The 230,686-nt window shown below is 48.4% G+C and carries 201 protein-coding genes, 18 tRNA genes and 2 pseudogenes (2 of these 221 only partly in view); 147 read left to right on the forward strand and 74 right to left on the reverse strand.

The genetic code is table 11. From position 1 onward, the window contains the following. The 3 genes from pdxH to ACJJI8_RS13280 all read left to right on the forward strand — a co-directional run. Positions 1-310, forward strand: partial view of a pyridoxamine 5'-phosphate oxidase gene (pdxH, locus tag ACJJI8_RS13270; RefSeq protein ID WP_444932657.1) — the 3' end only. 329 nt of this gene lie to the left of the window's left edge; 310 of the gene's 639 nt are visible here — the last part of the coding sequence; the start codon falls outside the window, past its left edge; its stop codon occupies positions 308-310. Positions 311-546: 236 nt separating this feature from the next. Beyond that, on the forward strand, positions 547-2,238 hold the full coding sequence (locus ACJJI8_RS13275) for an Hsp70 family protein (RefSeq protein WP_444932658.1): 1,692 nt from the start codon (positions 547-549) through the stop codon (positions 2,236-2,238). Next, the gene (locus ACJJI8_RS13280; RefSeq protein WP_444932659.1) at positions 2,238-3,569 is read left to right on the forward strand and encodes an RDD family protein; all 1,332 of its coding nucleotides are present in this window, start codon (positions 2,238-2,240) and stop codon (positions 3,567-3,569) included. Before ACJJI8_RS13275 ends, ACJJI8_RS13280 begins: the two co-directional genes overlap by 1 nt. A gap of 587 nt (positions 3,570-4,156) precedes the next feature. On the opposite strand, the gene ACJJI8_RS13285 is transcribed toward ACJJI8_RS13280, so the two are convergent. After that, positions 4,157-4,489: a hypothetical protein gene (locus ACJJI8_RS13285; RefSeq protein WP_444932660.1), complete on the reverse strand. Its 333-nt coding sequence runs from the start codon at positions 4,487-4,489 to the stop codon at positions 4,157-4,159. Positions 4,490-4,884: 395 nt separating this feature from the next. Further along, on the reverse strand, positions 4,885-5,835 hold the full coding sequence (locus ACJJI8_RS13290) for an IS5 family transposase (RefSeq protein WP_444932661.1): 951 nt from the start codon (positions 5,833-5,835) through the stop codon (positions 4,885-4,887). Positions 5,836-6,383: 548 nt separating this feature from the next. Between ACJJI8_RS13290 and ACJJI8_RS13295 the strand changes: the two genes are divergently transcribed. Next, entirely contained in the window at positions 6,384-7,439 is a 1,056-nt protein-coding gene (locus ACJJI8_RS13295) for a hypothetical protein (RefSeq protein WP_444932662.1), read from the forward strand. 128 nt (positions 7,440-7,567) lie between these two features. Here ACJJI8_RS13295 and ACJJI8_RS13300 read toward each other — a convergent pair whose 3' ends face one another. Both ACJJI8_RS13300 and ACJJI8_RS13305 read right to left on the reverse strand, forming a co-directional pair. Next, positions 7,568-7,831, reverse strand: coding sequence for a hypothetical protein (locus ACJJI8_RS13300; protein ID WP_444932663.1), 264 nt, complete (start codon positions 7,829-7,831; stop codon positions 7,568-7,570). Positions 7,832-7,851: 20 nt separating this feature from the next. Continuing rightward, on the reverse strand, positions 7,852-8,202 hold the full coding sequence (locus ACJJI8_RS13305; protein ID WP_444932664.1) for a hypothetical protein: 351 nt from the start codon (positions 8,200-8,202) through the stop codon (positions 7,852-7,854). Positions 8,203-9,174: 972 nt separating this feature from the next. Here ACJJI8_RS13305 and ACJJI8_RS13310 point away from each other — a divergent pair. Genes ACJJI8_RS13310 through ACJJI8_RS13320 form a run of 3 tightly spaced genes read left to right on the forward strand, consistent with a single transcriptional unit; the run spans position 9,175 to position 16,739 of the window. Then, a complete protein-coding gene (locus ACJJI8_RS13310; RefSeq protein WP_444932665.1) occupies positions 9,175-11,703 on the forward strand; it encodes a hypothetical protein in 2,529 nt (842 codons plus the stop codon). A 16-nt stretch (positions 11,704-11,719) separates the two neighbouring features. After that, positions 11,720-15,805: a DUF637 domain-containing protein gene (locus ACJJI8_RS13315; protein ID WP_444932666.1), complete on the forward strand. Its 4,086-nt coding sequence runs from the start codon at positions 11,720-11,722 to the stop codon at positions 15,803-15,805. Between the two features lie 16 nt (positions 15,806-15,821). Further along, positions 15,822-16,739, forward strand: coding sequence for a hypothetical protein (locus ACJJI8_RS13320; protein ID WP_444932667.1), 918 nt, complete (start codon positions 15,822-15,824; stop codon positions 16,737-16,739). A 2,058-nt stretch (positions 16,740-18,797) separates the two neighbouring features. On the opposite strand, the gene ACJJI8_RS13325 is transcribed toward ACJJI8_RS13320, so the two are convergent. The 5 genes from ACJJI8_RS13325 to ACJJI8_RS13345 all read right to left on the reverse strand — a co-directional run bounded on the left by ACJJI8_RS13325 (position 18,798) and on the right by ACJJI8_RS13345 (position 26,254). After that, complete coding sequence (locus ACJJI8_RS13325) at positions 18,798-19,697, reverse strand: alpha/beta hydrolase (RefSeq protein WP_444932668.1); 900 nt, start codon at positions 19,695-19,697, stop codon at positions 18,798-18,800. A gap of 246 nt (positions 19,698-19,943) precedes the next feature. After that, a complete protein-coding gene (locus ACJJI8_RS13330) occupies positions 19,944-20,876 on the reverse strand; it encodes an ROK family protein (RefSeq protein ID WP_444916003.1) in 933 nt (310 codons plus the stop codon). A 198-nt stretch (positions 20,877-21,074) separates the two neighbouring features. Beyond that, a complete protein-coding gene (locus ACJJI8_RS13335) occupies positions 21,075-23,579 on the reverse strand; it encodes a TonB-dependent receptor (RefSeq protein WP_444932669.1) in 2,505 nt (834 codons plus the stop codon). Between the two features lie 353 nt (positions 23,580-23,932). Further along, the gene (locus ACJJI8_RS13340) at positions 23,933-24,919 is read right to left on the reverse strand and encodes a glycoside hydrolase family protein (protein WP_444932670.1); all 987 of its coding nucleotides are present in this window, start codon (positions 24,917-24,919) and stop codon (positions 23,933-23,935) included. Between the two features lie 114 nt (positions 24,920-25,033). Then, positions 25,034-26,254 (reverse strand): ROK family transcriptional regulator, encoded by a 1,221-nt coding sequence (locus ACJJI8_RS13345; protein ID WP_444932671.1) that lies wholly within the window; start codon positions 26,252-26,254, stop codon positions 25,034-25,036. A 246-nt stretch (positions 26,255-26,500) separates the two neighbouring features. Here ACJJI8_RS13345 and ACJJI8_RS13350 point away from each other — a divergent pair, with 246 nt between their 5' ends. Both ACJJI8_RS13350 and ACJJI8_RS13355 read left to right on the forward strand, forming a co-directional pair. Beyond that, complete coding sequence (locus tag ACJJI8_RS13350; protein WP_444932672.1) at positions 26,501-28,102, forward strand: sodium:solute symporter; 1,602 nt, start codon at positions 26,501-26,503, stop codon at positions 28,100-28,102. A 158-nt stretch (positions 28,103-28,260) separates the two neighbouring features. Further along, positions 28,261-29,475 (forward strand): hypothetical protein, encoded by a 1,215-nt coding sequence (locus ACJJI8_RS13355; protein ID WP_444912556.1) that lies wholly within the window; start codon positions 28,261-28,263, stop codon positions 29,473-29,475. Positions 29,476-30,084: 609 nt separating this feature from the next. On the opposite strand, the gene ACJJI8_RS13360 is transcribed toward ACJJI8_RS13355, so the two are convergent. The 4 genes from ACJJI8_RS13360 to ACJJI8_RS13375 all read right to left on the reverse strand — a co-directional run bounded on the left by ACJJI8_RS13360 (position 30,085) and on the right by ACJJI8_RS13375 (position 36,750). Then, entirely contained in the window at positions 30,085-33,186 is a 3,102-nt protein-coding gene (locus ACJJI8_RS13360) for an efflux RND transporter permease subunit (RefSeq protein ID WP_444932673.1), read from the reverse strand. Next, the gene (locus ACJJI8_RS13365) at positions 33,183-34,265 is read right to left on the reverse strand and encodes an efflux RND transporter periplasmic adaptor subunit (protein WP_444932674.1); all 1,083 of its coding nucleotides are present in this window, start codon (positions 34,263-34,265) and stop codon (positions 33,183-33,185) included. Before ACJJI8_RS13365 ends, ACJJI8_RS13360 begins: the two co-directional genes overlap by 4 nt. 576 nt (positions 34,266-34,841) lie before the next feature. After that, a complete protein-coding gene (locus ACJJI8_RS13370) occupies positions 34,842-35,138 on the reverse strand; it encodes a hypothetical protein (protein WP_444932675.1) in 297 nt (98 codons plus the stop codon). A 22-nt stretch (positions 35,139-35,160) separates the two neighbouring features. Next, on the reverse strand, positions 35,161-36,750 hold the full coding sequence (locus ACJJI8_RS13375) for a VCBS domain-containing protein (RefSeq protein ID WP_444932676.1): 1,590 nt from the start codon (positions 36,748-36,750) through the stop codon (positions 35,161-35,163). Positions 36,751-37,130: 380 nt separating this feature from the next. Between ACJJI8_RS13375 and ACJJI8_RS13380 the strand changes: the two genes are divergently transcribed. From ACJJI8_RS13380 to ACJJI8_RS13420, 9 genes are all read left to right on the forward strand, one after another. Continuing rightward, positions 37,131-37,766 (forward strand): CHAP domain-containing protein, encoded by a 636-nt coding sequence (locus ACJJI8_RS13380; RefSeq protein WP_444912561.1) that lies wholly within the window; start codon positions 37,131-37,133, stop codon positions 37,764-37,766. Positions 37,767-37,911: 145 nt separating this feature from the next. Further along, positions 37,912-39,081 carry a hypothetical protein gene (locus ACJJI8_RS13385; RefSeq protein WP_444932677.1) on the forward strand — a complete coding sequence of 390 codons (1,170 nt, stop codon included), beginning with the start codon at positions 37,912-37,914 and terminating at the stop codon, positions 39,079-39,081. 12 nt (positions 39,082-39,093) lie between these two features. Next, positions 39,094-40,101 carry a sensor histidine kinase gene (locus ACJJI8_RS13390; RefSeq protein ID WP_444916594.1) on the forward strand — a complete coding sequence of 336 codons (1,008 nt, stop codon included), beginning with the start codon at positions 39,094-39,096 and terminating at the stop codon, positions 40,099-40,101. Then, entirely contained in the window at positions 40,089-40,850 is a 762-nt protein-coding gene (locus tag ACJJI8_RS13395) for a LytR/AlgR family response regulator transcription factor (RefSeq protein WP_444916595.1), read from the forward strand. The genes ACJJI8_RS13390 and ACJJI8_RS13395 overlap by 13 nt, the downstream gene beginning before the upstream one ends. Positions 40,851-41,621: 771 nt before the next feature. Further along, complete coding sequence (locus tag ACJJI8_RS13400) at positions 41,622-42,509, forward strand: hypothetical protein (protein ID WP_444932678.1); 888 nt, start codon at positions 41,622-41,624, stop codon at positions 42,507-42,509. Between the two features lie 614 nt (positions 42,510-43,123). Then, positions 43,124-43,738 (forward strand): hypothetical protein, encoded by a 615-nt coding sequence (locus ACJJI8_RS13405; protein WP_444932679.1) that lies wholly within the window; start codon positions 43,124-43,126, stop codon positions 43,736-43,738. 23 nt (positions 43,739-43,761) lie between these two features. Next, positions 43,762-44,445 carry an ABC transporter ATP-binding protein gene (locus tag ACJJI8_RS13410; RefSeq protein WP_444896590.1) on the forward strand — a complete coding sequence of 228 codons (684 nt, stop codon included), beginning with the start codon at positions 43,762-43,764 and terminating at the stop codon, positions 44,443-44,445. Next, complete coding sequence (locus tag ACJJI8_RS13415; RefSeq protein ID WP_444932680.1) at positions 44,433-45,647, forward strand: ABC transporter permease; 1,215 nt, start codon at positions 44,433-44,435, stop codon at positions 45,645-45,647. Before ACJJI8_RS13410 ends, ACJJI8_RS13415 begins: the two co-directional genes overlap by 13 nt. Then, positions 45,640-46,425 (forward strand): outer membrane lipoprotein-sorting protein, encoded by a 786-nt coding sequence (locus tag ACJJI8_RS13420; RefSeq protein WP_444932681.1) that lies wholly within the window; start codon positions 45,640-45,642, stop codon positions 46,423-46,425. Before ACJJI8_RS13415 ends, ACJJI8_RS13420 begins: the two co-directional genes overlap by 8 nt. A 66-nt stretch (positions 46,426-46,491) precedes the next feature. Here ACJJI8_RS13420 and ACJJI8_RS13425 read toward each other — a convergent pair whose 3' ends face one another. Continuing rightward, positions 46,492-47,496: a tRNA dihydrouridine synthase gene (locus ACJJI8_RS13425; protein WP_444932682.1), complete on the reverse strand. Its 1,005-nt coding sequence runs from the start codon at positions 47,494-47,496 to the stop codon at positions 46,492-46,494. 565 nt (positions 47,497-48,061) lie between these two features. Here ACJJI8_RS13425 and ACJJI8_RS13430 point away from each other — a divergent pair. The 4 genes from ACJJI8_RS13430 to ACJJI8_RS13445 all read left to right on the forward strand — a co-directional run bounded on the left by ACJJI8_RS13430 (position 48,062) and on the right by ACJJI8_RS13445 (position 52,194). Next, positions 48,062-48,298, forward strand: a complete 237-nt coding sequence (locus ACJJI8_RS13430) for an OadG family protein (protein ID WP_444932683.1) — start codon at positions 48,062-48,064, stop codon at positions 48,296-48,298. A 53-nt stretch (positions 48,299-48,351) separates the two neighbouring features. Continuing rightward, positions 48,352-50,142, forward strand: a complete 1,791-nt coding sequence (gene oadA, locus ACJJI8_RS13435) for a sodium-extruding oxaloacetate decarboxylase subunit alpha (RefSeq protein ID WP_444932684.1) — start codon at positions 48,352-48,354, stop codon at positions 50,140-50,142. A gap of 19 nt (positions 50,143-50,161) precedes the next feature. Next, complete coding sequence (locus ACJJI8_RS13440; RefSeq protein ID WP_282933579.1) at positions 50,162-51,478, forward strand: sodium ion-translocating decarboxylase subunit beta; 1,317 nt, start codon at positions 50,162-50,164, stop codon at positions 51,476-51,478. 266 nt (positions 51,479-51,744) lie between these two features. Next, positions 51,745-52,194: a hypothetical protein gene (locus tag ACJJI8_RS13445; protein WP_444932685.1), complete on the forward strand. Its 450-nt coding sequence runs from the start codon at positions 51,745-51,747 to the stop codon at positions 52,192-52,194. 133 nt (positions 52,195-52,327) lie between these two features. Here ACJJI8_RS13445 and ACJJI8_RS13450 read toward each other — a convergent pair whose 3' ends face one another. After that, positions 52,328-52,975, reverse strand: coding sequence for a type 1 glutamine amidotransferase (locus ACJJI8_RS13450; protein WP_444932686.1), 648 nt, complete (start codon positions 52,973-52,975; stop codon positions 52,328-52,330). After that, positions 52,976-53,626 (reverse strand): hypothetical protein, encoded by a 651-nt coding sequence (locus ACJJI8_RS13455; protein WP_444932687.1) that lies wholly within the window; start codon positions 53,624-53,626, stop codon positions 52,976-52,978. A 91-nt stretch (positions 53,627-53,717) separates the two neighbouring features. On the opposite strand from ACJJI8_RS13455, the gene ACJJI8_RS13460 reads away from it, so the two are divergent. Further along, positions 53,718-54,599 (forward strand): LysR family transcriptional regulator, encoded by an 882-nt coding sequence (locus ACJJI8_RS13460; protein ID WP_444932688.1) that lies wholly within the window; start codon positions 53,718-53,720, stop codon positions 54,597-54,599. Here the strand turns inward: ACJJI8_RS13460 and ACJJI8_RS13465 are convergent. From ACJJI8_RS13465 to ACJJI8_RS13475, 3 genes and pseudogenes are all read right to left on the reverse strand, one after another. Beyond that, a pseudogene (locus tag ACJJI8_RS13465) lies at positions 54,526-54,777 on the reverse strand (allophanate hydrolase-related protein); the annotation flags it as partial. The gene ACJJI8_RS13460 and the pseudogene ACJJI8_RS13465 overlap by 74 nt on opposite strands. A gap of 104 nt (positions 54,778-54,881) precedes the next feature. Beyond that, positions 54,882-56,300, reverse strand: a complete 1,419-nt coding sequence (gene atzF / locus ACJJI8_RS13470) for an allophanate hydrolase (RefSeq protein ID WP_444932689.1) — start codon at positions 56,298-56,300, stop codon at positions 54,882-54,884. A 403-nt stretch (positions 56,301-56,703) separates the two neighbouring features. Next, positions 56,704-57,309: a hypothetical protein gene (locus ACJJI8_RS13475; protein ID WP_444932690.1), complete on the reverse strand. Its 606-nt coding sequence runs from the start codon at positions 57,307-57,309 to the stop codon at positions 56,704-56,706. 236 nt (positions 57,310-57,545) lie between these two features. Here ACJJI8_RS13475 and djlA point away from each other — a divergent pair, with 236 nt between their 5' ends. The 3 genes from djlA (at position 57,546) to ACJJI8_RS13490 (ending at position 59,961) form a co-directional block, all read left to right on the forward strand. After that, positions 57,546-58,331: a co-chaperone DjlA gene (djlA, locus tag ACJJI8_RS13480; protein WP_444916609.1), complete on the forward strand. Its 786-nt coding sequence runs from the start codon at positions 57,546-57,548 to the stop codon at positions 58,329-58,331. A gap of 46 nt (positions 58,332-58,377) precedes the next feature. Next, entirely contained in the window at positions 58,378-58,686 is a 309-nt protein-coding gene (locus tag ACJJI8_RS13485) for a BolA family protein (RefSeq protein WP_444905860.1), read from the forward strand. A 429-nt stretch (positions 58,687-59,115) separates the two neighbouring features. After that, entirely contained in the window at positions 59,116-59,961 is an 846-nt protein-coding gene (locus ACJJI8_RS13490) for an OmpW/AlkL family protein (RefSeq protein ID WP_444932691.1), read from the forward strand. 113 nt (positions 59,962-60,074) lie between these two features. Here ACJJI8_RS13490 and ACJJI8_RS13495 read toward each other — a convergent pair whose 3' ends face one another. Continuing rightward, entirely contained in the window at positions 60,075-60,317 is a 243-nt protein-coding gene (locus tag ACJJI8_RS13495; protein WP_444932692.1) for a hypothetical protein, read from the reverse strand. Positions 60,318-60,695: 378 nt separating this feature from the next. On the opposite strand from ACJJI8_RS13495, the gene ACJJI8_RS13500 reads away from it, so the two are divergent. Further along, complete coding sequence (locus tag ACJJI8_RS13500) at positions 60,696-62,621, forward strand: cytochrome-c peroxidase (RefSeq protein WP_444932693.1); 1,926 nt, start codon at positions 60,696-60,698, stop codon at positions 62,619-62,621. 72 nt (positions 62,622-62,693) lie between these two features. Here the strand turns inward: ACJJI8_RS13500 and ACJJI8_RS13505 are convergent, their stop codons facing one another. Both ACJJI8_RS13505 and recQ read right to left on the reverse strand, forming a co-directional pair. Further along, complete coding sequence (locus ACJJI8_RS13505; RefSeq protein ID WP_444932694.1) at positions 62,694-64,205, reverse strand: CoA-acylating methylmalonate-semialdehyde dehydrogenase; 1,512 nt, start codon at positions 64,203-64,205, stop codon at positions 62,694-62,696. 98 nt (positions 64,206-64,303) lie between these two features. Next, on the reverse strand, positions 64,304-66,109 hold the full coding sequence (recQ, locus tag ACJJI8_RS13510; RefSeq protein WP_444932695.1) for a DNA helicase RecQ: 1,806 nt from the start codon (positions 66,107-66,109) through the stop codon (positions 64,304-64,306). Between the two features lie 153 nt (positions 66,110-66,262). Here recQ and ACJJI8_RS13515 point away from each other — a divergent pair, with 153 nt between their 5' ends. Then, complete coding sequence (locus ACJJI8_RS13515; RefSeq protein ID WP_157953964.1) at positions 66,263-66,691, forward strand: hypothetical protein; 429 nt, start codon at positions 66,263-66,265, stop codon at positions 66,689-66,691. On the opposite strand, the gene ACJJI8_RS13520 is transcribed toward ACJJI8_RS13515, so the two are convergent. Then, positions 66,675-67,487: a glutaminyl-peptide cyclotransferase gene (locus tag ACJJI8_RS13520; RefSeq protein ID WP_444916033.1), complete on the reverse strand. Its 813-nt coding sequence runs from the start codon at positions 67,485-67,487 to the stop codon at positions 66,675-66,677. The two genes, ACJJI8_RS13515 and ACJJI8_RS13520, sit on opposite strands and share 17 nt — an antisense overlap. Before the next feature lie 9 nt (positions 67,488-67,496). Here ACJJI8_RS13520 and ACJJI8_RS13525 point away from each other — a divergent pair, with 9 nt between their 5' ends. Continuing rightward, positions 67,497-68,132 carry a DUF502 domain-containing protein gene (locus ACJJI8_RS13525; RefSeq protein ID WP_444932696.1) on the forward strand — a complete coding sequence of 212 codons (636 nt, stop codon included), beginning with the start codon at positions 67,497-67,499 and terminating at the stop codon, positions 68,130-68,132. Here the strand turns inward: ACJJI8_RS13525 and mnmC are convergent. The 4 genes from mnmC to ACJJI8_RS13545 all read right to left on the reverse strand — a co-directional run bounded on the left by mnmC (position 68,125) and on the right by ACJJI8_RS13545 (position 71,767). Continuing rightward, positions 68,125-70,113, reverse strand: coding sequence for a bifunctional tRNA (5-methylaminomethyl-2-thiouridine)(34)-methyltransferase MnmC2/FAD-dependent 5-carboxymethylaminomethyl-2-thiouridine(34) oxidoreductase MnmC1 (gene mnmC, locus ACJJI8_RS13530; RefSeq protein WP_444932697.1), 1,989 nt, complete (start codon positions 70,111-70,113; stop codon positions 68,125-68,127). The two genes, ACJJI8_RS13525 and mnmC, sit on opposite strands and share 8 nt — an antisense overlap. Positions 70,114-70,126: 13 nt before the next feature. After that, complete coding sequence (gene fldB, locus ACJJI8_RS13535) at positions 70,127-70,666, reverse strand: flavodoxin FldB (RefSeq protein ID WP_444896612.1); 540 nt, start codon at positions 70,664-70,666, stop codon at positions 70,127-70,129. Positions 70,667-70,680: 14 nt separating this feature from the next. Further along, on the reverse strand, positions 70,681-71,154 hold the full coding sequence (gene trmL, locus ACJJI8_RS13540) for a tRNA (uridine(34)/cytosine(34)/5-carboxymethylaminomethyluridine(34)-2'-O)-methyltransferase TrmL (RefSeq protein WP_108732553.1): 474 nt from the start codon (positions 71,152-71,154) through the stop codon (positions 70,681-70,683). An 82-nt stretch (positions 71,155-71,236) separates the two neighbouring features. Continuing rightward, entirely contained in the window at positions 71,237-71,767 is a 531-nt protein-coding gene (locus ACJJI8_RS13545; protein WP_282933559.1) for a glycine cleavage system transcriptional repressor, read from the reverse strand. 131 nt (positions 71,768-71,898) lie between these two features. Between ACJJI8_RS13545 and ACJJI8_RS13550 the strand changes: the two genes are divergently transcribed. The 4 genes from ACJJI8_RS13550 to ACJJI8_RS13565 all read left to right on the forward strand — a co-directional run bounded on the left by ACJJI8_RS13550 (position 71,899) and on the right by ACJJI8_RS13565 (position 73,951). Beyond that, positions 71,899-72,204 (forward strand): MTH1187 family thiamine-binding protein, encoded by a 306-nt coding sequence (locus tag ACJJI8_RS13550; protein WP_444932698.1) that lies wholly within the window; start codon positions 71,899-71,901, stop codon positions 72,202-72,204. 16 nt (positions 72,205-72,220) lie between these two features. Next, complete coding sequence (locus tag ACJJI8_RS13555; protein WP_282933557.1) at positions 72,221-73,033, forward strand: class I SAM-dependent methyltransferase; 813 nt, start codon at positions 72,221-72,223, stop codon at positions 73,031-73,033. A gap of 62 nt (positions 73,034-73,095) precedes the next feature. Then, positions 73,096-73,320 carry a YheU family protein gene (locus ACJJI8_RS13560; protein WP_444932699.1) on the forward strand — a complete coding sequence of 75 codons (225 nt, stop codon included), beginning with the start codon at positions 73,096-73,098 and terminating at the stop codon, positions 73,318-73,320. After that, the gene (locus ACJJI8_RS13565) at positions 73,313-73,951 is read left to right on the forward strand and encodes an alpha/beta family hydrolase (RefSeq protein WP_444927308.1); all 639 of its coding nucleotides are present in this window, start codon (positions 73,313-73,315) and stop codon (positions 73,949-73,951) included. Before ACJJI8_RS13560 ends, ACJJI8_RS13565 begins: the two co-directional genes overlap by 8 nt. On the opposite strand, the gene ACJJI8_RS13570 is transcribed toward ACJJI8_RS13565, so the two are convergent. Next, complete coding sequence (locus ACJJI8_RS13570; protein ID WP_413665059.1) at positions 73,926-74,213, reverse strand: antibiotic biosynthesis monooxygenase family protein; 288 nt, start codon at positions 74,211-74,213, stop codon at positions 73,926-73,928. The two genes, ACJJI8_RS13565 and ACJJI8_RS13570, sit on opposite strands and share 26 nt — an antisense overlap. A 118-nt stretch (positions 74,214-74,331) precedes the next feature. Here ACJJI8_RS13570 and tusA point away from each other — a divergent pair, with 118 nt between their 5' ends. Continuing rightward, positions 74,332-74,562: a sulfurtransferase TusA gene (tusA, locus tag ACJJI8_RS13575; RefSeq protein ID WP_282933554.1), complete on the forward strand. Its 231-nt coding sequence runs from the start codon at positions 74,332-74,334 to the stop codon at positions 74,560-74,562. Between the two features lie 75 nt (positions 74,563-74,637). Here tusA and ACJJI8_RS13580 read toward each other — a convergent pair whose 3' ends face one another. After that, entirely contained in the window at positions 74,638-75,324 is a 687-nt protein-coding gene (locus ACJJI8_RS13580) for a hypothetical protein (protein ID WP_108732560.1), read from the reverse strand. A 293-nt stretch (positions 75,325-75,617) separates the two neighbouring features. Between ACJJI8_RS13580 and ACJJI8_RS13585 the strand changes: the two genes are divergently transcribed. Genes ACJJI8_RS13585 through ACJJI8_RS13605 form a run of 5 tightly spaced genes read left to right on the forward strand, consistent with a single transcriptional unit; the run spans position 75,618 to position 80,297 of the window. Next, the gene (locus ACJJI8_RS13585; protein WP_444932700.1) at positions 75,618-76,202 is read left to right on the forward strand and encodes an elongation factor P hydroxylase; all 585 of its coding nucleotides are present in this window, start codon (positions 75,618-75,620) and stop codon (positions 76,200-76,202) included. After that, a complete protein-coding gene (locus ACJJI8_RS13590; RefSeq protein WP_444932701.1) occupies positions 76,199-77,092 on the forward strand; it encodes a 5'-3' exonuclease in 894 nt (297 codons plus the stop codon). The genes ACJJI8_RS13585 and ACJJI8_RS13590 overlap by 4 nt, the downstream gene beginning before the upstream one ends. Continuing rightward, on the forward strand, positions 77,089-78,210 hold the full coding sequence (locus tag ACJJI8_RS13595; protein ID WP_444932702.1) for a 4-phosphoerythronate dehydrogenase: 1,122 nt from the start codon (positions 77,089-77,091) through the stop codon (positions 78,208-78,210). Before ACJJI8_RS13590 ends, ACJJI8_RS13595 begins: the two co-directional genes overlap by 4 nt. Then, positions 78,201-79,352 (forward strand): ATP-NAD kinase family protein, encoded by a 1,152-nt coding sequence (locus tag ACJJI8_RS13600; protein ID WP_444932703.1) that lies wholly within the window; start codon positions 78,201-78,203, stop codon positions 79,350-79,352. Before ACJJI8_RS13595 ends, ACJJI8_RS13600 begins: the two co-directional genes overlap by 10 nt. Positions 79,353-79,355: 3 nt before the next feature. Then, on the forward strand, positions 79,356-80,297 hold the full coding sequence (locus ACJJI8_RS13605) for a class I SAM-dependent methyltransferase (protein WP_444932704.1): 942 nt from the start codon (positions 79,356-79,358) through the stop codon (positions 80,295-80,297). 34 nt (positions 80,298-80,331) lie between these two features. Here the strand turns inward: ACJJI8_RS13605 and ACJJI8_RS13610 are convergent, their stop codons facing one another. Then, positions 80,332-80,733: a hypothetical protein gene (locus ACJJI8_RS13610; protein ID WP_444896621.1), complete on the reverse strand. Its 402-nt coding sequence runs from the start codon at positions 80,731-80,733 to the stop codon at positions 80,332-80,334. Next, entirely contained in the window at positions 80,733-81,947 is a 1,215-nt protein-coding gene (locus ACJJI8_RS13615) for a pyridoxal phosphate-dependent aminotransferase (RefSeq protein WP_108732567.1), read from the reverse strand. The genes ACJJI8_RS13610 and ACJJI8_RS13615 overlap by 1 nt, the downstream gene beginning before the upstream one ends. A 186-nt stretch (positions 81,948-82,133) precedes the next feature. On the opposite strand from ACJJI8_RS13615, the gene msrB reads away from it, so the two are divergent. The 19 genes from msrB to cyoD all read left to right on the forward strand — a co-directional run bounded on the left by msrB (position 82,134) and on the right by cyoD (position 93,853). Beyond that, positions 82,134-82,550 carry a peptide-methionine (R)-S-oxide reductase MsrB gene (msrB, locus tag ACJJI8_RS13620; RefSeq protein WP_413665066.1) on the forward strand — a complete coding sequence of 139 codons (417 nt, stop codon included), beginning with the start codon at positions 82,134-82,136 and terminating at the stop codon, positions 82,548-82,550. Then, on the forward strand, positions 82,547-83,323 hold the full coding sequence (locus ACJJI8_RS13625) for a DUF1499 domain-containing protein (protein ID WP_444932705.1): 777 nt from the start codon (positions 82,547-82,549) through the stop codon (positions 83,321-83,323). Before msrB ends, ACJJI8_RS13625 begins: the two co-directional genes overlap by 4 nt. 159 nt (positions 83,324-83,482) lie before the next feature. Next, positions 83,483-83,558, forward strand: a tRNA-Glu gene (locus ACJJI8_RS13630). A gap of 1 nt (position 83,559) precedes the next feature. Beyond that, positions 83,560-83,635, forward strand: a tRNA-Gly gene (locus tag ACJJI8_RS13635). Between the two features lie 118 nt (positions 83,636-83,753). Then, positions 83,754-83,829 (forward strand) — tRNA-Glu (locus ACJJI8_RS13640). A gap of 33 nt (positions 83,830-83,862) precedes the next feature. Then, a tRNA-Gly gene (locus ACJJI8_RS13645) sits at positions 83,863-83,938 on the forward strand. Positions 83,939-84,056: 118 nt separating this feature from the next. Beyond that, positions 84,057-84,132, forward strand: a tRNA-Glu gene (locus ACJJI8_RS13650). 33 nt (positions 84,133-84,165) lie between these two features. After that, positions 84,166-84,241: transfer RNA gene (locus ACJJI8_RS13655), tRNA-Gly, on the forward strand. Positions 84,242-84,359: 118 nt separating this feature from the next. Then, positions 84,360-84,435, forward strand: a tRNA-Glu gene (locus tag ACJJI8_RS13660). 33 nt (positions 84,436-84,468) lie between these two features. Continuing rightward, positions 84,469-84,544, forward strand: a tRNA-Gly gene (locus tag ACJJI8_RS13665). A gap of 203 nt (positions 84,545-84,747) precedes the next feature. Continuing rightward, positions 84,748-85,683 carry an ABC transporter ATP-binding protein gene (locus ACJJI8_RS13670; protein WP_444932706.1) on the forward strand — a complete coding sequence of 312 codons (936 nt, stop codon included), beginning with the start codon at positions 84,748-84,750 and terminating at the stop codon, positions 85,681-85,683. Further along, complete coding sequence (locus tag ACJJI8_RS13675) at positions 85,680-86,453, forward strand: ABC transporter permease (RefSeq protein WP_444905839.1); 774 nt, start codon at positions 85,680-85,682, stop codon at positions 86,451-86,453. The genes ACJJI8_RS13670 and ACJJI8_RS13675 overlap by 4 nt, the downstream gene beginning before the upstream one ends. Positions 86,454-86,460: 7 nt before the next feature. Next, positions 86,461-87,291: an NADPH-dependent 7-cyano-7-deazaguanine reductase QueF gene (gene queF, locus ACJJI8_RS13680; protein ID WP_444905838.1), complete on the forward strand. Its 831-nt coding sequence runs from the start codon at positions 86,461-86,463 to the stop codon at positions 87,289-87,291. Positions 87,292-87,470: 179 nt separating this feature from the next. Further along, positions 87,471-89,003, forward strand: coding sequence for a DcaP family trimeric outer membrane transporter (locus ACJJI8_RS13685; RefSeq protein ID WP_444905837.1), 1,533 nt, complete (start codon positions 87,471-87,473; stop codon positions 89,001-89,003). A gap of 35 nt (positions 89,004-89,038) precedes the next feature. Beyond that, positions 89,039-89,620, forward strand: coding sequence for a hypothetical protein (locus tag ACJJI8_RS13690; protein ID WP_444905836.1), 582 nt, complete (start codon positions 89,039-89,041; stop codon positions 89,618-89,620). 255 nt (positions 89,621-89,875) lie between these two features. Further along, positions 89,876-90,841 (forward strand): cytochrome c oxidase subunit II, encoded by a 966-nt coding sequence (locus ACJJI8_RS13695; RefSeq protein WP_444932707.1) that lies wholly within the window; start codon positions 89,876-89,878, stop codon positions 90,839-90,841. After that, positions 90,838-92,913 carry a cbb3-type cytochrome c oxidase subunit I gene (locus tag ACJJI8_RS13700; RefSeq protein WP_413665088.1) on the forward strand — a complete coding sequence of 692 codons (2,076 nt, stop codon included), beginning with the start codon at positions 90,838-90,840 and terminating at the stop codon, positions 92,911-92,913. The genes ACJJI8_RS13695 and ACJJI8_RS13700 overlap by 4 nt, the downstream gene beginning before the upstream one ends. Further along, positions 92,914-93,540: a cytochrome c oxidase subunit 3 gene (locus tag ACJJI8_RS13705; RefSeq protein WP_444916045.1), complete on the forward strand. Its 627-nt coding sequence runs from the start codon at positions 92,914-92,916 to the stop codon at positions 93,538-93,540. Continuing rightward, on the forward strand, positions 93,533-93,853 hold the full coding sequence (gene cyoD / locus ACJJI8_RS13710; protein ID WP_444912603.1) for a cytochrome o ubiquinol oxidase subunit IV: 321 nt from the start codon (positions 93,533-93,535) through the stop codon (positions 93,851-93,853). The genes ACJJI8_RS13705 and cyoD overlap by 8 nt, the downstream gene beginning before the upstream one ends. Before the next feature lie 29 nt (positions 93,854-93,882). Here the strand turns inward: cyoD and ACJJI8_RS13715 are convergent, their stop codons facing one another. Then, positions 93,883-95,280 (reverse strand): adenylate/guanylate cyclase domain-containing protein, encoded by a 1,398-nt coding sequence (locus tag ACJJI8_RS13715; protein ID WP_282933535.1) that lies wholly within the window; start codon positions 95,278-95,280, stop codon positions 93,883-93,885. Positions 95,281-96,168: 888 nt separating this feature from the next. Here ACJJI8_RS13715 and ACJJI8_RS13720 point away from each other — a divergent pair. The 3 genes from ACJJI8_RS13720 (at position 96,169) to ACJJI8_RS13730 (ending at position 98,860) form a co-directional block, all read left to right on the forward strand. Beyond that, a tRNA-Ser gene (locus ACJJI8_RS13720) sits at positions 96,169-96,256 on the forward strand. Positions 96,257-97,628: 1,372 nt separating this feature from the next. Next, positions 97,629-98,138: a hypothetical protein gene (locus ACJJI8_RS13725; protein ID WP_444896629.1), complete on the forward strand. Its 510-nt coding sequence runs from the start codon at positions 97,629-97,631 to the stop codon at positions 98,136-98,138. Positions 98,139-98,772: 634 nt separating this feature from the next. Continuing rightward, positions 98,773-98,860, forward strand: a tRNA-Ser gene (locus ACJJI8_RS13730). A gap of 128 nt (positions 98,861-98,988) precedes the next feature. Here the strand turns inward: ACJJI8_RS13730 and ACJJI8_RS13735 are convergent. Next, complete coding sequence (locus ACJJI8_RS13735) at positions 98,989-99,240, reverse strand: hypothetical protein (RefSeq protein ID WP_444896630.1); 252 nt, start codon at positions 99,238-99,240, stop codon at positions 98,989-98,991. A gap of 1,093 nt (positions 99,241-100,333) precedes the next feature. After that, the gene (locus tag ACJJI8_RS13740) at positions 100,334-100,963 is read right to left on the reverse strand and encodes an HAD-IA family hydrolase (protein ID WP_444896632.1); all 630 of its coding nucleotides are present in this window, start codon (positions 100,961-100,963) and stop codon (positions 100,334-100,336) included. Positions 100,964-101,166: 203 nt separating this feature from the next. Between ACJJI8_RS13740 and ACJJI8_RS13745 the strand changes: the two genes are divergently transcribed. Further along, on the forward strand, positions 101,167-101,334 hold the full coding sequence (locus ACJJI8_RS13745; RefSeq protein WP_444896633.1) for a hypothetical protein: 168 nt from the start codon (positions 101,167-101,169) through the stop codon (positions 101,332-101,334). Here ACJJI8_RS13745 and ACJJI8_RS13750 read toward each other — a convergent pair. The 5 genes and pseudogenes from ACJJI8_RS13750 to ACJJI8_RS13770 all read right to left on the reverse strand — a co-directional run bounded on the left by ACJJI8_RS13750 (position 101,299) and on the right by ACJJI8_RS13770 (position 105,197). Next, positions 101,299-101,916: a LysE family translocator gene (locus ACJJI8_RS13750; RefSeq protein ID WP_444932708.1), complete on the reverse strand. Its 618-nt coding sequence runs from the start codon at positions 101,914-101,916 to the stop codon at positions 101,299-101,301. The genes ACJJI8_RS13745 and ACJJI8_RS13750 overlap by 36 nt on opposite strands. Positions 101,917-101,989: 73 nt before the next feature. Next, entirely contained in the window at positions 101,990-102,487 is a 498-nt protein-coding gene (locus ACJJI8_RS13755) for a T6SS immunity protein Tdi1 domain-containing protein (RefSeq protein ID WP_444932709.1), read from the reverse strand. 88 nt (positions 102,488-102,575) lie between these two features. Further along, positions 102,576-103,454 (reverse strand): CPBP family intramembrane glutamic endopeptidase, encoded by an 879-nt coding sequence (locus ACJJI8_RS13760; protein ID WP_444932710.1) that lies wholly within the window; start codon positions 103,452-103,454, stop codon positions 102,576-102,578. 724 nt (positions 103,455-104,178) lie between these two features. Further along, positions 104,179-104,760: pseudogene (locus ACJJI8_RS13765) on the reverse strand (HD domain-containing protein). Positions 104,761-104,888: 128 nt separating this feature from the next. After that, positions 104,889-105,197 carry a hypothetical protein gene (locus ACJJI8_RS13770; RefSeq protein ID WP_444896638.1) on the reverse strand — a complete coding sequence of 103 codons (309 nt, stop codon included), beginning with the start codon at positions 105,195-105,197 and terminating at the stop codon, positions 104,889-104,891. 266 nt (positions 105,198-105,463) lie between these two features. On the opposite strand from ACJJI8_RS13770, the gene ACJJI8_RS13775 reads away from it, so the two are divergent. From ACJJI8_RS13775 to hdeA, 4 genes are all read left to right on the forward strand, one after another. Continuing rightward, positions 105,464-105,964, forward strand: coding sequence for an HNH endonuclease family protein (locus ACJJI8_RS13775; RefSeq protein WP_444916052.1), 501 nt, complete (start codon positions 105,464-105,466; stop codon positions 105,962-105,964). Between the two features lie 412 nt (positions 105,965-106,376). Continuing rightward, positions 106,377-107,024, forward strand: coding sequence for a hypothetical protein (locus ACJJI8_RS13780; RefSeq protein ID WP_444932711.1), 648 nt, complete (start codon positions 106,377-106,379; stop codon positions 107,022-107,024). Positions 107,025-107,132: 108 nt separating this feature from the next. After that, entirely contained in the window at positions 107,133-107,360 is a 228-nt protein-coding gene (locus tag ACJJI8_RS13785; protein WP_444932712.1) for a hypothetical protein, read from the forward strand. A 2-nt stretch (positions 107,361-107,362) separates the two neighbouring features. Then, positions 107,363-107,791, forward strand: coding sequence for an acid-activated periplasmic chaperone HdeA (hdeA, locus tag ACJJI8_RS13790; RefSeq protein ID WP_282933522.1), 429 nt, complete (start codon positions 107,363-107,365; stop codon positions 107,789-107,791). Positions 107,792-108,092: 301 nt separating this feature from the next. On the opposite strand, the gene ACJJI8_RS13795 is transcribed toward hdeA, so the two are convergent. After that, positions 108,093-108,168, reverse strand: a tRNA-Arg gene (locus ACJJI8_RS13795). A 410-nt stretch (positions 108,169-108,578) separates the two neighbouring features. Here ACJJI8_RS13795 and ACJJI8_RS13800 point away from each other — a divergent pair. Then, positions 108,579-108,758: a PA3496 family putative envelope integrity protein gene (locus ACJJI8_RS13800; protein ID WP_108735213.1), complete on the forward strand. Its 180-nt coding sequence runs from the start codon at positions 108,579-108,581 to the stop codon at positions 108,756-108,758. 338 nt (positions 108,759-109,096) lie between these two features. Here ACJJI8_RS13800 and ACJJI8_RS13805 read toward each other — a convergent pair whose 3' ends face one another. Continuing rightward, complete coding sequence (locus tag ACJJI8_RS13805; protein WP_413665103.1) at positions 109,097-109,789, reverse strand: 2OG-Fe(II) oxygenase; 693 nt, start codon at positions 109,787-109,789, stop codon at positions 109,097-109,099. Between the two features lie 298 nt (positions 109,790-110,087). Between ACJJI8_RS13805 and ccmA the strand changes: the two genes are divergently transcribed. From ccmA to ACJJI8_RS13845, 8 genes are all read left to right on the forward strand, one after another. Next, positions 110,088-110,762, forward strand: a complete 675-nt coding sequence (ccmA, locus tag ACJJI8_RS13810) for a cytochrome c biogenesis heme-transporting ATPase CcmA (protein WP_444932713.1) — start codon at positions 110,088-110,090, stop codon at positions 110,760-110,762. Further along, positions 110,749-111,462, forward strand: a complete 714-nt coding sequence (gene ccmB / locus ACJJI8_RS13815) for a heme exporter protein CcmB (RefSeq protein WP_444932714.1) — start codon at positions 110,749-110,751, stop codon at positions 111,460-111,462. Before ccmA ends, ccmB begins: the two co-directional genes overlap by 14 nt. A 14-nt stretch (positions 111,463-111,476) precedes the next feature. Continuing rightward, positions 111,477-112,220, forward strand: a complete 744-nt coding sequence (locus tag ACJJI8_RS13820) for a heme ABC transporter permease (RefSeq protein WP_282933518.1) — start codon at positions 111,477-111,479, stop codon at positions 112,218-112,220. Position 112,221: 1 nt separating this feature from the next. After that, the gene (gene ccmD / locus ACJJI8_RS13825; protein WP_444896642.1) at positions 112,222-112,464 is read left to right on the forward strand and encodes a heme exporter protein CcmD; all 243 of its coding nucleotides are present in this window, start codon (positions 112,222-112,224) and stop codon (positions 112,462-112,464) included. 87 nt (positions 112,465-112,551) lie between these two features. Beyond that, a complete protein-coding gene (locus ACJJI8_RS13830; RefSeq protein WP_444932715.1) occupies positions 112,552-113,001 on the forward strand; it encodes a cytochrome c maturation protein CcmE in 450 nt (149 codons plus the stop codon). After that, positions 112,998-114,989: a heme lyase CcmF/NrfE family subunit gene (locus ACJJI8_RS13835; protein ID WP_444932716.1), complete on the forward strand. Its 1,992-nt coding sequence runs from the start codon at positions 112,998-113,000 to the stop codon at positions 114,987-114,989. The genes ACJJI8_RS13830 and ACJJI8_RS13835 overlap by 4 nt, the downstream gene beginning before the upstream one ends. A 15-nt stretch (positions 114,990-115,004) precedes the next feature. Then, complete coding sequence (locus tag ACJJI8_RS13840) at positions 115,005-115,589, forward strand: DsbE family thiol:disulfide interchange protein (protein WP_444896644.1); 585 nt, start codon at positions 115,005-115,007, stop codon at positions 115,587-115,589. Further along, a complete protein-coding gene (locus tag ACJJI8_RS13845) occupies positions 115,552-116,151 on the forward strand; it encodes an IMPACT family protein (RefSeq protein ID WP_444932717.1) in 600 nt (199 codons plus the stop codon). The genes ACJJI8_RS13840 and ACJJI8_RS13845 overlap by 38 nt, the downstream gene beginning before the upstream one ends. 5 nt (positions 116,152-116,156) lie before the next feature. On the opposite strand, the gene ACJJI8_RS13850 is transcribed toward ACJJI8_RS13845, so the two are convergent. Then, positions 116,157-117,356 (reverse strand): CaiB/BaiF CoA transferase family protein, encoded by a 1,200-nt coding sequence (locus tag ACJJI8_RS13850; RefSeq protein WP_444932718.1) that lies wholly within the window; start codon positions 117,354-117,356, stop codon positions 116,157-116,159. Positions 117,357-117,635: 279 nt separating this feature from the next. On the opposite strand from ACJJI8_RS13850, the gene ACJJI8_RS13855 reads away from it, so the two are divergent. From ACJJI8_RS13855 to ACJJI8_RS13880, 6 genes are all read left to right on the forward strand, one after another. Next, the gene (locus ACJJI8_RS13855) at positions 117,636-118,487 is read left to right on the forward strand and encodes an HpcH/HpaI aldolase/citrate lyase family protein (protein WP_444932719.1); all 852 of its coding nucleotides are present in this window, start codon (positions 117,636-117,638) and stop codon (positions 118,485-118,487) included. Between the two features lie 56 nt (positions 118,488-118,543). Beyond that, entirely contained in the window at positions 118,544-119,071 is a 528-nt protein-coding gene (locus ACJJI8_RS13860; protein ID WP_444932720.1) for a MaoC family dehydratase, read from the forward strand. A gap of 30 nt (positions 119,072-119,101) precedes the next feature. Further along, entirely contained in the window at positions 119,102-119,620 is a 519-nt protein-coding gene (locus ACJJI8_RS13865; RefSeq protein WP_444932721.1) for a MaoC family dehydratase, read from the forward strand. A gap of 498 nt (positions 119,621-120,118) precedes the next feature. Next, positions 120,119-120,940 carry a hypothetical protein gene (locus tag ACJJI8_RS13870; protein WP_444932722.1) on the forward strand — a complete coding sequence of 274 codons (822 nt, stop codon included), beginning with the start codon at positions 120,119-120,121 and terminating at the stop codon, positions 120,938-120,940. A 402-nt stretch (positions 120,941-121,342) separates the two neighbouring features. Further along, the gene (locus ACJJI8_RS13875; RefSeq protein ID WP_444935169.1) at positions 121,343-121,723 is read left to right on the forward strand and encodes a GNAT family N-acetyltransferase; all 381 of its coding nucleotides are present in this window, start codon (positions 121,343-121,345) and stop codon (positions 121,721-121,723) included. A gap of 94 nt (positions 121,724-121,817) precedes the next feature. Beyond that, the gene (locus ACJJI8_RS13880; RefSeq protein WP_444932723.1) at positions 121,818-122,309 is read left to right on the forward strand and encodes a GNAT family N-acetyltransferase; all 492 of its coding nucleotides are present in this window, start codon (positions 121,818-121,820) and stop codon (positions 122,307-122,309) included. A gap of 188 nt (positions 122,310-122,497) precedes the next feature. Here ACJJI8_RS13880 and ACJJI8_RS13885 read toward each other — a convergent pair whose 3' ends face one another. Genes ACJJI8_RS13885 through ACJJI8_RS13895 form a run of 3 tightly spaced genes read right to left on the reverse strand, consistent with a single transcriptional unit; the run spans position 122,498 to position 124,825 of the window. Continuing rightward, positions 122,498-123,601: a 3-deoxy-7-phosphoheptulonate synthase gene (locus tag ACJJI8_RS13885; protein WP_444932724.1), complete on the reverse strand. Its 1,104-nt coding sequence runs from the start codon at positions 123,599-123,601 to the stop codon at positions 122,498-122,500. Positions 123,602-123,653: 52 nt separating this feature from the next. Next, positions 123,654-124,376 (reverse strand): 4'-phosphopantetheinyl transferase family protein, encoded by a 723-nt coding sequence (locus tag ACJJI8_RS13890; RefSeq protein WP_444932725.1) that lies wholly within the window; start codon positions 124,374-124,376, stop codon positions 123,654-123,656. Then, a complete protein-coding gene (locus ACJJI8_RS13895; RefSeq protein ID WP_444932726.1) occupies positions 124,373-124,825 on the reverse strand; it encodes a hypothetical protein in 453 nt (150 codons plus the stop codon). The genes ACJJI8_RS13890 and ACJJI8_RS13895 overlap by 4 nt, the downstream gene beginning before the upstream one ends. Before the next feature lie 1,033 nt (positions 124,826-125,858). Between ACJJI8_RS13895 and ACJJI8_RS13900 the strand changes: the two genes are divergently transcribed. Beyond that, positions 125,859-127,568: an FG-GAP repeat protein gene (locus ACJJI8_RS13900; protein WP_444932727.1), complete on the forward strand. Its 1,710-nt coding sequence runs from the start codon at positions 125,859-125,861 to the stop codon at positions 127,566-127,568. Between the two features lie 1,138 nt (positions 127,569-128,706). Further along, a complete protein-coding gene (csrA, locus tag ACJJI8_RS13905) occupies positions 128,707-128,886 on the forward strand; it encodes a carbon storage regulator CsrA (protein ID WP_444905805.1) in 180 nt (59 codons plus the stop codon). Between the two features lie 256 nt (positions 128,887-129,142). On the opposite strand, the gene ACJJI8_RS13910 is transcribed toward csrA, so the two are convergent. Both ACJJI8_RS13910 and ACJJI8_RS13915 read right to left on the reverse strand, forming a co-directional pair. Further along, positions 129,143-129,523, reverse strand: coding sequence for a hypothetical protein (locus ACJJI8_RS13910; RefSeq protein ID WP_444932728.1), 381 nt, complete (start codon positions 129,521-129,523; stop codon positions 129,143-129,145). 100 nt (positions 129,524-129,623) lie between these two features. Beyond that, positions 129,624-130,034: a rhodanese-like domain-containing protein gene (locus ACJJI8_RS13915; protein ID WP_444932729.1), complete on the reverse strand. Its 411-nt coding sequence runs from the start codon at positions 130,032-130,034 to the stop codon at positions 129,624-129,626. Between the two features lie 324 nt (positions 130,035-130,358). On the opposite strand from ACJJI8_RS13915, the gene ACJJI8_RS13920 reads away from it, so the two are divergent. The 6 genes from ACJJI8_RS13920 to ACJJI8_RS13945 all read left to right on the forward strand — a co-directional run bounded on the left by ACJJI8_RS13920 (position 130,359) and on the right by ACJJI8_RS13945 (position 138,917). After that, complete coding sequence (locus tag ACJJI8_RS13920) at positions 130,359-131,357, forward strand: helix-turn-helix domain-containing protein (RefSeq protein ID WP_444932730.1); 999 nt, start codon at positions 130,359-130,361, stop codon at positions 131,355-131,357. Positions 131,358-131,478: 121 nt separating this feature from the next. Further along, entirely contained in the window at positions 131,479-132,486 is a 1,008-nt protein-coding gene (locus ACJJI8_RS13925) for a tryptophan--tRNA ligase (protein ID WP_282933487.1), read from the forward strand. Positions 132,487-132,566: 80 nt separating this feature from the next. Beyond that, positions 132,567-134,135 (forward strand): AbgT family transporter, encoded by a 1,569-nt coding sequence (locus tag ACJJI8_RS13930; RefSeq protein ID WP_444932731.1) that lies wholly within the window; start codon positions 132,567-132,569, stop codon positions 134,133-134,135. 346 nt (positions 134,136-134,481) lie between these two features. Then, the gene (locus ACJJI8_RS13935) at positions 134,482-136,692 is read left to right on the forward strand and encodes a TonB-dependent siderophore receptor (protein WP_444932732.1); all 2,211 of its coding nucleotides are present in this window, start codon (positions 134,482-134,484) and stop codon (positions 136,690-136,692) included. 110 nt (positions 136,693-136,802) lie between these two features. Then, entirely contained in the window at positions 136,803-137,381 is a 579-nt protein-coding gene (locus ACJJI8_RS13940) for a hypothetical protein (protein ID WP_444932733.1), read from the forward strand. A 27-nt stretch (positions 137,382-137,408) separates the two neighbouring features. Next, the gene (locus ACJJI8_RS13945) at positions 137,409-138,917 is read left to right on the forward strand and encodes a PepSY-associated TM helix domain-containing protein (protein ID WP_444932734.1); all 1,509 of its coding nucleotides are present in this window, start codon (positions 137,409-137,411) and stop codon (positions 138,915-138,917) included. 70 nt (positions 138,918-138,987) lie between these two features. Here ACJJI8_RS13945 and ACJJI8_RS13950 read toward each other — a convergent pair whose 3' ends face one another. From ACJJI8_RS13950 to ACJJI8_RS13960, 3 genes are all read right to left on the reverse strand, one after another. Then, entirely contained in the window at positions 138,988-139,446 is a 459-nt protein-coding gene (locus ACJJI8_RS13950) for a GNAT family N-acetyltransferase (protein ID WP_444932735.1), read from the reverse strand. An 84-nt stretch (positions 139,447-139,530) separates the two neighbouring features. Beyond that, positions 139,531-140,247 carry an esterase/lipase family protein gene (locus ACJJI8_RS13955; protein ID WP_444932736.1) on the reverse strand — a complete coding sequence of 239 codons (717 nt, stop codon included), beginning with the start codon at positions 140,245-140,247 and terminating at the stop codon, positions 139,531-139,533. Between the two features lie 59 nt (positions 140,248-140,306). Next, positions 140,307-140,822 carry a PH domain-containing protein gene (locus ACJJI8_RS13960; protein WP_282933480.1) on the reverse strand — a complete coding sequence of 172 codons (516 nt, stop codon included), beginning with the start codon at positions 140,820-140,822 and terminating at the stop codon, positions 140,307-140,309. A gap of 101 nt (positions 140,823-140,923) precedes the next feature. Between ACJJI8_RS13960 and ACJJI8_RS13965 the strand changes: the two genes are divergently transcribed. From ACJJI8_RS13965 to ACJJI8_RS13975, 3 genes are all read left to right on the forward strand, one after another. Beyond that, positions 140,924-141,814 carry a patatin-like phospholipase family protein gene (locus ACJJI8_RS13965; RefSeq protein ID WP_444927354.1) on the forward strand — a complete coding sequence of 297 codons (891 nt, stop codon included), beginning with the start codon at positions 140,924-140,926 and terminating at the stop codon, positions 141,812-141,814. A gap of 63 nt (positions 141,815-141,877) precedes the next feature. Beyond that, positions 141,878-142,387 (forward strand): GNAT family N-acetyltransferase, encoded by a 510-nt coding sequence (locus ACJJI8_RS13970; protein ID WP_444894356.1) that lies wholly within the window; start codon positions 141,878-141,880, stop codon positions 142,385-142,387. A gap of 142 nt (positions 142,388-142,529) precedes the next feature. Further along, positions 142,530-143,009, forward strand: coding sequence for a GFA family protein (locus ACJJI8_RS13975; RefSeq protein WP_444932737.1), 480 nt, complete (start codon positions 142,530-142,532; stop codon positions 143,007-143,009). A gap of 70 nt (positions 143,010-143,079) precedes the next feature. On the opposite strand, the gene ACJJI8_RS13980 is transcribed toward ACJJI8_RS13975, so the two are convergent. From ACJJI8_RS13980 to ACJJI8_RS14005, 6 genes are all read right to left on the reverse strand, one after another. Beyond that, positions 143,080-143,156: transfer RNA gene (locus tag ACJJI8_RS13980), tRNA-Asp, on the reverse strand. A 48-nt stretch (positions 143,157-143,204) separates the two neighbouring features. Further along, positions 143,205-143,280: transfer RNA gene (locus ACJJI8_RS13985), tRNA-Val, on the reverse strand. A gap of 314 nt (positions 143,281-143,594) precedes the next feature. Next, positions 143,595-143,671 (reverse strand) — tRNA-Asp (locus tag ACJJI8_RS13990). Positions 143,672-143,719: 48 nt separating this feature from the next. After that, positions 143,720-143,795: transfer RNA gene (locus tag ACJJI8_RS13995), tRNA-Val, on the reverse strand. A 396-nt stretch (positions 143,796-144,191) separates the two neighbouring features. Continuing rightward, a tRNA-Asp gene (locus ACJJI8_RS14000) sits at positions 144,192-144,268 on the reverse strand. Between the two features lie 49 nt (positions 144,269-144,317). Continuing rightward, a tRNA-Val gene (locus ACJJI8_RS14005) sits at positions 144,318-144,393 on the reverse strand. A 176-nt stretch (positions 144,394-144,569) separates the two neighbouring features. Between ACJJI8_RS14005 and ACJJI8_RS14010 the strand changes: the two genes are divergently transcribed. The 13 genes from ACJJI8_RS14010 to ACJJI8_RS14070 all read left to right on the forward strand — a co-directional run bounded on the left by ACJJI8_RS14010 (position 144,570) and on the right by ACJJI8_RS14070 (position 161,845). Continuing rightward, a complete protein-coding gene (locus ACJJI8_RS14010) occupies positions 144,570-145,097 on the forward strand; it encodes a cytochrome c-type biogenesis protein (RefSeq protein ID WP_413665137.1) in 528 nt (175 codons plus the stop codon). After that, complete coding sequence (ccmI, locus tag ACJJI8_RS14015) at positions 145,094-146,323, forward strand: c-type cytochrome biogenesis protein CcmI (RefSeq protein ID WP_413665138.1); 1,230 nt, start codon at positions 145,094-145,096, stop codon at positions 146,321-146,323. Before ACJJI8_RS14010 ends, ccmI begins: the two co-directional genes overlap by 4 nt. A gap of 304 nt (positions 146,324-146,627) precedes the next feature. Further along, positions 146,628-150,131, forward strand: coding sequence for a chromosome segregation protein SMC (gene smc / locus ACJJI8_RS14020; RefSeq protein WP_444932738.1), 3,504 nt, complete (start codon positions 146,628-146,630; stop codon positions 150,129-150,131). A 26-nt stretch (positions 150,132-150,157) separates the two neighbouring features. Continuing rightward, positions 150,158-151,174 carry a cell division protein ZipA gene (zipA, locus tag ACJJI8_RS14025; protein ID WP_444932739.1) on the forward strand — a complete coding sequence of 339 codons (1,017 nt, stop codon included), beginning with the start codon at positions 150,158-150,160 and terminating at the stop codon, positions 151,172-151,174. Positions 151,175-151,325: 151 nt separating this feature from the next. Continuing rightward, complete coding sequence (gene ligA / locus ACJJI8_RS14030; protein ID WP_444932740.1) at positions 151,326-153,377, forward strand: NAD-dependent DNA ligase LigA; 2,052 nt, start codon at positions 151,326-151,328, stop codon at positions 153,375-153,377. A 177-nt stretch (positions 153,378-153,554) separates the two neighbouring features. Continuing rightward, a complete protein-coding gene (locus tag ACJJI8_RS14035) occupies positions 153,555-153,989 on the forward strand; it encodes a hypothetical protein (protein ID WP_282933471.1) in 435 nt (144 codons plus the stop codon). Between the two features lie 252 nt (positions 153,990-154,241). Then, positions 154,242-154,688: a DUF4399 domain-containing protein gene (locus tag ACJJI8_RS14040; RefSeq protein WP_282933470.1), complete on the forward strand. Its 447-nt coding sequence runs from the start codon at positions 154,242-154,244 to the stop codon at positions 154,686-154,688. Positions 154,689-154,746: 58 nt separating this feature from the next. Next, the gene (locus ACJJI8_RS14045) at positions 154,747-156,132 is read left to right on the forward strand and encodes a class II fumarate hydratase (protein WP_413665142.1); all 1,386 of its coding nucleotides are present in this window, start codon (positions 154,747-154,749) and stop codon (positions 156,130-156,132) included. A gap of 261 nt (positions 156,133-156,393) precedes the next feature. After that, positions 156,394-156,594, forward strand: coding sequence for a hypothetical protein (locus tag ACJJI8_RS14050; protein ID WP_282933468.1), 201 nt, complete (start codon positions 156,394-156,396; stop codon positions 156,592-156,594). Positions 156,595-156,597: 3 nt separating this feature from the next. Continuing rightward, positions 156,598-157,668 (forward strand): AraC family transcriptional regulator, encoded by a 1,071-nt coding sequence (locus tag ACJJI8_RS14055; RefSeq protein WP_282933467.1) that lies wholly within the window; start codon positions 156,598-156,600, stop codon positions 157,666-157,668. 178 nt (positions 157,669-157,846) lie between these two features. Beyond that, positions 157,847-159,640 (forward strand): acyl-CoA dehydrogenase C-terminal domain-containing protein, encoded by a 1,794-nt coding sequence (locus ACJJI8_RS14060; protein WP_444932741.1) that lies wholly within the window; start codon positions 157,847-157,849, stop codon positions 159,638-159,640. A gap of 81 nt (positions 159,641-159,721) precedes the next feature. Then, the gene (locus ACJJI8_RS14065) at positions 159,722-160,057 is read left to right on the forward strand and encodes an SCP2 sterol-binding domain-containing protein (protein ID WP_444932742.1); all 336 of its coding nucleotides are present in this window, start codon (positions 159,722-159,724) and stop codon (positions 160,055-160,057) included. 150 nt (positions 160,058-160,207) lie between these two features. Further along, complete coding sequence (locus ACJJI8_RS14070) at positions 160,208-161,845, forward strand: AMP-binding protein (RefSeq protein WP_444932743.1); 1,638 nt, start codon at positions 160,208-160,210, stop codon at positions 161,843-161,845. 183 nt (positions 161,846-162,028) lie between these two features. Here ACJJI8_RS14070 and ACJJI8_RS14075 read toward each other — a convergent pair whose 3' ends face one another. Then, positions 162,029-163,780 (reverse strand): M28 family metallopeptidase, encoded by a 1,752-nt coding sequence (locus ACJJI8_RS14075; RefSeq protein ID WP_444932744.1) that lies wholly within the window; start codon positions 163,778-163,780, stop codon positions 162,029-162,031. A gap of 244 nt (positions 163,781-164,024) precedes the next feature. Further along, complete coding sequence (locus tag ACJJI8_RS14080) at positions 164,025-165,224, reverse strand: phosphatidylinositol-specific phospholipase C domain-containing protein (RefSeq protein ID WP_444932745.1); 1,200 nt, start codon at positions 165,222-165,224, stop codon at positions 164,025-164,027. 297 nt (positions 165,225-165,521) lie between these two features. On the opposite strand from ACJJI8_RS14080, the gene ACJJI8_RS14085 reads away from it, so the two are divergent. After that, positions 165,522-167,042: an MFS transporter gene (locus tag ACJJI8_RS14085; protein ID WP_444932746.1), complete on the forward strand. Its 1,521-nt coding sequence runs from the start codon at positions 165,522-165,524 to the stop codon at positions 167,040-167,042. Between the two features lie 205 nt (positions 167,043-167,247). On the opposite strand, the gene ACJJI8_RS14090 is transcribed toward ACJJI8_RS14085, so the two are convergent. Continuing rightward, on the reverse strand, positions 167,248-168,372 hold the full coding sequence (locus ACJJI8_RS14090; protein ID WP_444905787.1) for a M14 family metallopeptidase: 1,125 nt from the start codon (positions 168,370-168,372) through the stop codon (positions 167,248-167,250). A 507-nt stretch (positions 168,373-168,879) separates the two neighbouring features. On the opposite strand from ACJJI8_RS14090, the gene ACJJI8_RS14095 reads away from it, so the two are divergent. Then, positions 168,880-169,359 (forward strand): hypothetical protein, encoded by a 480-nt coding sequence (locus ACJJI8_RS14095; protein ID WP_444894346.1) that lies wholly within the window; start codon positions 168,880-168,882, stop codon positions 169,357-169,359. Between the two features lie 63 nt (positions 169,360-169,422). Here ACJJI8_RS14095 and ACJJI8_RS14100 read toward each other — a convergent pair whose 3' ends face one another. Next, the gene (locus tag ACJJI8_RS14100) at positions 169,423-170,043 is read right to left on the reverse strand and encodes a LysE family translocator (RefSeq protein WP_444932747.1); all 621 of its coding nucleotides are present in this window, start codon (positions 170,041-170,043) and stop codon (positions 169,423-169,425) included. A 61-nt stretch (positions 170,044-170,104) separates the two neighbouring features. On the opposite strand from ACJJI8_RS14100, the gene ACJJI8_RS14105 reads away from it, so the two are divergent. Further along, a complete protein-coding gene (locus ACJJI8_RS14105) occupies positions 170,105-170,893 on the forward strand; it encodes a TatD family hydrolase (protein ID WP_444932748.1) in 789 nt (262 codons plus the stop codon). Then, on the forward strand, positions 170,890-172,548 hold the full coding sequence (locus ACJJI8_RS14110; RefSeq protein WP_444932749.1) for an aminotransferase class V-fold PLP-dependent enzyme: 1,659 nt from the start codon (positions 170,890-170,892) through the stop codon (positions 172,546-172,548). The genes ACJJI8_RS14105 and ACJJI8_RS14110 overlap by 4 nt, the downstream gene beginning before the upstream one ends. A 1-nt stretch (position 172,549) precedes the next feature. Here ACJJI8_RS14110 and ACJJI8_RS14115 read toward each other — a convergent pair whose 3' ends face one another. Next, the gene (locus tag ACJJI8_RS14115; protein ID WP_444905782.1) at positions 172,550-173,746 is read right to left on the reverse strand and encodes an acyltransferase family protein; all 1,197 of its coding nucleotides are present in this window, start codon (positions 173,744-173,746) and stop codon (positions 172,550-172,552) included. 138 nt (positions 173,747-173,884) lie between these two features. Here ACJJI8_RS14115 and ACJJI8_RS14120 point away from each other — a divergent pair, with 138 nt between their 5' ends. Beyond that, a complete protein-coding gene (locus ACJJI8_RS14120; RefSeq protein WP_444912644.1) occupies positions 173,885-174,769 on the forward strand; it encodes a LytR/AlgR family response regulator transcription factor in 885 nt (294 codons plus the stop codon). Here ACJJI8_RS14120 and tcdA read toward each other — a convergent pair. The 4 genes from tcdA to ACJJI8_RS14140 all read right to left on the reverse strand — a co-directional run bounded on the left by tcdA (position 174,766) and on the right by ACJJI8_RS14140 (position 177,014). Continuing rightward, a complete protein-coding gene (gene tcdA, locus ACJJI8_RS14125; protein ID WP_282933452.1) occupies positions 174,766-175,566 on the reverse strand; it encodes a tRNA cyclic N6-threonylcarbamoyladenosine(37) synthase TcdA in 801 nt (266 codons plus the stop codon). The two genes, ACJJI8_RS14120 and tcdA, sit on opposite strands and share 4 nt — an antisense overlap. After that, positions 175,553-176,002, reverse strand: coding sequence for a thiol-disulfide oxidoreductase DCC family protein (locus tag ACJJI8_RS14130; protein WP_444894339.1), 450 nt, complete (start codon positions 176,000-176,002; stop codon positions 175,553-175,555). The genes tcdA and ACJJI8_RS14130 overlap by 14 nt, the downstream gene beginning before the upstream one ends. Before the next feature lie 49 nt (positions 176,003-176,051). Then, positions 176,052-176,516 (reverse strand): FKBP-type peptidyl-prolyl cis-trans isomerase, encoded by a 465-nt coding sequence (locus ACJJI8_RS14135; RefSeq protein WP_413665157.1) that lies wholly within the window; start codon positions 176,514-176,516, stop codon positions 176,052-176,054. Between the two features lie 138 nt (positions 176,517-176,654). After that, on the reverse strand, positions 176,655-177,014 hold the full coding sequence (locus ACJJI8_RS14140; protein ID WP_444896694.1) for a hypothetical protein: 360 nt from the start codon (positions 177,012-177,014) through the stop codon (positions 176,655-176,657). A 336-nt stretch (positions 177,015-177,350) separates the two neighbouring features. Here ACJJI8_RS14140 and ACJJI8_RS14145 point away from each other — a divergent pair, with 336 nt between their 5' ends. The 4 genes from ACJJI8_RS14145 (at position 177,351) to ACJJI8_RS14160 (ending at position 181,433) form a co-directional block, all read left to right on the forward strand. Further along, positions 177,351-177,773 carry an HIT family protein gene (locus tag ACJJI8_RS14145; protein WP_413665159.1) on the forward strand — a complete coding sequence of 141 codons (423 nt, stop codon included), beginning with the start codon at positions 177,351-177,353 and terminating at the stop codon, positions 177,771-177,773. 131 nt (positions 177,774-177,904) lie between these two features. Then, a complete protein-coding gene (locus ACJJI8_RS14150) occupies positions 177,905-178,714 on the forward strand; it encodes a GIN domain-containing protein (RefSeq protein WP_444905779.1) in 810 nt (269 codons plus the stop codon). Between the two features lie 128 nt (positions 178,715-178,842). Then, on the forward strand, positions 178,843-180,312 hold the full coding sequence (locus tag ACJJI8_RS14155; protein ID WP_444932750.1) for a YcjX family protein: 1,470 nt from the start codon (positions 178,843-178,845) through the stop codon (positions 180,310-180,312). Further along, positions 180,309-181,433 carry a TIGR01620 family protein gene (locus ACJJI8_RS14160; protein ID WP_444932751.1) on the forward strand — a complete coding sequence of 375 codons (1,125 nt, stop codon included), beginning with the start codon at positions 180,309-180,311 and terminating at the stop codon, positions 181,431-181,433. The genes ACJJI8_RS14155 and ACJJI8_RS14160 overlap by 4 nt, the downstream gene beginning before the upstream one ends. A 78-nt stretch (positions 181,434-181,511) precedes the next feature. Here ACJJI8_RS14160 and ACJJI8_RS14165 read toward each other — a convergent pair whose 3' ends face one another. Continuing rightward, positions 181,512-182,012, reverse strand: coding sequence for a hypothetical protein (locus ACJJI8_RS14165; protein ID WP_413665163.1), 501 nt, complete (start codon positions 182,010-182,012; stop codon positions 181,512-181,514). Between the two features lie 241 nt (positions 182,013-182,253). On the opposite strand from ACJJI8_RS14165, the gene gorA reads away from it, so the two are divergent. Next, positions 182,254-183,612, forward strand: coding sequence for a glutathione-disulfide reductase (gorA, locus tag ACJJI8_RS14170; protein WP_444932752.1), 1,359 nt, complete (start codon positions 182,254-182,256; stop codon positions 183,610-183,612). An 87-nt stretch (positions 183,613-183,699) separates the two neighbouring features. Here the strand turns inward: gorA and ACJJI8_RS14175 are convergent, their stop codons facing one another. Next, entirely contained in the window at positions 183,700-184,056 is a 357-nt protein-coding gene (locus tag ACJJI8_RS14175; protein ID WP_413665165.1) for an HPF/RaiA family ribosome-associated protein, read from the reverse strand. Between the two features lie 539 nt (positions 184,057-184,595). Here ACJJI8_RS14175 and ACJJI8_RS14180 point away from each other — a divergent pair. After that, positions 184,596-185,525, forward strand: coding sequence for a hypothetical protein (locus ACJJI8_RS14180; protein ID WP_444932753.1), 930 nt, complete (start codon positions 184,596-184,598; stop codon positions 185,523-185,525). Positions 185,526-185,621: 96 nt separating this feature from the next. Here the strand turns inward: ACJJI8_RS14180 and thpR are convergent, their stop codons facing one another. Then, a complete protein-coding gene (gene thpR, locus ACJJI8_RS14185; RefSeq protein WP_444932754.1) occupies positions 185,622-186,206 on the reverse strand; it encodes an RNA 2',3'-cyclic phosphodiesterase in 585 nt (194 codons plus the stop codon). Between the two features lie 146 nt (positions 186,207-186,352). Between thpR and ACJJI8_RS14190 the strand changes: the two genes are divergently transcribed. Both ACJJI8_RS14190 and ACJJI8_RS14195 read left to right on the forward strand, forming a co-directional pair. Then, positions 186,353-186,829 carry an Hsp20 family protein gene (locus tag ACJJI8_RS14190; protein WP_444912651.1) on the forward strand — a complete coding sequence of 159 codons (477 nt, stop codon included), beginning with the start codon at positions 186,353-186,355 and terminating at the stop codon, positions 186,827-186,829. Position 186,830: 1 nt separating this feature from the next. After that, positions 186,831-187,484, forward strand: coding sequence for a class I SAM-dependent methyltransferase (locus ACJJI8_RS14195; RefSeq protein WP_444932755.1), 654 nt, complete (start codon positions 186,831-186,833; stop codon positions 187,482-187,484). Here ACJJI8_RS14195 and ACJJI8_RS14200 read toward each other — a convergent pair. Next, positions 187,464-188,450 carry a GlxA family transcriptional regulator gene (locus tag ACJJI8_RS14200; RefSeq protein ID WP_444932756.1) on the reverse strand — a complete coding sequence of 329 codons (987 nt, stop codon included), beginning with the start codon at positions 188,448-188,450 and terminating at the stop codon, positions 187,464-187,466. The two genes, ACJJI8_RS14195 and ACJJI8_RS14200, sit on opposite strands and share 21 nt — an antisense overlap. A gap of 139 nt (positions 188,451-188,589) precedes the next feature. On the opposite strand from ACJJI8_RS14200, the gene ACJJI8_RS14205 reads away from it, so the two are divergent. The 11 genes from ACJJI8_RS14205 to ACJJI8_RS14255 all read left to right on the forward strand — a co-directional run bounded on the left by ACJJI8_RS14205 (position 188,590) and on the right by ACJJI8_RS14255 (position 204,000). Then, the gene (locus ACJJI8_RS14205) at positions 188,590-190,446 is read left to right on the forward strand and encodes a beta-ketoacyl synthase (protein ID WP_444932757.1); all 1,857 of its coding nucleotides are present in this window, start codon (positions 188,590-188,592) and stop codon (positions 190,444-190,446) included. 76 nt (positions 190,447-190,522) lie between these two features. After that, positions 190,523-191,107: a type II toxin-antitoxin system RelB family anti-toxin gene (locus ACJJI8_RS14210; protein WP_444932758.1), complete on the forward strand. Its 585-nt coding sequence runs from the start codon at positions 190,523-190,525 to the stop codon at positions 191,105-191,107. 299 nt (positions 191,108-191,406) lie between these two features. Next, positions 191,407-193,563, forward strand: coding sequence for a fatty acid oxidation complex subunit alpha FadB (fadB, locus tag ACJJI8_RS14215; RefSeq protein WP_444932759.1), 2,157 nt, complete (start codon positions 191,407-191,409; stop codon positions 193,561-193,563). Between the two features lie 11 nt (positions 193,564-193,574). After that, positions 193,575-194,750: an acetyl-CoA C-acyltransferase FadA gene (fadA, locus tag ACJJI8_RS14220; RefSeq protein WP_413665174.1), complete on the forward strand. Its 1,176-nt coding sequence runs from the start codon at positions 193,575-193,577 to the stop codon at positions 194,748-194,750. Positions 194,751-194,932: 182 nt separating this feature from the next. After that, positions 194,933-195,017 (forward strand) — tRNA-Leu (locus ACJJI8_RS14225). A gap of 185 nt (positions 195,018-195,202) precedes the next feature. Next, complete coding sequence (gene tig / locus ACJJI8_RS14230; protein WP_444905767.1) at positions 195,203-196,516, forward strand: trigger factor; 1,314 nt, start codon at positions 195,203-195,205, stop codon at positions 196,514-196,516. A 188-nt stretch (positions 196,517-196,704) separates the two neighbouring features. Further along, positions 196,705-197,346, forward strand: a complete 642-nt coding sequence (gene clpP / locus ACJJI8_RS14235; RefSeq protein WP_282933430.1) for an ATP-dependent Clp endopeptidase proteolytic subunit ClpP — start codon at positions 196,705-196,707, stop codon at positions 197,344-197,346. Positions 197,347-197,508: 162 nt separating this feature from the next. Continuing rightward, entirely contained in the window at positions 197,509-198,795 is a 1,287-nt protein-coding gene (gene clpX, locus ACJJI8_RS14240; RefSeq protein ID WP_282933429.1) for an ATP-dependent Clp protease ATP-binding subunit ClpX, read from the forward strand. A gap of 267 nt (positions 198,796-199,062) precedes the next feature. Continuing rightward, positions 199,063-201,468 (forward strand): endopeptidase La, encoded by a 2,406-nt coding sequence (gene lon, locus ACJJI8_RS14245; RefSeq protein WP_413665176.1) that lies wholly within the window; start codon positions 199,063-199,065, stop codon positions 201,466-201,468. Positions 201,469-201,667: 199 nt separating this feature from the next. After that, positions 201,668-201,997, forward strand: coding sequence for a non-specific DNA-binding protein Hbs (gene hbs, locus ACJJI8_RS14250; RefSeq protein WP_444896708.1), 330 nt, complete (start codon positions 201,668-201,670; stop codon positions 201,995-201,997). A 119-nt stretch (positions 201,998-202,116) separates the two neighbouring features. Further along, positions 202,117-204,000, forward strand: coding sequence for a SurA N-terminal domain-containing protein (locus ACJJI8_RS14255; protein WP_444932760.1), 1,884 nt, complete (start codon positions 202,117-202,119; stop codon positions 203,998-204,000). Between the two features lie 79 nt (positions 204,001-204,079). Here ACJJI8_RS14255 and ACJJI8_RS14260 read toward each other — a convergent pair whose 3' ends face one another. Together ACJJI8_RS14260 and gloB are read right to left on the reverse strand one after the other, a co-directional pair. Next, complete coding sequence (locus ACJJI8_RS14260; RefSeq protein WP_444905765.1) at positions 204,080-205,642, reverse strand: LysM peptidoglycan-binding domain-containing protein; 1,563 nt, start codon at positions 205,640-205,642, stop codon at positions 204,080-204,082. A gap of 196 nt (positions 205,643-205,838) precedes the next feature. Next, the gene (gloB, locus tag ACJJI8_RS14265) at positions 205,839-206,618 is read right to left on the reverse strand and encodes a hydroxyacylglutathione hydrolase (protein ID WP_444932761.1); all 780 of its coding nucleotides are present in this window, start codon (positions 206,616-206,618) and stop codon (positions 205,839-205,841) included. A gap of 157 nt (positions 206,619-206,775) precedes the next feature. Here gloB and ACJJI8_RS14270 point away from each other — a divergent pair, with 157 nt between their 5' ends. The 3 genes from ACJJI8_RS14270 to dnaQ are packed head-to-tail and all read left to right on the forward strand — an operon-like array spanning position 206,776 to position 208,784. Next, positions 206,776-207,564 (forward strand): class I SAM-dependent methyltransferase, encoded by a 789-nt coding sequence (locus ACJJI8_RS14270; protein ID WP_413665180.1) that lies wholly within the window; start codon positions 206,776-206,778, stop codon positions 207,562-207,564. Positions 207,565-207,606: 42 nt separating this feature from the next. Then, on the forward strand, positions 207,607-208,044 hold the full coding sequence (rnhA, locus tag ACJJI8_RS14275) for a ribonuclease HI (protein WP_413665181.1): 438 nt from the start codon (positions 207,607-207,609) through the stop codon (positions 208,042-208,044). Between the two features lie 14 nt (positions 208,045-208,058). Continuing rightward, entirely contained in the window at positions 208,059-208,784 is a 726-nt protein-coding gene (gene dnaQ / locus ACJJI8_RS14280) for a DNA polymerase III subunit epsilon (RefSeq protein ID WP_444932762.1), read from the forward strand. Between the two features lie 116 nt (positions 208,785-208,900). Here the strand turns inward: dnaQ and nhaB are convergent, their stop codons facing one another. Further along, positions 208,901-210,436, reverse strand: coding sequence for a sodium/proton antiporter NhaB (gene nhaB / locus ACJJI8_RS14285; RefSeq protein WP_444913384.1), 1,536 nt, complete (start codon positions 210,434-210,436; stop codon positions 208,901-208,903). A 381-nt stretch (positions 210,437-210,817) separates the two neighbouring features. Here nhaB and ACJJI8_RS14290 point away from each other — a divergent pair, with 381 nt between their 5' ends. The 7 genes from ACJJI8_RS14290 (at position 210,818) to ACJJI8_RS14320 (ending at position 219,273) form a co-directional block, all read left to right on the forward strand. Continuing rightward, the gene (locus tag ACJJI8_RS14290) at positions 210,818-212,524 is read left to right on the forward strand and encodes a FimL-related protein (protein ID WP_444905760.1); all 1,707 of its coding nucleotides are present in this window, start codon (positions 210,818-210,820) and stop codon (positions 212,522-212,524) included. A 14-nt stretch (positions 212,525-212,538) separates the two neighbouring features. Continuing rightward, positions 212,539-213,354 carry an NAD(+) diphosphatase gene (gene nudC / locus ACJJI8_RS14295; protein WP_444932763.1) on the forward strand — a complete coding sequence of 272 codons (816 nt, stop codon included), beginning with the start codon at positions 212,539-212,541 and terminating at the stop codon, positions 213,352-213,354. 45 nt (positions 213,355-213,399) lie between these two features. Continuing rightward, positions 213,400-214,050: a cation/multidrug efflux pump gene (locus tag ACJJI8_RS14300; protein WP_413665185.1), complete on the forward strand. Its 651-nt coding sequence runs from the start codon at positions 213,400-213,402 to the stop codon at positions 214,048-214,050. A gap of 48 nt (positions 214,051-214,098) precedes the next feature. Then, the gene (gene sohB, locus ACJJI8_RS14305) at positions 214,099-215,244 is read left to right on the forward strand and encodes a protease SohB (protein WP_444932764.1); all 1,146 of its coding nucleotides are present in this window, start codon (positions 214,099-214,101) and stop codon (positions 215,242-215,244) included. 40 nt (positions 215,245-215,284) lie between these two features. Next, the gene (locus tag ACJJI8_RS14310; protein WP_444932765.1) at positions 215,285-216,298 is read left to right on the forward strand and encodes a YhdH/YhfP family quinone oxidoreductase; all 1,014 of its coding nucleotides are present in this window, start codon (positions 215,285-215,287) and stop codon (positions 216,296-216,298) included. A gap of 159 nt (positions 216,299-216,457) precedes the next feature. Next, on the forward strand, positions 216,458-217,720 hold the full coding sequence (locus tag ACJJI8_RS14315; protein ID WP_282933415.1) for a patatin-like phospholipase family protein: 1,263 nt from the start codon (positions 216,458-216,460) through the stop codon (positions 217,718-217,720). A 245-nt stretch (positions 217,721-217,965) separates the two neighbouring features. Next, positions 217,966-219,273 (forward strand): polysaccharide lyase, encoded by a 1,308-nt coding sequence (locus ACJJI8_RS14320; protein WP_444932766.1) that lies wholly within the window; start codon positions 217,966-217,968, stop codon positions 219,271-219,273. A 43-nt stretch (positions 219,274-219,316) separates the two neighbouring features. Here ACJJI8_RS14320 and ACJJI8_RS14325 read toward each other — a convergent pair whose 3' ends face one another. After that, positions 219,317-220,048, reverse strand: a complete 732-nt coding sequence (locus ACJJI8_RS14325) for a pseudouridine synthase (RefSeq protein WP_444932767.1) — start codon at positions 220,046-220,048, stop codon at positions 219,317-219,319. 429 nt (positions 220,049-220,477) lie between these two features. On the opposite strand from ACJJI8_RS14325, the gene ACJJI8_RS14330 reads away from it, so the two are divergent. Both ACJJI8_RS14330 and ACJJI8_RS14335 read left to right on the forward strand, forming a co-directional pair. After that, a complete protein-coding gene (locus tag ACJJI8_RS14330) occupies positions 220,478-221,686 on the forward strand; it encodes an RtcB family protein (RefSeq protein ID WP_444932768.1) in 1,209 nt (402 codons plus the stop codon). 79 nt (positions 221,687-221,765) lie between these two features. Next, a complete protein-coding gene (locus tag ACJJI8_RS14335; protein WP_413665191.1) occupies positions 221,766-221,954 on the forward strand; it encodes a hypothetical protein in 189 nt (62 codons plus the stop codon). A gap of 21 nt (positions 221,955-221,975) precedes the next feature. Here ACJJI8_RS14335 and ACJJI8_RS14340 read toward each other — a convergent pair whose 3' ends face one another. Further along, positions 221,976-222,365 carry a YchJ family protein gene (locus ACJJI8_RS14340; RefSeq protein WP_282933410.1) on the reverse strand — a complete coding sequence of 130 codons (390 nt, stop codon included), beginning with the start codon at positions 222,363-222,365 and terminating at the stop codon, positions 221,976-221,978. Positions 222,366-222,517: 152 nt separating this feature from the next. Between ACJJI8_RS14340 and ACJJI8_RS14345 the strand changes: the two genes are divergently transcribed. The 6 genes from ACJJI8_RS14345 to ACJJI8_RS14370 all read left to right on the forward strand — a co-directional run. Then, positions 222,518-223,045, forward strand: a complete 528-nt coding sequence (locus ACJJI8_RS14345; RefSeq protein ID WP_282933409.1) for a TetR/AcrR family transcriptional regulator — start codon at positions 222,518-222,520, stop codon at positions 223,043-223,045. A 38-nt stretch (positions 223,046-223,083) separates the two neighbouring features. After that, positions 223,084-224,148 carry an efflux RND transporter periplasmic adaptor subunit gene (locus tag ACJJI8_RS14350; protein WP_282933408.1) on the forward strand — a complete coding sequence of 355 codons (1,065 nt, stop codon included), beginning with the start codon at positions 223,084-223,086 and terminating at the stop codon, positions 224,146-224,148. Between the two features lie 43 nt (positions 224,149-224,191). Continuing rightward, the gene (locus ACJJI8_RS14355) at positions 224,192-227,299 is read left to right on the forward strand and encodes an efflux RND transporter permease subunit (protein WP_444916110.1); all 3,108 of its coding nucleotides are present in this window, start codon (positions 224,192-224,194) and stop codon (positions 227,297-227,299) included. A 296-nt stretch (positions 227,300-227,595) separates the two neighbouring features. Next, positions 227,596-229,797, forward strand: a complete 2,202-nt coding sequence (locus ACJJI8_RS14360) for a hypothetical protein (protein ID WP_444932769.1) — start codon at positions 227,596-227,598, stop codon at positions 229,795-229,797. A gap of 239 nt (positions 229,798-230,036) precedes the next feature. Then, a complete protein-coding gene (locus ACJJI8_RS14365; protein ID WP_282933405.1) occupies positions 230,037-230,588 on the forward strand; it encodes a GmrSD restriction endonuclease domain-containing protein in 552 nt (183 codons plus the stop codon). A gap of 76 nt (positions 230,589-230,664) precedes the next feature. Further along, on the forward strand, positions 230,665-230,686 hold the 5' portion of the coding sequence (locus tag ACJJI8_RS14370; RefSeq protein WP_444932770.1) for a DEAD/DEAH box helicase. 2,705 nt of this gene lie beyond the right edge of the window; 22 of the gene's 2,727 nt are visible here — the first part of the coding sequence; its start codon is at positions 230,665-230,667; its stop codon lies beyond the right edge, outside the window.

The raw sequence follows: 230,686 nt of genomic DNA on the forward strand, positions 1-230,686 counted from the left end.
GGTGGAGCCCGTTTCCCGCGAGCAGGCAGAGGCCTATTTCCAGTCGCGCCCCCTGGATAGCCAGTTGGCCGCGTGGGCTTCGCACCAGAGCCGGCCGCTTTCGTCCAGGGAGGAACTCGAGCAACAGTTTGATAAAGAAAAGGCTCGCTTTGCCGGTAAAACAATTCCATTGCCAGAATTTTGGGGCGGCTACTGTGTGGTGCCCAATGCGGTTGAATTTTGGCAAGGGGGTGAAAATAGATTGCACGATCGTTTTATTTATCGCCGTGAAGAAAAGGAAAGCTGGAATATAGAGCGTCGCGCTCCCTAATTTTTATATTTATCTTTTCGTGGCCCAGCCCTTTGGGCCACAACTAACCGCTTAATCACGCTTCACTTTGTGAGTACCTATCCCCTGATATTGTTTTATAGCGGTGTCTTGTCTGGCAATTTGTGGTCAAGGCCGCTTAGAATAATGCGCCATAAATATAGCTAAAACTGTTGTCTTAAAAATTCTATAGATTCGATCGTTTTTGCAATTCGAATCCAAGGGTAGGTAGGGGAAATATGGCCATTATTGGTATCGACTTGGGAACCACTAATAGTGCTTGCGGGGTACTGACTGATGACGGGGTAAAACTAATCCCCAACCGTTTGGGTGAAATTTTGACCCCGTCAGTTGTGGGGCTTGATGATTCTGGCACATTGCTAGTCGGCAAAACGGCTAAAGAACGTCTTATTAATCACAGTAGTGCCACTGTAGCTGCGTTTAAGCGCTTAATGGGCACTGACCACAAAGTTTCCCTGGGGAAACAGAAATTTAGTGCAACAGAACTCTCCTCATTAATTTTACGTGCGCTCAAAGAAGATGCAGAAACTTTTCTTGGTGAAGAGGTAACCGAGGCGGTAATCAGTGTCCCGGCTTATTTTAATGATAATCAGCGCCATGCCACCAAGTTGGCAGGAGAACTTGCGGGATTAAAAGTAGAGCGCCTTATTAACGAGCCAACTTCGGCTGCCATTGCTTACGGTTTACACGATAAGCGCGAAGGAAACTTCCTTATTTTAGATCTTGGGGGTGGCACCTTCGATGTTTCTATCCTGGAATTTTTCGATGGCATTATGGAAGTTCATGCCAGTGCCGGAGATAACTTCCTCGGTGGAGAAGATTTCGTTGAGGCAATGATCGATGATGTCCTGGCTGAGTTTGATATTAAGAAAGAAGCCTTAAGCCCTCGCGATTTGCAAAACTTATATATGCAAATGGAAAGCGCCAAACGTCGAGTTAGCCAGCAACCTGAGCAAAAACTTGAATTACAACTTGATGGGCGCTCCCTGCAATTCCAGGTGACTCCAGAGTGGTTTGAGAAACTCAGCACACCTCTGTTGTTAAGAGCGAAGCGGCCAATTGAGCGGGCAATGCGCGATGCTGATTTGCCCCCACAGAAAATTGATGAAGTGGTATTGGTTGGCGGTTCGACGCGCATGGCCCAGTTTCGTTCTATGGTTGGTCGAATGTTTGGCCGTCTGCCAGCCTGCCATTTGGACCCGGACACTGTCGTTGCGATGGGAGCAGCTATTCAGGCTGGCTTAAAAGAAAAGAACTCAGCACTGGATGATATTGTCCTGACTGATGTATGCCCTTACACCTTGGGAACTGGGGTTATCAATGAAGATAATCCGCAGCTCGGTGCCTACTTCATGCCTATTATCGAGCGCAACACGGTTGTACCAGTCAGTGTTGTAAGGAGAGTGTGGACTGCTCGGGATGATCAAACCCAACTTTGTGTAGACGTATACCAAGGAGAGAATCGTCTGGTATCTAAAAATGTGTACCTGGGTGAGATGACGGTTCCTGTGCCGAAAAAGCCTAAAGGGGAAGAGGCGGCAGATATTCGCTACACCTACGATATGAATGGACTTTTAGAAGTGGATGTGACTGTGGTCTCCACGGGTAAAACCTTCAACAAGTTAATTGAGTTTACGCCGGGAGCTCTCTCCGATGTACAAAAGGCTGAAGCCCTGCAAAAGCTGGCAAAACTGAAATTCCACCCCCGTGAAGATGAAAAAAACCAGGCAATCATTGCTCGTGGTGAGCGCTTGTATGAATCCAGTCTGGGCGAGCAGCGTGAGTATATTGCCAAATTACTGTCATCCTTTGATAGCGTCCTAGAAAGGCAAAACCCTACAGAAATTATTAAGGCTCGAACTGAGGTTAGTGAAATTCTGGATCGGTTGGATGGCGAGGATTGGATTTGATGAATCCCTGGGCCATTCTTGAAATTAACCCCATCACTGATGCTCGGGCGATTAAGCGCGCTTATGCAAAAAAACTAAAGCAAACCCGCCCTGATGAAAAGCCGGAAGAATTCCAGGCACTTCATACAGCTTATAAGCAAGCATTGAAACTGGCTGAGCAATTGCAAGAGGAGACTGCCGGGCATGCGGAAGCCTCCTTGGAAACTCCTTCACTAGGGCAGGCAGGAAGCACAAGCCATGAGAAGGTTAACAGTGAAAGGGTAGCTGTATTAGAAGGGGCGCAGGAAACAGAAGTGCGGCCTTCCACTGATGAAGTGTTAACTCCGCTCGCAGCTGAAGAACACCCAGCGAAGCAAGAGGGCGTTTCTGACCCCTTGGAACAGAGCGAAGGTGTATCCCCTGATACGCAGACAAGTGAATCTCGGGAAGCGCAAGACCCAGCTAGAGATTTGCGTATTGAAGAATTTCGGCGGGTGCTTAAGCAAGTTGATGAGATGCTCAATAATCACTTGGAAATGAGCTTGGAGAAAAGTTGGGGCTTTCTCACCAAGAGTCCCTATATGCTGGATGAGGAGTATAATTGGAACTTAGGCCTTTCTGTATTTGAACGCTTTGCCCAATTTAATCAAAATGCTGTAGAGGGGGGGAAATCCGCAAGGTTTCGCCGACAAGTAACGCCGAACATCCTGCAATACTGTGATCAATTGTTCGATTGGCGAGGGAATGCGTCTTACCTCTACCAAGCGCTTGACGAAAAGTTGTGCAATAGCATATTTAATAGCTTGGAAGTTCATGAGTCCCGTATTGATCCTTTGCAAGGGCTTCGTGGCGGGGGCAAGGTAGAGGCACAAAGTGAGGCTGAATTTGAAGAGCGCTATGAAAAGTACTTTTTTGGTGATGTTGTACCTAGAGGCGTTGCATTCTTTTTAGACTTGGTTATGACTTATATGGCCGTAGGCTCTCTTGCAACTGCGGCGATGATGAAAATCTTTGGATTGCCGGAAGCTGTAGCAGCCGCAAAAGTCATACCTTTTTGTTTTGGAGCCTACCTGTTATTTGCTTGGTTGTTCGAGTGTTCCAAACTTCAGGCAACACCTGGCAAGTATATAATGGGCTATCGAGTAACCAGTCAAAAATTTGGGCGGATTGGATACTTGCGAGGGCTTTGGAGAACTGTGAGCTTTGCTTTCACTAGTGCATTTGGGCTTTTTGCATGGATTATCAACTTCTTCCTGGTTAATAAATTATTGCATGATCGGTTAAGTCGCACTTATGTTATTAATATGCGTAAGACTCATGAAGAGCATTTACGCCGTTTGAGAAAAGCTTAGCTTTAGAGCGGGAATTGGTTCCCGCTCTTCCCTTATTATATTTATTAATTAGTCATACAGATAAAACAATAGGTTGAAGTAGACCCTTTGCTGGGGCTTCGTGGTGGGAGTGAAGTAGTAAAGATTAATAACGAAGATGTAAATGATAGCTACGAACAGTGCTATTTTGACCGGTGGTTGGTTATAGGATGGCCAGTTTTACTGGGTTTGTTTCTACCTAATGTGGTTGTTGGTTTTCCGACATCGACTTTTCTAATGAAGGCCTCTGAGAAACTAGAGAGTATTGCAACTTTGGAGGCTACTGGAATTTGCGTTTTGGAATATTTGTTCTTTGTCTGGATGTTGGGCGGCTCCCGATTTCTGGCTACTCCGGGAAAAATGCTTGATGGGCTAAAGTGTGGTCAATCGTCAATTTGGGCGTATTTGTTGCCTCTTCTCTTCTAATAGTATTGCGGTGGGTAAAAGCTGTAAAATTTTCTTAAATATTTATGGTGGTACTATGGAGGTTTTGACTAGCCATCTAACTAAAAAACATCGAATAACTGGCTAGCCAAGATGAGTTGGAACCTGAGGAATTTTGGGGGTGTTTAATTATTGTTTACGTTGAAATACCCAAAGGTCGGGTAAATGCCATCTTCATAACATGTATCTAAAACATAAAAACTAGCTTTTTTTCCGGCAAAAAATGCCGCGGTTAATAAGCTTAAAGTTTCTTGGCCATTTTTGGCATCTTTACTCCAGCGTATCGAATTGCTGCTGCAGCTATCTGGGCCAACTTTTTGATCCAGGTAGACATAGCAGGTAGCGTTATTCATGTGGCAGCCTACCTTGTTAATAGTGGCATCGTCAGACATGCCCGCAGCGAAGGCGCCTTTTGATAAGGTCATCACAATTAATGCAATCAGAAATTTGAGTTTCATGGAAGCCTCCAATTTGAAGTGTTGTTATCATAGCTTCTGAAGGATATAGAAAGTTCTATAAATAGCAAATTTTAAATCTGTATATTTTTGTATTATGCGAAGTTGCGATTTGAGTCATATACTTTTAACCGGAGCATTAGGTCATACTTGGTATGCAGGTGCCAGGTTGTGGGTGTTGTGAGATGTATATCTCAGTAAGGCGCTGAAGTAAAGGCGGTCTTGGGTAGGTGTTTGATTCTAGATCTAGGGACCCTCTGATCAACGAAGCATTTTTCTAGAATTAAGCTACACTGCTTGAAAAATTCACTTTATTACGCTCAAACGCGTAATTTTCGCGTAATAGTCCCCTAATTTTTCATCTGAAATCCTCAATAGGCGGATTTCAGGCGCCCCCCCTAGGTAGCCAAGTATTTTCTCCCTATTAATAAGTTGGTAAAGCCTGCCAGTAAGCACAGCCTCTCAGTATTTTTTACCAGTCCCCGATAGCGGACCTTGTCATAACCAAATACCTGTTTGATGTAGCGGAAGGGGTGCTCGACCTTCGCTCTTATCTGCGCCTTGATCTTTTCCGCTTTACGGAGTGCATCACGCCCTGGAAGAGTTTTTAGCTTGCTCGGCTTCATTGCTATATACCAATCCGCCTCCCGCTCTTTCAACTCTTCACGTTTCTCCGCACCAATGTACCCAGAGTCTCCCCAGATTCTTTTCTCCTCCCCGTGGAGAACTCGCTCTGTGGTTGTGACATCATGCGAATTCGCTGCTGTTGTATCTATGCTATGTATTACTCCGAGCACATCATCAACCCCGATATGCATTTTCATCCCAAAATGCCATTGATTGCCTTTCTTTGTTTGATGCATTTCCGGATCACGTTCTTTCTTTTCATTCTTAGTTGAAGTTGGCGCAGAGATAATAGTGGCATCTACAATCGTGCCTTCACGCAGTACCATGCCATTCTCAGCAAGATGTTTGTTGATTTCATCAAAAAGAGCTGCACCTAGCTGATTGAGCTCCAGTAAGTGGCGAAAGTTAAGAATCGTTGTTTCATCGGGAATTGGGCTACTCAAAGTCAATCCAGCAAAACTACGCATGGATTCAATTTCATACAGTGCATCTTCCATAGCGGGATCACTGAGATTGTAAAATAGCTGCATGCAATGAATACGAAGCATGACACTCAATGGATATGGCTGTCGGCCACGTTTGCCTTGTGGGTAACAAGGAGTGATCTGAGCTTCTAGTCGCTGCCATGGGATGAGGATTTCCATTTGAGAAAGAAACTTCTCTCGCCGAGTTATACGGCGCTTTAGCTTATATTCTGCTTCGGCAAAGGTGACTTGGTGCATGATTCATCGTAGTCTTGATGGGTAGGTGAATATTACCAAATTGACTCAGAATTATTCAGAGGTTCCCTAGAGAATAAATATATACGGCTAATATAAATGAGATACATTTTAATATCTGAGGAATGCTTGAGTAAGGGTGTGCTAATCCTGAGTAAATTTTTAGCAGGTTTATTTTTAAAAATTCCTGAGGCTAAAGTTAAAGTTTTATGTTGTGTGAGATGTTTTCGTTTGGGCTCTTTGTAATTTATAGATGGAACGTTTGTTTTATGTTTTACCTGCTAAAAAAGTATGACTGCAAACTTCTAAGTAAATACAGCTTTTAATCTCTACCAAATAGAGGTGTAGGTGGGGCTGTTGAACGTGTGTCGAAAGATTTATTTTAAAATGATTTGCGGTAGCTTTTTGTTTTGTCGTACTATTTTGGGGTGACCTCTTTTAGAGCGGTGTTGGCCTAATAGAGTTAACGAAATATTAGTAACTTTCTCCTTGGTGAGCGTCACTTTGTCGATGTGAGAATAAAATTTGTACGGTTTGGGATTGGGAAGTTTATGTTGAAGAGTATTAAGAAACTACCTTTTGTTGGGAGCCTGTTGCTTGCTTTGATAGGTGGTGCTGTGTCGGCTCAAGAAGAGATGACGGCCGCGGCTGACTTGAAAGAGCCTGAATTGCTTATATTGCATGGAGAAATTGCTACTCCAATAATTATTCCGCCCGGAAATGTTGTGCCTGATCATATAGAGGCATTTGGTTTTTATCACTCAGGTAAGTACGTCGATTATATTTCTGAGGTTGCTCCTTTTTCTACGTTCATTAACCTCCATTGGAGTAATGTGGATGAGAAGTTAGCCGAGGCCAAAAGACATGGGGTTAAAGTGTGGGTGGAGTTAGGGCCTATCTTTTTTAATACGAGTTCAGGTCATACTAGGCAGGAAGATTACCTTGAGCTGTGGGAGAGTGCCAAAGAAAAATTAAAGCCATACGAAGATATTATCTATGCATTAGATCCTCTGGATGAACCCTTCAATCGGTCAAGTATGAGCTATGGAGAGGTTAAAGAATATTTGGATGAAATTGGTCTTATTTTGATGCGGGACTTTCCCGATGCATATAGAGCTTTAACTTTTACAGAGAAAAGTGTTGAAGAGATATTGTTTTGGCAGCGTATTGTAGGTTGGGATCCTATCAATCAGGTTTGGGAGTTTAGTGAGTATAGTGAATATATGCCTATTAATTACAATTTGTTTGGGGTGGATAAGTATAAAGGCGTCAACTTTCAGGGCGGAATGACTGACCTTTTGAGAGAAAATGTAGAGAAAGTAAGGGAACATACGGGCGCTTTGCAAGATGCTAAATTTTACATAATCCCTCGTGCATTTATGACTGACAACACAACTTATGGCTATCTTACGGAAGAGCAATTGATAACAAGAGCTCAGCAAGCTTATGATCATGCTGTAAGGAATGAAGATGTGATCGCCATTTATCCATTTGCTTGGCCTGAAGTGTATGCAAGTAAAGGGACTCTTTATGGGCCGCGTTATGTACCAGAAGTAGAAGAGCAGTACCGAAAAATTGGTAAAGCGGTTAAATTATTTCGAGATTAATTGATACTCTATGCAGGCTTTGTTGTTTTAAGTGTTGCATAGAGTATAATTTTCATGTTTTTGCCTTCACAATTTTAAGATCCTTACAAATTGATGTCTATATTATTTGTTAGGTATGGGTTGTCAAGTTAATTTTTCTGGCTTGATGGTGTATGTGTTTGTATTTTTAAGGCTGATAAATTTTCTATTTTAGGGGTGGGCTTAGTGGTGGTGATATTTATCGTTACGTCAATTTTTGAAGGGCCTTTAGTGCCTTTTAGATGCCAGTGATTTTTATGATATTTTCGATTTGGCGTTGGTAAATATTTTTTGGGAAGTTTTGAGTTGGTAGGAGAGGCCTGCCGCCATTTAGCTTTTCTAAAAGCGTCATTTATTTTAATTCCAGCCTCCATTTCGGAGGCTGGGGAACATATTACTCTTCATTCCAGATTTGAAGGGAGATTAGCTCCGCACGAGAGGTGCTACAAGTATCTTCTACGTAAACCTTGACGGGCTTTTGGGCCATTTGTGCAGCTAGTGCGATAGATAATATATGGTCCATCATCGCATTGTTATCTTTGCTAACAAAAACACTCCAGCCCCATTCGCAGCCTGGATTTGTTCCATCGTAAGTTATTTCTCTGTCGAACTTTATCACGATGCCATTTTTACCCCATGCACTTTCAATCATTTTAATGTAGAGTTTATTATCTGATTCAGATTGCACGCCGGCCTGGGTAAACATCGGTAGTAAGCAAATAAAAAGGGTTATTATTACTCTCATGCTTTGAAGTCCTTGCTTGAATTTGAAAGTCTGCGAAATATACTCTGTTTTATAGTTATTTCAAGGTCTTATAAATTCTGGAGAGGGTTGTATACTTGTGTTTGTAATCCTGTAAGGTAGCCTTTTGGATTGCTTATTTAGTTCGTGTATTACTAGAGGGTAAGATAAGTTTGCAGGAAAGAATATTTTCTAGGCGATACTTTGGGCCTAAATAATCTTTCTATTTCTTTGTTGTGCTCTGGGTTTATAACACTGCCATGATTTTCATTCTCAAATATACGCTTTCTTAAGGTTAGGCTGTTGTGGTTACGAGACTTCGGTCTTTTTACTAGTTGATAAAAGACTTTTACTGCACAAGTTGAAACAACTTCACTGCAAGTCTCCTCGCCACCAATAAATACACGCTTTTTCCCGAATCGGCATTGCGCACTTCATAGACTAATTCACTCAGTATTTTCTGGGGTATGAGAGAGTGAGTGCTACGTTATTCCATCATTGCACTGTTGTTAGTCGGAATGGAGGTTGTAGGCTCAGCAGTTTCATCATTGTTAATTTGCGGTAGGCACTAAGAGTACTTTTTGTGTTTTTCGAGGTGGTAGTCTACTTTTCCACCTAAAAAAGAGCTCTTCAGGGGATTGTGGTGGCTGCTGAATAGCAACTTCTGCGGTGTAGCCAGATAGTAACACCATAATGAATATGTGCTGTTTCCGCTACTATATTTTTTTCGTTTCCTGTGGTTTTAAAGGTTAATTTTTGTTAGGATGCCGCGTCAATTTTTAAGTTGCTGGTTAATTATTATACTGGGCTTAATAAGTGCTAAGTAATTGTCCAATACTGTCGGGGCGGCTGAAAAATTTTGTTTGTTAGAAGCTAAACGATATAGAGAGTTAAACCGTACGGTATCAAAGGTTATTTGGGGCTGAAAAGTAGCAGCTACTAAAGAAAGATTTAGCATTCATTATTGGGGATTACATGAAGCTCAATTCAAACTATTTAGTTCAAACTATGCTAATGGGGCTCGCCCTATTTGGTGGTGGTGCATATTCAAGTGCGTCCACTATTACACCTAGCAGTATTCACTCTAGTGAAATTTCATTAGTTGATAATGAGAGTGTTGATACACTACGTGTCAGGCCTGCTAATTCTAATGGAATTTCTTGGAATCAATTTAACACCTTCTCTGTATCCGGTCAGCCACTGCAATTATTAAACATTCCCGGGTTGCTAGAGGATTCTACGCCTGTTGAGGCGGCTTCCTTAATTGTAATTATCGCTGATCGTATAAGCCTAAGCGGCCTCGTAGAAGTAATGGGGGCACCAGCAGATGTGTTGTTTTTATCCAAGGATGAAAACGGTAGTATTAACTGTCTAAACTGTAGTTTTAGTAATATCCCACGAATCACAATGGCTGCTGCTCAGCCGTCAAAGACAATTAGTGATAATGTTGCAGATATTGGCGAGCTAACAGCCACCAGTGGTTCCATCAGTCTTTCAGGGATGAGCGCTCCCGGAGCATTGTTGGTAGAAACCCTATCCGATGAGCTATTCATTAGTGGAGCCCTAGATATTCACCAGCCGGCCAGTAAAGATAGTAACGGCCTCGTTCCTGATGAAAATGGCAACTACCTACTGGGAACAGGTCTGGTAAATGCCATGGCTGGCGACATAAGCTGGAATTATGATTTACAAAAGATAGAAAATATTATTCCGAAATCTGGGGCGGTATCCCAGAAGCTGGAAGGATCAATTAGGGCTGCGGCTGTCAAGCTCACTACCGCAAATTGTTTAACACTTGATACTGAGATTGATACCACCTCTGATTTCTTATCATCAGTACGTTACCAGAATCAGGTTGTGCTCTCTGGAGAGTCTGTAGAGGTACAAACTTTTGGGGTATGTGACACGACTGTTACGGAAGATATGACCAGTAATGGTGATATTACTATCAAGTCCAATGGTTCCCTATTGTTTCCTTCCTCAAATGTGAATATTGAGGGTAAGGGCGTAACGGCAATTGCAAATGGGCGACTTGAAAACAAATCTGAAATTTTTGCACATACGCTTAAGGTTGCCTCCGATGAAATTGTGAATTTCGGCCTGCTGGAAGGGGGAAGTACTTTATCGGCGTGGGCAGACAATAATGTCTACAATCAGTTTGGAGGTAAAATTACCGGAGGAGTTGTAGACGTACAATCTCAAAACGGTTTTGTAAGAAATGGCTCTCGCACTCCTTATCTACCAAATGAATCTTCCGTAGATGACTTGCTAACATTTTATGCTGGCGATTTAACTTTAGAAAAGCCGGAAACCTCTGAATTTGGCACCTATTATCGATCTGGGATAAATGTAAGCACGACGAGTAATTTTTCACAGCCTTCAGATACATCCGCTCATATTATTGGTGAATATGTCCGGATTAAAGCGAAAGGGGTTGAAAATATTAATCCCTACTGGGAGAAAGTTTCCGACGATAAGACCACTGTTCTCCTGAGAAGTCTGGTAAATCAGACCACTATTTCAGGTGAAAATGGTATAGAAATTCAAGCCCAGAATTACCTGTTAAACTCATCAGCGGTATTGCGACTAAATAAGGGTAGTGGAACTCTTAAATTAGAAGGTAAATATATTGTTAATGAGCGATATAGAAACTTAACCCTTTTAGATCAGACTTACTACACTATCTTGGATGGTAATACTACAGAAAATATTGAAACCTACGAAACTAGGGCGTATACATATTCCCCACCAGGGATCATAGTATCACTTGGTGATTTAGAAACCTATGCTACAGCAGGGTTGGTGAATAACGCTGCTTATTTAGAGGTTTATGGGCAAGCACTATTTGATACACCTGTCGTTCATGATTATGGTATCTCGCATAAAGCAATTAGCAAAGAGACTGCCACGACAAAGGTTTATTTGTGCGAAGATTCAAGAGGTCCGGGAACAGTCTTTGTTCCGTGCTTCGGTGGTGATGATTATGTACCGGTAATGTCTGGCAATGAAATTGTTGTTGCTGAACCTAAAGATGCTGACTCACTATTTTTTGTGCATGGGAATGTTAAAGGTAGTGGCGAGTTTGAAAGTATAACTCACAATACTTTTGATGGGTTTCAAGAGGTGGCAATCGCCGATCTATTTGAAAGCCATGCGCCTGAATGGTGGGAAGACGAATACTACTATATGTCACCTTTGGCTTTTGGGCCTGTTGATGGAAAGATTCCAGTTCTTGGCGGTGGCTACATAACTGACCAATCATTTACAACTGATATTCAAATGTTTGAAGATACACTTGAATTATTCTGGATACATGATTGGTATTACGAGTCAACGGAATCAAGTTGCAGCACCAGTACTTGTATGCCAATTACTATCCCGAGTGGTGATAGAAATAAAACTGAAAGTGAAACCTTCTCTTTGTTTGAAATAATGAAAGATATGTACAATTCAATTAAGAGTACTATTTCTGACTTTGTTTCTGAATTTGATTGGTGGAGTTAAGGAGTAGGTGAAGATAATGAGTCAAGATAATTCCACTGTCACCAGTTGTAAAAAGAGAATAGGGATGCGCTTCTTTACCCACTTGGTCGCTTTCTGTTTCCTGTTTCAGACGATGTTACCGGCTTATGCGGCAGCTTTGTCATCAGGGCAAATTCAGCAAGTTCTGGATTCCATTGCGGAAATTGAGTTTTCTACCACTAGTGGTAGCTATCAATATACGGCGGCGCCTTATATTGATACATCCGTTCAAGATGGATATTCCAACATCCAGGACCTTTATAAAAGATTACGGGATGAACATATTGAATCCTTAGGGTCTCCTACCTATGTACCTATTGGAGTGGGAGATATCACTACGATCCTCCCAATTTATGATAACCCAAAGTTGGTAGGGGACAGCTTTGTACAGTCACGATATGTTAGAGATCAAATACAAGAGCTTCTGGGTAGGCATTTAATTGACTCTGATAGCGCCTACTTTAAGGATGAAACCAGCCAGTTAAAGACGTTGTATGACAATGCGTTTCTCTATGCGAAGTTAGCGAGTACGACAGAGATTTACGGTGATCCAATTTCGGAAAGTAAATTTGATCGCGAAAATAGCCCTTACGATATGGTTTGGCCAGAGCGCCGGGTTATCCGCGGAGAAACAGTAATTGTCCCTGTTGTTTATTTGACGGAGCAAACAATTGCTGAACGACGAGTGACTGATCACAGCGTCGGCTTTAATAGTAATGTTAGTTTTAGTCGTATCAATATTCAGGATGTTGATATCAAGCTTGGCCGTGAAGCATTCCTAAATGTAGCCGGTGATTTTGTAGCACAAAATAGCAGTGTTAGTGGCTGCGAGCTGGATATAGTAGTAGGTGGATCACTTCGTTTACTATCAAGTCAAGTTGATGCGTGTGGCAATTTAACAATCGATGCAGGGAGTCTTGAGGCTAGGACGCTAGTGCATCGCTATGATTTTGGTAATGAAACGGGTGGCTTCTTTGGGGAAGTAACCACTATTTCAGCTGATGGTCATTTAGTGGTGCGGAGTGGCAGTGACATCGTTCTGCAGGGAGTCACTGTATCAGCGGGTGATGAACTGACATTTGCTGCAAATGGCAATATCTATATAGGTGCGGAGAATGTTACCTCTAGCTTTGAAGGTAAGCAGGGTGGCTGGTATGTACAAAGATCAGGTGTAAGCTATTTACAGTCCAAGCTTACTGCCGGCGAGACTATTCGGTTAATCGCTGGTGGTCAGATTTATCTGGATGCTGCAGAGATTGTGAGCGATCGAGGGCATATTGAGCTGCTCGCTGCACTTGGTATTACGATCGAAGATGAACTTGAATCAACCCAATCTTACAAAAAGGGTAAGTTTGGTAAGCGTGAAATCGAGGAAGAAGTTTACCAAACGGTAGCAATTCGCTCTCTTCTAGATGCTGGTAAAAGTATCAAGTTGCATAGCGAATTTGGAGATATCACCCTAAAGGCGACGGATATTCAAAGTACCCTGGGAACTGAAGTTACGGCTACCGGTGGTAAAGTTAATCTCTTAATGACCACTGAGACGGATCACTATAGTTATAGTTCCGTTAAAGAGGGCTTATTCACTACAACTACAAAAAATAAAGGTCACTATATTGAGACTGGCATCCCCAATACCATTGTTGGTGGATTTGCGGTAGAAGCACTCAATGGAGTAACCGTAGAGTACGAAGGCGACCCCAACCTGTCTTTGGATGAGCAGGTTCAGGTTCTCAGCGAATTTCACGGTTTGGAGTGGATGGCGCAAGTTCGCCAGGAACTCACGGATGCTGAATGGCAGGCTATAGAATTAGCTCATGAGGAATGGGATGAGTCAAATACATCCCTAAATGCAGCCGCTATGGCTGTTATTACTATTATTGTTGCTATTTGTACTTATGGTGCAGGCGCAGGCATGTTAGGTGCAGGTGCTACCGCGACAGAGGCGGCAATGGCGAATGCCGCATTTACCACAATGGTAAATACTGCAACTATCGCTTCTGCAAATGCCACGGTAAATGGTGGTAGTTTTGAAGACGTCTATAAAGCCGGCTTTGAAGCTGTACTCAGTGAAGAGGGAGTAAAGTCGATTGCAACGTCTGTTGTCACTGCTGGCGTGCTAGCTTCGATAGATACTGAGTTTTTTAGTGCTAAAGAGCTAGTTGCTGAAGGTTCATCACTTGCAGGAATGAAGACTGTAGTTGTCAATGGTGTAGTAGACACGGTACCAGTATTATCTTTAACGGGGCAGGCTGTGCAAGCCGTTACGCATGCTACAGTTAGTACTGGAATTCAAAGCTTAGTGTACGGTCAAAATAGTGAAGAATTCACTGACGCGTTTATGGTGGCTCTTGCACAAAATAGCATAAACATAATAGGCAAAAATCTATCCGAAAAAATAGGCGAAGCCGCGAAAGCAGATCCGCCAAACTTAACGACCGCCGGTCAATATATTGCCCATGCTGCTGTGGGTTGCTTTACTGGAGAATTAACTGCAGCTCTTACTGAGGTAGATGAAAATAATGCTTGTGTTTCAGGTGCTGGTGGAGCCGTAATTGGAGAATTTATCGGGCAGGCTCACAGGCAAGAATTAGAAGAAGATATTGCCAAGTGGGCTAAAGATACACTTGGTGATTTTGGTACTTACACAAATGGCCAATTTGATGCTGCTATTAGAGATTTTCTTCAGCGTGGAGTAGATATGGGACGTCTCACTGCAGCGCTTGCAGCGTTTGCTGCTGGTGGAGATGTAGATATCGCTGGGAATGCAGCCCAAACAGCAGCTAAATATAATGCTACAAGTAATTGGACAGGAAAGCATTCTGTTTTTGCCTTCCAGGAGGTCGCACGCGCTAATGCAATTAAGGGGAATGGCGCATTCTTAATCTTTAATGATATTTGGGGGGCTTCTCAAAATAAAATCTTGAGGATGCTAAGGGGGGAAACGCTGGATATTAATAGCGAAAGTTTCTTCCGAGACGAGGCGTTGAAGTACCCTTCAATTTATAATAGCTTAGCTGCTGCCACAGAGCAGGCTATGATGGACCCTAATTATAATGTGGAAGCTTATTTAGCAATTCTCTTGCTTAGTATTCCTGCAAAATATAGTGAATGGATGGTGGGAGACTCTAATGTAATAGAAGAAAATTCCTTACCGGAAATGTCTGAAGCAGATCTCGCATACTTAAAAGGTTCAGCAGAGTCTGATATTAAAAATGCTTTATGGGAACTTGAAAGGAATGAGACGCGTAGACTTGAGGCGCTTGAGTATGGTGATCAATCTAGTGCTGAGTTTTATGAAGAACTAATTCTAAGAAATATTTCTAGAGTGCAAAAAGGGTTGTTGTCACACCCTACCCTAAGGGGGGTAATAGAGCAGGCGACTTTGACTCCAGCTGGAATTCCAATTGTAGATAATGGGGCAACAACAACGGTATATCCTGCTCCAGAAATGGATCAGGTTATTAATCTTGTTAAAGCAATATTAGATGGAGATACTAGTGTTGGTACCTTAGAGAATCCAAATTTGGATCTTGACTTGCCTTGGCGAACAGAAGTGTTAGTGCCAGATCAAAATCCGTTAGACTCACTAATGTTTGATGAGATGGTTGAGGTAAGTGGTGGAGTTGTAAGGCAGGGAGATCTTACGACGTTAAACTTGGGGACCACAATTCCATCTAAAGAAATATTGCGAGATAGGATGATCGATGTTTTAAATGAGGAGGGTATAGACCTTTCGGAAAATGAAATATTTATACATTCTACATCAAGTAATACTGCCTTAAATCTCGATACTGACACCATTAATTTTGGGTCAAGAGGTTTCTTTACTGCTTATGACTTTGAGACCGCAGCTATTTTTGGTGAGAGAACAGTTAATGGTACTGCCGGTGTATTGGATGCGGTCATACTTGTGCTTCCAAGAGATAGGGTGACTCGTATGGAGGGACTTGGCCAGATAACGATTAAGCCAATTGATGATATGAGTGGAAGAAATGAGATTATTTTTAATAGTTCAGCTAGAGATGAAATTATTAACTATGGTGATTTGATTCACTTAGGGCCAGATTTTTATAAACTGTAATAGGTGGGAAAATACAATGGACACTGAAAAGTACTTAGCATTAATTAATTCATATGTTATGGATAATTTTCGTTCGGTATGTAAAAGGGTCAGAGCTTTGCGCAGAGTTGGTGGCTTCGTGGCCACTCATATAGCGCCAGTGTCCATATATAGCCAAGAAAGATTACTTGTTCGAGAGTCTTCATTTTTTGATGTTAAGCAGTTAAGTTCTCTTTTGTTTAAGGAAGGGAAGGTGGCAAGTGAAATTTATATCTGTCCATTGGCAGTAAGGGGGGACGCCCTTATTATGCAGGTTGATGTTAATCAGTGGACTCCTGTTGCTGAGTTGCCTAGCGATGCTCAAATCATTAAATCGCATGGTCTCCCGTTACAAAAGTATTCGGCTCCAACTGGTAATAGCGTGTATGTGGGGTTGCCACTTTGTGAGGTGATTCCAGATGATCAGAAGTTATTTGTAGAGCCGTTAGAGCTTAAAAGTAAAACTAAGCAGGAGCGGATTAGAAGAGTTGAAGTTTCATTGAGGCAAGTACTTGAAGGTTTTGAAGTGGATGACACTTTTAAAAAATCTTTGGTGAAGGCTCTAAAGGAGCAATCCGATCATAATGTAGTATTGGGGCTCATCCAGATGGTGAGTTCAATAAAATTAGAGGGGGTAGGAAAATATTTAAGCGATTATTTATTTGATTCTAGTAGTGAAATTCGGCTAGCTGCATTTATTGCTATTACTAATGTTGAAGGTGAGTGTGTCGATCTAAAAAGTCAGTTGTTACGTTGTTTGGTAGGTGAGGAAAATATGAATGCTAGAGCGTTGATGTTTAAAAATTTGATTAAAAAAGGAATTCTAACTAAAGAATGGTTAGCGGATATTGTTTTATCAGTGGATTTGAGTAGGCGCGAAGAAAGGATGTTGAATCGTATGAAAATAGAAAGATAAATATTTAGGTAGGGTTACTTTTAGGTTTGCAGTTTGATTTAGTTGCGTATCTGAGGGTAAGGGTCGAATGGATGTTGGTGAAGTTAGGGTTTTGTAAATTTTTCTGATTGAAAGTGACAATTTAAGTGATCCTATATTTAACTTTGAAGTACATCACCCTTTAGTCTGCTGAGGTGGCCATATATTATTTCATTATCTATCTAGGCATTTTATAGTCCAATATTTTATAGGGTGATTATTTAAATGTTCAATAGCCGTGTCGGTATTTGCTTTAATCGAGGGCTTAAAGTTGGTTTTTTCTGAGAGTACTGGCGAAGCGGGGCTTTCGTATTCTCATAGAGGCCCTTCTCCCATGATGAGTATGGATACACAATATAGACCAGCGCATCGAAAACCATACTAATCTTTAAATGCAAAGCAAGGTCTTTTCAGTTATCGGTGGTAAAAAGTGTGTACTAAGTGCTTATTCGGATCAAGCACTGTAATGGTGTCCTGAGTAATTCAATTTGTTGTCTCGCGCTTAACCCGCTGAGAGAGAGTAAATTTTCTCTCACTATCTACAATAGTGAACAGTGTACCGATATTCTATTTAGTTATAACGGTATCAATTTCCTAGTCTCCGATGCGATATTTATCACCGAATAGCTTGTGGACGTTGTTCAATATTGATGGCGCTTCTGATATACCGCTCAAGTGGGCTTTCCATTTTCTCGTTTGCTGTACGGCCTATCCCGGCGCCGCAAGTTCTCGCTTAGTGACTCATCACACTACTTATCTACCCAGTTATTCGGCTAAATAGTCTCATAGCTAATTGATAGACTCTTGCGAGTCGAAAACTTATCCTGAGTTCTATTGTAACTTCAGTTTGCTCTCTGTCAGTGCAATGATCTTCGGAGGTATCTTTTTCGGATTCTGGCCTGCTATACCACTCTTCAGCCATCCGTTAAGCTAGCTTTCTACTAATGTAAACTGCTTCCCTGGCGACTCCCCTGTGGGCTCCAATCACTCCTCTTTAGCGCAGATTTGGTATCGTTGCTCTTCGGTTAGATGTCGGTAGCATTCTGTCATTACTTGATCTTTTGGCGGAGAAGAAAAGGCCGATATCGCCTTTAGAAAAATATTCTTTTCCAGATGATTAACTGATGTATTTCAGAGTTGAATATTGTATTTTTATGCTTGTGTAGTCTTTAGGTGATCATTTGTTTGGCTTGGTTGGTGTTCAGCATTGCCCAGTTAAAATTTTTGTTTACACGATGTGTAGTCTGTAGTGCGAAATAAATTTCTAATCGTTTCAGTTGAGAGTGTTGTTGGTGAATTTTGTTTGTTGTCAGTGTGGATGTTTAGGCCGTAGTTAATTAATCTTTAGCTCTTAATGGCGGTGTTTCTTGAATCTATTTTTCGGTTTGGTTTTGATAAAAGTTTTGTGGGAAATTTTGAATTAGTAACGTAAATCTACGCCACTTAACTTTTTTGTCATTTATTTGAATTCCAACTTTTATTTTTTAGTTGGTGGATATGTTAATCTTCATTCCAGGTTTGAACCGGTGGCTAGCTCTGCATGAGAGGATCTACAAGTATCTTCTATGTAAATCTTAACGGGCTTTTGGGCTTTTGGGCTTTTGGGCTATTTGTGCAGTTAGTGCGATATCTAATTTATGTTTCATCGCCACATTGTTATTCCAGCTTAAAAAACGATCCAGCGCCATTCGCAGCCTGGTGCTGTTAAATCGTATATTGTTTCTCTGTCGAACTTTATTGCGATACCATTTTCACCCTGCGCACTTTCAATCTAATTAGTGTAGAGTTTATTGTCTGATTCAGATCTTACGCCAGCTTGGGCAAGTATTGGTAATAAGAAAACAAAAAGAGTAACAATTGCTCTTTTGCTTTAAAATTCCTTTTTGAGTTTGAAAGTATACTTTACATTTTGGGTGTTTTTAGGCCTTATAGATGCTGGAGATGATTGCTCTTTAGTGTTTTGGGTTTTGTGAGGCGGCCTTTCGGGGGCCTTTTTTGCTCTCAATTAAGATTGTATTACAATAGAATAAGATAGGTGTACTAGAAAGAATATTTTCTAGGTAGTACCTTAGCCTTAAATACCTTTTCTATCCCTCGATCATAGCCTGGATTAACAACACTACCGTGGTTCTCATTTTCAAATACACGCTTTTTTAGGGTAAGGCTATTGTAGTTACGAGACTTTAGTCTTTTTACTAGTTGAGAGAAGTCTTTTACTGCACAAACTGAGTCGATTTCACTACAAGTCTCCTCACCACCAATAAATAAATACACACTTTTTCCTAAATCGGCATTGCGTTCTGCATAGGCCAATTCACTATCTAAAATTTGCTTATCGGCCCACCAAATACTGGGGCTTCCAATAACATATCGGTCAAAGCTATTGGTGTGGTTAAAAAGTGCATGGAGAGCCAGAAGCCCACCCAGGGAATGGCCCACTAGGGTTTCGTCTTCTTCGTTACCTTTAAAATTATTATTGATAAAGGGTTTTAGTTCCTCTTCGATAAACTCAAGAAAGTGATCGGCGCCTCCACCGAGTTCGGCACCTTTGATCACACCAGGCACGGGGGTGAAATCCATTACTCGCTGAGAAAAATTCGGGCTGTCAAAAGCGTGGGAGATACCTACCAGAATTACAGGGGGCATTTTGACATTGCCAAACTCATCGGGAACCTGTTCCTGAAGAAGGTTAGGGGCTGTCATAGGGAAATGCAGAAAGCCATCGGTCATATAAATGACTGGATAGCGATCGGTGTTTTCCGGGGTGTACGAGAGAGGCAGCATTATATCGATAATGTACTCACGCTCTAGTAAATCAGAGTAAAAGTTGTAGGACAGTATCCCCGGGCGGGTGAAAGTTGTGGGTTCGGCACTGCCGGCCACTGCCAGCTGGCAAAAGGCACTAAGAATACCTATCACTAATAATCTAATTATTTTCATTGCTATCCCTGAGGGGCGCTGAAACTTACCTGTTATCGCCCTGCTTACTAAAGGTATCTATATGAAAGCCTAACAGATAGGTAAAGGGAGTCGCTAGCTGGGGAGGGGGTTACTGCCGCAGGAATCACTCTGCATCGCAAATTTTTGCTCAAGAAGTGGTCGTAATCACAGAAATAGGGATATTGCACGTGGAAACCACATCCACTGAGAAGAGGATTGGCAGGAAGGGAATGTCCCTTCCCAGGTTCAGGCAATGACGTTTTTAGTGTTGTATAGGTGCTGGGCCATCCGTAGGGAGCCGACTTCACCGGATCTTCCCACTAGTTTTGGTGCAACGATATACCGTTCAATATTACTTTCTGAGACTTGGGGAAAGTAACCACCGGCTAAGCATAGGAATTTTTGCCTTATGCGGTTGAATAGGTGCGCCTGTATCATCACTCCGCCCCCCAGTATGATCCGCTGTGGTGAGTAGCAGCTGGTAAGGTTGACGCACATAGTGGCCAGATACTCCGCCTCCAGGTCCCAGGCCGGATGGTGTTGTTCCAGGTGTTGGCCACGCAGTCCCCAACGCTCCTCTATCGCAGGGCCTGAAGCCAGTCCTTCAAGGCAGTTGTTATGAAATGGGCAGTTGCCTTTAAAAGAATCCTTTTGGCTGTCTCTAGGCATCAGCATATGCCCAATTTCCGGGTGCATAGATCCATTGATCAGCTGCCCGTCGATCATAATGCCGGCGCCGATACCGGTACCGATGGTGACGTAGACAAAGTTCTTAACATCTGTTGCAGCGCCGCAGAGGTGTTCTCCAAGGGCGGCGCCATTAACATCTGTATCGAAAGCAACTGGTACTGATAGGGCTTGGCTGAAGTAGCCTGCCATATTGGTATTGGACCAGCCAGCTTTAGGTGTTTGGGTGATATAGCCATAGTAGGCGGATTCTGGGTCCAGGTTTACCGGACCAAAGCTGGCTATGCCCAGCGCAGAAACAGTGCCGTGGCGCTGACTGCTTTCGTGAAAAAACTGAGCGACCTTGGATAGCGTATGTTCTGGATCGGTGGTTGGGAAGCTGGCTCGCTCACGGATGTCATTAATCCCAGCGGCTACCACACAGTTAAATTTGGTACCACCGGCTTCAATTCCGCCGAGCAAGGTATCTACCGCATTGCCTTGCATTTCCATCCTAATCCGCTCCCCGGGTTACATAAGTTATTCGTATTATCAGTTGATGGTTTCCGAAATTACACTACTGATAGTTTATAGCTGGTTATATTGTTTCTTAAAGAAAAAAACCGAGCGCCGGTGGGGGCCAGACGCTCGGGGTTTGCAAAGCTATGGGCAGAACTGCAAACCACTTACTAGAGTAGGGAAGAACAACGATCAAAAAGCGTAATTGAAACTGACGCTGGTGGAGCGGCCACTGATAGCCCGTCCGCGTACTATGTCTCCAACTTCTGCGTAAGACTCTTCAACTTCGGTAACAACAAATTCATCGGTTAGGTTGTTTACATTAAAGGAAACGGTAAGGTCTTCTGTCAGGTAATAAGAACCAAACAGATTGACCAGGACATAACCTTCCTGTTTCAACTGGTTGGAGTCAGAAACAAAATATTCTGTAGACCCTTGGAGGCTTGCACCAAATGTAAAGTCATCGCCAAAGTTATATTGCGGTGTAATCGTGTAAATGAAATCTGCTTGGCGGCGCGGCGTATTACCTACGACAGAACTGTCGTTGGCATCTTTTGAAATTTCGGCGTCGGTCCAGGTGAGGTTTCCATTTACGGAAAAGTCTCCATAACTGTAGGCTGCTTCCAGCTCGATTCCTTGGGCTTCATACTCGCGTACAAACGTTAAGCCGCTAGTGATTTCTGCATTGGTCTCTTCAGTGACCGTATTGAAGTAAGTTGCAAAGAAATCCAGATCGCCGGTTGAGAGTTTGTATCCAATTTCCAGCTGGTCCACAGAGTCGAAGCCATCGGTGGTGTCGGTTAGGCTTCCGTCACTGTTGAGGGCGCCGCTAATTTGTAGAAGCCGATCGGCAATTGCTCGGCCACCCTCGCTGTAGCGGGCAAAAATAGCCATGCTGTCGTTGAGAATATAATTTCCACCGAGAGAGAAAGAGGTGTTGTCTGCATCGTAGTCAACGAGCTGGGTGGATCCATTGGCCATTGTGATGACGCCGCCGGTGAATCCAAAAGCATCGGAAGCGCTAGCACTTTCCACATCGCTGATAATACCATCGCCATTCAGATCGTAGTCTGTATCACCACCGCAGCAGCTGGAAACCAGGGAGCCTTTGGCGTTGACCATATCGTGGCGGGCGCTGACATCGAAGGTAAAGTCGCCGATGTCGATCGCCACATTCATATAGGGTGCATAAGTTTCATATTCCAGGTCCCAGGCCCAGGAAAGAAAGCTTGCAGACCAGACCCCATCATCTACCAGTACATCTCCGTTGGCATTGGCAGTTATGGTGAGGTTTTCAGAATTGCTGCCGTCAACAGTTTGAACTAGGGCATTCCAACTATTCCAGCTGGTTTTGATATTTTGGTTGGAGTAATAGAACCCACCGGAAACAACAATATTATCGCCAATTAATTTATCGACTTTAAAGTCGTTAACTATCAGACCCAAATCGTGTATTTCTGTATCAAAGAGCAGGTCGACATAGGCGAGGCCTTCGGCCTCTTCACCATTGGCATAAGCCACCGTTGTGCCGGCGCTACAGTCTATGGCCTCTCCGCTACTGCCTACGGCATTTGCACAAATGGTATCAGCCATATCCTGTGTGGATTGTGGTCCGTAATCGCCGAAAGTATCGGTAAAGGGGGAAATAAAGCTGCCGCTAACATCAGAAATTCTGAATTTGTCGGTAACAGTCCAGCCATCATTAAATTCGAATTTGGTTTCAAAGCCATAGGCTTCCACCAGTGATTCGATACCGTCGGATAAGTCGCGGGTTACCGGATTGCCGTAGGCATCAAAAGTGGAAATGTATCGATAATTATCGGAATGCAGGGTTTGGCTGCTGGCATCGAAGTTGGCAACCGTGCCGAATTCACCATCGCCTTTATAGGTTACAGGGCCAGGAAGATAAGTTGTTACCCGGTCATCGAGATGTTTGTAATAGAGGCGGACATAACCGTTATCAAACTCTTTGGTGAGGTTGGCCTTGAGTTGGCCGCCGGAATCCCCATCAAAGCCGGTCTCGCGGATGCCTTCCCCCTCTCTTAAAAATCCGCCGACATAGAATCGCAAAGAATCATTCAAGTGGTGGCCATAGCCAAAGTCCAGGCGGGATTCATCGTAGTCCGCACCAAACGAAAGTCCTACATTACCACCTTCTTCTTCGCCGGTATTGCTGATCATATTGATCACACCGCCAGGGGAATTACTGGCAAAGGTGGAGGCAGAGCCGCCGCGTACGCTTTCTATACGTGCGAGAGAGGAGTCGGTGCGAACAAAGTTGTCAGTGTTACCGAAATTAATATCGCCGTATTCTAATACAGGCAATCCGTCTTCTTGGATTTGCATATATTTGGAGCCGCCAGTTGCCAGGGGAATACCCCTAACGGTGATATTTGCATTGCCGCCGCCACCGGAGGATTCCGCCCGAATACCGGGTAAGCTGCGGAACAGCTCTGCGGTAGAGCGCGGGGCGTACTTCGCCATTTCCTCAGTGTCCAGTGCACTAACGGATACGCTGGATTCCATCTTGGTAACCGGTCGGGCGGTTGCGGTAACCATCACCTCTTCAATTTCCGGCATTTCCTCAGCTGTTGCCGGTACCGCAACGCTGGAGGCCATGGCAACTGCCAGGGCTATGGAGTGTGGTTTAAAGTGTTTCTGTGTCTCTGAACCTGCTTGGAAGCCCTCTGCAATCACGGCGCTCTCCTCAATCATCTCTTATGGTTATTAGATTTTTCACGGCCCGTTCTCTGCGGGCTCGAGACTCTCTTCCTGTTACCGCATGGGTGGGACCTCTCCCCGCGAACACATTTATTAAATCACTGTGGTTTAATAAAGGCAATACGAAAATTTGCAGAATTTACGCAGTGGAATCAGCAAATAGATAAGTAAACCAAGGGGAAGTAGTGATTTTCGCGGTATCGATCTTTGCTTTTGGTGACAGCGCTGCTTGTCTTTCTAAGTAGCACTGGTTGCGGGAGAAGGGGATAAGGGGCAGTAGATGCTTCTGGTGAGCATCTACCTAAGGATTTGGTTGCGATTCCTGCCTGCTAGTCTTTGGCCAATTCCAGTTGTCCATCGTCCATAAACTCGATGCGTTTGGGGTCGCAGATACCGCCGATAAAATTGCCCTCGGCATCGTCCCTATTAAAAGCCAGCAGATACCAATGTTGGTCCGGCCCCTGGATAACCCGGCCGGAATAGAGTGATCCCTGCTGGTCTGCGCCGATAAAGCCATCTCCAACCACTTCGTATGGGCCATTCAGATCATCGGCGACAAAATATTTTGTGCCAGTCAGTGGTGTACCCTGCATGGATTGTCGATGGGCAGCGCTGTGGAACTTTGTCGATACTGAGCAGAATAAGTAGTAGCGGCCATGGATGTATTCAATTTGCGGTACTTCCATTTCGCCATACCAGCCGGGAGCCAGTACCGGTTGCCCCACTTTCCAGTGAATTAAGTCCGTTGAACTGGCATAGCCAACTGCGCCACGCCCATCAGGGCTGCCCTGGTTACAGCGCGCAGTGAGATACATATGGTAGAGATTCTGCGTGGGGTCTTTAACGATCCATGGGTCACGCCAGGATGCATCGTGCCAATATTCAAGGTTCAGGCCATCGTAGAAATTGGGATCTAATTCCACCAGGGGGTTGTTGGGGTGTTTTTCCCAGTGTAATAAGTCCTTGGAAGTTGCCAGGCAGACCCGCTGAATCAGGCCTTTCTCCGAGTATTTAGTACCGGTATAAAACATATACCAGGTATCGCCTTCTCTGTGTACACAGCCGGTCCAGGTAGTGTAAGAGTCTGCAGCTTCCTCACTGGCGGTTGCAGTTCGAGGTGAGGGTTTTAATGCATCCTGGAGCGTTGTCCAATGAATAAGGTCCGTAGAAACGGCATGACCGACAGATACATTCCAATGGCGCAGCTCAGGATCGCCCAGTGATTTATCGGCTTGAAGGTAAAATACATGGTACTGGTCGCCGTCCTGCGCGAACCAAAAATCCCATACCCATTTATTATCGAGATTAAATGCCATGATATTTACCTCATTAGTGCTGATTGGAAATTTGCCGGTGAGTTATTACTTTGATTATTCTTAAGGAGCCCAGAGTTATTTTTATGCTTTTCTGGGGTTCCAATTAAGGCGCAATCAGGTAGATATTCTTCCTGGTATTCCGCCCTTTAATAGAACTGTTTTATCCGGTGCAAAAATTGAGTAAAAAGGCAGAATCGCACCGCCTGTGGCGATAGCGTCGACTCCAATTTTTCCACTGACAATTTTGGGCGCAAATACACCTGAAGGCGCCACCTGCTTTATTCTGCGAGAAATCATTTCGACCAGTTCGTCTAATAAAAAGCGGGGTAAATGCGCATCGACAATAATAGCCTCCAGGTCCAGCACGCTGATTGCCGATAGAAATGCATAAACCAGCGCATCTGCACAGTCGTCCAGCCATTCTTGGATCTGAGGGCGGGCCTGGTCCATCACTGTTTCAAGTTCGGAAGTGCTGGTAATTTCGATGCCGCACTCTCGTAAATGTCTGCGCAGCCCAAATAGTGAAGCGCGATTGAGGAGTAGCTCAAATGCCCCTTGATTTTCAGGGGTGCTGCTAAGTTTTGAGGGGGGCACTGGCAGGGAAACCAGGTTGCCCGCATTGCCATGGACGCCGGTTTCCAGGCTGCCATTTAATACCAGGCCTCCACCGATAAAGGTCCCGATATAAACGTAGAGAAAATTGGATATGTCCTGGCCATTGCCAAACTGCAATTCAGCAACAGCAGCAGCGGAACAGTCGTTCTCGAAGAAAACCGGCAGGTGTGTGCGCTGAGCAACTTCTTCAGCAAAGTTAATTTCTTTCCACTGGGCCGCGAGCTCTTTGCTCATATTGAGCTCTTCGGTCCAAGCGCCGATAAACCAGGGCATAGCGATACCCACGCCCACTAGTTTCCCTCTGTCTTTAGCGGGTAGGGTATCAGTAAGTGCCTGGAGGCCCGATTCAATTTTTGCCAATAAAAATTCGGGCTCCGGGAATTCAAACTCGTGGCAAATTTTCTTTAGTACTGTGCCACCAAAATCCATTAGTAGCAGCTCGATATTGCGCCGTCCCACCTTGATGCCGACAGAGTAAGCACCAGTAGGGTTAATAACGTACATAATCGAGGGTTGGCCTTTGCCGCCCAGTCGGCGCCCCTCTCGCATTACCAGCCCTGCGCTTTCCAAATCATCGACAATCCGGGTAACCGCCTGAGCGGTGAGGTCAGTTTGGCGCGCTAGGTCGGACTTGGAGGCTGCGCCAGTCTTCCGCAGGGTTGTAAGCACCACTCGCTCGTTATAACGGCGTAAACCACTGGAATTGCTACCTTTACCCATCCGTGCCCCCTGAGATGAAACGTGATCTGATCCGGCCACTGATTGTCCGATTCTATTGTTAAAAGTGTAACTTTAAAGCCTTTGCTTAGTCTATTGACTTCGTTGGTACTAAGATCAGAGTTTATATAACCTATTGATTAATATAACTTTTTTTGTTTGTTGAAGCTTGGCTTTACTTAATTAAATCACTGTGATTTAATTTTCGGCCAAGTTCAAGCAAATCATTCTAAAAATACGCTGCTAGCAGTGAACGAGGAAGTTATGCCGGTCGATTTTGGTCTCCACCCAGTCGATGCGACCATTCTGGTCGTCTATTTCGTTTTCACCATCGCCCTTGGGCTCTTCCTAAGTCGCCGCCACGATACTGCAGAGGATTACTTCCTCGCTGGGAGGAAAATGGTATGGCCCTTGATTGGCTTATCCCTGTTCGCTTCCAATATATCGAGTACCACTTTGATCGGCTTAGCCGGAGATGCTTACAGCACTGGCATAGCGGTCTTTAACTATGAGTGGATGGCGGCGGTTATCCTGGTTTTCTTTGCCGTTTTCTATCTGCCCACAATTCTTCGCTCGCGCATTTACACGATGCCGGAAATGCTTGAGCGTCGCTTTAACAGCACCGCGCGCACTTATTTTTCGGGATTGACTATTTTCCTGAATATTGTGGTTGATACTGCAGGTAGCCTCTATGCAGGGGCCCTGGTAATGAAATTGATATTTCCTGAATTACCAATTTGGACCACGATTTCAATTTTGGCGGTGATCGCGGGTATCTACACCATCTGTGGAGGTTTGGCTGCGGTTATTTATACCGACACCATTCAGGCGCTGCTGTTGATATTTGGTTCAATCCTGATCAGTATTTTTGCCCTGGATCGCGCAGGAGGTTGGGAAAATGTTGTATCCCAGGTCTCGGCGGAACAATTGAGTCTGATACGGCCCATTGGTGATTCGAGCGTACCCTGGTTGGGGCTAATTACGGGAGTCACTTTGCTGGGCTTTTATTTCTGGTGTACTAACCAATTTATGGTGCAAAGGGTACTCAGTGCAAAAGATGTTAATCACGGCCGCTGGGGAGCCTTATTTGCCGGTCTGCTCAAACTTCCCGTGCTGTTTATCATGGTTCTGCCTGGCACTATGGCGATTGTTATTTTCCCCGAGCTAGAGCGCGCAGATATGGTTTATCCCACTCTGTTATTTGAGCTGTTGCCTGTTGGTATCCTGGGGCTAGTGTTGGCAGGTTTTGTTGCTGCACTAATGTCACAAATTGATTCCACGCTTAATTCAGCTTCCACGCTGGTGACCATGGACTTTGTGCGGAAGTTTTTTCCGGGCCTAAACCAGCACCAGTTAATGCGTGTAGGTCAGCTGGTCACCTTTATCTTTATGATACTTGCCGTACTTTGGGCACCACAAATTGAGAGTTTTGGTTCCTTATTCCAGTATCTGCAGAAGGTACTTTCCTATGCAGTTCCCCCTGTACTGGCACTTTTCCTGATCGGATTCTTTTGGCGTGGTGCTAACTCCAAGGGAGCTATAGCTACTTTGCTGTTAGGCACCTTGGGCGGTGTTGGCCTCTTTTTTGTCAATGAAGTCTTCGACTGGACAAACTTACATTTCCTCTATATTGCTCCAATTTTATTTGTCTTCTGTTCACTGGTATTGGTGATTGCCAGCCTACTTTATCCTACTGAGATTAGCGAAGAAGCCAAATCTTTCACTTGGTCTAAAAGTGATTTTGACACTGAGACCGTATCCCTGAAAGCGCAGCCACTATGGAAAAACTATCGAGTTCAGTCTGTGCTACTGCTTGTGGTTACTGCGTTGGTGGTGGGTTCGTTCTGGTAGCGCGAAGTCAGATTACTTCTATTTTTCACCCCACAGGATGGAAAACTTAAACAATAAAGGCAATACAGGAGGGTTGGACACGGACGAAGTTGACAAAAGGTTGTACTCAGATAGTTGTATCCGTTTAAAAGAATAATCTTATAAAGAAGGTGTTGACTATGAAGTATTTCGTCACAGCGATGTTAGGTTTATTGGCTTCTGTGCAGATTAGTGCAACAGAAAATATTTTGGATCAGTACTTTAATACATCAGATAATGGTGGGACCCTAAGGTACGATACAATATTTCAGTATGGTAAGAGTGGGAATGGTAGCGATTTCGATATGTGCGATAGCTATGTTACCACCCGAATCCCTGGAGATAAGATCACCGCTATAACCAGTTTTAGCGGTGATGAGAGAATCAAAGGGTTAAAACTCGAATACTTATATGCAGGAGATGAGGAGGTTGGTAAAACCACTATCTCCGGGTATCGAAAGTTGCTTGGTGCTACCGAATATATTCAGGGTTGGCGCTTCTATAAAAAGCGCGATGGCAATATTTCCAGGATTCGAGTCTACTTGAAAGACATGGCTGATAACTCAACCCGTGATATTACCTTTGGAGGTAATAATGGCTGGTATAAGTGGGAGGAATACCATCTAAGTATTGGAACCCGGTCAGTAGTTGGATTTGCTGGTACTGCGAGTGATAGTAAAGTTTGGAGTATTTACCCTTGCGTTGCGGATCGTTTGGAATTGGTGGAATCTGGCGTAGAGATTCACTGGGATCAGATTGTGGAAACCCCCAACAATACCAGGACATTCTTTGGTGAGAGATTACTTGAGAACTCTGGCAGTATTGCCCAAAACGACAGTACAGAAGTCTGGTATACCGACGGGAAGAGTGAAACAGATACCTGGACTAATACTATGGGTATTTCGGTTACTGCTGGAGTTAGCTTGACCGAGGGTTACAAAGTCGGTGTTCCCGGCACTGTTGAAAATAGTGGCTCCATTACATTCAGTTTTTCTGAGACTTTTAGTGTTTCAACGACCGTTGGGGAAACATCGACCAAAAGCAACCAGGAAACTGTTAAAGATGCCATGCCATCTAATGTACCCGCCTATGGATTGATGATGGCGCGGATGATGGTGGAAAATAGCGAGGTTGAAGTTCCCTATACCACAACGGTCATGAATCCCCATAATGGTGATGAGTTCGAGTTGTCAGGAGTTATCAAAGGTTCCAGCTATTCCAATGCGCGGAAACGCTGGGATGAAGTGGGGCGGGCCTATCCGACTCGTTATGAGATATACCAGAGTTATGCTTGGGTGATCGAGTACTATGGGTTGGAAAATGCAAGTTTGATAGATGATCCGGATATTTTTTAGATTGATATTGATAAGAATTGACTGGCCCAAATTATAAAGGGCCAGTCAATCATATGAGATTTGGCTACTCATCATGAAACCGGATTGAGCCTAAGCGAATCCTGTCATCTTCACATCCGTAATAACTAAACTTTACAGTTTTCTGGGACATATAAGCGGAAAGCAGAAAAGATACTTTGGTGTTGTATATGGCAGAGTCGTCATTGATAAGAAAAAAGGTGTTTTTGCTCACGCAGCTCACCTCGGTCTCTGGATTGACAAATCCTCTAAGTCTGACATCTACACCATTCGAGTGTACTTTTAAGTAGTAAATTTGCGCCTTCTCTGTCCAAGCGGCATCGCTGATAAGTGGCAGTGTAAATGGGATACTCAAAAGTAAATATATTAGAGACTTCATCCTTGATTCCTTACCAATTTATAAGTGGTAATTAAACCTTTGCTCTCCATGTTGGTTAACTACATCCTATAAAACTATAGCAAATAAAGTCACTTGAATAAGTCGCGCACTGCGTCGCAAAGTGCTTTTCGGAGTAGGTATTAACGCCCATTCTGGCACAAAAATAATGCTTCCAGTTTGGGCGTGAATAAATTGAGGTCAAATGAGGGATATCACGCAGTAGAGGCTTCTGGCAGTTTCAACTCACTCTTTTGGGTAGTGTCAGATGTATGAGGGCTAAACAGCCTTTGTGATAGTAAAGCAGACATAAATGCCAAGACAAATAAGGCGCTAAACACCATTCCGCCAGTAATAACCGCAGCTAGACCGCGATAGATAGCTGCGCTACTTCCGGGGTTAAGCACTAAAGGGATATTGCCAAAGATACAGGTAATTGTTGTAAGCATAATGGGGCGGACACGCAAGCTGGCAGCCATATATATCGCCTCCAATTGATTGGCTCCGTTTTGCAATGACTTATTAAATTGGTTGACGAGTAATATCGCATTATTAACTACCAGTCCCATTAAGATTACAAAGCCGATCATGGTTATTACATCCAGGCTTTGGGGGGTAAATAGATTTAAAATTTGTAAGCTAATCATTCCGCCTGCAAATGATAAGGGTACAGCACAGAGTACTGCTGCTGCTAACTTTGCGGACCTTTGGGCGAAATACATTAATAAGGCCAATACTGCGATAGCTGCTGCAAAAATTTTCAGGAACTCACTGAGGAACAAGTTGAGTTCATTGGCGCTACCTCTAAACTGTGTATGAAGATCATTGTAGGAACTTTCTGATAGAAACTCTTTCACAGATTGATCAACATCCTCGACAAATGACTTCATGGCAACGCCTTCGGGAGGAGTTAAGTTTATTGATGCACTCACTTCCTGGCCGACACGAAGTATACTGGCTGGCGCTTGAGTGATTTTGGCGTCGGTCAATTCACGTAGAGGAATAAAGCCGTGACTGTTAATCAGTATCTCTGTATTTAGGAGCGTCTCAAGATTTTGCGGTTCTCTTGCTTTAAAGTAAAAAGGAAGAGTGTTGGTTCCCGTATAGAAGTGCCCAATATATATTCCATCGGTTAAAGCCATCAGATGATGATTTAATTCCGATATTGTAATACCTAAACGAGCTAATTGTACTAGCTTGGGTTGGAATTCAATACGAACCGCTCTATTTTGAAGTGCGCTTCCCTCTTGAATTTGCGCTTCTGGAAATTCTAAGCGTAAATGACTCATCAGCTCACTTCCCGCCATCTGTAGTCGAGATAGCTCTGCCCCTTTGATATCTAACTGGCTAATACGGTTGTTGGGTAGGGCAAACCTTAATAAACCACCTTGCCTGAAATGTATTCGAGTCCCAATTAGTCCAAAGAGAGCTTTTTCATTTAGCCAACTCTTTAGTTCTTCAAAATCCCAGTCCCCTTTTGTGTATAGATAGAGATTGCAATTATTTGGGTTGCAAATTATTCCATAGGTTGAAACTTGGTTCTCTATTTCTTCTCTATTGGCTGTGATTCTATTTACGACCCGTTCCCCAATTTCATTTTTTATGGTCTCTGTAGATAAAGGACTTTCAAAGTTGATATAAACAGAGACCATATTTTGTTTAGGGTCTGGGAGGACATCAATGTCAGGGCTGGAAAAGAAGGTAGCGATGAGTGCGACGGGTAATCCTAACAAAATCACAGTGGAGGCTAGCTTAGGATTGCTTGCAGAACGGATAGAAAGCTTCACCCACCATTCAAGCACCTTATTGATTTTAATACTACTGGATCCCTCCTCAGAAATTGCTGCTTTTCCAAGTAAGTGTCTGGCCAATGAGGGTAGTATTAGTAGAGCAAACAATAGTGATGCTAATAATGCGCTTGAAATTGTGAAGGCCAGGTCTTGAAAAAGCTGCCCTGTTGCTGACTGCATAGCAATAATGGGCAGGAACACGATAACACTGGAGATTGTAGATGAAACTAATGGGCCCGAAACTTCTTTGGTTCCCCGCGTGATACTTTCCTGAATATTTATACCCTGCTTGCGCAGTCTTTGAATGTTTTCTACGACAATAATTGCTGCATCGACCATTAACCCGATAGAAAGTGCAATCCCTGCAAGTGAAACAACGTTCATGCTTCTATTTCCAAGATACATTCCCAGAACCACCAGAGAGATACAAATGGGAATGCTTAGAAATATTAGGGTTAGAGTTCTGGGGTTACGTAAAAACCAATAAATGACCAGGCAGGCGAGTAGTGATCCCAGCAAGAGGCTTCCGTATACCAGGCTGAGGGAATTCTGAATACCCGTGGAGTCATCCCGGCTTATGGCGAGCTTCATCCCCAATCGATTTAACTCTCCGTCATTTAATTCTTCTATTGTTGATTTGAGCTGGGCGATAGTTTCTAGAACATTGACATTTTCGGTAGGGCGTAGGTAGAAGTATAGAGATCTATTGCCTTCAAGGGCAAAATATAACCAATCTGAAGCTACACGCTCTTTTACCGAAGCAATATCCGAGAGTTGAATGATTTGGCTTTCTCGTGTTGCGATAGGTAGCGTTGAAAGTTCCTCTAGTGGGATCTGCCCCTTAAAATGAAGGGCATAATCTTTTGATCCAATTTTTAGATTTCCTCCCGAGCGATCCGTTAAATTGTTTAGATTTTCGGTTATCTCACTAATGGTTAAAGAGTACCGAGTCATCTTTTCTGGATCGAACTCAATATCGACCCTTTGGGCAGTGGGTGTGCCGGCCTCTTCAATGGACTGTACACCAGGAACTTTGCTAAAGGCTGGCTTTACATGATTTATAAACGCGTCGATTAATTTAAGTTCGCTAGCTGGCTTCTCAGAATATAGGAAAAAGGATCCAAGCGTAGCCCCTGCACCATTTGCAAAATTGAATACATCCGGTGTGCGAACTTGTGTTGGCCAATTGGGTACTTGGTTGATTTTGGAGAGGACCTCAATATACATTTTCTCCATATTTGCCTCCGAATGGAAGTCAATTACGGTCCAAGCCCAGCTACTATTAACATTGGTTTGCAATTCTTTTAGGTGGCTTAGGCTGGAGAGTTCCTGTTCTAGCGGAGCAATTAGTATTTGTTCTATTTCTTCTGCGGTCTTTCCTGGCCAGGAGGTTGCGAGTGCAATTTGTGGACGATTAATGGATGGAAGTAGGGCGTTTGGTAAATTTATCCCGGCTATAACCCCGGCTATTATTAGGGTAAAGGTACAACAGATGATAATTGAGCTGTATTTCTCCAGGGACTTCATGTGTTTTCCCTCTTTGTTGGAGTAACGGCTTCATTGAGTTGTAACCCTTCGTGACCTAGTACAATCAAAAGATCGCCAGGAGCAATGCTTGAACGTACGACAAAGTAATTATCGAGAGTATCTATTATTTGCACCCTGGTACTAACTGCTCTTTGACCGTTGTCTAGAGTCCAAACCTTATATTGTCGCCCATTCTCAAGAATTACGGCGTCACTAGGAATTCTAGTAATGTATTCTTGCTCGCTATGACCCGCGAAAGGGGTAAACATAGTTATTTCAAATCGCTGCCCAACCAGTAAGGATTTGAATTTTTGTCTGTTTACTTTAAAGTAGAGATTAAAGTTCTGTGTTTCTGGGTTTACTATATGGCTGATATTTCTGAGTTCAATATCTTGCTCCTCAATTTTGAAGGTGCTATTGCTTAGCAGGCTTTCTTTATTTATGTGTTCTTCAGGGAGACTACATTCAATTTGGTTTTCAGTTAGTGGGAGTAACTGCATAATTCTTTGTCCTGGATTGAGGTTTTCTCCAGGATTAGCTTCTATGCTTAAAACTTGACTATCGGTTTTTGCGTAGTGCAGTAGTCGTTTAGAACGATATTCAGCTGTATTTAGTTGTTGTTCGAGTCTTTGCTTGGTTAATTGATAGGTGTCCACATTGAGCTTAAGGTTATTTAAATGAGACTGAGAAACCATGTCGGCTGAGCGAAGTTTCTCCAGTCTACCTAGTTCTTCTTCTGCATAGTTAAGCTGGCTTTGTGTTAATTCAATATCGGTGCGAATGATCTTCATTTGCTGGGAGAGATAAAAGTCATCCTGGGCTGCTACTAGTTCACCAGCTTTGATAATGGAGCCAACAGGCTTTATTTCTATAAGTTCAGCATCTGAGTGACTAGATATTTGATGTAAGGCAGGGGATGATACAGAGCAAAATAACTTTGTTCTAATAGCTTGCTCCCAGGGTTGTGCTGCTTCTACCAGTACTGTGCGGCTATCGTTGGCAAGGCTATTGGAGCCAATAATTAACAGAATAGGTGGGATGCTGCCCATAAAGAGCTTTTTAATTTTACTGTTTCTCATCCTGAGGCTCTGGTCGGTTTTGTTTCTGAGTTAATTGCTTAAGCGCGGTAACTAGTATTTAAAATTAAAGAGACTGAAATGCCTTTAGTATTATATTTGACTAAAAGGTATTTGGATGAGCTATTTGCTGCAATCTCGGTGCGGTAAGATGAAATCTACAAGGGGTGAGTTGTTCACGTTCAGAATTTTATAAAATGTCAACTTTCACAATGGATGTCTTTGGCGCCAATAACTAGGTTTTACTGCATATATTGCAGTGCTTATATGCTCAGCTGGAAATGACGGCAGGAGTGGCGTTGTGAATTTCAGAGTGACTTGCCTGCTCGGGTTTTCTATCGGCGTAGTTTTAATAGGTGTGTTTGCAACTTACTTAAATGGTAAAGATGTGCCGATATTATAAGACTTAAATAATTAACTTTAATAATGTGGTCAGTAAAATGTATCTAGGTCTGAGGTGGCCAGGTGTTAGGCTAATTGGTGTTGTGTAAAGCGGGTGCACAGATAATGTTCTGTACACCCGAATTGATCTATGCGGAATTTGTGAGGTAGGAGTTAAAATTATAGTTAGAAAGGGCGTTATTCCTCTCGTCTTAACTCCAGACGTTGAGATTCACGTATACGAAAACGCCGTTTGTTTTCTCTTTCTCCATGAATACGTACTCGCTCACCAGATTGCATACCTTTCTGCTTTGCCTCTTTGGCGTCGATAAAGTAGTAGTCACCAGTAGTTTCGTCTTTTACGGAGAAGCGGTGATCCACTTCTCCTGTTTGAAAGTTCTCGGAGATCTCTTCCTCTAACACGCCAGTTACAGTCTCTTCGGCAATCGCTGAAGAGGAAAGGGCGAGAAGTACGGCTAAGGGTAGATTTTTCATTGCGGTCTTACTCCCCATTAAATTATTCATCGTAAGTTACAGAAACAGTTGCAGAGTTGGTGCTGTTGTCAGTGGATAGGAATTCAATAGTGATTCCAGCAGATGAGTCAGTAAAGCTGTCCCCGGTAGTTGACAGTGTGGCTACCTGGTTGGCGGTAACATTGTTATTACTGGTGCCGCTAAGATAGTGAACCGTTACCGCATTTTCGTGGTGTGGACGGGGGTTGAGGGTGTCGTGCTCGACGTGGTATTCGATGTAATAGTAGTTTTCTCCATTCCTGCTACCAATACTTTCGGCCTTTAAGAGTTGAGGTAGATCGCTACTAAGCTCACCAGCAGTAAGTTCTATGGCTTGAAACTCAATATTAGTGGTGCTGCCTGCGACTGCCTCAATAGTTTCAGTGTATCCGGGGAATGAGTCATACCAGCCCATATAGTCACGATGGCCGCTTCCAAAGAGTCGTGATTGCCAAGCATTGCCCATTAGGGAGCCGTCACTACCATATTCACTCTCACCGCTATCGTTGGTATCCCCATCATTATTATCGTCATTGCCGGCGTGGCTCAGGCCAATATTGTGCCCAATTTCATGGCCCATAATCAGTTGATCACTATCTGCAATTATCATGCTCCAGCGGCCTCCGACAGAGGCGACTCCCGTGCCAACCAGTCCTGCACTGGCCGCAGCTTCCGGGAAAATGTAGACCCGATGACGCCAATCGTTGAGCTCTACGGGCTGGTTGTTGGAGTCTAGGTAATTGCTTTCGATCCAGCTGGTTGCCCTATCTCTCCATGTATAGCCGCTATCGTTATATTCACTGCCCGAGCGAGATTCCGCATCTTCGATGCTCAGTACACCACCATTCTGGCTGTCGGCAATGCTGTAGGTAAAGCAGTCTATAGAAGTGCTCTCATCATTGTCTTCACCGTAGCAGTATTGATCTAGTGAAGTGTCATTGCTTAGATGGCGGCTGAACTTTAGTTGTCCCAGGGAGTTTTGATGGTAGGCATTATCAAGAGAATCTGTGTCATTGAAAGCCATATTTGCAATTTGGGTAATGCTTAGATCATCTTCTACGGCGGCATCTGAGAAGTTCATAAAGATAAAGACAATGCTGCTTTCTGTGGCTTCGATGGTTTGAATAGAGAACACCACGGAGAGGGTGCTGCCATCGGTGAGCTGGAAAGAGATAGTGTCCTCCACGGACTCACCATCATTCAAACTCTGGGAACTGGTGTTTAATTGATATTCCCAGTTTCCACTTTCATAGAGAGTAAAATCTCCATAGCTTCCGGCCACACTGCTGGCTTGAAAAGTGGGGCTATTACTATCGGTATCTTCGAGGCTGAGAGTGCCACTGGCATACTCTTGTGTCCCTACGATAAGTGATGCCAGGGGACTACTGGGGTTAAAAGTGTAGCCCCCCGTTTCTTCATCACTGTCGTCGTCCCCGTTATCGGAATCATCAGAACCACTGTTGTCTCCGCCGTCGGTACTTGTTTCGGTTTCAGTAGTCTCATCGTTGGAATTACTACTGCCGGATCCTCCTCCACAAGCTGTAAGGAGAACCGATAAACTGAATGCTGTAAGGAATTTTAGGGTATCAGGCATGACAAACTCGACGTATTTCTTAATCTAATTGAGCAAGGCGATTTGTAATTGATGGACAGCTGCTCAGTGGCCCGGTTCCTGCTGATTATTAGTTAAATAACTATATTTGGATTCTGGGTCACCTAAGGCAAAATAGCTATCGCTTTTTTGGCAGGTTGTGACGGTGTTGGATCAATTGCTATTAGCGCCTGTAAGTAGTATGAACCCCGTTTGAGCAATTGATGACAGGGTTCAAAAAGTTAACTAGGTGTAATGAGTAGGATAAAGGAATGAGACCTATATTTGAACGTAGAGTGCACTTAACCCCATTTGCTTTTTTGCACAGGTGGGAGTCTGAAATTGGGGTGTTTTTAGTTGGGGTTGATTAGAGGGAAATATGGATGTTGTCTTTCGTTGAAACAATCAAAGAAGGTGGAAGGAAGGGTAGGTTAATTGTTGTTGTGGCCGGTATAGGACTTTTGATCGCCGTGATATATCAACTGGCTACTCGCCTAAACCTTAATACAGCTTATTCTGTCGGAGAGATTATAGACTCACTTCATGGGGTAGAAGTTTATTACAATGGAGGAGTTAATAATGTTGAAGAGCGCAACACCTCGGAAGACGGTTATAATCTTGGCCTAAGGTACCAGTGTGTTGAGTTTGTTAAGCGCTATTATTACGAGCGATTTGGGCATCGAATGCCGGATACATTTGGACATGCTAGAGATTTTTTTGACCTGACAGTCCAGCACGGGAGTGTGAATACCAAAAGAGGATTACTGCAGTTTCACAACCAAGGTAATACCCCTCCGAATATTGGCGATATCGTTGTTTATAGCCCCTCCCTTTTTAACCCTTATGGCCATGTAGCTATCGTTTCTATGGTAGATATAGAGAATGCTACCCTGGAGATTATTCAGCAGAACGCGGGTCCATTTTCTCCCTCCCGAGAGCGTTACCCACTTATTTTCATGCCCCCAGGGCAATGGTATGTAGAGAATAACCGTATTCTCGGATGGTTGCGCAAAGAGTGATCAACTTTTCAGAGGGTTATTTAATGGATAACCCCCTCCATTAATCTCGGTCAAAAGCCATTTATCTGATTCCAGTACCGTTGGTCTTATCCGATGGTATGGGCCTGGAAGGTTGGTAGTGTGCTTCCCACGAATGGAGGCAACTATGAAACTATATTCTCTTTGGGCGCTACCTCTACTGATTGGTAGTGCTACTAGCCAGGCGGATGCCCTTGAATCACAGTGGGAGCTGGCGATGACAGCCGCTTATGATCGCGCTTCTGATAGCTCACTTTTTGAGGCGCAATCAAGTGTGTCTCGGCAAGCTTTACTACAGGGGGCACTACAGTATGAAGCTTGGGAAGGGCAGATCTCTGCATTCCACCAGGCAGAGCGCGGTGGCAGTGAAGACTTAGAGTTGGTAGTTGAGGAGCTTTTCTGGCAGGGGAGCTGGCAGGACTGGGATTGGTTGCTGGGCAAACGCCGCCTGGACTTTGGTGTTGGTTATGGTCATCGTCCGCTGGATTGGTTTCTACCCATAGAGCGGAATCCGGTATCACTTCAAGTGAGCGAAGGAGTTGGGGTGGTGTCTGCCAGTCGTTTCACTGAGAATGGAGAGCTAAGTGTAATGCTGGTGGATGCCGGTATCAGCCAGGCCTCTGGGGGTGACAACCCAAAGGGATTTGCCATGCGCTGGTATCAGCTTGGAACTAGTGCAGAGTGGCAGTTACTGGGTTACATGGATGATCAGCGAGGTATGAACTTAGGGGGAAGCTGGGTTAATACTTATGGAGAGCAATGGGAGATCCATACAGAATGGCGCTACCAGCAAGAATACTGGCGCTGGCGAGCCCCAGCTTTGATGGCTATGCCAAAACAGGAGCAGATGGATGATGGCTGGCAAGCTCTTATAGGGATGACATGGGCAAACAGCATTGGGCATTCGGTTATTTTAGAGTACTGGTTTGATAGTCGGGCCTGGGGGAAAAGCGAATGGGAGCAGGTGTTTGATAACAGCCTGTGGTACCAAAATCAGGGAGTGCAGTGGGATGGCCTTCGCCAATCCTCAGCGATGGCCTTTTTAAGTGATAATACCCTGAGGCACAATTTACTTTTACATTGGACGCTTACCAATAATGAGTACCATCCAAAAGTAGATTTAATATACACGCCTGAAGATGGTGGCCTTATTTTAACTATCGGGGGTGAGAGGGAGATTGCGGACGATTGGGTACTTGGAACATCCGTAAGATATTTTGCTGGTCCTGATGAGTCTGCTTTTGCGCAGCTTCAAAACCAGGCTGTATTTACCTTGAGTACGACTATTGTTTTTTGAGTGGAGTTAAGGGTGAATCTGTTAAGAGAGTGCTTACGTACATTGATAATTTGTGTGGTGGTGGCGGTAATTACCCAGGCTATCTGGGGGGGGAGCTATGCAGTTCACGGCGTAATTTCTCTGGCGTACGGATTTATAGCGACATCCACGAGGCAGGTAGTCGAGTTTTTCAAGCCCACCTGGCCCTCAAAAGTAAAGTATGCGGTAGTGAGTTTAGCGGCAATTGTCCTGGGAACTCTACATGCTTGGTGGTGGGTATCGGGTTTTGGGGAATTTCGGGCACTTGATTTTTTAATTATTGCCATTCTTCTTTCCATTTTTCTCTATCAAGTCCATCTTAATCGGGAGCAGGCTTACCAATTTGAGAGGGAGCGGCAAGAAGCTGAATTGTTAAAGATGGAGCAACAAAAGACTTTGGCTCAGAGCCAGCTAAAAGTATTGCAAAGCCAGATTGAACCTCATTTTTTATTTAATACTCTGGCCAATCTGAAAATGCTTATTCGCCACGATCCTCAAAAGGCAGAAGTTCTACTGGATAACTTTAGTGACCTCTTGCGAATTAGCTTGAAAAAATCCCGTTCCGACCAGGTATCCTTAAAGGATGAGCTAAGCAGTTTGAAATGCTATTTGGAGATTCAAAAGATACGCTTGGGGGAACGGCTAGAGTATGAAGTTGATTTATCAGGGGATGTGAGTTTAGAGACATTTGTTCCCCCGTTACTTGTGCAACCCTTAGTCGAAAATGCAATTTTTCATGGCATTGAGCCTGCAGCCAAAGGTGGGCTGGTCAGGTTGCGGGTGAAACAGAAAGAAAACCAGTGGGTTATTGAGGTAGAAGATAACGGTGTGGGGCTCGCTGCTGGAGCTAATAAACTTAGCCCCAGCAAACATAATGGGATTGCGCTAAGCAATATTAGGGAGCGACTTTCTACCCTTTACCAAGAGCGTGGTAAGCTACTGATACAAAGTAATAATCAGGGCGGGGTAACTGCCCGTTTGGAGTTTCCATGCGTGCCATAATTGCAGACGATGAGCCTTTATTGCGTCACCATCTTGACCAAATGCTTGCCGATATTTTTCCTGAGCTTGAGATTGCAGGTAAAGCCTGTGATGGCCGCGAGGCGTTAGCCCTATGCCAACAAGAGGAGCCTGATGTAGTTTTTCTCGATATCCGCATGCCTGGAATGGATGGTTTGGCTGTTGCTGAGGCTCTTGGCAAATTAAAAACAAGTCCTATTGTTGTATTTATCACAGCCTATGATGAGTATGCTGTAAGTGCTTTTGAGCATGAGGCAGCCGACTATCTGCTAAAACCTATTGATGACAAGCGGCTGGAAAAAGCATGTGATCGTATTCGGCAGCGCCTGAGAGACCGGGAAGAGGGTAACCTAAAGTCAGGACCTGATATTGAGGCGTTGCTGAGGCAGCTTTCCTTAAGTAGACCTGAGTACCTTCGCTGGATTAAGGCAAGCAAAGGCGAAGATATTCATCTGATTGCCTGCGATGAGGTTTCGGCATTTGTGGCAGAGGACAAATACACGACGGTTTACTCCGGTCAGGGTGAGCATATTATTAGAACCCCTCTAAAGGAGTTGTTAGCTCAGTTGGAGCCAGATTTATTTTGGCAAATCCACCGTTCTACAATTGTCTGTGTGAAGCGCATTCAAAAAGTATGCCGTGGAATAACTGGCGGTGTATCTGTGGTGATGGATGACGGGCGTCAATATACAGTGAGTCGTAGGGCTGCTTCATTGTTTAAAACAATGTAGTGATCAACAATTTATATTTGTCTTAACTTAGGGGGTTAAATTGACCCCTCTATTTAAATTGATATGCATAGTAGAGATTCATATCTGCTACTTAAGATTTAGTAACTTTACCGCCCCTTATTTTTGATGGCCGGACATTCAGATTGGTTTGGTGTCGAGAGATCTTTAATCTAAATGCTCCAACTGCCTCTGATGAAAGGAAGGGTAATATGGTGGGACTGCGATAAGAGATTATAGCGTTAAAGATGATATTGGTTTTATTGAATTACTATTAAAGCCGTGCTTCAAACTTAATGGGGTTTTAATTGCCAAGGCTTTAGGATGGTTGCTGTTTGGGTTTGAATTTGGACGCTTGTTTATATATTTTTATGTTATTGCTATATGGTTTGACTAGTAATCTTGTGCGAGCTGAGGGGTTGTTTTTGTAATTGTCGGTAATTTACTTTAGGGGTTTGATTGGCATAATTGCCCGCGACTTGAGGGGTGGAGTGTTTTTTAATTGTAGATTAACTATTTTGGTGGGTTTGAGTTTGTTTGTGCCTGGTGCTTGAGATTCTGCCTGAAGGTCTATTTTCTGCTTATTTGGCTTGTAAAATAGGCTAAGATTTTTCTTTATGGTTTTTCTATTTTAGGACATTTTCTTAAATGGCTGGGAAGGTATATATGCTGCATTCTTCCCGAAAGTGCCTAATCTATTTTCCTCTTGTAATGCCAGGTATTCTGCTGTGAGTACCTGTGTGTAAATTTTCTCCGATAATTAATGGAATAATTATGTTGGATAGTTTTAAGTTGGATCCTTCTTCTGTAGAAGGAGTTGAGGATCTAATTGAGGTGAAATCTCCCTACTTTGCGCTAGAGGCTTTACATTTTGACGCTGACGGCTGGCTTGTTGCTAAAGTGCCTGTGCAATGTCAGAGTACATATGAAAATAGTTTAATGGATGTCGCGGAAATTGGTCGACACTTGGCAATTTTGGGCTCTTGTTTTGGCGCTTTGGCCAATCCAGTGAGATCCAAGCATTACTACCTGGCACGCAAAGCTGATTTGAAAACTTATGATAGCTTTGTTTCTGATATGCGCCCTGATCACCTTCTGGCCCGAACCAAAGCCGTATTTACCAATAAGAGAGAGTTGGTTGCTGAGGCTGAATTATTAGACCCTGCCGGTGAAGTGGCGGCACGACTTAACGTGAAATATCATGTGATACGGGAGCGATCTTTCCATAAGATATATAGTGATAGTATCCATGATATCACTCCTGTTATTAGCGATATTAATCCTTACTCCAAAAGTATTGATATTAATGTACATAATATTGATCTAATGTCTCTGACGGCAAGTATCGGTAGAGTTACTCCACAAATGTGCATGGGGCATTTTGATAGGGTGAAAGCGTTGCCCGTTGCAATTGCCTCGCAGAGCCTTATTAAGTCATGTTGTATATTTTTGAGGCGGTTGACAGGTGAAGATAGTGCTCGTTTTATAGTTACTTCTGCGGATTTGTATGCGGACAACTTAGCGCTGGCAGGACAAGATGTAGATATAAAAGTAGAACTCTTAGATGTTGAAAACGATGTTTTTATTGTTCGTACTATAGCTACAAATAATTTGGGGCAGTCTGTCGGTGAAATGATCACCCATATTGCAATGGTGGATTAGTCTTTGTAAATTTCATTTGATATTTTGTACAGATCAGGGGAGCTGCTCTTTTGATCTGTATCCACTCCATGTGCATCGCACTAATCTTATTAGTATCAATTTAGATACCAAGTCTTCAATATTTTGGCGATTATGCAGTCTTTACTAATTGGTACTCTCTCCTGAGTTTAGACGCTTTAACGATAGCATCTCTTCGCGTGCAGTAATTTTCCACCTATCCACCCTCTAGGGAGCCTCTGAATAACTCCGTAATGCCTCTGCGGGTCTTGAAGGCTGCAGATGTTAGGCGCAGCTCGCCGTGAATGGCCGCAGCCCTTTGCAAGAGCTGCAACGCAGTAGCTGTGGCCTTCAAGGCCCGCCCTTCGGGGCGTGCAGAGCGATTCACACTCCGCGTTGTGACTTCTTGAAAGGTCTAGACATTCCTGCGAAGCCGCGCCTTGATTGTGAACCGCTCTGCATGCCAGAGGTATCGCGGAGTTATTCAGAGGCCCCCTAGAGCCATTCAGCATAAGTTTTTGCCTCTTATCCTCTCCAGAGACAGTTCATCGCACTGTCCTGAATGATACTTGGATGCTAGGTAATCTATTAAAAATTCAGAAGCAAGGAGAAGTGTAATGAAAAGGTTACTTGTAATAATGGCTTTAAATCTTGGAGTGAGCGTTTCATCCCTTGCTGCCCAGGACGCAAAAATGGAAGATTTGTACCAAAAAGCGGCAGCACAGGGTGGGGCGGCGATAGAAGAGTCCTATGAGGCTTTTAAGACTTTACAGAAAGATAACCCCTCTGATCCTATTGTACTTTTTTACCTGGGGGCTAGTGAGACTCTAATGGCAAAAGAAAGCTGGTTGCCCTGGAGAAAGGTCAGTTATGCAGAGAATGGAATTGCCCGTATGGATAAGGCGCTCACCATAATTGAAGAAATGGATAACCCTGGCCGTTCCTCTCAGGGGATGCCTCAAGACTTACTGCTTAAAGGAATTGCCGCAACAACTTTTACTAAGGTGCCAAAGCTATTTAATTCTTTTGACCGTGGGTTTGAACTTTATCATGAGTTGATGGGCGATCCACGCATAGGATATATGCCGCCAGACGCTACTCGCTGGATTTACTGTGGCGCATTGCAGGCTGCAGAGCTTGAGGGTGACAAGGCGTTAGTGAATTTATGGGGAGCAAAGGCTGAGAGTCATGGCATATCAAATCCATGTGGTGATGTTAAAAACTCTGACTAATAGTGCGAACAGGTAGTAAATCTATGTTACAGCTCACTCATATTGAAAAGACTTACACTTCCGGTGAGGTTCAACTTAGGGCCCTAAAAGATGTGAATCTGGATATTCGAGCAGGCACTATGGTAGCTCTGTGCGGACCATCGGGGTCTGGTAAAAGTACCTTGTTAAATATTTGCGGGCTACTGGATCATGATTACAGCGGAGAAGTCTGCTTTGCCGGCGAGGTGCTGAGAAAAAGCCATCGGCAGTCAATGAAGATCCGTCGTACCCAGCTGGGTTTTGTATTCCAAAAGTTTAATTTGGTTCCGGTAATGACAGCCTTTGAGAATGTAGCCTTTCCACTTCTTTTGAATGGAATGAAAGAAGGTGAAGTAAGGCGGCGTGTAATGGGCATGTTGGATCATGTCGGGCTGTCCCAGTTTTCCAACTACAGGCCAGATCGACTTTCAGGTGGACAACAGCAGAGAGTAGCAATCGCTCGAGCACTGGTGCATCAGCCCAAACTGGTAATTGCTGATGAACCTACGGCCAGCTTGGATAGTGTTACCGCACAACAAATTATTGAGTTAATGAAAAATTTGGGAGTGGAGCAAAAAACAGCTTTTATTGTTGCCAGTCATGATGATCGAATGACTCGTCATTGCGATAGAGTTGTTGAGTTGAAAGATGGTGTAATTCTGCAGGAGAGTGCTTTATGCGTCGCTTAAAAGTCGCGGTTTTAAATTTATTGCGCAATCGTCGCAGAAGCTTTCTTGCTGTTGCCATTATCTCCATTGTGGTAACGGCCTTGATGACCTCCGGAGGTTTTGGCCTATTTACATATCAATCCCTTAAAGAGAGCGCGGCGCGCAGTGAGGGGCATTTGGTGCTAACACAGCCGGGATATTTCTCTTCTGATGAGGACTTTCCTCTTCAGCTTGGTTTAGATAATGCCAATAAATTACGTAGGGACTTGTTAGTTGAGGAAAATGTGAAGGCCGTGCAGCCTAGAGTTTATCTGCAAGGGTTAATTTCCAATGGTGATAAGTCTTCTATTTTTTTAGGTCAGGGGATATTGCCAAGTGAATTTCGGGTGAAGGGGCCTTTTCTAAATGTCACTGAGGGCAGTATTTTATCAAACCGTGAAGATATCAGTGATCCTGAGATTATGCTGGGTAAAGATCTCGCAAGAAATCTTAATGTAAGGCCTGGGGATTATATTACTTTAATGTCCTCTACAGTTCACGGGGCTCTCAATGCAATGGATTTTAAGGTTAGGGGAGTTTTCGGGACTGGTGTTCCAGATATGGATAAGCGTCAAGTATATATTTCTGTTCAGGCTGCGCAGTTCCTTTTAGATAGTGACAGGGTCTCAACCATGGCAATCTATGGCTATAGCCTTGATAAGACATCGAGCTTGCAGGAAAGACTGCGTGAGTTAGTTCCAGAGTTGGAAATTACAACTTGGGAGGATCGTGCCTTTTTCTATCAGGGAGTGAAGAGTCTTTATGATCGAATTTTTGGGTTGATGGGCATCATTATGGCACTGGTTATCTTTGTCTCGCTTTTCAATACGCTGGCAATGTCGGTAACAGAGAGAACACGGGAAATAGGTACCTTGTCCGCACTGGGTGCATCCAAAGTGGAATTGATAACTGGGTTTATATTGGAGGCTTTAGTACTTGCTGTAGTGGGTTCTTTAGCAGGTGTTATTTTGGCTGGTCTGATAAGCGCTGGGTTGATGATGTTTGACATTACTATGCCGCCACCTCCGGGAAAAACAACGGGGTATCCTTTGACTGTTTATTTCTCTATTAACTTGGCTTGGATGATTTCGGTTGCAATAGCTGCGATATGTGTTTTTTCATCCTTCCTTGCGGCGCGGAAAGGTGTCAATAAACCGATTACTGAGGCATTGGTCCATGTATAAATTAAGATTAGGCAGAGTTAGCTTGGCGATTGGTTTTTTGCTGATGTTCTCTCCCTTTGTTTCAGCTGGGGCTGAGGAGAAGGAAAGTCATTTTTCCGCTGTACAGGTAGAAAGCATGTTGGCCAAAGCCGATTCCTATCGTCTTGGAGAGTCATCTTCAAAAGTTGTCACCAACATCCAGGTTTTTAAACAGGGAGAGTTAGAAAGCGAAGATCGCTACCATGTTTATACTCGCCCTGAGAGAAAATCATTGGTGGTATTTAAAGGTGTTGGTGAAGAGGGGCAAAAAATGCTGATGCTGCAGGATAACTACTGGCTATTGATGCCCCGCAGCCGCCGCCCTATCCGCATAACACCGATGCAAAGATTGCTGGGGGAGGCTTCAATTGGTGATATCGCCACTTTGACCTGGAGTCAGGACTATCGGGGGCAATTCGAGGCAAGTGAAATTCTAAAGGATAAATTGACCCACAAACTTCAGCTGGAGGCAAAAACCAAAGGAGCCAGCTATCAAAAGATAAAATTGTGGCTTGATAGTGAGAGTTTCTTCCCAATCCAAGCGGAGCTTTACTTGAAATCTGGAAAGTTGGCTAAGGTTGCGCATTTTGTATCGGGGATAAAGGATGAAGAGCTATTTGTGCAGGAGATGGTTTTGGTTGATAGCATCAAAGCTACCACTGAAACCAGAGTTCACTACGAAAGTAGCACTGCGCATCAGTTAGCGGAAAAATTTTACAATCCGGCTTACTTGAGTCGGCAGTCAAAAATGGATCTGTGAGAGTGGATCTGAGCGGGTAACTGCCTCTGCCAGTATCAATTCCGATACTGGCAGAGGTGCGGAAAATTAGGCTGCCTCAATTGATGCTATTTGAATTTTCCGCTCTTCGGAAAAAGCTCTATCAAGCTCTTCTGCCTCCCTGAGACGTTTTATTTTATCAAAGAACAATTGGGCTTCAGGAAAAGCCAATTTCAAGTAAGTGAGCCATTGTTTAATACGATTGCCCAGATACTTGGAAGGGTAAACTTCTCGGGTGGTTTGATAGTAACCCCAAAGAATTTCAATAATCTCTTGCCAGCCCATTGCTGTATAGCTCTCACCTGAGCAGTAGGCTTTTATCTGCTTGCCCAAATCTGGCCTGGCTAGCAGGCTGCGACCAAACATAAATGCTTCGCATCCGGTTACTTCACGGCAGCGTTGAAATTCCTCAAGTGTCCAGATATCCCCGTTGGCAATGACTGGGATTTCGAGTTTTTGACGAATTTCACCGATGTATTCCCAGTAGGCTGGGGGTTTATAGCCATCGACTTTGGAGCGAGCGTGTACTGCCAGTTCATTTGCGCCGCCAGCTGCTGCGGCCTGGGCGTTATCCATATAGCTAGAGCGATCATTAAAGCCCAGTCGGATTTTTGCGGTGACAGGGATGTTTTCCGGGACAGCGCGGCGAACCGCTCCTACAATAGCTTCCACTCTGTGAGGGCTTTGCAATAGGCAGGCGCCACCGTCGCTGTTATTCACTGATTTTGCAGGGCAGCCGAAATTGAGATCAATTGCTGTAGCACCGAACTCAACTGCTTTTACTGCATTAATTGCCATTGCATTGGGGTTGCCGCCTAACAGCTGTAACCGTACTGGAATCCCGCTTGGGGTCTTTGCACCTTTGTCGACCTCTGGGCACAAGCGGGTGAATACTCTGCGAGGCAAGCGAGTATTAGTGACACGAACAAACTCTGTAACACAGATATCGACCCCTCCAATGGCGGAGAGCAGGGCACGTACGTGATGGTCGATTACCCCTTCCATTGGTGCCTGGTAAATCGTAGGTTCTGGGGTAGGTGTCTTGTCGGTCATAAGTCAGTTGAGAGGTAAATCATAAATCTAAAGGCGCATATTCTATCAGCAAGTTATTGTAATGGCGCAAAAACGATCATTCTTCAGTATATAAAAGTAGGAGAAATAAACTCAGCCTATTGATGTTTTGCACCAAAATTGGGCGTGGCAATTTAGACCCCTCCGTTGCCCCTGAAACCAATAAGTGTTTGATTTTAAAAGCAACTTGTATTGATAATAGAAAAATATCAGCATTTTGGAACTAACGAATTTTTTCCTGTGTGCCCGCTCTTTTTGGGGAAGGATCAGGTGCAGCGGCGGTTGAAATTACCGGTCTAGGGAATAAGATTCCGATGTGCAGAAATTTGGGACGGCTGGGCTAAGTGAGATTTTCCCGGGCAAGTTTATTGGTTGTACGACATAAATTTGTTTAATTGTGAGCGAAGATTTTACATATGCACAAAATATCAATTGGGGTGTTTCAGCTGTCCTGAATAAATAGGTACGTAAATTCATAGTGTTACGGGGACAGATGAAACCGTCCGGAATGGCTGGTTTTATTGCCTGGTGCCAGGGGGAATAAACAGTGCAAGAAACACTTTTGCAACAGGGGCTAGATATCACCCTGTTTGGTATGGGAATTGTTTTTACTTTTCTGCTATTGCTGGTGATCGGTACCGGTATTATGTCGAGAGTCATCTCCCGCTATTTCCCCGAAGCGGAGCCCGTATCCGACGCGCCTTCCCCAACCGCTGGGAATGATAAGGCCCATTTACATGCGGTGATTAAAGCGGCGATCGAACAGCATCGCAAAAGAAGCTAACCACCAATCGCTTCCAAACAATTTCCAATAATTTCTGCCGAGAGAGATAACCCATGACTGAGGTTAAAAAGCCATTGGGGATTACCGATGTAGTCCTGCGCGATGCCCACCAGTCACTGTTCGCTACCCGACTGCGACTGGACGATATGCTGCCGATTGCTGAGAAGCTCGATAAAGTTGGCTTCTGGTCTCTGGAGTCCTGGGGGGGTGCTACTTTCGACTCCTGCATTCGCTATCTCGGAGAAGATCCCTGGGAGCGTATTCGCGAACTGAAGAAAGCTATGCCGAACACGCCCCAACAGATGCTGTTCAGGGGACAGAATATTCTCGGCTACCGCCACTATGCGGATGACGTGGTTGAGAAGTTTGTAGAGCGTGCTGCAGTCAATGGGGTAGACGTGTTCCGCGTGTTCGACGCGATGAACGATATGCGCAACCTGAAAACCGCACTGGCTGCGGTGAAGAAACAAGAGAAGCACGCTCAGGGCACCATCTCCTATACCGTGAGCCCAGTACACACCATGGACTTGTGGGTGGACCTGGGGCGCCAGATTGAGGATATGGGAGCGGATTCCATCGCGATCAAGGACATGGCCGGTCTGCTGCGCCCCTATGAGGGCTACGAGCTGGTGAAACGTTTGAAGGCCGCCGTGGACATCCCCATCCATATGCAGTGCCACGCTACTACTGGTTTATCTACGGCTACCGCTCTCAAGTGTATTGAGGCGGGTATCGACAACGTGGACACCGCGATCAGCTCTATGTCCATGACCTATGGTCACAGCCCAACCGAAGCGTTGGTGGCCATTTTGGAAGGCACTGAGCGGGACACCGGGCTGGACATTAACCTGCTGGAAGAAATTGCGGCTTACTTCCGTAACGTTCGCAAGAAATACGCGAAGTTTGAGGGTTCCTTGAAAGGCGTGGATTCCCGCATCCTGGTGGCTCAGGTACCCGGTGGCATGCTCACCAATATGGAAAACCAGCTGCGCGAACAGGGCGCCGGGGATCGCCTGGATGATGTACTTGAGGAAATCCCCCGGGTGCGTGAAGACCTGGGCTGTATCCCGCTGGTTACTCCCACGTCCCAGATTGTGGGTACCCAGGCGGTGCTCAATGTTCTGACTGGAGAGCGTTATAAGTCGATCTCTAAAGAGACTGCCGCCGTCTTGAAAGGCGAATACGGTGCGGCACCTGCTGAAGTTAATCAGGAGCTGCAGGTCCGGGTCCTGGATGGAGCGAATCCGGTTACCTGTCGTCCGGCAGACCTGTTGGCACCAGAGTTGGACAAGTTAACTTTGGAGCTTCAAGAGAAAGCGGGTGAACAAGATGTGGCCCTGACCGATGGTGAGGGGGAGATCGATGATGTGCTTACCTATGCACTCTTCCCACAGATTGGCCTGAAGTTCCTGAAGAACCGTGGTAATCCAGAAGCTTTTGAGCCGGTACCTACCGGTAATGAAGGTGCTGCAGTCAAGAACGACAAAGGTGAAGAAGTTTACACCGTGACTGTAGAGGGACAGAGCTACACCGTCACTGTGGCCGATGGTGGTGACTTAACCAATATTACCCCAGTGTCTGGTGCTGCTCCAGCATCTGCAGCTAGTGCACCTTCCGTGCCTGCTACCGGAGGTGAGCCGGTTAATGCGCCTCTCGCTGGAAATATCTTCAAAGTAATGGTGAAGCCTGGGGATCAGGTGAGCGAAGGCCAGGCGGTGTTAGTACTGGAAGCGATGAAGATGGAAACTGTAGTGAGTGCCCCTCGTGCCGGTAACGTCGCCAGTGTGGCAGTAAAAGAAGGCGATTCAGTGGCGGTGGGTGATGCCCTGCTGTCTATTGCATAGCCAAAGGTAGGAGTCACACGTGGATAATCTGATTACTCTTTGGCATTCCTCCGGTGTCGCGCAGATGGCCTCGGGCCAGTTCATTATGATTTTGGTGGGCCTGGGCCTGCTGTTTTTGGCCATTCGCAAAAACTTTGAGCCCCTGCTTTTGGTGCCTATCGGTTTCGGCGGAATCCTGGCCAATATTCCCGGTGCCGATTTGGCACTCTCAGCCGCAGAGACAGCCCTTACCCAGGGAGATGGAGCTGTTTTGGCGCAAATGGCCCAGATCCTGGGCCTTGATAGTACTTCAGCTTTACCCGCGCTAAAGGAAGCTCTGGCCAGTGCGCCGGCAGCCGTGCAGGTACAAGCAGCTGAGTTTGCCCGGGATGCCGGTTTCAACAACGGTATGTTGTATAACTTCTATTCCGTAGCTATTGCTTCCGGCATTGCGCCGTTGGTGATTTTTATGGGCGTAGGGGCTATGACTGACTTTGGTCCACTACTAGCCAATCCGCGCACCTTGTTCCTCGGTGCAGCGGCCCAGTTTGGGATCTTTGCCACGGTGCTCGGTGCTGTGGGTCTCTCGGTAGCGGGAATCATGGACTTCTCAATCGCCGATGCCGCTGCGATCGGTATTATCGGTGGAGCAGATGGCCCCACAGCTATCTATGTTTCCAGCCTATTGGCCCCGGACTTGTTGGGGGCTATAGCTGTAGCGGCTTATTCGTATATGGCGCTAGTGCCTATGATTCAGCCGCCGATTATGCGAGCCCTGACTACTGAGCAGGAACGCAAAATTGAAATGGTGCAATTGCGCCATGTGAGCAAGCGGGAAAAAATTGCCTTCCCGATGTTGCTGCTGATTTTGGTGGCCCTGTTCCTGCCAGCTGCTGCACCGCTGTTGGGTATGTTCTGCTTTGGTAACCTGATGCGTGAGTGCGGAGTCGTTTCCCGATTGTCGGACACCGCTCAGAACGCGCTGATCAATATCACCACTATTTTCCTGGGCCTTTCCGTTGGTTCGAAATTGGCGGCAGACAAATTCCTCGATCCTAAAACCCTGGGTATTTTGGCTTTGGGTATTGTGGCGTTTGCGATCGGCACTGCGGCTGGCGTGTTGATGGCCAAGTTGATCAATGTATTCAGCAAGCACAAGATTAACCCATTGATTGGTTCTGCCGGTGTTTCTGCCGTACCTATGGCCGCGCGGGTATCCAACAAAGTGGGGCTTGAATCCAATCCTCACAACTTCCTGTTGATGCACGCAATGGGCCCCAACGTAGCAGGTGTTATCGGTTCTGCGGTGGCTGCGGGTGTGATGATCAGTATGGTGCGGAGCCTTACTGGCGGGTAACTAAAATCCATTGCTTTGGAAGAGAGGGCGAACAGTGTTCGCCCTTTTTTGTTGACCTAAAACAAATGCATTTTGTCCGCTTTTGCTGGTTAAAACAGATCCTTCTGATTTAAATAATGTGAAGAGGCAGTCATAGCTGGAGTAGGTATGTTAATCCGGTCAACAGAGCATCTCCATCGATAGAATTCATTTTGAGTTAAGGTTAGTTGCGCTATATTCCTCCCAAAATTTTTACTGGAATAAAAATTCATTAGGAAGTAACCCCAATGCGTAGTTTGCCATTCTTAATTGCCTTTGCTCTTTTCTCCACTAGTGCATTTGCACATGATAATCATCAAACTGCGGAAGAAGTCCGCCAGTTAAAGAAAGAGGTGGTTAAGCTCCGTAAAGAAGTACACTCTGACCACAAACAGGATGTTGGAGCTGAAAATGTTCGTGACTTAGAAAAAGAAGTGTTTAAGTTACGAAAAAATGTCCATCGGCTTCAGGACTTGATTTTGGAGTTGCAGGCGAGTATTGAAGCTCAGTCTGAATTGGCACATCCAGTTCCGGTGGAGGAGCGCCCTAAGTGGGCTTGTTATATGTCAGATGTAAAAGCTGGGGGTATTCACTCTAAGGGCTTTAGTCGTATTGAAGCGAAGGGGAGATTACTTGAAATTTGCTCCCAACGTGGTGGCCTTTGCTTTGAGAGTGGAATTGAATGCTCCGATGAGTAGTAACTAATAGCCAGTTTAATATGGGGCGGCTACTCTTGGATGAGTTTGCGCCCCTGGCTACCCCTTAAAAAGTAAGGACGATAACTATTAGGTGAGAGTACAGCTTTACACCACTTGTTCATACTTAAGCTTCTTATCTAAGGTTGCCTAGTTTATAGAAGTGAGTATCTAGGATCTTATATAAAAAGTCACGCCCTTGCTGATGGAGTTTCTCTGAGGAACCGTAGGTTTTAAAGTATTCAGGAAATAGTTGGGCAATATCTTCACTGGACCACTCTAGGTGAAACTGCAAACCCATTATTCTTTCGCTGAATAAAAAGGCCTGATGAGGGCACAAGTCAGATTCTGCCAAGCAAGTTGCCCCCTCCGGAATTTCAAAGAAATAGCTATGTGCCTGGAATACATTCTCTAAATTGAAATTTAGCGCTGTTGTAGACCTTATAGGTAGCCAGCCCATTTCCTCTTGAGGAAGTTGGCGGACCTCTGCTTCCAATGCATATGCAAGAATCTGTGCCCCAAGGCAGATGCCCAGTATTGGGATCGGAAGTTCAATGCAGTTTTTTACCCATGCAATCTCATTGGCAAGCCAGGGGAGCCTTTCGCGCTCACAAACGTTCATCATCCCACCAAGGATAATAACTCCTCTAAAGCCGCTTTGAGGAAGTGGTGACTTCTGGGGGTTAATGATAGAAAGCGGTATTCGCTTCTCTGTAGCCCAGTCATAAATATACCCCGGGCCCTCAGTTTCCTCATGTTGGATAATCAGTATCGGCTTGGTCATTTACTGGAAATCCTGACTTTCAAAATACAGTTCTTCCTTATAGTGGATGCCGGCTGCAGTTAGGCTTTTTGGCCAGCTATCTTTCGAAAGCGGTTTTAAACTGCTGCTATAAATGTCGCTGGAAAAATTATGGTCGGTGCTGACCAGCAGTATTTGGTCGAAGCTGGGGGTGGATGCAATTTCATGCACAAGCAAAGTGGAATTTTTAAGAGGTATTAATTGGTAGTGCCCATTTTCTGTCCTGGTAAGGGGGCTGTCCATTAGTCGAGAGGTTACCCGAAAAGTAACAGCTTGCAGAGCAAGTTTCCCTCCTCTTTCAAAATGCCCTGTAAACAATTGGGCGTTAAAAGCATTAAGTTTTCCCTCGCGCAGTTCGCGTAAAGAAAATTCCTCTGGAAGCAATGTGACTAACTCGTTTCGCTTGAGAAGGTTTTGCACCTCCGTCTGGTCATCAGTCTCCAATTCCAAAATAACCTGATGACTGTGTTTTCCGCTATGTAGTGGCAAGTGTGTGGCAATAACTTGCTCGCCGACGGTAAACAGGGCCATGCCATGAATTCCGATCGAAGTGTCATTTTGTTCTAGTGAAGGATGTGCGAAGCATACGTTTGAGCTGATTATCAGAGCCAAAAAGAGAAGAACATTTTTCATCGGTTTTGTGTAGCTATGACCTTGGATGCAGGGGATTCTAAGCGTACATTAGTGAATAATCGATTCAATAATGGAGACATTTGATTCCACTATGGAAATAGAAGCACTTGAGAAATTTCTAGTTATTGCAGCGACGGAGAACCTGCAACGCTCCGCAGACAGGCTGGATACGAGTCCAGGCGGACTGAGTAAAACCCTAAAGCGGCTGGAAGGAGAGCTGGGTACTCGCCTGTTTGACCGAGTTGGCAAGCAACTGAAAATCAATGATGCAGGCCGCAGACTGCAAAGTCGGGCGGTTGAGATGGTGGCGATTGCCAGAAGAATTCGCTCTGAAGTTGGTGAGCTAGAGGGAAATCAGGATTGCCGAATTGCTGCTCCGACCATGCTGCAACTAGCCTGGGGTACATTTATTCACCGCAAAATTATTAGTGAGGAATCAGGAGCGCGGTTGTCATTTACATCGGCCTATGAAGCTTTAGCATTGAAGATGTTATCCAGAGGGGAGGTAGACCTGGCCCTGATAACCGGGGCGGTTTTGGGGCAGTTGTCATCCACAATGGATGCTCGGCCACTTGGCTCAGTATCAATGTGTATTGCTGCAGGGCCTGACCACCCTTTGATAGTGGAGCAGGGGGCTGAGGTGAAGGCTTCACTGTCAGATATCTTGCAATATCCATTTGCCGCACCGAGGATATCACCCTTCTGTGGTGAAGAGCGGGGGATAGGTAGCGATGGGTGGCCAGAAATTAATTATCCTCGTAAGGTGCAGGTCGTTGTAAATGATTATGGGGTTCTTTGCCAGCTAGTAAAAAATAGTAGGCTGCTCGCTTTTCTGCCTGAGCCTCTGATAACTGAAATGGGTGGGGTGATCGTTAGGGTGGAGGATGGCGATATAAAATCTAGTGAAGAGCTCTTTGTAGTAGGAAGGAAAACGAATGCCTCCTGGCTAAGTAAATTTGCCGAGTGGGCTTAGTGTTTGGATTGGAGCCAGTTAAGCCAGCTTCCATAGAGGGTATTGCAGCAACTAAACTACCGAAATATTCGCTTGGTAACTGCCATATTTCCGCCTGGATGGCTTGCCCATCTCTTGATTCATCGCGAACCAGAGCGGGGCGCTCCTCCTCGGGGAGAACATAGAGTCGGTATTGGTGACTGGTTGTTGTTTTCTGATGTAACCGTTCTCCCCGCTCAGTGAGTTGCCAGTTGAGAGGTTACTCTTTGAGATGTGCACCACAGACTACAATTTTTGCCAGAGCTAATGGCGAGAGCCGCTGTCTTGGTTGGACGTCTCTCCCGGGCGTTCTCCTGTAGCAGCCAATGGGAGATTACAGGCCTGGTGTAAACTATTAGAAAAACTTAGCAGGGACATATCGCAATGTTTCTGGCTAAACAAAGTGACTCCCCAGCTAATTCCGGAACTAAGAAAGCCAACGGGCACTGCGGTCGCAGAATAGTCCAATAAATTCATAAAATTTGTGTAGGTTCCGAGAATAGAATTTCTTTGAATGGGTTGCTCGGATATTTGCTGGCGGGTGTAAGCAGTCGGTATAGTGGGAATAATGATAAAATCGACATTCTCCAGTGTTTTATCACAGGTTCTCTTTAGTGCTTGTAAGCGGTATTGTCCCAAGAAAGCATCAGCTGCAGTTTTTGTTTCCGCGGAGTTAATAACCTTCCGGATTACCTCAAGCATGGATTTCGGTTTTACACCTTGAGTTGCAATCCAGCGCTCGGCTACCCAGGGACCTTCGTATAGTAGCTTTGCCGCTTCTATAAAAGGATTAAAGTCTACAGTTACAGCCCGTCCGCCCAGCACTTTTAATTTTTTGATAGATTGATTAAAGAGTGCCTGGGTTTCTTTGTTCCCTTGAAAATCAAGTTGCTCAGGTATACCAAAAGAAAAACTGATCTTATTGTTAGGGAAGCTTTTCTGGAAATACCGCAGCCTATTTGAAGATGGGGTGGTACGGCTATAGATGTCGGCTGAATCAAACTTCGCCGTAATATCAAGTAGCTTGGCGGCATCTTGACAATTTAGGGCGAATATTGATATGCAGTCGAGACTTTTACAGGCGGGGACAACCCCTGTAGTGCTCAGCAGTCCCCGAGTGGGCTTGTGGCCTATTAAATTATTGAGTGCCGCAGGTACCCGACCAGAACCAGCAGTATCTGTTCCCAAAGCAAAACTGACTTGCCCAAGTGCTGTGGCAATAGCTGATCCCGCACTGCTCCCGCCAGAAATATACTCCTGGTTAAAAGAGTTTTTACCTTCTCCGTAAGGGGAGCGAACACCTACTAGACCGGTGGCGAATTGATCGAGATTGGTTTTGCCGAGCGGCACGGCTCCTGCTTCAATCAATAGCTTTACAACAAATGCGCTTTCGCGAGGGATATAGCTAAAGTCTGGGCAGGCTGCTGTTGTAGGTACTCCAGCAAGATCAATATTATCCTTGATAGCAAAGGGCACTCCGTATAATGGCAGATCGCTGGGCCTTATTCGGTCCAATGCTTCTAGATAGGGCTCTAGCTCTTCTCGCGTTAATAGGGTTATCCAGGCGTTATAATTGGCTTGCTGCAGTGCTTGCTTTAATAGACTGGCAATGAGTTCACGCGGTGTTGTAATACCTTGGGAGTAGGTGTTTCTTAGATGGTCTAGCGTTAAATCGTGGGCCATAAAAGGGTTCCGAGAATAACTTCAGCTAGGGAGCCTCTGAATAACTCCGTGATACCTCTGGCATGCAGAGCGGTTCACAGTCAAGGCGCGGCTTCGCAGGAATGTCTAGACCTTTCAAGAAGTCGCAACGCGGAGTGTGAATCGCTCTGCAAGCCCCGAAGGGCGGGCCTTGAAGGCCACAGCTGCTGCGTTGCAGCTCTTGCAAAGGGCTACGGCCATTCGCGGCGAGCTGCGCCTAACATCTGCAGCCTTCAAGACCCGCAGAGGCATTACGGAGTTATTCAGAGGCTCCCTAGATACCGAACTGTTATTTATTTCGATGTTTGTATTACTAAGATTATATTTTTTCAAGAATTTTTATCTCAATGTAAACCGCATAATATTAGATTTAGCAAATACATAATTAGTTTGATGTCCTCTCCGGTGGACAGGGTGTCCCTGCTGCAATCCAACCTTTCATTGCTTCAATGAACTTATCGTGGGGGATATTTACCGGTTGGCGGCTGTCACCGGGGTGCCATCCCCACAATACCAGTGGGCTGGTACTGACAAACTCCAGTTGACTGGTTGGTGCTCGCCCGCCGTTGTCCTGGGGAGTAGTTAACAGCTTGCAGATTTGAGCGGAGGATTTTTGTGACCAGTTCAACTCAATGGGTGCCATAACCCACCCTGGAGCTCCAGGCGCACCGGTAACAGGGTTGTTTTTATTTGAATGGCAGTTATTGCAACGCATGGTACCTGCCCCCATATTATCTGGACCGCGCTCCACTCTGGGAACATGGGGAGACCCTTCATTTATAAGTGGCATCTCCAACTGGTGGCAATTGAGGCAGCGGGGATGCAGAAGGACCTCTACGATAGTTTCCCAGTCCTGGTGCCCTGGAGTGCTGCTGGCCTCCTCTTGCTGGGATGCACCTCGATGTTGATCGCAACCGGTTAACGTGAGGAGTGCTATGGCACACAAAGCCAATAGGGGGCGAAAGAGAGCTGTGTCTGGCCGCATTTTCATTCGGCTTGCCTTTAAGTTCGATTTTCACTCTCAAACATAATTGGGCCTGAGGACTAGTGATAGTTTCGAGATTGATTGCCGCGTCAAAAGATAGACCTGGCGGGTTCATTTCTATTGGGTTGTGACCAGCGATTCATATTTGGGGATTAAGGCGCCGTAGTACGTGGTATGATAGGCGCGTTTTACTTGTTTGATTCTTATATAGCGGGCGCGACTTTTAGCGTCTAGGAGAGTGTATGTCCTGGTTAGGGGCGGGGTTAGGTGCAGGCTTTGGTTTTATGTTTGGCGGCCCAATTGGTGCGGCATTGGGAGCCTGGATCGGCAGTTCATTTGGTTCCAGTTTGCAGCAGCGCCTCGGGAAGGCTGCTTCGGCTCTGAGCAGGGATGGAGCCCAGACAATCTTCATTGTGACTCTATTTTCGATGTTGGCAAAAATGGCTAAGGCAGATGGCCTGGTTTCTAAAGCTGAAGTGGAGTTTATAGAGGGCTTTATTAGAAACAACCTCCGTCTGGGCACTGAGGAGCGCAAGCATGCAATCCGTATTTTTGAAAATGCCAAGACTGATAAGTACAGCATTTACGATTACGCAAAACAGTATCGCCAGCTGGTTCGCGATCAAGCAATGCGGGAAATGGTGTATCGCCTATTATTTGCTGTTGCTTATGCCGATGGTGAATTACATAGCGCAGAAGAAGAAATTTTAAAACGCATCACTGTTGATCTTGGGTTGCATGAATCTTTATTTGCGGCAATGCAAAATGAGTTTTTGCACGGGGGGAGGAGTACGGCTGCAAATCTGGAGCAGCATTACGCAGTGCTGGGTTGTACCCCGGAGACTAGCGATAAAGAGCTTAAATTAGCTTATCGCCGAAAAGCAGCAGAGTACCATCCCGATAAAATTGCTTCCAAGGGGTTGCCTGAAGAGTTTATGCGTCATGCTGATGATCAGATGAAAAGTATTACTGTTGCCTATGAAGCGATTGTGGAGGCGAGAAAGCAACAGGCTAAGGTTGTCAGCTAGGTTCAGGAAAGTAGCCTTGCTGTATTGCAAATAAAGGAGTTGATAGATGAGTCTTGCTGAGACAATTAAACATAAACTGACTGCGGAATTTTCCCCTCAGCATATTGAAGTGCAATGCGAAAGTCATATGCACAATGTGCCTGTTGGCTCTGAAATGCACTTTCGGGTCGTTTTGGTGAGTGAGGCGTTCAATTCAGCAAGGAAAGTGCAGCGCCATCAAAAAGTCTATGCGGCTTTGTCTGAAGAAATGGCTGGCCCAATACATGCTCTGGCTTTGCACACCTACAGCCCGGAAGAGTGGGAGGGACAGGCCCCCCAGAGTCCTGAATGCCAGGGTGGTGGAAAAAAGTCGTAATTCAGCGCTTTATTTAAAACAACTCAGACAGGTTCCAGTTCTGGAGCCTGTCGCGTTTTTCATTTAAACAGCCATTCAAAAATTTTCAGTTTCTTTTTGCGTCACGAAAGCCCTCATAAGCTTTTGCTGGTTGTAAGAATCAGTGGTGAAATGGCGTTAATTTTTTGTTTATAAATTTAGATCTCTTCATACCCCTCTTGCTCTGGCGGCCGCTAGAATTCCAAGAGGCGCCTATCCATTTTAAAAATCATACTTTGTTCGGGAAAATTAAACGCCAAAAAGCGGTTTAAGTGCCAGAAAACAATAAATACTTTTTTACACGCCAACATTTGTTTGTTTTTTCTACACCTGTTACTTCGTGCGACTAGACTGACCATTGATTGGGCTGATTGCTGTTTGATCTGCTGAATATCAATGGAGTTACCACAAATGAAGATGACGCGTATTCTGATCCCCGTTATGACGCCCCTAGCCTTAGCAATCTCTAGTGTCGCTTCGGCAGGACCGGCTGGCTATGCCCCTCCCCCACCAAAGACCCAGGAGTTTAAGGTTCGAATTGGTGGGGCCTATATCTCGCCCAATTCGGATAATGTCACGTTTGCGGACAGGTTCTTCGAGGGGCCGGATGATTTTATTGACGATTGGGGTGCATTCCGCTCCAACGTTGATCCCAGTGATGAGTGGGGCTGGTTTATCAATGTAGAGTGGCGGGCCACCGACCATATGAGTGTATCCCTGAGTTACACTGAGGGTGACCGCCATACAGGAGGAGATAACCGGCCCTGGCTACGTCGTTTTAACCCTGACTTTGATGAATTCCATCGTCGACGTGATTTTGCTAGGTGGAAGCCTCAAATCACGGCTGCTTATCTGAATTATTATCCGTTAGACCCTAGCTGCATGGTTCAGCCTTATATGGGAGTGGGTATTAACTATACCGACTTTACCGATGAGCGCCTGAGGAATTGGGGTTGGTGGGTTTTTGATGATGATGTTGAAGTGTTCCGGCCTTGGGATGGTCGTGTAAACCTGGGTGACAACTGGGGTTACACCTGGCAAATTGGTGTCGACTTTAACTTCGGTCACGATAGTAGCTGGCTGATTAATCTCGCGGCTATTTACTATGATGTAGATACCGATATTGAGGCAGACGTATTCTGGTTCGATACCGATAATGACAATGAGTTCTATCGCCATAGATTCGGTGGTGATTATCTCTTTGACCCCTGGTCATTCAATATTGGTGTAGGCTACAAGTTTGATTTCCACTGGTAATCAGTCATGCAGCCAAAAAAGGGCGCTTCGGCGTCCTTTTTTATTTAACGGTCATCTGATATTAAGGGGAAGGCGTTTAACCTTTCTTGGATGCTGCAGTTGCCAATCCTTGATTACAAGTTGTGCTTATATTGATCGCAATTGTATTCTTTAAATTTCTCTCTCAATTTTTTTATCTTGTCTTTCCATTTCTCCATCTGCTCTCCCGATCCGCCATCTTTTCTCTCTTCGCGGAAGTGCTCAATTTTTTGTTGCCACTTTTTACATTTCTTAAAGGATGCATCCTCCTGTGCATGTGCTGGGTTGGCAGAGAGAAGTACAGCAATTAGTGCGACAGTGAGGCCTGTTATTTTCATTGTTTTTCTCGTTTGTTGGTACGCAGATGATCCCATCTTCCAAATATAAAGTAAATAACTTGAAGTCTGGAGGTGTTATCTGTGTGGTAAGTGTTCTCTTAATGGTGCTTGATTGTTCTTGGTGCGATTACTTGTGTTGCTTACATTTTGGGTTTGGTGGATGAGGGTCTAATTTTGGTCACTTTCGAAGTGTGTTTCTTCTTTTTATTTTTTTTGGGGATTTTTTAAAAAATAATGCTCGATTGGTTCTCATTCTTTTATGGAGGTTTAATGTTGTTGTTGACTCTGTTTTTTGTGAATTGATAATCCCGCGTAAGAGGCTCCTTGATTGTTGAGTAATTTGGAGCTCGTTTATTTGACCAATAAATAAAACTAAAGATGAATTTATTTTTTAAGAAGTATTTAAAATTATTGTTGTCTGTAAATACGCGTATCCTGGCTGTTTTTGCGGTGCTTCTGCTTTGGGGGTGTGGCGGTGGAGGGAGCAGTGGCAGCTCTGGAGGTGACGATAGCTCTGGTTCCAGTGGGGGGCAGGTGTCTACAGATTTGGAGTCTCCCTCTAACTTAGTAGCCGTCACGACTTCGGCTTCCACTATCCGTATCTCCTGGGAGCCAAATGAGAGTGGTGATGTTTCCTATTTAATATATCGCGATGGTGAAGAGATAGCGGAGACGCAGGCTGAGCGGTTCGAAGATAGTGGTTTGTCCAGCGGTACAAAATATAGCTACAGCGCTGCCGTGAAAGTCAGTGACGGTAGCTACAGTGAGCCGTCAAATGAGGATATTGCAAGGACACTGGATAGCGATCGAGACGATGACTGGTATAACGGCACCTCCGTCGATACAACCTTTGCAGAAGTAAATACAACAATTGCACGTCTCGATGAATGTACGGCGGGTGAGCGAGTTAGCGATGTATGGGATATAGCTACAGAAAACCTCAATGAGTGTCTTAGGGCTGCCGCAGAGGTTATAAGCCTGGGAGATCGAGTAGGCGCATTAAGAGCTTATGTGGCGCGGCTGCGCAGAGAGGAAGATCCCGCACTTATTGAGTTGGGAATGCGCTTATTTCACAGTAAATCCCTGAGTTTAAATAACGATTCTTCGTGCTCATCTTGTCACCACCCCACACTGGGTTGTGGCAGTGATGGTTTGTCGTTACCGATTGGTGTAAATACGGTAAATCCTGACTTATTGGGGCCCGGTAGAAGCGATGGTAATCTGATGCCGCTATTACCGCGTAACTCGCCCCCCACCTGTAATTCTGCTATTTGGTCGGATAGCCTTTTTTGGGATAGGAGAGTCAGTTTCAGAACAGGTATTAACAACATTGAGGATAAAGCTACTTATTTAGCCAATCAGGTCAGAACTGATGATGGAGATGTCTCTGATGACGTAAATAGTTTTTCTGAAGAGATAGCCAGTAATTCCCTGACACTGTTGATGGCCCAGGCCCACTTTCCTGTAGTTACAGCAGAGGAAATGGGTGAGCGGGGAAGCTTTGCCAGTGATAGCGATTATCGCGAGAACATTGCGTCTGGTTTGAGTGATGAGTGGGATTCACTTTTCGAAGACGCTTTTGGGGATAGCGAAAAAACTTTCCTGCGGGTGTCTGAAGCCTTGGCTGCCTACCAGGCTTCCCAGCTATTTATTGATAACCCTTTCTTTGACTTCCTTGATGGCAATGATGATGCCATGACTGAGATGCAGAAACGTGGTGGAATCCTGTTTTACACCAACACTGCTTGTGCACAATGCCATGATGGGCCATTTTTTACTTTGGAAACGTCCAGGGGGTTTCGCTATCCACAAATTGGAGTCGGTACCAATGAAGATGGTAGCGATTTGGAAAGATATAGGGTGCCGTCGCTTCTCAATGTTTCCATTTCCGGTCCATGGGGGCACGCGGGACAGTTTGGCAGCTTAGAGCGAAATATCTCTCATTACTTCAATACTGTGGATTCCATCCAAAGTTATTTTGGTGTTGATGATACTGGCACACCCTTGACCGATACTGTTGCAGATTTGTGTGAGCTGGAGCAATTCGAGTATTTGGGCAGTGGTTGTGTTGATATTGTCGCACCCAATGGTTATCAGCTTACCATGGACTTGGTTGGTGATAGCCCGGCAAATCGTGGCGAGTCCGATGACGAAATCGAAATTTTGGCTGAGTTCCTCCGGGCTTTGACTGATCCCAGTGCGTTACCTGGGACTCCAGAAATCGATGTATTGATTCCGCCGAGAGATGGAGGTCCGGATGGCCGTCAGCTGGATGCGGTAGATCAGGAGGGGAACTCTTTATAGTAAGAAAAAAGTGCCCGACAAAATCGGGCACTTTTTTTGAAGGGGAAACCTGAGGGGCTGCCACCCCAGTGCTTACTGATTTGAGGGGAAACTGAACTGAATACCTTCCCTAACCCCGCTGGCAGGCCAGCGCTGGGTGATGGTTTTGCGTTTGGTGTAGAAACGCACTGAATCGGGTCCATATGCGTGAAGGTCACCAAACAATGAACGCTTCCAACCACCGAAACTGTGGTGTGCTACCGGTACCGGCAGAGGTACGTTGATACCAACCATTCCAACTTTAATATTGTCGCTGAAATAGCGTGCGGCCTCACCGTCGCGAGTAAATAGACAGGTGCCGTTACCGTATTCATGAGCATCGATAATATCCATGGCCTCTTGCATGGTTTCGACACGCATCACACAGAGTACCGGGCCAAATATCTCCCCACTATGAATCGACATTTCCGGAGTGACTTGATCGAACAGACAGGCGCCCAGGTAATTACCATTTTCAAAACCGGAAACGGTTTGGTTGCGCCCATCTACAGCCAACTCGGCACCCTCTTCGATACCAGCGGCAATATAACTCTCCACTTTTTGTAAGTGTTGCCGGGTTACCAGTGGCCCCATATCGCTTTGGCTGTCCATACCATCGCCGATTTTCAGATCAGCAATTTGTACTTTGAGCTTCTCAACAAGGGCATCGGCGGTTTCATTACCTACCGCTACAGCGACAGAGATGGCCATACAGCGTTCACCACAGGAACCATAGGCTGCGCCCATTAGAGCAGCGGCAGCGTTGTCCAGGTCGGCATCGGGCATGATGATCGCATGGTTCTTGGCACCACCAAACGCTTGCACTCTTTTTCCATGGGCGGTGCCTGTGGTGTAGACATACTCTGCGATCGGAGTCGATCCCACAAAGCTCACCGCTTGGACACGTTTATCGGTGAGGAGTGTATCGACGGCCTCTTTACCGCCGTTAACTACATTTAGTACCCCTGTAGGGATGCCGGCTTCTATACCCAGCTCCGCGATAAACAGTGCAGAGGAGGGGGTGCGTTCGGAGGGTTTTAGTACAAAGGTATTGCCGCAGGCAATTGCCATGGGCCACATCCACAGGGGGACCATAGCGGGGAAGTTAAAGGGGGTTATGCCGGCACAAACACCCAGCGGTTGGAATTCGCTCCAGGAGTCTATTGCCGGCCCGACATTTTTACTGTGTTCGCCCTTTAGCATTTCCGGAGTAGAGCAAACGTACTCGATATTCTCGATGCCTCGCTGTAATTCCCCCATCGCATCGTCGAGGACTTTGCCGTGTTCCAGGGTAATCAGCTCACAAATCTTTGTAGCGTTTTCCTGTAGCAGGTCTCGCAGGCGGTACATAATCCGTACTCGCTTGGCCGTCGGAAGGTTTCGCCAAGCGGGGAAGGCTGCTTCAGCTGCACTAATGGCCTCTTCAACCGTCACTTTAGAGGCTAGCGAAACCTGGGCGATCACTTCGTTGGTGGAGGGGTTGGTGACCTCTTGGAGTTCGGAGTTACCTGCGGCACCGGTGTCATTAACCATGTTGCCATTAATCAGGTGGCCGATTACTTTCATAGTTCTCTCTCAGTCGGGTTTATCAATTATTGTTCTACTGCTTTGCCCCTTTGTAACACAGCTCTGTGTTTTGGGGAAAAGCTCCCGACTGTTCGGAGTTATTCGTGTTTGGGAAAATCCCTGAGAACCGCCAAAAATGCATCGCCGAAGCGTTCGAGCTTACTGTCTCCAACGCCGGAGACCGCTAATAGCTCGCTGCGTGTTTGTGGGTGGGCTTGTACCATGCCGCGCAGGGTCGCATCGTGGAAGACGACATAAGGCGGCACGCCGCGCTCTTCTGCCAACTGTTTGCGACAGTTGCGCAGGGCTTCCCAAAGCACTTGGTTTTCTGGGCTGAGATCATCCAGGCTGCGACTGTCACGGCTCTGCGAGCGCGCTGCTTTCGGGGGAAGCTTGCGCAGGTTGAGAGTCTCTTCCCGTCGCAGCAGCGGGCGACAAATTTCAGTGAGCCTCAGCCCCTGGAATTCTCCCTCGACCTCCAGATAGCCGCGAACAATCAGCTGCCGCACGACTGCCCGCCATTCGGCCGCGCTCAGGTCTTTGCCGATGCCATGAGTGGAGAGCTGGTCGTGCTCGAATTTGCGGACTTTCTCGTTCTCGGAGCCGCGTAGTACATCGATCACGTGGCTGGCGCCAAAGCGCTGTCCGGTGCGATAGACACAGGAGAGTAGTTTTACCGCTGCCTCACTGGCATCCCAGGTGGCAGGCGGCTCCAGACAGGTGTCACAGTTGCCGCAGGGGTTGTCCAGTGGTTCCGCAAAATAGTCCAGCAGGGCCTGGCGGCGGCAGCTGGTGATTTCACACAGCCCGAGCATGGCATTCAGGCGGCTGCGTTCCTGGCGCTTGTGCTCTTCGCTGCCCTCTGAGGACTCCACCATCTGGCCGATCTTTACCACATCCTCGAGACCGTAGAGGAGTAAAGCAACTGAGGCCCCACCATCGCGGCCGGCACGGCCCGTTTCCTGATAGTAGGCTTCGATGCTTTTGGGCAGGTCCAGGTGAACAACGAAACGCACATCCGGCTTATCAATCCCCATACCAAATGCAATGGTGGCGACAACAATGACGCCCTCTTCACGCAGGAAGCGGCGCTGGTGCTCGGCGCGGGTCTCGGCGGGTAGCCCGGCGTGATAGGGCAAGGCAGTGAAGCCTTGCTGGCTCAACCACTCCGCAGTGTTCTCCACTTTGGCTCGGGACAGGCAGTAAATAACCCCGGCGTTGCCCTGATGTCCATTCTGTAAGAATTGCAGCAGTTGGCGGCGCTGGTTGTCCTTGGGCTCAATGCAGTACTGGATATTGGGGCGGTCGAAGCTGCTGACAAAGTGGCGGGCCTCTTCCAAGTCCAAGCGGCGAGCAATTTCTGCACGGGTGCGCTTGTCTGCTGTCGCTGTCAGGGCAATACGGGGTACCCGGGGGAATTGCTCGTGCAGGCAGTTAAGTTGCAGATAGTCGGCGCGAAAGTCGTGCCCCCACTGGGAAACACAGTGGGCTTCATCAATGGCAAACAGCGACAGTTCCACCCTTTGCAGTAATGACAGGGTTCGTGGCTGTAGCAACCGCTCCGGGGCCAGATAGAGGAGATCCAGCTCACCGTGTAATAGCTGGCTTTCGATTGCCTGGATTTCGTCGTAGGCCACTGATGAATTCAAGTAAGCGGCGCGGATGCCGGCTTCCTGAAGAGCTTCTACCTGGTCCTGCATCAGGGCAATCAGGGGGGAGATAACAACTCCACACCCGGGGCGCGCCAGGGCGGGAATCTGGTAGCACAGGGATTTACCACCGCCGGTGGGCATTAATACCAGGGCATCATTGCCGGCTACCAGTGTGTCGATAACTGCTTTTTGAGGATCGCGGAAATCGGTATAGCCAAAAACGTGTTCGAGAATATGTTGTGGGGAATTCATGGGCGGGGAGTATACCTTGTGGCTCGATCGCGCGTGGTATGTTTATTGATGAGTATGCCGCTGAAATTGAATGAAATTGGCGGCTTTACGCCTGTGACATATTTCGCGGGTTATAATCCTACGCCATCACAGCGGCAAGCTAAGGATAGGGCTATGCGCACATTGATTTTGTCAACTGTGTTGTCGTTGACGGTTCCTGCCGGACTTCTGGGGTGCGCCTCCACCTCCCCACATAATCTGGTTCAATCTGTTGTTGCTGACACTCACCTGGGGTGGCAAACAGCACCGGAAAACCAACTGGCATTTTCCCTGGCGACCGCATCGGGTGTTGCCCAGGTTGAGCTACAGCCTTTGCCGGAAGAGTTCACAGTGGTCACTCTTGAGTTACCCGGCATGCAAAAAGTTGAAAATATTCAGTGGGAAAATGAAGAAGGGAAATTCACCACGCTGTATGACGGCGAGGCGAGTTTGGAAGGCGTCAGCCTACAGAGCAGGGGGCACGGCTATCGCTTGCAGTTGCAGTTGTCTGCGATGGACTATCTCCGGGATGGGGGGGTGCTGACCGTTACGGATCAGCGTTAGAAACTCTACTGGTACGCTCAAAGCCCAGTCCTGCAGGGCGAATCAAATAGAGCTGTTTCCAGTACTTTCCAGTTATCCAGAGCCCATTTTTGGCTTTGTCCCAGGCGATCCCATTGGCCACGGTGTCAGGGTGATTTCTGCCGGCCGGATTGAGAGCGCTGAGATCGATAATGCCGCGCACCTGGCCACTCTCCGGATCGATGGCAATAATCTGTTTTTCTTGCCATATATTTGCCCAAATCAGGCCCTGGGCAAATTCCAATTCATTGAGTCTGGACCAATTTTTACCTCCGCCTTGAACTTTGAGGTGTCGCACTACCTCAAAAGTATCGGGATCGCGGAAAACCAGTTCGCCACTGCCATTACTCATAATCAGCTGCTGGCCATTACTGGTGAGGCCCCAGCCTTCGCCTCGATAGTGCATGACCTTCAAATGTTGGAGCTTGTCTGCGTGGTAGACATGGACCTCTCCCGCCTTGTAGGTCAGCAGGTAAAGTTTATCGTGGAGAACTGTGAGCCCTTCGGCGAAACGATTCCTGGCCAGCCATTTGCGTCTTACTGGATTGGCGCCAGGATCGGTATACTCGGCGAGCCAGGAGCGGCGGTAGCGACCACTGCTCTCCCACCAGCGTTGACCATCGTAGAAAAGCCCCTGGGTGAAATGGTCCCCTCCACGCTGGCGCTCTTCCAGGATGGAAAAAGGGATTGTCTGGAGTTGTGTCTCTGCAGCTGCACTTTGCGGCCACGGGGCGTAAAGCAATAACAGTATCCAGCTGTTCACGAGAAGTCGGTTCATCAATAGCCTATGACCAGAATTAAAACTTTTATCACTTTGACGCTGCTGGGTGGACTCGCAGTGGTGCTGCCTATAGCTATCTTTGTCCTGCTGTTTCAGTGGCTGTTCGGTCAAGTTAGTGATCTTGTAGCTCCCGCTGTGGTGTGGCTTGAGGCGCATACAGAATTTAAGAATACCCTTGCCAGGCTCGTGGTGATAGCCCTGATCCTTGGTGGTTGTTTCGCGATTGGTTTGTTGGTGAAAACCAGTGTTGGCAGCTGGTTACACCGCCATGTGGATCACTGGTTGGGACGCCTGGCGCCGGGTTACAGCACCATCAAAGATGTGGTGATCCAGTTTATTGGTGGCGGTGGTGAAGGTGTGCTGGCGGGGCCGGTAGCCAAGGTCCGCATTCACGGCATTGATAATCCGCTCACAGTCACCGCAATTGTCACTTCTCAACACCCCAATGGGGATATGACGGTCTATGTGCCTACAGCGCCGGTACCCACCTCCGGGTTTGTGTTTCACGTGCCGGCAGAGTGCGTAGAAATACTGCCCGGCGTGAGTGTTGAGGCGGCGATGAAGACGATCGTCGCCTGTGGTTCCGGCAGTGCCAACTTGCTGTCTTCAGAGAAGAAGGACACTGGAACTCCCTCTACTTGATATCCCGGTTTCTACCCAGATCGCGAATGGCAAAGCGAGCCGGGTGCAGTGCTTTGGCCAGGGTTGCGCTGACCGGTAGGGGTTCGTTGAGCATCCAGGCAGTCAGTACCTCGGCTGTTAGTGGTGCGTAGGTAAAGCCACGGGAACCCAAGCCTCCCAATACATATAGACCTTGCTGGTAGTCAGCCCGCTCGGGGACGTACTGCTTGCGGTTCTTGCGCAGTGCGACATAGGTATCGCTGATAGAGTCCCAGTTGGGTAAGGGGCCGGCTAAGGGTAGGTAGTCGGGGGTCGCTGCGCGCAAAGCCGCTCGGCCAGAGAGAGACTGTTGTGAGAACTCATCTGCTATTTGCGGCAGTAGCTCTGCCAGGGTTTGTAGATTCTCGCTGTGCTCGCTAACCCGTAGGTCAGTAGCGGTCTCCTTAAGCTTAAAGGTGGCACCAAAGCTTTGACGCCCTTGATAGGCAGGAGTGATATAACCCTCACCGCACAAAGCCATTTGTAACTGCGAAGAATTTTCAGTGGCCGTTGCTCTGGATACCTGCCCGCGAATCGGCTTCAGGGGGAGGGCCGCCGCAGGGGCAAATTGGCGAATGTCATTGGCACCGCACAGAACTACCGCATCAAATTGAAAGTCATTGCGGTCTGTTTTCACTGACCAACCGCTCGATTCTCGCCCTAACCCTTTTACCAAGCTGTTGCTGTGCAGGTTGATATTTGGGTGCTGTAATAAAGTGGCGCAGACTTTGCGCGGTTCAATCCACCCGGCGTGAGGAAAGTGCAGTCCACCCACGGGTAGGTCCACACCTGCCAGGGAGCTGGCCGCTCGAGCGTCGACAGGTTCAGCCAATAGCTGCCCATCGCTCTCCGCCAGTGTGGCGGCAACCTGACTCTGTAATTGTTGTTCCCGCTCAGTTTGCGCCAATTGCAGTAGACCGCTGAAGTGGCTCACTTTAGAGCAGCGGCTGCGATAGTAGCGCTGGGCAAACATCAAAGCGTGGAGATTGAAGTCTCCGTTGGGGCCGGGCTTGGGAGATAACTTGGCGTATAGAATTCCCTGGTCATTCCCAGAGCCGCCAGAGCCGGGTTCCTCACCCTGTTCAAATACCTGAACATCGATGCCGCGCTCTGCCAGTGCCCGGGCAATAGTGGCACTGGCTATTCCCGCGCCGACAATAGCGACGGTTTTAGGAGGCTTGCTTTCCTGGTGAGGCAGGTGCCACGGAGTTTCTCTGGTTTCGCTCACTTGCGGGCTCTCCAGAGTGCCACACAGCATCTCTCTTTTGCGCCCGAAGCCGGGAACCTTACGCAGGGAAAAACCGGCATCACGGAGTCCGCGCTTTACCAGCCCGGCACAGGTAAAGGTGGCGAAAGTGGCGCTGGGACTGCTCAGAGCGGCCATGTTGTTAAACAGCTCTGGTGTCCACATATCCGGGTTCTTGGCTGGGGCAAAACCATCCAGGAACCAAGCGTCTACCTGGTGATCGCTGTCCCTTTGCAGGCGCAAGCTGTTCAGGGCCTCACTTGCCTCCCCGATAATCAGGGTCAGGCTGACAGGGCCAAAGTGCAGCCGGTGAATGCCGGCGGCCAGCAGGGGAGGGTAGCTATCAATCAAAGGCTGAGCGAACGGGGCCAGTTGTGGCCAGAGATCCATTGCCCTGCGCAGGTCGTTGGGACGCAGTGGGAACTTCTCGACCGAAATAAAGTGCAAGCGAGCACTTTCCGGGGCCGTTTTCTGCCAAAGCTCTGCGGCGGCGAGAAAGTTCAGGCCGGTGCCGAAGCCTGTCTCGGCAATGGTAAAGGTGCCGTTCTCTGCGAGCCGTTGCCAGCGTTCAGCCAGGGCATTTTGCTGCAGGAAAACGTAGCGGGTTTCCTCCAGGCCGGAGGCGCTGGAAAAATAGATGTCGTCGTAGGCGCGAGACAGCGGCTGGCCGTCTTCACGCCATTCAATTTCTGCGTACTTTTTGTCCGGTTCGCTCACAATAAGACTTCCGTCAGCCCTCATCCTGCAAGCCAAACTCGCGCATTACCTGGGCGCACCAGCGCTGGATACGCTCCTCGCTCAGATCGAATTCGTTCTCCTCATCCAGGGCCAGCCCGACAAACTGGCTGCCATCGGCGGTTAGCCCCTTGGACTCTTCAAACTCGTAACCTTCTGCGGACCAATAGCCCACTGCACGGGCACCGCAGGCGAGGAGCTGTGAATGCAAATAGCCCAAGGCGTCCTGGAACCACTGGGGGTAGCCTTCCTGATCACCCAGACCAAACAGCGCGACCTTTTTCTCGTGCAGGTCCAGCGCGGCCAAGTCGTCCCAGATATTTTCCCAGTCCTCTTGCAGTTCGCCGTAGTCCCAGGTGGGAATGCCGAACAAAAGGAAGTCGTAGTCTTCGGCGAGGCCAATATCCGCCTCTGCGATATTGTGGATATCAATCCATTGAGGACCGATACACTGGCGGATCTTCTCCGCAGCCATTTCGGTATAGCAAGTGCTGGAACCGTAAAAGAGTCCGATTGGGGCTTGGGAACTTTGCATAACAGGTGAACTTCTTACTGCTGGGACACGGCGCCACTAAAATCCAATTGTCGCCAAGCCTCGTAGATAACAATGGCGGCGGCATTGGATAGGTTGATACTGCGGCTCTCGGCACGCATGGGGATACGCAAAGTGTTTTCGGCCCCTACTGCTTGCAGGAACTCTGCGGGTAGCCCCCGGGTCTCCGGGCCAAACACAATGGCGTCATCCGCCTGGAATTCGATCGCGGTATGGCTTTTGCTTCCCTTGGTGGAGAGCGCCAGCACCCTGGCGGGTTGCTCGCTATCGATAAAGGTCTGCCAGTCCTTGTGGCGCACCACGCGACTGTACTCGCTGTAGTCGAGGCCGGCGCGACGCAGGCGTTTGTCATCCATATCGAAACCTAAGGGCTCGATAAGGTGCAGCTCTGCCCCGGTATTGGCACAAAGTCGAATAATATTGCCGGTATTTGGCGCTATTTCAGGTTGGTATAGAACAATCTTGAACATGAGGTGGCGTTTGCGCTGGAGAGACTTCTAGCTAGACCGGACAGCAGTGCCCGGCCCTGTACGGCTGCGGATTATTCCACAATTAGATGGGGGTGGCGATCTCCTCGCAATCGATCTCGACCCCGAGTTCATTGGCAATCTGGTCCAGATCGTCACGCAGGCCGTCGAGATCTATGTCTTCGGCCACACTGATAGTGCACTCGGCATTAAACAGGGGCTCACCGCTCCAGGGGGTGCTGCCGTAAGTGGTTTCCAGATGCTCCATATTGATATGGTGAGCGGTAAGTGCGCGCGAGATCTCGCGGACTATGCCGGGACGGTCGTTGCCAACCAGTTTCAGCGTCAGCGTCTGCTGGGGTTTGGCGGATACTGCAATGGCATCTTCAATGACCAGGTTGTAGCCTGCGTTTGCCAGGGCTGATAACGCCTCTTTAAGTGTCTCGCTTTTATCTGCGGGCACCGCCACCCGCAGGATTCCGGCAAACTTCCCAGCGAAGTGGGCCATATGGCTGTCTTCCCAGTTGCCGCCGTTATCTGCGATAACTGCTGAAAGCTTTTCCACGACACCGGGCTTGTCATCAGAGATCATGGAGATAACGAGATGCTGTTGCATATAGGGTTCCTTTGCTTCACGAGAGACGTTGAGCTGACATTGTAATAGGATCTCGTCGAATAACTCTATCGGCCAATCTCAAAAGCGTTATTTTGAAACCAATATCCAAGTACTTTAACGAGGGACTGTTGATGAACGTGATTGCTGACTTATGTGTGATCCCTATCGGCGTTGGTGTTTCCGTCAGTAAATACGTTGCTGAGTGCGAGCGGGTGCTGGAAGAGGCGGGGCTTTCCTATCGCCTGCACGCATACGGTACCAATATCGAGGGGGACTGGGATAAGGTGATGGCGGCAGTTAAAGAGTGCCACGAGCGGGTGCATCAAATGGGCGCCGACCGAATCAGTTCCAGCCTGAAATTGGGAACTCGTATTGACCGCGAGCAATCTATGCAGGATAAGATCAACAGTGTGCAAATGAAGTTGGACCAACGATAACAACACAGGAAAAACTATGACGAGCAATTTTAAGAAATCCCTGGTGGCCCTGGCCGGTGCCCTGGCTTTGGCGGGCACAGCCCAGGCCGCAGATTTCTCTGCTGCCATTAAGGGGGATCATCGCAACAAGGATTATGTCGCCCGCGATCAGTACCGCAACCCAGCGGAGACCCTGGAGTTTATGGGGATCGAGCCGGATATGACGGTAGTGGAAATTACCCCGGGCGGCGGTTGGTATACCGAAATTCTCGGGCCCTACCTGAGCAAGAAGGGGACCTTATATGCAGCGCACTTCCCTGAGAATAGTGAGTCCGACTACTTCAAGCGCTCCCTGAAGAACTTCAAAGCAAAGCTGGCTGCTAACGATAAGGCTTACAAGAAAGTAATTGTGACTGAGTTTGCCCCGCAAACCGGTCGCGAGATTGCTCCGGCAGGCAGTGCCGATGCCGTAGTAACTTTCCGCAACGTGCACAACTGGATGTATCGCGATTATGCCGATGAAGCTTTTGCCAGCTTTTTTGCCGCGCTGAAGCCCGGTGGTGTTCTGGGGATCGTTGAGCACCGTGCCAAGCCAGGTACCAGCCTGGAAGATATGGTGAAAAGTGGTTATGTCACCCAGGAGTATGTTATCGACCTGGCTAAAAAGGCGGGCTTTGAATTCGAAGAGGCCAGCGAGGTAAATGCGAACCCCAAAGACACTGCTGACCACCCCAAAGGCGTATGGACCTTACCGCCGGTAATGCGCTTGGGTGAAGAGGACCGTGAAAAGTATCTCGCTATCGGCGAGAGCGATCGTATGACCCTGCGCTTCCGCAAACCCAAGTCCTGATCGTTTTACAATATTCTGGGGGTGGCTATGGCTGCTCCCAGCCTACCTGAATTAGTCGCTGTATGATTATTCCCTTCGAACAACTAGATGCCGATACCCTGCAATCTCTGCTGGAAGAGTACGCCACTCGCGAGGGCACCGAATACGGTGAACGTGAAGTGGAACTGGTGGACAAAGTTGCCGGCCTGCGTCGCCAGCTGCAATCCGGCCAAGTGGTGATCTGGTTTGAGCCCGGTGAAGAAACTGTAAACCTGGTCCTGGCCGAGGACCTGCCCCCCGATGTCTGAGTGGTTGATCGATAGCCCGAGAGAGCCCCTTGCGCGCTTTCTGTTTGCCCATGGCGCCGGGGCGCCGATGGACAGTGAGTTTATGCAGTTCCTGGCGCAGGGGTTGTGTGAGCAGGGTGTGGAAGTTGTCCGTTTTGAGTTTCCCTATATGGCGCAGCGGCGCACCGGGGGAAGTAAGCGGCCACCCAATACCATGCCCCAGCTGCAAGAGTCTTTCCGCGAGCAAATCGTCCAGTTAGGCCCCGAGTTGCCCCTGTTTATCGGTGGTAAGTCCATGGGCGGGCGCGTGGCGAGTCTATTGGCGGATGAATACTGGGGGCAGAAGGCGATTGCCGGTGCCGTATGCCTGGGATATCCGTTTCACCCCCAGGGCAAGCCGGAAAAGCTGCGTACCGAGCACTTGGTGGATATTCGCTGCCAGACCTTGGTAATACAGGGAGATCGGGACCCATTAGGCAGCCGGGCTGAGGTAGAGGGCTACGGTTTGGCGAACACCATTGAGGTCGAGTGGCTGGAAGATGGCGATCACGACTTTAAACCCCGTCGCGCCAGCGGTTTTAACCAGCTTCAGCATTGGCAATCCGCAGTAGAGTTGGCTGCCCAGTTTATGCTGCGATCTCGAGGACAGTAATGCGCTCTTCCCGCACCATCAGTGGGTTGAGTAGATTCATCTGTGCGCGGCGCTCCTGGCTGGTATACCAGTGTTGCCAATGGAGCTCAGATTGCCATTTGGAGAGTGTAAAGCGCCGCAAGGGATTGCCCTTCTCGATATAGGTCTGCCCCTCGATAAAGCCTACTGTGCGGTAGGCGCAAGTGAGGATTTTGCGGGCGGCCTCTTCATAGCTGCCCTGCATTTCTGCCGCAATTTCCCGTTCTATCAACACGTAGATCATTGTCAGCCCGAATTGCGTTAGCCCTATGAGGATTTTAGTGCGGGCGCAGGGGAATTACCGCGCGGCCCTCATGCCTCTGGAGATGACGACGGCGGTAAAATTGCGCACAATGATACCTATGAAGTCAGATCACACCTTAGATGCCCGTGGCCTCCTGTGCCCGGAACCCGTCATGATGCTGCATTCAGCGGTGCGCAATGTCGCCGATGGTGAAGTGTTGAAAATGGTTGCTACCGACCCCTCCACTCAGCGGGATGTGCCCAAGTTCTGCCAATTTCTTGGATATGAGCTGGTACAGCACGCAGAGGAAAATGACGAATTTGTCTACTGGATTAAAAAAGCGGAATAGCGGGTCGCGGTTGCTCCAGCCCCCATGCCATTGGCGGGGGCTGGCACACTCCTGAATATTAAGACCCAACAGTCCCTAGGGAGCTGTCACCAGGGCAGCGATAGCGGCCAGGGCTTCGGGGTCCTCGGATTTAATTTTGTTAGCGATATGGTGTTGGAAAAAGTACCGGAATCCCTCGCTCTCCTGCGCGGGGTACAGGCAGTGATCCCCCGGTAAAACCGGAGTGGTTTCAACAATATCGTGGTCTATTAGCATGCCGTGAATCTCCCCGTCGGCGTGCAACCTCCAGCTGACGACCTCAATCAGTGTCAGGTTCTCGCGCTGTTCATCCATAAACACAGCGTGGGTGCCGATGGTGTCGGGGATCTCCTGGAGTACTTCCTCAGCTTTATTGCTCTCGTATTCAAAGTATTCCGCCGCAGTCTCCAGCTCGACGATCTTGTGAATGGGGGGCTGATGGAAGATTTCCTCAATGCCGGGGTCATAGTAGCCCTCAAAGCGTCCGTCGAGAGGGTCCTTGATGTCGGGACAGGCCACTATGGTGTTTAACCAGGGAACGAGGCCTACGACCTCGCCATTTGCTTTGAGACCCCAGCATAAAACTTTCAGGCTATATAGATCTGTGCCGCTGGAGTTGTTGGAGTAGAGCATTTCCAAGCCGTCTAGCTCCGGCGAAAGACGAATAAAGCGCCTGTCCGCAGAAGTTTCGATGGGCTCGCCGGTGAAGAGGTCAACCACATTGTTGATGCTGTGGTCTGTCATGGAACACCTCCTTGCAGGGCCGGTTGTATACCGTCTCCACGTCAGATGAAGGTGCGACAGCGAAATGCCCTACCTCTGAAGGAAGACTGGGGCAGGAGGGTGTTTGATTGCTTTAATTCCCTCCTCGGGGAGACGCTAGAAGGACACGCCCTCTGCGGCATCCCTGTTCCTAAAGGTATATGTTGATTTGCCGAAATACAACCAGCGCCTTTTGCGCCCCGCAAGCGCCTGCGCTTTGATCGGGGCGCAGGCGTTGATATAGTCCCCGCCTTTGAGGTATCCCGGAGAACGCCTTGCCTGTTGCAACCGCAGAAATGGCTTCTGTTCCTACGAAACTGCCAATGGCTGATCGTATTGTCAGAGTCTTCGATCACTGTTTTTCAGACCCAAATGGGCTCAATACCCGACTTCGCGGGGGCTTTTGCGAGCCCTATTACCGGCCCAGGGGGGAGGGTCAAACCTACCACCAGGTAGAGTTCACCCTGGACTATGCCGCCAGCGCTTTGCATGAAGTGGCGCACTGGTGTGTCGCCGGAGAGGCCCGGCGGCAGTTGCCGGATTACGGTTACTGGTATGCGCCGGATGGTCGCAGTGCCGACCAGCAGGCTGAGTTTGAGCAGGTAGAGGTCAAGCCACAGGCCCTTGAGTGGATCTTTGCACGGGCTTGCGGACTCAAGTTCCGCGTGAGCGCCGACAATCTGGAGAATGGATTGGGCGCCAGCGACCCGTTTAAAAAGGCCATCTGGCAGCAAGTTCTGGACTATTGTGATACCCGGCCCAACCCTCGGGCCTGTGCATTCGCCGAAGCCCTGATGAAGGAATTCGGTTGTCCCAATCCTTTTGACCGGGGCAGCTGCCAATTGGCGGATCTCTCTTGAATAGTTATCTCATAGACGCATCGGTATATATTTTTCGCTACTACTTTGCACTGCCGCCCAACTGGGAAAGTCGCAGTGGCTACTCCACTGAAGCCGTTTACGGCTTTACTAACTTCCTGTTGGATATGTTGGCGCGACAACCGGGCTATATTGCCTGCGCCTTCGACGAATCTTTGGGAAGCTGTTTTCGCAATGAGATTTACCCGGACTATAAGTGCAGTCGCGCATTGCCCGATGAAGCCCTGGCTTTCCAGCTGGCTGCGTGCCGGGAAATGGCTGAGGTACTGGGTATTGCCAGCTTTTCCAGTGAGCGCTACGAGGCCGATGACATACTGGCCACGTTAACCCGGAAGCTGCACCGGCATAACCCAGTGGTCGTGAGCCGGGACAAGGATCTGGGGCAGCTGCTGGCTCGGGGCGCTGTATCCCTGTGGGATTTTGCCAACGACCGGCACCTGGATGGCGAGGGCGTACGGGAAAAGTTCGGTGTGCGCCCGGAGCAGATTCCCGACTATCTGGCCCTGGTGGGAGACACCAGCGATGATATTCCCGGGATACCCGGGGTTGGCCCAAAGACTGCGGCACGCCTGTTAGAGGCATTCGACACTATAGAAATGTTGCTGGAGCAGCTCGATACCCTTGCCACAATACCCATTCGCGGAGCCAAGGGATTGGTGGCCCGGATAGAGGAATACGAAGAGCAGCTGCACCTAGCCAAGCGCCTGACCAGTCTTGAGGAGCGGGTTCCTCTGGATATAAAACTGGCAGATTTGCGCCCGCAGCCGGTAGATGTCTATCTGGCCCGTGCCCTGGCGGAGAAATTTGGTATCGGTGGCCTCAGCAAGAAGATTGAACGCACCTTAGCGGGTGTTGATGGAGAACTTACATGACGGATAGCGCTGCACAGAGTGCGGGATTAAAAATTGTCGCCGATGAGAATATTCCTGCGTTGGAGGAGTATTTCGGTGATCTGGGAACGCTGGAGCGCTACCACGGCCGCACCTTGAGCCGAGAACAATTAATTGATGCGGATATTTTGTTGGTGCGCTCGGTCACCCAGGTTGATCAAAGCCTGCTGGAGGGGACCCGGGTGCGCTTTGTTGGCAGCTGCACCATAGGCACTGATCACCTGGATACCCAGTGGTTGGAACGCAATGAGATCTTCTGGAGCGCCGCGCCTGGCTGCAATGCCAACTCCGTGGTGGAGTATGTTTTCTGCACCCTGGCGGCACTGGAAATTGACTGGCATGGGCGCAGCTTCGGCATAGTGGGCTGCGGCAATGTGGGCGGATTATTGCAACAGCGCTTGCATGCCCTCGGGGTTTCCTGCGCAGTTTACGATCCCTGGCTACCGGAAAACCCGGATGCGAGTGAGCTGGCAAAGGTGCTGAGCCAGGATATTGTTTGCCTTCACGCACCGCTGGTTAAGGGCGGCACCTACCCCAGTTTCCATATGATTGGAGCAGAGCAGTTGCGTCAGCTCCGCGATGGCAGCGTATTGATTAGCGCCGGCCGGGGTGGGGTGGTAGACAACCGGGCACTGCTGAGGGAAATCCAGCGGGGTAAGCGTTTTACTTCCGTACTGGACGTATGGGAAAACGAACCGGATATTGATACTGAATTATTGCAGCATGTTGACCTGGGGACACCGCATATTGCCGGTTACAGTCTGGATGGGAAGCTGGCCGGCACCCGTATGATTCGCGAGGCCTTGTGCCGGGAATTGGGTATTGCACCTATGTCTGCGGAATGTCAGCCGGCTGTCACATCTAAAGAGATCGCGGGAGACTCAGCAGAAGAATTACTGTTGCAGATGTACAACCCCCGTGCGGATGATCGCCGCCTGCGCGCGGCGGCAGCAGGTGATGTGCCGATGGAGAAGGCTTTTGATTTGCTGCGTAAAGAGTACCCCGAGCGTCTGGAGTTCAGTCACTACAAAACTTCAGCCCAGACTTTGGGTGACGAAGAGAAGCGGCAACTGGAAGTGTTGGGGTTGGCGTGCAGTTAAGTAAACAAGTAAAAAAGCTTGGTTTAATTATTAACCCCTGGGCTGGCATTGGTGGCCCGGCAGGTCTCAAGGGGAGCGATGGTGCCGAAACGGTGCAACGCGCGCTGGACGCAGGTATCGAACCCCAGGCAAATCAGCGTGCGGCGCTGGCCCTTGAGGAGCTAAAACCCTATAAGGATGAGCTGGAAATCCTGTGCTTTGCCGGCGATATGGGGGCCAGTACAGCGCGTAAACTCGGTTTTTCTGTCTGTGAAGTGGGCGTGGCCGAGTGCTCGCCATCCTCCCCGGAAGATACAGAGCGTGCAGCAGCCACTATCCGCAACAATGGTGCAGACCTCATTGTTTTTATTGGCGGTGACGGCACTGCGAGAAATATCGTCAATGCCCTGGGAGATAATTTCCCGGTACTGGGTATTCCCGCCGGAGTGAAAATGCACTCCGCCTGTTTTGCGATTTCCCCTAAAGCGGGTGGCGAGGTTTTGCGCCGTCTGATGGCGGGGCAGCTGGTGGACCTCGCTGAGCGTGAAGTGCGGGATATTGATGAGCAGTCATTCCGCGGTGGGCGGGTAACCACGCGTTACTACGGCGAATTGCTGGTGCCCCAGGAAGGTCAGTTTTTACAGGCGGTAAAAAATGCCGGCCGCGAAGTGGAAGAGCTGGCAGTTGCAGATATCGCCGCAGAGATTACCGAAGACCTGGACCCGCAAACCCTGTATGTCGTTGGCCCAGGCTCTACTACGTTGGCAATCCTCAGCGAGTTGGGCTGTGAGGGAACCCTGTTGGGGGTGGATTTATTACTGAATGGCCAGTTGTTGCAGCTGGATGTCAGTGCGCCGCAAATTGAACAGGCTATCGCCGATCACAGTGGGCCGGTAAAAATCATTCTCACCGCCATTGGTGGCCAGGGTCATTTAATTGGCCGGGGTAACCAACAATTATCAGCCAATGTACTGCGGCGCGTTGGGCGCGATAATTTAATCGTGGTTGCGACTAAAACAAAAATTACAGAATTGCATGGGCGCCCGCTATTAATCGATAGCGGTAACCCCAAGCTTGATAAACGGTGGAGTGGTTTTATTCGAGTGGTTACCGGCTACCGGGATGCCATTCTTTATCCACTGAGTAACGGGGATATTGAATAAGCGATGAGTGCAGATTGGCAGTTACTGCTGGAGCAGGTAGAAAATAAATTAGGGCAAATTGTTGGCGACAGCCGCCGTTTTTTTCACGGCCGGGGTCGCAGCTATGAGGGCTTAGAGCAGGTCTGCGTTGACAGCTTTTTCCCCGCTTTGTTGGTGACTTTTTTTGAAGAATATGAAGGTGAAGTAGAGCTGTGTGAAAAGCTCTGGCAAATGGCTGAGGCGCGAGGTTATCAAGGAGTTGCTGCACAGCGACGCTATCTCCCTGGGGCTCCTTTGCAGTGGCACTTTGGCGAGCCGGTAACAGACCCGGTCGCGCAGCGTGGAGACCTTAAATTCCCCCTCACGTTTGATCGACAAAATGTGGGTTTCTTCCTGGATATTGAGCCGGGCAGGGCCTGGCTTGAAGAGCAGGTACGTGCAAGGGCTGGGCAGGCGTCGGCAAAAATGCTCAATCTTTTCGCTTTCACCTGTGCCTTTTCTGCGGTCGCGCGAGCGGCAGGTGATATCGATATTGTAAATGTGGATGTCAATCGCGGTGTTTTAAATCGCGGACGGGAAAATCACGAGGTTAATGGGCTGTCCCTCAAAGGGGTTCAGTTCCTGCAATTCGATGCGCTGCGTCAATTCAAGCGCTTCGATCGTCGCGGCCCCTTTGACCTGGGCATTGTCGATCCGCCGACGCGACAGAAAGGTCGCTTCGATGTCAGCCAGAATTATGAAAAGTTGCTGAGGCAGCTGCCCGCTTGTCTCGCCGCTGAGGCGGATCTGCTGATGGTGATCAACTCGCCACGGCACAGCGAAGCCCAGTTTAGGGAGTTAATCCTCGGATCTGACAGTGGTTATGAAGTTGTAGCGCGCTTGGAGCAGAACCCGGATTTCCCTGATCGGGACCCGGATGCTGCCCTAAAAATGTTGCACGTTAAATATCGTCGCCAATCCCGGTAATGGCGATTGTCAATGCCGCGCATTAAGGAACCCCTTACAGCGCGGCAAACTCCCGCATCAAGCGCTCCATCAGCGCCTGCAACTGGCCTGATGATCCCTCGCGCACAGCGCTGTTGAGCAACTGGGCGTTGCTCTGCCCGGACTCAGCTCCGGCATTAATCATTAGCAGGAAACCCTTGTGGGTTAATACCGCATCCTCCATCGCCTCCTGGCGCACCAGCTGGGAAAAGCTGATATAGCCACTCTGCTTTAGCCAGGTCATGGACCCCAGGCAGGCTAAATGGCGGGGGGAGTGCAGCCCGTACTCATCCGGTGAGTCGGGGCCGGAAATATCTTCCACGTAAACGGTTGCCGGTACCGGGAATTGATTAAACATTGCCAGCAGTACCCTGCCGGCATCCCGGTAAAAATCGTGAATATGTAAATCGTCCAGCATCAGCAGGAATATCGCTCCAAAAAGTCGCCCAGGCGTTCCATCGCATGCGATAAGTCGTCGGCACGGGGCAGGAAGACAATACGCAAGTGGTCCGGTGCATCCCAATGGAAGGCACTGCCTTGAGCCAGTAGTATTTTTTCCTGGCGCAGGAAATCCAGCACCAGCTGCTCGTCATTTTCGATCTTATGATGATCCAGATGCAGCTTGGGAAACAAGTAGATAGCACCGCTAGGTTTGACACAGCTCACACCGGGAATGTCATTGAGCATGCGGTGGGCCATATCTCGCTGTTGGCGCAGGCGCCCGCCGGGCAGGACCAAATCGTTAATACTCTGGTAGCCACCGAGAGCGGTTTGTACTGCGAACATGGCGGGTACATTGCCGCACAGGCGCATAGAGGCGAGTATTTCCATCCCCTGAATAAAACCTTTGGCCCTGTGTTTGGTGCCGCTGATAACCATCCAGCCAGAGCGGAAGCCGGCCAGGCGGTAGGACTTGGACAGGCCGTTAAAACTCAGGCAGAGCACGTCCGGGGCCAGTTTGGCCATCGGGGTAAATTCCGCATCGTCGTAGAGAATCTTGCTATAAATCTCATCGGCGAAGATCACCAGGTTGTGACTGCGGGCAACCTCGACAATATCCTCCAGTAGTTCCCGGGGATAAACGGCGCCAGTAGGGTTATTGGGATTGATAACCACTATGCCGCGGGTTTTTGAAGTGATTTTTGCTTTGATATCCTCAATATCAGGCAGCCATCCGGACTCCTCGTCGCAGCGATAGAGAACTGGCTTGGCACCGGTGAGGTTGGTGGCGGCCATCCACAGGGGGTAGTTGGGCATTGGCAACAGCATTTCATCGCCATTGTTGAGAAGGGCCTGGGTGCTCATGGAGATCAGTTCGGAGACGCCGTTGCCCAGGTAAATATCGTTAATCTCGACGCCCGGGATACCCAGGGTCTGGCACTCTTGCATAATGGCCTTACGCGCAGCGAAGAGCCCTTTAGACTCGACGTAGCCCTGTGCCTCAGAGAGATTGTGAATGACGTCTTGGATAATCTCGTCGGGGGCGTTAAAACCGAAGGGGGCAGGGTTGCCAATATTCAGCTTGAGGATGCGGTGGCCTTCCTCTTCCATGCGCTGGGCCTGCTCCATCACGGGGCCGCGAATTTCGTAGCAGACGCCGTGCAGTTTTTCTGATTTATTGATGTCCTTCATGGTGACCTGGAAGCTCTATTGCAGAGCAGGAGCGGCCCAGGGCCGCGAGTTCAGTGCGCGAAAACCGGGTAATGTCCACCAGCGGTAGGTACCACTCCTGCGGGAAACCGGGAACCGATACACATAGGCATTGCCACAAAGTGACGCCTGACCGGAAACCCCAATTGATTACGGAAACACTAGAGTATGTCAAAACAGATGGATGAGAACTACTGGCGGGATAAGCTTACAGATGAGGAGTTTGAGGTCTGCCGGGAAGGTGGGACAGAGGCGCCGTTTAGCGGCGAATATTGGGATGTTTTTGACGATGGCGTCTATCGTTGTCGTTGCTGCGGCGAGGTTTTATTCGGCTCGCAGTCAAAATTTGAGAGCGGGTGTGGTTGGCCCAGCTTTGATGCAGAGCATTATGAAGGTGCGGTGAAGGAGCTGCCTGACAGCAGCTACGGTATGCAGCGTGTAGAGATTCGCTGCAGTAAGTGCGATGCCCATCTCGGTCATGTGTTCGACGATGGTCCCACCGATACGGGACTTCGCTACTGTGTGAACTCTCTATCGGTGAAGCTGGACCAGGGCAGTGATGAAACGGAGGATGACACTGAGTGACGGAATCACACTGGAGTAATTGGCTATTGCGGGTGCAGTGGATTCAGTTACTGCTGATCGTCCTTGCGGCTGCCGCCTTGCGTTACGGGCTGCTGCACTTCTCTGTGGTTTTCAAAATATTTGTGTTTTCTGGCGGTGCAGCCTTGGCAATTGCGCTACTGAGCCTGTTTGTTTTTGTCTGGGGAGTGAGCAAGAGCAAGCCGTTGGTGCGCAGCAATGCTCTGTGGGCGGCGTTGCTCGGACTGCTGCCGGTGGCAATACCTCTGGTAACCGTAGGCAAGGGCAACTTCGATGTGCCAAGAATTCACGACATCAGTACCGATACCCGCAATCCCCCCCAGTATCAAGAGGTATTGAAGTTGCGCCAGAAAGGCGACAACAGTGCCGAATACGGTGGAGAGAAGGTGGCCGAATTGCAGCGGGAGGCGGATATATATGCCGATATAATGCCGTTGCACGTGGACTTCCCGATAGCTCGTACCACTGAGATCGCTGCTGAAGTGGCCGAAGACCTGGGTTGGAAAGTGGTTTCCTATGAGCCTCAGCGGGGCCACCTGGAGGCTGTAGCGAAAACACCGATTCTCGGTTTTACGGACGATATCGTTGTACGGGTCAGCGCTGACGTGGGTGGTGGCTCCAAAGTCGATGTGCGTTCCAGCTCTCGAGTCGGGGTCAGTGACTTGGGTACCAATGCGAAGCGTATCCGCCAATTTCTGGAAGAGTTGCACCTGCATGCGCTGGTGCTCGAGGGAACTGGCACAGAGCGGTACTAGAATGCACTCCAGAAATGGCTGGGTTTTGTAAGTGTCTGACAACAAAAGAAAAAAAATCAAAAAGAGTGTTGACAGGTTTAGCGGTGATCCATAGAATGCGCCCCACTTCTGACGCAGGGCTACACTCAAAGGTGGAGCGAAACGACAGAAGGTTTCTGGGTCCCCATCGTCTAGAGGCCTAGGACACCGCCCTTTCACGGCGGTAACAGGGGTTCGACTCCCCTTGGGGATGCCACGCGGGAATAGCTCAGTTGGTAGAGCGCAACCTTGCCAAGGTTGAGGTCGCCGGTTCGAACCCGGTTTCCCGCTCCAAATTTCCGCTTTGCGAGATGATCTCTAGTCAACTCGGAAAGCACGCCACCGAGAAATCAGTGGCATTGCCATGGACAGCATGGCAGCACCGGATCGCAAGATCGAAGTGCAAGTTTCTGTCCCCATCGTCTAGAGGCCTAGGACACCGCCCTTTCACGGCGGTAACAGGGGTTCGACTCCCCTTGGGGATGCCAATACGACCCGGTAGCAATGCTACCGGATCAATTGCGGGAATAGCTCAGTTGGTAGAGCGCAACCTTGCCAAGGTTGAGGTCGCCGGTTCGAACCCGGTTTCCCGCTCCAATTTTCTGCTTTGCGAGATGATCTCTAGTCAACTCGGAGAGCACGTCACCGAGAAATCAGTGGCATTGCCATGGACAGCATGGCAGCACCGGATCGCAAGATCGAAGTGCAAGTTTCTGTCCCCATCGTCTAGAGGCCTAGGACACCGCCCTTTCACGGCGGTAACAGGGGTTCGACTCCCCTTGGGGATGCCAATACGACCCGGTAGCAATGCTACCGGGTCAATTGCGGGAATAGCTCAGTTGGTAGAGCGCAACCTTGCCAAGGTTGAGGTCGCCGGTTCGAACCCGGTTTCCCGCTCCAATTTTCTGCTTTGCGAGATGATCTCTAGTCAACTCGGAGAGCACGTCACCGAGAAATCAGTGGCATTGCCATGGACAGCATGGCAGCACCGGATCGCAAGATCGAAGTGCAAGTTTCTGTCCCCATCGTCTAGAGGCCTAGGACACCGCCCTTTCACGGCGGTAACAGGGGTTCGACTCCCCTTGGGGATGCCAATACGACCCGGTAGCAATGCTACCGGATCAATTGCGGGAATAGCTCAGTTGGTAGAGCGCAACCTTGCCAAGGTTGAGGTCGCCGGTTCGAACCCGGTTTCCCGCTCCAAAAATAAAAAGCCGCTCAATCGAGCGGCTTTTTGTTTTTCCGATATAGTAATTCTTATCTTCTGCACGGTTACTTTTGCCCGGGACTTGTGCAAGTTCCGGTTCATCCCACCAAGTGACGTGTATGAAAAACCCTAGCTCCCCTCAGGTTGAAATTATTCGGGCAAGCGCGTTGAATAACGCTCCCCACTATAGGAGTGCAAGATGAGCGCTGCGCTATCGATCCATAACTTACAGAAAACCTACGACAATGGTTTCCAGGCCCTGAAAGGCATCAGTTTTGACGTGCAGCCGGGAGACTTCTTTGCGCTGCTGGGTCCCAATGGGGCGGGGAAGTCCACCACAATCGGTATCATCTGTTCCCTTGTGCGCAAAAGCGGTGGCTCAGTGTCGATTTTTGGTGAGGATATCGACGTCGATTTTGCTGCGGCCAAGCGCCTGTTAGGTGTTGTGCCACAAGAATTTAACTTCAGCCAGTTTGAGAAAGTGTTCGACATTGTCGTTACCCAGGGCGGTTTTTATGGTATGCCGCGCAAACTGGCTGAAGAACGCACTGAGAAATACCTGAAACAGTTGGGTCTGTGGGATAAACGCGCTACCCAGGCGCGCATGCTCTCCGGCGGTATGAAGCGCAGATTGATGATTGCCCGCGCGCTGATTCACGAACCGAAGTTGCTGATTCTGGATGAACCCACAGCCGGAGTGGATATAGAGCTGCGGCGTTCCATGTGGAGTTTCCTGGAAAAAATAAACCAGCAGGGCACCACAATTATCCTCACCACCCACTACCTGGAGGAAGCCGAGAGCCTCTGTCGCAATATAGCGATAATCGACAAGGGCGCTATTGTCGAGAACACTTCGATAAAGTCACTGCTGAAAACCCTGAACCGGGAAACCTTTATCCTGGATTGCGCGGAATTTTTCACTGAGTGCCCGGACTTGTCCGGTTATGAAGGGCGTTTGCGGGACAATCACTCACTGGAAGTCACTATTGAAAAGGGGCAATCTCTGACCGAGGTATTTGCGTCATTGCAGCGGCAGGGCATCACAGTTACCAGTATGCGAAATCGCGCTAATCGCTTGGAGGAATTGTTCCTGTCCATGTTGTCGGAAGAAAAAATGTCGGGGCTAGAAGAGTGAAGGGCAGATTAATCTGGATATCATTCAGCACTATTTACCGTCGGGAAGTCCGGCGCTTTATGCGTATATGGCCGCAGACCCTGGTGCCGCCGGTAATCACTATGTCACTGTACTTTGTGATCTTTGGCTCCCTGATTGGTCGGCGAATTGGTGATATGGGGGGCTATCCGTATATCGAGTTTGTTGTGCCGGGTTTGATCATGATGTCGGTGATTACCAACTCCTACGCCAACGTAGTTTCGTCTTTTTACAGCGCTAAATTTCAGCGCAGTGTGGAGGAGCTTCTGGTCTCGCCAACGCCGAATTGGGTGATTATGGCGGGCTATGTACTCGGTGGCGTGTCACGGGGATTAATGGTGGGGTTGATAGTGACTCTCGTAGCGATGTTTTTTACCTCACTGACGGTAGAGCACATCTTTGTCACGGTAGCGATTGTATTTTTGACGGCGGTGCTGTTTTCCCTGGCTGGGTTTATCAATGCTATTTTTGCCAATAGTTTTGATGCTATCTCTATTATTCCGACCTTTGTATTAACTCCCCTCACATACCTGGGAGGCGTGTTTTACTCTATCGACCTGCTGTCGCCTTTTTGGCAGGGGTTGTCGAAATTGAACCCCATTCTTTATATGGTGAACTCCTTCCGTTACGGCATTTTGGGTGTTTCCGATATTAATGTTGCCGGGGCATTTTTTGGCGTCCTGGTATTTATTACGCTTTTGGCATCCTGGGCCATTTATCTGATGAGCCACGGTAAGCGACTGAGACATTGAGAAATTTATGACAAGAGAAGACTGGCAAAACCTCCCCCTGGGGCAGGAGACCACCTACGAATCCACTTACAACCCCGAGTTGCTCCATCCAATTCAGCGCTCAGTATCCCGAGCCCAGTTGGGGCTTTCTGCCGGCGCAATGCCTTTCTTTGGAGAGGACGAATGGTGGGGTTTTGAGCTTTCCTGGCTGAACCCCAGGGGCAAACCACAGGTGGCGGTGGCTCGTTTTAGTTTTCCTGCGGAAAGCCCCTGCATGGTGGAGTCAAAATCCTTCAAGTTGTATTTAAACTCTTTCAACCAGAGCAAGTTTGAATCCTGGAGATTGGTACAGGATGCCCTGGTGCGGGATCTCTCTGCAGCGGCGGGGGCAAATGTCGGCGTTACCCTGATGGATGTGGAAGATGCAGCGCTGGCAGTTGAGAAGCCAGAGGGCTACTGTCTGGATCATCTCGATATAGAAGTGAATAATTACGAACCGGACCCCGCACTCCTCGCCCTCGAAGGCGGTGAGGAAGATGTGAGTGAGGTTCTTTATAGCCACTTGCTGCGCAGTAATTGTCCGGTAACGGGACAACCAGATTGGGCGACAGTGGTTGTGGACTATAAAGGACCGGCACTAAAGCGAGAGGCACTGTTGGCTTATATTGTCTCCTTCCGCGAACACCAGGATTTTCACGAGCACTGTGTCGAGCGTATCTTTTGCGACTTGCAACAGCTGGCGGAATTTACCGAGTTAACTGTATGTGCCCGCTATACCCGCCGTGGCGGCTTGGATATTAATCCGCTGAGATCGACTCGCATTGAGAAACGTATGCCTTCGCGTTTTGCCCGTCAGTAATTTCCTTTCTTAAGTGCCACCGGAGTCCCCGGTGGTACGGTCCTTCAATTTCAATCTTTGCTTGGTGCCGGCCTGGGTTGGCGCTGCGGACTCTTAAGCTACGCTTTCCAGATAGGCCGGGGAAACCGACAGTGTAGTTGTGTTGGCCGCCCCACAGGAGGTGGAGTTGAGGCTGACAGATGGAGATTAATACCCAGTCCCCAGTAATTCCTGCCGTAGTAATCGGTTTTGCCCCACTTCTTTTTTCCCAATCCTCCACTGCAGAAGTTTATGTTAAAGCTGATGATCTGATACGGGTGATTGAGGCCCAGCAACAGCAGCTGGAAGAGCAGCAGGCTCAGATTCAGAAACAACAGGCAGACCTCGAAGTCCTGCGTCGGCAAATTGAGCAAATGCAACGGGCACCACCATCCCGACCGTCTCTGGAAGTAACTCCTGTACAGCCCGTTGAAGCACCGGTGAGCAAGGAGGACATGAATGATTTACAGCGACAGATTGAGGAAATACGCCAGGAAGTTCCACCTGGTTCGCTGCCTCCGCCGCGGGCCCAGTCTGATCAGGCGGTACCTGACCCCAGTGATATCGAAGATGTGATTGCCAATGCGACAACGGAGTGGCCTGGCTCCATTCCTTTGTTGGGAAATACGATGAAAGCGAAGATCAGTGGCTTTGCGGACTTGGATGTCAATTATGATACCGACGCGATCATCAGCCCCGCACAATTTGTACCTGCCGATATTGTGACTTTCGACAAAACGGCTGCAGAGGGAGCAGACGGGCAGACAGAATTTACCGTGCAAACCTCCAGGTTGGTATTTGAGACCCTGCAGCACTGGGAGGGACGTGAATTTAAAACCCTGATTTCGATGGACTTCCTGCAGGACTCCAGTGTTACCACTCCCAATCCCCGTATGCGCAAAGCTTATGGAGAAGTGAGCAATGCGCTATGGGGGGGCAGTATTCTTGTGGGGCAGCAGTGGTCAACATTTGCGAACTTGGAAGCGGTCCCCAATACCCTGGATTTCCAGGGGCCTAATTCGGCATTTGGCTTGCGCCATTCAATGGTCCGATGGATTAAGAGGTACGGGCCACAGTATTACTTTAAGGTGGCTATTGAAGCGCCGGACTCACAAATATTCGAGGATGCAACCGAGGTTGCCCGCTGGCCCGATGCGGTATTTGCGCTGGAGTCGGACTTGCCTAGGTCCCAGGTACAAGCGGGTTTGGTATTAAGGGATTTGCGCGCGAGTGGCGATCCGGATTCAGCCGTATCAACTACCGGCTGGGGATTAAATTTAAGCGGCACTTTCAATATGCCCGGCGTACTTTCCAAGGATGTTCTTTATTACTCTTTGTCCCTCGGTGCGGGATATAGCGGTCTACTTAATGACGCGCCACCAGATGCAGCTTATGATTTTTTTGATAACTCCGTAGAGGCACTAAACACTACAGCCTGGTATCTGGGGTACCAGCACTGGTGGACTCCTTGCCTGTATACCGTAGCGACCTATGGCAGGGTGAGACAGGATAATCTGGACTTCCAACCCGGTGATTCCTACAAAGCAACCCAATACCGCAGTATCAATATTGTTTGGTTACCCTTTCCCCGTTGGCTGACTGGAATCGAGGTGCTCTACGGCGCTCGCAAAGACAAGAATGGTGATAGGGGGTCTCTGGTGCGGACACAATTTACGACCCGAATGACGTTCTAAAAACAGCAATGTATTTAAAAGAGGTGTTCAGGTATATGCGAGTAAAACGAGAGAAGGTATTTCAAGCTCGAATTATTAGGTTGCTATGCAGCCTTTCATTGATTTCTCTTCTACTCGGATGGACTTCAGCCAGTACCGTGGTTACGCGGGTATGGCAGTCCCCATATATTGGTATTCAAAGCTTAGGAAAAACCCTGGTACTCGCATATACCCTGGTACCGAGGCCGATAGTCGGTGGGCAGGTAGAAAGGGAGTGGGTCATGCAACTGCAGGATACGGGTATTGATGCGCATTCCTGGAGTGCTCTGGGGGCAATAACTGGTGTTCCCTCAATGGGGGAGATTGCACCCTTGCTCCGGGAGAGGGGATTTGACACTTTATTGGTTACCCAATTGTTGGCATTAAAACGGATCAACCCGAATATCCGCAACTCCCAGGTTGCTGTTGTGGAGACACGTTTATATTCGGCGCCCAGTGACGAAGTTTATTGGTCGGTTCAGTCGGATACTTTTTTATACAAGTATTCAGGGGAGGAGCTGCGCCATCCCAATGAGAGAGATTTACGCGAGTTTGTAGAGGTGATGATTCGCACTATGTCTGGCAATGGCGTTTTATAGCCGCTAATTTATCGTGATTTTTATCGAACCTTTCTCCAGGCCAATAGAGCTGTTGTATTCAGCTATTCTGGTGAGACAAACCGTTGATGGGCCTATCAAAGAGTGCGCGTTCAATGGTTCGAAAGGGAATTCAAAGCGTTAGCAGGAATAGATGCCGGCTAACTACTTTTGGCGGTAGGCTTTACCATGGATTGGAATCTAAAAGCCCCTGTGGTTTTTTTGCGAGCGTATTTAAGATGGTGGCGGTGTGTTGATATGCACACTCTGCGAACACTATTTTTCCTGCCAGTTTTTCTCTCAGTCATATTAATCCCTTATTCAGCCATTGCTTCTGAAACCTTTCTGATGCCACTGGGTCCAGTGGCGGAAGAGCAGAAAGTACACTTCTTTTGGGCAATAGCACTTACCATGGTCGCCGTTCTCCCGGTATTTATTTTGGTCCCAGTGATCCTGTTCAAATACCGGAGGAAAAAAGGTCGAGGATTTTACGCGCCAAAATGGGAAACTTATGGCCCGCTGGAAGTGATTATGTGGGGTGTGCCATTTCTGGTCATTATTGTGTTGTCAGTGATGCTCTGGCGTGCAACGGCACGGCTCGATCCCTACAAGGAAATCCAGGGTGTTGTTCCCCCGGTAAAAGTGCAGGTAGTGGGGCTCGACTGGAAATGGTTGTTTATCTATCCGGAGCTGGATATTGCAACAGTCGGTGAATTGGTTGTGCCCGTACACACTCCAGTCTCAATGATATTGACCAGTGATACTGTAATGCAGTCGTTTTTTATTTCTGCACTGGCAGGGCAGATTTATGTGATGCCGGGAATGACCACAAAGCTTAATTTTATTGCATCCAAGACGGGAGAGACGGAGGGAGAGAACACCCAATATACCGGCGATGGTTTTGCTGATCAAAAATTTGTCGTCCGAGTGGTGAATGATGAATCCTTCGAGACTTGGGTCCAAGGTGTGCGAGCTGGAGGGGTTGTCCTAAACGCTGAAAATTATAACCGCCTGGCACAGCGAAATACCAAAAAACAAGCATACAAAGTCTTGGGAAATAGCAAGATGCCAGAAAATACACTGTATTTTAACTTGCCGGGCACAGACCTTTTTCATGAAATAGTAATGCGTTATCACTCCGGTAAACCGCTGAGCATAGAAGAGCAGCCCGGCACCCGAAAATTCGGCCGAGGCGAGGATGATGCCGAGGGAGCGCAGCCATGAACAATTTGGATTACGGTTGGCTGGGTAAGCTCAATTGGGATTCTCTGGTATTTAGCGGGTTTCTTGAGCGGCCCTCAGTCAGTGAGGCCGTTGCCAGTGTGGCGGGCTCGATAGTAATACTGGCAACAGTGGGAATCCTGTTTTTATTGACCTGGTTTAAAGTCTGGGGAACACTCTGGCGGGATTGGTTGACCAGCACTGATCACAAAAGAATCGGCATTATGTATATCGCTTTTGCGATCGTGATGTTGGTTCGAGGGTTGCTGGAGGGGATGGTAATGCGTGCCCAGCAAGCCGCCGCACCGGAAGGCTTCCTCTATGCAGATCACTTTGCCCAGTTGTTCAGTACACACGGCACCATAATGGTGTTTTTTGTGGCAGTTCCGTTTTTGGTGGGCCTTATTAATTTCGCTATGCCGCTGCAAATTGGTGCCCGTGATGTGGCCTTCCCGGTACTTAATCAAATCAGCCTGGCGGTGACAGTTTCTTCCGGTATTTTGTTGATGGTCTCTCTGGTGGTGGGGCAGTTTTCTACTGGGGGTTGGTCGGCTTATCCGCCTTATACGGGGGCGGATTTTAGCCCTGGGGTTGGGCCTGACTACTGGATATGGGCGATCGTATTTTCTGGGGCGGGGACCACATTAACGGGGATTAATTTCACCGTCACCGTGTATAAATGCCGTGGTCCAGGAATGCACTTATTCCGTATGCCACTGTTTTGTTGGACCGTACTCTGCGCCTCCATTCTAATGATTTTCGCAATGCCGCCTCTCAGCGTTGCCGCACTGATGTTGGGCTTGGATCGCTACCTGGATTTCCACTTCTTCACCAATGACCTCGGTGGAAATATGATGAACTATGCCAATTTGTTTTGGCTCTTTGGCCACCCTGAGGTCTATCTATTGGTGCTGCCAGCCTATGGGATTTTTTCCGAGGTCTTTTCCACCTATTCGGCCAAAACCCTGTACGGCTATAAATCCCTGGTGATTGCCACCATGTGTATTGCGATTCTGTCGTTTACTGTGTGGTTACATCACTTTTTTACCATGGGGCAGAGTCCGACGATCAATATTGCCTTTGGTATAGCGACTATGCTGATCGCGGTGCCGACCGGGGTGAAAGTTTACGACTGGATGGCGACCATGTATCGCGGTCGAATACGTTTTACCACTCCAATGGTTTATGCCATCGGCTTTTTAATCCTGTTCGTGATTGGTGGCCTCTCCGGGGTTATCCTGGCTAACCCTACGGTTGATTTCCAAGTGCACAATACACTGTTCCTGGTGGCGCATTTCCACAATGTTCTGATTCCCGGCGTGCTGTTTGGAATTTTGGCAGGGTACAACTACTGGTTCCCCAAAGCATTTGGTTTCCGCCTTAATGATAAGTGGGGCAAACGTTCAGCCTATCTCTGGTTTGCAGGATTTATGGTGACATTTTTCCCACTCTACGGCGCCGGCTTATTGGGGATGCCAAGACGATCATTCAGCTATGCCGATCTCACATTCAAGCCTTACATGATCGTTGCTTTTATCGGCGCAATGATTGTTCTGGCGGCCTTAATTTCGCTGGTTATTCAATTTATCGTAAGTATCAGGGACCGAAAGAAAACCCAGGTTCCTGTGGGTGATCCTTGGGATGGACGCTCCCTGGAGTGGAACTCTCCCGCTCCAGTACCGGCTTATAACTTTGTTGAAATACCCAAGGTTACTGATCGGGATGCATTTACTGAGGCTAAGGAGCACGGTGAAGCCTATAAGCGGCCTAAAGTCTATCGAGACATAGAGCTCCCTAAAAATAATCCTCTCGGATTTATTTTGTGCGTTGTCAGTGGAATTTTGATGTTTGCCCTGGTTTGGTACATCTGGTGGCTTGCACTGATCTCCGCATTAACCATTTTGGTTGCAGTTATCGCCGCCACCTTCCGCAAAGAAACGGAATATATTATTCCTGCCAGTCAGTTAGAGAAGGATACGGAAGCTTGGTTGGCCTTGGTCGAGAAGAGCGAGGCGGTGAGCCGGGACCTGGAAGATTCCCCGCGAAATGTCGGCCTTGCGAAGCTGGAGATCTAAATGAATCCCGTCTCTTCACCGAAAAGCCCGGGCAGCATCAATCCCCACGAAGCCATCCACAGAGATCCCGATATGGTGATCTTTGGCTTCTGGGTCTTCATGATGAGCGACCTGATTTTCTTTGGGGTGGTATTTGCGATTTATATCACCATGGTGGGCGCTACCGCCGGAGGGCCGGGCCCGAAAGAGCTTTTTGATTTCGGCAGCTTGTTCGCCCAAACGATGCTTCTTCTAACCAGCAGCCTCACTGCGGGTATTGCGACAGTTATTGTTAAGCATGAACGCAGTCGCTCTGCCTTTCTATTTTGGGTGGTGATAACCCTGTTGCTGGGCATGGGTTTCCTGGCGTTGGAACTTTACGACTTTGCCGGGATGGCCGAGAAGGGAGGGGTGCCACAGCGCAGTGGTTACCTGTCAGCCTTTTTTGGTTTAGTGCCCTTGCACGGTCTCCATGTCACTTTCGGCTGTCTATGGATGATCGTTTTGATCGTTCAGGTTTTCACTATGGGATTGGGGGATGTCGTAAAGCTGCGCTTTCTGCGCCTGGCATTGTTCTGGCATTTCCTCGATTTGATTTGGATCGGAATTTTTTCCGTGGTTTATTTCGGTGGCTGGGTCTATGGCTAAAGAACCGACTTTTGCACAACACCTGCGGCTGTATATCACAGGTTATATCCTGTCTATTGTGCTCACTCTGGCGGCTTTTGCCGCAGTGCTGACGATCGGAAGGGAGAATAAAAGTGTCTTGATTCTCGTTGCGTTACTGGGGGTTGCGCAACTGGTAGTGCAATTAAAATATTTCTTGAACGTAACGACCCAACGGGACCGGAGGGATAACCTGGCGTTAATCCTTTTCTCTAGCTTAATTCTTTTGATTATTGTGTTAGGTACAGTCTGGATTATGGGGAACCTGGCGGTGCGTATGCATACAACTATGTAGCGTTTTACGCTTACGCACCTTTTATAAAATTAGATAATAACTTTGCTCTTCAGGTTGGATGCTGCTTTTTGCAGGGACTGTAAAACCTTTTCTTTATCGTAATTTCGGATTTTATCCAGGTCTAAATGCATTGAGAATCCGGGGGCATGCTCCTCCAAGTAACTCTGCTGGCCACCCAGGTTCTTACGCAGATCAGTAACCTGGTAAACCTTCACCGGGGTACTAATACCTTTTACGGTGATGTGCCCTTTGTCCCGGCACATTACTGTGTGTTTGATCATGGCCCAGGTCTCGTGGCTAATCAGGATTTCTCCCGGCTGGGCGGCGCCTTCCAATCGAGAGGCGAGGTTAACGTGGGTACCCATCACCGTGTAAGACTGGTAGTTGGCAGTACCAAAAATGCCGACAGTACAGTAGCCGGTATTAATACCCATACGAACCTGCAGGGGGCGCGAGATACCTTTGTTGTACCATTCCTGCTTCATTTCACGTACGCGTTTACGCATCGCCAGGGCCATAGCTACGCAGCGCAGAGCGTCTGACTTTGGTCCTTTACTCTCATCGTCCCCAAAAACAACCATTACCGCATCGCCGATAAACTTATCGATAGTGCCGCCGTATTGCCCAGCGATGCGTGCCATTTCAGAGAGGTAATTATTGAGCAGCTGGGTAAAGGTCTCTGCCTCTAATTCCTCGGTGAGCTGGCTGAAGTCTTTGATGTCAGAAAAGAAAACGGTGAGGAGCTTTCTCTGGGTCACCAGAGCTTCTTCATCCCCAGTAGTGACAGAGCGCCACAGCTTTTGTGGCAAGTACTTGGAAAGTTTGTAGGAGCGAACCTTGCTAACGCGCTGCTCAACCATCAGGGAGTGATTGGCTTCCTTAAGCTGGCCAATCTGGCGGTGGGTAAAGAATGCATAGGCGCATAAATAGGCCAGAATACAGATCAGGCTTACGGTGCTGATAGTGAGGTCAGCGCTCACCAGTAGGGATGGTTCGTGCATCAGGTACCCGATAACGACCCCAACCAATAAGCCGGTATTGTGCTCAAACCAAGCGCGACCGCCGCCGCCCCCAGTGAGGGCATTCAGCTGGACCATGGTAACCAGCAGCAGCGAGGGCAGCATGCTGAAGTCTGCCAAGGATATGGTGATGCCGATCAGTACTGTATCCAGGAAAGAAAGGCAGCGGCGGGTTTTCAGTGCTTTTTTATCGCCAGTTTTGTAGAGGATAAATTGGGCGAGAGCGGTATAAGCAATGATGAAAAGAGCAGATCCGGTAATAACCAGCTTGTCTGATTGCCATGGCGCATCCCAATTCACCGCGTTTGCCAGGGTACCGGCAGCGGCAAATAAAATCAGGGTGCGAAAATAGGTGGAGTAGCGAGGGTTAACATTCCGCCCCGTGCTCTCCTCAAGCTGGTCCTGCATTTGTGTTGTTCTTTGTCCGTTTGAGCAGAAAGTGAACACCTTGCGCGTTGGCGATAGGGTGGCTCCGATTTCCCCATCCACCGTATAGCCACGCCGTGACTCCAGCAGCGCAGTTTACTCTTCCGAGGAACAGAATGCGAAAAAACTGTGCATGCAAGTGATATTTTTCTCGTTGTTGTCGCCGGTGATATTACCGCACCTCTAGCCTCAGAACCTCCCAATTTTCATGGCAGATTTGCAGTTTAGGCAGGGAGGGTACCTTAGGGCTTTGTGTATCAAGGTTTATATAGATAGCGACCACTGACTCTACAGCAGGCCAAGGATTATGACAGGGTGCTTTTCCGACATTATTAACCTAGATCAATCTGAGCTCAGGAATCCGGGCGACTTGTACCAGGTGAAGGGAAAAGGGGGGGGGCAGCAAAAGGCAATTTTTCTTATAGCTGCTTTAAGGGGTTGGGTATCGGCCTCAGATAAAGCCGGGCTTATATTCACCTTTGAGTCAAGGGGTTACATAAGTTGTACAGCCCTTATATTGGAGAACTGAAGGGGCAGAGCAGGCCGGAAAACTAATGCTGGTCGGACTAATATAGAGCCTGGATCAATCGACTCACAGAGTCTAGTCACCAAACCTGCGATAGCTGAGGGGCTCATTTGAAGGGGCAAATAGTCGTGGTGACTTGTGCGGATAGCCTGAGCTCCCTCATGATGCCCCGTTTTAACAGCCAGAGAGACTTTTTTCGCATTAGTGCTTGCACAACAAGGAACATTTGGGTAAAGTGCGCGCTCTCTCGACGACACAGCAGCTATCTTCCTGATTTCCTTGAAGATTTCGCTGAAGAGAGAGACCGCTACAACGCGGAGAGCCCTCGCGAAGGGTGACAATTTGGTGAGGTGTCCGAGTGGTCGAAGGAGCACGCCTGGAAAGTGTGTATGTCGCAAGGCATCGAGGGTTCGAATCCCTCCCTCACCGCCATCTTCTAAAAGCCCGGCTTATGCCGGGCTTTTTTGTTTCCAGGGTTTCCAGCCCCTTCAGTCCCGTTTTTTTGGCAGGTGATCTTGCGGGGTAAAGCTGCCGAGCTTTCGAGTCGACACTAAGCGTGAGCTGCATCATTCGGCCCTTTCTAATACTAAAAGTCTACTTTTCCGGTCATCTATGTAGGCAGCCCCGGAGCCGATGGGGTGTTGTTCAGGGTAGTCCTTATTAGCTGTTCGATAAATACTGCTGTGTTTGAAGCCTTCGAGATAATCGCGGTCATGTAAGAGTATTGTGCGATGAAGTGTCTTGGTTGGTGAGATTGTATTTTAAGTTTTGACCGACTCCCTTGTATGTTTTTCGATTACCTATAATTTAATTCTCATGTTGTAGGTAGATAGGTGGAAACACTTTCAAGTGCAAACTAAGTGCGTTACAAGTTGTTGATGAAAGGATGCTATCTCGTGAGTTAGTCCAGATTTTTTATATTCTGCAGTTTATGATGATAGTGAAAAAGTACGGGGTGGATTTCTAAAGGTAAGAATCGATTAGGACCGCAGTGCTTTTTAGGGGGGGAGATTTCTGTATATGGCCACAGTTGGCTTTAGGTGATGAATTTGTACATGCTTACTGAATTTTTCACCTAGTATCTGAGGAAATAAACAGTGGGCTAGGAAAAAGAGGGAGAATAATTTTAAAGATACTTGAGGAATATTTTTCACTAGTTCTTGGGTGCGTATTTTTTTTGTAGTGTCTGTCTAAGTGCTATTTGTTGGTGGTTAGGGTTGTGTAGAGTGCTCCTTGTGGGTTTTTATTTATTCTTTTTGTTTTAGCTTCTACTTTGCTCATATTATAGGTGTTAAATGTAATTATTGGATGTGAACAGAACTGTTAAGGTATCAGCCGCTTTTCAAGTATAGGCAGCTAAGACTTTTATATCTGATTGGCTGGGATTGTGGTGGCCCTGGGAAGGTCTATTCTTCTTACTTTTATGGTGTTTAGTTTGGCATTAAAATAGTGCTTGACTGAACTGTTGCTATGATGGCTTATTCTTGAGCTTTTTTTTGATATTTTTGAAAACTAATTGGGGGGGGCGTAATATGCGTGGTTCCATCCATTATTACCTTCTCTGTATACCTTGTAATTGAGGCCGGTAATAGTGAGGGCTATCTGTAACAGCGGGTTTTTCTGTTATCTGATTCCGTCAGTACTGCCTAAAAGCACTGATAAATGTTAAAATTGTGCCGATAATTGCGTTGGGTTGGCCGGGTCCTGCAACCAAAGTGGGGGCGGAAAAAACTAAATGAGTTCAGCTGAAAGAATAAAAATTCAGAAGTTTAGTGAAAAAAGATAATATCCTGAGGATTTTTTAATGATTTTTGAAGATAGATTAATAAGCTATTTTGAACAAAGTCCCACTGTGGATCCCGACGCTATTGATAAATTTTTATTAAGGGGAGAGGCCTATGCGCTAAGGGTTGGGTTGTCGCCTACAGGCTTATATTTAGTGTCTGGATTAATTCCTAAAAAGAATAAAATTTTTGTAACGGTTACCGATGGGCCAACTGAAACGATATCTTATTTGATAGATTACTTATCTAACCTCCCTGATGATAGTACCACTAATTGGGGGGATATGCTTGAACTGGAGAGTGAGTTGCTCAATGAGCATGGGATTAGAGGGTTATTTTTCAGTCGGTTGAGATTTTTTGAATTTTTTGATAACTGTTCAGATGTTTTTCAATTTAATGGAGAGGAAGTGACGGTAGTTGCGTTTTTATTTCTAGCTTATAAGGAGGTTGCAGCTTTTAGCCGATCACAAGATGAGTTCTATGACTTAATTGAATTGAAGGATCCTATTAGGTTTAATCAAATTGAATGACAGTTAGTAGCATGGTTGGTATTTGTCGATGACATTATGTGGGAATGAATATATGAAGTGTCCACGTGATTTCAGCTTTTGCTAAGAAATACATATTGAATACTTATTGATTGGAGGTAGGTGCTGACGGTTTTACTAAAGTTAGCTTTACCAGCTATTTCTCTTCAGATTTTAAGTTAGGCGCTATGAAGGTTTACCAGGACGTGAAACAATGAGGCTAGATAATACACTAGAAGTAATAGTATTGCTAAACAGGAGGGAGATTGGCAAGAGAGGGTGCAGGGTGTTTGTTGATACCCCCGCATTTAGTGTTTATTGAAATGACGAGGCTCTTTGTGACTTCTGCTACAGCTATTTACTCTTCTTTGGTTCCCTAGTAACGCCTAAATTTTGGTCATGTTTGCTAAGCAAACTCATAACGGTCGCATTAAATGTAAACCTGAACCTTGGTATGTCACCCTTAGATAAAATATGACCGCAAACATCTGAAGTTCAACTGGAATTTCTCTTAATATTGAGGTAAAGTTCGCGCTCTCTTAACGATCTTGCATCTATCTTATTGATTTTGTTAAGGATCTTGGTGACGTGGGAGGCCGCATAATGAGCGGAATGCCCTTGCAGAGGGCGACAATTTGGTGAGGTGTCCGAGTGGTCGAAGGAGCACGCCTGGAAAGTGTGTATGTCGAAAGGCATCGAGGGTTCGAATCCCTCCCTCACCGCCATCTTCTAAAAGCCCGGCTTATGCCGGGCTTTTTTATTTCTGAAGCTTTTGTTCTTTAATCTTGAGTATCAAAGACCTTAGCTGTCACTGCTTTCTCCTATAGATGGAGGAGGCTGCTAGGCAGAGACCCTATTTATTACCGCAATACTCATCAAAATTGCTGGGAGTGTTAGCAAAGCCAGCCTTCTCTGCAAGTTCCCATGGTCGTTCGCATTCTTTAGTTTTACTACACCAAAGGTAGCCGGCTGAGTTTATACACCCGTGTGCATCCTTGTCTGAACCGACCGGTGTGGTGGGTTTGGGGTCCTCTGGAGTATCTGAGGAGCATCCCATTAGGGAGGCGACTAGAATAAAAGCGGCGGCTTCTTTGATTTTGAGCATTACAATCACCAGAAAGTTAAGGTTATTGTTAAGTATACGATTTAGAGCAGCACCCATCACAAGTCGTGCCTGATTGTTACTTCAAGGCCAGTCCAAGTGTGTTTTTTATATTATTATCAAATTTGAAAGGGTATGGGTTTGATAAGCCCTTTCAGTCTAATAGCTTATCTGCAAATCTGGCTATACTTAAAAATCACCCTCTCGATAGCTCTCAAAAGTCCTGGTTACTTTAATATCCTATCTTAGGGCTGTGATATCTCTATCGCAGGAAAAAATAAGTCCGTAAGTAGTAGCGGATTGCCTAAATTTACGGTATTTCATACTGACTTCACCATACTGGCAAGCAGTTTTTCACATGCTCTATAGAGAATAGGTTCTAGCTCTTTTGCTCCAAAAACAGGCCTATATTTGAGCATCCCTCTTAGGCTGAATACTCCTGAAAAATATTCTCTCCATGGCATTTTCTCTCGAGCCCTATAAGAGGAGTGTGTTTTATTGGAGTCGGCGTAATAGAGTCTAGCTGCGACTTCAATCTTTGGCCGCCAGAATACAGGCATTGCACCAAATTCTCCAAAGTATGCGGTGTCAAACTCACCCCCTCTTACTTTTAAGATGCTAAATCATTGGATTTAGGTTCTATTCGACTCGATATATGTGGTAAGGAGAAAATTTCTACCAGCCTATGACGAATGCCCGCCTCTAAATCTCCGCCCTTAAAAGCCCCCCAAGCACCAATCTTGCTAAATTCATTCTGTGAGACGACAATCATTTTATCCAGATAGACTCGTGGTTTACTCTTTTTAAATAACTTTGAGAACATTCTTACTGTAGCCAGATATAGGTTTTGTGAGGATGGGTACAAGGGGTAGTGCTGAAGGTATCGTGTGAAACCGACATCCTATTAGACATGGAATGATAGGTTTTCTGTCTATATTTTGCACTACTGTTAATGGCTAAATTGTATCTCCCATGGGCAAAGAGCCAAATAGATATTGCTTGTCGGGAACCATCTTTTCTCTGCCGCCCATGATGACCGGTTGTAGCATGAGCTTGAATGATGTTAATAAACTAAAGGTATAGTGTTCTTGGAGGATTAGTTACCTATTAGTTTTGGTAACTCTCTCATCGCTTGAAAGGACACTACACCAACTGTATTAGATTCCTCGTTAAGACGATTAAAAAAGTAAGTTTTCATGCCTGCTTCTATACCGGCCTGAACTCCCACTGGCCCATCATCTATAGCGGAGCAGTTCTCAGGATGGTAGCCCATACTTTTTGCAGCATGTAGGTATATGCCTGGATCAGGCTTCCATATGCCTACTTCATATGAACTGAATAAATTATTTCCGAAATACTTAGATAGCCCGCATATATCTAATGCATGCTTGATTTTTTGCAGGGGGCCGCTAGATACTACCGCTTTCTCACCATCAAGTGCCTCAAGAGCGTCTGCTACACCTTCAACAGGTTTTAACTCTCTGGTAAAGATTTTTGTGACTATATCGCGATAAGCTGCAACAAAATTGCTTTTCAGTTTGATATTATTCTCTTCTTCTAATAGGGATAGAATACTTGCCAGTTTCCAACCTCTGAATTTTATGACCAATTCATCAGCATCTAGTTTTACTCCGTAATTTTCGAACATCATAGCTAAGCCAATACTGGAGAGATGTTCGCTATCGACTAAGGTGCCGTCGTTATCAAAAAATAGGCATTTACTCACGGACGAAGCTCGTATTGATTTTTTTCATGTTGCGCAATTTTTTCGATAGTAAGTTTATATAAATGATAGATAAAGCCGCCGCCGCAATAGACATGAAGTGCCACTAATAAGGGGAGGCGCCCCCTCCGAGGTTGTATTGGTATATAACAATGCCGGTAGCAAGTGCGCTAACTGAGGGTAAGAAATACGGGGAGGCCGCAAGTATGAATGATGAGATCTTTGATAAGTTTCTTTTATTATTAATGCCGCCTACAGCAAGTGCAGCCATCATAAAAAGAAGGCTGGAAAATGATAGCTGGAGAAATGAACCAATAATAACCCAAGTTAAAGACATGTTAATCTCTGCTCGTAAAGGCGAGTTTGAGCCCTAAAGCTGCGAAGCTGCCCGCAAAGACTCTTTGGATGATAATGCTAATTTTTTCTGAGTGAATAACATAATTTCGAATGACTGTTGCTAGTAAGCCATAAACAATGAAAACCAGAAAGGTTATAGCCATGAAGGCAAGTCCAAGAATCAGCATACTATCTACGGGGTTCTGTATTTGAGAGGGAATAAACTGGGGTAAGAATGCCAGGAAGAAGATGGTTAGCTTTGGGTTCAAGATATTAATTATAAACCCCTTGAAAGCAATTGAGGTTAAGCTCTGTTTCTTTTGACTTTCCTCCAGAGTCAGGGAGCTGCTAGATTTAAGCATTGACCAAGCTAAGTACAATAAGTATGCGACTCCTGCATATTTTACAAACTGGAATGCTAATGCACTGGTATGAATGATTACGGACAGCCCCATGATGCAAGCAAGGATAGAGGGGATGATGCCTAGCGTACAACCTAACGCTGCAGAAATACTTGCCCGTTTACCCTTAAATAGCCCCGCAGCAACTGTATATAGAACTCCCGTTCCAGGTATCAGCACAACGATAAAAGAGGTAATCAAAAACTCAATGCTTATCATAAGGACAAGTCCTGACATGAAATTATAGATTTAAATGCTGGATTCAGGGATAACCCTTTTGAATGGTGGCCTCTCAATCTTCTTCAATTTTTAAGCTTATACCAGCTATTGGTGTTCCTGGGGGAAGGCCGCTGAGTTGCTCATGTATCTGTCCTAACAGATCTAGATGGACTTCCCAAGATACAGATTGATAATTTTCTGTAATGTACTCCCCGCCCATTATCGGTGGTTGGATTGATGAATAGCAACAACCTTGAGTTAATGGTTGCTCCACTAACTCAAGTAATAATCTGTATTTAAACCAGTGGCCCGGAATATCTTTCATTGCTGCCATCATCTCTCGGAATGCATTCCAGGATTTAGCGGAAAGTTCCATTTCTCCTGTGCCAGTATCTAGGAAATAGACACGTTCCCTGTTCAGTAGGCCTTCCTTCCTTTTGAAGAATAAATCCCCCATGGAGGTCAGAAGGCACATGGAGGCCTTTTTGCCAACTAGCCATCTCCAGCATTCAAGGGCATCTCTTTTTCCTAGATCAGTAACTGGAGCAAAAATATCTACTTCATTATCCATAATGTATTTCTATATGCCTGCGGTAAAATTGCCCAAAACTCATGATTGTTCTTAATCCAAGCCTCTGTCACACATCTATGGCGCTACGTCAAGATTTTTGTGGAGACAGCAGTTCGCTTGCAGATTGAGCGGAGCCGAACTCTTGTTGGCCCTTTCTCCAGAAATAAATGCTGATACAAAAAATAACTACAGGTAAAACCATACCAAATTCATTGAGATACCAACCTGAATCTGTGCTTTGTAGGGTCAATGGATTGAAGAATTTTTGAATAAATGCATTGAGGCTCATGTGGAAAATAACGGCAGGCCAAACACTGTTAGTCTTTAATCTTACGTAAGTCATGATTACTGACATTGACATTAAGCCTAGCGTAAAGAAAAACAACTGATAGCTGAGAGGGGCTGTTTCATTCCCGTAGACACCTGCTACCATCATGGGCCAATGCCAGGCGGCCCATGTAAACCCAGAGGTTAATGCGATCCCTGAGAAGGACATAAGCTTTGAGAGCTCAGGTACAAGCAATCCACGCCATCCAATCTCCTCTCCTAAAACTCCAGGCAGTATCAATATAAAGCTGATACTTGCAGTAATTAAGAATCTAAAGATGATTACACTGGTATCACTCCAGGCATCTACTTTATACCCCTCTCTTAGTGCCGTAACGTATTCTGAGTTATACCACTCCCCGAAACCTAAGATCCACATAATAAGGTAGGCAGCTGCTACATAGCCCAAGGGTACCAAATAGCTTAACCACTGATATTTCCAGCTTCCCCAAGACCATCCTAAGGAGCCCAGACTCTTCTTGAATATCAAGCATGTTGTGACCGTGGCAAGCCCAACAGAAAGCATTAAGGGTACTGCGCTTTCCATGTGAAAAATTAGCCAGTATCCGATAGGGTAGAGGCTCGCTGTGAGAATTAAAAAAACAGCGATAATTTTGATCGAGCTCAGCGATTCTTTCATCTAGATCGTTAACTCCGTGCCATCTTTAAAATGGCTAATCTGCAGTATGTCTATGTGCGAAATAGGATATCTCTTGTACTTTTAATGAGTGGGGATTACAAGAGGCTTAAGGTTTTGAAGGTTGCCCTGCAGAGTACTGTTATTGAGGCTAGGTGAATTTTACACTCTCTAAATTATCTATTCTAAATGTAGAAGGAATAGCTTATTAACTGCTTTTCGAACTCATACCTATTGACCTTTTATTTGGCTTGGCTGCTTTAAGTCTACCAGACGACACATTGCATCTTTTGTAGATTCGATTAACGGTATCCCTTGTGAGATATCCAGAGATATTGATCAATCTTTGTAGGTTTAAAGAGTCTAGCTTTAGGTAGGCCTATTTTGTTTGGTAGTTCGAGGCGCAGCTCGAAGTGTCTTTGTTAACAACCGCTTACTGGGTAGGTATTATTTTTCATGTGGAAGTCAACTTTTGAATGAGAATATATATCCTACCAGCTATGCTTGATCTTTGTTTAAGGGGGTGGTGAAATTGAGGGGATGTAAGTACAGTAGAAGTAGTAAAAAGTTAAACCTTTCTTAAAGGTATAATTTCAGGTGCTTGCTATTTTTAATTTAATATGCACCTCTGTACCAGCTGGATGTAAAATTTTATAATTGTCTCACTGTTAGAGTAGTGCATTCTACTCGTAGCATTACTGTATACAAGTTTATGGATGCCTTCTGATCACTTTAAAGCTCCACTCTCAATTGCTTCATGGAGTTTTTTCTCTATAGTAGACCACAATTTATGACTGCCACCTGCTATTTTTTCTGAGTTGACAGTGAAAACCTGTTCCTTGGAAATATTGTGTTTCTGCCAGCTATGGCCGTTACCATAAATGTTATGTAGTAGTGGAGGTACTCTATCAATCGCTTTTGCAAACTTACCATCAGGTGAAACGCCTTCCTCAAATTCCTCCTATAAAGCTATAAATTCAGCTGAGAGCTTGTCCGGTAATATCGATAGTGTTTGCGCTAGACTTTGGGTCTCACTTAATTGTTGCTCGTCGGTGAGTGGTTGATACACAATTTGATCACCTGCTCCAATTTCACCCAGGTCATGTATCAATAGCATCTTAACAACGCGGCTAATATCAATACGTTCATTGGCGTAGTCTTTGAGCATAAGTGCGATTAAGGAGACATGCCAGCTATGCTCTGCTGAGTTCTCGTAACGATTTATACCGACTGGCTTTGTTTGCCTCAGGACAGCTTTAAGCTTCTCAATTTCGATAACAAATTCTATGATTTTTTCAATATCACTCATTCTACTTCGCTTCTCACGTAGGATCTTCTATTGAAACTGAATTATATAAGTCTTTGTTGGAGTATTTTTAGGCTTTGATATAAAGATATTATATGGTATCCCACAGTTTCCCTCTGGCTGATGCTGATTCAATTGTTTACTGCTTCTTCAGCCCACACAGGAGATCTGAAGTGATTTTTATTTATAGTTTTTTTGTGAAAATTTTTTAGAGTCACTCCTTCTACATTCACGTTAAGATCTAGGGATACATAGCCTTCAGGCATGTATTTATGTACTATAAAATGTGTACCACTTGGGATTATCATGCCTTCGTTAGTCTGTAGCGATTTTGTTAAAGTCCAGACTTCAGATGTACCGGAATCTCGAAAGCTAAGGAAGGTGGTAGTGGAACCTACCCCAAGGAAAAATCCTACGATTAAAGTTGTTATTGTTTTCATGCATTTCGCTATTGCTGTTGAGATGTATTGAATTGTTCTGCTAACGAATTTTATTGGTTTAAGTATATACAGTATCGATAAATTGTCGCTATTTGTATATTTTTACTACTACAGGTTTGCACATGCTAAATAACCCGTATCTCTGTCAGGTTCGATTATTACTTATATCCTCGAATAAATTTTGTGTTAAGAAAAGTGCTTGTTGACGCGCCCTTAAACTACAATCAAAATGCTCCCCCAGCAGTAATTAGCCGCAGTTTAGCTTTATGCGACTTAAGTCTTTATTAATAGTGTCCATGCTGACCCTCAGCGGATGTTATGAAGTAACCCCTCAATCTTATGATCGAAGTGAGTGGTTGCCACGGTGGTCTGATGTCGATGGTGATTGCCAGAATACTCGTCAGGAGCTATTGATCCGTCTCTCTTTGGCTCCTGTTGCCTTCAGCAATGAGAAGAGCTGTACAGTGGTTACAGGCCTGTGGATGGACCCCTATACGGGACAGTTTTTTGAAAAAGCTTCGGATCTGGATGTGGAGCATATAGTACCGCTATCTTGGGCTCATAAGTACGGTGGTGCTAGTTGGAGCCGGGAGCAGCGCAAAGCTTTTGCAGAAGACCCTGCAAATTTGTGGCTGGTTGATGATGGCCACAATCGCAGTAAGGGAGATAAAGGGCCCGATCAGTGGCTGCCGCCCTATAAGCCAGCCCAAGCCATTTATATCCGTCAGTTTGAGGTTGTGGCCCGTAAGTATCGGCTTGGCGACTGAATACGACACTCTACCGTTAGAGCTGACATTGAGCTGATTTTTAAGTAAATCGGCTCCTGATGGAAATCACTGATCTCCTGATTATTTAGATCCTTCACTCCTTGCTCCCCATCCTATTATCTCCTTCGGGTTAGTTGGCAATAGTGATATTTAGCTATCCACCTAACCTACAGGTCCTGGTATGAACGCTAGTCAGAAATGGCATTAATGTACACTTCAGTTAAAGCACTGTGATTTTCTTCTGCTGCTGAATATTCATTTCTGCGATTACTTGCCGCTTAGATAGGGTGGGGTGTTACGAATTTGGCTTCCTTGGGTTACATAATTGAAGCAATATTTACGGGCATTAAATTGAGTTAAAAGATGATAGGGGGTAGCTATGGATAGAGTTGCGGGTATCTCGGCGTTTGGCATGGGGTTAATTTATATTAGTGCTTTTGTATTCTTTGGTGCTTTTTGGTCTTTTCCATCGGATGGGAGCCCCATAGAAAAAATGACATTCTTGGCAGAAAATCAACTGATTTTTAATATTGCCTATACCCTAATGTACTTGGTCTTTGCGATATTACTGGGCTGTGTGGTAGTTAGCTTATATGAAAAGCTAAAAAGTAAGAGGAGGGAGATTGCTGCATTGGCATCCTTGTTTGGAGCAGTCTGGGTGGGCCTTGTCATAGCGAGCGGTATGATCGCAAATATAGGACTCGCCTATGCTTTGGGGCTTATGGAAGTCAGTGTTCAGCAGGCTTTCGATACCTGGGGAATAATATACTTGATGGTTGAAAGTCTTGGTGGTGGCAATGAGTTGGTGGGTGGACTTTGGGTTTTGTTAATTAGTATTGCTGCATTGCAAGCTGGGCTTTTTTCCCGGCCATTAAATTTTATCGGTGTGCTAGTGGGAGTGGCGGGAATTGCGACTATCTATCCGGACGATATCTTTACAGAAATATTCGGAATTTCCCAAATAGTCTGGTTTATTTGGTTAGGTTTCTCTTTGTTAAGGCTGGGTAGGCACAGTCAAAAATGGGAGGCAGCAAACTCTATTCCGACCGCTAATAGCTAAAGGTGTATATAGGTAAAGCCTGCTTCTTCACATGGAATGCGTCTGGACAATAAAGTTTGTATGCAAGTGGGTAAGAAAGTGTTTTTGATTTTCCCCAAAAAATGAAAAATGCGTCTATCCTTTCAATGGGCCAAGCATTCGTTTATTCAGTGTCTTGGCTTGCGTTTCCGCTGTCGTAAGGCTGGTGAATCCGGGGCTATTCCTTGCCTCGCTGTTTGTCGCAGTCATTTTAGTGACTTGCCGGCCAGTCCTCCCCGGCCCGTGGGTAGCGAGCGGATTGCACATTACCTGCAATTGATTCACGGGGTGATAACCCTGGATATTTTGGAGATCTAATTGTGAAAAGTAAGCAGTTCATTCTTCCTTTGGTAATTGCCAGTCTTGCTGCTTCTGCTGCCTTCGCGGATAACCATCCCAAGAAGCCGGCGAAAGACTGGACCTGTGCGGATTTCCTGGCTATCGACGATGAGTTTAAACCTAAAGCAGTTTATTGGGCTGCCGCCTACGCCAAGAAAGGCACGGAAGAGGGGGATATGCTGGATATTGAAGGCACAGAAAAAGTGACGCCGATGGTGATTACCGCCTGCACCAAAGCGCCAAAAGAATCTTTCTGGGCTAAGTTCAAAGATGAGTGGCACAAGGTGGGGATGCACCACAAGAAGGACAAAGCTGAAAAGCAGATGATGAAAATGCAGAAAAAAATGCAGGATGGCACTCAGATGAACAATAGTAATGGTGGCAGTGGCACAAACGGGACTAACCAGTAGGCGCTGTTCGTCAATACTTGCATTGCTATTGTTCTGGGCCCGGCTTGTGCCGGGCTTTGTCTATCCTGAGATGGAGATTCACCAGCGAAATGGTTTCGGTTAGTATTTATGGTGAATGGACGAAAAGTAGGCAAATGGATTTGTGATATGGGAAAGACTGTAAGAAACGAAGCCAGGCGGGGGAGAACAATTAGCCGTTCTACCAGGCTCTTCTGGGGTGGGGTGCTGTTGGCTGGGTTATTCCTGGCGTTGTTTATGCATTCGTCAAAGGCAGTCGTTTGCTAATTTGCCTTGATATGTATGGCGCCCCCGGGTGGACTCGAACCACCAGTCCGGACTTAGGAGGTCCGTGGTTTATCCTGTTAACCGACGGGGGCGGGTGTCAGCACTGCTGAAGAGCGGCGCTATTCTAGCCTGTGGAAAGCCCTGTGTCATGTCATGCTTTTCACCATTAACTCACCTTCCATCAAATCGTACCAAGTTGCTGTGTCACTGAGGGTAACATTGGCGCCACTCGGTTACTGCTATTCCCGTCGTTCCCTTTTCTTAAAATTTTCGAAAAACCTTCATAAATCTGTCTTTTTTCTTCGCTACTTTGACTTCGAAATGGCGGTTTTTGCGGATAGCTTTGTTCGGGGATCAGTTGGAAAGTTTTGACGTAAAAGCCGTATTTCCACTTGATAAATTATTGCTTGACCACGATTGATTGAGCTGGATAACCTGCAATTGCACCCTTGGTGCGATAAGGATATTTCTGCTTTCTCTAATCAAGATTATGGAGTTTCGTATGAGCGGCCACGTTAACGAAAGACGCCTAGATTTTGATAATGTGGGTATTCCACAAATTGCAACTGAAGTGCTGAAGGAAGCTACCTCTCAGCCACCACGCGACGCACGTCGAATGGTAGAAGACAAATTGGAGGAAAAGCGTTTAAGGCGTGAATTAATGGATTATGATTTCGACTAACGAAATATGCTGAAACTTTAACGGCTACGGCCAGCTATGCAGGGTGCAGATAATAAATTAAAGTAATCTAAAAATAGGATTGCTTAAACTGTACTCTGCGTAGTTAATAGATTTTATTGAAAATTTGCCTTTCCTGCCCAAGTCACTTCTATTTTCCCCTGGCTTTTCTCTGTGCTTTTAAATCGTTGGGCTCTGTTTCCCCGTATTGTATTTTCACTAATTAAAGTTGTTAGGTTTATTATTTTTGCAATGGGCGCTATGGAGATAGGGAAGAAGGTGTGTAGGTACAGAGCCCGTAAGGGATGCGGGCTCTATCGTAGGTATTGAGTTGGCTGTAGCTACATATTTTGTGTGGCTGCAGAGTTGCCTCCAAACCAACCCAGCAGACGCTTGAGTTTTGAAGCTAACTTGCCGCGCTTGGCCTTTCTGTTTTTGTCAGCATCGCTGACTAACCAGGCTACCTGGATAACCAATCTTTTACCTTCGAAAGGCAAGTGTCCGTGGAACGAGTTATCGGCTCGCTTAAATGCGGCCAGGGTACCGTACGAAGGTTTTACCTCTGGGGCTGCAGTATCTTCAAAGTTATCGCCGCTTTTTAAGAAACGCAGGCAGCCTGTGCCGTCCAAGGACCACTCCGGGTTCAGGTAGAGCAGGGCGGTAGCAATTTTTGACTGTCCGTCGGTATGGATGCGGCCGTGGCGTTTCTTGAGTGTACGGCTAATGGAAACATAGGTTGGGTATTGAGAAAGATTCTCAATACCCAGGTTGTTGCCAATAGCATCGGCGAATTCTGGAGCCCTAAACTGTTCAATCAGTTCATTTATTGTGGTGCCACAACTGCTTCTATCGTAGGGAAGGTAACCGGCCCCTTTAAGCTTTGGGAAGTCTTTGATAAAGGATGCCATCAGGTTCTCGGCCAGCAAGTTCTTGGCCACGAAGAAAGGAAATGGCTGTTGGTGAATCTGGCTTTCTTGGCCAATTAAAGTAGTAGCGTCGAGCCAGGGATCGATATGGGTGGCGAGATTGTTCATAGACACGCATCCTTACGAGCAGAAGAATTGGCCCTTTTGGGGGTCCAGCTTTATGTCGACTTCTGAGATTACCCACTTCCTTGAGGGTACAGCGAGAAACAGGTACTGAATCTCACGACGGTGTGAAAATACCAAAACTACAATTCAGTGCCAATTTAAATAGCGCTTTTCAGTGTGAATCAGTGGGCATTCTTGCGAAAGATCAAGGGTTGCTAAAATGTTGCTCGCTGAGACAATGCAATTAGCGCTGGTGCCGGTATAATGCCGTTCAGATTTGTCAGAGCGGTTTTATCCTGGAATGTCTGTGACCCCTAAGTCCCAAGTTGTGCTGCAAGTGAGAGATCTCGCCTGCGAAAGGGATGGTCGGCGCTTGTTTGAGGGCCTTCAGTTTTCTCTTCAAGCCGGCGCTGCAATTCAAATCAAAGGCAGTAATGGCGCGGGTAAAACGACCTTGCTGCGCACTTTGATTGGCAGTAGCAGTGATTTCACTGGGGAGATCCTTTGGTGTGATACCGCCTACCCGCAATCGCTCTCGGTGATGCGTGAATCCTTACTATATATCGGGCACAGGGGCGGAGTGCGCAGTGGCCTGACTCCGCTGGAAAACCTCACCTGGTATGGTGCTGACCATGAGGACGCGCTTAATGCGCTCGATAAAGTCGACCTGACCGGCTTTGAGGACAGCTTGTGCCACTCCCTTTCCGCCGGCCAGAATCGCCGGGTTGCCCTAGCGCGATTATTTCTACCTGATTCCCCTCGATTGTGGATACTCGATGAGCCACTGACCGCCCTCGACGTTGTGGGTGTTGCTGCATTGGAAGAGCAAATGGCGGTCCATCTTTATAGCGGTGGTTCAATTCTGCTGACCTCACACCAACCTCTGTCATTAGCCGGACTCAGTGAGGTTAATTTGTCTGACTATTCAGTCTCTGAGCCTTTTGAGGATTTTGGGGGAGAGCATGTCGACAGTTGATGTCCAAACACCGGTGAGCGAAGTGCGCAGTGGCCCTGGTTTTATGGCGCTGTTCCGGATTGAAATGCTCTTGGCGTTGAGAAAACGAGCAGATATTGCCAACCCCTTATTATTTTTTGTGACGGTTTTAGCACTTTTGCCGTTAGGGGTAGGACCTGAGCCCGAACTTCTGGCAAAGATGGCTCCGGGCATGATCTGGGTAATGGCCCTACTGTCCACCATGCTATCCCAGGAAAGCCTTTTTAAAGGTGATTTCGAAGATGGCACCCTGGAGCAGCTCACCCTGTTACCACAACCGCTTTACTTTGCGGTTCTTGCAAAATCCCTGGTGCACTGGATTGCCACAGGCTTGCCGCTGGCATTGCTGTCGCCGCTGCTCGCCTTAATGCTGAATCTGCCCGTGGATGGTTATGTTTGTTTGCTGGCTTCCCTATTGCTGGGAACTGCAAGTTTGAGTTTGATCGGGGCCATTGGTGCAGCACTCACTGTTGCCTTGCGCCGCCCCGGTTTGCTCTTGGCACTAATTGTTATGCCGCTGTATGTGCCCGTGCTAATCTTCGGCACCGGCGCAGTACAGGCGGCAATTGATGGCTATGCCTACAGCGCCCAACTGGCGATATTGGCAGCACTCCTAGCGGCTGCTGCGGCACTGGCGCCACTCGCTGCTGCGGGTGCAATACGTATTAGCCTGGATAATTGATTTGGAGGTCTTTCTTGGCTTGGCAATGGTTTCACCGCCTGGGTTCGCCCCGCTGGTTCTATCAAAAAACTGAAGCCTGGCTGCCCTGGCTGGCGCTGGCTAGTGTTGTATTGCTCGCTGTAGGCAGTGTTTGGGGCCTGGGTTTTGCCCCAGAAGATGCCAAGCAGGGCAATAGTTACCGCATTATCTTTATCCATGTACCCGCCGCCTTCCTGGCCCTGGCCGGTTACTACATTATGGCGATCAGCGGTGCTATCGGCTTGATCTGGAAGATGAAGCTCTCCTTTGCCGTGATGCGCGCTGCCGCGCCGATCGGTGCGGTATTGACCTTTGTCTCGCTATTTACCGGTGCTGTGTGGGGTAAACCTACCTGGGGTGCTTACTGGGTATGGGATGCCCGCATTACTTCAATGCTGATACTCCTGTTTCTCTATGTCGGCGTTATGGCACTTACCCACGCAGTGAACCGGGAGCAGGTCGCCGACAAAGCTTCTGCACTGCTGGCTTTGGTGGGCACCGTGAATATCCCGATTATTTACAAGTCCGTAGACTGGTGGTTTACCTTGCACCAGCCCGCGACCATTCGCCTGACCGAATCCAGCAGTATTGATCCGAGTATGTTCTACCCGCTGCTGACCATGATTATCGGTTTCTACTGTATGTATGCCTGGACCCTGCTGACTCACACCCGCACTCTGCTGCTCAAGCGCGAGATGCGCACCAAGTGGGTACAGGAAGAACTGGCGGGAGGTCGATAAAGTGGAGTTTCAATTTGCCAACCTGGCTGATTTCCTAACGATGGACGGCCACGGTGTATTTGTGTGGGTGTCCTACGCGGTGACTTTCCTGAGTCTCGCGGGGATGGCTCTCTACCCTTACATTGCCCGCCGCGGCCTGAAGGCAGAGCTGGTGCGACAGCAGAAAATTGCCCAGCGCCGCCGCCAGGCAGTGAGTGAGCGCACAGTAACCACAAAGAAAGAAATAGCAGAGGAACCGGCTTAATTTCAATTTGCCGGGTTCCAGCGGATAGGGCGATGGAGAACCTATCAGCGCAATAGAATTAAATAGTTATGGAGTAGGACTTAGACAATGCACCCTGTACGCAAGCAACGCCTGATACTCGTACTTGTCCTGGTGGTATTGTCCAGTGCAGCAGTAGGTTTTGTAGCCTATGCGATGCGCGGCAATATCGATTATTTCTATGCCCCCAAGGCCTTTGCAGCGGGTGAAGTCCCGATGGAAAAGCGGATTCGCGCGGGAGGTTGTGTTGTCCCGGGCAGTGTGCAGCGAGCTACTGGTAGCCTGGAAGTCCAGTTTGTGATTACTGATGGCGAGGCTCAACTCTCCGTAGTCTTCGACAAAATCCTGCCGGACCTATTTGCCGAAGGCGAAGCAGCAGTGATTACCGGCCAGTTGATGCCAAGCGGTGTTCTGCGTGCGGACCAGGTGCTGGCCAAGCACGATGAAACTTATACGCCACCTGAGGTAGCCGACACCATGGTTTCCCATGAAGGTTGTTCCGATGGAGCGAAAATATGATCCCTGAGCTGGGCCATTTTGCGTTAATTGTCGGCTTGCTGCTTTCGGTTGCTCTCGCAACAGTGCCGATGGCCGGTAGCTATTCATCGCGCCCTGTGTGGATGGATGCGGGGCGTCCGCTGGCTCTGGGTATTTTTGCGTTCGTTCTGATCGCTTTTGCCTGCCTGACCACTTCTTTTGTGCAGAGTGATTTCACGGTTAATTACGTAGCACAGAACTCCAACAGTATCCTGCCGGTTTATTACAAAGTTACCGCTGTATGGGGTGGGCATGAGGGCTCCATTCTGTTGTGGCTTTTGATTCAGGCTGGTTGGGCTGCGGCAGTAGCGCTGTTTGGTAAGCAGCTGCCCCCAGAGCTTTCCGCGCGGGTTTTATCCGTACTCGGTTTTGTACTGATCGGGTTTTTCCTGTTTATTCTGTTTACTTCCAACCCATTTGATCGCACCCTGCCATTCCCGCCGATGGAAGGTTCTGACCTGAACCCGCTGTTGCAGGACCCCGGTATGATTTTCCATCCGCCCTTGCTTTATATGGGGTATGTGGGTTTCTCGGTAGCCTTTGCTTTTGCTATTGCGGCATTGCTCGGTGGCCAGCTGGATGCGGTGTGGGCCCGTTGGGCAAGACCCTGGACGGCTGTGGCTTGGGGCTTCCTGACCTTGGGTATTGCCCTGGGTAGCTGGTGGGCTTATTACGAGCTGGGCTGGGGTGGCTGGTGGTTCTGGGACCCGGTTGAGAATGCATCCCTGATGCCTTGGTTGGTAGGGACTGCCTTGATGCACTCTTTGGCGGTAACTGAGAAGCGTGGCCTGTTTAAGAGCTGGACTATCCTGCTGGCGATTTTCGCTTTCAGTCTCAGCCTGCTCGGCACCTTCCTGGTGCGCTCAGGGGTGATTACCTCGGTGCATGCATTTGCTACTGACCCACTGCGAGGCAGCTTTATTCTTGGCTTCCTGGCTGTAATTGTCGGCACTTCGCTGCTGTTATTTGCCCTGCGCGCACCGACAGTCAGCGCCCGTAGCGTTTTCTCTCTCCGCTCTTTGGAAACCTTCCTGCTTGGCAATAACATTCTGTTGATGCTGATTATGGGCATGGTTTTGACCGGTACTCTTTACCCGCTTCTGGCCGACGCCATGAACTGGGGCAAGGTGAGTGTGGGTCCGCCCTTCTTTAATCTTTTCTTCGTGCCACTGATGGTTGTTCTCTGCCTGCTGGTGGGGATGGGCGTGCGCGCCAACTGGAAAGACAGCCGCTGGGACAAACTCCTGAGCGCATGGCGTTTGCCATTTGTCGCTTCGTTGGTAGTTGCGTTGCTGTGGACCCTGGCCCTGGGAGATTTCCATTGGGGAGCGGCGCTGGGAATCTTTATTGGTATCTGGGTCTTTGCTTCCAGCATCGCTGATATCGTGGCTAAAACCCGCAACTCCAGCTCATTCTTTGCCGGCCTTAAGCGTCAGAGAGCCAGTTACTACGGGATGCATATCGCACATATCGGCCTGGCAGTTTCGGTGTTGGGGGTAGTACTGACCACCGTTTACAGTATTGAGGAAGATGTGCGTATGGGTGCTGGGGACAGTTTCCAGGTTTCCGGTTACGACTTCAAATTTGACGGTGTTCGTATGGTTCAGGGGCCTAATTACCGAGCCTTTGAAGGTGTATTGCATGTCAGCAAGGACGGGAAGCCGGTTGCAGAGCTGCATCCCCAGAAACGCAATTACCTCTCTGGTGGCAACACCATGACAGAGGCGGCGATCGATACCGGACTCTTCCGCGATATTTATGTGGCCCTCGGTGAGCCGATGGACAGGTCTAACCCAAGCGGTGATTGGGCTGTGCGACTTCAGTACAAAGCCTTTGTGGTATGGATTTGGTTGGGCTCGCTTTTGATGGCGATTGGTGGAGCTATTGCTGTAGCGGATAAGCGCTATCGCAAAGCGAAAGCCGCTAAACCTGTAGATATAGAAGTTACAGGCAATGTTGCTACGGCGTAATAGTTGGAAAGGATAATGTCTAGACTCAAACTCTTTTTGCCCCTGGTAATATTTGTCGTGCTGGCCCTGTTATTTTGGCGGGGCCTCTACCTGAATCCACAGGAAATGCCATCGGCCCTGCTGAATAAACCTGTGCCGGAATTCTCTTTGCAAAAAGTGGCGGATAACAGCCAAATTGTAGAGAAGAAAGATCTTCCCAATGGCCCGCATTTGATGAATGTGTGGGCCACTTGGTGTGTAGCTTGCCGGGTAGAGCACCCCTATTTGAATGCTCTGGCTGAGCAGGGTGTGCCGATCGTTGGCGTTAACCTCAAAGATGAGGATGAGGCAGCAATCAAGTGGTTGGAGAAATTCCACAATCCCTATTTGTATAGCCTCGCCGATAGAGATGGCCGTTTGGCTCTGGACCTCGGTGTTTTCGGTGCGCCGGAAACTTTCCTGGTGGATTCCGAGGGGACTATTCGCTGCAAGCACGTTGGCGTTGTCGACAATAAGGTCTGGCAGACCAAGCTCCAGCCTTTGTATGAAAAATTAAAAAACCAGCGCTGGGACGATATTGTCGGTGAGTTATCAGATTCCCTCATCTCCCGTTGTCAGTGAGACAGAAGAAAAGAAGAGCCGTTTTATTTGTTGGCTGGGGCCAGTAGAGAATAAGGCGGCTTTTCAGCAACAGCTGGATACTGTCCGCGCTCAATATCCCGATGCAAGCCACCACTGTACCGCGTTGGTGATCGGCAACCCTTCCAACCCGGAAGTAATGCAAGCAGATGACGACGGCGAGCCCGGCGGTAGCGCTGGGCGGCCAATGTTGGAATTGTTGCTGAAGCAGGGTGTCGGTAATGTGGGTGCAATCGTGACCCGCTATTTTGGTGGTACCAAGCTTGGGGTGGGTGGCTTGATGCGCGCCTATCGCGGTGCGGTAGGTGCAGCGCTGCAAGATATTCCTTTACAGCCTTTTATTCCCCTGCTGCATGTTTCGGTTTGCTGTGATTTTTCCCAGGAAGCCCGCCTGCGCTTTTTGGTGGGACGTCACCAGGGGAGTTGTGGGCAGGCGGAATATGCCAGTGATGTCACCGTGCCAGTTTCAATCCCCCAGGATCAGTGGTCGCAATTGCAGGCGCAACTATTGGCGGAGAGCTTTCAGCTTCTCGATGATCAATAGTTCTTTCAAATGATGCCGTACTTGGCGAGCTTGGCTATCTCAGCCCCGGAATAGCCAAGCTCAGCCAGGATATCCTTGGTGTCTTCTCCCAGGGTAGGTGCCCGCTTGAAATTAACCATCTCTCCATCACAGCGAATTGACGGCGCCAATATTTTAATATCCTTGCCGTGATCACTGGGCATTGTTTGGATGCGGTCAGTATCGGAAACAAAGGGATTTGTCAGCGCCTGCTCAACATCATATACCGGGGCTGCCGGCACCTGACCAGCTAAAATTTTCAGCCACTCTGCAGTATCTTTTTTTGACAGTATCTCATCCAGTATTTCAGTTAATTCCGATTGATTTTTTCTGCGTTCCCTGAAATTTACAAACTTGGGTGCGTTAACTAATTCTGGATGTTCAATACATTGACACAGGGCTTCCCAGAATTTTTCCTTATTGCACATCAGGTAAATCCAGTCGTCCTTTGTCTTATAAAGTTGACAAGGGCTTAGGGAAAAATGTGCTGATCGTGGCACCCGCTTTTGGTTGTGCCCTGCATTTAATTGCCACATGGCCACATAACTTAAATTGTATAAAGCGTTATCAAAAAGGCTGACATCGATATCTCGTCCCTTGCCAGTTTCCCTGGCATTGAGTACTCCGGAAACAACGGCCAGTGCCAGAGCTACCCCAGTGGATAAATCCACCAAGGACAGGCCGCATCGGGTGGGTGGACTGTCAGGTTCACCAGTTAGCTTGAAATAGCCTGCCTCTGCCTGCACGGGGTAATCATATCCCGGCCACTTGGCCCTATCGCCGCTGCGGCCGTAGGCAGTCAAGTGAGCGCAAACAATTTTTGGGTTCAGCTTTCCCAGTTGTTTGTACGTAATACCCAACTTGTCTGGAACGTCTCCGCGCAGGTTGTCGGTCAGGGCATCTGCACCAAGAATTAGCTTGTGCAAGATTTGCTGGCCTTGGGGAGAGGAAAGATTGAGGGATAAACTGCGTTTGTTGTGGTTGAAAGTCTGGAAAAAAAGGCTGCTATTGTCCCCGGGTTCACCTTCCAGGAAGTAGGGGCCAACCGTACGGCCTACATCTCCTCCACGAGAGATATCTTCGACCTTAATGATTTCCGCTCCAAGATTTGCCAGATACAAGGTACCAAAAGGGCCGGCACCATATTGTTCTACTGCGACAATCCGCAAGCCTGCGAGAGGTAACATGTCGGAATATTCCACTAAATATAGATACGCCGTATCCCTCAGCATAGAACAAGAGTTGTAAATTCGGCGGGATTGGCTGGTAGATATTGGGGATAACTGGTCACTCGTATTTTGGTGACCTGTCTGACAGGCGGGGCTCACTGAAGGTGAGTGTCGCGATTTAATACAGAGTTGCTAGTCTTTTGGTGAGCTACTGGATTGTTCAGAATCCGGGTGCGGAGAAGGGCACCGGAAACGGATATCCGGCTATGTGTCAAATTGTTGAGAGGGTGCCGCCAGATGGGTAGTGCGACTAAGAGAAGCAAGTATTTTCGCAGCGTCCTGTTTGTCCCTGCGACCCGGCCGGATCGCTATGAAAAAGCAATGACCAGCGGAGCCGATATTGCCTGTGTGGATTTGGAAAATGCCGTTTCCCTGGAAGATAAAGATACTGCAAGAGAGCAGGTGGTCAATTTCTTTACAGGAGAGGATATTATTCCCACTCAGCGCGCGTTGAGAATCAACCAGCTCGATAGCGATTGCGGTATCAAGGATATGTTGATGCTGCTAGATCTACCGCAACTGCCAGATGTTGTGATTCTTCCCAAGGTTCAATCAGCAGAAGAAGTGATTGGTTTTTGCCAGGTTATGGCCCCCTCCCATAAAACGATTCGAATAATAGCCCTGATTGAATCCCCAAAAGGTTTGGAGAATGCGTTGAGTATTGCCCAGGTAGAGGAGGTGGTTTGTTTGGCCTTTGGTGCGGCTGATTACAGTGCAACAGTGGGGTCGGATATGAGCTGGGATGCTCTTTTATATGGCAGGGGGCGGCTGGTTCAGGCTGCTGCATTTGCCGGCATTGATGCTGTAGATGGCCCCTATTTGGAACTGGATGATGAAAGAAGCCTAATTGACGAAACACAGAGGGTCTCCGCCCTCGGGTTTTCTGGAAAAATAGCCATCCATCCAAAGCAAATTAAACCGATTCACCAAGGGTTGGCACCCTCTAGTGAGGCGCTCTCTCATGCTCAGCGAGTACTGAAAGCTTATAAAGAGAATCATGGTGGAGTTCTTGTAGTTGATGGACAGATGGTGGATATGCCCGTGGTTGAGCGGGCACTGAAAACTGTGGCGGCCTCGAAGGGATTGTGACCGTACTGTAGCAGAGCCAAACTCACCGGAGCCTTTCGGTAAGGCAAGAGGTTTCTATGCCCAGCTATCATTTTCCCGCATATATAAAGGCCGGCAAAAATCGCTACCGAGAGCGTTACGGTCTCGATTTTGAAGACTTTAAGGTAGGGCAGGTTTTTCACCATAGGCCCGGCGTTACCATTAGCCAGCACGATAATAAGGAAGAGTGCGTCAAGACCTTAAATCAAGCCATGCTGCATTTTGATGAGTGTTACACCGCCCAAACTGAATTCGGTAAGCCGTTAATCGATACTACTTTAGCGGTTCAACAGCTAATGGGCTTGATCTGGAAGACCTACAATCGACGAAAAAAAATTGTTGGTTGGAGAAAAATTTCCATGGTGGCACCAGCTTATGGCGGTGATACCTTGTATTCTGAGAGTAAGGTTCTCGAAGTCCAGGCAGGTAGTGAGTATGACGACGCGGGGCTGGTAGAAATTGTTATATATGGAAAGAATCAAGACAAGAAGACTATTTGCGAAATGCAGTGTGATATGTTGATTTTCAAGCGCAATCACCTGCCTTTCTCTGCGAACGGCTACTGAATTTTCATTTTCCATATTTAGGTTACCTCAATGAAAGAGTCATTTAATTTTCTGCGGGAAGTAGAAGATAACGTTTATATAGAAACGGTCGGAATAGACTTTGAAGATTTTGAAGTGGGGCAAGTATTCGAGCATCGTCCAGGCCGAACCTTCACGGAAGCTAGCTGTGTCGACTATGCACTTCGCTCATTCGATCTCAGCCCATTTATCACTGATAAGGTTTATGCGCGTCGAGTTTATGGTGATAGGCAACGAGTATTGGAGACATTTGTTTTAAGTGCAATGGCGCATACAACTAGAACGTTCGGAAAGGTTGTAGCTAACTTGGAGATGAGTGACTGTGAGTTGCAGCCAGTTTATGTAGGAGATACTTTATACTTCGAATCTGAGATACTTTCCAAAAGGGAGTCAAAATCAAGGCCTGAACAGGGGCTGCTCAGCATATACTCCCGGGCTCAAAATCAACATGGTGAATGGGTTTGTGCCTACAAGCGAACGTTACTTGTTTATCGTAAGAACTTTGGTCCCTATAAGGCTGCTGGATACTGATTTTACTTCGCTAAGTAGGTGGCTCTGCCACCTACCTCCTATCTCCTATGGGTTTAGCGTGTAAGTGTGAGAGTCTTAGGGCCACCAAGTCAGATATATATCTAAAGGCCAATAATAATTTTCTGTGAATCACCCGTGTTAAGCGGGCACTGACCACTAATGATTCGATTATGTAGGTTGATCTGAATAGTACACTTTAATATTATTTACTTATGTATACGATGACCTCTAAAGATTAAGAACAGGTATACATATAACCACAGAGTCACCGTTAGCTTGGTGATCTATATCGGTGTTTTCAGGTGATCAAGAGTAAATGTGTAGATGCAGTTGGTTAGGGATATATCTACAATAGTACCACTTTTATAAGCGTTCATAAATAAGTTGAATTATGGGGCTGACCTCGATTTTTTGCTTTTCCTTTCTGAACTCTGTTGGTGGGTGATATAATAAATCTGCTTACAAATATACTATTAGGCGCCCTAAGGTTAGCTCATAATGATAAAATTTTTGGTCGTAACTTTATCTTTGGTTGGTTCCCTCTCTTCTAATGCTGAGGTTTTTTCTTGTGAGCTAAATGGGGTGGTTATTTATACCGATGATCGAAATAAATGTGGATCTGAAGTTTCTAGCGTTCACTTAGTTCATAAAAAAGATAAGAGGGTAAATTACCGTTACCCTGAAAGAAAGTATGAGGAGCGAAGTGGGGCATACTCGATTTTCATTGAATCTCCGCAGACAGCTAAAGATGAGCAGAAGCTAAGTCGGGCGTTAGATAGATTAAGCAGCACCCTTGAGCAAATTTTTAATAAGATACCAGTTTCTAGCCATAACTACCTAAAAGACACAGATTTCTACATAATGCTCGGTCCTGAGTCAGAATTTGGGGGAGAGAAGAGCGGATTGCGTTATTTTCCAAAGAATGGGGACTCGACACTGTTGCTCGGTGACAGGCGTTGGTCCCATGCAGTTGTAATATATAACGTGGATAATTTTCTCTGGCTTCCTGATCTTTGGGTAAACAAAAGTATAATGCATGAGCTGGCGCATGCTTGGCACTATGAGGACTGGCCTACAAATTATAGATTGCTGAAAGATGCCTGGGTGTTATCCAGGCAGAGTAGCCTCTATTTAGCACAAGAAGATGTAAAAGGCCGAATTCTGGAGCCTGCATATGCATCAAAAAATGAAAAAGAGTACTTTTCCGAATTATCAGCTATCTATTTTGTAGGTGGAAATTACTATCCATTTAATCGGACTGACTTGAAAAAATACGACCCGAAGGGTTACGCCATGATTGAGCGTATATGGGGGTTGTGAGCCTTGCATGTATCTCCGATGATGGAGGTGGTGTGATATCTCTCTTTATTTAGATCTATTTGAAGGGAGTGTTTGTCAAGGATGTCTAGAGTTTACATTCGCATTGTAAATTGATTGGATTTGGATCGGTGCTTTGAGATTGGGTCTGTGTCCTAAATTGGCAGCGAGGCTGCAACAAAAGAAAAAATTTTGAAGTGAATTTTGACCTACCACGAAAGTTTTGTTGTTATAGGAAAGGATAAGAGAGTTGTAGGTCTTGGTTTCAAGTATTAAGTGATGGGAGAGTCGGTCTATGAGTATAGAAATTAGACATAGTAGAAAAGAAGATATTCCTGAAATTAAAGATATATATATGCTCAGTCTTCCTGCTATGCGGGAACACTTCAAGTCCCATACCCTTCAATAGATAAATGGGAGAAGTTTCTGGGGAATATCCCCGATAACTTTTATAGCATCGTAGCTGTCTTGGATGGGATGATCGTCGGCCAAATTGGAATGGAGGTGTTCTCGAACCCAAGGCGAAAGCATGTCTCAAATATAGGTATGGCAGTAAGTGAAGAGCATCAAAAGGGTGGGGTTGGTTCAAAGCTTTTGGAGGCAATGCTCAACCTATCTATTAACTGGCTTGCCGTTCGCCGTATTGAGTTAGAGGTTTATACCGATAATGAACAGGCTATAAGTTTATATAAGAAGTATGGATTTGAGGTCGAAGGCACCGCAAAAAATTATGCATTTCAAAATGGTGAGTATGCGGATGTCTATTTAATGGCTAAGGTGATTTAGCTAAATATAATTGCTGATAAGTATGCTCTCTGGTATCAGTTGCATATAGCGTATTTCTTTATTTTGGTTTATGAATATGGAGTTTTGCTCAAGGATGTCTGAAATTAATATTCGCTCTGCGAATGAGCGGGATCTAGCTAGGTGCTTTGAGATTGAATCTGTATCTTATGCTGGTAACGAGGCAGCAACAAAAGAAAAGATTTTAAAGAGAATTTTGATTTGCCCTGAAGGTTTCCTTGTTATAGAGAATAATAAGGAAGTTATAGGTTTTATTAATTCAGGAGCAACTCACGACATAGAATTATCTAACGAAGAGTTTAAAGAGCTGGTGGGGCATGATTCGAATGGAGAAAATGTTGTTATTATGTCCCTGGTGGTTCACCCCAAATATCAAGGTAAGGGTATGGCAAATAAGCTATTGAACAGCTTTATTAGCTCAATGAGTGAGCTAGGGAAAAAGAGAATTTATCTGATATGTCAGGATGAACTTGTTGGTATGTATTCTAAATATGGATTTATTCATCAAGGTAAATCTGATTCTACTCATGGTGGCTTGAGTTGGCATGAGATGTTTCTTACGCTCTAAAGTAAATAAATTTAACATCACTGTGGTTTCTTATTTTCTTTCTGGGATCGTTGTGAATTCAGGCCATATCTATTGGAATGAATTGCTTGCAAATAGAATCTGCGCCAAAAACTGAAAAAGTTGGCACTGTTTTGCCAGTGCCGCTAAAACTTCAGGGGATCGGTAACTTAAATATATCTGAAGTACTATTACATAGCACTTTGATTTAATTCCATTCCCATATTGTGAGAGTTGATGAATAGATGGCGACGTCTGACAACGGCTTCAGAAAGTATCTCTAACGCCTGATAAGTATCCTTCCAGCCGATACAAGCATCAGTAACTGATTGTCCGTAGGTCATCTTGTCCCAGGGGCAAATTTTTTGGCTCCCTTCTTCGAGGAAGCTCTCAATCATTACTGCTGAGATATTTCTTTGTCCTGTACTAATTTGATCGCAGAGAGATTCCGCAACAATCATTTGATTGCTGTGTATTTTCTGGCTGTTGCCATGGCTGCAATCCACCATAATGCCGGTGGGGAGCGATGTATTATCAAGCTGAGATATCGCCTGTTCTATGTCCTCAGTATGGTAATTGGGCCTTCTTCCTCCACGAAGAATTAAGTGGCAATTAGGGTTGCCTGTAGACTGAACAGCTTCAAGTTTTCCATTGTGGATTGTGGTACAGAATATCTGTTGAGATTGAGCCGCCTGAATCGCATCCATTGCAACTTTGACATTTCCGTCAGTACTATTTTTAAATCCGATAGGGCAGGGAAGTGCAGAGGCTAATTCCCGGTGTGTTTGTGATTCCGTGGTACGAGCGCCGATAGCTCCCCAGGAAATCAAGTCTGCTATGTAGAGAGCATTCAAAGGGCACAGGAATTCAGTGGCAGTACCTAGTCCCAGTGCATTGATATTGAGTAATAACTCCCTGGCTTTGGTGAGCCCGGTATGCATATCGGCGCTGCCATCCAAATGAGGATCATAAATAAAACCTTTCCAGCCTACGGTGGTACGCGGTTTCTCAAAATAGGTACGCATGACAAGACAAAGACTGCTTTCAAACTGGTTTTGAATTTCGGACAGTTTTTGCGCATAGTCTAGCGCAGCTTCAGGGTCGTGAATTGAGCATGGACCGATCACAACCAGCAGGCGGTCATCTTCACCGCTTAGTATTCTGGCAATCTGGTGGCGAGTTCGCTCGATCGCTAAAGCGGTATCAGACGGGCAGGGCATTTTTTGGATCAGCTCGCCATTACCCGGGAGTTTCATATGAGTCCGTGCGCTCAGAATAGCTGGAACGTCAGACATAAAGTGGTCCTTCTCTTCTTAACGGAAGTGCTGTCGGTATAGTCGGTGGTGATTAATATTCAACGATACTTAATATGCCACCTTGATAGGGTTGATAGGTGGCTGTATAGGTGCTTCCTCTGAGAACTCTGGGGGAGAGGTCCTGCAAAATTCTTAGTTCTAACTTTTGTTGCTGGGGCGATAGTGCAGTAATTTCAACATCCAGAAAGTCAAAGTACTTTCCGACTTTTGGGTATAGCGCCTTGAAAAAGCTTTCTTTCACTGAGAAAGCTATTGTTAGCCACTCTTCCAGAGGAAAACTGCTCTCTGATAGTAGCCTTACTTCTGAATTACTGACTATATTATGTTTGATTTCTTCGGCAGTTTTATCTGAAATAATTGTTTCATAATCAATTCCAAGTCCTTTAGACGTAGTGCTGGCTGCACAGATTGCTCGGTTGCCTGCATGGGTAATAGAAGCTTGCACACCCTTTGGCCATACTGGACAGCGGTTCTTCCCTACAGGGATTTCTTTTACCGGCATACCCAGCTTGCTGAGGGCAAAGTGAGCACAGGCTCGTCCAGCAAGAAATTCGGCCTGTCGGGATGGGACTGCGTTGTTTAATGCATCTGAAAAAGGAATATTAAGCAGTTCAAAAAATGAGTCACAATAGTTTCTCACGCTAAAAGTGGTTTCTATCAGGCAGCCAGAAAAGTGATTGGACTCTATATTTCGAAACCCACCTAAAAACGCAGATATTGAGTTGTAACTATCATTAAAGGAGTCCTGGTTCATGATGTCGTAGCTTCTTCAGTATCTATATCTTTTCGTCTTGGAGGAGGTACTTGGCGGAGAGGTTCTTCTCTGTGATTTTTTTCATATACAGCACTCTTTAAGCCATTTGATCCTAGAGAGCTAGCGGTAACAATACCAACTGTTGCAGAGAAAAAATAAACAGTCCCGGCCATAGTGACAAGTATTTTATCTAGAATACTAACCCCAAAATTACCAAAGGTATTGCCTGTGAAATATTGGGTATCACATAGGCTGTTTGTTTGACCATGGTGCTGTATTTGATTCTTATCATCAATGTGAATTAGGCGATAGCTGCCTATCCATTGCTTCTTTACCTCCGAACTCTGCGGCTGGCTGCCAAGCCCAAAAAGAATTGGAGCGGTGAATGAAAATAAATTTGAGTGCATGACAGCTGTAATGACAGTCCCTGTGTTTTTAAGCTTGAGCAATATAGACAGGTCTATCCCCGATATTAATTTTTAAGAAGGAGTAATGATGGGTCGCTAGGCTACCTCAGTTAGACGCTAAACGCAAATAAAAATTATTATCATTTGGGGTTTTGGTGAAGTGGCGGCTTTTTTTCTTCCAAGCCTGGGGATTCGTTGATCTTCAGCTTATGGCGCTGACTATTTTTTATCCACTGCTTCCTGTGTGGGATTGTGAAGCAATGGATTTTCTGCAGAAAATAATTAGCGGGTAGCTCAGGTTACCACTGGTAGCTTCAAGTGGCTTTATGAGTAGGTGTCGCGGGTTGTTTGCCAAAGCTAAGACGGCAGGAATTCGCAATTCTGTGGGGGCGCTTACCTCTCCCCCCCTATAGCCGATTTATTTTGTAAAAAAAGAGTTTCAGTATTTGATTTCTATATTAAATTTCCGTGTGCTGAATATGGTTATTAGAGCATTTCCATGGATATTATTAACCCTAATGAGGTTGCCTGTATTTGTAAGGGCTTGCTAACTGATGGCTTGGGGTCGGATATTTTGGTCAATGCAGTGGTATTCTGTAGGTTGGGGTATACCCGACCTGATATTTAATGAACGGGAGGACTGCTTATTGATAAATGTCACAGCCACTTTACTTGATAAAAGAGCTGGTTCACCATTTTAAGAGTGTGAAAAAGTTGTCAAAGGCCAAAAATTACATCTCAATCGTTTTATTTTTACGCATTTAGATTTCGATTATGAATGAGCTAATTTATTAAGCGTTTCTATTTTAATTTACTCTGGTTTATTGCTCGCTTTCGACAATGTGTCTCTTTTTGCTGTGTTTTTGTCTTTATGTGTTTTTTTGGGGTGCAGGAGACTATTTTTCTTGAAAGATAGCCTCCCAAGTTATCGCGACATCATCCATCGTAATTGTAACTATAACTCTACTTTTTAACCTCCTTCGCCTCTCACTTTATCCTATTTCTGGTTTTTCTTTTCACCGAAGCTTGGTAGGGTTGCGCGCGATTCAATCCATATTCCTTGGGGAGGGATGTTGTGAAGTTTAAAAGCAGTTCGGTAGTTATTGCATGTGGTGTGATCTTGAGCGCTTGTGGGAGCGGCTCATCTGGTGGAGGAGATGATAGTGGCGGAGGTTCCTCGATCTCAGAGGCGGCGACTCCCTACCTATATTTCAATTCTGCAAAAGTGTTCACTTTTGAATGGTCTGATGTTGAAGGGGCTACCTATTATCAACTTCTTGAGAACAAAGATGGGCAATCTGGCTATGAAGTGGTTAGTGATAAAATTTCTGCAGGTTCTGAAGTTGTAGAAATTAAGGTGCCTCTATTTGAGCGATTGAACGCTCGCTATATATTACAAAGCTGTGATGATACAACTTGCCTGGATTCAAGTGAGATATCGATTGATGAGGAAGTTGTCGATAGTATTGGTTATTTTAAGGCTGGTAATGCCGAAGCCGGCGACCAGTTTGGTTGGTCCGTTGCGATTAGTGACGACGGCTCTACCATAGCTGTTGGTGCGACTGGCGAAGATAGTAATGAGTTAAATGAATTTAATAATGCAGCTAGCGGGTCAGGGGCTGTATATATTTTTGATTATGGTGAAGATGGTTGGGTTTACCGAGCTGTTTTAAAAGCTTTAGAGGTTGAAAGTGGAGCTGCATTTGGATCTGCAGTGAGTCTCAGTGGCGACGGAAATACGTTGGCTGTTGGTGCCTACAAAGAAAATGGTGAGGATGATAACTTTTCGGCTGGCGCAGTTCATATATTCACCCGTGAGGATTTGGAGTGGACTCACAGCGCTAAACTAAGAGCAGATAATCATGGCTACTATGATTTTTTTGGGCGGGCGTTGAGTCTAAGTGGTAATGGAACAACCTTGGCAGTTGCAGCCCCATCTGAAGATAGTAGTGCTACCGGTGTCAATAGTGGCCCTGATAATGACGAAGCTCTGGATTCTGGTGCAGTATATATCTTCCAGTATTCTGGGGTTGAGTGGAGTCAAGAAGCTTACTTGAAGGCAAGTGATAGCAATTCAAATATGGACTTCGGTTCATCCCTTAGCTTGAGTGATGATGGTTCCATTCTGGCGGTTGGTGCTATTGGTGGGCATGGTGGCAGGGGAGCAACTTATATCTTCTCCAATAATGGAGGCTGGGCTCAGCAACAGCTACTTACTGCAGATAGCGCAAGAGTGGGCGATCATTTTGGTTGGGATGTTAGTTTTAGTAGCGACGGCAACCTGCTCGCTGTGGGCGCCCCACTTCAAGCAGGTGCTTCAGAGGACCCTGATGATCGCGATGGCTTCAATAATGGCGCGGTCTATCTATTTTCATACGAGGAAGATTCTTGGTACCAAAGTGCCTACCTTAAGGCGAGTAACACCGATGAAGATGATGCTTTTGGTACGTCTATTAGCCTGAACAATGATGGCTCACTACTTGCGGTAGGTGCACAGGAGAGTAGTGCTGGTATAGGTTTCTATGCTGATAGCAATGACAACTCGGCATCTAGGGCGGGTGCGGCCTATATGTATTCGATGGTTGATGGGCATTGGATTGAGAGCACTTACCTGAAAGCTAATAACACCGATGAGCGTGACTACTTTGGAACTTCAATCGCTTTAAGTGGCGATGGTGATACCCTGGTAGTGGGCGCTCCAGAAGAGCAGGGCTCGGATACTGGGATTATGGCTGATCCAGATTTAAATGATGCGGATGCTGCGGGAGCTATTTATATCTACTAGTTAGACGATATCTTTCTCAATCCCTAGGAATATTTCTATATCAGTTGGACCCATATTCGTGGGTCCAACCATGCTTTACCAACCTGTCTTCTGTAAGGTGAGACCTCAATTTCTTTCCTTTATTTCTCTTTCTGAATTTTACTGTTGGTACGATCGAGAGATTAGGGCTAAATTTTTTTAGCCCTATACTTTGAATATTCTATTTACTTTGCATATCTATCAAGCAATGGTAGGTGATTGGATTTTCTTTTTGCTAGTTAATGATTAACTTCTTTCTTGGTTGTCAAAGGTTAGGGTTTTTCGTTTTGGTGTTGGGTATCTTGGTTTCAAGTATTATTAAGCTAGGGTGAATTTGAAAAAGATAATTTTAGCTACCCCTAATTGATTGCGAGCATATCCAATCATTATCGCTCACACGGTTATAAATTAGAGTGCCTACACTATCACTAGCTCAAAATGCACTATGTGCTGTTTGTGAAGTTGGTTCAATGGGAGTTTTAATCTAATTCAGAAAACTCTTCCCTGCTACGGTAATGAGAGCTTATTTCTTCAAGCTTTTGAAAAGTCAGAGGGAGGATCCCAGTCTAAATAGCAGTTGTTGGTTGTTAGCTGGGGTTTCACAAGCCCGACACATAAAAAATATAGGCACGAAAATGATCTTATTGGAATTTATTAAGTTTGTTTTAATGTCAAAGCTGCGTAAAATCGATAGATATTTCTAGTATTTTGACCGTAATTGAGTGAGCTGATTAAAGCGGCTTTACAGGCTTGAAAGCCTAGAGAGAGCCGAGAATTTTCCAAAAGACCCATTCCCTAAAAGGAGAACGGTAGCGTGACGTAAGAGTAAGTAAAAGGCGCTGACCCAAGGTGCGCGAACACCCGGGGCCAGCTAACCAAATTGATACATGTCCTATCAAAATGGCTATATGGATAATACGCTAGAAACCCGCTCGTATTCAATAAAGTGGAGTACATTCAGCAGTTTGGGACCAATTCCCAAGCTCTGGAAGTCTAGCGCCCGCCTTTTCCTCTTCTGTGTCTACTGTCCTCGCGCACCACCCCATATTTCCTCCAAACGTTGAATCACAAGTTCCCCATCCCGGAAGTGCCCAAATTTTGATTATTGAAGGAAATGAGTATGTTGATTTTAAAGCGACGGACAGGTGAATATCTAAGAATTGGAGCAAATGTCTCAGTCACAGTGCTGGAGGTAAAAGGTAATCAAGTTAAGATAGGCATAAGCGCACCCAAGTCACTGCCTATCCATCGTGAAGAAGTCTATGTGAGGATCAAAAAGAAACAGAAAGTGGAGGCTTGAATATGTCGTAAGGGGGACAATTCCGGGGGGCAGGCGATTAAGAAGCTAGACTCCAAACATAAAGTTTTAGCCTTTGGCTGGCAGGCGATATACGCACTCTGGTTCGAGTGTCTCTTTGCTGCCAAAAGGCTCTTTTGAATATCAAAGCTAGTTAGGTGGCGGAAGGGCTAATTATTTTCTGTCAGGTGAGCTTTAGAATTCTCCATCTTTTTTATATTACAAGTTGAACTTGCAACCCTTGCTAAAAAGCCAGTTTTTATTTATGCCCCTTTGAAGATACATTCCACCTTATATCCATGCAGCGATACTTCCGAGCTTCTTTCGCAATTGCACTCAATAGGGCTTGGGTAATCTCTTCTTTTCGGTTTGTATCGCAATCCCCGATATATAGCTCACTGATAATAGCCCAGGCCGCCGAGCTTTCACTTTCTGGGATAATATTAAAGCTGATATACCCCTCAAGGTTGTGGTCTTGTTCCACAACCAGCACTTGATGCTCTTTCCTCTGAAACAACCTATTTTGCAATTCAAGTTGGGTAATATGGAAAGAGTCAGTTGAATTATTATGCCTGGCTAAGCAGCGCATCATATTGTAGAGATAAAAACAGTCGGTGGGATGGGCGTGGCGAACAAACATGTCAGTACCATTTAATCAGTGTTTCTTTGAATCGGCGTTTGATAGCTTGGCACATCCTTATGCCAAGCTATGTCATCCTGTAAGAGGTTAACAATAGGAATTAAATTGATTTGGCTGTTTCTTGGATGAGGGTGAACCCTTCATCTAGCCATCCGCTGATACCGCCGATCATTTTTTTGACTGGCCTGTTAAGCGTGGCCAGCCTGATAGCTGCTTTTTCTGTCGCATTACAGTGTGGGCCAGTACAATAGACAACAAATAAAGTACCTGAAGGGTATTCGCTCAGCTTGTCTTTATTGATACGGCTGTATGGTAAGGACTCAGCCGTTTGTATATGTCCGTTTTTATAAGCCTCTTCACCTCGCACATCTAAAAGTACGAAATCCTTGCGATTTTGGCTGACTGCGTGGTGTACATCCCAGCAGTCTGTTTCAAAAGATAGGAGGTTTTGGAAGTGGTTTAGCGCATCTTGACTGTTGGCAGCGGGTACTCTACTTACGGCTGAACTCATATATTACTCCCGGTGATTTTTCGGTGGTTCGTCAGGTTTTCAAGTGGTGATAGTGTCCCTTTTTGGTTGCTCCCGGGCGATCCGCCTCTGAGCCAGATAGCATTAATTTTGCGCCAATTCTGCGTGCAAACTTGTGGGTCGGCTTTGGCTAGTGGGGTTCGGCTTTACTTATTTGAGGATGATGGTGATTTACCGATTAAATAATGCTTCAAAGGTTGAGGGTTTTATTCCCTGCATTGCTTTCAATAACTGCTCAACTGGGTATGCTGGATTGGATTTATTCGTTAACCTAATTTAATTAACTGCTGAGGGTTAGGGGTACCTATGTCGACGTTGGCACAAAAGCCTAATAAGAGCCAGAAAGTGGCTGTTCTCGCCCACCGGCAGGTCTCACTCTTCGAACTCGGTTGCGCTACCGAATTCTTTTGCCTACCCCGACCTGAACTTAGCGAGCTCTACACCGGTGAAATTGTGACTTTCGCTGAGGAAAACCCTCTGGCGACCGGCGGTCTGGCTCTGGCTTGTCGGCGGGTAGAGAGTTTGATGGATTATGATCTGCTGGTGATTCCCTGTTGGTCGACCAATGCACAACCACAAGATGCTTATTTGGAGCGTGTACATAAGGCGGTGGCTGAGTTTGCCGCTGCCGGCCGCCAAATTCTTACTTTTTGCTCCGGTGCTTTTCTGCCTGCGGAACTGGGACTATTTGATGGTCGGCAGGCGACTACCCACTGGTTGTTTGCGGATCGTTTTCGTGAGCGCTTTCCTGCGGTGGAGTATGTGGGAGACGTTCTCTATGTGTGGGAGGATGCACTGGCTTGCGCTGCGGGTAGTAGTGCGGCCATCGATCTGGGCATTGAGTTTTTGCGGCGCAATCACGGTTATGAATTAGCCAATTCGGTGGCTCGTCGGTTGGTGATGGCACCCCATAGGCAGGGTGGCCAGGCCCAATATGTGGAGATGCCCGTTGCCAAACGGCCAGACCACTTCTCCGCCGCGCTGGATTGGGCGATTGGCAATTTGGATGGCGCTATCAAAATTGATGATATGGCGCAGCGCGCTCATTTATCCCGCCGTAGTTTTGACCGAAAGTTTCGCCAGTCGATGGGAATTGCTCCCAAGGAGTGGCTGATTCAGCAGCGCTTGCGGGCGGCGCAGAAGGCGCTGGAGTCCGGTAAGGAGTCTATAGACAGAGCAGCCCAACTGGCTGGCTTTGAGAGTAGTGCGACCTTGCGTCACCATTTCCGTCGGGCGTTTGGGATTTCGCCCAGTGAATATCAGCGCCAATTCCAGAATTCCGCCAAAGTGGCGGTTGAGGCTTAACGTTGGCCGCGCGTTGGTACGGCTATGGGGAGTCGGTACCTTTGGTTGATACACCCCCGGGCACTAAAGGGGTATGATTCGGTCTCTATTGCCTGATGACAGTACAGACTACGAAGGAATTATGACGAAACAGCGCGTATTAACCGGTATTACAACAACCGGTACTCCACACCTGGGGAACTATGTGGGTGCAATCCGTCCGGCGATCGCCGCGAGTCAGGATGAAAACAACCAATCGTTCTACTTTCTGGCCGATTACCACGCACTGATTAAGTGCCAGGACCCGGCACAGGTCCATCAGTCCACCCTGGAGATCGCTGCAACCTGGCTGGCCTTGGGCCTGAATACCGACAATGTGGTGTTCTACCGTCAGTCCGACGTCCATGAGATTCCTGAACTAACCTGGCTGCTCACCTGCATGACAGGCAAGGGCCTGATGAACCGTGCCCACGCTTATAAAGCAGCGGTAGATGCCAACCGCGCCGATGGCGAGGATTCCGATTTTGGCGTCACCATGGGGCTGTATAGCTACCCGATCCTGATGGCCGCGGACATCCTGATGTTCAATGCCAATAAGGTGCCGGTGGGTAAAGACCAGGTACAGCATATCGAAATGGCTCGGGATATTGCCCAGCGCTTCAACCACCACTACGGCGAGCACTTCGCTTTACCAGAAGCGGTAGTTGACGACCACGTAGCTGTGCTGCAGGGCCTGGATGGCCGCAAAATGAGTAAGAGTTACGGCAACACTATTCCGCTGTTCCTTCCTGAGAAGAAGCTGAAAAAGCACATTAATAAAATCAAAACCAACCTGCTGGAGCCGGGTGAGCCAAAAGATCCGGATACTTCCACTGTGTTCCAGGTTTGGCAGGCATTTGCCAGCGAAGAACAGACAGCAGAAATGCGCAAAGCTTTTGAAGAGGGCATTGCCTGGGGTGAGGCCAAGAAGCAGTTGTTTGAGCTGGTGAACGGCCAGATCGGTGAAGCTCGCGAGCGCTACAATGAGCTGCTGGCTAACCCGGACCAAATTGAAACGGAGCTGGAGAAGGGGGCTATTAAAGCTCGCGCTTACTCTGCGCCCTTTATCGAGAAGTTGCGTCACGCGGTTGGTATCCGCAAGATAGGTTAGAGCTTTTCCTGAAAAAGCAGGAGGCCATGGAGTATCGGCCTCCTTTTTAATAAAAAATAATAAATGTACAGGGTGCAAACATGGAAAACGTTCAGGCAAATCCTGATGCCGGCAATAGTGCCGATAATAAAAATGGCTGGATTAATCGAGCGCTCAATTTTATTGAGGTTGTCGGTAATAAATTACCCGATCCCGCCGTTCTGTTTTTGATCTTGATGGTGGGAATCTGGGTACTCTCCTGGCTTCTCTCCGGTGTTAACTTCGAAGCCTTACACCCCGCTACCGGTGAGGCGATACAGGTAACCAACCTGCTTTCCAGTAGTGAAATGGCCCGCTTCCTGTCTGGTATGGTAACTACCTTTACCAGTTTTGCGCCCCTGGGGGTGGTGTTGGTAGCCATGCTGGGGGTCGGTGTGGCTGAGCAGAGTGGCTTTATCAATGCGGTATTGAAAAAGCTGCTGGCGGTAACGCCGCAGATGCTGCTGACACCTATGTTGATTTTGGTGGCTATCGTCAGCCATACAGCCGTAGATGCGGGTTATGTATTGGTAATTCCTCTCGGAGGGGTGATCTTCTATGCGGCAGGGCGCCACCCTTTAGCGGGTATCGCTGCGGCATTTGCCGGAGTTTCAGGGGGCTTCTCTGCCAATTTTGTTCCCTCAGCGATTGATCCCTTACTGCAAGGCTTTACCCAGACAGCCGCACAAATCGCCAACCCGGAAATGCAGGTAAACCCCCTTAATAACTGGTTCTTCACTTCGGCATCCTGCCTGCTGGTGACCCTGCTGGGGTGGTGGTTGACGGATAAGGTCATCGAGCCCCGCCTCAAGAATGTAGAGGTGGATGGCGATGAAGCGGATATGCCAGTAATGCAGGAGCTGGGCGCCCGCGAGAAAAAAGCCATGTACCTGGCGGTAACTGTGATGGTGGCGGGTATCGTCGGGCTTGTGGCCTGGATGCTGCCAGAGACCTCAGCCTTGCGCGATGCAGAAGGGCAATTAGCCTCCTTCACTGCGCCAATTATGAAGTCGATTGTGCCGCTGATCTTCCTGCTGTTTGTGATTCCCGGTGTGGTGTTTGGCTATGCGGCCGGTACCTTCCGCCAGAGTAAGGATGTTATTGATGCGATGTCCAAAACCATGGGCTCCATGGCTTATTACATCGTGATGGCTTTTTTCTGTGCGCTGTTTATTTCTGAGTTCGCCCGCTCTGGGTTGGGCACATTACTCTCGGTGGAAGGGGGTAGCTTGCTTGCGGCCATGGACTTGCCGGGACCAATCACCCTGATGGGAATTATTGTGCTGGTGGCCTTTATTAACCTGTTTGTGGGCTCCGCCTCTGCCAAGTGGGCGCTGCTGTCCCCCATCTTTGTGCCTATGTTGATGCAGATCGGTTTCTCCCCTGATCTCACCCAGGCGGCTTATCGGGTAGGTGATTCCTCCACGAATATTATTACCCCGCTGATGCCTTACTTCCCCTTGGTGGTTGTGTACTGCCAGCGCTATGTGAAGGGAACGGGCATTGGGACACTTGTATCCATCATGTTGCCGTACTCCATTGTGTTTCTGATTTGCTGGTCGCTGTTCCTGGTGGCTTACTGGACACTGGGAATGCCTTTGGGGGTGCAGGCTAGTTATACCTACCCTTAAGAGGTCGGGGATCTTTGTCTAAGTCTCTCTAAATCAAGTCCCGATATCTACAATCTCAATCTGAGTGGTTGCTGCTGGGCAGCCACTTAGTATTTTTCCTGCCTTAGAGTCTGCTTTTATTCATTTCATCAAGTCATCCTGATGGTACGAAAGTGCAGCTTGTAGACTGCAATGCTGTCCTTTAATGCCGTATTTCTTGTCCCTAATCATGTCATCGCTCTTTTTAGTAAAAAAATGTTCCAATAATGTTGTAGATGATAACGATTCCTATTAGGATTCGCGCCCAGTTACCTGGGTCACAGTTTGACTGTGATCCATCCAAATTCAGTTGCGTTGAGGGATCTCCATGAGTACCGCTCGAATTAAAAGTATGCAAAAAGCTTCTCCTGTAATTTCTGGAATCAGCCGCTCTTTATTGGCGCTGGCTATTGCTGCGGGCGGTTCTTCTGTGGCGTTCGCTGCAGAAGATAAAAATGAAGGAATTGAAGAAGTTAATGTTATCGGTGATCTGAATCTGGATCGTCAGACCTCCATTGGTAAGCTGAATATTCCGGTCGATGAGACCCCCTTTTCTATCTCCTTACGTGATAAAGAATTCTTCGACACAACTGGCTCTAAGTCGATTCAAGATACTCTCCAGTACACCGCAGGTGTAAATGGCGGTACTTACGGAGTTGACTCCCGTGGGGATTGGTCAACCATTCGTGCAGTTGAGCCGGTTATGTTTGTTGACGGCTTGCAATCTATCTTTGGTAGTTACACCAGCTCCCGGGCTAATCTCTATGCATATGAAAGGGTAGAAATCCTTAAAGGCCCGTCTTCAGTTCTTTACGGTCAGGGCTCTACGGGTGGTATCGTTAACTTGGTTTCAAAGCGTCCCAAGAGTGAATTTGGTGGCGAATTGATGGTCCAGGGTGGTGACTATAATCGGAAAGTAATTGCGGGGGACGTTACTGGTGCTTTCGATGCTGATGGAGAATGGCTGTATCGTGTAGTTGGCTATGCGCGTGATGCCGACGCGCAAGTGGATCATGTGGAGGATAATAGCACCCTATTTATGCCTTCGGTTTCTTGGCGTCCAAGTGCCGATACAGAAGTTACCTTTTTGGCAAGTTATCAAAAAGATGAAACCGGCACTACAGCTGCATTCTTGCCCTGGGGCGGTACGCGTATTGATAACGTAAATGGTGATATACCTACTGATACCTTCCTGAGTGAGCCAGGTTGGGACAAGTATGATACTGAGCAAACAGCTTATAGCATTTGGGTCGATCACCGGTTTGACGAGAGCTGGGGTATTAATGCTGGTCTTCGCTATTCTGAGGGCGAAGTTGATTACAATTCAATGTATGCGGATTTCGATCTTACACAACGCTTGAATAAAGATATAAGTGATATTTCTCGTACTGCTTATATGAAGGATGCAACTAGTGACTTGCTAATTTTTGATTTGCGAGTTTCTGGAGAGGTTTCTACCGGTTTACTCGAGCACAATCTCTCGTTTGGCTTAGATAGCCAAGATGCGGAGATCAATGAGGATAAAATTTATGCAGTTGGCGCTGGTGGGAGCATCAATATCTTCGACCCCGTATACGGTTACGTTCCGGAAGGGATTGAGCCTTACGATTATCCAAAAACTAGCACTGAGCAGCTAGGGTTCTATATTCAGGATCAAGTTTCCCTGGGTAACTTCATTGTCAATGCTGGCCTTCGTAAGGACATTACAAAGTCTCGGACAGAAGGAGAAAATGCAGATAGTGAAGACGCTACTACCATGAGGCTCGGTGTGATGTACGCCTTTGATAGTGGCATTTCTCCTTATGTTAGCTATTCGGAGTCCTTTGAACCTGTGGCTGGTACGGATTCGTCAGGTCGTGCATTCCGCCCGGTTGAAGGCGAGCAGATTGAAGCTGGGATTAAATTTCAGCCCGAAGGAACTAACTTGCTAGTTACGGCTTCCGCATATGAAATTAAGCAGAAAAACTTCCTAACTTATGACCTGAGCTCTGCTGGCTCAGGTGAAGCCACTCAGCTCGGTGGAGTTGAAATTGATGGATTAGAGCTTGAAGCTAGCGGAAAGTGGGGTAACTTAACCCTGATTGCAAACTACAGTACTACGAACTCTGAAATAACAGAAAGTACAGCTTACTATGAGGTTGGTACTGAACTTGAGGCTGTGCCAGAAGAGCAGTTTTCTTTCTGGGGGAACTATGACTTTGGTGATTGGGTTCCCGGCTTGAGTGTTGGTTTGGGTGCACGATATGTTGGGGAGAGTTATGCGGGAATGGATAAAACACGGGAGATCGTGTTATCACAGTTCACTGGTGTTCCCGCTTACTACGCGTACTATGATGCGCTGCTGGCAGAGTTCCCGACCGATAATCCTTCATATACTCTGTATGATGCGACTATTGGCTACACGCTGGATAGCTGGAAGTTTCAGGTCAATGTGAAGAACTTGACTGATGAAGTGCACACGACCTCATGCCTGAGCCGCGGTGACTGCTTCTACGGTGAACGACGCTATGTAACTGCGGAAGCACGCTACATTTTTTAAGTTAGTGTAGACTGGGAGCCTGTCCGCAGGGGGAGTCTGTGGGCGGGCTCCCTTTTTTACGTTTAAGCAACCAGACGAGAGGCGAGTCTCTCGCTGTTATGGTTATGCCAATGTCTTTTTATATGATTGCAGGAGCTTCCAGCGCCTTTGCTTTGGCCGGGATTCTGCTCCTTTATTCCGCTTGGTCCCGCAGAGGGGCAGAGCCCGTGCGCCGTTGGAGTGGCTGGGGAGCCATGGTGTTGTCGGCTTTTGGGTGGAGCTCAATTGTTGGGGTGGAATATGGAATCAGTATTGCCACTTTAATTGTAATGCTCGGAGTCTTTGCTTTATTGGCCCTTAAGGGTGACTGGCCCAGTGGCCCTAGGCCCGTTGAAAAGCAGCGCTCGGGAACGCCCGAAACGCAAGCCCTGCTTCCATTGTGGTTGCGGGGCTTCTTGCGTTTTATGGCTGCCTTTCTTTTGCCCGCGGCTAGTGGTTTGATCGCCGGTTTGCTTTTCTTTGGTTTTACCGGATTTTCTGAAACTGTCCGCTTGGTCGGCGGAGCCTTCCTGTCGGTGATAATCTGGACCCTGGCGATGGTTTGGTGCTGCGCCGATAAAAAGCTTCTGCGCCCTTCGGCTGCCATGTTGGCTTTCTCGGTGGTCAGCGGCTTGTTGCTGACCTTTGCGCTTCCCGCTTCGGCAGCATAGATCAACGGACTTGAGTAGGAATTTAACGTGAAATTTTCCTTTAAACCGACCCCAGGCTTTGTCCGTGATATGACTGATGGACACTCAGTTCTCGGTCTGGCGGTATCCACTCTTTTATATATTGTTTGTGTCAGCGGAACACTGGCGGTTTTTTACAATGAGTTCGAACGCTGGGAGCAGGCCTCCGAGTTGGAGAACCTTAATGTTGAAGCCTCTGTGTATCGGACTGCTACAGAAAATGCGATTGCGTTAGCCAAGCAGGAAAAAGAGGATCTCGATTCAATTACCTTCACCATCCCCAATCAGGATAAGCCCAGATTGATGGTTGAAGTCGGCGATATGGAGCGATATGTCGCTGAAGATGGTTCCCTGTTGGGCAAGGTGGAGCATGAGTGGACCCACTTCCTGGCCTACCTGCATTACGCGCTCAACCTTCCTGTTGGTTATGGAGTCATCCTGGTTGGTTTGATCGGGATGGTGATGTCCGCTCTGATCGTCTCCGGTTTGCTGGCCCATCCCAAAATTATTAAAGACGCTTTCTCTTTCCGTCTTTCTGGCTCTAAGCGTCTTCAGCAAGTGGATTTGCACAATCGCCTGGGGGTTTGGGCCTCTCCCTTTCATCTTGCCATAGCCATTACCGGGGCTTTTATCGGGTTGTCCCAGGTAGCCGCTTTTGCAATTGCCGGCGTATTCTTTGAGGGTGATACGGAAAAGGTAGAGCACATGCTTTACGCGGATCATCCGGTGATGGAGGAAAACGCCCCTGAAGTTGATTATCCGGATTATGCTGCAATTCTGGCAACAATGGATCGTATCGCACCGGAAGAAGAGCGCACTCGTATAGAAGTGGCATTCCCTGGACGTGAAGGCCAGGTTGTTGAGGTGTGGACCCGGGTTCCAGAGCGTTTGGTCTGGGGTGAGCGTTACCACTTTAATCCCGATGGTAGCCTGATTGAAAAAGAGGGTTGGTCTGAGGGAGACGCGGCTAAGCAGGTTTACCTTTCTACGTACCGTTTACACTTTGGCCACTTTTCCGGTTTCCCAGTGAAAATTGCTTACTTCCTGCTGGGGGTGGGGATGTGTTTGCTGGTGGTATCCGGCATCAATATCTGGTTTGTTCGCAAGCGTCAGCGCGGCAATCCCGCCGTACGTTTGGAGCGAGTCTGGATGGCTCAGGTATGGGGTGTGCCATTTGCGATTGCTCTGAGTGCGGTGACTTATCTGGCGTTTAAGCTAAATGCTGCGCAGGTGTTCTGGCTGGTGACCTTGGCGTTAAGCGTTGCGGCTGCCTTCATGGGGACAGTGGCCAAGTGGTCTATGTCTCTGCGTATTGCCACAATTATCGCTTGCGTCGGTGCAGTTGTAGTGCACGTTGCTCAGTTTGGTGAGGATTCCTTTGTGAGAGCATCACTGGTCGTTAATGTTGTGTGGTTGCTAATTGCTGCTGGAATCGCGGCCTCTTGCCTTTATAGCAGGGCGCGTCAGTCGGATAGCGAGCCTGTATCCGCCGGTGCCAATCCACTGGGTAGCAACTAGATTTTTGGGGTCCCGCAGTGCCTCTGCAGGGCCCCCAAAACTTCTATCGGACTTACAAGGTCCCTTTCAATTAATTGGCAGGGCGTAACATCTCGATATGCGGGATGCCGTCTTCCTCATATGGCTCAGACACCTGCTCAAAGCCAAATTCCCCGTAAAATCTATCCAAATGTTGTTGAGCTGAAATGCGAATACCAGTGTTGGGGTATTCTTCGCATGTGTGCATTACGGCTCGGCGAATCAGCTCCTTGCCCAGGCCTGTTCCGCGACTGGCTTCTGCGGTTAATACTCTTCCTATCGAAGGTTCCCGGTATTTAAGGCCTGGGAAAACAACTCTCAGGTAGGCCATAACCTGCGGGTTATTTTCGTCTCCTTCCCAGCAGATCAGGTGCCAGGAGTGTTGGTCTTTGCCGTCGGCATCCTGATAGGGGCAATCTTGTTCTACCGTAAAAACTTCCTGCCTTACTCGCAAAACTTCGTAAAGTTGACTGAGCGTAAGCTCTTTAAAGCTGCACCATTGCCACTGCATAAAGGTGAATTCCAAATTATTGTCACTAATTTTGTATTGTGATTGGAGTTAAAAGGTATAGATTATTTATAAGATCGATTAATTTTAATTGGATGCCTGATTGTCGGCTCTATGAAAGAATCCATGCTTGAGGTAATGGATAACTTGCGAGATAACTTTTTTATCTTTCATCATAAACACATGGGTCACTGGCATTTGCAGATGATCATTCATGCCATCCAGTTTTGTGCTGGATACGGAGACTTTACCATCATCGGTTTCTGGGATAAGGCGGGATAGAATCAGGTTGATGCTGCGAGTACCGGCAATAATACCTACATCAAAATCTGCACTACCGAGCTTGTTGGGGACGCTCATCTCGCCGGTACCCAGCTGTAGCCCAGCATCCCCAAACATAAACTTGAAACCGGGGAATGTTCCCAGTTTATCAACTACTTCGCTGCCTTTATTGGGTGGGCCCAACATGACAACGCGATTCAGGTTTTTGATTTCAGCTGAATGTAGATATTGCCTTACCAGAATACCGCCCATGGAGTGAGTGACAAAATTGATTTCTTGCGCGTTACCGCACTCCTCGACAGCAGGCGCAATGGCCATGCTGGCCAAAGCTTCAATGGAGTGCTTGGTCGAAGGGTAATCAATATTGACCGTTTGGAAACCCTCGGCATCTATGGCCTTTGCCAGTTTCTCCATTGAGCTATCTGATTTGGCTAATCCATGCAATAAAATCACACAAGCGGAGTGAGCACTTGCTGATAGCAGCGTAAATGCGGCGGCAATTATAAAAGCGAACTTTTTCATCGGTTTGAACTTCCTGTCGACTTCTTGTACCTATTCGTGTGGCGTTGTTGTCGGAGCAATTAATTTGGGTTGGGTTGAAGTTGGCAGTGTTGGCGGAGAATGTCCGCTGCCCGCTCCGGTTTATCGGGGGTGATCACGATAGTTTGTGTAGCCAGGCGCAGTACGACAGATTTTTGCTGATCGGTAGCAAATGCACGATAGCGCCCCAACTTTTGGTTTTGAAACAGGCCTATATAGCCAAATAAGCCGGAATTGCCAAAGATGCGGACTGATCCTTGCATGGCGGTTGAGTCGGGGAATGCTTCAGATAGCCCCTCCAAGGAGATGGTGGTTTTCCAACCCGGGCGCAATATCAAGAGGTTGCCATTTTTGATGGCGTAACCACGGATGGCAAAGAAGGCGCTGAGAGCCAGTATTGCAGGCGGAAGTGCTATGGCAATGCTATAGAGGGTAGATGGAGCAGCTGGTGCTCTCGATGCCAGAAAGAGCGGCAGTCCCAGTAGGAGTAATGTGCATATGGCACTGATAATTTGGAGCTGGCGGCTCCACGGCGCTTTAAACGCGATTGTTGGCATACTTGGTTTAACTCAACGGATTACCTGAATGCCTCAATCATAGTGCTATTGGAATCTGCTTGGCAAAGGTAGAGATGGTTTGGTTTTAACGGTTGCTCGCTATGGAAGACTGTATTTTGATTAACGAGAATTCCCAGTCAGCCCTTGTGGTCGAAGGGGGTGCTATGCGGGGGATTTTCGCTGCAGGCGTATTGGATGCATTTTTGGAGGCGGGCTATCGGCCATTTGATTTTGCGATCGGTGTATCCGCAGGCTCCACCAACTTGATTGGTTATCTGGCGGGAAATCATGGGCGAAGTCGGCAAATACTAATGGACCATGCCCGGCGGGCAGACTTCATCGACTGGCGCCGCTATCTCCGAGGCGGTCATTTTTGTGATATTGGCTGGTTGTGGCATGCGTCCTATCAGGATATTCCGCTCAGTGTCGATAGTTATGTTGAGAATGGAATACCGCTTTATGCCGTGACTACCAGTATCAACACGGGGGAGGCTAGATACCTGAAAGTAACTCCAGAAAATATGCACGAGGTTTTCCCGGCCTCTTGTGCCATTCCGGTTGCTTACCGGGGGTTTCCTGAAGTGGATGGGGAGCCTATGACCGATGGCGGTCTGGCTGATTCGATACCGATTATTCAGGCCTATCAGCAGGGGGCCAGAAATATAACCGTTATTCTTTCGCGCCCTCTGGGGTATCGGAAAATTAAGGGGCCTGCTCCAAAATTTATCAAACAGTTTTTCCGTGATCATGCCCGGCTATTTGAGGCCGTGCTGGAGAGGGGGGAGAAATATAATCGGGCTCTGGAGTTTATCGAGGTGCCTCCAGAGGGGTGCCAGGTTTCGGTTATTGCGCCTCCAGACAATTTCCCGGTTAAGCGTTTTACCCAGGAAGCAGAGTTGCTTGAGGAAGGTTATGAGAGCGGCAGGACCCGGGGTTGGGAATTTCTTGGTGAGCTTCCCGGTCAGCGGGACTCTTTACCGTCAATTGAATAGTAGTGCCGGTATAAATGGGTTGATTGAGCTTAATCAGAATGTGAATGGTGAGGTAATCGACTGGTGGAAATACGTTTGCTCGGAGTGACAGATGCGCCCGCCATATCTGCTTTTTATTTATCTAATGAAGAGCACCTGAAGCGCTGGGAGCCCATTCGTGAGCCCGGTTTTCACAGTTCCGGGTCCTGGATTCGACGCATAAGCTCTGGAGGAATTTTAAAGTTTGCTGCATTAGAGTCCGGGTGTGATCAGTTACTGGGTGTTTGCTCCTTGACGAATATCATCCGAGGCCCATTTCAGGCCTGTAATATGGGATATGCAGTTGACCAGTCCCACGAGGGGCGGGGCTTAATGGGGAGCTTGTGTCGTCATGTCGTTGATTATGCTTTTGACACCCTAAATTTGAATAGGGTGATGGCTAACTACATGCCTGGCAACGATAGGTCGGCTGCTCTACTGGAGGCACTGGGCTTCGTTGTCGAGGGTAGGGCGGCAAAATACCTGAAGATCAATGGATGCTGGGAGGATCATATCCTCACGGCGAAGCTAAACCCCAGATCCTTGGATATTTAATGATGTTCGTTGAATGAGACGCCAAATGGCATTTACTTCACTGTGTGTCTATAGGAGTCTTGGGTAGGACTGAGATATTGTTGCTAACCTATTGCGATTTCATGGACGACTTCGAATAACAGTTTTGCGGAAGGAGAAAGGGATGAATGGGAAGTGCCTATGCGGTGGGGTTGAGTTCCAGCTGGAAGAGCCAATTCCAAACCTTTACCAATGCCATTGCTCGCTCTGCCGCAAATTGAGTGGTTCCGCCTCGGATACGGCCATGTTTATTAGCCGGGATCAGTTTCGCTGGGTGCGGGGCTTAGACCGAATCTCTTCATTCCGGACTCCTACGGGCTATCGATCTGACTTTTGCAGTGGATGCGGAAGTACAGTTCCTCACTTAATGAGTAATACAACGCACTTCTGGGTGCCTGCTGGATTGTTGGAGGGAGATATCGATGGGAAAGTCGTGGCCCATCTTTGCACTGAATCCAAAGCATCCTGGGATGAAATTTCTGGTGAAGCGGAGTGCTTTAACGAAATGCCGGAGCTGGAGCGATTGATGCATCTATTGCATGGCGGCGAAGAAACGGTGGATGGGGAATGGGAGGAGAGCCAGGCGGCTTCAGCTGAAGTTTAAAAACCCAAACTCTTTTCTAATTGGCGCAAACAAAAAAGCCCCGCTCTTGCGAGCAGGGCTTTTTTGTATATGGCGGACCGGACGGGACTCGAACCCGCGACCTCCGGCGTGACAGGCCGGCATTCTAACCAACTGAACTACCGGTCCGCATTCCTGCTTCTCTTGGTCGCTCTTGCCGGGCAAGAGTAAGAGAAGTGGTGGGTGGTACAGGGGTCGAACCTGTGACCTACGGCTTGTAAGGCCGTCGCTCTCCCAACTGAGCTAACCACCCCGTGTCAGGAGCTGCGTATCATAATGATTTTTTTACTTAGGTCAACAACTTAGGGAAGTTTTTCTAAAAAAGTTTGCGCCTGGCTTTAAGTGTGAGAAGCGGGTGTGTATTTGAAGAAATTGCTGCTCGTCTATTGGCAATATTTGGTAATAAAACAGGGTGCTACTTTCATTGCCCCGGTTTTCTATAAATTTTGTTAGTCGGTCTGCACAGTTTGTGGTGGGGAGTGGGGAGGTGGTTGTGTATTGAAAAGTGGTTTTGAATTTTTCATATACAAAAAAGCCCCGCTCTTGCGAGCAGGGCTTTTTTGTATATGGCGGACCGGACGGGACTCGAACCCGCGACCTCCGGCGTGACAGGCCGGCATTCTAACCAACTGAACTACCGGTCCGCATTCCTGCTTCTCTTGGTTGCTCTTGCCGGGCAAGAGTAAGAGAAGTGGTGGGTGGTACAGGGGTCGAACCTGTGACCTACGGCTTGTAAGGCCGTCGCTCTCCCAACTGAGCTAACCACCCCGTGTCAGGAGCTGCGTATCTTAATGATATTTTTTTTGCGGTCAACAATTTTGTTGGAAGATTTTTAAAAATTTTTTTAAGAATAAAAAACACCCAAAAGTTGTTTAAAAATTAATTAATTAGAGGATTTTTTGAGGGCTTTTTAAGTTGTTTTTATCGGTCAAAATCAGCTGCGTAGAAATTCAGAAAATAAAAATTCAGGCTGGAGAAAATTGTTGCAGGAAAATTTTGTCGGCACTGCGCTCGCACTATTTTTTTACGCTGAGATTTGGTTGTTTTTTTGTGGCTCTTTCAAATTTCCAGCGTAAGCAACTGAAAATAAAATGTTAGAAAAATGAAAAGATGTGAGGCACAAACAAAAAAGCCCCGCTCTTGCGAGCAGGGCTTTTTTGTATATGGCGGACCGGACGGGACTCGAACCCGCGACCTCCGGCGTGACAGGCCGGCATTCTAACCAACTGAACTACCGGTCCGCATTCCTGCTTCTCTTTGGTTGCTCTTGCCGGGCAAGAGTAAGAGAAGTGGTGGGTGGTACAGGGGTCGAACCTGTGACCTACGGCTTGTAAGGCCGTCGCTCTCCCAACTGAGCTAACCACCCCGTGTCAGGAGCTGCGTATCTTAATGATATTCTTCGTGGCGTCAACGCCTTTTTTGAATTTTTTTTTGTCTTTCAATGAGTTAACGCGCTTTTGTGTGAATTCGTGGGCGTGTCCGCCGGGGGGTGACACTGTTATAATCGCCCCAATTCCCGTTAGTTAGAGCGTGAGAAAAGCTGTGACACAGAAGACCTGGCTGGCCCAACTTGTACTGGCATTCGGTATGTTTTGCCTGTCCATCGCTGCACATGCGGTAGTGGAGACACAAAAATTGTCCTCTCCCGAGCTGGATGCAAGGTATCGCGTGCTTATTGAAGAGATGCGCTGCCCCAAATGTCAAAACCAGAACCTGGCAGACTCCGATGCGTCTATTTCCTCGGACTTGCGTCGTGAAATCCGCCGTTTGCTGGAGGAAGGATTTACGGACCAGGAAATCGTTGACTACATGGTGGCCCGCTATGGGGATTTTGTGCTCTACCGCCCACCTGTTCAGAAAAATACCTTGATCCTGTGGTTGGCTCCGGGAGTTTTTGCCGTTTTCGGGCTTCTGGCCTTGATTGTGATCGTGATGCGCTCAAAAAGTGGTACCGGGGCTCGCCAAGATGACGGCAGTGGGGAACTCACTGATGATGAGCGGCGTCGATTAAAGCAGTTGTTGGGAGAAGGAGCTGTAGATGAAGGTGATAGCGGGAAGGAAGGTAAATGATTGATATCTGGTTTGGTGTAGCCCTATTGCTACTGTTGGTAGCTTTTGTATTTCTGATTCCTGCTTTGAGAGCTGCAGGCAGACGTCGCAGCGGTAGTAGCAAGCGAGAGGCTATGGCAGCGCTCTACCGGGAGCGCAGTAAAGAACTTCGCGCTGCGGTGCAGAGCGGTGCGATGGATGAAAAGCAGTTTGCCCAGCTGGAGGCAGATCTCGCGCGGGAACTGCTGGCGGCTCAGCAGGAAAGTCAATCTGGTGAAGCCAGGCAGGGTGGCGGCCGATTGCTAATCGGCCTGGCGGTTTTGGTGCCTGCAATTGCAGCAGCTGCCTACGGGTTTTCCGACCGACCGTCCGAAGTAGCTTTGTATCGCGATATGGTGGCGAGCCAAGGTGGGCACACCTCTTCGGAGGAAGAGGCAAAAATCACCCGTCAGTTGCAGGAGCGGGCTAAAACTCATCCAGATGATCTTAGTAGTCGCTATATATTGGCGCAGCGGCTACTGGTGAGTGGCGATTTGGCTGGGGCGGTAGATTCCTATCGCTATGTTGTGGCTCGCGAGCCACAGGCGGCCAACGTTAAGGCTGAGCTGGCACAAGCGCTATTTTTTGCTGGCGGTTCCAAGATTACCGATGAAATCCGCTCCTTGATCAAGCAGGTGTTACAGGTGCAGCCATCCAATGGCACTGTGCTGGGCTTGGCGGGTATTGCCGCTTTTGAAGATGGAGACTATCGCAAGGCTCGCCAGCATTGGCAGCTAGCACTTAGCCAGCTTCCCCCAGGATCTGCAGCAGCAGAGGCGCTTCAGGCTGGCGTTGCCAGGGCCGAAAGCGCTTTGGCAGACAGCGGTGAGGCTGTAGCGGTGCAGGCAAAGGTAGAAACGAAAGAGAAAGGCCCGCAGATTCGAGTTCAGGTCAGTTTGGGGGAGGGAGTTGAAGCCCCAGAATCTACCCCGGTATTTATCTATGCACGCAGTGCTGCGAGCCCGATGCCTCTGGCTATCGTGCGCCTCACGGCTGGGCAGTTACCGGCAGAGGTTGTGCTGGATGAGTCCCGAGCAATGATGCCTGGAAGCTCCATCGCCACTGTCGACTCTGTGCAGTTGGTAGCGCGACTGGCCATTAAGGGAGATGCGCGTCCGGCCCCGGGGGATTGGCAGGGAATGATTAGCGAGTTGCCTAAATCCCGCTGGAGTGAAACTCAGTCAATAGCCATCGATAGTCAGCTGTAACTGGCTGTGACTGTCGAAAATGAGGTCACAGTGTAAGCTGTGGCCTCATTTTTATTTGCGGCCGGATGGCATTCTTGCGTCTAATTGGCCTCAAGCTCACATTGCCCCGATATTGATGAGTTCTATTGGGGCAAGTTGGCATTTGGTAGCGATCGTCATGTTTGACTTGACCGCTGCTTGGTCGGATTGATAATCCCGACTGAACATTACTGTGAAGAATAGCGCTGAATGCTCTGGCGACACCAAGTAATATTAAAGGTTTGGTGTCCCGCCCGGCAGAGAAAAATATCGAGTTTATAAATACATGCGTCTGAAGTGCATCAAGCTAGCGGGCTTCAAGTCTTTTGTTGACCCTACCACTGTCTATTTTCCGACAAACCTCAACTCGGTGGTGGGTCCCAATGGCTGTGGTAAATCCAACACCATCGATGCGGTGCGCTGGGTAATGGGGGAATCCTCCGCAAAGAACCTGCGCGGCGATTCGATGACAGACGTTATCTTTAACGGCTCCAGTGGCCGCAAGCCCGTGGGGCAGGCCTCGATTGAGTTGGTATTTGATAACTCTGAGGGCAAGCTTTCTGGAGCCTATGCGTCTTTCTCGGAGATTTCCGTCAAGCGCAAGGTAACCCGGGAAGCACAGAACACCTATTACCTGAATGGCGAGAAGTGCCGCCGCCGCGATGTAACCGATCTCTTCTTGGGTACCGGCCTTGGCCCGCGCAGCTACGCCATTATTGAGCAGGGCATGATCTCCAAGTTGATCGAAGCCAAGCCCGAAGAGCTGCGCGTCTATATCGAAGAGGCCGCCGGTATCTCCAAATACAAGGAGCGCCGCCGGGACACCGAAAACCGGATGAGGCGGACCTCTGAAAACCTTGAGCGCCTCACGGATATCCGCGATGAGCTGGATCGCCAGTTGTCCCGACTGGAGCGACAGTCCGCAGCAGCGGAAAAATACAGCCGATTTAAAGAGGAAGAGCGCAGTCACAAGGCCAATCTTCAGGCGCTCAAATACCGCGAACTGGATGACCAATCCAAGGCCAAGCAGCAACAAATAGGTGAGCTTGAACTCACCGTTGAAGAGCTGGTTACCCGCCAGGTCACCTGTGACACAGGCATTGAGCAAAAGCGCGTGGGGTACCACGAGCTATCTGACAGTTTTAACGAAGTCCAGGGGCGCTTTTATGCCGTCGGTGGAGATATCGCCCGTTTGGAGCAGAGTATTGCCCACGCTCGTGAGCGCTCTACTCGCCTGCATTCCGATTTGGCGCAAACCGAACAAGAATACCGCGAGGCAGAGACCAACCTCGAAGTGGATCGCGAAAAAGCGGCCCAGTTTGAGGAGGAACTTGAGATTATTCTGCCGGACCTGGAGATGGTCTTAGCAGCAGAAGAGGAATCTGCTGCGGCGCTGCTCGAATCTGAAGAGCAGATGCGCAATTGGCAGAACGAGTGGGACCAGTTTAACCAGGGTGCCTCTGGCTCCCGTCAGAAAGCTGAGGTGCAGCAATCCCGCATCCAACACTTGGAAACTTCTGGCCAGCGGCTGCTGGAGCGGGTCAACAAGCTATTGGCGGAGCAGTCCGGCCTCCAGGTCTCTGACGACGATGAAGAGACGCTGCAGCTGAACGAACAGATGGCCGAGCTGGAAATGCAGGCTGAAGAACGCCGCGAGGAAGCGGCAGAGCGTCGCGAGTCTCTGGACAGTCTCCGTGTGCAGGAGCGGGAGCTGGCTACCGAACTCGATCAGTTACGCTTGCAGCTGCAAACCGGACGAGGCCGTCAGGCGTCTCTGGAAGCCTTGCAACAAGCTGCTTTAGGGCAAGGCAAGGCAGTTGAGAATTGGCTGCAGCAGCAAGCCCTGGCTGACAAGCCCCGGCTCGCCGACCAGATTAAAGCCCAGCCCGGCTGGGAAACCGCAGTTGAAACTATCCTCGGCCCCCAATTGCAGGCGGTATGTGTTGAGCAGCTCGAGTCCGTGGCTGAAGGATTGGCGGCACTGGAAAGCGGTCAAGCGGTTCTGATCGATAACAGTGCTGTAAATAGCAATGCGAAGGGAGCACTTCCTTCGCTGCAGGATATGGTTCAGGGGCCAGCCTCTCTCTCCGGCATCTTGGCGGGAATTTATACCGCAGAGGATTTGACTGAGGCGCTGTCCAGGCGAGCGAGTTTGCAAGCTCATGAGTCTATTGTGACTCGCGATGGGCTCTGGCTCGGCCCCAACTGGTTGCGAGTGAATCGCGCCAGTGATGCAGAGGCCGGGGTCCTGGCGCGCAAGCAGGATCTTGAAACCCTGGGGCAGGAGCTGGCCCTATGTGAGGAGCAGATAGAGAGTATTGCCGAGCGACGCGAGTCCCTGCGCACGCAAACGGTCGATCTCGAACGCTCCATCGAACAAGCTCGCAATGAGTCCGACCAGCTCGGGCGTCGCGAGGCAGAGCTGCGCAGCCAGTTGTCCGCCCGACGGGCGCGTGCGGAGCAGATGAATGAGCGCCGTATCCGAATTGAGCAGGAAATCGATGAGGTGCGTGAGCAGCAGGAGTTGGAAGGGGAGTCCCTGTCGGAAGCTCGTCTAATGCTGCAGGAAGCTGTCGAGGCGATGAGCGATGATACCGATCGTCGCGAAACGCTAATGGCACGCCGGGAGGAATTGCGCGAAGCTTTGGATGCCGTGCGCCAGCGCGCGCGGGAGGACAAGGATCGCGCCCATGAACTGGCTATGCGCGAGCAGTCAGTGCGCACCCAGATGGTGTCTCTTGAGCGCACTTTGCAGGTGATGAGCGAGCAGCTGGAAAGGTTGCGCAGTCGTCGTCAGCAATTGCAGGAGCAAATGGAGGAGACCCAGGACCCCTCCCAGGATTTTCAGGCTGAGTTGGAAGAAAAACTCGGCGAGCGTATTGAGGTGGAAACGGAACTCGCCGATGCGCGCAAAAAGTTGGAAGAGGTTGAGACCGGCCTGCGTGAGCAGGAACAGGAGCGCCACAAAGTGGAGGCGGCTCTTCAGGGGGTGCGCGCCCAGCTTGAGCAGGAGCGTCTCGCTGCGCAGACTCTGGAGGTGCAACGAAACGGATTGGTAGAGCAGCTGCGCGAGAGCGAGCACGATATCGATCAGCTGCTCGAACAGTTACCTGGCGATCTGACGATTAAACAGGTACAGGAAGATTTGGAATTGGTAGCCGCGCGTATCTCGCGCCTCGGGCCGATTAACCTCGCAGCTATCGATGAATACAAGCAGGAGTCTGAGCGCAAGAACTACCTGGATCGCCAGTATGGGGATCTGATGGAAGCGCTGGAGACCCTGGAAAATGCAATTAAGAAAATCGACAAGGAAACGAGAATCCGCTTCAAGGAAACTTTTGATCAGGTAAATGCGGGCCTGCAGGAACTCTTCCCGAAAGTTTTCGGTGGTGGTAATGCCTATCTGGAACTTACCGGTGAAGATCTGCTCGATACTGGTATCGCGATCATGGCCCGCCCGCCGGGCAAGCGCAACAGCACAATCCATCTGCTCTCGGGTGGAGAAAAAGCGCTGACGGCGATCGCTTTGGTATTCTCGATTTTCCGTCTGAATCCAGCACCTTTTTGTATGTTGGATGAGGTGGATGCTCCCCTTGACGATGCTAACGTTGGTCGTTACGCACGAATGGTTAAAGAAATGTCAGAACACGTTCAGTTCATCTATATTACCCACAATAAGATCGCAATGGAGATGGCGGATCAGTTGCTGGGGGTTACCATGCACGAGCCGGGTGTATCCCGACTGGTGTCGGTGAATGTGGAAGAAGCAGCCGAGCTGGCTTCTGCATAAGGGCGTAAAGGGAGAGGCGCTAAAAAATGGATAACTGGCTGGTTACAATCCTGGTTGTCGTTCTGTTGGTCGTTGTGGTCGATGGCATACGCCGGGCGATCTTACGGCAGCGCGCGGCAGTTAAGGTCTCCCGCAATCTGTCGCGGGCCATGCAATCTGAAGTAAAAAATGAAGCTGATCCGGTCTCAGAGAAGGCTGAAGAAGAGCCCTCGGTCCGCAAACCCCTGGAGACGCGGGAGCCCAAGCCCGCAAACAGCGAATTGCCGGGGCAGGCTCGCGTTGTTCAGCGCCGTCCGCTAGAGGATGCGCTACATGTGAATCGCCAGGTGCAGGAGAGCTTTATTTCCTCGCGCAAACCGCTCGCCGGCAGCAGTCCCCAGAGGAGTCCGGAAGAGCAGGGTATCCTCGATTTGGAAGAGCAAGTCCCCACCCTGATGGAGTCGGTCGGTGAAGAGCAGCGCTATGAGCCTGCATTAGATGAGGCTGAAAGCCTAAATGCGATGGATAGCGCTCACAGTCCTGAGCATGAAGCGGTGCATGAGGATTCTCAAGCCGAGCGATCTTCTCAATCTCCAAGCTCTGGCAGTGTTGGTGAAGGTGCTCCCACCCGTGAGGTGTTGGTGATTAATGTAATGGCGCCAGAAGGGGATTACTTCGAGGGTAATGACTTACTTCGGGTAATGGTTGCCTGTGGCATGCGCTTTGGTGAAATGAATATTTTTCACTACCATGAGCACGGCGGTGCTGATGGGGCCATTATCTTTAGTCTCGCCAATATTGTTGTACCCGGCGTTTTCGACCTGGCCCAGATGGAAGAATTTGCCACGCCGGGTGTTAGCCTGTTCCTGACACTACCTGTGGAAGGCGAAGCGATTAAAGCTTTCGATCAACTGCTTTCCACCTCATACAAAATTGCCGAGCTGCTCGGTGGCGAATTGAAGGATGAGAATCGCAGTGTATTTACCGCGCAAACGGCGGAGCATTATCGTCAGCGGGTTGTGGAGTATCAGCGCCGCAGAACTTTAGCGATGGCGCAAAGCTAGCTCGCAATCTCTAAATAATTGTTGCCATTTTTAATGCGGCCCGGGATGCCGGCTGATTTTCATTTTGGAAATTAGCCGTAAGCTCGGGCCGTATTTGCATGTAAAATCGAAATAATTTTCTAACTATTATTTTTATTCACTCGAATTGCCGATGACTCATCAAACTATTTCCCCTCAAGTGCGCGAACGTGTTCAGGAATTACATGAAATCCTCCAGCGTGCGAATCACCAATACTATGTGCTTGATGATCCCGAGTTGCCGGATATTGAGTACGACCGGCGCCTGCGCGAGTTGCAGGACTTGGAAAGTGAATTCCCTCAGCTACTGACACCGGATTCTCCCACCCAGCGGGTAGGCGCAGAGCCGCTCTCCTCTTTTCAGGAAGTTCGCCATGAGGTGGCGATGTTGTCTTTGGATAACGCCTTTAATGATGAAGAGTTGCTGGAGTTTGACCGCCGGGTGTGTGAGCGCCTCAACAGTAAAGGGCCGGTGGAATACGCCTGTGAACCCAAGTTAGACGGTATCGCTATCAGCCTTTTGTATCGCGACGGAGTACTTGAGCGAGCTGCAACGCGCGGCGATGGTGCCACCGGTGAAGATATCACCCAGAATGTACGCACCGTGGGATCTGTACCTCTGCGTTTGCGTCAAGCAGATGGTATTGAAAAGTATCCGGGTGTATTGGAAGTGCGCGGCGAAATCTATATGCCGAAAGCGGGCTTTGCCGAATTGAATCGCAAAGCGGCCGCGGCGGGTGAGAAGCTTTTCGTAAATCCTCGAAATGCCGCTGCCGGCAGTTTGCGTCAATTGGACTCCCGCATAACAGCGCAGAGACCGCTGGAATTGTGTGTGTATGGCACTGGTCTTGTAGAGGGCGGTGAGCTGCCGGAAAAGCACGTTGAGACTTTGCAGCTGCTGGGGCATTGGGGCTTCCGTACAAACCGGGAGATGCGCGTCGCTAAGGATATTCAGGGCTGCATCGATTACTACCGGGAAATCGGCGAGAAGCGCGAGGACCTCGCTTACGATATCGACGGTATTGTTTTTAAGGTCAACAGTATTCCCCTGCAGCGCCGTCTCGGCTTTGTTGCCCGCGCACCCCGTTGGGCCATGGCCTATAAGTTTCCCGCTCAGGAGGAAATGACTGAATTATTGGATGTTGAATTCCAGGTAGGGCGCACCGGTGCGGTTACCCCGGTTGCTCGCCTACAACCGGTGTTTGTCGGCGGGGTTACCGTTTCCAATGCAACTCTGCACAATCGAGATGAGATCGAGCGCCTCGGCGTACAGGTGGGTGATACCGTCATTATTCGCCGTGCCGGAGATGTTATCCCGCAGGTGGTTTCTGTAGTGGAGAGCAAGCGCAAGCCGGGTGGCCACGCTATTGAATTCCCTACGCATTGCCCGGTATGCGGCTCGCCGGTGGAATCAACGCCCGGTGAAGCGGTGGTCCGCTGTAGCGGCGGCCTGATTTGTAGTGCCCAGCGCAAGCAGGCCATCAAGCATTTCGCTTCGCGCAAAGCAATGGACATTGATGGTCTGGGAGACAAGCTGGTAGAGCAGCTGGTAGATGAGGACTTGTTACATTCGGTGTCCGGGCTCTACCACCTCACCTTGGAGCAGGTGGCGGGACTTGAGCGAATGGGGCAAAAGTCTGCCCAGAACCTCCTCGATGCACTGGAGCGCAGTAAAGAGACCACGCTGCCTAAATTCCTCTATGCCCTGGGTATCCGAGAAGTGGGTGAGGCTACTGCGCGCAATTTGGCGCGGCACTTTGGCGAATTGAATCCGCTAATGTCGGCAGATGTCGAGGCTTTGCAGGAAGTTGAAGATGTGGGCCCAGTGGTCGCTCATTTTGTTGCTGAGTTTTTTCAGCAGCCTCATGCCCAAGAAGAGGTGGAGGCACTGCAGCAGGCGGGTGTGCATTGGCAAGCGGAGGAGAGTGACGAGCAGGATCAGCCCCTGGCAGGGGAAACCTGGGTGCTCACCGGCAAACTGGAAACCCTGTCCCGCAGTGAAGCAAAAGACTACTTACAGAGGCTGGGTGCGAAAGTCGCAGGAAGTGTTTCCGCCAAGACCGGCACTCTGGTTGCCGGGCCAGGCGCTGGCTCAAAATTGACCAAAGCGCAGGAGCTAGGTATCACAGTTATGGATGAAGAGGCGCTTCTGGATATGCTGCGCGAAAGGGGCTTTGAGATTTAGTTCTAGTATTTTAGGCGGGGCACCATTAGTAACTGAATAGCCGAACTTTTGAGCACTTTGCAGGTTCGTGTTTTGTTTTGTGGCTTTCTGGTCGCTTCGCCGTTAAAGTTGATACCTTAGATCTGTTTTGCCCTGGGTACCTGATGTCCAGTGGCACTGTGGTAAGGAATGGAATTAATGCTTCAGGGCGATCAGGAATCCATCGTTTACGGATGTATCAAAGACAGCAATAGCCTCGCTGGCGGCAGCGATCGGCGCAGGGTGAACCGCAATGCTGTGCTCGCTCTGCCCAGTGCTGACGAATGGCCATTCCTGTGCCGGGATATGTTTGCTATTCCCACCATTAAGGTGAAGCAATCCCAGTACCAAACCGATGTTATCCACTTTGGCGCTTCCTATCGGGCGGTAGAATACGAGTGGGATTTGTGGATACAGAAGTTTGAAGAGTTGTTGAAGAGTATGTATTGGGTTTCGGCAACTGTGCATTTGGAAACTGAGCTTTCCGGCGTTCACTCTTTCAGCTGGGAATCCGCTGGCCTCTATCACGAGCCGGGCAGCGGCGATATGCAGGTTCGCTGCGAGTGGACCCAAGAGGGGCGGGTGAGTATCTGATTTTTGTGGCCCGGTTGGTCCGGGCCCTCTCTTGCCTAATTGCCGCAAAGCAGATTTAAATAAGCAGCCCTGTCACAAATCCTATCTCTCTTTTTCTTTCCGCAACTATATTCCCTGATAGTCTCTGGAACTGAAACTTTGGTCTGTTAAAGTGTCTTTGCCGAACGGTACCAAGGTGCCGCGGCCGAGAAGCTGTAAAGCCAGATTATAAGAATTGGCGCGATCTGGGCGCCCTATCAGGAAGGAATACACATGATTAAATCCAGTTCTCTGCTGTTTGCCAGCGCACTGATGTTGTCGCCGCTGTTACATGCGTCTGAGCACGAAAGCAAAATGGATATGAGCAGTAAGGCCCCAGCAGATGCCAAGGTCTATATTATCTCGCCGAAGGATGGAGAGAAGGTGCCCCAGACATTTACGGTGAAGTTTGGTTTGTCTGGTATGGGTGTGGCACCGGCGGGTACCAATCAAGAGAATACCGGCCACCATCATCTGCTGATTGATGTGGATGATATGCCGGATATGAGCAAGCCTTTGCCGGCGAGTAAGAACATCATTCACTTTGGTGGCGGGCAAACCGAGACTCAAGTTACCTTGCCACCGGGCAAGCATACGCTACAACTGGTTCTGGGCAACTATATGCATGTGCCACATAAAGAGCCTGTGATGTCCAAGAAAATTACCGTCGTGGTCGAGTAGGGCTGCAGCGGCTAAATAACCTTCTGTCGATGCATTAAGCGCATCTGGGGAGAGTGAAATGGGTGGCGAATTCCGCACTGAGAAGGACAGCCTGGGCGAAGTTCAGGTGCCGACTGAGGCGATGTATGGCGCGCAAACCCAGCGCGCCGTGGAGAATTTTCCTGTCAGTGGTCACGGCTTGCCGGCAGAGTTTATCCGCGCCATTGTGCTGATAAAGAAATCTGCTGCGGAGGCCAACCGGGACTTGGGGTTGCTGGATAAAGCCCAGGCTGAGGCCATTATCAATGCCTGCGACAGTCTCGGTGATGAGGAGTATGCCACTCATTTTCCCGTCGATATTTACCAGACAGGTTCTGGTACCAGCTCAAATATGAATGTTAACGAGGTGCTCGCTCACCTTGCAGAAAAGCACAGTGATCAAACCATCAGCCCCAATGATCACGTGAATATGAGTCAGAGCAGTAATGACGTGGTTCCGACCGCGATTCATGTGTCCGCCCTGCTTGCAGTGCGCGACACCCTGCTGCCTGCGTTGCGCCATTTGCACACTGGCTTGTGCGACAAGTCCACGGAACTTGAAAGTATTGTAAAAACCGGCCGCACCCATCTGATGGATGCAGTGCCTATGACAATGGCGCAGGAAGTTGGAGGTTGGGCTGCACAAATAGAGGCGTGCCGGGAGAGGATTCGCGCGGTAATGCCTCGGCTTGCCCAGCTGGCTCAAGGCGGAACGGCGATTGGCACCGGGCTCAATGCTCACCCGGATTTTGCCGAGCTGTTTGCACAAAAAATCAGCGCCCACACATCTCATCAGTTTCGCCCGGCAGAGAACTTTTTTACCGCAATTTCCAGTCAGGATACGTCGGTGGAATTGTCCGGGCAGCTCAAGGTGTTGGCAGTTTCCCTGATGAAAATTGCCAATGATTTGCGTTGGATGAACAGCGGTCCGCTTGCTGGCCTCTCCGAAATCGCCCTGGAGGCCTTGCAGCCAGGGAGCAGCATTATGCCGGGCAAAGTGAACCCGGTTATTGCTGAATCAGTTACTATGGTTTGTGCCCGGGTGATGGGTAATGACACCACAGTGACCGTGGCGGGACAGAGCGGCAATTTTCAATTGAATGTTATGTTGCCTTTAGTAGGCAGTACGCTGCTGGAAAGTATTAACCTGCTCGCGAATGCATCGACCCTATTGGCTGATCGAGCCGTTGCCAGTTTCGCGGTGAATCGGGCGCATATTGAGGGAACCCTGGGCCGCAACCCCATTTTAGTGACCTCCCTTAACCCAGTGATTGGCTACCTGAAAGCGGCGGAGATTGCCAAGGCCGCCTATGCCAGCTGTAGGCCAGTGCTGGATGTTGCTGTTGAAATGACGGACCTGGATAGAGAAACGCTTGAGGAATTGTTAGATCCCGCCCATTTGGCCAAGGGTGGGCTGATTAGCTAGGGGCAAAAAAGGCGATTCCCAACAGTATTAACGATATAATGGCTGTCAGGCACATAAGCCAGTGCAAAAGCCTTAACAGCGTGGCTCGATCCTCTGGTTCCAGCATTCTTCTGCTCATTGATGCCTCCTGCGGCGTTGACAGGAACCGGCCAATCCCTCACGATTCGACGCCGCGTCGGTACTGGGTGCCGACAATACAATGGTAGCGCCACAAAATGTGGCAGTCTCACCTGTTTTGAAAATCAATGTATCCAGATCGTCATGGCTAAAAGAAGTCGCCGCTCCTTTATTACTAGTGTCCTCGCCTGTGTCGCCTTTGTAGTGGCGGCAGTCTACAGCTGGGACCTGCCCGTTAAGGATGTTGTCACCTATTTCATTCTTCTGTTGGTGATATTGCTTGTCATCATTGCTCTGGCGTTTGGGTGCGGGGCTTTATTGAATTGGTTGCGCAGGCGTAAATAATAGATGGCGTCAACGGAAGAGGATATTCGCATCCCTATCGCCTACCTCGAGCGACTGCTCGAAGAGGCGACCAAACACGGGTGTGATCGCAAGGAGCTTTTGGCTTCTGTCGATATCGATGAGTCTGAATTGCAGGGCGTATCCGCATTTTCAGCAGTGAAGTATGGCCGCTTGTACCAGCGCGTGATGTGGCTGGCGCAAAATGAGTGGTTTGGCATGCTTAGCGGTGGAAGGGTCCGTTCCGGGTCTTTTCGCTTGTTGTGTCTGGCGGTGGTGAATTGTGCAACCCTCCGCCAGGCGATTACGCTCTGTGCCGAATTTATGGAAATCTGCCGAGGTTTTAAGGTGAAGCCGGTACTCGGAGAAGGTGGCCATGGGCGCGAGCGGGTTGAAATTTGCGGGATCAGTTCGCTGGGCAAGGGCGAATTTGAGCAGCTGCTGAATAACACGAGCCCCAGTGTGGTGCGTACAACTCTAGCGGTTTGGCACAGGTTTTATTGCTGGCTGGCAGGGCGGGAGATTCCGCTGGCCAGGTTGCACTTCTCATTTGCTTGCCCGGAAGAGTTTCGCAGTCTCGCGCAAAGCGAGGCTAATGAGTTGTTATTTGAGCAACCGTTTAATGCGCTCGAATACGATACCCGCTACCTGGAATACCCTGTGGTGCAAAGCCCGCAGATGGTCGAGGACTTTATTCGCACCGCTCCTTACCACCTGGTGATCAGCGACGGCAGTGCCAATAGTATCAAAACCAAAGTAAAAACCATTTTGAACCGGGATGTGAGCGAGTCCATGCCCGCCGCTGAGGCGGTGGCGGAGAGACTCAATATGTCGGTCACCACGTTGCGACGTCGCCTGCAGCAGGAGGGTACCTCCTACCAGAAGCTCAAAGACGAATGTCGGATGGAAGCGGCTTTTCACTACCTCAGCTGCCCGGATCTTTCCAATGGGCAGATCGCAGAGATGCTTGGGTTCGATGAATCCAGTGCTTTCTTCCGCGCCTTCAAAAAATGGACGGGAATTACGCCAGGCGAGTATCGCCGGGGTGGTCGCGCCGCAGCTGGCCTGGATATTTGACTGGGCCAGTCACCTTTTTTCATCCTCTCGCCTCGATTTGTCACCGCTTTGGACGGGTTTGGCCATAGAGGGGGCTGCTCGCTTACTACTATGATGAACCAATCTTAGAAATTAGTCATAAATATGACTGGATGGTTTTGCCTCCGGTCCCAAACATAAGCGAATTGAGGTTATCAGGATGACCGATATCAAAATGCCACTGCGTGATTTGCGTTTCGTAATGCGCGAGATGCTGGACTCAGAAAAGCATTATGAGTCACTTGGATATGAGGAGGCTACTCCTGATGTCGTGGATGCCATCCTGGAAGAGGGTGCAAAGTTTTGTGAAAACGTTATTGCACCGCTGAACCAAATTGGCGACCAGCAAGGTTGCACCTGGAAAGACGGTGAAGTTACTACCCCGGAAGGCTTTAAAGAAGCCTACCAGCAGTTTGTAGAGGGTGGCTGGGCTGCGCTGCCCCACGATCCTGAGTACGGTGGCCAGGGCCTGCCGCCCTCGCTCGGTACTATTATGAGCGAGATGGTTGGCACCGCCAACTGGTCCTGGGGCATGTACCCCGGTTTGTCCCACGGTGCCATGAACACCCTGGAAGAGCACGGTACTGAAGAGCAGAAGCAGGTTTACCTGACCAAGCTGGTTGAAGGTAGCTGGACTGGCACTATGTGTCTGACCGAGCCTCACTGCGGTACCGATCTGGGTATTCTGCGCACCAAGGCCGAGCCGAATGACGATGGCTCCTACGCGATTACCGGCACCAAGATCTTTATCTCCGCCGGTGAGCACGACATGACTGACAATATTGTTCATATCGTACTCGCCCGCCTGCCAGACGCACCTGCTGGCACCAAGGGTATCTCCCTGTTTATCGTACCCAAGTTCCTGCCGAACGCTGACGGCTCTGCCGGTGAGCGCAACGGTGTGGTATGTGGTTCCCTCGAGCACAAAATGGGTATTCACGGCAACGCCACTGCAGTGCTGAACTTTGACGGTGCTAAAGGCTTCCTAATCGGCGAGCAGAATAAAGGCCTGAGCTATATGTTCACCTTTATGAACACTGCGCGCCTGGGCACTGCTCTGCAAGGCCTGGCTCACTCCGAGATCGGTTTCCAGAAGTCCCTGGCTTATGCAAAAGATCGCCTGCAAATGCGTTCTCTGTCCGGCGTGAAAAACCCGGAAGGCCCGGCTGACCCGATTATTGTTCACCCTGACGTGCGCCGCATGCTGATGACCCAGAAAGCCTTCTCCGAAGGTGGTCGTATGCTGGTTGTTAAGTGTGCACAGCTGGTTGATATCACTCACAAAGGCGATGCTGATGCGAAGAAAGCCGCTGACGATATGCTGGCGTTCCTGACGCCGATTGCAAAAGCATTTTTAACGGAAGCTGGTTTCGAATCTGCCAACCTGGGTATGCAGTGTTTCGGTGGTCACGGCTATATTGCCGAGTGGGGTGTGGAGCAGAACGTACGTGATTCGCGTATCTCCACAATCTATGAAGGCACCACTGGTATTCAGGCTCTGGACTTGTTGGGCCGTAAGGTTCTGATGACCCAGGGCGAATTGCTGCGCGGTTTCACCAAGCAGGTTCACAAATTCTGCCAGGCGGAAATTGATAACGAAGCACTGGCGCCTTTCGTTGCTAAGTTGCAAGAGCTGAACAAGCAGTGGGGAGACCTGACCTTGCACGTTGGCGGCAAAGCTATGGAAAACCCAGATGAAGTAGGTGCTGCTTCTGTAGATTACCTGATGTTCTCCGGTTACACCGTGCTGGCCTTCCTGTGGGCGCAGGCGGCTAAAGTTGCCAATGAAAAACTGGCAGCGGGCACTGGAGAAGAAGATTTCTACAAGGCGAAAATTACTACCGCGCGTTTCTTCTTCGAGCGTATCCTTCCTCGCACTTCCAGCCACGCAACGTCCATGTTGAGTGGAGCAGGCAACTTGATGGAATTGGATGCCGAGCATTTTGCATTCTGATCCCGCTCTGAAATGAAAACCGCCGGCAAATGCCGGCGGTTTTTTTGTGAGTAACAAAGCGGCTTAAACGGAGAATTTCCGATGCAATTGCCGGATTCGGTTCAAGAGCGCCTGTATCACTTAGCTTGTTCGTACCCGCTGGCTCGGGTACAGTTCCGGCTGCCAGATGCCTGTGACTTCTATGTTTATGTCACCGAAGTATCTAAAAATTACAAAGTGATTTCCGAATTTGGTCAGACTGATAATCCAGAACTAACATTGGAAATGGAAAACAGCACTCTCAGTGCTATATTGGACGGTCAATTAAGTGGGCGTCACGCCTTCCTTTTGGGGGATGTTCAATATTCTGGAAATCGCGAGTTGGCCGCAGCATTGGCAGGTTTATTTCCTGCGAATAGTGAAGAGGGAGATCGGTAAAGAAAGGTTTTAAACCCTTCTTTTTCACCGTCTCAAAGATACTACAAACAATAAATAAATTCTCGCTCGCCCAGAGATATGGCAGCTTTCGCCTATGGAGACGGAAGGTGTGGGCAAGCGACGACAACAATCAGGAATGGGAGAAGAGAGTTGGACATTGATCGCAGCATACTTGATGTCTTTAAAGGCGCTTGCGCCAAATTCGGTGACCGGCCGGCTTTCACATGCCTGGGGCGTACACTTTCAATCAATGATATTGACACGCTAAGTGGAAAATTCGCCTCTTATTTACAAAATCATACCGACTTGAAGCCCGGCGATCGCATCGCTGTCCAGCTGCCCAACGTGCTGCAGTACCCGGTAGTTGTTTTTGGTGCACTGCGCGCAGGTTTGGTTGTAGTAAATACCAATCCGCTGTACACGCAGCGCGAGCTTAAGCATCAGCTGAATGATTCAGGGGCCAAGGCACTGATCGTACTGGCGAATATTGCCGATACCGCTGCTGCCGTGGTTGCTGAAACTGATGTAAAGCAAGTTATTGTTACCGAAATTGCGGATCTGCACAGCCCGCTGAAACGTACCTTGATCAACAGTGTGGCGAAGTACGTTAAGAAAATGGTGCCTGAATTTTCTTTTGCCAATGAAGTTCGTTTCCGCGATGCCATGGCAAAAGGTGCTGAGCGTCCACATAAGGATGTTGAGCGCACTAAAGAAGATATTGCGGTTTTACAATATACCGGCGGTACCACTGGAGTTGCCAAGGGTGCAATGCTGACTAATGGCAACCTAGTTGCCAACATGGAGCAGGTGCGTATTGCCTTTGCCAATGGCATGAAAGAGGGCGAGGAGTTCTATATTGCACCTTTGCCGCTTTATCATATCTACGCATTTACCATCCACTGTATGTGCCTTTTCTCCACGGGTAACCATTCGCTATTAGTACCTAACCCGCGCGATATCCCGGGTTTTGTGAAGATGTTGAAAGGCCTGCGTTTCACAGGGTTTGTTGGGCTCAACACCCTATTTAATGGGTTGATGCGCAACAAGGATTTTGCTGAGCTGGACTTTAGCAAATTGCACTCGACAGCTTCTGGTGGTATGGCGTTAACTCGCGATACGGCTAAGCGTTGGGAGGAAATGACCGGCTGCATTGTTATGGAAGGTTACGGTATGACCGAGACTTCCCCGGTTGTTTCATTTAACCCGGCTGATGGTGTGCAACTGGGTACAGTGGGCGTTCCGGTTCCCGGTACCGAGGTTAAGGTTGTCGATGAAAATGGCAATGACCTGCCGAATAACTCCCCTGGTGAGTTGTGTGTACGTGGGCCGCAGGTGATGAAAGGTTATTGGCAGCGCCCGGAAGCGACTGCGGATACTATCGATAGTGAAGGTTGGTTGAATACCGGTGATATGGCCGTTATTCAGGATGACGGTTACATCAAAATTGTGGATCGCAAGAAGGACATGATTATTGTGTCCGGCTTCAATGTATATCCCAATGAAATTGAAGATGTGATCAGCGCGCATTCGAAGGTCACTGAAGCTGCCGCTATCGGTATCCCGGATGAGAAAAGTGGTGAGCAGGTGAAGCTCTTCCTGGTGAAGGCTGATCCATCTTTGACTGAAGATGAAGTTGTCGCCTACTGCCGTGAGCATATGACGGCTTATAAAGTGCCGAAGCATGTGGAGTTCCGTGAGGACTTACCCAAAACTAATGTGGGCAAAATCTTGCGCCGTGAACTTCGCGATGAAGAGTTGAAAAAGCTTGAGGCTACTAGCGCTGCTTAAGTCGCTATTTAGCTAAAGAGTTCAACCGCTTAAAAGGCCCTGCTGGAGACAGTGGGGCTTTTTTATTGGTTTCGATTCAGGGAGATGCACCTGCAGCTAATGCAGGGTTGATGTTTGGGGGGGGGAGGTTGGTGGCACCGAGGAGGTACCACCAAGGAAAAACGGGATATTTATCCTGCTTAGTTATTTGCGGCTTTCGGCACTGGCGTCGCGAATAGCGCGGAACTCATTGCCTTCATACCAGTTGGGCCAGTCGCGGCTGTTTGCCAGCTTCAGGCCCAATTGCAGGCCCAGCTGCAAATTCATAGCGGCGCCTTTCAGGTTCCAGTTGGGGTCGTACTCATCTCCCGGCTTGTGGTAGTGCTGGCTGAGATATTCCTTGTCCTTGGATTGTGCCCACTCCCGGCCGTGCTCATGGTTTTCGCTACCGGAATCAAAATACAGCATTGGCACGCCTTCTTTTGCCAGGCTGAAATGATCTGAGCGATAGAAGTAGCCGCGTTCCGGGTGCTCTTCAGCAGCCAGATAGCGGCCCTGCTTTTTGGCGGCTGCTTCTAAGAGATTTTCCAGCTCGCTGCTGCCGAAGCCTACGACGGTGATGTCTTTGGTGGGGCCCAAGACATTCATAGCGTCGAAGTTAAAGCCGGCAACCGTCTTTTCCAGAGGTTCAACTGGGTTGGCGGCATAGTATTTGGAGCCGAGTAAACCGGACTCTTCAGCAGTTACTGCGACGAATACCAGGGAGCGATCAGCTTGATCCTCTTTTACTGCTTGGGCTGCAAGAGCAAGTAGTCCAGCGGTACCGGTGGCATTGTCCACTGCGCCATTGAAGATATGGTCTTCACCAGAAGCATTTCGGTTGACCCCTAAGTGGTCCCAGTGGGCAGTGTAAACAATGGTTTCATCTGCGTACTTTTTGCCGGGTAACTTAGCAATAACATTGCGAGAGTTGGACTTCTCAAGGCTGTTGCTGAGTTCGATGCTGGCTTTGAGTTCCAGTGACTTAGGCTTGAATCCCGATGCTTTTGCCGCTGCCATTTCTTCGGCCAAATCGAGACCTGCTGCCTGGAACAGATCCTTCGCTGCCTGGTTAGTGATCCAGGCCTCAATCGCCACGCGATCGATATTCTTGTTTTCTGCTTCAAGGCTTACCTGGGCGCCAGACCAGGAGCCGCTCACTACTTCCCAAGGGTAACCGGCAGCGCCATTCTCATGGATAATAATGGCCCCTGCGGCGCCCTGACGGGCAGCTTCTTCAAACTTGTAGCTCCAGCGACCATAGTAGGTCATGGCATTGCCGTTAAATAGAGCCTCATCTTGGGTGGCATAGCCGGGGTCATTTACCAGAATGACTGCGGTTTTGCCCTCCATATCCAGACCTGCGTAGTCATTCCAGTTGTTTTCTGGAGCTACGATGCCGTAACCGACAAAAACCAATTCGCTTTCATTAAGGCTGGATGCACTGGTTTGGCGCTGGGTAAACGCGACCATATCGTCAATCGGTTTTAGAACTTGGCCCACACCTTCGCCCTGAATAGTAAGGGGGGTGGATTGAATATCCATCTCTACAATGGGGACTTCCTGGAACCAGCTGGGGTTACCTTCGGAGTCTACGGCACCAGGGGTAAGTCCGAGCGCCTTAAATTGCTCTGCCAGATAGTTTACCGTCAGCTCCTCACCTTTACTGGCGGGAGCGCGGCCTTCGAATTCATCGGAGGCCAATACGGCGACATGCTTGTGCAGGTCGGCAGCGACAGTATCAATTTGAGCCTTCTCAGCGGCTCCTAGATCGAGCTTTTCAGTGCTGTGCTCGATATGTTCTTTATGGGAGTGCGCTTGTGAGCTGACTTCTTCGTTGCCCTTGCTACAACCGCTGATAACACCGCCGATGGCCATAGCCAAGCCAAGGCGGCGCCAGGTGGTAGGAATTCGCATAATTTTGTCCTGACAGTCTTGTTAGGAGGCAGATTATGCCTGATCTTGTCTTAACTAACGACATATCAGCGATCAGTGGAGAGTAGAGTGTGGCTGGGCCCAGAGCTATATTCCCGTTTTGGTAATTTAGTTGAATATGGTGACAGGGTTTGTGTTTGAGAGGTTTCAATAAAACTCGCCTTGGATAGGAGGCTCGGGCTTAGCCTCCTATCCAGCCTAAATCCTCAAGTCGAGATTTTTGAGGTTAATTGTGCTGCCACTGGCCCTCAGTTATCTGGTCCTGATAGTTAATCCATACCTTGTCATAGCCAGTGGTTTCCTTGGCGCTTTTAAGGGCTTGGTTGTCCTGGCTATTGGTGGGGGCGGAAAACACGTAGTCATTGCCCAGTGCTTGGCACACCCCGGCACCATAAGAGAATGGGCCTGTTGAGGCGCTGACCAGCCAGCTACCGTCAGCCGTGTTCTTACATGCGAAGCTATATTGGTTGCTGCAGTTGGCATCATTCCAGCGCCCGTTGCCCCACTGCATAGCGCAATCCTCATTGTTCAAGTTATTTGGCTCATTCTGATCCCATGACCAAATAGCTGCAGCGATGCGGCCATCGGTCGTATTCATATTATCGAGGTTGATTATGTTGTGGCCTATAGCAAAGCCATTGCGCACATCGTCGGCTGTGATTCGTTCAATACCACCGCTAAAAATTTCTCCTATAGTGCCAATAGTGGTGCTGTCTTCCCACACTCGACCGATTTCCCCTAATCCGGTGAAGGCCATGTTCTTCATGTCACCATTTCCAGAGCAGCCGCTATCTTTCCACACGACGACTTGTTTCCCTGCAGCAAGCACATCATTTTTTGTAAGGCTGCTGGGAATACTCTGGCAGCCGCCACTGTAGAAAATCTTATCCCCGAATCGATCGGTTATTTGGTTGTAGAGATCTTGATGGCGCCCATCAGAGTGGTCCTCGATATATAAAATGATGACTTCGTCCTGATTGGCGCTGTCATTTAGCCAGTCCTTTATTTCGTTAAATCCTTCAGTCGCATACTTATCATTGATACTGCAGAGACCATGGCACAGAAGTAATCTTTTTGGGTAGGAAAAAAGGCTCTCCATTTTCGTTGTCCAATGGACATCCAGCTCTATAAAGCGAGCTCCCATGCGCAATTGATCTTTTATGGAATGCTCCTGTTGAGGGTCCAGGTAGCGGCATCCCACTGAGAAGTTACAGGCGCGATACACTTCTGAGTTGTAAGAATTGTGTGTCCCCAAAATATTGTTTTCACTCATGGGAGTGTGGTTGTCTATTTGACGCTGTAGATCCAAGGCTGTGCCTGTCCAGCTGTTTTGGAAATCAGAAATGCTATCGGCCCAAAGGGGGGGAGAGGCGAAGGAAAGTACAAATAGAATCGATAGGATCATCTGTCTGATAGTGTGTTTCATTATTTTTCTCCGGACTGAGTAGATACGCTACCTTTGCAGTAGACGCTAGTGAATATTTTTTAATTTTTATTGGTGTGCGGTGCCTTAAGGTACCGTCTTATTATTTTTGCTTTTTACTACGAATTGGACTTTTTTGTCTATGTGATGAGGGTTGGTTTCTTGTTGTTTTCTGGCGACATCATAATTCTATTGTTAATGGATGGATTGTGTAGCTCTCTCAGCAATAAATGCCGATAAATTATTCAGGATCTTTCCTTGCTTTAATTAACAAGCTACATAAGGGGAATTATGCGACTAATGAATAAGTGGGTTGTTTTGCTTGGCTCCTTTCCAGCCACCTTTATATTGGGGTTGGACTACACCATTGTCAGTATTGCACTGCCGACAATCCAGCAAAGTTTAGGTGCATCCTTTATTCAAACCCAGTGGGTTATGAATATATTTATGTTGATGCTATGTATCCTGATGGCCAGTATGGGGAGATTGGGGGATATTGTGGGCTCCCTGAAGATGCTCAATATTGGATGGGTATTACTTGCAGTTAGCTCCCTTTTCGCGGGATTGGCTGAGGATCCACTTTGGTTAATTGTCTGGCGGGCCTTTCAAGGTGTCTCCATTGCCATAATCGTGCCGAATAATATTGCTTTGCTGTCCCACACTTTTGTAGAAAAAGAAGCCGGATTTGCAATGGGATGGTGGATGTCGGTATTGGCTGTCGGCTTTGCTCTTGGTCCGGTGTTGGGTGGGGTCCTATGTGAGTATTTGTCTTGGAGGTCGATCTTTTTTATTAATATCCCCTTTGTGCTGGTCAGCATGGTGTTTGGCCTTTTTGTAATGCGGAGCCCGCAAAATTTAGATAAAGAAAAAAGTTATATTGACTGGCGTGGAATGATACTTCTTGCGCTTAGTGTGGGTTCGCTAGTGGTGTTAGTAGTTGAAGGGGCGCAAGTGGGTTGGTTGAGCTGGCCGATACTGTTGTTATTGGTTATTTCTATATTGAGTTTTATTGCCCTTTTTCGTGTTGAGCGAAAACTGGAGCAACCGTTGATCCATTTTGCCTATTTTAAGAATTCGCTATTTTCCGCTTGTGTTTTAACCAATTTTAGTTTGTTGATATTTCTCATTTCTGCTTTCTTTTTATTACCATTTTATTTGCATGTTGTGCGTCAGGATACAACGGTAATGTCCGGCTTGATTTTGCTCCCTATTACCTTGGTGATGGCTTTGGTATCTCCTGTGGCGGGCAGAATGGCAGCTAATTCCGCACCTGCGGCTCCAATCTTAATTGGTGTCATATGTATTTTGATTGCGGCAATCGTAATGACACAATTCTCAGTGGATACCAATTTTTCGACGCTTTTGCTGGCTTTTATACCTTTCGGTGTGGCTTGGGGGGTTGTATTTAGTGCGACAGCCCCAATCGCTATTGGCGCTTTGCCGCCTAATAGTGCAGGAATAGCAACCGGAATGTTGTGGGGCATACAAAATATAGGCGCAGCACTTGGTTTGGCTGTGGTGGGTACTGTATTCCGGATAATGGAAAAACAGAGTTTGCTAAATCAATTGCAGGAAAGTGGGGTGCAGATTACCAGTGCACTGGAAAAATATATCGATGCATTGCTGATTAATCCTGAAAGGATAGAGCGTGGCGCAATGGGGGTGTCTGCTGCTCTGCACGGTCGCATCGCTAACATGTTTAATGAGGCTTTTGCCCAGGCTTTCCAGTCGGTGATGTGGGGGTTGGTTGTATTTACTTTTCTTTTGTTGGTTGCTGTAGCTGTATTATTGAAAAAATCACAGTGTAAGAAGGAAAGTTAGAAATGTTATTTTAATGGTCTCTGCAAGCTTTGAAATATAGAGGCTGTCCTGTGATTTTTGGCTCAAAAATATACGCCTACTCGGTTTTTATAAATCAATAATTACAATAAGAAAAGTTTCTCTAAAACTGGGCTGCCGTTTGAAACAGCCCAGCTCAAATTAATTTCTCTTGTTGGTAACGGTAATTTGGTTCACCGTATAGAGATTATTTGAGTGTTTTTAACACTTCGCGAATTGGGAAAAGAATATCGCGAGCGAGTTGTTGGCTTCGCGCCGGGGACCAACCTTCGATCAAGTCGGGCAGGTCATCATTGTCTTTAAACGGCATCTCCAATGTTAGAGCCAGGGTGCGGAATTGATGTCCAGCCCAGGCGGTACCAATTGTCAGATTTGCTTCGCCGGGTTTATCCAGCTCATATCCATGCTCCGTTTGGAAGTCGGGGCTGACGGCCTCATATGCTTGCTTAAATGTTTCTTCCAGCTTGGCGTGGCGCTCGTCATAGCCGGGAATGCCTTCACAAGCCGCAACAAAGTTATAGGGCAGGGCTTCATCACCATGAATATCCAGGAAGATATCCCCGCCTAGCTCCAGCATCTTCTCCCTGACTAAAAAGACTTCCGGGCTGCGCTCCATTGTGGGGTTGAGCCACTCACGGTTCAGGTTGGCGCCCGCAGCGTTAGTGCGCAGATGCCCGCGAACGCTGCCGTCGGGGTTCATATTGGGTACTACATAAAATACGGTATCTGCCAGCAAGCTTTGCGCAGTAGGATTGGCATGGTCGAGCAAGGTTTCCAGGAAGCCCTCAACAAACCATTCCGCCATGGTCTCTCCTGGGTGTTGACGGGCAATCATCCAAACACGATGTTTTGCGGTGTCGGCGTTGCCAACCGTGAGCATGGTCATATCGCGCTCATCAAGGGTTTTACCTAGAGTTTGCAGTTTGACCAGGTCGTGGCTCTGCGCCCAAGCGAGCAGGTCCAGGTGGCGTTCCCAGGAGTAGGGGGCAAAATAGGCGAGATAGATGCTGGGTTCATCCAGGGTTACAGTGAAGTCCAGGGTATTGCCGTCGTAGTTGGCGCCAATTCTGAACCAATTTTGACGATCGTAAGAGGCACAGATGCGGTAGTTTTCCCAGCCTTCCGGGTAGGCGGATTTGCCGGCATTAACGATGCGCAAGGGATAGCTGGTGCCAATATCGCCTTCCAGGCGAAAGTGAAACCATTGGTAGAAGTCAGAATTGTTGTCCTGACGGATTGCTAGCTCTATTGGATTGCTGTCGGTATTGATAACTTCGATATTGCCGCTGTCAAAGGCGCTGCTGATATACATGTAGAGAGCTCCACTCTTGTTCTTGGGCGCAGGATACAGCGGTAGGGGGAATTTTCCAGGAAGAAAGGTAGGGGATCTCGCCAATTTTGGGTGCGATAGGACGAAATCTCCTTTATTTAGTGAAATAGAAAAGCACGGCATCGATAAGGATACCGTGCTTTAGCCAATCCCTGGCGGCACCTACTACGACTACTGCTCCCTGAAATTTCCGGTGTCGGACCCCAGGCGACTGCTTACTGCCCGGTCAGATCACAAGTGCGTCACTCCACACTGTCAGAAATTAGTAAATCTCCTTAACATCCCGCAGCAAGTGCTGGTTAAAGTTTAGGCAATCGGGCCTGTTTGATGTTGTACGAACGTTTCGATCGGCGTAAATTTGATGATCTTTTTGTCTCAGGGCTATCTGACGTGAATTTGTACAGATAGAGAATAGATCCCATGGCATTAGTGGGAATAGAAAGAACAAGTAATAGCTCCGCATAGGGGGCTTTCGTGAGAGGTGACACCATGAATAGAGTGATTAAACGAAGTGTCGTGGCATCCGCTGCGCTTGTAACAGTGATGAATCTGAGCGCCTGCGGCTATTTCCTGTACCCGGAGCGCAAAGGGCAGGCGGGTGGGCGAGTTGATCCTGCGGTCGTAATCTTGGACGGCGCAGGCCTGCTATTTGGCCTGCTGCCGGGCATAGTGGCCTTCGCTGTCGATATTACCAATGGCACTATTTATTTGCCGCCAGGTCACAGCTCTGTGTTTGATCGCCATTTAAGCAGTACTGACCAGGGGGCACCTGCGGAGGTTACAGACGAAGAGGGGCAGGTCTGGATCCGACTTCCGGTGGAGGGCGTCGATGAGAATACCCGACTAGAAGTACTCAGTGATCAGTTATCAGGGATAACAGGGCAGCAAGTAGAGGCTGAAGATATTGTTTGGTTACAGGACTCAGCCGAGCTTCGTGCAGTAAGCCGTTTCCAGGCTGCGTCTCGCTAGTTTTTCCTAGCTCTGAGCGCCTCGGGAGCTAGGCTCCCGAGCTTCAGCTGTTGAAGAGACCTTTCAGGTGGCTGCGCCAAAGGTGGTAAGTCCCTCAAGGGCCAAGGGGATAACGCTTGCAGCAAGCAACAATCCCATAGCAATGTTAAAGCTTCGCAAGTAGCGTGGTTCAGTCAGGAACCGTTTTAGCCCAACGCCAAAGAATAGCCAAATGGCAACACAAGGCCCGCCAATGGTGATAAATGCCAGTGCAACCTTAACAACTCCCGACCATATTTCTGTGCCGGGACTGGTGAAAGCAGCCAGTGCTCCAGTGGCCATAATCCAGCCTTTGGGATTGATCCACTGAAAAGCCATCGCCTGGGTAAAGCTCAGGGGTTGGCTTGAATTTCCAGAACCCATTTCCCGGGTCGAACCAATTATCCATGCCAGGTAGAGTAAATAGGCAATGCCTGCCCAGCGAATAACTTCATGCAGAAAAGGGAAGTGATTGAAGGCGGTTCCCAGTCCCAAGCCAATGGCAACCACCATGGCGGGAAATCCCAGCCAAATTCCCAGTAGGTGAGGTGTTGAACTGTAGATGCCGTGATTGAGCCCTGAGGACATAATCATCAGGTTATTAGGGCCCGGTGTAATACTGGCTGAGAAAGCAAAAAGGGCGATTGGCAAAAGAGATTCAATCACAGGTGTACCAGAGGAAAAGGCGACTTCATGCTAATATGCGCGCGAATAATGGGTATCACAAGTGAAATTTATAGACAGCCATTGCCACTTTGATTTTGAGGCTTTTTCACTGGACCGGGATCAGGTGTGGCAAAGATGTCTCAATGCCGGAATAGATAGGGTCATTATCCCCGGCGTTTGCGAGGCTCAGTGGCAGTCGTTGGGCGCTCTGGTATCGGAACAGCCCGGTTGGATGATGGCTGCTGGTGTTCACCCTTGGTGGGTGAAGAAAATCCCGCAAGATTCCCGCTGGCGGGAAAATCTGATGGAGTTGGGAGTACGGCTTAGTGAGAGCCTTGAGAAATACTCATGTGTCGCTGTTGGAGAGTGTGGCTTGGATGCCTCTATCGGCACTGACTTGAATAAGCAGGAAGATATTCTCAAGCTTCATTTGGAGATTGCTAGTAACCATGAACTGCCGATTATTCTGCATGTTCACCGGGCCCACAATGAACTCCTGAGGCTGTTAAAGCAATTCAAGCTCCCGCGGAGAGGTGTGATCCACGCTTTCAGTGGCAGTGAGCAAATGGCGCAAGAGTACTGGAAGCGCGGCTTCTATCTGGGTATCGGTGGAACAATTACTTACCCACGGGCAGCGAAAACCCAACGGGCTGTGTCACGTGCGCCGCTGGAGAGTTTACTGCTTGAGTCGGACGCCCCGGATATGCCTCTTTCAGGTCAGCAGGGTATGCGTAATAGCCCTGAAAACCTTTCTAAAATTGCACAAGCACTGGCTGATTTACGGGGAGTTTCCGTGCGGGAAATCGCCAATGCTACCTGTCGAAATACTGAGAAGTTATTTTCCCTATGAGTTTTTCCGCTGAATCATTCAGGCAGTCATTTCCCCTCTTTGCTCAAGAGGAGAATAAGGAGTTGGTATACCTGGATAATGCTGCAACGACGCAGAAACCAGAGAAAGTGATTAATGCTGTACGCGATTACTATGTGCACAGCAATGCCAATACGCACCGCTCTAGTCACCGTCTAGCCCGTAAGGCTACAGAGATGGTGGAGCGAGTGCGTCGCCAAGCGGCACAATTTGTTAATGCTGCCAGCACAAGGGAAATTGTATTTTGTCGCGGTGCTACTGAGGCATTGAATTTGTTGGCGCACAGCCTGTGTAGTGAGTTGCAGGCTGGGGACGAAATTGTCATCTCAACAGCGGAGCACCATGCAAATATTATCCCTTGGCAGATGGCGGCCAAGCGATTCAATTTGAGTTTGCGCTATGTACCCCATGTAGCGGGTGTCCCGGAATTTGATCGCCTGGGAGAAGTGCTGAATGAGCGCACAAGAATTGTATCCCTGACCGGCGGTTCCAACGCACTCGGATTGCGTCCGGACCTGGCTGCGGTGAGGCAATTGTTGCGCAGAAAGCACTTGATGTGGATTGTTGATGGCGCCCAGTTGGCAGCTCATGAAGTGATTGATGTGCAGAAAATTGGCTGTGATTTTTTTGTTTCCTCAGCACATAAGTTTTATGGCCCGTCAGGAATTGGTTTTTTATACGGTAGGGAAACACTTTTGGAATCTATGCCGCCATGGCTGGGTGGTGGAGAAATGATCTCCGACGTTGAACTTGAAACGAGTCATTATGCAGGCTTGCCGCACAAATTTGAGGCAGGCACTTCTCCGCTGGCGGCAATAGCGGGTCTTGGAGCGGCACTGGAATTTCTTGAGCAGCAAGATAGGGTCGCAATAGCGGCGCATGAGCAGAAATTGGTGCGATGGATACATCGCGAACTGATAGCGTCCCCCAATTTTAGAGTTATCAGCCAAGTGCGCCACAATCTGGGTATTGTCTCTTTTGTGCCTATTCATGGTAGCGCTGCCGATTTAATGCACTGGCTGGACGAGCGCGATATTGCAGTGAGAGTAGGCCATCACTGTGCACAATTGTTAGGTAAAGAGAGCGGTGATTTGGTGACGGTCCGAGCCTCAGTCGCAGCCTACAATACCGATAGTGATATTCAGGCTTTTTTGCAGGCCCTGGAAGAGTATTGTGAGATCCAGAAGTCAATTGAACAGGGGGATAGTATTCAGAGTGATGAATGGGCCAGGGATGATTTTTCCTCGTTATTGCTAGAGAGTTTGGTTTCCCAGCGCAACTGGCAGGGACGTTATAGAGAATTAATGCTGTGGAGTAAAACTATTGCCCGAAAGCCCGAGATACGTACCGAAGAAAACCTGGTGCGGGGTTGTGAGTCTGCAGCTTGGTTAGCGCACCGGACAGAGGGTGGTAGGCACTATTTTGGATTGGAAAGCGACAGCCGGGTTGTAAAAGGCCTGGGTGCGTTATTACTTTCACAAATTGATGGCCGCACGGCTACTGAGATTCGAGAGAGAGATCTTTCTCTGTTATTTGCTGAGCTAGGACTCGGTAAGCACTTAAGTGAATCGCGCAGCAATGGTTTTTACGCATTGCTGCAACGTGCTTTGAATCTGGTGGAGCAGACCTCCCATTAACTTAACTGGAGCGGGGTATGGGGGCCTCCACCGCAATAGGCCTTATATTGGAAATAGGCTTTAAACCAAACAGCGGCCGTAAAACTGGATTTCTTCGGATGATAAATTCATATGAAGCCCAGCAGCCGAAAATAGTGATTAATAATACTAGCAAGGGCTCCAGGATGGGCCCCAGAGCGAGTTGCCCCAATTGATACACAGCGATTACGGTAATGGTTTGATGGAGGATATACCAGGGATAAACCGCTTCAGTGGCATAGGGTAACCAACGGAATTGCTTATTGAGAAATCGATAAGCGCAGGCTAAAACAGCCAGGAGCCATACCCATCGATTTGTATAGATAACAATAAAAAGCAGTATTTTCTGCGCGGGAATACTGTTATCAGGTAGTACTCGATCAAATAATAGATATAGGGCGAAAGTGAGGGGCGCTGCAATAATCAAGCGATTGCGCAGCCTTGCCAGTATTTCCCAGGGAGCGTTACTGCTGACCAGCAAGTAGCCGCAGAAGAAATAAGTAAAAAATCTGGCATGGGTGTACCAGTCGTCGACGACGGCATAGTTTATTCCACCAAAGCGCGGAAATAGGACCAGGCCGTACACCATCATAGGCACAAGCGGTAGAATTAGCAGTTGCCAAGATTTAATATTCTCCATGAATCGGCCCAGCCACCGTTGGTGTTTAAACCACAGGGCTAGAGGAATAAGGGCCAGGGTGTAGCATGCCAGATAGGGTAGATACCACAGGTGGTTCCAGGTCAGGCCAAACTCACTTCCAGCAAAGGCATTTTCTGGCCAGGGGCTGAACGAGAAGTACTTCAGCAGGAAAGATAAGTATCCAGGCTCAATAATGCCGTTGCTTAGCGCTTCATAGTAGGCCTGGGGTGGAACCACCACCAGCATTCCAAATGCCAGCGGAATCAATAGCTGCTTCATTCTTCTCAGTAAGTAACCCCCAGTGCCCAGCTTGTGGAAGAGAAAATAGCTGGCTGCACCTGAAATCAGGAACAACAACGGCATCCGCCACTGGTTAACCGCTAGCATTACCAGTTGTAGTGGCTCGCTTTGGTAGCTGCTTTTTACATGCCACCCCCATTCCGCGACATAGGCCATTCCCAGGTGGTAGAGAATAAGTAGGCCAAAGGCTAGTACACGAAGGGCGTCAATATCGTGGCGTCTCTGTGTTATTGAATGCATAGGTTTCGTCGTTCGAGGCTGTTTTAGTCGCTTGCTATGCTCCCGTTAGTATTTGCCATTAGCTATCCCAAAGTGCCGATTTGTAGGGTATTAGGGGCCAGTGGTGGTTTTTGGGGGTGAATCGGGGGTAGACTGCCGATGAATTTTTATACTGGTTCAGGAGCAATGACGGTTCAGCAGTATTTGACGCACCGGCGACAGTTTGAGGTGGGGTTCTGGGTGTTGTTTTTTGTCGGCCAGTGGCTTGTTCAGTTCGCTTTGGCATACTTTGATCACCGCCGCTGGGGTTCTATTTTTCAGCCATGGGAATTTCTGGTGTGGGAGGGAACCAGTATCCTAATGATCGCAATCTTATTTCCGTTGATATTGCTTCTTGATCATTATTTTCCCCTGCGCAAGGGGATAGTTCGGCAGAACTTGGCCATACATTTATTTTTCACTTTGCCTTGGTCCTTGGTCCACGTTTCCGGCATGGTGTTTATGAGGACGGTCATTTACCACCTTAATGACGGTTCCTATAACTTTGGTAACTGGCCTGTAGAATTTTTCTATGAATATCTCAAAGATATTCAAACCTATGCCGCTCTTTTAAGCTCTGTTTATTTGTACCGCTTCTTATTGGTACGTTTGCAGGGTGAGGCGCGCTTACTAGAAGAGCCAGATGAGGGAGATGCTGCTGAGCCAGTAGAAAGGCCGGAGCGTCTTCTGGTGAAAAAGCTGGGAAAAGAATTTCTGGTTAATGTGCAGGATATCGAATGGGTGGAAGCTGCTGGCAACTATGTCAATCTGCACCTGGGCGATAGAATTTACCCCCTGAGAGAGACTATGACCAAGTTACTGGAGCGTTTGGATCCAGGGTCATTCGCTCGCATCCACCGCTCCTATATTGTGCGCTTGGACTCTATTGCGGAGATTGAACCCCTGGAGAGCGGTGATGCGCGTATTCACTTGGTTGGCGGCCAGCTGATCCCGGTGAGCAGGCGCTACCGCGATCAGCTGAGGGCTCAATTAACCCCGGCTTAGTTTTTTGCCTGGAGAAGTCGCTCGATGGCCCGGTTGGCGGCCAAAAACCCAAAGGTGCCGGTAATCATAGTTGCCGCACCAAAGCCGCCACTGCAGTCTAATTTAACACCGTCCTGCATAGCGCTCTTCTGCTGGCATACTTGCCCATCTGGCTGCGGGTATACCATTGCTTCAGTGGAAAAGATCGCATCGATGCCAAACTGGCGCTTGCGACTCTTCTGGAAGTTGTGAAAGCGGTATAGATGTTGGCGGACTTTTGCCAGCATCGGATCATTAATTGTACGGCCGAGATCGGCGCACTCAATGCGATCGGGGGAGCGCTTACCTCCTGCGGAACCAACCGTTATCAAGCGTATTTTTCGGGCTTTACAGTAAGCGATCAGGGCGGCTTTTACCCGTGCGGAGTCTATTGCATCAATCACCACATCGATAGGGTGTATATCAGGATTGATCAGCTCTGAGAAATTGTCATTAGCGATAAAGTCCTCTTCCGTATGAACTGTAATCTCCGGGTTAATCTGCCGTAGGCGCTCTGCCATCACCTCGACCTTGATATGGCCTACAGTATCGGCGAGTGCGTGGCTCTGACGATTGGTATTGGTGATGCAGACGTCATCCAAGTCTATTAGCGTCAACTGGCCAATGCCGCTTCGCGCCAAGGCCTCTGCGGTCCAGCTCCCTACGCCACCAATACCGATCACCAATATGTGAGCAGAGGATAAAATTTCGAGGGCCTTATCGCCATACAGGCGAGCAATGCCGCCAAATCGCTGTAAATACTGGTCAGACAAGCTCATCTGGGGTCTCTTCAGGTACATCTTCCAAAAACCGCTGTTTGTCAGCGTCACACGGCAATAGGCAACTTTCCCGTTGACCAAACCAGCGATAGCGGTTTCGAGCAACCAAGTCGTAGAGCCAATCCCTTGCCGGGCGGGGAATGTAGCGCAAAATGGCCAATAAACGCCAGGGTTGTGGTAGGCGGCTGGCAATTCTCAGTGCCGCTTCACTTTTGTAAAAGGATTGGTAAGTGCCACCATGTCGTTCCAGCAAAATCATGGTCTGGTAAGTGTCCAGCGGCAGGTTCAGCTGTTTAAGGAAGTGCTGGCCTGCATTGGACTGCACTCGGCACAGGGTAAAGCGCTGCTCTCTGTCGCGCTTGAGTATTAGTTGACTCCAGCTATTGCACAGGTTGCAGATGCTATCAAACAGGATGATGTTGTTTGGCAATGACATTGGGGAAGGGGGGAACGCCGCGCGGCTGGCGGCGTTTCATATCATGGGATCAGTGCACGTGGCCGTGATCAACTTCTTCGGCAGTCGCTTCGCGTACAGAAACAACTTCAATTTCGAAGTGCAGCTCAACGCCGGCGAGGGGGTGGTTGCCATTGATAGTGACTTCGTCGCCGTCGATGTCGATAATTTCGACTTCAATCGGGTGACCTTCGGTGCTCTCTGCACGGAATGCCATTCCTACAGATAACTCTTCAACACCACCAAAGGCACTGCGCGGCATGGTTTGGATCAGCTCCGGGTTTTGCTCGCCGTAACCGTCTTCTGGTGCGATTACCGCAGTAAATTTATCACCGGGTGCCTTTTCCAGCATCTCGCGCTCAAGCCCAGGAATGATATTACCAACCCCTTGCAGATATTTGAGCGGCTCTCCATTGGCTGAGGAGTCAATGACTGTTCCGTCAGCATCTTTCAGGGTGTAGTGGATCTCCACAACTGTGTGGTTGGCAATCTTCATGAATAATCTCTGATATAAAAGAGTATGTGAATGAGCGCTTACCGCTGCGCAATAAAACGGGGGGTAAAGGCTGTGAAGCGCAATTGTATTGACAGGGCGGGCGCGCCGCAACTTGTGCGTGCGCGCCGCTGATAAAGATTAGCAAGCGATTGACAGGTCCTGCTCACAACCTCCATAGAGATTGGTTACGATCGCAACCAGTTGTGTGCTGAAGTCAGGGCGATAGCCCAACTCCAATAGGCGACCCTCGAAATACTCCAGCATTGAATCGAATAGCTCTGGGTTTAACCCCCTGGCTAAAAAACGGGCGCGACTACTCCGGTCTGGTTCCGGTGTAGATGACAACGCATGGCTCAAAAACTGAGCTTGACGACTTAATTGTTTGCGGAAATCACAAGTTTCGTAGGCTGAAAGGTGGTGGCTGAGAGCACCGTAAAATTCACTGACTGTACGGTTGACAAATTTAGCACCACCGACCTGATCCAACAGGCTTTCCATATCTCTCCCCCCGGTGAGCAGTTGGCACTGATTTAAAGTTTATCCGCAGAGCCGAAAAAGTATTTTGGTAACGAGAAGCACAATGTGCATTGGCTCAATGGCGGTACAACATTAATTGGTGACGAGCCTAAGACATATTCTTTCAGTATGCCAACTTGGTTTAAGAAAATTGTCATTCTGTTCGACAGGTTGTCACATATTGGGGGTTTATTTCGCCAAAGAAGAAAATCTATGTTTGCGCAAGTATTTTCTAAGCCTTTACACTTTATTTTTTCTTCTTGGTGTTAGACTGCACGCTTGCACCAAATAATAAATTTCAACCTTTTGAGATAATTTATGGCAAGTATTTTTACTCAGATAATTAATGGCGATTTACCTGGCAATTTTATTTGGAGAGATGAAAAGGTCGTAGCTATTTTGACCATTTCACCCATTAAGGCTGGTCATTGTTTGGTCATCCCTGTTGAGGAAATTAATCATTGGGATGATGTTCCGGAGGAGCTGGCGAGTCATCTAATGCTGGTTGCGCAAAAGGTGGCGAAAGGGCTGAAAGCAACTTACTCACCGAAGCGAGTGGGCGTGATGATCGCTGGGATTGAAGTGCCACATACCCATATCCACCTGATACCCGTAGATGAATTGTCAGACTTTGACTTCTCTAAGCAAAAGCCTGCTTCTTCAGAGCAGTTGGCACATGAGGCGGAAAAGATTCGACAATCCCTAAAGGAGCTGGGCTTTAGCGAGGCGGAGTGCGGCTAGGTCGTTAAGATTGATTTTTTAGACTGCATGGTCATATGGTGTCCCCAAAATATTTGTGGGACACTGCATCCAAGTCCCCCGCTTACTGAGTCACATAGGTATGAACTGGTAATAACGATGAGATTCCTCTAATGATGATTTTGAAGAAGACACTCTTTGCCCCGCTGGTAGTAGTCCTCGCCACAGTCGCTGCGTTTTGCACTAATGCCCAGGCAGAAGAAATGGAAACTAAGCGTTTCGATATGGAAGGGTTCACTCAGGTGTCTCTCAAGGGAAGTTCTCACTTGAAGTTGATTCAGGGGGACAGTTTTGAAGTTGTCGCTGTCGGCCCTGTCAGCACAATGCCCTACGTCAAAGTTGAGGTGAAAGGGGAAAGGTTGGAGTTATCCGTTGAGGAAAACACCCAGAACCTTTTTGGATTTGTCACCATATCCCGAGGGCAGGGAGATGAAGTTAACTTCACCGTGACGATGCCTAAAATTGAGGCTCTTAAGGTGACTGGCTCTGGTGAGGCTAGATCTTCAAGTGTTGAGAGTGAAGGCCTAACTTTGGGGGTGACGGGCTCAGGAATGATCAATATCGACAAGGTCGCCGCAGAATCCTTGAAAGCGTATGTTACTGGTTCCGGTGATTTGTTCCTCAACAAGGCATTGACTGTCAAAGGGGAAGTAGCGGTGACAGGCTCTGGCGACATGAAGATAAGTACTATTACCGGTGAGAGTTTACTAGCGGAGATACAAGGTTCCGGCGATATGTTGGTTGGCGGGCGAGTCGCCGATGTGAACGTTCGCCTCATGGGTTCAGGTGATTTTATTGGCCGCAGTCTGCGCGCCGATAATGCCAGCGGTTCAATAATGGGATCGGGTGATATTGTCTTGAAACGACCGGGAACTGACTCCTTCTCAGTAATGGGGTCGGGAGACGTAGCGCTGGTTGACTAAGCGGCGGCTCCTGAGCCCCCTTTGTATCTAAGGCGTTGGCCAGTAAGGCTGTGCGCCTATTTCTTTTTTGGGGGTATTCTTGAGCCCCCATTATCCTCTCTATTCCCATTTCTGGAATTCAGCTTTATATGGAACCCAAAGTGACAGAGTGTGTGTCGCTGGATCGCGAAGATTCTATGTCTCGCGAGAGTCAATCTCGCCCACATTTAAAAGAAAAGCTACGGCGTTGGAGCCGAGAGGCCCAGGATAAATCCCACTGGGCCGCCGAGCGCTTGTTGGACCGACGCATCTGTATCGGTATCACTGGGCTCAGTGGTGCTGGCAAGTCCACGTTTCTCACCAGTCTGATATACCAGCTCTGCAATCCAGAGAAGTCTCAATTACCTGGTTTTGCCCCTGCACTCAATGGCGATCTGTTGGGGGCAGAGTTGAAGCCAGCGCTGGACTCGGGCTTGGCGCCGTTTGACTATCAGGCCTGCCTATCGGCACTGATGGCTGAGCCACCTAGTTGGCCACAGAGCACTAGAGATGCTTCGGCTATGGAGTTACACATCCATTTACGCAGCCGGCGCCGTTTTCGGGGTAGTGGTAGAAAGACGTTGGTAGTGGAGTTGCGTGACTACCCCGGGGAATGGTTGATGGACTTGCCGCTATTGCGTATGGACTATGCAGAGTGGTGTCGTCATCAAGCACACCTATTTTCTACAGATGCGCGATCAATGCTGGCCCCCCGCTTGACAGCTCGGCTGGCAGCACTGTCCCCCGAGGCGAATGCCAGTGAAGTAAATTTAGACGAATTATGGGGGGAATACCGAGCTTATCTCCTGAGTTGCCGAACCAAGTTGAATCTCAGTTATTTACAGCCTGGTAGAGCGCTGCTAGACGAGGAGGCGTACGGGGTAGTTCCACTACTGGATTTACGTGGTTTAGATGCTGGGCAGTTAGCTGCTTTGTCTGAGAGTAGTGTTTTTAAGGTTTTACAGGCGCGTTACGAACGCTATGTACAGACGCAGGTAAAACCCTTTGTAGACAGCCATTTTCGACATATCGATCGACAACTGGTACTGGTAGATATGATTGGCACTCTATTTGCTGGTGAACAGTCCCTGGAAGATATGCGTCTGGCATTTGCTCATATTGCCGATACATTCCGCTATGGCGAATCGGGGTTTTTGAGCAAGCTATGGCGCCCAAAGGTTAATCGACTCCTTTTTGCTGCGACTAAAGTCGATCAGGTACTTGCTGCCGACCACGATGCTTTGAGGCAGCTTCTAGGCCAGCAGTTACAACAGACTTTCTCCGATGCCCGTCACCGGGGTTTGCCGGTATTTAGTGAGGCGATTGCCGCAGTTCGCTGCTCTAGAGAGGGGCAGAAGAATGGACGGAGAATGCTGATGGGTTATGACCTCGAAGGGCAGTATTTGGGTTTTGAAAATGCGGAAATCTTTGCCCAGGCGCCCTATGAAGAGCAGGGGTGGAGCCACTATGCGGGAGCTGCACCACCACAGCTGCGGCCTCCAGTGGGAATGCAGGCAGGACATATTCCACATATCCGGGTGGATGCTCTTTTGAACCTTCTGTTGGGAGATAAGGTTTGATTAATAGTGATAAAAATACTGAGTACCGTCGCGAAACACGTATCGAGTCGCTAGATGAGCCCGAGCAGGAGGTCCCGCACAGAGATGCGACACGGGTGGAACCGCTTGCGGATGAGTCAGCGGAGATTCCTAGGTCAATAACCACTGGAGAGTCTCTTCCAAATCGGATTGCTTTCTCCGAGTTGCGCTTACCCACTTTCCGGTTTAAGTGGTTAAAGCCCGCAGTGCTCTCTGCGCTCGCAGTAGTGGTGGCCGTGGTCGGATGGGAGTTTTATGGACTTTATCAATGGGCGGTCGATAAACACTGGGGATTGGGACTTTTTGTGGCTGTTTTGATGGCGGGTTTCAGTGTAGTTATTGGTAGTTCCGTTTGGGAGTTTTTCCGAGCGGGGCGCCCACTGAACAAGCTTGAAAAAGCTCAGGCAATGGCTGCCGAGGCCCGAGACTGCCGCAGTCACCAAGAGGCGCAAGTATTCAGGCGTAATTTGCAGGAGCATTTTGCCGGTAAACCCCAAGGTGTACTGCTCAATCGAGTCCTGGATGAGGCAGCTGATTATTACGATAGCGGTGAGCTGTTAGAGCATTTAGAGGTTACCTTCTTAAATGCCCTTGACCAAGAGGCTCTAAGGAGAGTCGTGCGCCACTCAACGAGCACTGGTGCATTGGTTGGATTGAGCCCTTTTGCCAGTATCGATATTCTGGTTGCCCTGAGGCAGTCACTGCGAATGATTGATGATGTGGCGCAGATTTATGGCGTGCAGCCGTCTCTTGTGGTGCGATGGCGCTTGTTCAAGAGGGTTTTGTCTTTGGTCGCCTACACTGGCGCGAGTGAGTATGCGATCAGTGAAATGTGGCCGGAACTTGTTGGCGATAGCATGCTGAGCACAGTATCTGTGCGTTTGGGGCAGGGGGTGGGAGCCAGTCTGTTTGTTGCGCGTATCGGTTTGGCGACAATGCAAAGCTGTCGGCCAATCCCTTTTACTGAAAAGCAGCGCCCTCGCCTGAGGTCAGTTATGGCTCGTATTGGTGGTGGCCTTAAAGAGAGGATGCCCGAGTTGTTTTCTATGGTTGGGCTTAGCTCGCGAAAGGAAGCAAAGGTTCGGAAGGCGGGTACCGAGTAGTTACTGGGATCGTAAGCCAATCTCTTGGGCTGACTGTTTGATGTAAGGGGGCGAAAATCTGCCCCCTTAGTCAGCAACTTATTGAAACTGTTTTTTCATCAACATGCGGGTGTGATGTCGATCAACCAGCTGGGCCAGGGCTTCATAGCGGCGCTGTATGAAGGGGGCGGGGTTGTTATTTCCCGATTCATCCCGATATTCAACACCAGACCGGACGTGTTGGAGCTCCTTGGCTAACTCTCTGATGGCGGTGAAGATCTTTTGTGTGTCGTCTTTGCTGTGAAATACTGAGCTTTTTGTGGTGTCTGTCAAGTAATCATCGCACTCGCTCAGCCAGTCCAACCTCTGTTCGAGAAACTGTATTGTATTGCGAATTCCCCCGGTGTATTCGGGGTTGAAGTTATGGTTGATATACTTGTCGAGGCTACGCATGCCCGAGCCGACAAATTGTTCAACCACATCGCCACAGTATTTTTCTGACAGATAGGATGGATGAGACTTTGCGCTGCTTAAATTGCTGATGAGCAGTAGAGAGGTAAGCAATAGGGCGCGCTGCATCACTGCATTTGGGTATTTCATATTATTGCCCATAGGTTTTGCTCTTATTAATGACTGTTATTTTATCCGCCTCAGGTTTTTTTGTTGTGCAATTTCCTCTGGCGGGCTGATATCTGTGACAGCAGTCACATGAATATCCAAAGCGAAGTCAAGTGTCAACGGTTATTAAGTAAGAATTGTCAGCTTGAGATGGTTGTTCACAGAAAACTAATTGTCGGGCTGTTTAAAAATTATTCGAAGCATAGCTGAGTGGGAGTTTATTTTGGCTGAGTATGATTTTGATCTGTTTGTTATTGGTGCCGGCTCTGGTGGCGTGCGTGCAAGTAGGATGGCTGCTGCACAAGGAATGAAGGTCGCTGTGGCTGAAGACCGCTATATGGGGGGGACCTGTGTAAATGTAGGTTGTGTTCCCAAAAAATTATTTGTTTACGCGAGTGGTTATTCCGCAGGCTTTTCTGATGCTCGAGCCTATGGCTGGAATAGCGCGGGAGTTGAGTTTGACTGGCCAACACTGCGGGATAACAACGCAAAAGAAGTTGCTCGACTCAATGGAATTTATCGCAATTTGCTGGATAACTCTGGGGTGGAAACCCTAAATGGCAGAGCCAGCATCAAAGGTCCTCACAGTGTTGTTGTTAACGGCAAAGAAATTACTGCAGAGCGTATTTTGGTGGCGACAGGCGGATGGCCATTTATTCCGAATATTCCGGGACGGGAATTTGCGCTGACTTCCAATGAAGTTTTCTCAATGGAAAACTTTCCCAAGCGAGTTTTGGTTGTTGGTGGGGGTTATATTGCCGTCGAATTTGCAGGCATCTTTGCTGGTCTCGGCGCGAACGTGCACCTCTCTTATCGAAGAGATTTATTCTTGCGAGGATTCGATCGCGATATTCGCACTTTTGTTCGCGACGAGATGCAGAAGAAAAATATCGATCTAAAGTTTAACCACAACGTTGTCTCTATTGAGAAGCTTCAGGATGGCAGCTTGCTCGCTCATGCCGATGATGGTTCCAGTATTAATGTAGATATGGTGCTTTACGCTACTGGGCGCGTAGCAAATGTTGAAGGGTTGGGGGTAGAGGAGCAGGGTGTTGTCTTGCACAAGGATGGCACAATCTCTGTGGACGATAATTTTAGAACTAGTGTGCAGTCAATCTATGCACTGGGAGATGTAACGGGTGAGCCTCAGCTTACTCCTGTTGCCTTGGCGGAGGCTATGGCCTTGGTTAAGCATTGGCGCATGGGAGAGACGGCTGAAATTGACTATAACAACATTCCTACAGCGGTTTTCTGTCAACCGAATATCGGAACTGTGGGGTTGTCTGAAGAAGAGGCACGGGACTCTGGACTCGACGTCACTATTTATAAGTCGGAATTCAGACCAATGCGTCACACTGTGAGTGGGAATACAGAGCGGACATTGATGAAGCTGGTTGTAGATGCGTCCAACGACAAGGTGATTGGCGTGCATATGGTTGGCGATGACGCAGGGGAGATTATTCAGGGGATGGCCGTAGCGCTTAAGGCAGGAGCTACCAAAAGCACCTTTGATTCAACGATTGGAATTCACCCCACTGCTGCTGAGGAGTTTGTAACTATGAGAACTCCAGTTGCAGGTTAGGTTCTGTTGTTACGCTGTAGATATATGTTGCAGTTGTGAATAATGAAAAAGGCGGCATTTTGCCGCCTTTTTTGTGACTCTCAGTTTTTAGCTGGGCTCTTCTACAACCTCTTGTAGGGCTTGGTGCCGCCGTGTTTTCTTGCGTTCGCTACGCTCTTTCAGACAGCGCTCGGCGGAGGCGAATGTGTCGTTTACCGCTCGGTGTATGGATTCGTTCTCACTACTAATAGTCACGGGATTGCCACTAATCGCAAGCTCTAGTGATGCCTTGAAGTGTCTGCCTTTAGTTTTGTGTTGATGAGGAGCTTCGAGGACTACGCGACTATGTATGATGTCGCCACAATAACGTTCCAGCTTGTTTAACTTCTTGGATACGGTAGTCGCCAGGGCGGCTGACTTGTCAATGTCGCGGAACACAATGTTATCGTTAGGCGCTGATTTCATGGGCACATACCTCCGGTTAAAAGAAACCATGCAGGCCGCTGTTGCGGTTTGCTGTAAAGAAGGTAGGGCGCCCTAGTGGGAGGGTTCGAGGCTGCAGTTGAAGCGCCGAGCTGCCGGAATCGCAACGATTGTTTGCTGACAAAGCAGCTTAGGGTGTTTTACGTCCGGGTCGGGTTTCCGCTGAGTCCAGCGATCTTCTCCCTGGTATCCATAATGCTTCCGCCAAAAAAAAAATCAAGCGCTATCGCAGAAAAATTTCATATAAATTTTGGAGTGGTGTCACTGTGGTGACTCAATATTGTGGATTTGAAGGTTTATTGATCAGCTGGTTGGCTCAGGTGAACGCAAGGTCATTGCTCATAGCTTGCTCCCTGCGTAAAATTGACCATATTGCGCAGTAGCTTCACTCTGTCGTAGATTCAGAGTCGCTGCGCTTCCAAAACACGAAACACATCAATTCGAGAAATGGGTTCACGACGATGGCGGTAAAGCGGTGTTGCTCGCTCCTTTTGGCGGGCTTAGTAGTTATGGGTGGGGCAGTGGCACAAGCGCAGACGCCCCTCACGGCGGAGAAGAACCGTCTTGCGCGATTGGAGCAGTCACTTGAAAATAGGAGTGTTGGGCTCGAGGATGTCGAAAATGAGCTGCTCTCCTATGAATATAAGCTCGAGCAGGCCCAGAAATCTCTCGATGACCTACGCCTGGAATACGAGGCGAGTCGCCAGGAGCTCAATCAAGCGACCCGGGCTAATGAATCAAATCCCAATTCAGATACTGAGCGTCGCCTGAAGAAGGCTAAGCATGCCTTCGCTATGGCGGAGAGAGGTGTCGATAGCCGTTCACGCCGTCTCGAGTTTATTAAAGAAAATCATCAGCAGCTTCATCAAAAACTGGCTGAAGAGAAACAGGCAATTGCTGATGCCAAAGCTAAGATTTCTGCCCAGCAGGACAAAATTAGCAAGATGGTTGAGGATATGCTGGCAAAGGCTGAAGCATCCGAGAGAAGGGCAGCTATGGCACGAGCTGCTGCTACTAATGAGAAACCAAAGCCCCCGCAAATTAAAGCTCAGGTCGAGCCGCCAAAGCGCGAGGAGCCCGCTAAAGTGGAAACTGTAGCCAAGCGTGAGATCGATGCTGATCTATTGGATTATGTAAAGCGTGAGACAGCGCGCCTGAGTGATCTCCTGGCTGACGAAGAAGGTAACGATAGAAAAACGTTCCGGGATCTTGAGTTGCGGCCAATTGGGGGAGAAAGAGTGCCCTTTGAGTTTTTGGGGGAAAATCAATATCGCTTGGTGACTACCGTTGAGTCAGGCCGCCAAACTTATAAAATTAACACTTGGAAATTCCGCCGTACAATTCCAGCTGAGGATGATGGGGCTCGCTATGTCTTTATTTTTGATGCGCGTCGCCTATCTCGACCAAGATTGGTTATGTACCCAGAGTATGTGCTGTCAGAATTGAATTAATTGTTCAGTGAACAAGTAAATAAAAAAGCGAGCCTAAGGTTCGCTTTTTTGCTTTTTGGGGTTTCAGAAAATAGATGTTACCAGTGGGGAGGAATTTTACCGCGACTGTAGAATGTTTGTTTGTAGAGGGGTGTAAAGGCTTCCTGCTGGACTTGGTTGACTTTGGTAGAGAGTAATATTGTTAATTGTTATTGGGTGTTCTAGGTCGATTGGAGAAAATCCGTGAAATTGTTTCCTGTTTCTGCACAGGGTGATATGTGGGCGATAGCGCCGGTTTTCTGTCGGTATGGAAAGGCTCTCTGCGAGGCGTTTGACGGACATATGCAAGGTCGCCAATTGTTTGGTGTCTGTGATTTCTGCGGCGATTAGATGAGCATCATTGCCTGGGAAGGTATCAAGTTTAAATAGGCGGGTTTTCGTCTCAGTTGTGCTTCGAGCGATTGAGATCAGGCCGGTTTTTAGCGGCGGTATTGTTTTTATTGGAACCTGGCCTAAAAAACAAAGGGTGATATGACGATTCTTATAGGCTATCCAACGGGTGCTGGCTAAGGATGAGGCGCTTTGTTTTTCCGTGATGAGGCTTGTTAAATAATTTAAAAATTCTTGTGTTGTTTTATCCAGCTGGATGCCGATAAAGATTCGACAAGTGGGCTCTAAAGGTTTTTTGTGATTTTTTGGCATAAAATTTATCTGTCACCCTTGAATTAGAAACCTCTGCCCATATCTCTGTTGTACAGGTGGTAGCTTCAATGAAAAGTGCCCCTGAATAGAGTCCGGTCATTTGACGGACGTAGTTTTAAATATTGCTCTGAATTGAGGATATGATAATGCGTAACTTTGATTTCTCTCCACTTTATCGCTCTGCAATTGGTTTTGACCGTATGGCCAGTCTGCTCGATGCAATGACCACAAGCGAGCAAAAACAACCATCCTACCCCCCTTACGATATAGAGTTGACCGGCGAGGATAGCTACCGAATTTCCATGGCTGTCGCTGGCTTTGAGCAGTCTGAACTCGATATTCAGGTGGAGCAAAATCGTTTAGTGGTTAGCGGTACTAAGCCAGAAAGTAATAGCCAGGGAAATTATTTACACAGGGGTATCGCCGCAAGAAATTTTGAGCGGCGCTTTCAGCTTGCCGATCACGTAAAAGTGACCGATGCAAAACTGGCTAATGGGTTGTTACATATAGAATTGGTACGCGAAATACCTGAAGCGATGAAGCCACGAAAAATTTCGATTACAGAAGGTAATGTGCTGCAGCACAAAGAGAGTGAGACTAAATCCACTGCTGCAGTAGCGTAAGTTGTCACTTCATTGCCCGCTGTGCCGCCAAAGTGCGGTACAGCTTTACCATCAGGATAAATTCCGCAGTTATCATCAGTGTGATAACTGCGCGCTCGTTTTTGTGCCGCCGCAATACTATCTGACACCTGAAAAAGAGAGAGCTTATTACGACCTTCATGAAAATTCGATGGAGGATGATGGTTACCATCAATTTCTCAGTCGTTGCGCGCAGCCGTTACTGAAAGAATTGAGTGGAGCATGCCATGGCCTGGACTTTGGTTGTGGCCCGGCGCCTTTATTGGCCAGAATTTTGGCGGAGAGTGGACACCGGGTGGACCTGTATGATCACTTTTACATGCCGGCCAGGAAGGCGCTGCATAGGAGTTACGACTTTATTGTTGCTACAGAAGTGATAGAACATCTTGTGAGGCCAGGAGAGGAACTTGAAAACCTTTGGCAAAGGCTTCGCACAGGGGGAGTTTTGGCCCTGATGACGAAACTGGTTATTTCTGCAGAGCGCTTCGCCAATTGGCACTATATCAGAGACCCTACACATATTTGCTTCTTTAGCGTGAAGACATTTGAATGGTTGGCTCGGTCACTCGGTGCCGAGCTCCAGTTTGTCCACAGTGATGTTATTTTTCTAAGAAAATTAAGTATTGACCCTGAATAGCTTGGCTCGCACCGTGGTGCGATATTCACTTGGAGTTGTTGCCAGGAATTTTTTAAATAGCGCTGTGAAATGCCCCATATCTTGGTAACCAACTTTTTCAGCAATTTCATTGACCGATAAATTGCTTGATTGTAAAAGCTCGCGCGCCATGTCAACCCTGACATTTTGCAAATACTGCAATGGTGTCTGTCCTGTAGCAAGTTTGAACCGGCGATTGAACGATCGTACACTCATATCGAAAAGTTGCGCCACTTCGCTAAGGCGTACCTCGGTGTTGCAATGTTCTTTGAGCCAGGCCTGGGCTTGAACGATATCTTCGTCTGGGTGTAGGTGAACAGATCCTTCTGAGTAGGCTATCTCTTCAAATGGGCGGCGAATTTCGTGAGAGAAATTGCGCTCCACATGACTGGCGATGGCCGGTCCATACAGTTGACGGATCATATGAACCGTTACGTCGGCGAGGGCATTGACGCTGGCCGCGCAGAAAAGTTTGTCTGCCTGGGTAATAAAATACTGACGTTTTAATTTTACCTCTGGATAGTCTGAGCTAAATTGATCAAAATAATGCCAGTGGGTGGTTGCAGGTTTTCCGTTAAGGAGGCCCGCATCGGCCAAAAAGCAAACTCCGGTACCCACAGCACTAATTGCAGCTCCTTGTTTTTCCTGTTGGCGCAGCCATTCCAATATTTTTCCGCCTCGCTTAAGGGCGGGGCGGGGGTTGCGCCACATGGTCGGGATGTAGATTAGGTCGCTATCTGGTGCGTCGCTAAGAGCGACGTCCGGTTGAAGGGTAAACCCGCAGCGGGTATTTACTGGTGCCCCATCCAAACTGGCGGTCACCAGTTTTAGGCTGCCCTTGATGCCCTCAACCCTGGCGCGACTCTCCGCACCGCGGAGCATCTCAAGTGGGAGAACGGTACCGGTTGCCAGCATCTGGTCGATAAGTAGAAAAGTTACTGTTCGCATTACACATCTATGCGCACTTGCGCTATTGGCCAAAACACTCAATTTTGCTGGCCAGTATGCCCATAACTGGACAGAATCGCCACCCCCTACACTCGCATCTCTTATTTTTATAGTGTTAAGTGCTTGGCTGGAGGTCAGGATGCAGCGCCTTCCCGTAATCACCGCATTCGGTGGATTCAACCCTGCTGGACGTAGTTCTTTCCATAGGGGGTACTCTCGCCTCGTGCTAGATAAACTGGGTAAGGAAGAGAGGGATAGCACTCTTTCCGACCTGGCCGCCCTGATGGGCTTGCGTACCGGAGACAACGCCGAAGGCATTTTGGACCCTGCCCTTGAGCAGCAGGTGTTGGATGGTACTTTGGTGCGCGAACTAGAGAGTCGCTATTACGACTACCGCAAGTGCCATTTCCATCAGTCTGCCCAGCTCGCAAACCCCCAGGGCCTGACATTCGAAATTTCCACCCGGCAGCTTCCGCAGCCTGTGCCCGCTCATTGGCACTTGGAGCATATCCAGGGCGGCAGGGTTCGGGTCACCACAGCTGAGCTGTCAGTTTTGTTGGATAGCCACCGCGAGATAAGTGTGGCTGCTGCCGGCCAGCTCCCAACAGGATTTGAACCGGGCACTAAATATAACTCTCGATTTCACCCGAGGGGCCTGCAGTTGGCCCTCTTGGGCGCATCAGATGCTGTGCAGTCTTTGGGGGTTGATTGGGATACCGTTGTATCTGCGGCTGGGCCGGGAAATATTTCACTCTATGCCGCCTCGGCAATGAGTCAACTGGACCCATTTGGCAACGGTGGTCTATTGCAGTCCCGCCTGCGAGGTGGTCGCGTAAGCTCTAAACAGTTAGCGCTTGGCCTAAATAGTATGCCAGCGGATTTTGTTAACGCTTATGTGCTCGGAAATGTCGGTTCTACTGGCGCTGTTGCCGGTGCTTGCGCAACCTTCCTGTACAACCTTCGCGCTGGTGTTGAAGATATTCGCTCGGGTAGGGCGCGGGTCGCTGTAATTGGTGCGGCTGAGGCGCCCCTTGTGCCTGAAGTTGTCGATGGCTATTCAACGATGGGTGCTCTTGCCACTACCGAGAATTTACGCAAGCTTTTCCCTGGTGAAATTGATTATCGACGCACCAGTCGCCCGTTCGGTGAGAGCTGTGGTTTTACCTTGGGTGAGGGTACCCAGTGGGTCATCTTAATGGATGATGCTCTGGCGCTTGAGTTGGGTGCTTCCGTATATGGTTCGGTTGCCGGTGTGTTTACCAATGCCGACGGTACAAAAAAATCGATTTCTGCGCCGGGTCCCGGGAATTACCTGACGATGGCCAGAGCAATGGCGGAGGCGCGGGCAATTGTGGGTGAGGATAGTTTGCGGCATCGCAGCTTTGTGCAGGCCCATGGCTCCAGTACGCCGCAAAATCGGGTTACTGAGTCCGCCATTTTTGATCGTTTGGCCGGCGCATTTGGCATTGCCGAGTGGCCGATTTGTGCGGTCAAGGCCTTTTTGGGGCATACCGTCGCTTCAGCCAGTGGAGATCAGTTAGTTACAGCGTTAGGTGTATTTGATCGCGGCATTCTCCCGGGAGTGACCACCGTTGATCACATCGCCGATGATGTTCATTGTAAGCATTTGGATATTTCCCTTGAGCATACCGATAGGGGCAGGGGTGCGCTTGATTTGGCGTTCTTAAACTCGAAAGGTTTTGGCGGCAATAATGCAACGGCAACAATTTTGTCCCCGCAGATTACCCAATCAATGATGGAGAAACGCCATGGCAAATCGGCCATTGCGGCGTCCCAAGCGCTGAACGAGAAAGTTGTAGATCAGAGTGAAAAGTACAACACCAAGGCTTCTCGTGGTGAGCTTGATGTTATTTATCGATTTGGTGAGGGCATGATCAATGAAAGTGAGATCACTATCTCAGAAGAAGAAATTTGTTTACCCGGAATGCCGCCGGTGAAGCTGCCAAATGGAAATCCCTTTGAAGATATGGTGTGATTGGCTTTTACATAATGCCTCAATTTCGGTGATTTTTACCTGAAGGGAGATTGCACAAAAGGAGCTAATGGGGAGCATGGATGATCCTGAAGAGGATGTTGGCGCCCGCTTGAAAATGGTGCGCCACATTTACGGTATCTCACAGAGGGAGTTGGCGAGACGGGCTGGGGTAACCAACGCAACAATTTCTTTTATTGAATTGGGAAAGGTTAGCCCTTCCGTAAGCTCCTTAAAAAAAATATTGGGCGCCATTCCTATGCCGCTAACCGATTTTTTTTCCTTGGAAATATCGGGCGCAAAGCAAATTTTTTTTCGCGGAAATGAAGTGCCTGAGATCGGTCACGGCTCTGTGTCCTGCCGTTTGTTTGGAGGGGCAAAAGCAAACTGCGGCATGTCGCTATTGTGGAAAGTATTTCCGGCTGGGGATGACACCGGCTTTTCTCTCGAATCTGCTGAGGGGGAGATTGGTGGGGTGGTTGTCAGTGGTGACCTGGAGGTTACGGTTGGCTCCGACTTTGCCCTGCTGAGTGCCGGTGATGGGTATTATTTTGATGCTCAGCGTCCGCACCGCTTTCGAAATACAGGTCACTGTGACTGTGTAGTTGTCAGCGCAATGATGCCGGCTTATGGGCATCCCGACCTTCAAGAGCCCAATTCCTGAAAGATGGTTTAGAAAAGAGGGAGTTCGTGCCAAGTGGCTGATAAGGCAGCACGATCCGAGATAGACTAGCCCAGCTTTAATTTCTCTCTGTTCGCAAACTGGCGAATTTCTGTACTTTGGCACTCCTGGTGCCACTCCATTTGTAAGAAATAGTATTCAAACAATCGTTTGAATCTGGCTATACTACGGCTGACCAAATTGGGCCTAAGTGTCACCGCGCTGTGCGGGGCGGCCCTTGGTTGCACAAAAATTCCGACCCCGGGCCCAGGATCGCGGCCCAGAATAAAAGAGGTCAATCAATGTTATTTAGTGGCAAAGCGCTCACGGTACAGGTGCTGGACAACGGCATCGCCGAGCTCAAATTCGACCTGCAAGGCGAATCCGTCAATAAATTTAACCGTCAGACGGTTTCTGAATTCTCCCAAGCGCTGGATGCTATCGAAGCAGCTGATGGTGTAAAAGGTGTACTGCTGACCAGCGGTAAAGGCGTCTTTATTGTTGGTGCTGATATCACTGAGTTTGGTGGTGCCTTCTCTGCAGGTGCAGAGGGCGTTGCTGATCTGATGAATCAGAACAACGAAAATATCAACCGCCTGGAAGACCTTCCGGTACCGACTGCGGTAGCAATTAATGGCTACGCGCTCGGCGGTGGTTTTGAGGTGTGTCTTGGCTGTGACTTCCGCCTAATGGGCGAAGAGGCCAAAGTTGGTCTTCCGGAAGTTAAGCTGGGTCTGATTCCGGGCTGGGGTGGCACTGTTCGCCTGCCGCGTGTAGTGGGTGTTGATGTTGCTGCTGAGTGGATTGCAGCGGGTAAGGAGCAGAAGCCTGCCGCCGCTCTGGAAGCTCACGCTGTCGATGCGGTGATCCCCGCTGCCAAGCTCAAAGATGCAGCGGTCAAGTTGCTTGAGCGCGCTATTAATGGCGAGCTGGACTACAAAGCCACTCGCGAGCTGAAGAAATCTCCAATCCCCTTGAATGATACTGAAGCGCTAATGGCCTTCTTTACCACCAAGGCATTTGTAGGTCAGCAGGCGGGTAAAAACTACCCCTCTCCCGTAGCTGCGGTTGAGTCAATCGAGCAGGGTTACAAGTTGACCCGTGATGAAGCGCTGAAAATCGAGCAGGAGAAGTTCATTTTCTGCGCGCAGACCGGCACTGCGAAGTCTCTGGTAGGGCTGTTCCTGGCTGACCAGGCAATTGGTAAAGTTGCCAAAGGTTGGGAGAAGAAAGCCGATAAGCCGATTGAGCGTGCGGCAGTATTGGGTGCTGGCATTATGGGTGGCGGTATCGCTTACCAGTCTGCCTACAAAGGCACTCCGATCAAGATGAAGGATATCGACCAGAAGGGTATCGACCTTGGTCTGAATGAGGCGAACAAGCTGCTGTCCAAGTTGGTTGATCGCAAGCGCCTGACCCCCGTCAAAATGGGTGAAGTGCTCAACCGTATCGAGCCTACCCTGAGCTACGATGGCTTCAACGATATCGATGTTGTTGTGGAAGCCGTGGTTGAAAATCCCAAGGTGAAGTGTGCAGTATTAAAAGAAGTGGAAACCAAAGTCAGCGAAGACACTGTTATCGCTTCTAACACCTCCACTATTTCTATTAACCAGCTGGCTGAGCCGCTCTCCCGCCCGGAAAACTTCCTCGGTATGCACTTCTTCAACCCAGTGCACAAAATGCCGCTGGTTGAGGTGATTCGCGGAGAGAAAACTTCCGACACCGCTGTAGCTCGCGTTGTTGCCTACGCAAACAAGATGGGCAAGAAGGCTATTGTTGTACGCGACTGCCCTGGATTCCTGGTTAACCGCGTTCTCTTCCCTTACTTTGCCGGTTTCTCCATGTTGGTGCGCGATGGCGCTGACTTCCAGGCCGTTGACAAGGTGATGGAGCGTTGGGGGTGGCCGATGGGCCCCGCTTACCTGATGGACGTTGTCGGTATCGATACCGGTGTTCACGCAGAGAGCGTAATGGCTGAAGGTTTCCCTGAGCGCATGGGTAAAACCTTTACCGCTGCTTCCGACGTGATGTATGAGGCGGGTCGTTACGGCCAGAAGAACAACAAAGGCTTCTACAACTACGAGCAGGACAAAAAAGGTCGCCCGAAGAAAGTGGCTACCGAAGAGTCCTACGAGCTGCTTAAGCCGCACGTTGCTGAACGTCGCGAGTTTGAAAAAGACGAAATTATCGAGCGCATGATGGTGCCTATGGCAACCGAGCTGGCTCGCTGCCTGGAAGAGGGTATCGTGGATTCCCCAGCTGAAGCTGATATGGCGCTGATCTACGGCATTGGCTTCCCTCCGTTCCGCGGTGGAATCTTCGCGTGGCTGGACAGCATTGGTCTGGATGAATTCGTGAAGATTGCCGATAAGTACGCCGATCTGGGTGAGCTGTACAAGCCGACCGATCGCATGCGTGAAATGGCCGCAAGTGGCAAAACCTACTACGGCGACAAGTAAGGAGAATAGCGATGAGTTTAAATCCTAGAGATGCCGTAATCGTCGACTACGCGCGTACGGCCATGGGTCGCTCGAAGAATGGTGTATATCGCCATGTTCGCGCCGATGATATGTCCGCTGAGCTGCTGAAAAAGTTTATGCAGCGCAATGACAAGCTCGATCCCGCCGAGATCGATGACCTGATCTGGGGCTGTGTTATGCAGCGCGATGAGCAGGGCTTTAACGTAGCTCGCTTTATCCTGCTGCGCGCTGGTCTGCCACACACTATCCCGGCGCAAACCGTCAACCGCCTGTGCGGCTCATCTATGTCTTCCCTGCATACTGCAGCTGCCAACATCCAGGCTGGCGTTGGCGATGTGTACGTTGTGGGTGGTGTTGAGCACATGGGTCACCTGAACATGATGGAGCATGTTAGCCCCAACCCAATGCTGGGTCGCTATATGGCTAAAGCTGCCGGCTCCATGGGTATGACTGCTGAATATCTGGCGATGATGCACGGTATCCAACGTCAGCAGATGGATGAGTTCGGTGCACGCTCTCACCATCGCGCCGCTGAAGCTACCAAGGCTGGCAAATTCAATCGCGAAATTATCGCTATTGAAGGTCATGACGATGACGGCGTACCTTTCCTGGTTGAGACGGATCAAACCATCCGTCCGGACACCACCGTGGAAGGTCTGGCCCAGTTGAAGCCGGCATTCGATCCGAAGCACGGTCAGGTAACAGCTGGCACCTCCTCTCAGATCACCGACGGTGCCTCTGTGATGCTGGTAATGTCCGCTGAGCGCGCTCAGGCTTTGGGTATGACCCCTATTGCCCGCGTGAAAGAAATGGCGCTGGCTGGTGTTGATCCGTCCATTATGGGTTATGGCCCGGTGCCCTCTACCAAGAAGGCGCTCAAGAGAGCGGGTCTAACTGTTGGCGATATCGACAAGTTTGAGCTGAATGAAGCATTTGCGGCGCAGGCGCTGCCGGTGCTGAAAGACCTGGATCTGCTCGAGCAGATGGATGAGAAGGTCAACCTGTACGGTGGCGCTATTGCCCTGGGTCACCCCTTCGGCTGCTCTGGCGTGCGCATTACTGGCACCCTGCTGAGCGTTATGCAGAATGAGGGCGGCAACCTGGGTGTGTCTACCATGTGTATCGGTCTGGGGCAGGGTATTACCACTGTTGTAGAGCGAGTCTAAGGAAATTAGACCCCGAAAAAAGGCGCCTTTGAGGCGCCTTTTTTTATTTTATGAGAAAAGTGTCCAGTAAAGTGTTGAAGACCCCAAAATGCTGTGGCACAATCTGCACCCCTTGTCGCGATGGGCTCTAAAAAAGTGGCGAAAGCGCTTAAATATCAAAGAGTTAGCGGCAGGTTCGATTTGGGGACGTGGTGAAATTGGTAGACACGCCAGATTTAGGTTCTGGTGCCGAAAGGTGTGGGAGTTCGAGTCTCCCCGTCCCCACCAAATTAAAAGCCTTGAAGTCCGTGTGACTTGCCCTGGAGGGGTAGGTGCGGGCTTCTTGTGTATTTGGCGGCAGCACAAAAGTATTGTTTTGGTGCTGGGCCTACGAGGTTACTGACTAAGTCTCGGTGACCCGGTATTCGTTGGCGCTGCGGCGCGATTACAGAGATAGTCTCACGAGGATAAACATGCAGGTTTCCATCGAAACTACTTCCGGTCTGGAGCGTCGTTTAACGGTCAACTTGCCGGCAGAAATTGTCGACAAAGAAGTGGATAAGCGCCTCCAGCAGGCTGCTAAGACTGTTCGCATCAATGGCTTCCGTAAAGGCAAGGTGCCGATGAAGGTTGTTCGTCAGCGCTTTGGTGCCGGCGTTCGTCAGGAAGTTCTGGGTGAGGTGATGAGCCGTTCTTTCTACGAAGCGGTACAGAAGGAAGAGGTTAAACCTGCCGGCCAGCCTAGCATTGAAGCTAAGCAGACTGCTGCTGGCGAAAACCTGGAGTACGTTGCTACTTTCGAGGTTTACCCTGAAGTTGAACTCGCTGACCTGGCTGAGATCGCTGTAGAGCGTCCTGTTGCAGAAGTTACTGATGCTGACGTGAAGAACATGATCGATGTTCTGCGCAAGCAACAGTCCTCCTGGAAAGATACCAAGCGCAAAGCTCAAAAGGGCGATCGTGTTGTTATCAACTTTGTTGGTCGCAAAGACGGCGAAGAGTTTGAAGGCGGCAAGGCCGAAGGTCACCAGTTGGTACTGGGTTCCGGCCAGATGATCCCTGGCTTCGAAGAAGGCATTCTGGGCATGAAGCCCGGTGAAGAGAAAGACATTGATCTGACCTTCCCGGAAGATTACCAGGCAGAAGAGCTTCGCGGTGCTGCTGTTACCTTTAATATCAAGGTGACTTCTTCCGAGAAGCCTGAACTTCCCGAGCTGAACGAAGAGTTCTTCAAAGCTTACGGTGTTCAGGAAGGTGGTGAAGAGAAGTTCCGTGAGGAAGTTCGCAATAACATGCAGCGTGAGCTGAAAAATGCCGCTCTGAACAAAGTTAAGACCCAGATCATGGATCAGCTGTTCGAGAAGCATCCAGTTGAGCTGCCGTCCGCTCTGGTTGCCAGTGAAGTAACCACCCTGCGTGGTCAAATGGTTCAGCAGTTTGGTGGTCAGATCAAGGCTGAAGATGCCGAGCGCATGTTGCCTGACACTATGTTCGAAGAGCAGGCAAAACGCCGTGTAGTTCTCGGTCTGGTAGTTGGTGAGATTGTTAAGCAGAATGAGCTTTCTGTTGATGCCGATCGCGTAAAGGCGAAAGTTGAAGAGCTGGCTTCTACCTACCAGCAGCCGCAAGAAGTGGTTGACTACTACTACAGCAACCGTGAGCTGCTGTCTGGTGTTGAGTCTGTTGTACTGGAAGACCAGGTTGTTGATCACGTACTGGCTTCAGCTAAAGTATCTGAAGTTGACAGCAGCTACGACGAAGTGATTAAGCCGCAAAAACAAGGCTAATCTCTCACTTCATTCAGGTGTTAGGTGGCGTCCGCTCAAGCGTGACGCCCCTACATCTCCTTCCTTTTTACCGGCTGGCTTTCTCTCGCCTGACCGGTTAAGCTCTGAAAACCAAATTTTTCAGCATGGGCATACGATGCCTATTCGCTGGCCTGCCGAATACGCCACAAAAGGAAGCAATGGTACCTATGGCACGAATTGATTTTCCAAAAGCTTCGATAGAGCCCTCAGCATCAGGTTTAGTTCCCATGGTGGTAGAGCAAACCGCCAGAGGGGAGCGCTCATTTGATATTTATTCTCGCCTGTTAAAAGAGCGTGTGATCTTCCTGGTCGGGCCTGTAGAAGACCACATGGCCAACCTGGTTGTTGCGCAGCTGCTTTTCCTCGAGGCAGAAAATCCGGATAAGGATATTCACCTCTACATTAATTCACCGGGCGGTTCGGTAACTGCCGGCATGTCTATCTATGACACCATGCAGTTCATTAAGCCTGACGTCAGCACTATGTGCATTGGGCAGGCCTGTAGTATGGGCGCCTTCTTGTTGACTGCCGGTGCTGAAGGCAAACGCTTCGTAACACCAAACTCCCGTGTGATGATTCACCAGCCCAGCGGTGGGGCCCAAGGGCAGGCGAGCGATATCCACATTCACGCCCAGGAAATCCTCAAGATTCGTCATCGTTTGAATGAGCTCATGGCGCATCACTCTGGACGTCCAGTCAGTGATATTGAGAGGGATACAGAGCGCGACAACTTTATGAGCGCCGATGAAGCCAAGGAATATGGCTTGGTCGATGATGTATTGTCTCGCCGACAGGCATTCGATAAGTAGATTTTTCTACATTAAAAGTTTGCCGGAGGCGGATTTCAGCGAAAGTTAGTTTTTTTGACAGGCTGGCTTTCGTTGGGACTTGAAAATCACGCCAAAAGGCAGCATCTTGCTGGGTAAGCTGAATTTAGGGCCCTGGCCGGCCAGTGACGACGGAGTATTTTGATGACCGACAAAAGCAGCGGAGAGGACAGCGGAAAATTGCTGTACTGCTCTTTCTGTGGCAAGAGCCAACAGGAAGTGCGGAAGTTAATCGCTGGGCCGTCAGTCTTTATCTGCGATGAATGTGTCGAGCTGTGTACCGACATTATTCGTGAAGAAGTACAAGAGACTGCGGAGGGGCCTGAAGGGCGCCTGCCGACACCCCGTGAGATTACTGAAATCCTCGATCAGTATGTGATTGGGCAGGAGAGAGCCAAGCGTGTGCTGGCTGTCGCCGTATACAATCACTACAAGCGTCTGCGCACCAAGTCTGGTGTTAAAAGTAAGGATGAAGTAGAGCTCAGCAAGTCTAATATTTTGCTGGTAGGCCCAACCGGCAGTGGTAAAACCCTTCTTGCCGAGACCCTGGCTCGCCTGCTCAATGTTCCTTTCACTATTGCCGATGCAACCACCCTGACCGAAGCTGGTTATGTGGGTGAGGATGTTGAGAATATCATCCAGAAGCTTTTGCAGAAGTGTGATTACGATGTAGAAAAAGCCCAGCAGGGTATCGTCTATATCGATGAGATCGACAAAATTTCGCGCAAGTCAGACAACCCTTCAATTACCCGTGATGTGTCCGGTGAAGGTGTGCAGCAAGCACTACTGAAGTTGATTGAAGGCACTGTGGCGTCTGTGCCGCCGCAGGGTGGACGCAAGCATCCGCAGCAGGAATTCTTGCAGGTCGACACCTCCAATATCCTGTTTATTTGTGGCGGCGCTTTTGCGGGGCTGGATAAGGTTATCCGCGATCGCTCGGAGAAGGGTGGAATTGGTTTCAGTGCAGAGGTTAAATCGAAGGATGGCACCAGTAATTTTGGTGAGATCCTGCGCGACCTGGAGCCTGAAGACCTGGTTCGTTACGGACTGATCCCGGAGTTTGTTGGACGCCTACCGGTGACCGCAACTTTGGAAGAGTTGGACCGTGAGGCTCTGGTACAGATTCTCACCGAGCCACGCAATGCCTTGACCAAACAGTACGCAAAACTGTTTGAGATGGAAGATGTAGAACTGGATTTCCGCCCCGATGCGTTGGATGCAGTTGCCACCAAGGCAATGGAGCGGAAAACAGGCGCCCGTGGCCTGCGCTCTATCATGGAGTCCGTATTGTTGGAGACCATGTATGACATCCCATCCACAGATAATGTGGTGAAAGTTGTGATTGACGAGGCGGTCATTAAAGGCGAATCAGCCCCGCTGCTGGTTTATGAGAGTGAGTCCCAGCCGCAGAAGGCGGCGCCGGAAGAGTAGCTCAAATCCCACCTCAAAAAGCCCCAATATTGGGGCTTTTTTTATAGTTTTTTCTGATTACCCGGGTATCTAACTACCTGTCTGGGTATTCCTGGCTCGAATAGCACTCTTAGCTCGGCACAAATTGGTCGCGAGATTAGACTTGTATTTCGGGCCCTTCCCCCCCATTACTAGCATCTGAAGGGCGGTGGCCCAGGTTAAGCTGTCAATTCCAACAGCAGCATGATGCCGCGCCAAATACCCAGTGATAGGGCCGAGAGGAGTTCTATGGATCAGTCATCCGACACCACACTTGAATATCCGTTGTTGCCATTGCGCGATGTTGTTGTTTACCCCCATATGGTGATCCCGCTTTTTGTCGGCAGGGAAAAGTCCATAGAGGCCCTGGAAGAGGCCATGCGCAGGGATAAGCAGGTATTGCTTGTGGCGCAGCGAAAGGCATCTGAGGATGACCCAGGTGCAGACGATATCTATCGCGTGGGCACTATTGCCAGTGTCTTGCAGTTACTCAAACTCCCCGATGGCACTGTGAAGGTGCTAGTAGAAGGGGGGGAGCGCGTAAATATCCACGAAGTGATGGAGAGGGAGAACCATTTCGAGGCGACCGTTTCGCCGATGGAAACGCAGGAGTTGCCGGAAGGCGAAGCAGATGCCCTTGTGCGCTCTGTGATGTCTCAGTTTGAACAGTACGTTTCTGTAAGCAAGAAAGTCCCCAATGAGGTTATTACTTCTTTGTCGGGAATTGATGAACCTGGCCGCTTGGCAGATACCATTTCTGCACATATGTCCCTTGAGCTGGCTCAGAAGCAAGAGCTTCTGGAGACTCTCAGTGTTAAAGAGCGTTTGGAGCATTTGCTGGGCCTTATGGATGCTGAAATCGACCTGATTCAGGTGGAAAAACGCATTCGTGGGCGTGTGAAAAAGCAGATGGAGAAAAGCCAACGCGAGTACTATCTCAATGAGCAGATGAAGGCGATTCAAAAAGAATTGGGCGAGATCACCGAAGAGCCCAATGAAATTGAAGAGCTGGAAAACAAAATTGCCGAATCCGGTATGAGTGCGGAAGCAGAGAAGAAAACCCGGGCTGAGCTGGCTAAATTGAAAATGATGTCGCCTATGTCTGCGGAAGCTTCGGTTTTACGCAGTTATATCGACTGGATGTTGAGCCTGCCCTGGAAAAAAGCCAGCCGGGTGAGACACGATTTGGTTAAAGCCGAGGAAATTCTCGAGAAAGAACACTACGGCTTGGAAGAGGTTAAAGAGCGGATTCTGGAATACCTCGCGGTACAGAAGCGAGTGAAAAAAGTGAAAGGGCCGATCTTATGTTTGGTTGGTCCTCCCGGGGTGGGTAAAACCTCCCTCGGTCAATCTATTGCCCGAGCAACAAATCGTCAGTATGTGCGTATGGCCCTGGGTGGCGTTCGCGATGAAGCTGAGATTCGCGGGCATCGACGCACTTATATTGGCTCACTGCCGGGCAAGCTGATTCAGAAAATTTCGAAAGTTGGAGTGAAGAATCCCCTGTTCCTGCTCGATGAGGTCGACAAAATGGGGATGGACCAGCGCGGCGATCCCGCCTCAGCGCTTCTTGAGGTTTTGGATCCGGAGCAGAATAAAACCTTCAATGATCACTACTTAGAAGTGGATTACGACCTTTCCGATGTGATGTTTGTCTGCACCTCTAACTCAATGAATATTCCAGGCCCGTTGCTGGATCGTATGGAAGTTATTCGAATCCCCGGTTATACCGAGGACGAAAAACTGAATATTGCACAGCGCTATCTTGTTCCGAAGCAGCGCAAAGCCAACGGCCTTAAAGATGATGAGCTGGATCTTTCCGATGACAGCATCCGAGATATTGTCCGCTACTACACCCGTGAAGCGGGTGTGCGTGGCCTGGACCGGGAGATTGCCAAGATCTGCCGCAAGGTAGTAACGGAGCACGTTCGCAATCCTTCAGAGAAGAAGGCTGTAATACAGCCAGAGCAACTTGAAGAGCTTCTCGGTGTTCGCAAGTTTGATTTTGGCCGTGCAGAGGAAGAGGACAAAATCGGAATTGTTACCGGTCTTGCCTGGACCGAGGTGGGTGGTGAGCTTCTTAACATTGAAGCTTCAGCTGTGCCGGGTAAAGGGCGCATGATCAAAACCGGCTCCCTCGGCGATGTTATGCAGGAGTCTATTCAGGCGGCCTTGACGGTTGTGCGTTCTCGCTCCCAGGCGCTGGGAATAGGTCCGGACTTCCACGAGACCCGGGATATTCATATCCACGTGCCTGAAGGTGCCACCCCCAAAGATGGCCCTTCGGCGGGTATTGCCATGTGCACCGCTTTGGTGTCTGTGTTAACGGACATTCCCGTGCGCTCAGATGTGGCAATGACCGGAGAAATTACTCTACGTGGAGAAGTTTTAAGAATTGGTGGTCTTAAAGAAAAGTTATTGGCAGCGCATCGAGGCGGTATAAAAACTGTACTGATTCCTGCTGATAACGAGCGAGATCTGAAGGATATTCCCGATAATATTCTCCAGGACTTGGTAGTTAGGCCCGTTAAGTGGATCGATCAGGTACTTGAGCTGGCGCTCGAACACAAGCCTGAATCCCTGTCTGATGAAGAGTATTCCGCCTTACAGAAAAAGGCAGAGGAGCGCTCGCAGCGAGGAATCCAAACTCACTGACTCTTGTAATGGGGTGACTTTTGTCGCCCCTTTACAACTTGCAAGGCCAAAACTTCGCCAATCAGGCTATCTACGCTGCTTGAAAAGTGTGCATCTGCCCGGAAACCCGCATGGTTCCTTGACCCGCTTCTGGGCAGTTGGTATAAAACGGGGCTTATTGCCCGGCGCGTAAATTGCCGAAGGCTAAAAAATTTAAAGTATGGGTGTCTTTTGTAGATCACCCGAAGCATATTTAAAAAGAACAGAGGGATTAAGCGTGAATAAGTCCGAACTGATTGAAGCAATTGCCGCATCTGCAGATATTCCAAAAGCAGCAGCTGGCCGTGCTTTGGACGCAATGGTTGATAGCATCACTGATGCCCTGAAAAAAGGTGATCAAGTTGCCCTCGTTGGCTTCGGTACCTTTGCTGTGAAAGAGCGTGCAGCTCGTACTGGTCGCAATCCTCGCACTGGCGATCCCATTGAAATCGCTGCGGCAAAAATTCCTAACTTCAAGGCCGGTAAAGCCCTGAAAGACGCTGTAAACTAAGTTTTCAGCAGGCTTTGAGACTTTGTAAAAGAGTCTGAATGTCAAAGAGGCGTGTCAGTTGGGATGCGCCTTTTTTGTATCTGATAGCAGTTAAAAACAATTAATTTTCGGAGCTGAGCATGCTTCAGTCCATGCGTGACAACCTGAAAGGGACAGCCGCGATTATTGTCGCAGCCTTTTTCGGTTTTATTATGGTCATTGGGGGAATTGATTTCTTCACCGGTGCCAGTGGAGGTGCTGCCGATGCGGTAGCCGAGGTTAATGGCGAAAAAATTACAAACTTGGATTTGCAACGCGCAATTCAAAATCGCCGCAATATGATCATTAGTCAGTACGGCGAAGATGTGCCCGCTGATTTAATCAGCGATGAGCAGTTGCGTGAGCCAGTTTTACGCCAGTTGGTTTCCAGTGCTGTGATGCGCCAAGCTGCTCAGGACAGCGGTATGGTGATGAGCTCTGCGGCGGTCGACAGAGCGATCGTGGGAATTCCGGCTTTTCAGGTGAACGGCAGTTTTGATCCGCAAATGTACCGCGATGCTTTGCGTCGTATGGGGTATAGCCCTGCAGGCTTCCGCCAGATTATGGAAAATGATATGGCGCTGGAGCAGTACGCAAATAGTGTGGTTGAAAGTGCTTTTACTACCCAGGCGGATGCAGAACAGATTGTTGCCGCCTCTATGGAAGAGCGTGATTTTGATTACGTGGTGATGCCAGTTGAAGGCCTGCTAGCAGAGATTCAGGTTTCGGATGCTGAAGTAGAACAGTACTACCAGGAGAATCAAGGGCAATACCAGCGTCCAGAGCAGGTGGCGGTTGAGTATATTGAGCTAACTCCTGAAGTATTTGCCGGTAACATTGATATTTCTGAAAGCGATGTTCGCGCTCAGTACGAGCAAGAGCTGAAAGGTTTCGCATCGGAACTTCGCCGTCGTGCTGCACATATTTTGCTTGAAGAAGCTGACGCAGAAAAAATTGCTGAGATTCAGAGCAAACTGGATGCCGGCGAAGATTTCGCCGAGTTGGCAAAGACTTACTCCCAAGACGTAGGCTCTGCGGAGGAAGGCGGTGAGTTGGGTTACACCACAGGTGATGTATTCCCAGAGGCATTCGAGCAGGCCTTGGCCGCGCTGGAAGTGGGTCAGGTTTCTGCTCCAGTGACCACCGATAGTGGAACTCACTTTATCAAGTTGTTGGAAGTAGAGCAGAGTGAACCGCCGAGCTTCGAAGAGCAAAAAGTGGCGATCGAAAAGCGACTGCGTGCATCCGTTGCCGAGCGCGAGTTTGTTGACGCCTTGTCCCGTCTCGCCGATTTGGCATACAACGCGGACAACCTGGCTGAGCCCGCTGAAGAGTTGGGTGTTCCCCTGAAGACTGCCAATCTGTTTTCGCGCGAGAGCGCATCTGGCGTCCTTTCTAACGGGCAGGTTATCGAGGCTGCTTTCTCTGTGGGAGTGAAGGAAGATGGCAATACTTCAGATGTGATCAACCTGAACAATGAGCATTCTGTCGTTTTGCGGGTCACCGACTCCAAGCCCGCGGGTACCTACCCTCTGGAAGAGGTTCGCCAGCAAATTGTTGACCGTTTGAAGCGTGATAAGGCCAGTGAGCAATTGGCTAAGCAAGCGGAAGAGCTTAAAGAGAAGCTCGCTACTGGTACTAGTTTTGCAGAACTGGCAGAAGCGCAAGGTTTAACCCTGGAGACCAGTGATAAAACTCGTCGCGGTGGTTTTGCTCAGCGCGGTGAGATTAATGCCAAGGCATTTGCATTGCCTGCACCATCTGCTGGCAAAGATGAAGTGACCAGCTTCGCTACAAATAATGGTGATCTGGTAGTTCTCGATCTGCGCAGCGTGCGCCCGGGCGAACTGTCCAAGCAGAGCAAAGAGCAGCGTCAGGCACTGATGCAGCAATTGGCCTCTGTAAATGGTGGGGCCGAGTTAGCAGCTATCCAGCGCTACTTGTCCGATCAGGCAAAAATCGATCTGGCCTCATCTGCCGAGTAACGGTTGTTATTGAGCCATAAAAAAACCCGGCAATTGCCGGGTTTTTTTATGGCTAACTCCCTGTAGGGTAGTGTGCGCTTTAAGTGTTGCTGGCACTATCCACAAATAAGGTTAAGCGCTGTCCGGGTTGTAAATACTTGGACTTGTTTATCTTATTCCAGCGGAGAATATCATCGATTTCGATACTGAATTTATTGGCTATCCGATATAGAGAGTCGCCGCTGCGTACCCGGTAAGAAACCTTGCGGGTAGTGCGGTTGTTCTCTGATACTGCGGGGGAGCCGTTGTAAGCCACCAGGGTGCGTCCAGGGCGCAGGGTGTCTCCCGGTGCCATGCTGTTCCAGCTGGCCAGTTGCTTTACGGTCACATCCAGCTTGCGTGAAATCCCCCAAAGGCTGTCGCCAGGGCGTACAGTGTAATTAACTTTCTGGCCCTTGCCGGAAGACTGCTTGCGTTTAACTCGCTGATCGAGTGCGTAGGCGTACTGTCCCGCGGGGCCCGATGCGCTGGGGATTAAGAGTGTTTTACCGGCGCGAATATTATTGCTGCGCAGTTTGTTTGTCTCGCGTATCGCTCCGACGGTGGTCTGGTAGCGGCGAGCGATAGTGGAGAGGGTGTCGCCTCGGGCAATGGTGTAGCGCTGCCAGCTTACCCTCTCTTCCTTGGGAAGTTGTGCCAGGGCGCTCTCAAACTTTTCCTGGGTCTCTATTGGGATCAGTAGTTGGTGGTTTCCGTTGGGGTCGGTTGCCCAGCGGTTATAGCCTGGGTTCAGTAGGTACAGTTCTTCAATCTCAATTTCTGCAAGTTCTGCAGCTTGGGCCAGATCGATCTGACTGCCTACATCGACACGGGCGTAGTAGGGCTCATTGGAGACATCATGCAGTGGGATTTTGTAATGGTCCGGGCGGGATATAACCTCCGCCAGAGCCAGCAGCTGGGGTACATAGCGCTTGGTTTCCCGCGGCAGTTTGAGATCCCAATAACTGGTGCCAAGCCCGTTGCGACGATTGCGCTCTACGGCTCTGCGAACCGTTCCCTCACCGGCGTTGTAAGCAGCGAGTGCCAGCTCCCAGTCCCCATCAAAGCGATCGTGTAGGTAGTTGAAGTACTTTGCCGCAGCCTGGGTGGATTCATGGACATCGCGGCGTCCGTCATACCACCAGTTTTGCTCGAGCCCGAAAGAGCGCCCGGTGGCCGGGATAAACTGCCACATACCGGAAGCCCGGGCGTGGGAGTAGGCGAAGGGGTCGTATGCACTCTCGACAATGGGGAGCAGCGCTAATTCAAGTGGGAGATTTGCCTGTTCCAGCTGTTCTGCAACATGGAAAATATAGCGACGAGAGCGCTCCGTTACCCGAGCCATATAGCCCTCGTTGCGGGCGAAGTAAGCAATATATTCCTTAACCTTGGGGTCGCTGGTGTGGTGATCCAGGGCGAACCCCTGACGAAGTCTTGCCCAGATGTCTACGGGGGGAGGGACCGCTTCAGAGGGTTCGTGTTTTTTAACAGCTCGGTCACTCGCGACAGAGGTTTCCTCTGCAGGGATATTTTCAGTTTCAGGCGCAGAGGCCTGTTCCGGTAATTGCGAGCAGGCCCCTACCGTAGCGGCTAGTAATGCTACGGCAAAATTCTTGTGAACCATGTGTGATATCCGCGAGTCTTTCTTGTAATTCATCCTGACGCATTTCAGAACAATTATTGGTAAAGCGCCAGGCATTTAGTCAATTACTTTCGATTCTAATTAGGCAAATTAGTTTCGGTCAATATTGACGGTTAAAAAGTATGCGAATTGCTAGTTTATCACCCAGCCTGAGAGGAGTTTAGGTGAAGTTGGGCGTTTAGAAGTTGTCCTTCCAGCCGCGCAAGCTCGCAAAAATATCTACGTTATCGCTTCCGTCATTTAACTCCGGTCTCGAATTGATAGCTGTCTGCCTAACTTCCGGATACTGACAGCGAAGAAATGGGTTGGTGTCTAGCTCAAGGGCGATAGTTGAAGGCAAAGTTGGCTTGTTTTCTACTCTCAAGGCTTTGCACTGAGCAACCCTTGCCTCAATGGCTTGATTGTTAGGCTCTACCGCTTGGGCAAACTTCAGGTTGGCGAGTGTGTACTCGTGTGCAGGATAAACAAAAGTTGCGGCGGGTAATTTACTGAGCTTTTGCAGAGAATGGTACATCTGCTCTGGAGTGCCTTCGAACAACCTGCCGCAGCCAGCGGAAAAAAGAGTGTCACCACAAAAAAGGTGTAATTGTTCACCGCCTGCTGCTGTGGTTTCATTCAAAACCAAAGCTATGTGGTCTAGAGTGTGCCCCGGAACAGCGTGTACCTGGAAGGGCATGCCAAGGACCTGTAAGGAATCTCCACCGGCAATGGGGTGAGTGACACCAGGTATGTGCTCGGGGCCATAGACAGGGCACTGGTACTGGTGGCAAAGCGTTTCGATGCCACCGGTATGGTCATAGTGGTGATGAGTAATGAGAATGCCGTTGAGCCTGGTCCCCTCTAGGGCCTTTTCTACTGGCACAGCATCACCAGGGTCGACTACCCAGTGCTGGCCATCTTTTTGCAGGTGCCAGATATAGTTGTCATTAAAGGCGGGGATTGGCGTGATGGATAGCATAATCGAATCGTCTTTTCGCTGAATAGCAGAACAATATCATGGAAGGCGTGAGACGGTGTGAATTGTTACCTGAGGACTGGTTTACTTAGAGTAAGGCCCTGGAAACATCGCCCGAGTGTAGAATTGAATAGCTGTTAGATTGATCAATGGAGATATGATGACCGGAAAGAGCAGGCCTGGTAATGATGAGGAGCAATCCCCTCTTGGCAAGGTCTGCCCAGCGCTATCCCATTGGTTTTCCAGTTCGCTGGGAGAGGAGATTCTCTCGCAACAGCTGGCGTTGGCCCAACCCTTAGTGGAGGGCTTTTTCGGTTACCACTTTCTACAGGCCAGTGTGACCCAGTCCGTTGACTTTGGCGCCTCCAGCCGTATCAATCATCGTTTTCGATTGGGGGCAACTTCTGAGCAGGGCGGGGCTGCGATAGTGGAGTTCGAGCAACTGCCCCTCCCCGCCGATTCAATCGATGTAGTACTGCTGCATCACCTTTTGGACTTTTCCAGTCATCCCCACCAAGTATTGAGAGAGGCGGCCAGGGTTTTGATACCCGGTGGTCATATGCTGCTAATCGGGTTTAACCCGTTTTCCTTGCTCGGCTTGTCCCGCCTGCTATTTTCCAGGGGGGCTTACCAGCGCGGAAATCAACTGCGTGCTGCTCGAATTGCCGACTGGATGAATCTGTTGGACTTGCAGGCTGAGAGGGTAGATCGCGGCTTCTTCCGCTTGCCATTACAGCAAAAGGAATTGCTATCCAAGACGGCTTGGATGGAGCGCCTTGGCTCCCGCTTGCACTTGCCATGGGGGGGCTTTTACATCATAGTCGCCCGCAAAGAAGTGGCACGTGTTCGCACTATTAAAATCAACTGGCGGGCCGAGAGAAAGCCCGCTTTGGTTGCCACCCCGTCGAGCCCTCGCGTTGCAGCACGCGGGAAGCATCAAAAGCGCTGATTTCGCTGAAAATCAGCCCCATATCTAATTTTGGCGTAAGTTTTGAAACAAATTACTATCTATACAGATGGCGCTTGTCGCGGTAATCCTGGTCCCGGCGGTTGGGGTGCCCTGTTGGTGTACGGTGAGCGGGAGAAAGAGTTGTTTGGTGGGGAGGCGCATACCACCAATAATCGCATGGAATTGTTAGCTGCAATCAAAGCTCTGGAGGCTCTTAAACAGCCGTGCAAAGTTGACTTACATACTGACTCACAGTACCTGCGCCAGGGAATTACCGGCTGGATTAACAACTGGAAAAAGAACGGTTGGAAGACAGCGAGTAAGAAGCCTGTCAAAAATGCAGACCTATGGCGGCAGTTGGATGAGAGCGTCTCCCAGCATGATGTAGAGTGGCACTGGGTTAAAGGTCATGCCGGCCACCCGGGCAATGAGCGGGCCGATCAGTTGGCAAATCGCGGCGTCGATGAGCTGGAGTCCTGAGGGGAATATTGCATATGCGTCAAGTGGTTCTCGATACAGAGACAACAGGTCTCGATCCCAAAAGCGGCCATCGTATTATTGAAATTGGTTGCGTAGAGCTGGTTAATCGGAAGTTGACTGGCCGTCACTATCACCAGTACATCAACCCGCAGCGACAAGTGGAAGATGGGGCTATTGAGGTCCATGGAATTACTAATGAATTCCTGGCGGACAAACCCGTATTCGCTCAGATCGCCGATGAATTTATGACCTTCTGTGAAGGTGCAGAGCTGGTTATTCACAACGCGCCCTTCGATGTCGGTTTTATTGATGCTGAGCTGAGGCTGCTGGGTAATCCGCGCTGGCGCAATGTCAATGCGCATTGTGGGGTTTTGGATACCCTGACAATGGCCCGGGAAAAGCACCCTGGGCAGAAAAACAATCTGGACGCCCTTTGTAAGCGCTACTTTGTCGATAACTCCCAGCGGGATTTGCACGGCGCATTACTGGATGCGGAGATTCTTGCCGACGTCTACCTGATGATGACCGGTGGCCAAACCGATTTGGTGTTGGCACAGGGTGATTCCTCGGAAGGGGAGGAAGGTAAGAAGGCGGAAAATGATGTGGCGGGTGAAGCCATTCGTCGCCTATCGGCAGATCGCGCGTCCCTGCTAGTAGCGCGTGCTACGCCACAGGAAGCTGAAGCGCATCAATCGATGCTAGGTTTGCTGGAGAAATCAGCGGGCAAACACTTCTGGTAGCACATCAATGAAGAGGTGTTCTCTTTAACCTTGATGTTTATTGTGCTTTTCTTTTTCTGAGTGGGTGGGAATTATCAATCCCCACCCATCCAGATAGTCTCTAATACAAGCTCTCTTTAGATCGCGTAGACCACGCAAATCAAAGCAACAATACTCAGTACGATGGTGTAGGGCAGAGCCATGATCACCATGCGGCCATAAGATAGGCGTATGAGAGGTGCCAGGGCCGATGTCAGCAGGAACAAAAATGCAGCTTGTCCATTGGGAGTGGCAACGCTGGGTAGGTTGGTTCCGGTATTGATGGCAATGGCCAGCTTGTCAAAATGTTCTCGGGTAATGTCGCCTGCAGTGAGGGCAGCTTTAACTTCGTTAATATAAACCGTTGCCACAAAAACATTGTCGCTAATCATCGACAAGATACCGTTTGCCATGAATAGCAATCCTGGCTGCTGTTCGGGCTTTTGTGCGAGAACGAAGTTGGTTACAGGCTCGAATAGGTGTTGCTGGTGAATCACTGCAACAATTGCAAAGAAAACCACGAGCAGTGCAGTAAATGGCAGTGCCTCTTCAAACGCGTGGCCGATTCTAGCTTCTTGAACAACGCCGTTAAACGAGGTCAGAAGTACAATAATCATCAGGCCAATGATACCGACTTCGGCAACATGAAATGCCAGGGCAAAAACCAGAACCACAGCGACAATGCCCTGAATCCACAGCTCGGCAACCTGAGCCGAGGTGCGCTTCTTTTCTTCCTCTTTGGAAAAATTAACCAGTACCTCACGTACGGCGCTAGGGAGCTGGGCTCCATAGCCAAACATTTTAATTTTCTCTAAAAAGAAACAAGTAACTAGGCCGGCAAAGAATGTTGGAATGGTTACTGGGGCCATCTGCAGGAAAAACTGTACAAATTCCCACCCGGCTTTCTCAGCGATCAGTAGGTTTTGCGGTTCTCCAACCAAGGTGCAAACACCACCGAGAGCAGTGCCTACGGCGCCATGCATGATCAGGCTGCGAAGGTAGGCTCGAAACTGGTCCAAGTCTTCGCGGTGATACTCCACGACATGCTCATCGTTGGAGTGGTCGTGGTCGTTGTGGTGGTGTGGCTGCTGGGAGGCGACCCGGTGATAGACTGAGTAAAAGCCTACGGCAACCGCAATCAGAACAGCAGTTACGGTCAAGGCATCTAAGAATGCTGACAGTACTGCAGATACAGCACAGAAAAGTAGTGACAGCAGAGATTTTGAATTCACATTAATCAAAATTTTAGTGAATACAAATAGAAGCAGGCTCTTCATGAAGTAAATGCCGGCCACCATAAACATTAGCAGCAGAATAACTTCGATATTCTCAACTACCTCGTGGTAGACGGCATCGGTGCTTGTCATACCCATCAATACGGCTTCAATTGCGAGTAGTCCGCCGGGTTGAAGTGGGTAACACTTCAGGGCCATCGCCAGGGTAAAAATGAATTCACCAATAAGGACCCAGCCTGTTACAAAAGGCCCCGATACATACAGTATTAATGGGTTGAGAAGCAAAAAGGCGGCTATGGTCAATTTGTACCAGTCAGGCGCTTCGCCGAGAAAATTTTCGGCAAAGGCGCGACCAAATCCGCCGCCGGATGCCGCAATGGTGTTGTTGTAAGTGTTCATCATTTACTTCCTTGGTTAACCCATTGGTGTGGGTCAAAATGGAATCTTTGGGAATCGGCGGTGTATGCGAAATAGATACCTGAGCTCAATTATCGCTGCGTGCTTCCCCGGGTTTATTGTGCACAGATTGATTGGTTTTTGTTCTTTAACACAAAAAAACGTACAGCTTTAAACTTGAAAGTAGCAAACGCTACTGGGTTTTCTGGAAAATTCAAGTAATTTAGGGGCTTCAGCCCCGCCGCTAGGTTATTTGTCGATTATTCGGTGGAAATTGTTTGGCGAAAGGTGGACTCTTTTATTTATTGGGGTAAATTGCCCTTAATGAGGCCAGAATCATCCTGATCTGGTTGTTTTTTGTTCGATTATAGGAAGAATGCAGCGGTGCAGCCAAAGACTGAATTGCGCAAGATCAATATCACTTCTGTCAATGTAGTGAAGGATGAGCTGGTAGCTACCATCGATAATGCCGCCTCACACTTGGATAAATTTGCCGCGGATACTTCCCAAAAGCAGGCTCTTGAACAGAGTTTGGCTGCACTCAGGCAGGTCAGTGGAGTATTGCAGATGGTGCAGCTCCAGGCAGCTGAGCTCCTCGCCCAAGAGAAAATCAAAGCGCTTACAGAGGTGTTAGAGGAGAGACAGAGCGCCTCAGAAGAACTGATGGAAGCGCTGGGCACAGGTTTTTACGTAATGGGACGCTACTTGGATTTTGTCCAAAGTCGTGCCATTGCCCGTCCAGAATTGCTGATTCCCTATATCAATAATTTGCGTGCGGCCCGGTCTCAGCCCCCTGTGCCGGAAAGTCATTTTTTCCGTTGTAACTTGGAGGGGGCTGTGCCTGGTGCAGGGGCTTCTGCGGTAATGTCGGAAGACTTGAATAGTTTTGTTCGCCGATTCCGCCATATGTACCAGGTTGGTTTGTTGGCTCTGTTGCGAGGTAAACCTCGGGGCCCAGCGTACACGATGATGTCTCGCGCCCTTGAGAGAATCGCAAGCATCACCATGGGGCGCCCAAATGGGCGTTTATGGGTGGTAGCAGGGGCGGCACTTGCAGGCATGGCCTCCCAGGAAATGCGCATCAGTCGATCCCGGGTGATGGTTTTCAGTATGTTTGATCGCTGGCTACGAGCTTTGCAAAAAGAGTGTGATACAGCTTTAGATCAGCCTGCGCCACCGATTTTGCTGAAAGAGTGCCTCTATTGGCTGACTCTTTCCAAGCCCGAGGGTTTTGGTGGCAAGTTGCTGGAGGCCTTCTCCGCAGAGCCTCTTGATTACAGCGAAGAGGAATTAGAGCGGGAGCGAGCCACCCTTGGAGGCCCCGGCGCCACGGCAATTACCGCAGTTGCTAACGCCTTAGAGGAGGAGTTGTCCGGTGTGCGCCGGATGTTGGATGACGCTGAGTTAATTGGTACTACTACCTTGGATGCAGAAGATGGCCTCGCTTCTTCTCTACAGAGAGTGGCCGGTACCTTGCAGATGCTCAATTTTAAGCGGGTTGGAGAGAGTCTGCGCAGCGCGGTTGCGGAATACCAGAGTGCCTCCGGCGCGGGTGGTTCCATAGCGGACAGCGCACTGCAAAAACTGACAGGCCAGGTGTTGATGGTCGATAGCACGGTAAGAGCGCTCAAGCAGAGTACTTCTATTGATCTGGATGAATACGGTCATGCGGATATTGCCTTTGAGCACAGCCAGCTGGCGGAAGCGGAAGTGGCTGTACTTAAAGAGGCAGAAGCCGGTTTGGCGTTGATTAAGAGAGCGCTGGCGGCCTATGCAGAGTCCGACTTTGATCATGGCCATATTCGCAATGTTTCCACTACTTTGAACTCAGTGCGCGGAGGCTTGATCGTTCTCAACTTAAGTAGAGCGGCGGCCGTAGTTGAAGGTTTGCTGAACTTTGTTGAAACTGTTATCGACCGTCATGATGCCGGCCCTGAAGTAGAGCAATCTTTACATATTTTTGCCGATGCGATTATCAGCCTTGAGTACTACCTGGGAGAGGTAAAGCTGCATAGGCAAGCAGATATTCAATCCCTCAGTCTCGCTATCGAAAGCTTGACTGCTCTGGGTTATCCCGTTGAGGCCGCATAATTAAGGAGGTCTCCTTGGTAGATAAGTTTGTCCCAGCAGATAATGTGTGGGCAGTCCCGGAATTTTCCCAGCATATCCTGATTGCTGATGGGCTGATTCTCTGCCGAGGAGATTTTTTCCTCCACGACGCCCAGGTATTGGTAGCAGAGGCTGTTCAATCCAGCCACTATTTGGGAGAGCTAAGTGGGCGGGCGTGTGGTGTCCACGTTTTGTCTCGCCAGGTTGAAATTGCCGGCTATGAATGGCGAAACCTGCGCAGCCTGCTGACTTTGGTTGAGGAGCCGATGTTTGCATTGGCTGGGCGGGCGCTACAGATTTCCCATTGGGATAGCCAACATCGATTTTGCGGTCGTTGTGGCACTCCCACCATCTATCACTCTAATGATCGCGCTCGCACCTGCCCGGCTTGTGATCTTACTGTCTACCCCAGAATCTCCCCCTGTGTAATTATGCTTGTTACACGGGGAGATGAGTGTCTCTTGGCTCGTCATGCCTCGCGTCGAAATGCAACTTATACGGCCCTCGCTGGGTTTATAGAGCCCGGTGAGAGTGCAGAACAAGCGCTGGTGCGTGAAGTCTATGAGGAAGTGGGGCTCAAAGTGGGTGCCCTGGAGTATGTGGGGAGCCAATCCTGGCCTTTTCCCGGGCAGTTGATGATCGGGTATTTGGCGGAGTGGCAAGGTGGGGGATTGTGCTTGGACCCCAATGAGATAGAAGAGGCAAACTGGTTCCACTACAGTTCATTGCCAGCTATACCGCCCATACAAACCCTGTCCGGCCGCTTGATCCACACTTTTGTCGAAAAGGCTGCAGCGAAGAACCGCCCGTAAGGTTGGTTTAAAGATGTTGCGCAGTATCAGGGAGTAGAAATCATAATGTATATAGCGATTACCTTTATTATTGCCATCCTGGCGTTGTTGTTTGTGTTTTGGGGGGCGCGAGTCCTGCTATCGGGAAATTGGTTCCTGGGGTTTATACGTGGCTCCGCCGGTCTTTTTCTTTTTGCAACTGCCCTTTGGATTGTTCTGATTGCTGCAGATGTTTACAGCTATAGAAACCTGGCTGAAGAGCACAGTGTTGGTATTGTTTCGTTTCGTAAAATTGCCGAGCAGCAATTTGAAGTCAAGTTTTCTGATGCGGATGGTATAGCGCAAAAGTTTGAATTGCTTGGGGATCAGTGGCAGTTGGATGCCCGAATGCTCAAGTGGCAGGGTCCATTAGCCCGCTGGGGAATTAAGCCTGCTTATCGTCTGGACAGGTTGAGTGGCCGCTATCTCACGCTACAGGATGAGCGAGCTCGCGAGCGTTCTGTCCATGAAATAGAGGGGGCGAACTATGGCGTGGATGTCTGGCAGTTTGTACGCGGTGTTGATCGCAAGTTGCCCTTTGTTGATGCGGTATATGGCAGTGCCACATTTCTACCTATGGAGGACGGTGCGGTTTACGAGGTGCGTATTAGCCACAGCGGTTTGTTGGCTCGCCCCCTTAATCAGCGAGCAACTTCCGCCCTGGAAGGTTGGCAGTAAAATACTGAAGCTAAATAAAAATTAGTTAAGACGGAAAATGGAGTCTAAGTGGAATTTTTAATTGAATACGGCCTTTTTCTAGCCAAAATTGTTACGGTTGTCGTGGCCTTAATGGTGTTGATAGGTTTTATTTTTGCAAATCGAGAGCAGCTGAAAGAGCGTGTTCAGGGGCATATCACAGTTACACATTTGAATGATCGCTATGAGCAGTTTAAAGAAACACTGCTTGAAGCTGTGATGGATAAGCACGAATTCGCCCGTCGTAAAAAGCAAATGGCGAAAGAGAAGAAAACTCAGGAAAAAGCCCTAGCTAAAAAACATAAAGCTGAGAGCAAAAAGCAGCCTGAAAAAAGTGCTGCTACTTCTTCCGACGTTGCTAAAGAGGAAGGAGAGCGTGAGTCCAAGAGTATAAAAGGGGAGTTGGTCTCCGAGCGCAAGCGTGTCTTTGTTATGCAATTTAATGGGGATATCAAAGCGAGTGCGCTTTCCCATTTGCGTGAAGAGGTGACGGCCATTCTTCAAGTGGCAGAGTCCGGAGATGAAGTTCTCCTTTGTCTTGAAAGCCCTGGGGGCATGGTGGCGAACTATGGCTTGGCCGCCAGCCAGTTAACCAGGATTCGTAGTGCAGGTATCCATTTGACTATTGCTGTCGATAAAGTGGCTGCCAGCGGGGGCTACATGATGGCCTGTGTTGCAGACCGTATTCTGGCAGCACCCTTTGCGATGTTGGGCTCTATTGGTGTTTTAGCTCAGATGCCGAATTTTAACCGCCTGCTGAAGCGCAATGATATCGATTACGAACTGTTTACTGCGGGCCAGTACAAGCGCACTGTAACCATGTTTGGTGAAAATACTGAGGAAGGTAAACAGAAGTTCCAAGAGGATTTAGATGAGATCCATATTCTGTTTCAGCACTTTGTCGGGGAGTACCGTCAAAAACTCGACGTCGACAAAGTTGCCACGGGCGAGGTTTGGTTCGGGCAAAAAGCCCTATCCTTGGGACTGGTCGATGAGCTGAAAACATCAGATGAATACTTGACCAGTTGTGCTAAGGACTGCGACTTATATCAGGTGGAATTCAAAGAGCGGAAAAATATTGCTAAGAAAATAGGGCTGGCGGCAGAAGCCGGTGTGGAATCGGCGGTCACTCGTCTCTTTTCACGGCTGGCAGCTCTGCGTCATCAGGCTCAATAGTTGTAACGTTACAGGTTGATAGTGTTGCGGGATATACCCCATGGAAATAGATAGGGATGAAAAATTTCGGGCAATTCAGGTTGCCGAAGTAGCTTCGGGAAAGTTTGACCAGTCTGTTGTTGAGCGTCAACTTTCTGAGCTTCCCGATAACCCGTTGCTGTTGGCCGTAAGTTATTCATCCTTGAATTTCAAAGATTCTTTATCTGCGTTTGGCAATCGTGGGATTACTAATACTTACCCCCATACCCCGGGTATTGATGCGGTGGGCAAAGTGCTGTTCGATCGGAGCAATACGTTTCAACCGGGTGCCGAATTATTGGTCAATGGCTACGATTTGGGCATGAATACTTCTGGTGGACTTGCAGAGCGTATTGCCGTTCCTCCGCAATGGGCCTTGCCAGTCCCCGAGGGCCTAACAGCTTGGGAGTCTATGGCACTGGGTACGGCTGGTTTTACCGCCGCGCTTTGTGTTGAAAAACTCCTGGAGTCCGGCGCATCTCCTGAGGATGGAGAGATTCTGGTAACAGGTTCAACCGGGGGCGTCGGCTCTGTTGCCGTCGCCTTGCTGGCGAAGCTAGGCTTTCGTGTCGCAGCAGTGACGGGAAAGTTGGAGTCTGCTGATTATTTGGCGAGATTGGGTGCATGGAAGGTTCTCGACCGGGATACACTGGCCCCTTTTGCCAATAAGGCGATGGCCAAGCCATTGTGGGCTTGGGCTGTAGATACTGTGGGGGGGGAAACGCTTTTTAATGTCATTAAATCCCTGCGCTACGGCGGCGGAGTGGCTGCTTGTGGTATGGCTTCAGGTGCTCAATTTCACGCCAATGTATTTCCATTTATCTTGCGCGGTATTAGTTTGTTGGGTGTGGATAGCGCTGTTTTGCCAATAGAAAAGAAGGCAGAAGTATGGAAGCGGTTGGGCAGTGAGTGGTATATCGGCGATAAGCTCGACAGTATTGCGGAGAATATTAGCCTTGATCAGGCTCCAGAGTTTCTTGCGCGCTTAAATAGAGGGCATGGAATAGGTCGTTACGTTGTAGATATGGCTCTCTAATAGATCTATCGATTTAGAATAATAAGTACACTTAAAAGATTCTATTTATCTTACCAAATATCCCCGACAACTCTGAATCTGAGTTGTATATGGGCTTTTTTCTCAATAGCCTTTAAGCGGACTCTGTTGTTTGCGGGCTTGTTGTATTGGAAGAAAAATTTGTCGACAAGTAACAGTGAAAGTAACAAACCTGGCCAGCGTAACGCTCTGGTTCTCTCTGGGGGAGGTGCGCGTGCTGCCTATCAAGCGGGCGTTTTAAGGGCGCTTGCGGAACTGGTTCCAGAAGATAATCCTCGGCCCTTTCAAATAATCTGCGGCACCTCTGCAGGAGCTATGAACGCGATGCTTCTCGCCTCTCATACAGGTACCTTTAAAGAAGCTGTCGACAGAATGTGCTCAGTTTGGTTGCAGCTTAGTGTTGAGCAGGTTTATCGCACCAGTTGGCGTAGTTTGCTTGGAAATCTGTTTTCTATCAGTCGTTCGCTCTTGAACCAAGGTGTGGGTAGACAAAAACCTTTGGCACTCCTGGATAACAGTCCGCTGCGCAGCTTGGTTGAGCGCGAGATAAACTTTGACAATATTCAAAAAAATATTTCGGCTGGGCATTTGCATGCCACAAGTGTTAATGCGCTTTCTTATAGTGAAGGGCAGTCCGTCAGTTTTTTTCAGGGAGCGGAGAATGTTAAAGGATGGCAGCGGTTTCGTCGCTTTGGAGTGCCCACTCAATTAACCTCGGACCACCTATTGGCATCGGCAGCAATTCCTGCCATTTTCCCGGCGGTCAAATTGGATGGGGTTTATTTTTGCGATGGTGCCATTCGTCTGATGGCCCCGATTAGTCCCGCACTGCATCTCGGTGCCAAGCGTGTCTTTGTGGTGGGTGTGTCGGACAACCGTTCTCCAGCCCATTGGGGGAGTCGCAACAGTCCTGCGCAGATGGAGTCCCCTTCGATGGCGCAAATAGCTGCTCAGTTATTCAATGCCGCATTTATCGATAGCTTGGAGGCAGACTTGGAGCATCTGGATCGAGTAAATATGTTACTTGACTATGTGGATCCAACAGATCATTCGGATTTGAAATTGTTACGTTCGGTAGAGTCGGTTGTTATTGAGCCCTCGCAGAGTTTAGGGCGTCTTAGTGGCAGAAAACTTGGTCACCTTCCCTCGGCGCTACGCTGGTTATTCCGCTCAACGGGTGCGACCAATCCCGGTGGCGGTGTTTCTGCAGCCAGTTATTTATTATTTGAAAGGCCATATATCGAAGAGCTTATCGATCTCGGCTATCAGGATGCCATGTGGGAAAAAGATAAATTGCGCAGTTTTCTACAGCCGGAGCCGGAAGGTAAAACTGAGCGCAAGGGGCTCTTTGGGATTCGCAGTAAATCTCAAGAAGAGGCTTCTCACGGTAATTCTGAACACTGACCTTAGTTTCTCTCCCCTCATTGGCGTGACTAGCGCCTTTCATCTCAGTGAATATTTTTGCATCAAGTTTCTAAAGGGCGTTAAACGCCCTTAAATCCAATATTGTTCCGCCAAGACGGCGGAAGCCTTTAGCATTTATTTTCGCGCTTTCTTATGATTTTCTCGGGCTATGTGCGCCCTCACTCATCCGAACAAGTAGCTTCTATATTTAATAGTGATGTCAATGCTGTCGGGTATTATTCAAGATGTTTTCTGTATTTTTACTCGTGACTCTTTTTTCATTTAGTACAGGTAATCAGGATTTCGCCCAGATGATCGGTAGGGTTGATCGGGTTGAATATTTGGGGGGAGGCTTGGTTGTTTCTGGGTGGGCTTGTCAGAAAGGAGTATTCAAGTCAGTTTCTGTTGGTCTTTATCTAGGTAGCGATAGTAGAAGCGGGTTTCCATTAAAAATTTCCAGAGCTGATCAGGCGTCGTCAAAAGGAATTGCCAATATATGTGATACTCAGGGCGTTCCCCATGGATTCAAGTTCTATTTGAATTATGAGGAAATGAAAAAATTTGTAAGAAAGAAGATCTATGTATATGGGTTTTCATCAAATCAAGGCAGATTCAGTGCAATTTCAAATTCTGGTAGATATCGGGTTGGGATCCCCTACATGAAATATACCGATATTACCTTGTTGCGAAGAACTTTTGATTTGCAACCACTGACAACGTTTGATGATCAGCATTTAAACTTAATTCCAATGCCCGGTAATGGGTATGCACTGGAAGCTCAGTACATTCCTTATGAAAAGGGTTCGGAGAGAATTAGTACATCAACCCAATTAGCCAAATCTGTTTCATCGGCAACTCTCGCTTACGATGTGAAGTTTCATCGGAACTTCGAATTTGTTAAGGGCGGTAAGCTACACGGTCTTGCTGGTGGGGGGCAGGCTTCAGGATGCGTACCTATCGATCCGAAGAGTTGGAGTGTGCGGGTTAAGTTTGGTGCGGAGGGTAGGGTCGGGCTCTATACCTATCATCAGGATAGAGTCGCTCGGTGTGGAGATGGGTATCAAGGGAATGACAGCTTTAGATTTGAGCGGGATACTTGGTATCGGATTGAGTTGTTTGTGCAATTAAATAGCAGTGCAAATAATGCTGACGGATATATCGAGCTATTTATAAATGGCAAAAAAATTGTAGAGGAACAAGGGTTGCGGCTGACTGGTAGTGATAGGGTAGCTATTGATAAATTTCAGTTCAGTACTTTTCATGGCGGTAGTTCAGCTTTGTGGTCACCCTCCAAAAAAGTCTATGCCTACTTTGACAATATTTCAGTGAAGCAAGGGAGAAAGATATATGGCCTTAAGGGGGCTGAATGCGAAAATGAGAAAGCTGGAATATATAATGGGTCGGGAGCTTGCTGTTTCAGCTCGTGTGGGGCCTGTGGCGGCCCTGGATGCGGCCAATTAAATGGCGGAAGCTCAGCCTGTTGCATATCGGAAATTATTAATTCAGCGCCATTGTGCTCTTATCCTGGGCAAACCGCCCCATGCACTATGTAAGGCTTGGCTTGAGGGGTTCTGAGTAACTCAGGGGCTTTATAATTTAAGGTTGCCATTTAAATCGCTGAATTAATTGCAAGAAACTTCCCTGTATTTCGCATTGTATTTTCAGCTGAGAACCGCTCACCGGATGTTCAAGCTTGAGTTCAGATGCGTGCAAAAGCAGTCTAGAGCACTCGAGCCTGTTGGCAAAGAAACGATTATGGGTTGACTTTCCATATTTCGGGCAGCCAATCAGAGGGTGATGGATATGCTTGAAATGCCTTCTTATTTGATGGCGCCGCCCTGTTTTCAATTGGATTTCTACCAGGGAATACCGGCTGGTCGGGTAGCGGTCAACCTCATAAGGTAACTCAATAGTCTCCAAGCGTCGGTGCAGTGTAACAGCCTGCTGACGTGGCAGATCCGTTTTCGGTCGCTTCCTCTGGTGTTTGAAGTCGGCAACGGGGGGGAGGGCATAGTCAATGACACCTTTTTCCGGGCTATATCCTCTACATACAGCAATATATTTTTTTGATGATAAATCACTTTCCAGCTGCTGCTGTACCTGAGCAGCAATCTCGCTGCTTTTCGCAAAAATAATAACACCGGAGGTAGGCTTATCCAGTCGATGTATTGGATAAAGAAAGCTACCACATAGGTCCCTCAAATATTGCAAAAGTACACGCTTTTCATGGCGGTCTATTTCTGATCTGTGAACAAGCCACCCCTCTGGTTTATAAGCGGCAAGTAAGTAGTCGTCTTCAAAGAGAATGGTAGGTTCTTGTGTGGTCATTTTGGGGGTGTGGCGACTGGACTGTAATTTCGGTAACACGATTTTATGGCATAGCGAGCCCTCAAGCTATGTTGAAAAGTAAAAGTTGGTCAGTGAATTCAGGGTAGAATTTTTATCGATAGACAAAAAACAGGCTTGACATGGTACCAAATGAGAATAAACTGCACCTAAATTCCATTGCTGATCTAGTTTCAAGGTTGGCATTCTAATTGGTAGTATTTTTGAAGTGGATCGCACCACTAAGGAGCCGTGAAATGCGAAATGTAGATATTAAGAGTTTATTTGTTTAATCGCTTTTCACGCACTTGAGCTTGGAAAGTGATATTGCTTTCCAAGCCAGACCTTCCAAAAGCCCTGGCAAATGCCGGGGCTTTTTTGTTTTAGCTTGGATTGCCGTTTCTGTTAAGTGGATTAATCCAGGGATAAAATATGCCTGTAAAAACAGTGTTAAATCGAAATGCACCGCCTGGCACGGTACCGGTAAAAATCTATACCGATGATATTGAGCCCAAGGCAATGCAACAGTTAAAGAGTATTGCTCAGCTTCCTATTGTGCACTCCCATGTTGCTGCTATGCCGGATGTGCATTTGGGAAAGGGGGCAACGGTAGGATCGGTGATCCCAACGGTAAGTGCGATAATTCCTGCTGCCGTTGGGGTGGATATCGGTTGTGGAATGAATGCGGTGCGAACTTCGCTACATGCCCATCAGCTGCCAGACAATCTGAAAGCACTGCGGGACGCCATTGAGGTGAAAGTGCCGGTTGGTCAGGGAAGACATAAACTGATCAGCGCCAGGGAATCTGCCTGCAAACTTTTAGCTCCCGGTGTGGATAGATTGTTTTCAAAGCATCCAGGGCTACTGAAGAGGCTGCATCAACCACAAAAAACCTGGGTGACCCAAATGGGTACATTGGGGGGTGGCAATCACTTTATCGAAATTTGTATTGATGAGAGTGGTGCTGTCTGGGTGATGTTGCATTCGGGGAGTCGAGGGATTGGCAATGCTATTGGTCAGCATTTTATCCAGTTGGCCCGACGGGATATGGCTGGGCATATGCACAATCTTCCGGATAAGGATCTGGCCTATTTCTCAGAAGGCTGCCAGAATTTTGACGATTATATTGAGGCGGTTAATTGGGCGCAGGAATATGCGCGCTGGAACAGGCAGGAAATGATGAAGCTTGTGCTTGGATGCCTGAAGGTCAGCTTACCAAAGTTTACTTTGACCACAGAGGCAATTAACTGCCACCACAATTATGTTGTTCGCGAGCGCCATTTTGATAGAGATGTATTCGTGACTCGCAAAGGGGCTATTAGTGCCCAGAGAGATCAACTGGGAATTATTCCCGGCTCTATGGGGGCTAAGTCATATATCGTGCGTGGGCTTGGCAATAAGGAATCCTTTTGTTCCTGCGCACACGGGGCTGGCCGAAAAATGAGTCGTACAGCGGCTCGCCAGCGTTTTACCAGAAAGGACTTGGAAGATCAGACCCAAGGTGTGCAATGCCGTAAAGATAAGGGCGTTCTGGATGAGATTCCTGCTGCTTATAAGGATATTGATCAGGTGATGGAGAACCAGTCCGATCTTGTGGAAGTGGTGCACACGCTACGCCAGGTAATTTGTATCAAGGGGTAAATAAGGAGGTATCAATACAAGTTTTGAGTGAGAAGATATTTGGAAGAGTGGATCTACTAAAAGTAAAAGGTGAAGTTTTATGAAAAAGAAAGAAAAAATTCGTAGTTACGTTGCGCGTAATCCGCTAATGAGAAAGGGCGGTGCCCACGTAAAGGCAAAATCTTCGGGTCGTTTCGCTAGCAAGCAGAAGCTTCGTAAAGAGGTGCGGGAGTGCGACTCCCGCCCCCAGGCTTTTGCTGCTATTTTTTCGTTGATATCGCCTCTTTAGTTAGCCGTGTTCTCTGCTAGCCTATTTCCCATCAGGCCAGTTGGGTAGAGCTTCCAAATATACCCAGCGCTTCTTAAATAACTTAAATAGTGAAATTTCGTGAATCAGGTGTTCTTGGTCATTTTCTGTATACCAAGCCTTAAATTCTACAATCGACTTTTTTAGTCCCGCCTTGCTCTTAATAACTTCCAATTGTGTCCATTGGGTTTCAATATCCTCAGCTTGCAGTTCTGGGCAGGTGTCGGGATGCCAGGTTTTTTTCAGGTACCGAAAGTTTCCGGTTGCAAAGGCTGTATAGCGACTGCGCATAACCGCTTCTGCATTATTGGGGTAAGCTTTTCCCGACAAATAGAGTCCGCAGCAGGTATCAAGGGGCTTGCCCGATCCACAGGGGCAGTACCGATCCGTCATAAATCATCTCTCCAGCGTGAACTTAACGCTCTCGTAACACTTTTTAACCATGTTTTCTGGGGAGGGAGCGTAGCATAGCTTGACCTTTGAAATGTTGCCGCTAAGATACCGACCAACCGGTTGGTTTTGATTGGTGATGCCCAGGAGGTCATGTGTCGAGAGTCGACAAAGCTGCCATTGTTCGAGCAGCAGAAGAAGTAGTCCGGGATCGCGGGGCGCGTAAGTTGACCCTGGATGCGGTGGCTGCACAGTGCGGGCTCAGCAAGGGCGGTTTGATTCATCATTTTCGAACTAAGCAGTCACTCCTGAAGGCGATGCTGGAGGCGGCAATAGCTCGTGAAGATGACAGTGTTGCCACTTTTGTGTCCTCGGGGGACAGCTTGTTGGTGTCGCGTTTGAAGAGCATTTTTGAATTGATGGAGGACGACAAGGGGCTGCCTCGCTCACTGATCGCCGCCGTGGCCGAAGACCCCATGTTGCTGGGGCCGGTAAAAGACAAAGAGGAGCAGCAGCGTCGCGATATCTGCGATGCGTATCGTGACCCGGAAATGGCGGAACTGCTAATCCTGGCGGCCCAGGGCATGTTCCTGGGTCGCGTACTCGGTGTGGTTGAGTCTGAAGACCCGATTATTGAACGTTTACAGGGACGTCTGCTGGCGCTCTCTGCCGACCTGAACTAAAGGTCAGCCCCAGTTAATACAGTTTGTGGATGATGAATATGAATATATCGCCAAGATCGCGTTTCTCATTGGCCGTTTTGATTGCAGCAGTTGCAGTTCTGGCAGGATGCTCCGAATCGAAGACGGAGCAGGCGCAAGCAGAGCACGTCTGGCCCGTGAAAGTAGCTACCGTTGCCAGTAATGACCAGGTCAAAGATCGACAGTTTGCTGGTCGTGTTAAGGCAGTGCAGAGTGTCGACCTATCTTTCCAGGTTGGCGGGAAGCTGGACAAGCTCACAATTCGCGAAGGTGAAATTATTCCTAAGGGAACCCTGATCGCAGAACTTGATCAGCGGGATTACCTGCGCAGGGTAAAAGAAGCCCGATTAAATGTAGAGTTGCTGGAAAAAACCCTCAATCGTCAGCGCTCTCTGGCAGGGTCAAAAGTTATTTCACAGCAGCAGCTGGATGAAACGAAAAGTAACTTTGACTTGGCTAAAGTTACCCTGGAACGTGCTGAGCAGGACCTGGCTTATACCCAGCTAAGGGTTCCTTTCGATGCTTTGGCGACCCGCCAGCTGGTAGAGAATTACACCAACGTCCAGGCTGGCCAGGCGATTGTCCGTTTGCAGAATATTTCTGAAGTTCGAATTCAAATCTCCGTGCCTGAAAAGCTGTTGGCCACGGTTAATGAAGAGCAAGTCAACTCCATGACCGCCGAATTTGAATTTTTGCCGGGCAAGGAGTTCCCACTTACTTACCGTGAGCACCAGGCTGAGGCAGACAGCGTTACCCAGACTTACGTTGTCGAGTTTGGAATGCCCCGCCCCGAAAATGTACAGATCCTTCCCGGCATGACCGCTCGCGTTAGTGTGAAGTTGAATAAAGCGAGTGGTGATCTGTGGGTTCCCCTTTCAGCAGTGCAGACTGGCCCGGAAGGTAAGCCCTATGTTTGGCAAATTAATGCAGACCAATCTGTTTCCAAAGCTTCCGTGACCCTCGGGCGTACTGATGGTGAGTCGGTTCAGATTAAAGATGGCATTAGCCCTGCTATGAAACTGGTTGCTACCGGCGGCCAGCACCTTTATGACGGTGCAAAAGTACGCAATTACGCACAGCACTAATTAGTGTGTTAGCTCTGGCCCTGTTAACAGTAGGGAAAATGTTGTGAAGATTTCTGACATATTTATAGAAAAGCCAGTTTATAGCTGGCTGTTGATGCTGATTTGCTTAATCGGTGGTCTTTGGGGGCTTTCAGATATTGGTCGCCTCGAAGATCCTGCGTTTACGATCAAGGAAGCCCGTGTTTACACTTTCTACCCAGGCGCCAGCGCCCAGCGTGTAGAAGAGGAGGTCACCGAAAAGCTTGAGGTGGCCATCCAACAAATGGGACAGCTGGACAAGGTCTCCTCCACCTCAAGTCCGGGGATGTCTGAAATTCGGGTGGAAATCAAAGATCAGTATGCCTCGCAGGAACTTGCCCAGGTTTGGGATGAATTGCGGCGCAAGGTTAATGATGCTCAAAGTGACCTGCCCAGCGGCGCTTTACCTTCTATTGTGAATGATGATTTTGGTGAGGTTTACGGTATTTATTATGCGATTACCGGAGAAGGGTTTTCGCTGACTGAAATGCGTGAAATTACCAAAGCGATTCGCAGGGAGTTACTGGGAGTTGAGGGGGTTGCCAAGGTTTCCCGCTCAGGCATTATCGACGAAGTGGCTTACCTGGATATTGATGAATCCCGCCTGGCCCAGTTTGGTTTTTCCCTAGATGACTTAGCGCAGGTACTGCAATCTGAAAGTTCGACCCAGAAAGTCGGCGAGATTGGAGGTCAGGATTTACGTACCCGCATACTGGTTGATAATCCTGCGAGTGACCTGGAATCCATTCGTAATATTCTCGTCGGCGTGCCCGGTTCTACCGCGATGCTGGCCGTCCGTGATATCGCCGATATTTCTCTCGGTTATGATGAGAGCCCAAGCTTTATTGCCCGATTTGATGGTAAGCAGGCCATACTGCTGGGTGTGGCCGGTGCGGAAAATACCAATATCGTGAACGTTGGCAAGGCGGTAGAGGCCAGGCTGGAGCTGATTAAACAGGCATTGCCCCTGGGTGTAGAAATCCATCCTATTTACGAACAGCACCAGGTAGTAGAGGAGAGTGTTGACGGTTTCCTCTTTAACCTGGTTTCCTCTGTCGTGATCGTTACTCTAGTACTTTGTGTATTTATGGGCTGGCGATCCGGTGTTGTGGTTGGCACTGTCCTCGGTTTGACCGTTTTGGGCACCGTGTTAATCATGAACCTGTTTGGCTTGAATTTGCAGCGGATCTCTCTCGGTGCCCTGATTATCGCCATGGGTATGTTGGTTGATAATGCCATTGTGGTTGCCGAAGGGATGCTGATGGGGGTTCAGAGAAAAGAAGAGCCTAAGAGTGCTGCCAGGCGCGTAGTCCGCCAGACTTTCTGGCCGCTGCTGGGTGCGACCATTATCGGTATTATGGCGTTCTCCGGTATCGGTCTGTCCGATGATGCTACTGGCGAATTCCTTTTCTCCCTGTTTGCGGTAATTGGTATCTCCCTGCTACTCAGCTGGATACTGGCAATTACTATTACCCCTTACTTGGGCTATCACCTGTTTAAGCCGGGTAAGCAAGCCGACTCGGATGATCCGTACGATGGCCGCTTCTACAACATGTATTCCGGTGCTTTATCAGGAGCGTTGAAGCGCAGGGGCCTGACCATTGCAGTACTTATTGTGGTGACCCTGGCCAGCTACTTTGCTTTCGGGTTTGTGAAGCAGGGGTTCTTCCCCAATTCAAATGCTCCTCTTTTTTATGTTAACTACTTCATGCCTCAGGGCAGTGATATTAACCGTACAGACAGGGCGCTTCAGGAAGCGACTGCATTCTTCCAGGAACAGGATGAAGTTGTCTCCGTAACGGCGGTAGCTGGTCGCGGGGCTGATCGCTTTATGCTGACCTATGCTCCCGAGCCACCCAATGCGTCTTATGGCCAGTTGATTGTTCGCACTGAAAACCGGGAGCAAATCCCCCAGTTGATTGAGAGTGCCAAGGCGAAGTTGCGTGTAGCGCAGCCGGAAGCATTGATTACTTTCAAGCGCCTGGTGTTTGGTCCCGGTGGCGGATCGGATGTTGAAGTGCGTATTTCAGGTCCGGATTACCAGACACTGCGTACCTTGGCGGTCAGTGTAGAACAGCAGTTCCGTGAAAAAGGACTGGAAGATATTCGTCACAACTGGCGCAGCAGAGAGCCTACTCTGCACGCACATCTGGATGATGAGCGGGCGCGAGTTGCCGGGGTTACCAATGCTGATGTCAGCCGTATGATTCAGTTTGCCACTGCAGGTTACACCGTTGGCGACTTTGAAAGCGGTGACCGTATTATCCCTATTGTTGCCCGTATGCCAGAGGGAGATCGCAATCAAGTGGGTTCACTGGAAGACCGCTTGGTGTGGAGCCCCAATGAGCAGGGATATATTCCGGCAGGACAGTTGATTACTGATTTCGAGTTAACCGCTGATGAAGGATTGATCCAAAGACGCAACAGGGTGCCGACTATTACCATCAGTGCGGATGCGCCTGAAGGTGTTACGGCAATGGCAGCCTTTGGCCGTATACGTCCCTGGGTTGAAGAGATGAAGTTGCCACCAGGCTTCAAGGTTGAATTCGGTGGTGAGTACGAAAGTTCTACCGATGCGCAGAAGTCGTTAGGTAAAGGTTTACCCTTGGGCTTCCTGATTATGATCCTGGTGTCGATACTGCTGTTCGGTACTGTTCGGGAGCCAGTGATTATCTGGCTGGTTGTTCCTATGTGTCTCGTCGGTGTTGTTGTCGGGTTGTTGGCGACGGGATTACCATTTGGATTTATGTCTCTTCTCGGTGTCCTCAGCTTGTCTGGTATGTTGATTAAAAATGCCGTGGTATTGGTGGATGAGATTGAGGTTCAGACCCACGCGGGCCTACCGAGATTGACAGCTATCCAACGGGCCAGCGTTAGCCGTTTGCGTCCGGTATTCCTTGCCGCTGTCACTACTATTTTGGGAATGTCCCCGCTTCTGTTCGACGCTTTCTTTGCGGATATGGCGGTGACAATTATGGGTGGGCTTGGATTTGCTACGGTGTTGACACTGATTGCAATCCCTGTGTTCTATGCGGTATTCCACAAAGTGAGACCCAACGAAGTAATCGGCGGGGAAACTGAAACCAAGGAGCAACGCAAAGAGGCGGCTATTAGCGAACCTGTATCCGTTTAAAACATGTTTGCCCTAATTTGGGGCTGATCTAAGAGTCCCGTGCCAAGTTACTATTCGCTTGGTACGGGATTTTTTTTGTCTTCGTTTTTTATCCATAAATTATAGGGTTGTTTTCTGAGGGGGAGCTTTCCATTGAAATATATGAAGAGCTTTACGTAGGAAATTAAATTTATTGAACTAAATTTTTTTTCGTCTGTAATCAAACCTTATTAAGTCTGTCATTTAGCACAACTACTCTATGCCGCCTTTATAACTGGAACTGCCTTCGGGTGGGGAATCAACGCATTGGAGTGGCAATGAAAAATCATAAATTTTTCAAAAGAGCAGCGTTAGCTATTGCTATACCGGCAATTTTGTCTGGTTGCAGTGACGATAATGATGATCCGATAGTGGTAACTCCAGATCCGGAAGTGCCAGAGGAAGTCAGTCTATTTGAATCAGTTGCTGGTTCTGAGGCTGCTGCGCATATTGGTCCTTCAACAATGCAGGTACCACATGTTGTCGCCACGGCTGAAAACGTCAAGGTAATTAATCTGCTCAGCAATGGTTATCTCCCCACTGATTACTCCAGTGAAAATGTTCCCCAACAGGATATGCTTCCTATATTCGAGGAGCACCCAAGTCTCGATGCTGCGGATACGGATGGCCTTTATGTATTGTCTGGAGAACCCGATGGTTTGGGGTATCTGGATAATGACGACGATACATTTACCCTGTTTATGAACCAGGAACACTACAACTTTGTTGGCGGTGATGGGGTGGTGCTGGAGAACTCAAATCGCAGTCTCCGATCGACAGGCACCTTCATTTCAAAGTGGGTAATCAATAAAACCACCGGGGAAATTGAGGGTGGTGAGGACCTGATTAAAGGTGTTTATGCCTGGCGGCGTACCCTGTATGACACGGATGGTGAGGTTGCTGAATCTCCAGGATATACCTACGTAACACAAATGAAACCCTATTTTGATGCGGATGGGGACCTTGTGAATACGGGAGCATTCGAACGCTTCTGCTCCGCAACTCTGCCAGCTGAAACTGCTTTCTATAATGCGGAAAGCGGCAAGGGCACCCAGGTGCGGATGTTCTTGACCGGCGAAGAGAGTGACGGTGGCGAGAGCCTCAAAACTTATTACGATGGTTTGGTTGAGAAGCGTGGTTATGAAGGCCTTCGATTTGATGCTTTTGGTAGCATCAGTGGTGAGGCGAAAGCCAAGAGTGAGATCGAGTCTGTCTACGAGTACGACAAATCGGAAATTTATATCGGTCGCGGTATCGCTGTTTTGACAACCGGAGACAATGCTGGTGATGCTTATGAATTGCCACTACTCGGTAAATCTCGATTTGAAAATATCGTACCCAACTATAAAGCACAGGATAAAACCATACTGCTGTCTGTCGATGATGAACGGCCTCGGGGGGATGAGGATGATGCTTATCGCAATGGAGGTTTTCTCACAGTCTATGTTGGTGAAAAAACCAATGAAGGCAGTGAAGTTGATAAGGCTGGCTTGACCAATGGTGAGCTGTATGCGGTTCGGGTTTTGGATAGAGATGGCGCTCCGGTGGTTGATTTTAGTGATAGTGACAATCGAGCGCTGTTTGACGACAGCGAATTGATGTTTGAGTTGGTACAACTCTCCAACCGGGATACCGACGGCGATGGGAAGTCAGAAGATATTCGCGATATGAGCCAGGAGGCTTTCCGCATTCATACCACCGGAATGGAAGTCTCCCAGTGGCGTTCTCCGGAAGATGGTGATTGGGACCCATTAGATCCCAATAGCTTTTATTTTGGAGCCAAGTACGGTGTATACCAGATTGAGTTTGCGGATATCACCAATCCAATAGATGGTGGAATCATCAAGAGAGTAGTGAGTAGCAAATCCGATGGCGATATAACTGACAACTATGAAAATTTCGACAATATGGCAGCGGTTGCTGGTGTCGATAATAAGACTCGCTTGGTGTTGCAATTTGATAAATCTAATTATTACTCACCAATCTACGTTCTCGACCCTGAAACCGGAGAAATGATTCGTGTTGCCGAATTTAACCCGGAAATTATTGGCGATAGTGAAGACGAGCTCGATCTGAAGATCGAGAAACAGCTGGCAAGTGGAGAGCTGGAAGCTGAGCCTACCGATGAGGAATACCAAGCGCTGCTGGAAGAGCATGTGGAGAGTAAGCCCTACCGTCAATACTACTCACAATCCTCCAAGGTTCGCAGTGGGCTGGATGATACCGGGATGGAGGCTGCGCTCTCTACCGATGCTGAAGCATCCGGGGTTATTTATGTGGGCGATATTCTGGGTGATGGTTGGTTCTTGAGTTCAACCCAGTTTCACTATGATTTTGAAGGTCGAGTGGATAGTTACCTGAATTCCTTTAATGTGCGTGACCAAAAAAATGGCCCCTCTACACAATTGATTCAGGAAATGATGGCCGGAGGACAGTTGCACGCAATCTATATCCCTCAAGCGGTAGGGCTGGACAAGTAGCAAAATCTATCGTTGATAAATTATGCCCTGTCAAGCGTTAATCAGGCAGGGCATTTTTATCAGGTGTAAAAAAATTGATCGAAATATCCTGCTCTTCATTACTCTTGCTATAGCCCTATTTTTTCATTTGGGGTGTTTTGTATAACGTTTGAACCATTTCTTATTGATTTGAATCGCCGCATACAATTGGTACACACTTTCTTGTAACCTAGCGCTCTGGTTTGATTGGTAGTTGATGTATGAGCGTTCGGTCAGTTTCTAAGCTTTTTTCCATTGCTGTAGTTTTCTCCTTCAGTTTTTCCGCTTTTGCAGCGTCCTATGATCGGGCGGAGTGGCTGCCCAAGTGGTCTGATTCCGATCGGGATTGCCAGGATACCCGCCATGAGTTGTTAATTCGCTATTCACTATCCCCGGTAACCTATACCCGCTCCAATCACTGCAAAGTAGACACCGGTTTGTGGCTGGATCCCTACACAGGCGGCTTCTTTGTAAAAGCTTCAGATCTTGATGTGGAACATATTGTGCCGCTGAAGTGGGCGCACGATCACGGGGGAGCGGATTGGACGCGCAAGCGAAAGCAGCGGTTTGCTGAGGACATCGAGAATTTATGGCTGGTTGATGACGGTCGTAACCAAAGTAAAGGCCACAAAGGGCCGGACAAGTGGATGCCGCCCTATGGACCGGTCAAGCAAGTTTACCTCAAGCGGTTTATGGCAATCGTAGATAAGTATGGTCTTCAATTGAGTGCGGGCGAGCGCCGCAAATATCAATCGCTAATGGCGGATGGCTGAGGACAAGTAGTCTCTGGGGGTATAACAAGGTTCCGGCATCCGTTAGAATTTTGTTGTCCCCCAGGAGTTATTTGATATGCAGCACCCCCCCAAGAAGT

The organism is Microbulbifer maximicatervae (SeqCode), assembly GCF_052467695.1.

Bases quoted from the DNA above. Each gene is read 5' to 3' on its own strand.
- ACJJI8_RS13275 (WP_444932658.1), top strand. From the start codon at position 547: ATGGCCATTATTGGTATCGACTTGGGAACCACTAATAGTGCTTGCGGG.
- ACJJI8_RS13280 (WP_444932659.1), top strand. From the start codon at position 2,238: ATGAATCCCTGGGCCATTCTTGAAATTAACCCCATCACTGATGCTCGG.
- ACJJI8_RS13285 (WP_444932660.1), bottom strand. From the start codon at position 4,489: ATGAAACTCAAATTTCTGATTGCATTAATTGTGATGACCTTATCAAAA.
- ACJJI8_RS13290 (WP_444932661.1), bottom strand. From the start codon at position 5,835: ATGCACCAAGTCACCTTTGCCGAAGCAGAATATAAGCTAAAGCGCCGT.
- ACJJI8_RS13295 (WP_444932662.1), top strand. From the start codon at position 6,384: ATGTTGAAGAGTATTAAGAAACTACCTTTTGTTGGGAGCCTGTTGCTT.
- ACJJI8_RS13300 (WP_444932663.1), bottom strand. From the start codon at position 7,831: ATGGAGGCTGGAATTAAAATAAATGACGCTTTTAGAAAAGCTAAATGG.
- ACJJI8_RS13305 (WP_444932664.1), bottom strand. From the start codon at position 8,202: ATGAGAGTAATAATAACCCTTTTTATTTGCTTACTACCGATGTTTACC.
- ACJJI8_RS13310 (WP_444932665.1), top strand. From the start codon at position 9,175: ATGAAGCTCAATTCAAACTATTTAGTTCAAACTATGCTAATGGGGCTC.
- ACJJI8_RS13315 (WP_444932666.1), top strand. From the start codon at position 11,720: ATGAGTCAAGATAATTCCACTGTCACCAGTTGTAAAAAGAGAATAGGG.
- ACJJI8_RS13320 (WP_444932667.1), top strand. From the start codon at position 15,822: ATGGACACTGAAAAGTACTTAGCATTAATTAATTCATATGTTATGGAT.
- ACJJI8_RS13325 (WP_444932668.1), bottom strand. From the start codon at position 19,697: ATGAAAATAATTAGATTATTAGTGATAGGTATTCTTAGTGCCTTTTGC.
- ACJJI8_RS13330 (WP_444916003.1), bottom strand. From the start codon at position 20,876: ATGGAAATGCAAGGCAATGCGGTAGATACCTTGCTCGGCGGAATTGAA.
- ACJJI8_RS13340 (WP_444932670.1), bottom strand. From the start codon at position 24,919: ATGGCATTTAATCTCGATAATAAATGGGTATGGGATTTTTGGTTCGCG.
- ACJJI8_RS13345 (WP_444932671.1), bottom strand. From the start codon at position 26,254: ATGGGTAAAGGTAGCAATTCCAGTGGTTTACGCCGTTATAACGAGCGA.
- ACJJI8_RS13355 (WP_444912556.1), top strand. From the start codon at position 28,261: ATGAAGTATTTCGTCACAGCGATGTTAGGTTTATTGGCTTCTGTGCAG.
- ACJJI8_RS13360 (WP_444932673.1), bottom strand. From the start codon at position 33,186: ATGAAGTCCCTGGAGAAATACAGCTCAATTATCATCTGTTGTACCTTT.
- ACJJI8_RS13365 (WP_444932674.1), bottom strand. From the start codon at position 34,265: ATGAGAAACAGTAAAATTAAAAAGCTCTTTATGGGCAGCATCCCACCT.
- ACJJI8_RS13370 (WP_444932675.1), bottom strand. From the start codon at position 35,138: ATGAAAAATCTACCCTTAGCCGTACTTCTCGCCCTTTCCTCTTCAGCG.
- ACJJI8_RS13375 (WP_444932676.1), bottom strand. From the start codon at position 36,750: ATGCCTGATACCCTAAAATTCCTTACAGCATTCAGTTTATCGGTTCTC.
- ACJJI8_RS13380 (WP_444912561.1), top strand. From the start codon at position 37,131: ATGTTGTCTTTCGTTGAAACAATCAAAGAAGGTGGAAGGAAGGGTAGG.
- ACJJI8_RS13385 (WP_444932677.1), top strand. From the start codon at position 37,912: ATGAAACTATATTCTCTTTGGGCGCTACCTCTACTGATTGGTAGTGCT.
- ACJJI8_RS13395 (WP_444916595.1), top strand. From the start codon at position 40,089: ATGCGTGCCATAATTGCAGACGATGAGCCTTTATTGCGTCACCATCTT.
- ACJJI8_RS13400 (WP_444932678.1), top strand. From the start codon at position 41,622: ATGTTGGATAGTTTTAAGTTGGATCCTTCTTCTGTAGAAGGAGTTGAG.
- ACJJI8_RS13405 (WP_444932679.1), top strand. From the start codon at position 43,124: ATGAAAAGGTTACTTGTAATAATGGCTTTAAATCTTGGAGTGAGCGTT.
- ACJJI8_RS13410 (WP_444896590.1), top strand. From the start codon at position 43,762: ATGTTACAGCTCACTCATATTGAAAAGACTTACACTTCCGGTGAGGTT.
- ACJJI8_RS13415 (WP_444932680.1), top strand. From the start codon at position 44,433: ATGCGTCGCTTAAAAGTCGCGGTTTTAAATTTATTGCGCAATCGTCGC.
- ACJJI8_RS13420 (WP_444932681.1), top strand. From the start codon at position 45,640: ATGTATAAATTAAGATTAGGCAGAGTTAGCTTGGCGATTGGTTTTTTG.
- ACJJI8_RS13425 (WP_444932682.1), bottom strand. From the start codon at position 47,496: ATGACCGACAAGACACCTACCCCAGAACCTACGATTTACCAGGCACCA.
- oadA (WP_444932684.1), top strand. From the start codon at position 48,352: ATGACTGAGGTTAAAAAGCCATTGGGGATTACCGATGTAGTCCTGCGC.
- ACJJI8_RS13445 (WP_444932685.1), top strand. From the start codon at position 51,745: ATGCGTAGTTTGCCATTCTTAATTGCCTTTGCTCTTTTCTCCACTAGT.
- ACJJI8_RS13450 (WP_444932686.1), bottom strand. From the start codon at position 52,975: ATGACCAAGCCGATACTGATTATCCAACATGAGGAAACTGAGGGCCCG.
- ACJJI8_RS13455 (WP_444932687.1), bottom strand. From the start codon at position 53,626: ATGAAAAATGTTCTTCTCTTTTTGGCTCTGATAATCAGCTCAAACGTA.
- ACJJI8_RS13460 (WP_444932688.1), top strand. From the start codon at position 53,718: ATGGAAATAGAAGCACTTGAGAAATTTCTAGTTATTGCAGCGACGGAG.
- atzF (WP_444932689.1), bottom strand. From the start codon at position 56,300: ATGGCCCACGATTTAACGCTAGACCATCTAAGAAACACCTACTCCCAA.
- ACJJI8_RS13475 (WP_444932690.1), bottom strand. From the start codon at position 57,309: ATGAAAATGCGGCCAGACACAGCTCTCTTTCGCCCCCTATTGGCTTTG.
- djlA (WP_444916609.1), top strand. From the start codon at position 57,546: ATGTCCTGGTTAGGGGCGGGGTTAGGTGCAGGCTTTGGTTTTATGTTT.
- ACJJI8_RS13485 (WP_444905860.1), top strand. From the start codon at position 58,378: ATGAGTCTTGCTGAGACAATTAAACATAAACTGACTGCGGAATTTTCC.
- ACJJI8_RS13490 (WP_444932691.1), top strand. From the start codon at position 59,116: ATGAAGATGACGCGTATTCTGATCCCCGTTATGACGCCCCTAGCCTTA.
- ACJJI8_RS13495 (WP_444932692.1), bottom strand. From the start codon at position 60,317: ATGAAAATAACAGGCCTCACTGTCGCACTAATTGCTGTACTTCTCTCT.
- ACJJI8_RS13500 (WP_444932693.1), top strand. From the start codon at position 60,696: ATGAATTTATTTTTTAAGAAGTATTTAAAATTATTGTTGTCTGTAAAT.
- ACJJI8_RS13505 (WP_444932694.1), bottom strand. From the start codon at position 64,205: ATGAAAGTAATCGGCCACCTGATTAATGGCAACATGGTTAATGACACC.
- recQ (WP_444932695.1), bottom strand. From the start codon at position 66,109: ATGAATTCCCCACAACATATTCTCGAACACGTTTTTGGCTATACCGAT.
- ACJJI8_RS13515 (WP_157953964.1), top strand. From the start codon at position 66,263: ATGCGCACATTGATTTTGTCAACTGTGTTGTCGTTGACGGTTCCTGCC.
- ACJJI8_RS13520 (WP_444916033.1), bottom strand. From the start codon at position 67,487: ATGAACCGACTTCTCGTGAACAGCTGGATACTGTTATTGCTTTACGCC.
- ACJJI8_RS13525 (WP_444932696.1), top strand. From the start codon at position 67,497: ATGACCAGAATTAAAACTTTTATCACTTTGACGCTGCTGGGTGGACTC.
- fldB (WP_444896612.1), bottom strand. From the start codon at position 70,666: ATGCAAAGTTCCCAAGCCCCAATCGGACTCTTTTACGGTTCCAGCACT.
- trmL (WP_108732553.1), bottom strand. From the start codon at position 71,154: ATGTTCAAGATTGTTCTATACCAACCTGAAATAGCGCCAAATACCGGC.
- ACJJI8_RS13545 (WP_282933559.1), bottom strand. From the start codon at position 71,767: ATGCAACAGCATCTCGTTATCTCCATGATCTCTGATGACAAGCCCGGT.
- ACJJI8_RS13550 (WP_444932698.1), top strand. From the start codon at position 71,899: ATGAACGTGATTGCTGACTTATGTGTGATCCCTATCGGCGTTGGTGTT.
- ACJJI8_RS13555 (WP_282933557.1), top strand. From the start codon at position 72,221: ATGACGAGCAATTTTAAGAAATCCCTGGTGGCCCTGGCCGGTGCCCTG.
- ACJJI8_RS13560 (WP_444932699.1), top strand. From the start codon at position 73,096: ATGATTATTCCCTTCGAACAACTAGATGCCGATACCCTGCAATCTCTG.
- ACJJI8_RS13565 (WP_444927308.1), top strand. From the start codon at position 73,313: ATGTCTGAGTGGTTGATCGATAGCCCGAGAGAGCCCCTTGCGCGCTTT.
- ACJJI8_RS13570 (WP_413665059.1), bottom strand. From the start codon at position 74,213: ATGATCTACGTGTTGATAGAACGGGAAATTGCGGCAGAAATGCAGGGC.
- tusA (WP_282933554.1), top strand. From the start codon at position 74,332: ATGAAGTCAGATCACACCTTAGATGCCCGTGGCCTCCTGTGCCCGGAA.
- ACJJI8_RS13580 (WP_108732560.1), bottom strand. From the start codon at position 75,324: ATGACAGACCACAGCATCAACAATGTGGTTGACCTCTTCACCGGCGAG.
- ACJJI8_RS13595 (WP_444932702.1), top strand. From the start codon at position 77,089: ATGACGGATAGCGCTGCACAGAGTGCGGGATTAAAAATTGTCGCCGAT.
- ACJJI8_RS13605 (WP_444932704.1), top strand. From the start codon at position 79,356: ATGAGTGCAGATTGGCAGTTACTGCTGGAGCAGGTAGAAAATAAATTA.
- ACJJI8_RS13610 (WP_444896621.1), bottom strand. From the start codon at position 80,733: ATGCTGGACGATTTACATATTCACGATTTTTACCGGGATGCCGGCAGG.
- ACJJI8_RS13615 (WP_108732567.1), bottom strand. From the start codon at position 81,947: ATGAAGGACATCAATAAATCAGAAAAACTGCACGGCGTCTGCTACGAA.
- msrB (WP_413665066.1), top strand. From the start codon at position 82,134: ATGTCAAAACAGATGGATGAGAACTACTGGCGGGATAAGCTTACAGAT.
- ACJJI8_RS13670 (WP_444932706.1), top strand. From the start codon at position 84,748: ATGAGCGCTGCGCTATCGATCCATAACTTACAGAAAACCTACGACAAT.
- queF (WP_444905838.1), top strand. From the start codon at position 86,461: ATGACAAGAGAAGACTGGCAAAACCTCCCCCTGGGGCAGGAGACCACC.
- ACJJI8_RS13685 (WP_444905837.1), top strand. From the start codon at position 87,471: ATGGAGATTAATACCCAGTCCCCAGTAATTCCTGCCGTAGTAATCGGT.
- ACJJI8_RS13690 (WP_444905836.1), top strand. From the start codon at position 89,039: ATGCGAGTAAAACGAGAGAAGGTATTTCAAGCTCGAATTATTAGGTTG.
- ACJJI8_RS13695 (WP_444932707.1), top strand. From the start codon at position 89,876: ATGCACACTCTGCGAACACTATTTTTCCTGCCAGTTTTTCTCTCAGTC.
- ACJJI8_RS13700 (WP_413665088.1), top strand. From the start codon at position 90,838: ATGAACAATTTGGATTACGGTTGGCTGGGTAAGCTCAATTGGGATTCT.
- ACJJI8_RS13705 (WP_444916045.1), top strand. From the start codon at position 92,914: ATGAATCCCGTCTCTTCACCGAAAAGCCCGGGCAGCATCAATCCCCAC.
- cyoD (WP_444912603.1), top strand. From the start codon at position 93,533: ATGGCTAAAGAACCGACTTTTGCACAACACCTGCGGCTGTATATCACA.
- ACJJI8_RS13715 (WP_282933535.1), bottom strand. From the start codon at position 95,280: ATGCAGGACCAGCTTGAGGAGAGCACGGGGCGGAATGTTAACCCTCGC.
- ACJJI8_RS13725 (WP_444896629.1), top strand. From the start codon at position 97,629: ATGATTTTTGAAGATAGATTAATAAGCTATTTTGAACAAAGTCCCACT.
- ACJJI8_RS13735 (WP_444896630.1), bottom strand. From the start codon at position 99,240: ATGCTCAAAATCAAAGAAGCCGCCGCTTTTATTCTAGTCGCCTCCCTA.
- ACJJI8_RS13745 (WP_444896633.1), top strand. From the start codon at position 101,167: ATGAATGATGAGATCTTTGATAAGTTTCTTTTATTATTAATGCCGCCT.
- ACJJI8_RS13750 (WP_444932708.1), bottom strand. From the start codon at position 101,916: ATGATAAGCATTGAGTTTTTGATTACCTCTTTTATCGTTGTGCTGATA.
- ACJJI8_RS13755 (WP_444932709.1), bottom strand. From the start codon at position 102,487: ATGGATAATGAAGTAGATATTTTTGCTCCAGTTACTGATCTAGGAAAA.
- ACJJI8_RS13760 (WP_444932710.1), bottom strand. From the start codon at position 103,454: ATGAAAGAATCGCTGAGCTCGATCAAAATTATCGCTGTTTTTTTAATT.
- ACJJI8_RS13770 (WP_444896638.1), bottom strand. From the start codon at position 105,197: ATGAAAACAATAACAACTTTAATCGTAGGATTTTTCCTTGGGGTAGGT.
- ACJJI8_RS13775 (WP_444916052.1), top strand. From the start codon at position 105,464: ATGCGACTTAAGTCTTTATTAATAGTGTCCATGCTGACCCTCAGCGGA.
- ACJJI8_RS13780 (WP_444932711.1), top strand. From the start codon at position 106,377: ATGGGGTTAATTTATATTAGTGCTTTTGTATTCTTTGGTGCTTTTTGG.
- ACJJI8_RS13785 (WP_444932712.1), top strand. From the start codon at position 107,133: ATGCGTCTATCCTTTCAATGGGCCAAGCATTCGTTTATTCAGTGTCTT.
- ACJJI8_RS13800 (WP_108735213.1), top strand. From the start codon at position 108,579: ATGAGCGGCCACGTTAACGAAAGACGCCTAGATTTTGATAATGTGGGT.
- ACJJI8_RS13805 (WP_413665103.1), bottom strand. From the start codon at position 109,789: ATGAACAATCTCGCCACCCATATCGATCCCTGGCTCGACGCTACTACT.
- ccmA (WP_444932713.1), top strand. From the start codon at position 110,088: ATGTCTGTGACCCCTAAGTCCCAAGTTGTGCTGCAAGTGAGAGATCTC.
- ccmB (WP_444932714.1), top strand. From the start codon at position 110,749: ATGTCGACAGTTGATGTCCAAACACCGGTGAGCGAAGTGCGCAGTGGC.
- ACJJI8_RS13830 (WP_444932715.1), top strand. From the start codon at position 112,552: ATGCACCCTGTACGCAAGCAACGCCTGATACTCGTACTTGTCCTGGTG.
- ACJJI8_RS13835 (WP_444932716.1), top strand. From the start codon at position 112,998: ATGATCCCTGAGCTGGGCCATTTTGCGTTAATTGTCGGCTTGCTGCTT.
- ACJJI8_RS13840 (WP_444896644.1), top strand. From the start codon at position 115,005: ATGTCTAGACTCAAACTCTTTTTGCCCCTGGTAATATTTGTCGTGCTG.
- ACJJI8_RS13850 (WP_444932718.1), bottom strand. From the start codon at position 117,356: ATGTTACCTCTCGCAGGCTTGCGGATTGTCGCAGTAGAACAATATGGT.
- ACJJI8_RS13855 (WP_444932719.1), top strand. From the start codon at position 117,636: ATGGGTAGTGCGACTAAGAGAAGCAAGTATTTTCGCAGCGTCCTGTTT.
- ACJJI8_RS13860 (WP_444932720.1), top strand. From the start codon at position 118,544: ATGCCCAGCTATCATTTTCCCGCATATATAAAGGCCGGCAAAAATCGC.
- ACJJI8_RS13865 (WP_444932721.1), top strand. From the start codon at position 119,102: ATGAAAGAGTCATTTAATTTTCTGCGGGAAGTAGAAGATAACGTTTAT.
- ACJJI8_RS13870 (WP_444932722.1), top strand. From the start codon at position 120,119: ATGATAAAATTTTTGGTCGTAACTTTATCTTTGGTTGGTTCCCTCTCT.
- ACJJI8_RS13880 (WP_444932723.1), top strand. From the start codon at position 121,818: ATGTCTGAAATTAATATTCGCTCTGCGAATGAGCGGGATCTAGCTAGG.
- ACJJI8_RS13885 (WP_444932724.1), bottom strand. From the start codon at position 123,601: ATGTCTGACGTTCCAGCTATTCTGAGCGCACGGACTCATATGAAACTC.
- ACJJI8_RS13890 (WP_444932725.1), bottom strand. From the start codon at position 124,376: ATGAACCAGGACTCCTTTAATGATAGTTACAACTCAATATCTGCGTTT.
- csrA (WP_444905805.1), top strand. From the start codon at position 128,707: ATGTTGATTTTAAAGCGACGGACAGGTGAATATCTAAGAATTGGAGCA.
- ACJJI8_RS13910 (WP_444932728.1), bottom strand. From the start codon at position 129,523: ATGTTTGTTCGCCACGCCCATCCCACCGACTGTTTTTATCTCTACAAT.
- ACJJI8_RS13915 (WP_444932729.1), bottom strand. From the start codon at position 130,034: ATGAGTTCAGCCGTAAGTAGAGTACCCGCTGCCAACAGTCAAGATGCG.
- ACJJI8_RS13920 (WP_444932730.1), top strand. From the start codon at position 130,359: ATGTCGACGTTGGCACAAAAGCCTAATAAGAGCCAGAAAGTGGCTGTT.
- ACJJI8_RS13925 (WP_282933487.1), top strand. From the start codon at position 131,479: ATGACGAAACAGCGCGTATTAACCGGTATTACAACAACCGGTACTCCA.
- ACJJI8_RS13930 (WP_444932731.1), top strand. From the start codon at position 132,567: ATGGAAAACGTTCAGGCAAATCCTGATGCCGGCAATAGTGCCGATAAT.
- ACJJI8_RS13935 (WP_444932732.1), top strand. From the start codon at position 134,482: ATGAGTACCGCTCGAATTAAAAGTATGCAAAAAGCTTCTCCTGTAATT.
- ACJJI8_RS13940 (WP_444932733.1), top strand. From the start codon at position 136,803: ATGTCTTTTTATATGATTGCAGGAGCTTCCAGCGCCTTTGCTTTGGCC.
- ACJJI8_RS13950 (WP_444932735.1), bottom strand. From the start codon at position 139,446: ATGCAGTGGCAATGGTGCAGCTTTAAAGAGCTTACGCTCAGTCAACTT.
- ACJJI8_RS13955 (WP_444932736.1), bottom strand. From the start codon at position 140,247: ATGAAAAAGTTCGCTTTTATAATTGCCGCCGCATTTACGCTGCTATCA.
- ACJJI8_RS13960 (WP_282933480.1), bottom strand. From the start codon at position 140,822: ATGCCAACAATCGCGTTTAAAGCGCCGTGGAGCCGCCAGCTCCAAATT.
- ACJJI8_RS13965 (WP_444927354.1), top strand. From the start codon at position 140,924: ATGGAAGACTGTATTTTGATTAACGAGAATTCCCAGTCAGCCCTTGTG.
- ACJJI8_RS13975 (WP_444932737.1), top strand. From the start codon at position 142,530: ATGAATGGGAAGTGCCTATGCGGTGGGGTTGAGTTCCAGCTGGAAGAG.
- ccmI (WP_413665138.1), top strand. From the start codon at position 145,094: ATGATTGATATCTGGTTTGGTGTAGCCCTATTGCTACTGTTGGTAGCT.
- smc (WP_444932738.1), top strand. From the start codon at position 146,628: ATGCGTCTGAAGTGCATCAAGCTAGCGGGCTTCAAGTCTTTTGTTGAC.
- zipA (WP_444932739.1), top strand. From the start codon at position 150,158: ATGGATAACTGGCTGGTTACAATCCTGGTTGTCGTTCTGTTGGTCGTT.
- ligA (WP_444932740.1), top strand. From the start codon at position 151,326: ATGACTCATCAAACTATTTCCCCTCAAGTGCGCGAACGTGTTCAGGAA.
- ACJJI8_RS14035 (WP_282933471.1), top strand. From the start codon at position 153,555: ATGCTTCAGGGCGATCAGGAATCCATCGTTTACGGATGTATCAAAGAC.
- ACJJI8_RS14040 (WP_282933470.1), top strand. From the start codon at position 154,242: ATGATTAAATCCAGTTCTCTGCTGTTTGCCAGCGCACTGATGTTGTCG.
- ACJJI8_RS14045 (WP_413665142.1), top strand. From the start codon at position 154,747: ATGGGTGGCGAATTCCGCACTGAGAAGGACAGCCTGGGCGAAGTTCAG.
- ACJJI8_RS14050 (WP_282933468.1), top strand. From the start codon at position 156,394: ATGGCTAAAAGAAGTCGCCGCTCCTTTATTACTAGTGTCCTCGCCTGT.
- ACJJI8_RS14055 (WP_282933467.1), top strand. From the start codon at position 156,598: ATGGCGTCAACGGAAGAGGATATTCGCATCCCTATCGCCTACCTCGAG.
- ACJJI8_RS14060 (WP_444932741.1), top strand. From the start codon at position 157,847: ATGACCGATATCAAAATGCCACTGCGTGATTTGCGTTTCGTAATGCGC.
- ACJJI8_RS14065 (WP_444932742.1), top strand. From the start codon at position 159,722: ATGCAATTGCCGGATTCGGTTCAAGAGCGCCTGTATCACTTAGCTTGT.
- ACJJI8_RS14075 (WP_444932744.1), bottom strand. From the start codon at position 163,780: ATGCGAATTCCTACCACCTGGCGCCGCCTTGGCTTGGCTATGGCCATC.
- ACJJI8_RS14080 (WP_444932745.1), bottom strand. From the start codon at position 165,224: ATGAAACACACTATCAGACAGATGATCCTATCGATTCTATTTGTACTT.
- ACJJI8_RS14085 (WP_444932746.1), top strand. From the start codon at position 165,522: ATGAATAAGTGGGTTGTTTTGCTTGGCTCCTTTCCAGCCACCTTTATA.
- ACJJI8_RS14090 (WP_444905787.1), bottom strand. From the start codon at position 168,372: ATGTATATCAGCAGCGCCTTTGACAGCGGCAATATCGAAGTTATCAAT.
- ACJJI8_RS14095 (WP_444894346.1), top strand. From the start codon at position 168,880: ATGAATAGAGTGATTAAACGAAGTGTCGTGGCATCCGCTGCGCTTGTA.
- ACJJI8_RS14110 (WP_444932749.1), top strand. From the start codon at position 170,890: ATGAGTTTTTCCGCTGAATCATTCAGGCAGTCATTTCCCCTCTTTGCT.
- ACJJI8_RS14115 (WP_444905782.1), bottom strand. From the start codon at position 173,746: ATGCATTCAATAACACAGAGACGCCACGATATTGACGCCCTTCGTGTA.
- ACJJI8_RS14120 (WP_444912644.1), top strand. From the start codon at position 173,885: ATGAATTTTTATACTGGTTCAGGAGCAATGACGGTTCAGCAGTATTTG.
- tcdA (WP_282933452.1), bottom strand. From the start codon at position 175,566: ATGAGCTTGTCTGACCAGTATTTACAGCGATTTGGCGGCATTGCTCGC.
- ACJJI8_RS14130 (WP_444894339.1), bottom strand. From the start codon at position 176,002: ATGTCATTGCCAAACAACATCATCCTGTTTGATAGCATCTGCAACCTG.
- ACJJI8_RS14135 (WP_413665157.1), bottom strand. From the start codon at position 176,516: ATGAAGATTGCCAACCACACAGTTGTGGAGATCCACTACACCCTGAAA.
- ACJJI8_RS14140 (WP_444896694.1), bottom strand. From the start codon at position 177,014: ATGGAAAGCCTGTTGGATCAGGTCGGTGGTGCTAAATTTGTCAACCGT.
- ACJJI8_RS14145 (WP_413665159.1), top strand. From the start codon at position 177,351: ATGGCAAGTATTTTTACTCAGATAATTAATGGCGATTTACCTGGCAAT.
- ACJJI8_RS14150 (WP_444905779.1), top strand. From the start codon at position 177,905: ATGATGATTTTGAAGAAGACACTCTTTGCCCCGCTGGTAGTAGTCCTC.
- ACJJI8_RS14155 (WP_444932750.1), top strand. From the start codon at position 178,843: ATGGAACCCAAAGTGACAGAGTGTGTGTCGCTGGATCGCGAAGATTCT.
- ACJJI8_RS14165 (WP_413665163.1), bottom strand. From the start codon at position 182,012: ATGAAATACCCAAATGCAGTGATGCAGCGCGCCCTATTGCTTACCTCT.
- ACJJI8_RS14175 (WP_413665165.1), bottom strand. From the start codon at position 184,056: ATGAAATCAGCGCCTAACGATAACATTGTGTTCCGCGACATTGACAAG.
- thpR (WP_444932754.1), bottom strand. From the start codon at position 186,206: ATGCCAAAAAATCACAAAAAACCTTTAGAGCCCACTTGTCGAATCTTT.
- ACJJI8_RS14190 (WP_444912651.1), top strand. From the start codon at position 186,353: ATGCGTAACTTTGATTTCTCTCCACTTTATCGCTCTGCAATTGGTTTT.
- ACJJI8_RS14200 (WP_444932756.1), bottom strand. From the start codon at position 188,450: ATGCGAACAGTAACTTTTCTACTTATCGACCAGATGCTGGCAACCGGT.
- ACJJI8_RS14205 (WP_444932757.1), top strand. From the start codon at position 188,590: ATGCAGCGCCTTCCCGTAATCACCGCATTCGGTGGATTCAACCCTGCT.
- ACJJI8_RS14210 (WP_444932758.1), top strand. From the start codon at position 190,523: ATGGATGATCCTGAAGAGGATGTTGGCGCCCGCTTGAAAATGGTGCGC.
- fadB (WP_444932759.1), top strand. From the start codon at position 191,407: ATGTTATTTAGTGGCAAAGCGCTCACGGTACAGGTGCTGGACAACGGC.
- fadA (WP_413665174.1), top strand. From the start codon at position 193,575: ATGAGTTTAAATCCTAGAGATGCCGTAATCGTCGACTACGCGCGTACG.
- tig (WP_444905767.1), top strand. From the start codon at position 195,203: ATGCAGGTTTCCATCGAAACTACTTCCGGTCTGGAGCGTCGTTTAACG.
- clpP (WP_282933430.1), top strand. From the start codon at position 196,705: ATGGCACGAATTGATTTTCCAAAAGCTTCGATAGAGCCCTCAGCATCA.
- clpX (WP_282933429.1), top strand. From the start codon at position 197,509: ATGACCGACAAAAGCAGCGGAGAGGACAGCGGAAAATTGCTGTACTGC.
- lon (WP_413665176.1), top strand. From the start codon at position 199,063: ATGGATCAGTCATCCGACACCACACTTGAATATCCGTTGTTGCCATTG.
- hbs (WP_444896708.1), top strand. From the start codon at position 201,668: ATGGGTGTCTTTTGTAGATCACCCGAAGCATATTTAAAAAGAACAGAG.
- ACJJI8_RS14255 (WP_444932760.1), top strand. From the start codon at position 202,117: ATGCTTCAGTCCATGCGTGACAACCTGAAAGGGACAGCCGCGATTATT.
- ACJJI8_RS14260 (WP_444905765.1), bottom strand. From the start codon at position 205,642: ATGGTTCACAAGAATTTTGCCGTAGCATTACTAGCCGCTACGGTAGGG.
- gloB (WP_444932761.1), bottom strand. From the start codon at position 206,618: ATGCTATCCATCACGCCAATCCCCGCCTTTAATGACAACTATATCTGG.
- ACJJI8_RS14270 (WP_413665180.1), top strand. From the start codon at position 206,776: ATGACCGGAAAGAGCAGGCCTGGTAATGATGAGGAGCAATCCCCTCTT.
- dnaQ (WP_444932762.1), top strand. From the start codon at position 208,059: ATGCGTCAAGTGGTTCTCGATACAGAGACAACAGGTCTCGATCCCAAA.
- nhaB (WP_444913384.1), bottom strand. From the start codon at position 210,436: ATGAACACTTACAACAACACCATTGCGGCATCCGGCGGCGGATTTGGT.
- ACJJI8_RS14300 (WP_413665185.1), top strand. From the start codon at position 213,400: ATGTATATAGCGATTACCTTTATTATTGCCATCCTGGCGTTGTTGTTT.
- ACJJI8_RS14310 (WP_444932765.1), top strand. From the start codon at position 215,285: ATGGAAATAGATAGGGATGAAAAATTTCGGGCAATTCAGGTTGCCGAA.
- ACJJI8_RS14320 (WP_444932766.1), top strand. From the start codon at position 217,966: ATGTTTTCTGTATTTTTACTCGTGACTCTTTTTTCATTTAGTACAGGT.
- ACJJI8_RS14325 (WP_444932767.1), bottom strand. From the start codon at position 220,048: ATGACCACACAAGAACCTACCATTCTCTTTGAAGACGACTACTTACTT.
- ACJJI8_RS14330 (WP_444932768.1), top strand. From the start codon at position 220,478: ATGCCTGTAAAAACAGTGTTAAATCGAAATGCACCGCCTGGCACGGTA.
- ACJJI8_RS14335 (WP_413665191.1), top strand. From the start codon at position 221,766: ATGAAAAAGAAAGAAAAAATTCGTAGTTACGTTGCGCGTAATCCGCTA.
- ACJJI8_RS14340 (WP_282933410.1), bottom strand. From the start codon at position 222,365: ATGACGGATCGGTACTGCCCCTGTGGATCGGGCAAGCCCCTTGATACC.
- ACJJI8_RS14350 (WP_282933408.1), top strand. From the start codon at position 223,084: ATGAATATATCGCCAAGATCGCGTTTCTCATTGGCCGTTTTGATTGCA.
- ACJJI8_RS14360 (WP_444932769.1), top strand. From the start codon at position 227,596: ATGAAAAATCATAAATTTTTCAAAAGAGCAGCGTTAGCTATTGCTATA.
- ACJJI8_RS14365 (WP_282933405.1), top strand. From the start codon at position 230,037: ATGAGCGTTCGGTCAGTTTCTAAGCTTTTTTCCATTGCTGTAGTTTTC.